General features: G+C 71.2%; 210 protein-coding genes, 2 tRNA genes, 1 pseudogene and 3 riboswitches (1 of these 216 only partly in view). Of the genes and pseudogenes, 103 read left to right on the forward strand and 110 right to left on the reverse strand.

Annotated elements, in window-relative coordinates:
* Positions 1–251, reverse strand: a pseudogene (locus AB0P08_RS00005) (serine protease); the annotation flags it as partial.
* 95 nt (positions 252–346) lie between these two features.
* Here AB0P08_RS00005 and AB0P08_RS00010 point away from each other — a divergent pair.
* Positions 347–1,549, forward strand: coding sequence for an aminotransferase class I/II-fold pyridoxal phosphate-dependent enzyme (locus AB0P08_RS00010; RefSeq protein WP_363587325.1), 1,203 nt, complete (start codon positions 347–349; stop codon positions 1,547–1,549).
* A gap of 10 nt (positions 1,550–1,559) precedes the next feature.
* Here AB0P08_RS00010 and AB0P08_RS00015 read toward each other — a convergent pair whose 3' ends face one another.
* On the reverse strand, positions 1,560–2,369 hold the full coding sequence (locus AB0P08_RS00015) for a carbon-nitrogen hydrolase family protein (protein ID WP_363587327.1): 810 nt from the start codon (positions 2,367–2,369) through the stop codon (positions 1,560–1,562).
* 78 nt (positions 2,370–2,447) lie between these two features.
* Here AB0P08_RS00015 and AB0P08_RS00020 point away from each other — a divergent pair.
* Positions 2,448–2,521, forward strand: a tRNA-Met gene (locus AB0P08_RS00020).
* Positions 2,522–2,608: 87 nt separating this feature from the next.
* A complete protein-coding gene (locus AB0P08_RS00025) occupies positions 2,609–3,484 on the forward strand; it encodes an aminoglycoside phosphotransferase family protein (protein WP_363587329.1) in 876 nt (291 codons plus the stop codon).
* A gap of 22 nt (positions 3,485–3,506) precedes the next feature.
* Here the strand turns inward: AB0P08_RS00025 and AB0P08_RS00030 are convergent, their stop codons facing one another.
* The 3 genes from AB0P08_RS00030 to AB0P08_RS00040 all read right to left on the reverse strand — a co-directional run bounded on the left by AB0P08_RS00030 (position 3,507) and on the right by AB0P08_RS00040 (position 8,755).
* Positions 3,507–4,349, reverse strand: a complete 843-nt coding sequence (locus AB0P08_RS00030; RefSeq protein WP_363587331.1) for a universal stress protein — start codon at positions 4,347–4,349, stop codon at positions 3,507–3,509.
* Between the two features lie 337 nt (positions 4,350–4,686).
* Positions 4,687–7,590, reverse strand: coding sequence for a UPF0182 family membrane protein (locus tag AB0P08_RS00035; RefSeq protein ID WP_187663674.1), 2,904 nt, complete (start codon positions 7,588–7,590; stop codon positions 4,687–4,689).
* Between the two features lie 73 nt (positions 7,591–7,663).
* Entirely contained in the window at positions 7,664–8,755 is a 1,092-nt protein-coding gene (locus AB0P08_RS00040; RefSeq protein ID WP_363587333.1) for a YlbL family protein, read from the reverse strand.
* Between the two features lie 118 nt (positions 8,756–8,873).
* Between AB0P08_RS00040 and AB0P08_RS00045 the strand changes: the two genes are divergently transcribed.
* Positions 8,874–10,286: a zinc-dependent metalloprotease gene (locus tag AB0P08_RS00045; protein WP_363587335.1), complete on the forward strand. Its 1,413-nt coding sequence runs from the start codon at positions 8,874–8,876 to the stop codon at positions 10,284–10,286.
* An 826-nt stretch (positions 10,287–11,112) separates the two neighbouring features.
* Here the strand turns inward: AB0P08_RS00045 and AB0P08_RS00050 are convergent.
* The gene (locus AB0P08_RS00050; protein ID WP_363587337.1) at positions 11,113–12,834 is read right to left on the reverse strand and encodes an ATP-dependent helicase; all 1,722 of its coding nucleotides are present in this window, start codon (positions 12,832–12,834) and stop codon (positions 11,113–11,115) included.
* The gene (nudC, locus tag AB0P08_RS00055; RefSeq protein WP_363587339.1) at positions 12,831–13,712 is read right to left on the reverse strand and encodes an NAD(+) diphosphatase; all 882 of its coding nucleotides are present in this window, start codon (positions 13,710–13,712) and stop codon (positions 12,831–12,833) included. Before nudC ends, AB0P08_RS00050 begins: the two co-directional genes overlap by 4 nt.
* A 64-nt stretch (positions 13,713–13,776) precedes the next feature.
* Here nudC and AB0P08_RS00060 point away from each other — a divergent pair, with 64 nt between their 5' ends.
* Positions 13,777–15,129 (forward strand): protein kinase family protein, encoded by a 1,353-nt coding sequence (locus AB0P08_RS00060; RefSeq protein WP_363587341.1) that lies wholly within the window; start codon positions 13,777–13,779, stop codon positions 15,127–15,129.
* Here AB0P08_RS00060 and AB0P08_RS00065 read toward each other — a convergent pair.
* Positions 15,075–18,560, reverse strand: coding sequence for an ATP-dependent helicase (locus AB0P08_RS00065; protein WP_363587343.1), 3,486 nt, complete (start codon positions 18,558–18,560; stop codon positions 15,075–15,077). The genes AB0P08_RS00060 and AB0P08_RS00065 overlap by 55 nt on opposite strands.
* Positions 18,557–21,766 (reverse strand): ATP-dependent helicase, encoded by a 3,210-nt coding sequence (locus AB0P08_RS00070; RefSeq protein WP_363587345.1) that lies wholly within the window; start codon positions 21,764–21,766, stop codon positions 18,557–18,559. Before AB0P08_RS00070 ends, AB0P08_RS00065 begins: the two co-directional genes overlap by 4 nt.
* Positions 21,767–21,917: 151 nt before the next feature.
* Between AB0P08_RS00070 and AB0P08_RS00075 the strand changes: the two genes are divergently transcribed.
* Positions 21,918–22,142 carry a DUF3107 domain-containing protein gene (locus AB0P08_RS00075; RefSeq protein WP_025102974.1) on the forward strand — a complete coding sequence of 75 codons (225 nt, stop codon included), beginning with the start codon at positions 21,918–21,920 and terminating at the stop codon, positions 22,140–22,142.
* A gap of 7 nt (positions 22,143–22,149) precedes the next feature.
* The gene (locus tag AB0P08_RS00080) at positions 22,150–22,437 is read left to right on the forward strand and encodes a hypothetical protein (protein WP_363587347.1); all 288 of its coding nucleotides are present in this window, start codon (positions 22,150–22,152) and stop codon (positions 22,435–22,437) included.
* 1 nt (position 22,438) lies between these two features.
* Here the strand turns inward: AB0P08_RS00080 and AB0P08_RS00085 are convergent, their stop codons facing one another.
* Positions 22,439–23,152, reverse strand: coding sequence for a ferritin-like fold-containing protein (locus AB0P08_RS00085; RefSeq protein ID WP_363587349.1), 714 nt, complete (start codon positions 23,150–23,152; stop codon positions 22,439–22,441).
* Positions 23,153–23,348: 196 nt separating this feature from the next.
* Here AB0P08_RS00085 and AB0P08_RS00090 point away from each other — a divergent pair, with 196 nt between their 5' ends.
* Complete coding sequence (locus tag AB0P08_RS00090) at positions 23,349–24,869, forward strand: DEAD/DEAH box helicase (protein WP_259953118.1); 1,521 nt, start codon at positions 23,349–23,351, stop codon at positions 24,867–24,869.
* On the opposite strand, the gene AB0P08_RS00095 is transcribed toward AB0P08_RS00090, so the two are convergent.
* A complete protein-coding gene (locus AB0P08_RS00095; protein ID WP_363587351.1) occupies positions 24,856–25,785 on the reverse strand; it encodes a DUF817 domain-containing protein in 930 nt (309 codons plus the stop codon). The two genes, AB0P08_RS00090 and AB0P08_RS00095, sit on opposite strands and share 14 nt — an antisense overlap.
* A 62-nt stretch (positions 25,786–25,847) precedes the next feature.
* A complete protein-coding gene (locus AB0P08_RS00100) occupies positions 25,848–26,711 on the reverse strand; it encodes a PHP domain-containing protein (protein ID WP_363587353.1) in 864 nt (287 codons plus the stop codon).
* 115 nt (positions 26,712–26,826) lie between these two features.
* Between AB0P08_RS00100 and AB0P08_RS00105 the strand changes: the two genes are divergently transcribed.
* Both AB0P08_RS00105 and AB0P08_RS00110 read left to right on the forward strand, forming a co-directional pair.
* The gene (locus AB0P08_RS00105) at positions 26,827–27,849 is read left to right on the forward strand and encodes an endonuclease/exonuclease/phosphatase family protein (protein ID WP_259953114.1); all 1,023 of its coding nucleotides are present in this window, start codon (positions 26,827–26,829) and stop codon (positions 27,847–27,849) included.
* A gap of 36 nt (positions 27,850–27,885) precedes the next feature.
* Positions 27,886–29,307, forward strand: coding sequence for an aminopeptidase P family protein (locus AB0P08_RS00110; RefSeq protein ID WP_363587355.1), 1,422 nt, complete (start codon positions 27,886–27,888; stop codon positions 29,305–29,307).
* A 30-nt stretch (positions 29,308–29,337) separates the two neighbouring features.
* On the opposite strand, the gene AB0P08_RS00115 is transcribed toward AB0P08_RS00110, so the two are convergent.
* Both AB0P08_RS00115 and AB0P08_RS00120 read right to left on the reverse strand, forming a co-directional pair.
* A complete protein-coding gene (locus AB0P08_RS00115; RefSeq protein ID WP_363587357.1) occupies positions 29,338–30,015 on the reverse strand; it encodes an alpha/beta hydrolase family protein in 678 nt (225 codons plus the stop codon).
* The gene (locus AB0P08_RS00120; protein ID WP_363587359.1) at positions 30,012–30,740 is read right to left on the reverse strand and encodes a YflT domain-containing protein; all 729 of its coding nucleotides are present in this window, start codon (positions 30,738–30,740) and stop codon (positions 30,012–30,014) included. Before AB0P08_RS00120 ends, AB0P08_RS00115 begins: the two co-directional genes overlap by 4 nt.
* 87 nt (positions 30,741–30,827) lie before the next feature.
* On the opposite strand from AB0P08_RS00120, the gene AB0P08_RS00125 reads away from it, so the two are divergent.
* From AB0P08_RS00125 to AB0P08_RS00140, 4 genes are read left to right on the forward strand one after another with little or no spacing between them, the layout of a single operon-like run.
* Positions 30,828–32,096: a magnesium transporter MgtE N-terminal domain-containing protein gene (locus AB0P08_RS00125; protein WP_259953103.1), complete on the forward strand. Its 1,269-nt coding sequence runs from the start codon at positions 30,828–30,830 to the stop codon at positions 32,094–32,096.
* Positions 32,096–32,617: a DUF1003 domain-containing protein gene (locus AB0P08_RS00130; protein ID WP_363587361.1), complete on the forward strand. Its 522-nt coding sequence runs from the start codon at positions 32,096–32,098 to the stop codon at positions 32,615–32,617. The genes AB0P08_RS00125 and AB0P08_RS00130 overlap by 1 nt, the downstream gene beginning before the upstream one ends.
* Positions 32,614–33,735 carry an Mrp/NBP35 family ATP-binding protein gene (locus AB0P08_RS00135; protein WP_315638447.1) on the forward strand — a complete coding sequence of 374 codons (1,122 nt, stop codon included), beginning with the start codon at positions 32,614–32,616 and terminating at the stop codon, positions 33,733–33,735. The genes AB0P08_RS00130 and AB0P08_RS00135 overlap by 4 nt, the downstream gene beginning before the upstream one ends.
* A 22-nt stretch (positions 33,736–33,757) precedes the next feature.
* Entirely contained in the window at positions 33,758–34,252 is a 495-nt protein-coding gene (locus tag AB0P08_RS00140) for a YcxB family protein (protein ID WP_363587363.1), read from the forward strand.
* Positions 34,253–34,262: 10 nt separating this feature from the next.
* Here the strand turns inward: AB0P08_RS00140 and AB0P08_RS00145 are convergent, their stop codons facing one another.
* Positions 34,263–34,637 (reverse strand): twin-arginine translocase TatA/TatE family subunit, encoded by a 375-nt coding sequence (locus AB0P08_RS00145; protein WP_268777749.1) that lies wholly within the window; start codon positions 34,635–34,637, stop codon positions 34,263–34,265.
* 89 nt (positions 34,638–34,726) lie between these two features.
* On the opposite strand from AB0P08_RS00145, the gene AB0P08_RS00150 reads away from it, so the two are divergent.
* Positions 34,727–35,365, forward strand: a complete 639-nt coding sequence (locus tag AB0P08_RS00150) for an O-methyltransferase (RefSeq protein ID WP_187663656.1) — start codon at positions 34,727–34,729, stop codon at positions 35,363–35,365.
* A gap of 81 nt (positions 35,366–35,446) precedes the next feature.
* Here the strand turns inward: AB0P08_RS00150 and AB0P08_RS00155 are convergent, their stop codons facing one another.
* The 3 genes from AB0P08_RS00155 to dapE all read right to left on the reverse strand — a co-directional run bounded on the left by AB0P08_RS00155 (position 35,447) and on the right by dapE (position 37,985).
* Positions 35,447–35,620 carry a DUF3117 domain-containing protein gene (locus AB0P08_RS00155; protein WP_071328210.1) on the reverse strand — a complete coding sequence of 58 codons (174 nt, stop codon included), beginning with the start codon at positions 35,618–35,620 and terminating at the stop codon, positions 35,447–35,449.
* A gap of 92 nt (positions 35,621–35,712) precedes the next feature.
* Positions 35,713–36,930 (reverse strand): hypothetical protein, encoded by a 1,218-nt coding sequence (locus AB0P08_RS00160; protein ID WP_363587365.1) that lies wholly within the window; start codon positions 36,928–36,930, stop codon positions 35,713–35,715.
* Positions 36,912–37,985, reverse strand: a complete 1,074-nt coding sequence (gene dapE / locus AB0P08_RS00165; RefSeq protein ID WP_187663654.1) for a succinyl-diaminopimelate desuccinylase — start codon at positions 37,983–37,985, stop codon at positions 36,912–36,914. The genes AB0P08_RS00160 and dapE overlap by 19 nt, the downstream gene beginning before the upstream one ends.
* A gap of 66 nt (positions 37,986–38,051) precedes the next feature.
* On the opposite strand from dapE, the gene dapD reads away from it, so the two are divergent.
* Positions 38,052–39,005 (forward strand): 2,3,4,5-tetrahydropyridine-2,6-dicarboxylate N-succinyltransferase, encoded by a 954-nt coding sequence (gene dapD, locus AB0P08_RS00170; protein WP_363587367.1) that lies wholly within the window; start codon positions 38,052–38,054, stop codon positions 39,003–39,005.
* Positions 39,006–39,242: 237 nt separating this feature from the next.
* Positions 39,243–40,613 carry a DEAD/DEAH box helicase gene (locus AB0P08_RS00175; RefSeq protein ID WP_363587369.1) on the forward strand — a complete coding sequence of 457 codons (1,371 nt, stop codon included), beginning with the start codon at positions 39,243–39,245 and terminating at the stop codon, positions 40,611–40,613.
* A gap of 79 nt (positions 40,614–40,692) precedes the next feature.
* On the opposite strand, the gene AB0P08_RS00180 is transcribed toward AB0P08_RS00175, so the two are convergent.
* The 6 genes from AB0P08_RS00180 to AB0P08_RS00205 form a co-directional block, all read right to left on the reverse strand.
* Positions 40,693–41,982 (reverse strand): citrate synthase, encoded by a 1,290-nt coding sequence (locus tag AB0P08_RS00180; RefSeq protein WP_259953090.1) that lies wholly within the window; start codon positions 41,980–41,982, stop codon positions 40,693–40,695.
* A 190-nt stretch (positions 41,983–42,172) separates the two neighbouring features.
* Positions 42,173–43,285, reverse strand: coding sequence for a succinyldiaminopimelate transaminase (dapC, locus tag AB0P08_RS00185; RefSeq protein ID WP_363587371.1), 1,113 nt, complete (start codon positions 43,283–43,285; stop codon positions 42,173–42,175).
* 9 nt (positions 43,286–43,294) lie between these two features.
* Positions 43,295–43,615 carry a ferredoxin gene (gene fdxA, locus AB0P08_RS00190; RefSeq protein WP_017203330.1) on the reverse strand — a complete coding sequence of 107 codons (321 nt, stop codon included), beginning with the start codon at positions 43,613–43,615 and terminating at the stop codon, positions 43,295–43,297.
* A gap of 9 nt (positions 43,616–43,624) precedes the next feature.
* Complete coding sequence (locus tag AB0P08_RS00195; RefSeq protein WP_259962800.1) at positions 43,625–44,035, reverse strand: histidinol dehydrogenase; 411 nt, start codon at positions 44,033–44,035, stop codon at positions 43,625–43,627.
* A 41-nt stretch (positions 44,036–44,076) separates the two neighbouring features.
* A complete protein-coding gene (locus AB0P08_RS00200; RefSeq protein WP_187663650.1) occupies positions 44,077–44,391 on the reverse strand; it encodes an AzlD domain-containing protein in 315 nt (104 codons plus the stop codon).
* Complete coding sequence (locus tag AB0P08_RS00205; RefSeq protein ID WP_363588579.1) at positions 44,388–45,098, reverse strand: AzlC family ABC transporter permease; 711 nt, start codon at positions 45,096–45,098, stop codon at positions 44,388–44,390. Before AB0P08_RS00205 ends, AB0P08_RS00200 begins: the two co-directional genes overlap by 4 nt.
* Before the next feature lie 105 nt (positions 45,099–45,203).
* Here AB0P08_RS00205 and relB point away from each other — a divergent pair, with 105 nt between their 5' ends.
* On the forward strand, positions 45,204–45,752 hold the full coding sequence (relB, locus tag AB0P08_RS00210; RefSeq protein ID WP_187663649.1) for a type II toxin-antitoxin system RelB family anti-toxin: 549 nt from the start codon (positions 45,204–45,206) through the stop codon (positions 45,750–45,752).
* Between the two features lie 3 nt (positions 45,753–45,755).
* Here the strand turns inward: relB and AB0P08_RS00215 are convergent, their stop codons facing one another.
* The 4 genes from AB0P08_RS00215 to typA all read right to left on the reverse strand — a co-directional run bounded on the left by AB0P08_RS00215 (position 45,756) and on the right by typA (position 51,517).
* Entirely contained in the window at positions 45,756–47,381 is a 1,626-nt protein-coding gene (locus AB0P08_RS00215; RefSeq protein ID WP_363587373.1) for an MFS transporter, read from the reverse strand.
* The gene (gene glsA / locus AB0P08_RS00220) at positions 47,378–48,424 is read right to left on the reverse strand and encodes a glutaminase A (RefSeq protein ID WP_363587375.1); all 1,047 of its coding nucleotides are present in this window, start codon (positions 48,422–48,424) and stop codon (positions 47,378–47,380) included. Before glsA ends, AB0P08_RS00215 begins: the two co-directional genes overlap by 4 nt.
* A gap of 108 nt (positions 48,425–48,532) precedes the next feature.
* Positions 48,533–49,417, reverse strand: a complete 885-nt coding sequence (locus tag AB0P08_RS00225; protein WP_363587377.1) for an aggregation-promoting factor C-terminal-like domain-containing protein — start codon at positions 49,415–49,417, stop codon at positions 48,533–48,535.
* A 186-nt stretch (positions 49,418–49,603) separates the two neighbouring features.
* On the reverse strand, positions 49,604–51,517 hold the full coding sequence (typA, locus tag AB0P08_RS00230) for a translational GTPase TypA (protein ID WP_187663645.1): 1,914 nt from the start codon (positions 51,515–51,517) through the stop codon (positions 49,604–49,606).
* Positions 51,518–51,618: 101 nt separating this feature from the next.
* On the opposite strand from typA, the gene AB0P08_RS00235 reads away from it, so the two are divergent.
* From AB0P08_RS00235 to AB0P08_RS00245, 3 genes are all read left to right on the forward strand, one after another.
* Positions 51,619–52,452 (forward strand): CPBP family intramembrane glutamic endopeptidase, encoded by an 834-nt coding sequence (locus AB0P08_RS00235; RefSeq protein ID WP_419181738.1) that lies wholly within the window; start codon positions 51,619–51,621, stop codon positions 52,450–52,452.
* An 88-nt stretch (positions 52,453–52,540) separates the two neighbouring features.
* Entirely contained in the window at positions 52,541–52,747 is a 207-nt protein-coding gene (locus AB0P08_RS00240) for a hypothetical protein (protein WP_363587379.1), read from the forward strand.
* A 78-nt stretch (positions 52,748–52,825) separates the two neighbouring features.
* Positions 52,826–53,044 (forward strand): hypothetical protein, encoded by a 219-nt coding sequence (locus AB0P08_RS00245; protein ID WP_363587381.1) that lies wholly within the window; start codon positions 52,826–52,828, stop codon positions 53,042–53,044.
* A 54-nt stretch (positions 53,045–53,098) separates the two neighbouring features.
* Here AB0P08_RS00245 and AB0P08_RS00250 read toward each other — a convergent pair whose 3' ends face one another.
* The 13 genes from AB0P08_RS00250 to AB0P08_RS00310 all read right to left on the reverse strand — a co-directional run bounded on the left by AB0P08_RS00250 (position 53,099) and on the right by AB0P08_RS00310 (position 69,250).
* The gene (locus AB0P08_RS00250; RefSeq protein ID WP_363587383.1) at positions 53,099–53,659 is read right to left on the reverse strand and encodes a PH domain-containing protein; all 561 of its coding nucleotides are present in this window, start codon (positions 53,657–53,659) and stop codon (positions 53,099–53,101) included.
* 8 nt (positions 53,660–53,667) lie between these two features.
* Positions 53,668–55,338: a dipeptide ABC transporter ATP-binding protein gene (locus tag AB0P08_RS00255; RefSeq protein WP_363587385.1), complete on the reverse strand. Its 1,671-nt coding sequence runs from the start codon at positions 55,336–55,338 to the stop codon at positions 53,668–53,670.
* Positions 55,335–56,276, reverse strand: a complete 942-nt coding sequence (locus AB0P08_RS00260; protein ID WP_363587387.1) for an ABC transporter permease — start codon at positions 56,274–56,276, stop codon at positions 55,335–55,337. Before AB0P08_RS00260 ends, AB0P08_RS00255 begins: the two co-directional genes overlap by 4 nt.
* Positions 56,266–57,195: an ABC transporter permease gene (locus AB0P08_RS00265; protein WP_363587389.1), complete on the reverse strand. Its 930-nt coding sequence runs from the start codon at positions 57,193–57,195 to the stop codon at positions 56,266–56,268. Before AB0P08_RS00265 ends, AB0P08_RS00260 begins: the two co-directional genes overlap by 11 nt.
* Positions 57,196–57,289: 94 nt before the next feature.
* Positions 57,290–58,933 carry a peptide ABC transporter substrate-binding protein gene (locus tag AB0P08_RS00270; RefSeq protein ID WP_363587391.1) on the reverse strand — a complete coding sequence of 548 codons (1,644 nt, stop codon included), beginning with the start codon at positions 58,931–58,933 and terminating at the stop codon, positions 57,290–57,292.
* A 217-nt stretch (positions 58,934–59,150) separates the two neighbouring features.
* The gene (gene gcvP / locus AB0P08_RS00275) at positions 59,151–61,991 is read right to left on the reverse strand and encodes an aminomethyl-transferring glycine dehydrogenase (RefSeq protein WP_522727293.1); all 2,841 of its coding nucleotides are present in this window, start codon (positions 61,989–61,991) and stop codon (positions 59,151–59,153) included.
* Between the two features lie 61 nt (positions 61,992–62,052).
* Entirely contained in the window at positions 62,053–62,430 is a 378-nt protein-coding gene (gcvH, locus tag AB0P08_RS00280) for a glycine cleavage system protein GcvH (protein ID WP_060923660.1), read from the reverse strand.
* The gene (gene gcvT, locus AB0P08_RS00285; protein ID WP_363587395.1) at positions 62,427–63,542 is read right to left on the reverse strand and encodes a glycine cleavage system aminomethyltransferase GcvT; all 1,116 of its coding nucleotides are present in this window, start codon (positions 63,540–63,542) and stop codon (positions 62,427–62,429) included. The genes gcvH and gcvT overlap by 4 nt, the downstream gene beginning before the upstream one ends.
* 51 nt (positions 63,543–63,593) lie before the next feature.
* A riboswitch (glycine riboswitch) is annotated at positions 63,594–63,690 on the reverse strand.
* A 1-nt stretch (position 63,691) separates the two neighbouring features.
* Positions 63,692–63,786, reverse strand: a riboswitch (glycine riboswitch).
* A gap of 49 nt (positions 63,787–63,835) precedes the next feature.
* Positions 63,836–64,693, reverse strand: a complete 858-nt coding sequence (locus AB0P08_RS00290) for an ABC transporter ATP-binding protein (protein ID WP_187663636.1) — start codon at positions 64,691–64,693, stop codon at positions 63,836–63,838.
* A complete protein-coding gene (locus AB0P08_RS00295) occupies positions 64,690–65,544 on the reverse strand; it encodes an ABC transporter ATP-binding protein (protein WP_363587397.1) in 855 nt (284 codons plus the stop codon). The genes AB0P08_RS00290 and AB0P08_RS00295 overlap by 4 nt, the downstream gene beginning before the upstream one ends.
* Entirely contained in the window at positions 65,541–66,521 is a 981-nt protein-coding gene (locus AB0P08_RS00300) for an ABC transporter permease (protein WP_259962736.1), read from the reverse strand. Before AB0P08_RS00300 ends, AB0P08_RS00295 begins: the two co-directional genes overlap by 4 nt.
* Positions 66,514–67,509, reverse strand: coding sequence for an ABC transporter permease (locus AB0P08_RS00305; protein ID WP_363587399.1), 996 nt, complete (start codon positions 67,507–67,509; stop codon positions 66,514–66,516). Before AB0P08_RS00305 ends, AB0P08_RS00300 begins: the two co-directional genes overlap by 8 nt.
* A 43-nt stretch (positions 67,510–67,552) precedes the next feature.
* Positions 67,553–69,250 carry an ABC transporter substrate-binding protein gene (locus AB0P08_RS00310; protein ID WP_060923234.1) on the reverse strand — a complete coding sequence of 566 codons (1,698 nt, stop codon included), beginning with the start codon at positions 69,248–69,250 and terminating at the stop codon, positions 67,553–67,555.
* 265 nt (positions 69,251–69,515) lie between these two features.
* On the opposite strand from AB0P08_RS00310, the gene AB0P08_RS00315 reads away from it, so the two are divergent.
* From AB0P08_RS00315 to AB0P08_RS00345, 7 genes are read left to right on the forward strand one after another with little or no spacing between them, the layout of a single operon-like run.
* The gene (locus AB0P08_RS00315; protein ID WP_259980525.1) at positions 69,516–70,232 is read left to right on the forward strand and encodes an NUDIX hydrolase; all 717 of its coding nucleotides are present in this window, start codon (positions 69,516–69,518) and stop codon (positions 70,230–70,232) included.
* The gene (nadA, locus tag AB0P08_RS00320) at positions 70,229–71,566 is read left to right on the forward strand and encodes a quinolinate synthase NadA (RefSeq protein WP_363587401.1); all 1,338 of its coding nucleotides are present in this window, start codon (positions 70,229–70,231) and stop codon (positions 71,564–71,566) included. Before AB0P08_RS00315 ends, nadA begins: the two co-directional genes overlap by 4 nt.
* Entirely contained in the window at positions 71,563–73,098 is a 1,536-nt protein-coding gene (gene nadB, locus AB0P08_RS00325; protein WP_363587403.1) for an L-aspartate oxidase, read from the forward strand. The genes nadA and nadB overlap by 4 nt, the downstream gene beginning before the upstream one ends.
* Positions 73,098–73,949, forward strand: coding sequence for a carboxylating nicotinate-nucleotide diphosphorylase (gene nadC / locus AB0P08_RS00330; RefSeq protein WP_259962727.1), 852 nt, complete (start codon positions 73,098–73,100; stop codon positions 73,947–73,949). Before nadB ends, nadC begins: the two co-directional genes overlap by 1 nt.
* 4 nt (positions 73,950–73,953) lie before the next feature.
* On the forward strand, positions 73,954–75,090 hold the full coding sequence (locus AB0P08_RS00335) for a cysteine desulfurase family protein (RefSeq protein ID WP_363587405.1): 1,137 nt from the start codon (positions 73,954–73,956) through the stop codon (positions 75,088–75,090).
* 23 nt (positions 75,091–75,113) lie between these two features.
* A complete protein-coding gene (locus AB0P08_RS00340) occupies positions 75,114–76,061 on the forward strand; it encodes a glycosyltransferase family 2 protein (protein WP_363587407.1) in 948 nt (315 codons plus the stop codon).
* Positions 76,062–76,083: 22 nt separating this feature from the next.
* Complete coding sequence (locus AB0P08_RS00345; RefSeq protein WP_136050923.1) at positions 76,084–76,857, forward strand: SDR family NAD(P)-dependent oxidoreductase; 774 nt, start codon at positions 76,084–76,086, stop codon at positions 76,855–76,857.
* Positions 76,858–76,869: 12 nt separating this feature from the next.
* Here the strand turns inward: AB0P08_RS00345 and AB0P08_RS00350 are convergent, their stop codons facing one another.
* The gene (locus tag AB0P08_RS00350) at positions 76,870–78,945 is read right to left on the reverse strand and encodes an ABC transporter ATP-binding protein (protein WP_363588581.1); all 2,076 of its coding nucleotides are present in this window, start codon (positions 78,943–78,945) and stop codon (positions 76,870–76,872) included.
* A 167-nt stretch (positions 78,946–79,112) separates the two neighbouring features.
* On the opposite strand from AB0P08_RS00350, the gene AB0P08_RS00355 reads away from it, so the two are divergent.
* Entirely contained in the window at positions 79,113–80,588 is a 1,476-nt protein-coding gene (locus tag AB0P08_RS00355; RefSeq protein WP_363587410.1) for an MDR family MFS transporter, read from the forward strand.
* A gap of 30 nt (positions 80,589–80,618) precedes the next feature.
* Here the strand turns inward: AB0P08_RS00355 and AB0P08_RS00360 are convergent, their stop codons facing one another.
* Complete coding sequence (locus tag AB0P08_RS00360) at positions 80,619–80,765, reverse strand: hypothetical protein (protein ID WP_187663623.1); 147 nt, start codon at positions 80,763–80,765, stop codon at positions 80,619–80,621.
* A gap of 126 nt (positions 80,766–80,891) precedes the next feature.
* Here AB0P08_RS00360 and AB0P08_RS00365 point away from each other — a divergent pair, with 126 nt between their 5' ends.
* Together AB0P08_RS00365 and AB0P08_RS00370 are read left to right on the forward strand one after the other, a co-directional pair.
* Entirely contained in the window at positions 80,892–81,485 is a 594-nt protein-coding gene (locus tag AB0P08_RS00365) for a carboxymuconolactone decarboxylase family protein (protein WP_363587412.1), read from the forward strand.
* 23 nt (positions 81,486–81,508) lie between these two features.
* The gene (locus AB0P08_RS00370; RefSeq protein WP_363587414.1) at positions 81,509–82,093 is read left to right on the forward strand and encodes a 1-acyl-sn-glycerol-3-phosphate acyltransferase; all 585 of its coding nucleotides are present in this window, start codon (positions 81,509–81,511) and stop codon (positions 82,091–82,093) included.
* 4 nt (positions 82,094–82,097) lie between these two features.
* Here AB0P08_RS00370 and AB0P08_RS00375 read toward each other — a convergent pair whose 3' ends face one another.
* A complete protein-coding gene (locus AB0P08_RS00375; RefSeq protein ID WP_187663620.1) occupies positions 82,098–82,301 on the reverse strand; it encodes a hypothetical protein in 204 nt (67 codons plus the stop codon).
* 81 nt (positions 82,302–82,382) lie between these two features.
* Here AB0P08_RS00375 and AB0P08_RS00380 point away from each other — a divergent pair, with 81 nt between their 5' ends.
* Positions 82,383–82,928: a DUF6328 family protein gene (locus tag AB0P08_RS00380; protein ID WP_268777770.1), complete on the forward strand. Its 546-nt coding sequence runs from the start codon at positions 82,383–82,385 to the stop codon at positions 82,926–82,928.
* Positions 82,929–82,962: 34 nt separating this feature from the next.
* Here AB0P08_RS00380 and AB0P08_RS00385 read toward each other — a convergent pair whose 3' ends face one another.
* Complete coding sequence (locus AB0P08_RS00385; protein ID WP_363587416.1) at positions 82,963–83,523, reverse strand: Dps family protein; 561 nt, start codon at positions 83,521–83,523, stop codon at positions 82,963–82,965.
* Positions 83,524–83,675: 152 nt separating this feature from the next.
* Between AB0P08_RS00385 and AB0P08_RS00390 the strand changes: the two genes are divergently transcribed.
* Both AB0P08_RS00390 and AB0P08_RS00395 read left to right on the forward strand, forming a co-directional pair.
* A complete protein-coding gene (locus AB0P08_RS00390; RefSeq protein WP_232089203.1) occupies positions 83,676–84,131 on the forward strand; it encodes a GNAT family N-acetyltransferase in 456 nt (151 codons plus the stop codon).
* 107 nt (positions 84,132–84,238) lie between these two features.
* A complete protein-coding gene (locus AB0P08_RS00395) occupies positions 84,239–84,538 on the forward strand; it encodes a hypothetical protein (RefSeq protein ID WP_060921362.1) in 300 nt (99 codons plus the stop codon).
* A 62-nt stretch (positions 84,539–84,600) separates the two neighbouring features.
* On the opposite strand, the gene AB0P08_RS00400 is transcribed toward AB0P08_RS00395, so the two are convergent.
* Both AB0P08_RS00400 and AB0P08_RS00405 read right to left on the reverse strand, forming a co-directional pair.
* Positions 84,601–85,170 carry an alpha/beta fold hydrolase gene (locus AB0P08_RS00400; protein WP_363587418.1) on the reverse strand — a complete coding sequence of 190 codons (570 nt, stop codon included), beginning with the start codon at positions 85,168–85,170 and terminating at the stop codon, positions 84,601–84,603.
* Between the two features lie 144 nt (positions 85,171–85,314).
* The gene (locus AB0P08_RS00405) at positions 85,315–86,712 is read right to left on the reverse strand and encodes a M20/M25/M40 family metallo-hydrolase (protein WP_363587420.1); all 1,398 of its coding nucleotides are present in this window, start codon (positions 86,710–86,712) and stop codon (positions 85,315–85,317) included.
* A gap of 202 nt (positions 86,713–86,914) precedes the next feature.
* On the opposite strand from AB0P08_RS00405, the gene AB0P08_RS00410 reads away from it, so the two are divergent.
* From AB0P08_RS00410 to AB0P08_RS00440, 7 genes are all read left to right on the forward strand, one after another.
* Positions 86,915–87,796 (forward strand): manganese catalase, encoded by an 882-nt coding sequence (locus AB0P08_RS00410; RefSeq protein WP_315638474.1) that lies wholly within the window; start codon positions 86,915–86,917, stop codon positions 87,794–87,796.
* Between the two features lies 1 nt (position 87,797).
* A complete protein-coding gene (locus tag AB0P08_RS00415) occupies positions 87,798–88,838 on the forward strand; it encodes an SDR family oxidoreductase (protein ID WP_363587422.1) in 1,041 nt (346 codons plus the stop codon).
* A gap of 157 nt (positions 88,839–88,995) precedes the next feature.
* Positions 88,996–91,356 carry a glycoside hydrolase family 65 protein gene (locus AB0P08_RS00420; protein WP_363587424.1) on the forward strand — a complete coding sequence of 787 codons (2,361 nt, stop codon included), beginning with the start codon at positions 88,996–88,998 and terminating at the stop codon, positions 91,354–91,356.
* Between the two features lie 83 nt (positions 91,357–91,439).
* The gene (locus AB0P08_RS00425) at positions 91,440–91,697 is read left to right on the forward strand and encodes a hypothetical protein (protein WP_187614844.1); all 258 of its coding nucleotides are present in this window, start codon (positions 91,440–91,442) and stop codon (positions 91,695–91,697) included.
* An 8-nt stretch (positions 91,698–91,705) separates the two neighbouring features.
* The gene (locus tag AB0P08_RS00430; RefSeq protein WP_363587426.1) at positions 91,706–92,188 is read left to right on the forward strand and encodes a BLUF domain-containing protein; all 483 of its coding nucleotides are present in this window, start codon (positions 91,706–91,708) and stop codon (positions 92,186–92,188) included.
* Positions 92,185–92,469 carry a hypothetical protein gene (locus AB0P08_RS00435; protein ID WP_363587428.1) on the forward strand — a complete coding sequence of 95 codons (285 nt, stop codon included), beginning with the start codon at positions 92,185–92,187 and terminating at the stop codon, positions 92,467–92,469. The genes AB0P08_RS00430 and AB0P08_RS00435 overlap by 4 nt, the downstream gene beginning before the upstream one ends.
* 80 nt (positions 92,470–92,549) lie before the next feature.
* The gene (locus AB0P08_RS00440; protein ID WP_363587430.1) at positions 92,550–93,878 is read left to right on the forward strand and encodes a PDDEXK family nuclease; all 1,329 of its coding nucleotides are present in this window, start codon (positions 92,550–92,552) and stop codon (positions 93,876–93,878) included.
* A 160-nt stretch (positions 93,879–94,038) separates the two neighbouring features.
* Here AB0P08_RS00440 and AB0P08_RS00445 read toward each other — a convergent pair whose 3' ends face one another.
* The 3 genes from AB0P08_RS00445 to AB0P08_RS00455 all read right to left on the reverse strand — a co-directional run bounded on the left by AB0P08_RS00445 (position 94,039) and on the right by AB0P08_RS00455 (position 97,180).
* On the reverse strand, positions 94,039–95,181 hold the full coding sequence (locus AB0P08_RS00445) for a GTP pyrophosphokinase (protein ID WP_363587432.1): 1,143 nt from the start codon (positions 95,179–95,181) through the stop codon (positions 94,039–94,041).
* 70 nt (positions 95,182–95,251) lie between these two features.
* Positions 95,252–96,325, reverse strand: coding sequence for a redox-regulated ATPase YchF (ychF, locus tag AB0P08_RS00450; RefSeq protein ID WP_187663609.1), 1,074 nt, complete (start codon positions 96,323–96,325; stop codon positions 95,252–95,254).
* A gap of 114 nt (positions 96,326–96,439) precedes the next feature.
* Complete coding sequence (locus AB0P08_RS00455) at positions 96,440–97,180, reverse strand: class I SAM-dependent methyltransferase (RefSeq protein WP_363587434.1); 741 nt, start codon at positions 97,178–97,180, stop codon at positions 96,440–96,442.
* 59 nt (positions 97,181–97,239) lie between these two features.
* Between AB0P08_RS00455 and AB0P08_RS00460 the strand changes: the two genes are divergently transcribed.
* Positions 97,240–97,833 (forward strand): exonuclease domain-containing protein, encoded by a 594-nt coding sequence (locus AB0P08_RS00460; protein WP_363587436.1) that lies wholly within the window; start codon positions 97,240–97,242, stop codon positions 97,831–97,833.
* Between the two features lie 51 nt (positions 97,834–97,884).
* Positions 97,885–99,153, forward strand: coding sequence for a DNA recombination protein RmuC (locus tag AB0P08_RS00465; protein ID WP_363587438.1), 1,269 nt, complete (start codon positions 97,885–97,887; stop codon positions 99,151–99,153).
* A gap of 32 nt (positions 99,154–99,185) precedes the next feature.
* On the opposite strand, the gene AB0P08_RS00470 is transcribed toward AB0P08_RS00465, so the two are convergent.
* A complete protein-coding gene (locus tag AB0P08_RS00470) occupies positions 99,186–99,473 on the reverse strand; it encodes a hypothetical protein (protein WP_187663605.1) in 288 nt (95 codons plus the stop codon).
* A 171-nt stretch (positions 99,474–99,644) separates the two neighbouring features.
* Complete coding sequence (gene glpX, locus AB0P08_RS00475; protein WP_060922697.1) at positions 99,645–100,631, reverse strand: class II fructose-bisphosphatase; 987 nt, start codon at positions 100,629–100,631, stop codon at positions 99,645–99,647.
* Positions 100,632–100,818: 187 nt separating this feature from the next.
* Here glpX and fbaA point away from each other — a divergent pair, with 187 nt between their 5' ends.
* Positions 100,819–101,847 (forward strand): class II fructose-bisphosphate aldolase, encoded by a 1,029-nt coding sequence (gene fbaA / locus AB0P08_RS00480; RefSeq protein ID WP_187663604.1) that lies wholly within the window; start codon positions 100,819–100,821, stop codon positions 101,845–101,847.
* Positions 101,848–101,911: 64 nt separating this feature from the next.
* Here fbaA and AB0P08_RS00485 read toward each other — a convergent pair whose 3' ends face one another.
* The 3 genes from AB0P08_RS00485 to AB0P08_RS00495 all read right to left on the reverse strand — a co-directional run bounded on the left by AB0P08_RS00485 (position 101,912) and on the right by AB0P08_RS00495 (position 104,518).
* The gene (locus AB0P08_RS00485) at positions 101,912–102,445 is read right to left on the reverse strand and encodes a DUF6264 family protein (RefSeq protein ID WP_363587440.1); all 534 of its coding nucleotides are present in this window, start codon (positions 102,443–102,445) and stop codon (positions 101,912–101,914) included.
* Between the two features lie 232 nt (positions 102,446–102,677).
* The gene (locus tag AB0P08_RS00490; protein ID WP_187663602.1) at positions 102,678–103,469 is read right to left on the reverse strand and encodes an IclR family transcriptional regulator; all 792 of its coding nucleotides are present in this window, start codon (positions 103,467–103,469) and stop codon (positions 102,678–102,680) included.
* Between the two features lie 2 nt (positions 103,470–103,471).
* Entirely contained in the window at positions 103,472–104,518 is a 1,047-nt protein-coding gene (locus AB0P08_RS00495; RefSeq protein WP_187664117.1) for a 4-hydroxy-3-methylbut-2-enyl diphosphate reductase, read from the reverse strand.
* 100 nt (positions 104,519–104,618) lie between these two features.
* Between AB0P08_RS00495 and xseA the strand changes: the two genes are divergently transcribed.
* The 6 genes from xseA (at position 104,619) to AB0P08_RS00525 (ending at position 109,983) form a co-directional block, all read left to right on the forward strand.
* Positions 104,619–105,896, forward strand: coding sequence for an exodeoxyribonuclease VII large subunit (gene xseA / locus AB0P08_RS00500; RefSeq protein WP_315638493.1), 1,278 nt, complete (start codon positions 104,619–104,621; stop codon positions 105,894–105,896).
* Positions 105,897–105,932: 36 nt separating this feature from the next.
* The gene (locus tag AB0P08_RS00505) at positions 105,933–106,166 is read left to right on the forward strand and encodes an exodeoxyribonuclease VII small subunit (protein WP_187663600.1); all 234 of its coding nucleotides are present in this window, start codon (positions 105,933–105,935) and stop codon (positions 106,164–106,166) included.
* Positions 106,163–106,807, forward strand: coding sequence for a DUF4245 family protein (locus tag AB0P08_RS00510; protein WP_187663599.1), 645 nt, complete (start codon positions 106,163–106,165; stop codon positions 106,805–106,807). The genes AB0P08_RS00505 and AB0P08_RS00510 overlap by 4 nt, the downstream gene beginning before the upstream one ends.
* Positions 106,804–107,478 carry a carbonic anhydrase gene (locus tag AB0P08_RS00515; RefSeq protein ID WP_187663598.1) on the forward strand — a complete coding sequence of 225 codons (675 nt, stop codon included), beginning with the start codon at positions 106,804–106,806 and terminating at the stop codon, positions 107,476–107,478. The genes AB0P08_RS00510 and AB0P08_RS00515 overlap by 4 nt, the downstream gene beginning before the upstream one ends.
* Positions 107,475–108,869 (forward strand): class II fumarate hydratase, encoded by a 1,395-nt coding sequence (locus AB0P08_RS00520; protein ID WP_187663597.1) that lies wholly within the window; start codon positions 107,475–107,477, stop codon positions 108,867–108,869. Before AB0P08_RS00515 ends, AB0P08_RS00520 begins: the two co-directional genes overlap by 4 nt.
* Before the next feature lie 277 nt (positions 108,870–109,146).
* The gene (locus AB0P08_RS00525; RefSeq protein WP_363587442.1) at positions 109,147–109,983 is read left to right on the forward strand and encodes a type IV toxin-antitoxin system AbiEi family antitoxin domain-containing protein; all 837 of its coding nucleotides are present in this window, start codon (positions 109,147–109,149) and stop codon (positions 109,981–109,983) included.
* Between the two features lie 484 nt (positions 109,984–110,467).
* Here the strand turns inward: AB0P08_RS00525 and phoH2 are convergent, their stop codons facing one another.
* The 3 genes from phoH2 to AB0P08_RS00540 all read right to left on the reverse strand — a co-directional run bounded on the left by phoH2 (position 110,468) and on the right by AB0P08_RS00540 (position 113,953).
* Positions 110,468–111,850, reverse strand: coding sequence for an RNA 5'-3' helicase PhoH2 (gene phoH2 / locus AB0P08_RS00530; RefSeq protein ID WP_370428680.1), 1,383 nt, complete (start codon positions 111,848–111,850; stop codon positions 110,468–110,470).
* Positions 111,851–112,008: 158 nt separating this feature from the next.
* A complete protein-coding gene (locus AB0P08_RS00535) occupies positions 112,009–113,139 on the reverse strand; it encodes an aminotransferase class V-fold PLP-dependent enzyme (RefSeq protein WP_363587444.1) in 1,131 nt (376 codons plus the stop codon).
* Positions 113,140–113,173: 34 nt separating this feature from the next.
* Complete coding sequence (locus AB0P08_RS00540; protein ID WP_187664116.1) at positions 113,174–113,953, reverse strand: isoprenyl transferase; 780 nt, start codon at positions 113,951–113,953, stop codon at positions 113,174–113,176.
* A 96-nt stretch (positions 113,954–114,049) separates the two neighbouring features.
* Between AB0P08_RS00540 and trhA the strand changes: the two genes are divergently transcribed.
* On the forward strand, positions 114,050–114,781 hold the full coding sequence (trhA, locus tag AB0P08_RS00545) for a PAQR family membrane homeostasis protein TrhA (RefSeq protein ID WP_268777787.1): 732 nt from the start codon (positions 114,050–114,052) through the stop codon (positions 114,779–114,781).
* A gap of 7 nt (positions 114,782–114,788) precedes the next feature.
* Here the strand turns inward: trhA and AB0P08_RS00550 are convergent, their stop codons facing one another.
* Positions 114,789–115,076 (reverse strand): hypothetical protein, encoded by a 288-nt coding sequence (locus tag AB0P08_RS00550; RefSeq protein ID WP_363587446.1) that lies wholly within the window; start codon positions 115,074–115,076, stop codon positions 114,789–114,791.
* A gap of 68 nt (positions 115,077–115,144) precedes the next feature.
* On the opposite strand from AB0P08_RS00550, the gene AB0P08_RS00555 reads away from it, so the two are divergent.
* On the forward strand, positions 115,145–115,531 hold the full coding sequence (locus AB0P08_RS00555; protein WP_187663591.1) for a DUF4307 domain-containing protein: 387 nt from the start codon (positions 115,145–115,147) through the stop codon (positions 115,529–115,531).
* A 97-nt stretch (positions 115,532–115,628) separates the two neighbouring features.
* Entirely contained in the window at positions 115,629–116,120 is a 492-nt protein-coding gene (gene greA, locus AB0P08_RS00560) for a transcription elongation factor GreA (protein WP_136051615.1), read from the forward strand.
* Positions 116,121–116,186: 66 nt separating this feature from the next.
* On the opposite strand, the gene ilvA is transcribed toward greA, so the two are convergent.
* Entirely contained in the window at positions 116,187–117,416 is a 1,230-nt protein-coding gene (gene ilvA / locus AB0P08_RS00565) for a threonine ammonia-lyase (RefSeq protein ID WP_187663590.1), read from the reverse strand.
* Complete coding sequence (locus AB0P08_RS00570; protein ID WP_187663589.1) at positions 117,413–118,609, reverse strand: AI-2E family transporter; 1,197 nt, start codon at positions 118,607–118,609, stop codon at positions 117,413–117,415. Before AB0P08_RS00570 ends, ilvA begins: the two co-directional genes overlap by 4 nt.
* Positions 118,610–118,694: 85 nt before the next feature.
* Between AB0P08_RS00570 and AB0P08_RS00575 the strand changes: the two genes are divergently transcribed.
* Complete coding sequence (locus AB0P08_RS00575) at positions 118,695–119,954, forward strand: winged helix-turn-helix domain-containing protein (RefSeq protein WP_363587448.1); 1,260 nt, start codon at positions 118,695–118,697, stop codon at positions 119,952–119,954.
* On the forward strand, positions 119,951–120,850 hold the full coding sequence (locus AB0P08_RS00580; protein ID WP_363587450.1) for a hypothetical protein: 900 nt from the start codon (positions 119,951–119,953) through the stop codon (positions 120,848–120,850). Before AB0P08_RS00575 ends, AB0P08_RS00580 begins: the two co-directional genes overlap by 4 nt.
* A gap of 9 nt (positions 120,851–120,859) precedes the next feature.
* On the opposite strand, the gene AB0P08_RS00585 is transcribed toward AB0P08_RS00580, so the two are convergent.
* The 3 genes from AB0P08_RS00585 to AB0P08_RS00595 form a co-directional block, all read right to left on the reverse strand.
* Positions 120,860–121,426 carry a LemA family protein gene (locus AB0P08_RS00585; RefSeq protein WP_136051621.1) on the reverse strand — a complete coding sequence of 189 codons (567 nt, stop codon included), beginning with the start codon at positions 121,424–121,426 and terminating at the stop codon, positions 120,860–120,862.
* 88 nt (positions 121,427–121,514) lie between these two features.
* On the reverse strand, positions 121,515–122,828 hold the full coding sequence (locus tag AB0P08_RS00590; protein WP_363587452.1) for an FAD-linked oxidoreductase, L-gulonolactone oxidase family: 1,314 nt from the start codon (positions 122,826–122,828) through the stop codon (positions 121,515–121,517).
* Entirely contained in the window at positions 122,825–124,069 is a 1,245-nt protein-coding gene (locus AB0P08_RS00595; protein ID WP_187663585.1) for an alanine racemase, read from the reverse strand. Before AB0P08_RS00595 ends, AB0P08_RS00590 begins: the two co-directional genes overlap by 4 nt.
* A gap of 64 nt (positions 124,070–124,133) precedes the next feature.
* Here AB0P08_RS00595 and AB0P08_RS00600 point away from each other — a divergent pair.
* Positions 124,134–124,206, forward strand: a tRNA-Leu gene (locus AB0P08_RS00600).
* Between the two features lie 4 nt (positions 124,207–124,210).
* Here AB0P08_RS00600 and AB0P08_RS00605 read toward each other — a convergent pair.
* The 11 genes from AB0P08_RS00605 to AB0P08_RS00655 all read right to left on the reverse strand — a co-directional run bounded on the left by AB0P08_RS00605 (position 124,211) and on the right by AB0P08_RS00655 (position 135,037).
* Positions 124,211–125,065, reverse strand: coding sequence for a cation-transporting ATPase (locus AB0P08_RS00605; RefSeq protein ID WP_363587454.1), 855 nt, complete (start codon positions 125,063–125,065; stop codon positions 124,211–124,213).
* Between the two features lie 199 nt (positions 125,066–125,264).
* A complete protein-coding gene (locus tag AB0P08_RS00610; protein ID WP_363587456.1) occupies positions 125,265–126,347 on the reverse strand; it encodes a hypothetical protein in 1,083 nt (360 codons plus the stop codon).
* A 163-nt stretch (positions 126,348–126,510) separates the two neighbouring features.
* On the reverse strand, positions 126,511–128,022 hold the full coding sequence (locus AB0P08_RS00615; RefSeq protein ID WP_259952145.1) for an NAD(P)/FAD-dependent oxidoreductase: 1,512 nt from the start codon (positions 128,020–128,022) through the stop codon (positions 126,511–126,513).
* 25 nt (positions 128,023–128,047) lie between these two features.
* Positions 128,048–129,367, reverse strand: coding sequence for a S8 family serine peptidase (locus AB0P08_RS00620; protein WP_363587459.1), 1,320 nt, complete (start codon positions 129,365–129,367; stop codon positions 128,048–128,050).
* A complete protein-coding gene (locus AB0P08_RS00625) occupies positions 129,364–129,906 on the reverse strand; it encodes a DUF501 domain-containing protein (RefSeq protein WP_187663580.1) in 543 nt (180 codons plus the stop codon). The genes AB0P08_RS00620 and AB0P08_RS00625 overlap by 4 nt, the downstream gene beginning before the upstream one ends.
* A 48-nt stretch (positions 129,907–129,954) precedes the next feature.
* Positions 129,955–130,383 (reverse strand): FtsB family cell division protein, encoded by a 429-nt coding sequence (locus tag AB0P08_RS00630; protein ID WP_259952142.1) that lies wholly within the window; start codon positions 130,381–130,383, stop codon positions 129,955–129,957.
* A 182-nt stretch (positions 130,384–130,565) separates the two neighbouring features.
* Positions 130,566–131,846 (reverse strand): phosphopyruvate hydratase, encoded by a 1,281-nt coding sequence (gene eno, locus AB0P08_RS00635; RefSeq protein ID WP_363587461.1) that lies wholly within the window; start codon positions 131,844–131,846, stop codon positions 130,566–130,568.
* A 112-nt stretch (positions 131,847–131,958) separates the two neighbouring features.
* Entirely contained in the window at positions 131,959–132,618 is a 660-nt protein-coding gene (locus AB0P08_RS00640; protein ID WP_336501141.1) for an O-methyltransferase, read from the reverse strand.
* A 4-nt stretch (positions 132,619–132,622) separates the two neighbouring features.
* Positions 132,623–133,591 (reverse strand): CPBP family intramembrane glutamic endopeptidase, encoded by a 969-nt coding sequence (locus AB0P08_RS00645; RefSeq protein WP_363587463.1) that lies wholly within the window; start codon positions 133,589–133,591, stop codon positions 132,623–132,625.
* Positions 133,588–134,643, reverse strand: coding sequence for a DUF1648 domain-containing protein (locus AB0P08_RS00650; protein WP_363587465.1), 1,056 nt, complete (start codon positions 134,641–134,643; stop codon positions 133,588–133,590). The genes AB0P08_RS00645 and AB0P08_RS00650 overlap by 4 nt, the downstream gene beginning before the upstream one ends.
* The gene (locus AB0P08_RS00655; protein ID WP_363587467.1) at positions 134,630–135,037 is read right to left on the reverse strand and encodes a GntR family transcriptional regulator; all 408 of its coding nucleotides are present in this window, start codon (positions 135,035–135,037) and stop codon (positions 134,630–134,632) included. Before AB0P08_RS00655 ends, AB0P08_RS00650 begins: the two co-directional genes overlap by 14 nt.
* Before the next feature lie 99 nt (positions 135,038–135,136).
* Between AB0P08_RS00655 and AB0P08_RS00660 the strand changes: the two genes are divergently transcribed.
* Complete coding sequence (locus AB0P08_RS00660; RefSeq protein ID WP_187663573.1) at positions 135,137–135,607, forward strand: PaaI family thioesterase; 471 nt, start codon at positions 135,137–135,139, stop codon at positions 135,605–135,607.
* The gene (locus tag AB0P08_RS00665; RefSeq protein ID WP_363587469.1) at positions 135,604–136,887 is read left to right on the forward strand and encodes an APC family permease; all 1,284 of its coding nucleotides are present in this window, start codon (positions 135,604–135,606) and stop codon (positions 136,885–136,887) included. Before AB0P08_RS00660 ends, AB0P08_RS00665 begins: the two co-directional genes overlap by 4 nt.
* Before the next feature lie 6 nt (positions 136,888–136,893).
* Here the strand turns inward: AB0P08_RS00665 and AB0P08_RS00670 are convergent, their stop codons facing one another.
* Complete coding sequence (locus AB0P08_RS00670) at positions 136,894–137,673, reverse strand: AraC family transcriptional regulator (protein WP_363587471.1); 780 nt, start codon at positions 137,671–137,673, stop codon at positions 136,894–136,896.
* Positions 137,674–137,766: 93 nt separating this feature from the next.
* On the opposite strand from AB0P08_RS00670, the gene AB0P08_RS00675 reads away from it, so the two are divergent.
* Positions 137,767–138,294, forward strand: coding sequence for a VOC family protein (locus AB0P08_RS00675; RefSeq protein ID WP_363587473.1), 528 nt, complete (start codon positions 137,767–137,769; stop codon positions 138,292–138,294).
* Here the strand turns inward: AB0P08_RS00675 and AB0P08_RS00680 are convergent.
* From AB0P08_RS00680 to nhaA, 4 genes are all read right to left on the reverse strand, one after another.
* Positions 138,263–139,066 carry an SGNH/GDSL hydrolase family protein gene (locus AB0P08_RS00680; RefSeq protein ID WP_363587475.1) on the reverse strand — a complete coding sequence of 268 codons (804 nt, stop codon included), beginning with the start codon at positions 139,064–139,066 and terminating at the stop codon, positions 138,263–138,265. The genes AB0P08_RS00675 and AB0P08_RS00680 overlap by 32 nt on opposite strands.
* Before the next feature lie 60 nt (positions 139,067–139,126).
* Complete coding sequence (gene hisS / locus AB0P08_RS00685) at positions 139,127–140,377, reverse strand: histidine--tRNA ligase (protein WP_363588583.1); 1,251 nt, start codon at positions 140,375–140,377, stop codon at positions 139,127–139,129.
* Positions 140,378–140,444: 67 nt separating this feature from the next.
* Positions 140,445–141,107 (reverse strand): nucleoside triphosphate pyrophosphohydrolase, encoded by a 663-nt coding sequence (locus tag AB0P08_RS00690; protein ID WP_363587477.1) that lies wholly within the window; start codon positions 141,105–141,107, stop codon positions 140,445–140,447.
* A gap of 19 nt (positions 141,108–141,126) precedes the next feature.
* A complete protein-coding gene (gene nhaA, locus AB0P08_RS00695; protein WP_363587479.1) occupies positions 141,127–142,293 on the reverse strand; it encodes a Na+/H+ antiporter NhaA in 1,167 nt (388 codons plus the stop codon).
* 174 nt (positions 142,294–142,467) lie between these two features.
* On the opposite strand from nhaA, the gene AB0P08_RS00700 reads away from it, so the two are divergent.
* Complete coding sequence (locus AB0P08_RS00700; RefSeq protein WP_522727294.1) at positions 142,468–145,116, forward strand: phosphoenolpyruvate carboxylase; 2,649 nt, start codon at positions 142,468–142,470, stop codon at positions 145,114–145,116.
* A 132-nt stretch (positions 145,117–145,248) separates the two neighbouring features.
* Positions 145,249–146,619, forward strand: a complete 1,371-nt coding sequence (gdhA, locus tag AB0P08_RS00705; protein ID WP_363587483.1) for an NADP-specific glutamate dehydrogenase — start codon at positions 145,249–145,251, stop codon at positions 146,617–146,619.
* Positions 146,620–146,693: 74 nt separating this feature from the next.
* Here gdhA and AB0P08_RS00710 read toward each other — a convergent pair whose 3' ends face one another.
* Together AB0P08_RS00710 and mfd are read right to left on the reverse strand one after the other, a co-directional pair.
* Entirely contained in the window at positions 146,694–147,290 is a 597-nt protein-coding gene (locus AB0P08_RS00710) for a gamma carbonic anhydrase family protein (RefSeq protein ID WP_025103909.1), read from the reverse strand.
* 145 nt (positions 147,291–147,435) lie between these two features.
* Positions 147,436–151,002, reverse strand: coding sequence for a transcription-repair coupling factor (mfd, locus tag AB0P08_RS00715; protein WP_363587485.1), 3,567 nt, complete (start codon positions 151,000–151,002; stop codon positions 147,436–147,438).
* 142 nt (positions 151,003–151,144) lie between these two features.
* On the opposite strand from mfd, the gene AB0P08_RS00720 reads away from it, so the two are divergent.
* From AB0P08_RS00720 to AB0P08_RS00750, 7 genes are all read left to right on the forward strand, one after another.
* Positions 151,145–151,708: a GNAT family N-acetyltransferase gene (locus AB0P08_RS00720; protein ID WP_187663564.1), complete on the forward strand. Its 564-nt coding sequence runs from the start codon at positions 151,145–151,147 to the stop codon at positions 151,706–151,708.
* Between the two features lie 48 nt (positions 151,709–151,756).
* Positions 151,757–152,620, forward strand: coding sequence for an Fpg/Nei family DNA glycosylase (locus tag AB0P08_RS00725; RefSeq protein WP_187663563.1), 864 nt, complete (start codon positions 151,757–151,759; stop codon positions 152,618–152,620).
* 66 nt (positions 152,621–152,686) lie between these two features.
* Positions 152,687–152,831: riboswitch (FMN riboswitch) on the forward strand.
* 66 nt (positions 152,832–152,897) lie between these two features.
* A complete protein-coding gene (gene ribD, locus AB0P08_RS00730) occupies positions 152,898–153,956 on the forward strand; it encodes a bifunctional diaminohydroxyphosphoribosylaminopyrimidine deaminase/5-amino-6-(5-phosphoribosylamino)uracil reductase RibD (protein ID WP_363587487.1) in 1,059 nt (352 codons plus the stop codon).
* Positions 153,956–154,660, forward strand: a complete 705-nt coding sequence (locus AB0P08_RS00735) for a riboflavin synthase (RefSeq protein WP_363587489.1) — start codon at positions 153,956–153,958, stop codon at positions 154,658–154,660. The genes ribD and AB0P08_RS00735 overlap by 1 nt, the downstream gene beginning before the upstream one ends.
* A complete protein-coding gene (gene ribA / locus AB0P08_RS00740) occupies positions 154,657–155,925 on the forward strand; it encodes a GTP cyclohydrolase II (RefSeq protein ID WP_363587491.1) in 1,269 nt (422 codons plus the stop codon). The genes AB0P08_RS00735 and ribA overlap by 4 nt, the downstream gene beginning before the upstream one ends.
* On the forward strand, positions 155,922–156,395 hold the full coding sequence (ribH, locus tag AB0P08_RS00745; RefSeq protein WP_363587493.1) for a 6,7-dimethyl-8-ribityllumazine synthase: 474 nt from the start codon (positions 155,922–155,924) through the stop codon (positions 156,393–156,395). Before ribA ends, ribH begins: the two co-directional genes overlap by 4 nt.
* Positions 156,396–156,480: 85 nt before the next feature.
* The gene (locus AB0P08_RS00750; protein WP_363587495.1) at positions 156,481–156,840 is read left to right on the forward strand and encodes a Fe-S protein; all 360 of its coding nucleotides are present in this window, start codon (positions 156,481–156,483) and stop codon (positions 156,838–156,840) included.
* 8 nt (positions 156,841–156,848) lie between these two features.
* Here AB0P08_RS00750 and AB0P08_RS00755 read toward each other — a convergent pair whose 3' ends face one another.
* Both AB0P08_RS00755 and AB0P08_RS00760 read right to left on the reverse strand, forming a co-directional pair.
* Positions 156,849–157,307: a GAF domain-containing protein gene (locus tag AB0P08_RS00755; RefSeq protein ID WP_363587497.1), complete on the reverse strand. Its 459-nt coding sequence runs from the start codon at positions 157,305–157,307 to the stop codon at positions 156,849–156,851.
* Positions 157,308–157,348: 41 nt separating this feature from the next.
* Complete coding sequence (locus AB0P08_RS00760) at positions 157,349–157,846, reverse strand: metallophosphoesterase family protein (RefSeq protein WP_363587499.1); 498 nt, start codon at positions 157,844–157,846, stop codon at positions 157,349–157,351.
* A gap of 144 nt (positions 157,847–157,990) precedes the next feature.
* Here AB0P08_RS00760 and AB0P08_RS00765 point away from each other — a divergent pair, with 144 nt between their 5' ends.
* On the forward strand, positions 157,991–159,451 hold the full coding sequence (locus AB0P08_RS00765) for an MFS transporter (RefSeq protein WP_187663556.1): 1,461 nt from the start codon (positions 157,991–157,993) through the stop codon (positions 159,449–159,451).
* A 70-nt stretch (positions 159,452–159,521) separates the two neighbouring features.
* Here the strand turns inward: AB0P08_RS00765 and AB0P08_RS00770 are convergent, their stop codons facing one another.
* Together AB0P08_RS00770 and AB0P08_RS00775 are read right to left on the reverse strand one after the other, a co-directional pair.
* Positions 159,522–159,908, reverse strand: a complete 387-nt coding sequence (locus tag AB0P08_RS00770; protein WP_363587501.1) for a type II toxin-antitoxin system VapC family toxin — start codon at positions 159,906–159,908, stop codon at positions 159,522–159,524.
* A complete protein-coding gene (locus tag AB0P08_RS00775; protein ID WP_312673324.1) occupies positions 159,905–160,150 on the reverse strand; it encodes a FitA-like ribbon-helix-helix domain-containing protein in 246 nt (81 codons plus the stop codon). The genes AB0P08_RS00770 and AB0P08_RS00775 overlap by 4 nt, the downstream gene beginning before the upstream one ends.
* Before the next feature lie 119 nt (positions 160,151–160,269).
* On the opposite strand from AB0P08_RS00775, the gene AB0P08_RS00780 reads away from it, so the two are divergent.
* Positions 160,270–160,476, forward strand: a complete 207-nt coding sequence (locus tag AB0P08_RS00780) for a hypothetical protein (protein ID WP_060923460.1) — start codon at positions 160,270–160,272, stop codon at positions 160,474–160,476.
* A 76-nt stretch (positions 160,477–160,552) separates the two neighbouring features.
* On the forward strand, positions 160,553–162,439 hold the full coding sequence (locus tag AB0P08_RS00785) for an ABC transporter ATP-binding protein (protein WP_363587503.1): 1,887 nt from the start codon (positions 160,553–160,555) through the stop codon (positions 162,437–162,439).
* A 231-nt stretch (positions 162,440–162,670) separates the two neighbouring features.
* Here AB0P08_RS00785 and AB0P08_RS00790 read toward each other — a convergent pair whose 3' ends face one another.
* Entirely contained in the window at positions 162,671–164,533 is a 1,863-nt protein-coding gene (locus tag AB0P08_RS00790; RefSeq protein WP_522727286.1) for a phosphoenolpyruvate carboxykinase (GTP), read from the reverse strand.
* Between the two features lie 109 nt (positions 164,534–164,642).
* Between AB0P08_RS00790 and AB0P08_RS00795 the strand changes: the two genes are divergently transcribed.
* Positions 164,643–166,085 (forward strand): XRE family transcriptional regulator, encoded by a 1,443-nt coding sequence (locus AB0P08_RS00795; protein WP_071328117.1) that lies wholly within the window; start codon positions 164,643–164,645, stop codon positions 166,083–166,085.
* Positions 166,086–166,175: 90 nt separating this feature from the next.
* Here AB0P08_RS00795 and AB0P08_RS00800 read toward each other — a convergent pair whose 3' ends face one another.
* Both AB0P08_RS00800 and AB0P08_RS00805 read right to left on the reverse strand, forming a co-directional pair.
* Positions 166,176–167,219 (reverse strand): winged helix DNA-binding domain-containing protein, encoded by a 1,044-nt coding sequence (locus AB0P08_RS00800; protein ID WP_363587505.1) that lies wholly within the window; start codon positions 167,217–167,219, stop codon positions 166,176–166,178.
* A 104-nt stretch (positions 167,220–167,323) separates the two neighbouring features.
* Positions 167,324–168,766, reverse strand: coding sequence for a glyceraldehyde-3-phosphate dehydrogenase (locus AB0P08_RS00805; protein ID WP_363587507.1), 1,443 nt, complete (start codon positions 168,764–168,766; stop codon positions 167,324–167,326).
* 164 nt (positions 168,767–168,930) lie between these two features.
* Between AB0P08_RS00805 and AB0P08_RS00810 the strand changes: the two genes are divergently transcribed.
* Positions 168,931–170,274 carry an amidohydrolase gene (locus AB0P08_RS00810; protein WP_363587509.1) on the forward strand — a complete coding sequence of 448 codons (1,344 nt, stop codon included), beginning with the start codon at positions 168,931–168,933 and terminating at the stop codon, positions 170,272–170,274.
* 87 nt (positions 170,275–170,361) lie between these two features.
* On the opposite strand, the gene AB0P08_RS00815 is transcribed toward AB0P08_RS00810, so the two are convergent.
* From AB0P08_RS00815 to AB0P08_RS00850, 8 genes are all read right to left on the reverse strand, one after another.
* Positions 170,362–171,351 carry a methyltransferase family protein gene (locus AB0P08_RS00815; protein WP_363587511.1) on the reverse strand — a complete coding sequence of 330 codons (990 nt, stop codon included), beginning with the start codon at positions 171,349–171,351 and terminating at the stop codon, positions 170,362–170,364.
* A 74-nt stretch (positions 171,352–171,425) separates the two neighbouring features.
* Positions 171,426–172,100, reverse strand: a complete 675-nt coding sequence (locus AB0P08_RS00820; RefSeq protein ID WP_363587512.1) for an alpha/beta fold hydrolase — start codon at positions 172,098–172,100, stop codon at positions 171,426–171,428.
* A gap of 34 nt (positions 172,101–172,134) precedes the next feature.
* Entirely contained in the window at positions 172,135–172,722 is a 588-nt protein-coding gene (locus tag AB0P08_RS00825) for a TetR/AcrR family transcriptional regulator (RefSeq protein ID WP_101846902.1), read from the reverse strand.
* Positions 172,723–172,769: 47 nt separating this feature from the next.
* Positions 172,770–173,618, reverse strand: coding sequence for an ATP-binding cassette domain-containing protein (locus AB0P08_RS00830; protein WP_363587514.1), 849 nt, complete (start codon positions 173,616–173,618; stop codon positions 172,770–172,772).
* A complete protein-coding gene (locus AB0P08_RS00835) occupies positions 173,615–175,411 on the reverse strand; it encodes a dipeptide/oligopeptide/nickel ABC transporter permease/ATP-binding protein (RefSeq protein WP_363587516.1) in 1,797 nt (598 codons plus the stop codon). Before AB0P08_RS00835 ends, AB0P08_RS00830 begins: the two co-directional genes overlap by 4 nt.
* Complete coding sequence (locus tag AB0P08_RS00840) at positions 175,408–176,349, reverse strand: ABC transporter permease (protein WP_187663545.1); 942 nt, start codon at positions 176,347–176,349, stop codon at positions 175,408–175,410. Before AB0P08_RS00840 ends, AB0P08_RS00835 begins: the two co-directional genes overlap by 4 nt.
* Positions 176,350–176,421: 72 nt before the next feature.
* On the reverse strand, positions 176,422–177,951 hold the full coding sequence (locus AB0P08_RS00845; RefSeq protein ID WP_363587518.1) for an ABC transporter substrate-binding protein: 1,530 nt from the start codon (positions 177,949–177,951) through the stop codon (positions 176,422–176,424).
* Positions 177,952–178,957: 1,006 nt separating this feature from the next.
* Positions 178,958–179,920, reverse strand: a complete 963-nt coding sequence (locus tag AB0P08_RS00850) for an aldo/keto reductase (protein WP_363587520.1) — start codon at positions 179,918–179,920, stop codon at positions 178,958–178,960.
* A gap of 99 nt (positions 179,921–180,019) precedes the next feature.
* On the opposite strand from AB0P08_RS00850, the gene AB0P08_RS00855 reads away from it, so the two are divergent.
* From AB0P08_RS00855 to AB0P08_RS00880, 6 genes are all read left to right on the forward strand, one after another.
* Positions 180,020–180,754 carry an SDR family NAD(P)-dependent oxidoreductase gene (locus tag AB0P08_RS00855; protein WP_363587522.1) on the forward strand — a complete coding sequence of 245 codons (735 nt, stop codon included), beginning with the start codon at positions 180,020–180,022 and terminating at the stop codon, positions 180,752–180,754.
* 96 nt (positions 180,755–180,850) lie between these two features.
* The gene (locus AB0P08_RS00860) at positions 180,851–181,951 is read left to right on the forward strand and encodes a zinc-binding dehydrogenase (protein WP_315637484.1); all 1,101 of its coding nucleotides are present in this window, start codon (positions 180,851–180,853) and stop codon (positions 181,949–181,951) included.
* An 8-nt stretch (positions 181,952–181,959) separates the two neighbouring features.
* Positions 181,960–182,919 (forward strand): aldo/keto reductase, encoded by a 960-nt coding sequence (locus AB0P08_RS00865; protein ID WP_363587524.1) that lies wholly within the window; start codon positions 181,960–181,962, stop codon positions 182,917–182,919.
* Positions 182,920–182,942: 23 nt separating this feature from the next.
* Complete coding sequence (locus AB0P08_RS00870) at positions 182,943–183,914, forward strand: alpha/beta hydrolase (protein WP_363587526.1); 972 nt, start codon at positions 182,943–182,945, stop codon at positions 183,912–183,914.
* The gene (locus AB0P08_RS00875) at positions 183,911–184,894 is read left to right on the forward strand and encodes an alpha/beta hydrolase (RefSeq protein ID WP_363587528.1); all 984 of its coding nucleotides are present in this window, start codon (positions 183,911–183,913) and stop codon (positions 184,892–184,894) included. The genes AB0P08_RS00870 and AB0P08_RS00875 overlap by 4 nt, the downstream gene beginning before the upstream one ends.
* The gene (locus AB0P08_RS00880; protein WP_363587530.1) at positions 184,891–186,102 is read left to right on the forward strand and encodes a multidrug effflux MFS transporter; all 1,212 of its coding nucleotides are present in this window, start codon (positions 184,891–184,893) and stop codon (positions 186,100–186,102) included. Before AB0P08_RS00875 ends, AB0P08_RS00880 begins: the two co-directional genes overlap by 4 nt.
* Before the next feature lie 18 nt (positions 186,103–186,120).
* On the opposite strand, the gene AB0P08_RS00885 is transcribed toward AB0P08_RS00880, so the two are convergent.
* Complete coding sequence (locus AB0P08_RS00885; protein WP_363587532.1) at positions 186,121–186,654, reverse strand: hypothetical protein; 534 nt, start codon at positions 186,652–186,654, stop codon at positions 186,121–186,123.
* 65 nt (positions 186,655–186,719) lie between these two features.
* On the opposite strand from AB0P08_RS00885, the gene AB0P08_RS00890 reads away from it, so the two are divergent.
* Complete coding sequence (locus tag AB0P08_RS00890; RefSeq protein WP_363587534.1) at positions 186,720–187,304, forward strand: TetR/AcrR family transcriptional regulator; 585 nt, start codon at positions 186,720–186,722, stop codon at positions 187,302–187,304.
* A gap of 103 nt (positions 187,305–187,407) precedes the next feature.
* Complete coding sequence (locus tag AB0P08_RS00895; protein ID WP_363587536.1) at positions 187,408–189,396, forward strand: primary-amine oxidase; 1,989 nt, start codon at positions 187,408–187,410, stop codon at positions 189,394–189,396.
* Between the two features lie 28 nt (positions 189,397–189,424).
* Here the strand turns inward: AB0P08_RS00895 and AB0P08_RS00900 are convergent, their stop codons facing one another.
* The 3 genes from AB0P08_RS00900 to AB0P08_RS00910 all read right to left on the reverse strand — a co-directional run bounded on the left by AB0P08_RS00900 (position 189,425) and on the right by AB0P08_RS00910 (position 191,996).
* Positions 189,425–190,087, reverse strand: coding sequence for an SDR family oxidoreductase (locus AB0P08_RS00900; RefSeq protein ID WP_363587538.1), 663 nt, complete (start codon positions 190,085–190,087; stop codon positions 189,425–189,427).
* 96 nt (positions 190,088–190,183) lie between these two features.
* Complete coding sequence (murQ, locus tag AB0P08_RS00905; RefSeq protein ID WP_363587540.1) at positions 190,184–191,116, reverse strand: N-acetylmuramic acid 6-phosphate etherase; 933 nt, start codon at positions 191,114–191,116, stop codon at positions 190,184–190,186.
* The gene (locus tag AB0P08_RS00910) at positions 191,106–191,996 is read right to left on the reverse strand and encodes an N-acetylglucosamine kinase (protein ID WP_363587542.1); all 891 of its coding nucleotides are present in this window, start codon (positions 191,994–191,996) and stop codon (positions 191,106–191,108) included. The genes murQ and AB0P08_RS00910 overlap by 11 nt, the downstream gene beginning before the upstream one ends.
* Before the next feature lie 102 nt (positions 191,997–192,098).
* Here AB0P08_RS00910 and AB0P08_RS00915 point away from each other — a divergent pair, with 102 nt between their 5' ends.
* A complete protein-coding gene (locus tag AB0P08_RS00915; RefSeq protein WP_363587544.1) occupies positions 192,099–192,956 on the forward strand; it encodes a MurR/RpiR family transcriptional regulator in 858 nt (285 codons plus the stop codon).
* 24 nt (positions 192,957–192,980) lie between these two features.
* Here the strand turns inward: AB0P08_RS00915 and AB0P08_RS00920 are convergent, their stop codons facing one another.
* Positions 192,981–194,123, reverse strand: a complete 1,143-nt coding sequence (locus tag AB0P08_RS00920) for a DUF998 domain-containing protein (RefSeq protein ID WP_363587546.1) — start codon at positions 194,121–194,123, stop codon at positions 192,981–192,983.
* A gap of 105 nt (positions 194,124–194,228) precedes the next feature.
* Between AB0P08_RS00920 and AB0P08_RS00925 the strand changes: the two genes are divergently transcribed.
* The 8 genes from AB0P08_RS00925 (at position 194,229) to AB0P08_RS00960 (ending at position 202,514) form a co-directional block, all read left to right on the forward strand.
* Positions 194,229–195,185, forward strand: a complete 957-nt coding sequence (locus tag AB0P08_RS00925; protein ID WP_187663531.1) for an AraC-like ligand-binding domain-containing protein — start codon at positions 194,229–194,231, stop codon at positions 195,183–195,185.
* A gap of 589 nt (positions 195,186–195,774) precedes the next feature.
* The gene (locus AB0P08_RS00930; RefSeq protein ID WP_363587548.1) at positions 195,775–196,563 is read left to right on the forward strand and encodes a MoaF C-terminal domain-containing protein; all 789 of its coding nucleotides are present in this window, start codon (positions 195,775–195,777) and stop codon (positions 196,561–196,563) included.
* 142 nt (positions 196,564–196,705) lie between these two features.
* Positions 196,706–197,128: a nuclear transport factor 2 family protein gene (locus AB0P08_RS00935; RefSeq protein ID WP_363587550.1), complete on the forward strand. Its 423-nt coding sequence runs from the start codon at positions 196,706–196,708 to the stop codon at positions 197,126–197,128.
* A gap of 33 nt (positions 197,129–197,161) precedes the next feature.
* Positions 197,162–198,328, forward strand: a complete 1,167-nt coding sequence (locus tag AB0P08_RS00940; RefSeq protein ID WP_187663528.1) for an ABC transporter substrate-binding protein — start codon at positions 197,162–197,164, stop codon at positions 198,326–198,328.
* 114 nt (positions 198,329–198,442) lie between these two features.
* On the forward strand, positions 198,443–199,303 hold the full coding sequence (locus tag AB0P08_RS00945) for an ABC transporter permease subunit (protein ID WP_363587552.1): 861 nt from the start codon (positions 198,443–198,445) through the stop codon (positions 199,301–199,303).
* Positions 199,290–201,062, forward strand: coding sequence for a branched-chain amino acid ABC transporter ATP-binding protein/permease (locus AB0P08_RS00950; RefSeq protein ID WP_363587554.1), 1,773 nt, complete (start codon positions 199,290–199,292; stop codon positions 201,060–201,062). The genes AB0P08_RS00945 and AB0P08_RS00950 overlap by 14 nt, the downstream gene beginning before the upstream one ends.
* Positions 201,059–201,751 (forward strand): ABC transporter ATP-binding protein, encoded by a 693-nt coding sequence (locus AB0P08_RS00955; RefSeq protein ID WP_315637468.1) that lies wholly within the window; start codon positions 201,059–201,061, stop codon positions 201,749–201,751. The genes AB0P08_RS00950 and AB0P08_RS00955 overlap by 4 nt, the downstream gene beginning before the upstream one ends.
* A 112-nt stretch (positions 201,752–201,863) precedes the next feature.
* Positions 201,864–202,514 carry an HAD-IA family hydrolase gene (locus tag AB0P08_RS00960; RefSeq protein WP_363587556.1) on the forward strand — a complete coding sequence of 217 codons (651 nt, stop codon included), beginning with the start codon at positions 201,864–201,866 and terminating at the stop codon, positions 202,512–202,514.
* A 34-nt stretch (positions 202,515–202,548) separates the two neighbouring features.
* Here AB0P08_RS00960 and AB0P08_RS00965 read toward each other — a convergent pair whose 3' ends face one another.
* Positions 202,549–203,364 carry an SDR family NAD(P)-dependent oxidoreductase gene (locus AB0P08_RS00965; RefSeq protein WP_363587558.1) on the reverse strand — a complete coding sequence of 272 codons (816 nt, stop codon included), beginning with the start codon at positions 203,362–203,364 and terminating at the stop codon, positions 202,549–202,551.
* Positions 203,365–203,417: 53 nt separating this feature from the next.
* Positions 203,418–204,167 (reverse strand): SDR family NAD(P)-dependent oxidoreductase, encoded by a 750-nt coding sequence (locus AB0P08_RS00970; RefSeq protein WP_363587560.1) that lies wholly within the window; start codon positions 204,165–204,167, stop codon positions 203,418–203,420.
* A 243-nt stretch (positions 204,168–204,410) separates the two neighbouring features.
* On the opposite strand from AB0P08_RS00970, the gene AB0P08_RS00975 reads away from it, so the two are divergent.
* The 5 genes from AB0P08_RS00975 to AB0P08_RS00995 are packed head-to-tail and all read left to right on the forward strand — an operon-like array spanning position 204,411 to position 209,168.
* Entirely contained in the window at positions 204,411–205,865 is a 1,455-nt protein-coding gene (locus tag AB0P08_RS00975) for an APC family permease (protein WP_363445679.1), read from the forward strand.
* 39 nt (positions 205,866–205,904) lie between these two features.
* Positions 205,905–206,744, forward strand: coding sequence for a molybdenum cofactor biosynthesis F family protein (locus tag AB0P08_RS00980; protein WP_363587562.1), 840 nt, complete (start codon positions 205,905–205,907; stop codon positions 206,742–206,744).
* Between the two features lies 1 nt (position 206,745).
* Entirely contained in the window at positions 206,746–208,386 is a 1,641-nt protein-coding gene (locus AB0P08_RS00985; protein ID WP_363587564.1) for an amidohydrolase, read from the forward strand.
* Between the two features lie 25 nt (positions 208,387–208,411).
* A complete protein-coding gene (locus tag AB0P08_RS00990; protein WP_363587566.1) occupies positions 208,412–208,768 on the forward strand; it encodes a YidH family protein in 357 nt (118 codons plus the stop codon).
* Positions 208,769–208,781: 13 nt separating this feature from the next.
* Complete coding sequence (locus AB0P08_RS00995; protein WP_232089193.1) at positions 208,782–209,168, forward strand: DUF202 domain-containing protein; 387 nt, start codon at positions 208,782–208,784, stop codon at positions 209,166–209,168.
* Between the two features lie 66 nt (positions 209,169–209,234).
* Here AB0P08_RS00995 and AB0P08_RS01000 read toward each other — a convergent pair whose 3' ends face one another.
* The 4 genes from AB0P08_RS01000 to AB0P08_RS01015 form a co-directional block, all read right to left on the reverse strand.
* The gene (locus AB0P08_RS01000) at positions 209,235–210,701 is read right to left on the reverse strand and encodes a GMC family oxidoreductase (protein ID WP_522727295.1); all 1,467 of its coding nucleotides are present in this window, start codon (positions 210,699–210,701) and stop codon (positions 209,235–209,237) included.
* Positions 210,702–210,727: 26 nt separating this feature from the next.
* Positions 210,728–212,206, reverse strand: a complete 1,479-nt coding sequence (locus AB0P08_RS01005; RefSeq protein ID WP_363587570.1) for an aldehyde dehydrogenase family protein — start codon at positions 212,204–212,206, stop codon at positions 210,728–210,730.
* A gap of 48 nt (positions 212,207–212,254) precedes the next feature.
* Positions 212,255–213,832 carry an HNH endonuclease signature motif containing protein gene (locus AB0P08_RS01010; protein ID WP_363587572.1) on the reverse strand — a complete coding sequence of 526 codons (1,578 nt, stop codon included), beginning with the start codon at positions 213,830–213,832 and terminating at the stop codon, positions 212,255–212,257.
* Between the two features lie 227 nt (positions 213,833–214,059).
* Positions 214,060–214,497, reverse strand: coding sequence for an Lrp/AsnC family transcriptional regulator (locus AB0P08_RS01015; RefSeq protein WP_363587574.1), 438 nt, complete (start codon positions 214,495–214,497; stop codon positions 214,060–214,062).
* A 150-nt stretch (positions 214,498–214,647) separates the two neighbouring features.
* On the opposite strand from AB0P08_RS01015, the gene AB0P08_RS01020 reads away from it, so the two are divergent.
* The 8 genes from AB0P08_RS01020 (at position 214,648) to paaZ (ending at position 224,679) form a co-directional block, all read left to right on the forward strand.
* Positions 214,648–215,760, forward strand: coding sequence for a thiamine pyrophosphate-dependent enzyme (locus AB0P08_RS01020; RefSeq protein ID WP_363587576.1), 1,113 nt, complete (start codon positions 214,648–214,650; stop codon positions 215,758–215,760).
* Positions 215,757–216,785, forward strand: coding sequence for an alpha-ketoacid dehydrogenase subunit beta (locus AB0P08_RS01025; protein ID WP_187663514.1), 1,029 nt, complete (start codon positions 215,757–215,759; stop codon positions 216,783–216,785). The genes AB0P08_RS01020 and AB0P08_RS01025 overlap by 4 nt, the downstream gene beginning before the upstream one ends.
* Positions 216,782–218,200 carry a dihydrolipoamide acetyltransferase family protein gene (locus AB0P08_RS01030; protein ID WP_363587579.1) on the forward strand — a complete coding sequence of 473 codons (1,419 nt, stop codon included), beginning with the start codon at positions 216,782–216,784 and terminating at the stop codon, positions 218,198–218,200. The genes AB0P08_RS01025 and AB0P08_RS01030 overlap by 4 nt, the downstream gene beginning before the upstream one ends.
* A 135-nt stretch (positions 218,201–218,335) precedes the next feature.
* On the forward strand, positions 218,336–219,655 hold the full coding sequence (locus AB0P08_RS01035) for an MFS transporter (RefSeq protein ID WP_363587581.1): 1,320 nt from the start codon (positions 218,336–218,338) through the stop codon (positions 219,653–219,655).
* Positions 219,656–219,774: 119 nt separating this feature from the next.
* Complete coding sequence (locus AB0P08_RS01040; protein ID WP_062636001.1) at positions 219,775–220,965, forward strand: thiolase family protein; 1,191 nt, start codon at positions 219,775–219,777, stop codon at positions 220,963–220,965.
* Positions 220,962–221,708: an enoyl-CoA hydratase/isomerase family protein gene (locus AB0P08_RS01045; RefSeq protein ID WP_363587583.1), complete on the forward strand. Its 747-nt coding sequence runs from the start codon at positions 220,962–220,964 to the stop codon at positions 221,706–221,708. Before AB0P08_RS01040 ends, AB0P08_RS01045 begins: the two co-directional genes overlap by 4 nt.
* On the forward strand, positions 221,705–222,580 hold the full coding sequence (locus tag AB0P08_RS01050) for a 3-hydroxyacyl-CoA dehydrogenase family protein (protein WP_363587585.1): 876 nt from the start codon (positions 221,705–221,707) through the stop codon (positions 222,578–222,580). Before AB0P08_RS01045 ends, AB0P08_RS01050 begins: the two co-directional genes overlap by 4 nt.
* A 14-nt stretch (positions 222,581–222,594) precedes the next feature.
* Positions 222,595–224,679 carry a phenylacetic acid degradation bifunctional protein PaaZ gene (paaZ, locus tag AB0P08_RS01055; RefSeq protein ID WP_363587587.1) on the forward strand — a complete coding sequence of 695 codons (2,085 nt, stop codon included), beginning with the start codon at positions 222,595–222,597 and terminating at the stop codon, positions 224,677–224,679.
* An 86-nt stretch (positions 224,680–224,765) separates the two neighbouring features.
* On the opposite strand, the gene AB0P08_RS01060 is transcribed toward paaZ, so the two are convergent.
* A complete protein-coding gene (locus AB0P08_RS01060; RefSeq protein ID WP_363587589.1) occupies positions 224,766–225,374 on the reverse strand; it encodes a TetR/AcrR family transcriptional regulator in 609 nt (202 codons plus the stop codon).
* A gap of 63 nt (positions 225,375–225,437) precedes the next feature.
* Positions 225,438–226,281, reverse strand: the 3' portion of a protein-coding gene (paaK, locus tag AB0P08_RS01065; RefSeq protein ID WP_363588587.1) for a phenylacetate--CoA ligase PaaK. The gene runs 473 nt beyond the window's last position; only the last 844 of its 1,317 coding nucleotides appear in the window; its start codon lies beyond the right edge, outside the window; its stop codon occupies positions 225,438–225,440.

The raw sequence follows: 226,281 nt of genomic DNA on the forward strand, positions 1-226,281 counted from the left end.
GCCAGCCCGTGCGGCACGGGTGCCACGGTCGGGGCACCGGCGGCGTGCGACGCGAACGTCGGCGGCATGTGGTGGCCCTGCGGGGCGACCGGGGCGGAAGCGGCCGGGGTGCCCGTGAGGGTGCCGTCGGCGGCCGGAGACGGCGCGCTCGGCGCGGCCTCGGGGGTCTGAGGGGTCTGGGGGGTGTGTCCGGCCGACACGGCGTCGTCCGACGCCGGTGCCGGGCGGTCCTGCGGGTTGTCCTGGTTCATGGTGTGCTCCTTCAACGCTCCTCCAGGATGCCCCGCATCCCTGTGCGTTCCTTATGCCGAGCTTGAGTTTCAGCTATGGCCTTAGCCTGTTCTTCATGAGTGTCATCCCCGGCGCATGGCGTCGCACGGCGGCCGGTGCCGGCCTGCTCGACGCGGACGGTACCGTCGCGCCCACCATCTTCGCAGAGATGTCCGCCGCGGCGGTCAGAACCGGCTCCATCAATCTGGGGCAGGGCTTCCCGGACGAGGACGGCCCGGAGGTGGTCCTCGCCGCCGCACGCGCCGCGATCGCCGAGGGCGTCAACCAGTACCCGCCGGGGCGCGGCTCCCCCGATCTCCTGCAGGCGATCGCCGAGCATCAGCAGCGGTTCTACGGGCTCGCCGTCGACCCGGGCACCGAGGTCATCGTGACGGCCGGGGCGACCGAGGCGCTGACGGCGACCCTGCTCGCGCTCATCGACGGGCCGGAGGACGAGGTCGTCGTCTTCGAGCCCTACTACGACTCGTACGCCGCGGCGGTCGCGCTCGCGGGCGCTCGGCTCCGGACCGTGCCGCTGCGGGCGCCGGACTTCCAGCCCGACCTGCAGCAGCTCGCGGACGCGGTCACGGATCGGACGCGGATCATCCTCGTCAACGACCCGCACAACCCCACGGGAGCGGTCTTCGACGAGGAGGTCCGCCGGGAGGTCGTGCGTCTGGCCGAGAAGCACGAGGCCGTGATCGTCACCGACGAGGTCTACGAGCACCTCACTTTCCGCGGCCCGCACGTGCCCATCGCCACGCTGCCCGGCGCTGCGGAGCGGACGCTGACCATCTCCTCGGCCGGGAAGACCTTCTCGACCACGGGGTGGAAGATCGGCTGGGTGCACGGCCCCGCCGCGCTCATCACGGCCGTGCTGACGGTGAAGCAGTACCTCACCTACGTCAACGGCGCGCCTTTCCAGCCCGCCGTGGCCGTGGGCCTGCGCCTCGACGATGCGTTCTTCGCCGATGCCGCCTCCCTGCTCGCCCGCAAGCACGCGATCCTCGGCGACGGTCTGCGCGCGGCCGGCTTCACCGTCCATGCCCCACAGGGCGGCTACTTCACGGTGGCCGACGCGACGGCTCTCGGCGGCGCCGATGCGGCGGCCTTCTGCCGCGCGCTTCCGGAACGGGCCGGGGTCGTGGCGATCCCCCTCACCGCCTTCGTGTCCCCCGCGCGACGCCCGGCGTACGCGGGCCTCGTCCGCTTCGCGGCGTGCAAACGCGTCGATGTCCTGGAGGAGGCGGCCGCCCGTCTCTCCGGTCTGCGCGCCTGAAGCGGGTCGGTCAGCGCGGGACCACGTCGTAACGCCGTGCACGCAGCGAGGGGTTCGTCTCCCGGACCCTGGTGATCGTCGCTCCGTCGACCACTCCGAGTGCCACCCCCGGCTCGGGCCCGACCCCCGCGCGGACGACGCCCTGCGGGTCCACGATGCGCGAGTGCCCCACGCCGATCGGCGCCGGATGGTCGGCGGCGATGACGAACACCGTGTTCTCGATGGCCCGCGCGGCGAGCAGCGTGGTCCAGTGGTGCTCCTTGAGCGGCCCGCGCACCCATTCCGCCGGCACCACGAGCGCGTCGGCACCGGCGACCGCGAGGCGCCGCGACAGCTCGGGGAACCGCAGGTCGTAACAGGTCATCAGCCCGAAGCGCAGACCGCCGAGTTCGAAGACCGCGGGCTCGCCGATCTCCCCCGGCTCCACCCAGTCAGACTCGCTCTGCCCGAACGCGTCGTACAGGTGCTGCTTGCGGTAGACCGCGAGGATGCCGTCGCCGCGCACGGCGACGACCGTGTTGCGCACGCGCCCCTCGTCCGAGGCCTTCTCCGTGACGCCCGCGACGATGACGACGGCGAGCTCCGTGGCCAGGCCGATCAGTCCGGTCACGAACTCACCGTCGAGACCCTCCGCATTCGCCGCGAGGCGTTCGTCCATCGGATCGACGAAGAAGCTCGAGTACTCCGGGAACACGATGAGCTTCGCCCCCAGTCGGGCGGCGTCCGTCGCGAGCTCGGCGATCCGCTCCCTGTTGGCCTCGCGCGAATCGGTGGGAGCGAACTGGCACACGGCGACGGGGACGGCGGCGTTCTCAGGCATGACGCCATCCTCTCGCACCCGTCGCTGCCGCGCTCGATTCGACGCCTCTCCAGATCCGTGATAGGTTATCTCTTGTGCCGCGGGGTGGAGCAGTTCGGTAGCTCGCCGGGCTCATAACCCGGAGGTCGCAGGTTCAAATCCTGTCCCCGCAACAAATGGAAGGCCCTCTGGCCGGGAGAAATCCCAGGCCAGAGGGCCTTTCGCATGTGGCGGGAGCCGACCTCTGGGAGTATCGAGGGGTGAGCCGACCGGTCGACATCGATGCAGCCGTGGTGGCTGAGCTCGTCGAAGAGCAGTTCCCCCGCTGGGCGCACCTGCCCGTCCGCGCCGTGGCGCGTCAGGGGTGGGACAACAGGACTTTCCGCCTGGGTGAGGATCTGTCGGTTCGCCTTCCCGTTGCCGAGTCCTACGCGACGGCCGTGCAGAAGGAGAGCAGAGCGCTCGAGTTCCTCGCCGGACGGCTCCCGGTCGCCGTTCCCTCCGTCGTTGCGCTCGGCGAACCCGGCCACGGCTATCCGTTTCCGTGGTCCATCCGCCGGTGGCTCGACGGCGACACGGTCGACCGCGTCGCGGGGCTCGATCGTGTCCGCCTCGCCGTCGATCTCGGGGGCCTCCTCCGCGTCCTGAGGTCTCTCCCCGTGCACGCGGGGCAGGCCGCCGGCCGGCACTCGTTCTTCCGCGGTTCGCATCCGAGCGTCTACAGCGATGACGTCCACGCCGCGCTGCAGCGGCTGGACGGCACCGTGGACACGGAGATCTGCCGGAGCGTCTGGTTCGCGGCGACGAGCAGCGTCTGGGAGTCCTCGCCCGTCTGGTTCCACGGCGATGTCGCCGTCGGGAACCTCCTCGTCAGCGACGGCGGCCTGTCGGCGATGATCGATTTCGGCACCTGCGGCGTCGGCGATCCTGCCTGCGACCTCGTCATGGCGTGGACGTACTTCGAGGGGGACGCGCGTGACGCGTTCCGCGACGCCGCCGGCCTCGATGCCGCGACGTGGCGACGGGCTCGCGGCTGGGCGCTCTGGAAAGCCCTGGTGACCCTCTCGGGCGGGTCAGGACCGGGCGGAGTCGACAGCCGACGCGTGCTTCACGAGGTGCTGACCAGCCCGCTCTAGGCCGCGGATGCCGTCCCGCCGGTCAGCGGACGACGGCGGTGGGCGCGACGAGCGCCGCGAGGACCTCGTGGCTGATCGACCCGAGCAGGAACCGGGCGACGGCCCCCCGCCCGTGTGAGCCCACCACGGCGAGCCTCGCGGTGGCTGCCGCACGGTTGATGACCTCGGACGGGTACCCGCGCTCGACCCGGGGCTGCAGCTCGAGATCCGGATACGTCTGGCGCAGCCCGGCGAGAGCGACGGCGAGAGTCTCTTCGGCCAGCTGCTGCATGGAGGAGAGGTACTGCTCGGGATACGACCTCGCTCCGCGCGGAAGGGGCACGGGCGTCCATACCGTCACCGCGATGAGGGGCTCGCCGAGGCGGTCGGCTTCGGCAGCGGCGAAGGCGACGGCGGCTTCCGAGATCGGCGACCCGTCCACTCCGACGACGACACCGCGGCGGTCTCCCGCCTCGATATCCGGGATCACCACGACGGGGCAGGACGAGTCGGCGACGATGCGCAGCCCGTGCGCCCCGCGCCGCGGGCTGTCCGCGTCATCGGGTCGGAAGTCGCTTCCGATCACCAGGAGGTTCGCGCCCGCGGTGGTCGAGACGAGCTGGCGGACCGGGTCGCCGCGGAGCACGACGATGTCGACGTCCAGGCCCTGGGCCTTCAGCGTCTCCGCGTGCTCCTCCAGCAGACTCCGCGCCGCCGCGATCGCCGCATCCACCACAGGACCCTCCCCGACGGCACCGACCGCTCCCCCGACGACGCTCGCGAGGAGCAGAGTAGCCTTCCGGGACCGTGCGCGATGCGCGGCCCACTCCAGTGCTCGTCGTCCCGCCGACGTGTCCACCACTCCTACAACGATGCGCTCAGCCACGGCGACCTCCCTGTTCGCCTCCACCCTCCCATGCCAGCCCCTCCTCGCGCGACGGTTCGTCCCGGACAAAACCCTCCGCCGGCTCAGGCACTCGCGCCAGATCAGGCTTCCTATCAGGAGGGCGCCTGACCTCGCGCGCCCGCCTGCTGCCGCGAGAACGCCTGTCCGCGCGCGCCACGCGCGCACGCAGGCACCCGCGCGACAGCAGGCACGCCTGCAGGATGTCGCCTGAAACGGCGCGAGCGCCTGATGCGGCGGACGCGCGTCAGAGACGCGGGAGTGGCGGGGAATGCGAAAGGGCACCCCGTGGGGGTGCCCTTTCGTGTGCGTGGCGAGATTACTCTGCGGCGGCCTCCAGCTCCAGGAGCTTCTCGACGGCCGCGGTGAGCCGCTTGTCCGCCTCGCCGAACTTCTCCAGGTCACCCTCGGTGAGGGCCGCCTGGCGGTCGAGGAGCGCCTGCTGCGCCTTCGCCAGGGCGTCGGCCTGCTCATCCGTCGGCGTCGGCGTGGTCGGCGTCTCCCCCGTGTCGGGATCGGTCGCCTCCGGGTCGGTGGGTTCGACCTCGTCATCGCCACCGGTCGCGCCGGAGTCGCCGCCGAACAGCGTGTCCAGCGCCTCGGTGAGGGTGTTCTCGAAGGCCACCCGGTCACCGAAGGCGACGAGCACCTTCTGCAGACGCGGCAGCTGCGTCCCCTCGGACGACTGCACGTAGACCGGCTGGACGTAGAGCAGACCGCCACCGACGGGCAGGGTCAGCAGGTTGCCGTAGATGACCTCGGACTCCCCCTGCTGGAGCAGGTTGAGCTGCGGCACCACGGCCGTGTCCGAGTTGTAGGTGTTCTGCACCTGGCCGGGACCGGGCACCGTGGTGTCGGTGTCGATCTCCAGCATGCGCAGCTGCCCGTAACCTTCGGCCTTGACGCCCTTCTCGGCGCCCGCATCCGAATCGACGGCCAGGTAGCCCATCAACACGTCGCGGCTGCCGCCCGCGCCCTGGGAGGCGGGGATGAACGTCGAGAACATCGAGAACCGCGGTTCCTCCTGCCCTGGCATCTGCATGGTCAGGTAGTACGGCGGCTGCAGCATCGCGTCGCTGCGCGGGTCGTTCGGCGTCTGCCAGCGGTTGTCCTGCTGGGCGAACGAGCCGGCCTTGTCGACGTGGTAGATGCCGAGGATGTCGCGCTGCACCTTGAACAGGTCGGTCGGGTACCGGACGTGGCTCATGAGCTCGCCGGACATCTCGCTGATCGGCTTGAGGGTCGACGGGTAGACCTTCTGCCAGGTCTTCAGGACCGGGTCCTCCTCGTCCCAGGCGTACAGCGTGACCGAGCCGTCGTAGGCATCGACCGTGGCCTTGACCGAGTTGCGGATGTAGTTGATGTCGTCGATCGCGAGCGACGGCGTCGGCACGTTCGAGTCGGCGATCGCGTCGGACAGGCTCACGCTCGTCGAGTACGGGTACGTCGAGCTGGTCGTGTACCCGTCCACGATCCAGACTATGCGGCCGTCCACGACGCTCGGGTACGGGTCGCTGTCGAGCTCGAGGTACGGCGCGACCTTCTGCACGCGGGTCTTCGGGTCGCGGTCGTAGAGGATCTGCGAGTCGTCGTTGACGAGGTTGGAGAAGAGGATCTGCTCCGACTGGAACTTCAGCGCGTAGAGCAGCTTGGTGAAGCTGTCGCCGATCTTCGGTCCGCCGTTCCCGGAGAACGTGGTCTTCGTCTCGCTCGATCCGTCCTTGCCCCGCGGGTAGTCGATCTCGACCGGGTCGGCCCCCTCGGGGGCGCCGACGATGGAGTACTCCGGGGAATTCTCGCCGAAGTAGACCCGCGGCTCGAAGTCGCCCTGCTCGGACAGGAAGCCCGAGGTCGGGATGCCGCGCTCGAGGAAGACGGGCTCGCCGTCCGTCGTGCGCTGGTTTCCGGCCGCGGCGACGAGACCATAGCCGTGCGTGTAGACCGCGACGCGGTTGTTCCAGTTGTCACCGTCGCCCAGACCCGACATGTCGAGGTCGCGGACGGAGACGACCGTGTCCTGCTTCACGCCGTCGATCTCGTAGCGGTCGACGTCCATCGTCGTCTGGAACTGGTAGTAGCCGCGGTACTGCTCGAGCTGGCGGACCGTCGGCGGGATGACCTTCGGGTCCATGATGCGGATGGACGCGGTGGTCTCCGCGTCGGCGCGGAGCTGACCGGCCTCGGCGTCCGTCTCAGCCTCGAAGGCCGTGGTCTCCAGGTCGGCGACGCCGTAGGCCTCCTTCGTGCCGTCGATGTTCCGCTGGTAGTACTCGGCCTGATAGGCGTTCTGGTTCGGCTTCACCTGGAAGGTCGTGACCACCCACGGGTAGCCGATGCCGATGACCAGCGAGGCCACGATCAGCAGCGCGGTCGCCGCGAGGGGGAAGCGCCAGCGGCCGATGACGGCCGTGATGAAGAACAGGATGGCGACGACGGCGGCGATGATCGCGAGGATGCCGAGGCCGGGGATGGTCGCGTTGGCGCCCGTGTAGGCGGCACCGGTGATCCGGTCGTCCGGTTCGACGAGGGTCTTGTAGCGGTCCAGCCACAGGCTCGCCGCCTGCACGAGCAGGTACAGCCCCGCGATGACCGCGAGCTGGATGCGGGCCGGCTTCGAGATGCGCAGCTCGCCCTGGCCGATGCGCACGGAGCCGTAGAGGTAGGACACGAGCGCGGTGACGAGAAGGCTCAGCAGCAGGACCGCCGAGACGAACGCGAGGAGGATCGAGTAGAACGGCATCGCGAACATGTAGAAACCGGTGTCGACGCCGAACTGCGGGTCGACCTCACCGGTGGCGACGCCGTTGGCCCACAGCCACACGGTCTTCCAGTTGCCGGCCGCCGCGAATCCCGCGAAGAGGCCGAAGAAGATCGGCATGCCCCACATCGCGAGGCGGCGCAGCGGCTCGATGACCTCCTGGTAGCGGTCGAGCTGGGAACTCAGCCGCACGTAGACCGGACGGAGCCGGTAGGCGAGCTGGATGACGACGAACAGCGGAACCGCCATGCCGAGGAAGCCGATGACGAACATCACCGCCGTCGCGATCCACTGCGTGGTGAGCACGCCGGTGAACCCGACCTGGTCGAACCAGAGGAATTCGGTGTAGAGCGACGCGAAGACGAAGAACGCCGCGATGAGCGCGGCGATGATCACCAGGGAGATGCCGAGGATGCGTCGGGAGGTTCGAGGCGTGGCCGGGGGCTGGGCTGGGGTCGAGGTCACCCCTCCATCCTAGGCACCGCTCGCTGTGGGCGGGCTGTCACACCGGTCACGGCGGGGTCACGACCGCGCGGGCTCAGGTGGCGGGAACGTCGCAGGTCGGCAGCGCGTCGACGTCGCCGTCCTCCGCGATGACCTCGAGCGCCGCGAGGGATTCGTCGAGGGTCGCGGTGCGGATGACCTGCAGGCCGTCCGGCACATGCCCCACGACCTCGTCGCAGTTCGCCTCCGGTGCGAGGAAGTAGTCCGCGCCGGCGTCACGGGCGCCGTAGAGCTTCTGGCGGATGCCGCCGATCGGTCCGACGGTCCCCTCGGCGTCGATCGTCCCGGTGCCCGCGACCTCCTTGCCGCCGTTCAGCTCGCCCGGGGTCAGGGTGTCGATGATCCCGAGGGCGAACATCATGCCCGCGCTGGGCCCGCCGACGTTGTCGAGCTGGATCGTGACGTCGACCTCGAAGTCGTAATCGGTGCGCAGCGTGATGCCGATCAGCCACGTCGTCGTGCCGTCCTGGGTCTGCTCCTCCGGCGTGATCTCCACAGTCTGCTCCGCGCCGTCGCGGCGCACCGTGAGCGCGACCGGATCCCCGCCCGCCTCCTGGATGGCCTCGCGCAGCGCGGTCGCCGAGGTCACGGGCGTGCCGTCGATCGCCGTGATCACGTCGTCCGCCTCGAGCAGGCCGTCGGCAGGAGAGCCCGCGACCGCGTCGACCACCACGACCTCGGCTCCGGTGTCGTAGCCGAGCTCGTTCAGCGCGGCGGCTGTCGCCTCGTGCTGCGAGTCGACCATGAGCATCGCGTTCCGCTCGTCGCGCTGCTCGGTCGTGACGCCCTCGGGGAACACCGCGTCCAGCGGCACGACGGCGCGCGAGGCGTCCGTCCAGGCGAGCGCGAGCTCGAACCAGCTCGGCGTGCGCTCCCTGTTGCCGACGACCTGGACGGTCGTCAGGTCGAGCGTGCCGCCCGTCTCGTACGTCTCGGTCCCCTCGACGCTGATGAGCGGGACCTGCTCGCCGTCCGCGTTCTTCGCGGTACCGAGGGTGTCGTACACGGGGCCCGGACGCTGGATCACGTACGGCGAGGGCAGGAAGGTGAGGACGGCGAGCGCGGCGAGCGCGACCACCAGCGCCCAGACCCCGAGTCCAAGCTTCCCTGCACGCGGTCGTTCCACAGCAATCCTCCGTCGTTCGCGAGCGGCGTACAGCGATCTGCCCGCTTCGGGGACGCGCACTGAAACCTGTGACTAGCGTAGATGCCACGGCTTCAGACGTGCTGAGAGGGCGAGCGACATGGCAGACAACGAACCGAACCCGGAGGACTTCCAGGAGTTCCTGCGACGGATGCTCTCGAACCAGGGCGGTGGAGACATCGACCCCGAGGCGCTGCGCGGCGCCTTCCAGGGGATGGACGGCTTCGCCTTCGACCCGGCGATGATGCAGACGATCATGTCGCAGCTCCAGGGCGCCTTCGGCGGTGATCCCTGGGAGAACTCGCTCCGGCAGGCCCTGCACATCGCCAACCGCGAGGGTCAGGGCATCGGCGACGGCTCCCGCTCCTCCCTCGCCGACTCGTTCGCACTCGCAGGTCTCTGGCTGAGCGAGGCGACCACCATCTCCGAGCTCGCAGAGCCGCCGGTGGCGATGACCCGCGGCGAGTGGGTCGAGAGGACCCTTCCGGTGTGGAAGGAGATCGCCGGCCCCGTCTCGACGAGCATCGCCGACGCGCTGACGTCCGCCCTCGACACCCAGGTGCCCGAGGAGATGCGCGGCGTGGTGCAGGGCGCGGGACGCTTGATGCGGGGCCTCGGCGGATCGGTGTTCGCCGCCCAGTTCGGTCAGGTCCTCGGCAACCTCTCCCTCGAGGTCGTCTCCGGAGGCGACGTGGGCATCCCGGTGCTCCCCGCGGGTACGGCCGCCGTGATCCCGCAGAACCTCACCGCGTTCGGCGAGGGGCTCGAGATCCCGGCAGACCAGATCGCCCTCTACGTCGCGACGCGCGAGCTCGCCTACGCCCGCCTGTATCGGCACGCCAAGTGGCTGCACCTGCACGTGATGGCGCAGATCACCGACTTCGCCCGCGGTGTGACGGTGGACGTCGATGCCCTGGAGGACGTGGCGAGCCGCCTCGACCCCTCGAACCCCGAGGAGCTGCGCGCGGCGATCGAGGGCGGAGCCTTGCTCCCGACCCAGACCGAGGCGCAGCGCGAGGCCCTCGCCCGCCTGGAGAACCTCATCGCGACGATCGACGGGTGGGTCGACGTCGTCACGGCGGAGGCCACCTCCCGACTGCCGGACGGCGGCCGGATCGCCGAGGCGGCCCGTCGTCGCCGTGCCGTCGGCGGCCCCGCGGAGGACGCCCTGGGTGCGCTGGTCGGGCTCAAGCTCCGACCGCGACGCATCCGCGAGGCCTCGGCCATGTGGCGGGCGGTCACGGACGCGGTCGGCGTCGCCGCCCGGGACTCCCTCTGGGACTACCCGGACCTCATGCCCACCGCCGAGGACATCGACGACCCGACGGCCCTGATCGCGCGTCTGCAGGCCGCCGAGCGCGGGGAGCAGCCCGAGGCCGACGAATTCGATGAGGCGCTCGCCCGCCTGCTGGACGGCGACGACTTCTCCGCGGAGTCGCCCGCCGAGGAGGGCGAGACGGGTCCGCGCACCGACGGCGACGACGACACTCCGGAGGGCGAGCGCCCGGTCTGAGTCCGGCCATCCGGGTCGGGGACGGACGATCACTCTCCCTCCCCGACCACGGACGGACCGCCGACTTCTCCACCGATCCCCCGAATCGGCCTGCGGCTCCACGATGCTCCGCAGAATCGAGGGGTGCCGCTCACCCCGACGACCCTGACCCGTCTCGACCCCGCATTCCCGCTGCTCTGGCGCGACGGGATGACCCTCCAGGTCGGCGACGATCCCGCCATCCGGGTCCCGGCGTCCGCGCCCTGGGTCGAACGGCTCCTCAGCCGCATGCGCCGAGGGTTCCGACGCAGCACCTTCGATGTCATCGCGCACCGCGCGGGAGCGCCGCGGGAGGAGGCCAGACGGCTGCTGGCCATCGTCGAACCGGCGCTGCAGGACGAGCCCGCCCGCCCGCTCGCCGCCCGGGTGTCCACGCTCGGGCTCACCGACACCCGCGCCGAAGGGCGGCTCTGCGAGGCCCTCGCCGACGAAGGGGTGTCGCTCGCGACGACCTCGGCGCCGTCATCGACGGTGGTCGCCGTCGTCCTCGTTCCCGGTGCGGCGGCCGCCGTGCAGTTCGCGCCGTTCCTGCGCACGGACTCCCCGCACCTGCCGATCGCCGTCGAGCCGGCGCGCATCACCGTGGGACCGCTGGTCGTGCCGGGGCTCACGCCGTGTCTGACCTGCCGGGATGCCGAGGACACCGCTCGGGACCCTGCCTGGCCGCTGCTCCACGGTCAGCTCGTCGGCCGCGACCCCGGGCGCATCACACTCGCCAGGGTGGCTGCGGCCGGAGCGGTCGCTGCGCGTCTCCTCGCGGACCCCGAGGCCGCCCGCATCGCCCGGATCAGCGCGGACGGCGCGATCGGGTGGCGTTCGGTGCGGTTTCGCGCAGAATGCCTGTGCCGCGACCCGTCGTCCCCATCTCCGCCAGGAACCGCGAGGGCGCCCGTTCGCCGCGCCCCGCCGATCGTGCCCAGGACAGCTCCAGCGTGCGCGCAGCCCGCGTGACCCCGACGTAGGCGAGGCGGCGCTCCTCGTCCACGGCCTCGAACGTCGTGGCATACGAGATGGGCAGCGACCCCTCCGCCCACCCCGCGAGGTAGACGTGCGGCCATTCGAGGCCCTTGGCCGCATGCAGCGTCGACAGTGTCACCGTCCGCATCGTCGGCTCGTGCTGATCCTTCGCGCGGGCCATGAGCTCGTCGCTGAACGATCGCAGGGTCGCTTCCGGTCCGGCATCCTCCGCGAGCCGCAGGATGGCCCGTCGCGCCTCCCAGCCGTCGCGCTGAGCTCCCCCGGCGGCCGGCGGCTCCTCGGTGAGTCCCAGCTCGCGAAGCACCCGCCGCACCCCTGGCAGGAATCCGTGCTCGGTCGGCGCGACCGCCGCCGCACGGAGCGCGAGGATCGCCTGGCGTACCTCGGGCATGGCGAAGAATCGCGTGCCGCCGAGCACCGAGGTGGCGATCCCCTCGGCGGCGAGCGCCTGCTGGAGCACCGCGGACTGCGCATGGGCCCGATACAGAACGGCGATCTCGGACGGGGAGGCGCCGTCGGCGATACGGGCCGCGACACCGGCCGCGATCCCCGCGGCCTCCTCCGCCTCCGAGTCGTACGCCGTGACCGTCGGCGGCTCGGCGGTGAAGTGCTCCCGCGCGGGGACCAGCTCCAGCGCCCCGGGGCGACCGTGCATCAGCGCGTTCGCCGCCGTCAGGATGGGGGCCTGGGACCGGTAGTTCGTCTCCAGCCGGATGACCGTCGCGTCGGGGTGCCGCCGCTCGAACTCGAGGAGGAACCGCTGCTCCGCCCCCGCGAACGAGTAGATCGTCTGGCTGGCGTCGCCCACCACGCAGATGTCGTGCCGATCGCCCAGCCACAGCTCCAGGAGCCGGTTCTGGAGCGGCGACACGTCCTGGAACTCGTCCACGGTGAAGTGCCGGTACTGCTCGTGAACGGCGGCTGCGACCCGTGGCTCGGTCTCCAGCATCCCCGCACAGGCGAGCAGCACGTCCTCGAAGTCGAGCTGATGACGCTCGTCCTTCAGCGCCTCGTAACCGCGCATCAGCTCCACGAGCTGGGTGTGGTCGATCCCGGTGATCGGACGGCCCAGCTCGGCGTACCGGTCGATCGAGATCATCGACACCTTCCGCCACTCGATCTCCGAGGCGATGTCGCGCAGGGTCGCCGTGCGGGGACGCAGGCGGAGGGCATCGGCGGCCTGACCGAGCATGCGCACCTTGTTGTCGATGATCGACGGCGCGGGGGCCCCCGCCAGCGTGGGCCAGAAGAAGTTGAGCTGGGCGAGCGCGGCCGCGTGGAAGGTGCGGGCGGCGACGCCTTCGACGCCCAGTGCACGGAGGCGTCCGCGGAGCTCACCGGCGGCCTTCGCGGTGAACGTCACCGCCATCACCCGGGACGGCGAGTAGGCACCGGTGTCCACCCCGTGCGCGATGCGGTGCGTGATGACCCTGGTCTTCCCGGTTCCGGCACCCGCGAGCACCGCCACCGGCCCCCGCAGGACCGAAGCCGCCGCTCGCTGCCGCTCGTCGAGGGCATCGAGTGCGCTCACGGGCGCTCCTCGAACCAGTCGACGATGAGAGCGCGCGCGATCGAGGCGGGTCCCGGCAACCCGACGGGAGCGTCCCCGGCGAGCGCGGAGCCGATCTCCTCCCGCGTGAACCAGCGCACGTCGATGATCTCCTCGCCGTCGGGTCTGGCCGCGGCTTCGTCTTCGACCGCGGCGCGGAACCCGACCATGAGCGAGCGGGGGAAGGGCCACGCCTGCGAGGAGATGTAGCGCAGCGTCGAGAGGCGCACGCCGGACTCCTCCTCGATCTCCCGGTGCACGGTGGCCTCGAGGGATTCGCCCGCCTCTGTGAAACCGGCGAAGCAGGAGTACATGCGACCGCCCCAGTTCGCATTGGCACCGAGCAGCAACCGCTCGCCGTCCGCGCTCTCGACGGCGACGATCACCGCGGGGTCGGTCCGCGGGAAGTGCTCGCGGCCGCAGACCAGGCACCGCCGCGACCAGCCCGCGTTGCGCAGCTCCGTCCCTCCGCCGCAGGTGGGGCAGAACGGGGCGTCGCGGAGCCAGCCGGCCAGCGCGACCGCGGCGACGAGCACCTCGGACTCCCCGGCGTCCAGGCGCCCGCCGAGGTCGCGGAGGCCGAGCCAGATCTCGTCCGGCGCCGTGTCGAGAGCATCGGTCTCCGGCGGCAGCGCGGCGAGCAGGAGCGCGGAGCCGTCGGCTTCCCGACCGAGCATCGCCCATGTCCCGTCCGTGACGTCGTCCGCCGAGACGCGCAGCAGCGCCGAGGCCGCGACGCGCACACGCCCCTCCCGGACGACGATGACGCGCGAGGCCGCGAGGCCGCGGAGACGCTCGATCACGCCCTCCTCCTCGCGGAGTTCGGCGGCGCGGTCGAAGAACGGGCGCGGAATGCTCATCGACTCCCTCTCTCACGGGCGTGGCGGAGGCGGGACCGCCCCTGAGCCGACCTACCCTGGGGGCATGGGACGCTCTCCATTCACTCTAGCCGCGGCGGTGACGGCCGCACTTCCCGGCGCGGAGGTCACGGGCACCCGGGCGCTCACCGCGAACGGCGACGGGCGCTTCGACTCCGCCGTCGCCTCCCTCGCCGACGGCCGGGAGCTCGCGATCCGCGTGGCGGACGATGATGACGCCGCGCGCGAGCTGGCGGCCGAAGCCCTCGCGCTCCGCGCCCTCACCGACGGCGCGCGCGCCATGCTCCCGTTCCGCGCTCCCGGATACGTCGGCGAGACGAGGGTGGGCGAGGGCCGAGCGCTCGTGACCGAACTGCTCCCCGGCTTCCAGATCGAGGCGTCGATGGTTCCCGCCGGACGCGGCGCCGCGGAGTCCATGGGGGCCGCGATCGCCGCCGTGCACGCGCTGCCGACGTCGGTCGTCCGCGGTGCCGGACTCGTGATGCGCAGCGCGGAGGAGAGCCGCGCCGAGCTGGAGCGGCTCGTCGACACCGCCGCAGCCACGGGACGCGTTCCCGCCCGCCTCACGGTGCGGTGGCGGGAGGCCGTCGCCGACGACGACCTCTGGCGCTTCGAGTCGACGGTCGTGCTCGGCGGCGCGCAGGCCACGTCGTTCCTCTTCGACGATCATCCCGAGCGCGGCCCCGAGGTCACCGGCGTGATCGGCTGGCACGGTCTCGCGGTCGGCGATCCGGCGCTCGACCTGTCCTGGCTGTCGGCCGCGCCCGACGCCGCGGCCGACGTGCACGGCGCGTACGCCCGTGCGATGGATCGAACTCCCGACGCCGGTCTCGAGATCCGTGCGCGGCTGCTCGCCGAGCTGGAGTTCGCCCGCTGGCTCGTCCACGGGGACGCGCTGCGGCGCGAGGACATCGTGGAGGACGCGGCCGCGCTGCTGGAGGCTCTCGCCGACGGCCTGCGCCACGACGATCTCAGCGTGCCCGGCGATCGCCGCTCGGACGTGGACTCGGCGATGGACGCGCTCGACCGTGTGCCGGTGGCGGCCGCTCCCGAGGTGGACACCTCGATGCAGACCGATGCCTACAACCCGGATGAGCTCTGGGCGGCGGAGGCGGACGACGTGGACCTCGACGCCGCGCGCACCGGGTCGTCGGTGGCGGGGGCGGGCGAGCCCGCGGGCGCGCCGTCGCAGTCCGACGCGGAACATCGTGCCGCCGTGGCGAGCATCGAGACCGAGGACCTCTCCGGCGTCGCGCACGCGTTCGCCGAGACGCCGGGAAGCGGACGGGTCGAGACTTCCTTCCCCTCCTCCCCCTCGGCGGACGACGACGATTCCGAAGAGGCTCAGCGCGCGGCGCGGGCGGCGCTCCAGCGCTGGAAGAGCTCCTCCTCGGAGTAGACGCGGTCTCCGCGGATGACGAGGTCGTCGGCCACGTAGTACAGCGCCACGTCGATCTCCTCGAGCGGGACGCCGAAACGCCGGTGGTACGCGAGCCGGTAGAGGGCCAGCTGCAGCATGCGCTCCTCGCGCTCCTGCGGTGTGCGTGGTGCCCGCCCGGTCTTCCAGTCGACGATCTCGATCCGTCCGCCGCGGTCGGCGCGTCGGTACACCGCGTCGAGCTTGCAGATGACGATGTGGGCTTCCGTCGCGTCGGGGCGCACTCCGGGGAGACCGGCTCCCAGCGCGAAGTCGATCTCGATCTCCACGGCGAGCGGCTGCAACGGCCCCCACTCGCTCCGCTCGAAGGTCTCCTGCAGTGCGGCGAGGTCGGCGGCGTCCGCAGCGGCACCGGATGCCGGAGCACCCGGTGCACCGTCGTCCTCGGGCCCGTCCTCGTCGACCTCCCAGAGCGCCTCGTCCACCCGGGTTCCGACACCGACGAGCTCGGAGCGCTGCTCGACCCACGCGTGGAACAGGGTCCCCAGACGGGTCTGGCGGTACGGGCGCTCGGGCATCGGGCGCACGAGCGAGGACAGGGTCCCGGTGTAGTCCGTGACGTAGTCCTTGAACCGGGAGGCGGGCACTCGCGTGGGTGCCTCCGCGTCCGTCCCGCGCTGGCGGGCGGCTCGCTCGTCGAGGAGCCGGCGCAACTCCTCGGTCGGCTCGAGGGTGTCGCCCTGGAGGGCCTCCTCGACGACCGCCGCCGCGGCGCTCACCACGGGGCGCCGTCCGCCGAGCGGGTCGAGCGGCCAGTGCAGCGTGGCGCCGAGACCGTCGTACGGGTTCTCGTCCGGGTCGACCGGAGGGATCGCGTCGAGCCCGAGGACGTCGATGGCCTCCAGGAGGTACGGACTCGGCGTGCGCGGCGCCTTCTGACCCGCCCAGTGGGCGCCGCTCAGCAGCAGGTCGCTCTTGGCGCGGGTGATCGCCACGTAGGCGAGGCGACGCTCCTCCTGGCGCTGATACTCCCGGTAGGCGTCCTTGAAGCGCTTGAGCGCGCCGCCGTGGGGGTTCGCTTTCGTCGCCCCGCCCGACAGCGACGCCTGTGCGAGCTTCTGCCGCTTGCCGGGGTCGGCCTCGCCCTCCATCGCCTCCTCCGGGTCCCAGACGAAACGCGGGAGCGCGTCGCGGTCTCCGCGCAGCGCGAACGGCACGACGCCGAACCCGAACCATCCCGAGGTGTCGGACACCCGCCCCGGCAGCTCGTCGACGACGAGGCGCACGACCGCGACGGCGTCCCACTCCAGGCCCTTCGACCCGTGGATCGTGAGCAGTTGCACGACCCCGGGCTCCGGGGGCTCCGGTCGGGGCATGAGTTCGTCGGTGCTCTCCGCCTTGTCGAGCCAAGCCAGCAGGCTGCCGATCGTGCCGCGCTCGTCGGCGGCGAGGAACGCGCGTACCTCGTCGGCGAACGCCCGCAGCTGGGTGGCTGCGACCCGCGCGGGTCCCCGGGTCTCGTTGGCGGCGAGCTCGATATCCAATCGCAGCTCCAGCTCGATGAGCCGGATGAGTTCCGGGATCGGCTGGGACGACGCGCGACGCAGGCGCTCCAGCATCTCCCCCGCGGCGCGGATCCGTGAGCGCCCCTCCGGGGTGATGCCCTCCAGCAGGCGATAGTCGTCGCGGACCGCGCGCACGATGTCGACCGCGTCCACGATGGAGACGGCCTCGTCGGCACCGCGGGAGGAGCGCAGCCGCGCCCGCACCTCTTCCGGCAGGGGCATGAGGGCGGTGTCGCGCTCCGCGAGCGCGCGTCCCAGCTCGTACAGCGCCGCCATATCCGCCACCCCGACGCCGAAGCGCGGGCCCGTCAGGAGCCGGATCAGCGCCGAACCGGCCGTCGGGTCGTGCACCACCCGCAGGGTCGAGACCACGTCGACGACCTCGGGCGTGGCGAGCAGGCCCCCGAGTCCGAGGATGCGGTGCGGGATCCCTCGCGCGGCGAGCGCGCCGGCGAAGGTCTGCATGTGGCGTTTGGACCGGAACAGGATGGCGCCGGTGTGCGGGGAGGTCGAGGCCTCCTCGTGGGCGGCGCGACGTTCGGCGAACCAGGCCGCGACCTCGGCGGCCTCGTCGTCGACGGTGAACGGGTAGCGCACGGCGACCGTGCCCTCCCCCGCGCCCGGCCGCGGCTCCAGCGGCGGCACGTCGAGTCCGGGGCGCTGCAGGGGCTCCAGCACCCGGTTGGCGACGTCGAGGATCCGGCGGTCGTTGCGCCAGCTCGTCATGAGGCTGTAGGTGCGCACATCCCCCGTGCTCGAGAAGGATCGGGGGAATGCGTAGAGGTTGTCGGCGCTGGCTCCGCGCCACCCGTAGATCGACTGGTGCGGATCGCCGACGGCCATCACGGCCGTGTCGCGGAACAGCTCCGCGAGGAAGCGCGTCTGGATCACCGAGGTGTCCTGGTACTCGTCGAGCAGCACGACCCGGTGCTGCTCCCGGAGCTCGGCGCGGACGTCCGGCGCGGACTCGACGATGTCGTACGCTCCGGACACCTGGTCGGCGAAGTCGAGCACGCCGCGCCGGTCCTTCTCGGCGATGTAGTCGCGCACGAGGCTGGTCAGAGTCGGGAGGGTGCGCAGGTTGACCGCCGCCTTCTCGACATCGGCATGGGAGCGGTAGGGCTCGAACGCCGCGGCCTGTGCTGCCGCGAGACGCTCGGCCTCGGCGAGGTCGACGCGATGGTCGAGCGCCGCGCCGGCGAGCCGCTGCACGGCGTCGATGACTGTTCCGAGGGCGTAGTCGACCTCCTCCAGCTCCGGCAGATCGCTGCGGAGCACGACCTCCCGCGCCAGCATCCAGGACGCCGCCTGGCTGAGCATCGCCACATCGGGATCCCGGCCGATGCGTGCGGCGTGCTCGCGCACGATGCCGTCGGCGAAGGCGTTGTAGGTCGAGACGCGGGGACGGATGAGGAGGTCGTCGGCGGTGCGGAGCGCCCCGGGCTCCCCGGCCGTGCCGTAGTGCTGGGCGAGCTCGTCGAGGACATGGCTGCGCACGAGTTCGCGCTGCCGCCCCGGCGCGGCCTCCGCCACTCGACGCAGTGCCCCTCCGGCGACGATCTCCGGGAGATGCGGGAGCAGGCCCCGCCGACCGTATTCGTCGACGACGGCGAGGCGGGCGCCGATGCGCTCCGCGAGCTCCCCCGCCGCCTTGCGGGTGAACGTGAGGCCGAGAACCTCGTCCCGGCGGACGAGCCCGTTCGCGACGAGCCAGACCACCCGGGCCGACATGGTCTCCGTCTTGCCGCTGCCCGCCCCGGCGACGACGAGCGCAGGCTCCAGCGGCGCCTCGATCACCTGCTGCTGGGCAGGCGTCGGGGTCGGCAGTCCGAGCGCGGCGGCGATGTCGGTCGCCGAGAGCACGGCGTCCGGGGTTCCTGCGGTCATGCGCTCACCGCCGGCACGGTGTGGATGCGGCAGGGCTGGACCCGGCGCTGCGTGTCGGCGCAGTGGGCCTCCACCTGGGCCGTGAAGCTCGCCGCCGACATGCCGCGGGCGACCTCGGCGACCCGGTGCAGGAACTGCGACCGGGCCTCGGCGTCCAAGGCGTGCTGGTGCGCGACGCGGTAGTCGCTCTTCGCCAGGGTCTTCGAGACGATCACCAGACGCGCGCCCCCGAGCGAACCGGGCGCGGCACCGGGCACGAGCCCCTCCTGCACAGCGATCTGATAGGCCGCGAGCTGGGCATGGTCGACGACGCCGCCGTCCGCCTCCGGATCGGTCTTCCCGGTCTTGAGGTCGACGACCACCGTGGTCCCCTCCGGCCCACCGGCCATCGACTGCCAGCCGCGGCCGCGCGCCGGTCCGTGTTCGCCCGCGCCGGGCGGATACGCCTCGACCCGGTCGATGTAGCCGTGCACGATGGCGCGGTGACCGCGGTCCTCCCCCACCGGGTGCACGCTCGGCTCGGCGGTCTCGCCGGACACGTCGACGGCGAACCGGAACTCCACCTCGCTGCCGAGGACGCGCCCGCCGTCCCTCGTCACCTCACCGAGGTAGCTGTGCAGCCGGTCGACGAACAGGTCGGCGCGACGGCGCTCCTTGCGCCCGATCCAGGCCGTCTCGAAGTCGAGCTCCGGCCAATGTTCCTCCACGATCTCCCGCATACGCGCGAGGTCGCCGTCCGGCACGCGCTCCATCGCCTCGTGGACGATCGTGCCGATGCCCGCCGTCGGCGGCATGACGGTGTCGCCGCCGAGAGCCGAGACGACCCAGTTGAGCCCGCATTCCTCGTACGACTCCACCGCCGAGGGCGACACCCGGGCTCCGCTCGCAGCGAGATCGCGCAGCGGCGCCGCCGTCGAGGGCGCCGTGACGCCGTACCAGTCGTGCGGATGCGCTCCCGGCACGCCCTCCCGGGCGAGGATGGCGAGTTGGACGGCCGCCTCGCGCCTCGCGGGTTCGGCGTGTGTCGTGGTGAGCACCCGACGGTGCCGCGCGACCAGCCCGCGCAGCGTGAGCGGGTGCTCCGCGGAGGCATGACGCTCCGGCGGCTCCGGAGGGGGAAGGAATCCGAAGAAGGCGCTGGGCGACAGGTCGTCATCGTCCACCGCAGTGATGAGGAGGCGATGGCGCGCCCGCGAGAGTGCCCGCACGAACAGCCGCAACTCGTCGTGGAGCGCCGCCCGACGCCGGTCGAGCACGCCCGGTACCTCCGCCGGGAGGCCGGAGCGCGCCGCGGTCAGCGCGTCGGCGAGCCGCCAGGTCTGGAGCAGCCCGCCACGCAGCCGTACGTTGGGCCAGACGCCGTCCTGCACACCGGCGACGACCACCGCGTCGAACTCCGTGCCGAGCGCGGTGGCCGGTGTGAGCAGGGTGACCGTCCCCGGCCGGTCCGGCGACGACAGCGTGTCCTCCGGCACCTCGCTGTCGAGGATGTCGCGCACGAAGACCTCGGGGCGCTCGTCGGGGGTGCGCTCGACGAAGCGCTTGGCCGCGTCGAACAGAGCCACGAGAGCATCCAGCGAACGCGCCGTCTCGGCTCCGGTCGGCAGCAGCGAGATCTCCCGCCACGCGACCAGCAGCCGCCGCCCGTCGACGGCCCTGGCCTGCTCCCAGATGCGCCACAGGAGGTCGTGGATCGTCTCGCCTTCCGCCGCCGCACGAGCGACGCCGGCGACCGTCTCGGCGAAGCGCTCGGCGGTCCGCGACTCCGGTGCATCGATGAGCGTGAGGGTGGCCGGCGCCGACATCGCCGCGCGCAGCAGCTCGCGCGCGGGAGTCGACCCGCCCTGACCGAGTTCGAGGTGGCGGAGCCGCGCGCGCAGCCGACGGAGCGCGATCGCGTCCATTCCACCGAACGGCGTCCGCAGCGCCTCCTCCCAGGCCTGCACGGTGCGGTCCTCGTCCGCAGTCAGCGCGAGCCGCACGATGCCGACGATGTCGCGCACGATCCCCTCGCTCCCGAGCGGGCGCTGCACCCCGGCGGCCCTCGTCGGGATCTCGCGCGCGGCCAGCTCGGTCTCCAAGGCTGTGACCTGACGGGTGTCGTGGGCGATGACCGCCATCCGCTCCCACGGGATGCCGGCGCTCAGGTGCCAGTCGCGCATGACTCCCGCGATGCGGTCGAACTCCTCGTAGGGCGACGGCGCGAGGAAGGTCGAGACCTCCGCACTGTCGTCCCCCGCGGTGGGCGCCGGGGCGCGCCGATGCTCGACGCGTCCCGAGACGCCGATCGCCTGCGTCACCGTGCGCGTCAACGCGGTCAGCAGCGGGCGCTGACGGTGGGCGCCGTCGAGCACGTGCACGGTGGTGAGCGCGCCGGCGAGTTGCGCGAAAAGCTCGGGGCTGGCTCCGCGGAAGGCACCGGAGGAGATGTCGGGGTCGCCGAATGCGTGGACCGCGATGCCCCGGTCGAGGAGCGCCTGCACCACGCCGATGCCTCCGCGCGTCAGCTCCTGGGCGTCGTCGATGAGCACCACCCGCAGGGGCGACAGCGGCCCGAGGGGCGCGCTGTCAGCCGTGCGGAGGATCCCCGCTGCCTCGCTGAGCAGATCGGCGGCGTCGCGGTGCGCGGCCCGTAGGGCATCGAGCACCGCGCGGTACTCCTCCACGAAGTCGGCCGCCGCCGTCCACACCGCATCGCCGGTGGCGCGCAGTTCGGCCGGGCTCGCCCCCAGCTCCGTGCACTCCGCGAGGAAGGCGCGGAGTTCGGAGCGGAAGCCCTTCGAGGCGCGGACGGGCTCGCTGAGCGCCGGAGGCCAGGCGATGCGGGCGTCCTCGGCATCGCCGGCGAGCAGCTCGGCGATGATGCGGTCCTGATCGGCGCCGGTGAGCAGAGCCGGCGGCTCCGCGCCCTCCCTCACCATCGCGCCGCGGACGAGCTGGAACGCGAACGACCCGAGCGACCGGGCCAGCGGTCCCGGCGTCGCCTGGCCGATGCGCACGCCGATCCGGTCGCGCAGCGCGGTGGCCGCCTGTCGGCTCGGCGTGAGCGCCAGCACCTCTTCCGGCCGCAGCCCTTCGACCTCGAGGAGCTGCACCACACGGTCGACGAGCGTGCGCGTCTTACCGGTGCCGGGGGCACCGATCACGACGCCCGACGCGGTCGGCGGCGCCGTGATCACGGCTCGCTGCGCGGCATCCGACATCATCCCTCCACGCTATCGGGAGGCGCGGACATCGGCGTCGAGGGCGAACCTCCTCGCGGGTTGTGCGCTCAGGGCGAAACGACCGCCACCGCCGGTCTCCCCCGCTCGGTGCGCGATAGAGTTGGCCGAGTCCGACGACCTGCAAGGAGCACCCGTGGAAATCCGCATCGGCATCATCAACACCGGCCGCGAGCTGAGCTTCGACACCGCTGCCACGGCGGACGAGGTCCGCACCCAGGTCTCCGCCGCGCTCGAGCAGAGCGCCTCGCACCTGAGCTTCGCCGACGTGAAGGGCAACTCCTACATCGTGCCGACCGCGAACCTCGCCTACATCGAGCTGGGCACCGAGGAGTCGCGCCGCGTGGGCTTCGTCGCCTGACCCGCGCATGTACATCCTCCTCGCCCTCGTCGGCGCCTGCGTGCTCGGCATCGCCGCGCACTTCCTGATCGGCGGTCGCGAACGGCGCGGCGTCGCACTCGCCCCGGCGATCGCGACGGCTGTCTCGGCGATCGTCTACACGGCTCTGCAGTGGGCCGGCGTGGGCGAGGAGAGCGTCTGGCTGTGGCTGGCGAGCACCCTCGGAGCCGCCGCGGTCGCGGCGCTCGCCACCGCGGCTCTCACCGCAGCGCGTCGACGCGGCGACGAGCAGCGGAGAGCCGCGCTCGGGATCTGAGCTAGGACGCGAGGCCCATCGCGTCCATGCGCCGGGCGTGCGCCCCCATCAGCTCGGTGTACACCGGCTCGATGCGAGCTTCCTCCACGGCGAGGAGTTCGGGACGCAGAGCCGCGCGACAGACGAGGATCGTGTCGCCCACGAGACGCCGCGCCCACATGGACAGCAGCGAGCGCCACTCCTCGTCGCTCTCGATCGTCTCCTGGATGATTGCGACGATCTCGTGGCGCGCGTCGTCCTCGCGCAGGATCTCCGCGACCCGCCGCCCCGTCTCGCCGTAGCTCGAAGCGAGCGCGAGATAGAAGTCGTCGAGCATGCCGGCCGTGATGTAGACCGCGAGCAGGGTCTCGCGCGGGCGCGCCCCGATGGTCTTGCGCCGGAACGCGTCCAGATGCTCGCGGAACGGGAGCATGAGCTGCGTCGGGTCCTGACCGCGCGCCGCGATGATGTCGACGATGCCGCGGTGCTTGGTGAGCACCGCGCCGGCGGCGCGGGACAGCGACTCCTTCTCGGCCAGCTCGGGAGTCGCGCGGATGAGCCGCGTCAGCGTCTCGAAGTAGCCGAGCTGGAGGTAGGCCGCCTGGCCGAGGAACCGGTCGAGCTCCGGCGCCAGCTCCGCGAAGTCGACACGCGTCGCATCGCTCTGCTCGCCGCGGCTGCGCAGCGCCAGGGTGCGTCGCGGCGCGGCGTCGCGCTGCCAGAACCACTTAACCACGAGGTGTTCCTCCCGAGTCGGCCACGTCGTTCACAATACTCGGCAGAAGACGTCCTCCCTGCCCGGAGCCGCCCCTCCGGTAGGCTGGGCGTGTCCCCGCCGTCGGAGCGGGGCCCCGCGCCTGTGGCACACGAGACGGCGTGGCTCCGTTTACGAGGCGATCGCGCATGGTCGCCGGACAGGCATCTGAACAACAGTGACAACTTTCGCCGAACTCGGCATCGATCAGGACATCGTCGACGCACTGGCCGCGAAGGGCATCGTCGATGCCTTCCCGATCCAGGAGCAGACCATCCCCCTCGGGCTCCCGGGGCAGGACATCATCGGACAGGCGAAGACCGGTACCGGCAAGACCTTCGGCTTCGGCATCCCGGTCGTGCAGCGCCTCGGGAAGGATCCGGAGCACGGGGTCAAGGCCCTCATCGTCGTCCCGACCCGCGAGCTCGCGGTGCAGGTCTACGAGGACATCGATCTGCTCACGAGCAACCGCTCCACCAGCGTCGTCGCCATCTACGGCGGCAAGGCGTACGAAGGGCAGATCGACCAGCTCAAGGCCGGAGCGCAGATCGTCGTCGGCACGCCGGGGCGTCTCATCGACCTCGCCGGCCAGCGCCTCCTCGACCTCTCGAACGCGACCGAGGTCGTGCTCGACGAGGCCGACAAGATGCTCGACCTCGGCTTCCTCGCCGACATCGAGAAGATCTTCCAGAAGGTCCCCGCGGTGCGGCACACGCAGCTGTTCTCCGCGACCATGCCCGGTCCGATCGTCGCGCTGGCACGGCGGTTCATGACCAACCCGATCCACATCCGCGCCAACGACCCGGACGAGGGCCTGACGCAGGCGAACATCAAGCACCTCGTCTACCGCGCCCACTCGCTGGACAAGGACGAGGTCATCGCTCGCATCCTGCAGGCCGAGGGCCGGGGGAAGACGGTCATCTTCACGCGCACGAAGCGCGCGGCGCAGCGTCTGGTGGACGAGCTGAGCGACCGCGGCTTCAACGTGGGCGGCGTCCACGGCGACATGGGACAGGACCAGCGTGAGCGCTCCATGGCCGCGTTCAAGGCCGGCAAGAAGGACGTCCTCGTGGCGACGGACGTGGCGGCCCGCGGTATCGACGTCGACGACGTCACCCACGTCATCAACCACACCATCCCCGACGAGGAGAAGACCTACCTCCACCGCGCGGGACGCACGGGCCGCGCGGGCAAGACCGGGATCGCGGTGACGTTCGTGGACTGGGAGGACCTGCACAAGTGGGCCCTCATCAACCGCGCGCTCGAGTTCGGTCAGCCCGAACCGGTCGAGACCTACTCGTCGAGCCCGCACCTGTACACCGACCTCGACATCCCCGAGGGGACGAAGGGGCGGCTCGTGAGCGCGCCGAAGAAGGAAGCGGTCAAGACGGAGCGCACCCGTCGTCCGGAGCGCGCCGCGGACGCCGCCGAAGAGGGCACCGGAGAGGGCGGCACGCGCCGCCGTCGCCGCCGCCGCACCGGCTCGTCGTCTGTCGGCTCCACGTTCGCGGAGGGCACGCCCGAAGGGTCGTCCGGCGAGGGTTCCGCCGCGCAGACCGCCGACCGCGGCGCCGAGGGTGCCGGCACCCACGACGGCGCCGGCAAGGAGCACCACGACGGCAAGCCCGCCCCCGCCCGCCGTCGCCGCCGTCGTCGCGGCGGCTCCGGCACCGGGGCGGCACCCGTCACCGGCGCCTGATCCGCGTCATCGTCGTCCGAGGGGCGCCCGCACGGTCTGCCGTGGGGCGCCCTTCGTCGTGCAGGAGGTCGGCCGGAACCTGCGGCGGGTAGACCCAGGCGACGAGCACCACCGAGATGATCATCAGCAGGAACCAGGAGCTGAGCTTGCTCAGGGACACGGGCTGCCACCCCGCCGCCTGGTCGGGATACGCCCACGCGCCTGCCCACGTGCCGATGTTCTCGGCCAGGTAGATGAACACCGCCACCCCGGCGAAGACCGCGAGGAGCGGCAGCCGGATGGTGCGGCGCCATACGCGGGCGTGCATGACGGTGGGCAGCCACAGCACCACCACCCCGGCGAGGAGCAGCCACCTGGCATCCCACCACCAGTGGTGGGTGAAGAAGTTAACGTAGATGGCGGCGGCCAGGACGGCCGTCAACCACCGGCGCGGGTAGCGGATGAACCCAAGGTCGAACAGCCGGTACACGCGCACCATGTAGGAGCCGACAGCCGCGTACATGAACCCGCTGAACAGCGGGACTCCCCCGATGCGGAGGATGCCGTCCGCGGCGTACGCCCAGGAACCGACGTCGGTCTTGAACAGCTCCATCGCCGTGCCGGTGATGTGGAAGAGCACGATCACCCAAAGCTCCCGCCCGCTCTCGAGGCGGAACACGAGCATGGCCACCTGGATGAGCACGGCCGCGATCGTCAGCGCGTCGTTGCGGGCGAGCGCGGCGTCGTCGGGGTACCAGAGGCGGGCGGCGACGATCACCACCAGCAGCGCCGCACCGAACACGCAGGCCCAGGCCTGCTTCAGCACGAAGACGAGGAACTCGGCCAGCCCGGCGCGGAAGCCCGATGTCGGCACCGCACGGAGGAGTCGGCGAGCGATCGCGTCGACGCGGCGCTCTAGGGAGGTGGCACGTTGCATGCCTCGGACCGTATCGGTCCGCCTCGACAGAATGCCGGGAGACCGCCGACAGTCCGCCGGGGTCAGGGACGCCGCGGGCCGGAGCCGGAGGCGCGATCGATGATCCGGGCGACCATGTCCGCCGCGGTGGTGTTCTCCCCCGGCACGTTCGGTTTTCCGGTGCCGTGGTAATCGCTGGACCCGGTGACGATGAGGTCGTGCCGGGCTGCCAGTTCGCGCAGCAGCCGCTTGCCGGCGGCGGTGTTCTCCCGGTGGTCCACCTCGAATCCGGCCAGCCCCGCGTCGATCAGACGCTCGATGTACGGCACCGGCATCATCCGATCACGGCCCGCCGTCACAGGGTGCGCGATGATCGCCACGCCGCCCGCCTCGGTGAGAAGCCTCACGGCGGTCAGCGGCTCCGGGGCGTAGTGCGGCTCGTAGTAGCCCTCCCGCGGGTGGAGGATGCCGTCGAAGGCCTCGCCGCGGTCGCGTACGATGCCGCGCGCCACCAGCGCGTCCGCGATGTGGGGCCGGCCGACCGTCGCGTCGAGCGTCGTCTGGGCGAGGACGTCATCCCAGTGCAGGTCGTAATCGCGGCCGATGTTGCGGACGATGCGCTCCGCTCGTCCGATCCGGTCGTTCCGGATCCGGTCGGTCTCCGCCCGCAGCGCCGCATCCTCCGGATCGAAGAGATAGCCGAGCACGTGCACGCTGCGCCACTCGTGTTTGGCTGACAGCTCCATCCCGGGGAGGAAGGTCATGCCGAGCGCGACGGCGGCATCGCCGGCCTCCGTCCAGCCCGTGGTGCGGTCGTGGTCCGTGAGCGCGGCGGTCCGTACGCCGTGCCGATGCGCCTGCCTCATGACCTCGGCAGGCGACTCGGTGCCGTCGGAGTGGTTGGAGTGCAGGTGCAGGTCGGCAGGACCGGCGGGTGGAACGGGCATCCTCCGAGCGTACCGAGCGTCGACGCGCGTGGCGCGGAAACCGGACCCGGATCGCGTGGACGGACCGGCGATGCGAGGCAGGGACTTCACAGGCGGCGCTTCTAGGCTGGAGGGGATGTTTCGTCTCCTGGGGATCCTGCTCACCGTGCTCTTCGCGATCGCGTCGGCGATCGTGGTGTGGCCGCAGTTCTTCCACCTCGAGCAGACCTACCCGTTCGCTCAGCTCGTCGCCGCCCGCGGCCTCGTGCTCGGCGGGTTCCTGGTCATCGCGGTGCTGGCGCTGCTGCTCCTCCTCGCCCGACCGCTGCGCGGGTTCGCGGCCTCGGTCCTGATCGTCGCCCTCCTCGGTGCTGCGGCGACGGGTGCGATCGGAGCGACCCGCGGCTTCGGGGTGGCGGCCCTGCCTGAGCGGACGGACACGAGTCTGCGGGTGCTCACCTGGAACACGGCGGGTGAGGCCGTCTCCGCCGAGCAGATCGCCCAGGAGATCCTCGAGCAGGAGGCCGACGTGGTGGCGCTGCCGGAGACCACCGAAGAGGTCGGCGAGCGGATCGCGCTCATGCTGCGCGAGCAGGGCCATCCGATGTGGGTGCACCATGTGCAGTTCCGCCCGGACGTGGAGGACGGCCCGCAGTCGTGGCAGACCACGGTCCTGGTGGCTCCCGAGCTCGGCGAGTACTCCGTGATCGAGTCCTCCAAGGACGGAAGCAACAACACCGGATCCGTGCCGAGCGCCGTGCTCATGCCGATCGACGGGGACGGCCCCACGATCGTCGCCGTGCACGCCGTCGCGCCGCGCATGGAGGAGATGCAGCAATGGCAGAGCGATCTGCAGTGGATCGCCGACCAGTGCCCTGCGGGTGACTTCATCCTCGCCGGAGACTTCAACGCCACCGTGGATCACATGGCCTCCCTCGGCGTCGATGGCGGCGACATCGGCTACTGCCGGGACGTCGCCTCCCGGACCGGCAACGGGATGTCCGGCACCTGGCCGAGCTCGTTCCCCGCCCTCGCCGGTGCCCCCATCGATCACGTGATGGCGTCCGCCAACTGGCGCCCCACCGGCTCTGCCGTCCTCGAGGATGCCGGCGGGAGCGACCACCGCGCCCTCATCGTGCAGCTCGAGCCGGCCGGCTGATCACGCTGCGCGGCCTCCAGGTGAGAGACTGGACGGATGAGCACCGGAGAAAACGACACGATCGCTGACGAGACCGTCGAAACCCCCGTCGAGAACAGCTCGACCAATCGCAAGCAGCCCTTCCCGCAGGGCTTCCTCGACACCATCTCCACCGGGTGGGCCGAGCGTCCGGAGACGCTGCCCGCGCCGCGCGCCCAGGCTCCGTACGCCCAGCGCCGCCGCGCTGCCGTCTCGGCCGCGTTCCCCGGCACGCGGCTCGTGATCCCCGCCGGTTCGCTCAAGCAGCGCAGCAACGACACCGACTACGTCTTCCGCGCGCACTCCGCCTTCGCGCACCTCACCGGCTGGGCGTCCGACGCCGAACCGGACTCGGTCCTCGTCTTCGAGCCGACCGACGACGGGCATGACGTCACGCTGTACTTCCGCGAGCGCGCCGACCGCACCACGACGGAGTTCTACGCCGACGCCACGGTCGGCGAATTCTGGATCGGGCCGCGTCCGTCGCTCGCCGGTGTCGCCGCCGACCTGCAGCTGGCCACGGCGCACCTGCACGAGTTCGCCCCGGTCGAGGGCGAGCTGGTCCTCGAGGAGGACGAGACCCTCACCCGTGTCGTCTCGGAGCTGCGCCTCATCAAGGACGACTTCGAGATCGCCGAGATGCGCCGAGCCGTGGAGATCACAGCGCAGGGCTTCGACGACATCATCCGCGAGCTCCCCGGCGCGGTGGCACATGCCCGTGGCGAGCGCGTCGTCGAGGGCGTCTTCCACCGCCGCGCCCGCGAGGACGGCAACGGCGAAGGCTATGACACGATCGCCGCGTCCGGACCGCACGCCTGCTACCTGCACTGGACGCGCAACGACGGCGCCGTCGTGCCAGGAGACCTCATCCTCGTCGATGCGGGTGTGGAGGCCGACAGCCTCTATACCGCCGACATCACCCGCACGCTCCCGGTGTCCGGGACGTTCACCGAGGTGCAGCGCCGGGTCTACGAGACGGTGCGCGAGGCCGCGGACGCGGCTCTCGCGGCGGCGAAGGTCGGCGTCCGCTTCCGCGACGTGCACGCGGCGGCCATGGCCGTGATCGCTGAGCGCACCGCGGAGTGGGGCCTCCTCCCCGTCACCGCGGAGGAAGCCCTGGACGCGGACAAGGGCGGCCAGCACCGTCGCTACATGGTGCACGGCACGTCGCACCATCTCGGCATCGACGTGCACGACTGCGCGCAGGCCCGCCGCGAGATGTACTACGACGGCATCCTCACGCCCGGCATGGTCTTCACGATCGAGCCGGGACTGTACTTCCAGATCGACGACCTCACGGTTCCCGCCGAGCTGCGCGGGATCGGCGTCCGGATCGAGGACGACATCCTGATGACCGAGGACGGCCCGGTCAATCTCTCCGCGGCCATCCCCCGCACGGCCGACGAGGTCGAGGCGTGGATGGCGCGTCTGCAGGGCTGACGACGGGCGGGAGCGGGGCGGCGGCCCCGCTCAGTCCCGCTGCCCGGTGACGAAGGCGTCGACCACCGGTGCGAGGTCCGCAGCGACCTCCGCCGGCGGACGCCTCCGCCCCTTCACCTCGAAGGAGTGCCCGCCGCCCTCGACCCAGTGCACCCGCGCGTTCTGACAGCCGGCGACGGCCTCGTCGAGTTGGGCGATCGGCTGGATGAACGGGTCCGCGGTGCCCTCCACGAAGAGCTGCGGGACGGTGATCGATGGCAGGTGGGCGATGCGGGGCTTCTCCGGGCGGCCCGGCGGATGCAGCGGATAGCCGAGGTAGACGAGGCCGTCCACGGCAAGGCCCTCGGCGACGGCCATGGACGCCATGCGGCCGCCGTAGGACTTCCCGGTGGCCCACACGGCGGATCGTGGCGCCCGCGCGCGGGCCTCGGCGACCGCGGCCTCCCAGGTCGCGACCGCGTGGGCGGCAGGACCGGGCATGCGACGCCCCTGCTCGATGTACGGGAAGTTGAAGCGCAGAGTCGAGTACCCGAGCGCCGCGAGGGCGCGGTCGAACCCGACGAGGAACGGGTGGTCCTTCGCGGCCCCCGCCCCGTGCGCGATCAGGACGACGTCATCACGGGTACCCGGCGTCCACTCGGCGGACACCGTGATCGCCCCGGCGGGCAGAGCGACCTCGATGCGCAGGGCGGTGGCCCCCGTGGTCACCGCACGGACCCGGGGGTGCCCGTCTCCGGGTCGGCCGGCCGCGGCGGAAGACCCGGCTCGGGAGCCGGTGCAGGCTCGGGAGCCGGTGCCGGCTCCGGCGACGGCGCCGGAGCGGGGGCAGGCTCGGGAGCGGGAGCCGGTGCCGGGTCGGGAGCGGACTCCGGAACAGGCTCAGGAGCGGGAGCCGGAGCGCCCTGCGGAATCCGCTCGCCGTACTTCGGCGGCTCGTCCAGGTTCACCGGAGGACGCACGGGGGCGACCCGCTGCGCGCCGAGGACCTGCCGCGCCTTCGCCAGCGAGCCGGGCTGCACGGTCACCTCGTAGTGATCCGCGGCGAACTGCGTCACGCTCGCGAAGTCCCGGCGGCGGCGCACGATGGCGTAGGTGATGAGGCTGAGCAGCATGCCCACCGCGACGCCGATGAGGACGAAGCCGACGAACAGCTGGATCGGCACCTCGGGGTTGCCCAGGACGAGGATCGCCGACAGGAAGAGTCCGATGAGCACCCCGTTGATCGCTCCCGAGCGCGCGGCGGCGGCGTAGCCGAGTCGTCCGGTCACCCGCTCGACCGTCCGCACGCTCTGCCCGACGATCGCGATGTCGCGCGCGGGGACCTCTCCGGCGATCAGCTTCGACACCGCCTTCTGCGCGCTCTCGTAGTCGCGCATGGAGGCGACGATCTCACCGGTGTCCGTGCCGCTCGCGGGGCGATTCAGCATGCTCATCCGGCTATTCTTCCACGTCGTGCCCCGCGGCCGGCCGAGCGACCGCCGCAGCCGCCGCCCCGGCACGCCGCGGGCTACGCTGGTCGAGTGAGCACACAACGGGTTTTCGCCGCGCGCCTGGCAGGGTGCGCCGTCTTCGATCCCGTCGGCGACCGCCTCGGCAAGGTCCGGGATGTCGTCGTCGTGTATCGAAGTACCGCGGCCCCGCGTGTCATCGGGCTGGTCGTGGAGATCCCCGGCCGCCGGCACGTGTTCCTCTCGATCGGCCGGGTGACGTCCATCCGGTCCGGGCAGGTCATCACCACCGGCCTCATCAACGTCCGCCGCTTCTCCCCGCGTGCCGGCGAGGTGCGCGTCCTCGCCGAGATGCTGGGCCGACGGGTGAGCCTCACCGACGGCAGCGGCACGGCCGTGATCGAGGACGTGGCGATCGAACCCAACCGCCTCGGCGAGTGGGCGATCAGCCAGCTCTTCCTGCGTCGCCCGAAGACCGGCGCGTCGCCGTTCGCCAAGGGCCCGACGACGTTCGCCGCCTGGAGCGAGGTGACCGAGGAACAGGCGCCGGGCGAGTCCCAGTCCGCCGAGCAGCTCGTCGCCTCCTACTCCGAGCTGCACGCCGCCGACCTCGCCAACACGCTCCTCGACCTCCCGCAGCAACGGATGATCGAGGTGGCGGAGGAGCTCTCCGACGACCGCCTCGCCGACGCCCTCGAGGAGATGCCCGAGGACGAGCAGGTGCACATCCTCGACCGCCTCGGCGAGGAGCGCGCGGCCGACATCCTCGACCAGATGGAGCCGGACGACGCCGCCGACCTGCTGGCCCAGCTCCCACCCACCCAGCTGGAGGAGCTGCTCCAGCGGATGGAGCCGGAGAGGGCGGAGGATGTGCGGATGCTCCTGCGCTACGGCCCGGACACGGCGGGCGGTCTGATGACCCCGGAGCCGATCATCCTCTCCGCCGACGCCACGGTCGCCGAGGCGCTGGCGCTCATCCGCCGTCACGAGCTGCACCCGGCCCTCGCCGCGGCCGTGTTCGTCACGCTCCCGCCGTTCGAGACCCCCACCGGCCGCCTGCTCGGGCTCGTGCACTTCCAGCGGATGCTGCGCTACCCGCCGCACGAGCGTCTCGGCGCCATCCTCGACGACAGCCTCGAGCCGGTGCCGGTCACCGCCTCCGCGGCCGAGGTCGCCCGCATGCTCGCCAGCTACGACCTCGTCTCGCTGCCGGTCATCGACGCCGCGCACCGCCTCGTCGGCGCGATCAGCATCGACGACGTCCTCGACTACCTGCTGCCGGACGACTGGCGCACCCACGACAGCGACGACGTGGCGCCGCCCGTGACGGAGGCGCACTGATGGCGCGCAAGGAGCGGGCCGCCCGCCTCGACGCGCCAGGACGGACGAGCACCCGCCCCCGTTCCACCTCGCGCGACCGGTTCGGCCGCTTCACGGAGTGGGTCGCCCGCGCGATGGGAACTCCCGCATTCCTCGTCATCCTCAGTCTCTTCTGCATCCTCTGGATCGGCTGGAACACGCTGATGCCGCGCGAGGTCCGCTTCGACGACGCCGCGCTCGGCTTCACCGCGCTCACCCTCATGCTGTCGCTGCAGGCGTCGTACGCCGCGCCGCTCATCCTCCTCGCGCAGAACCGCCAGGACGACCGCGACCGCGTGCAGATCGAGCAGGACCGGCAGCGCGCCGAGCGGAACCTCGCGGACACCGAGTACCTGGCCCGCGAGATCGTCGCGCTGCGGATGTCGCTGGAGGAGCGCAACGCGCAGGTGGTCACCCGCGACGTGCTGCGGCAGGAGCTCCGTGCCCTGCTGGCAGAGCTGGGCGACACCGAGGAGAAGCCCGCGGGCGGCACCGCCTCATGACCGCGGCCGAGAACGTCAGAGCCGCAGTGGCGGCGGTGACCGATCCGGAGCTGCGGCGACCGATCGGCGACCTCGACATGGTGCGCGACATCTCGGTCGAGGACGGGGTGGCGCGTGTGGGCATCGTGCTGACGATCGTCGGATGCCCCGCCGCCGACCGCATCGAGCGCGACGTGCGCGGCGCCGCCGCCGCGGTCCCCGGCATCACGGACGTCGCGGTCGAGGTGGGCGTGATGACGCCTGCCGAGCGCAAGGCCCTCACCGAACGGCTCCGCGCCGGCCGCCCGGCGCGGCACATGCCGTTCGGGCCCGACTCGCTCACCCGCGTGATCCTCGTCTCCAGCGGGAAGGGCGGCGTCGGCAAGTCGACGGTCACCGCGAACCTCGCGGTCGCCCTCGCCGACCAGGGCCTCGCCGTCGGCCTGGTGGATGCGGACGTGCACGGCTTCTCGATCCCCGGACTGCTCGGGATCCCCTCCGGCACGCAGCCGACGCGCATCGACGACCTCATGCTGCCGCCGGTGGCCCACGGGGTGAAGACCATCTCGATCGGGATGTTCCTGCGCGACGGGGAGTCCGTGGTGGCCTGGCGCGGACCGATGCTGCACCGCACGGTCTCGCAGTTCCTCACCGACGTCTTCTTCGGCGACCTCGACGTCCTGCTCATCGACATGCCGCCCGGCACCGGTGACATCGCCATCTCGATCGGGCAGCTCCTCCCCCACGCCGAGGTGCTCGTGGTCACCACACCCCAGGCGGCGGCCTCCGACGTGGCCATCCGCAGCGGGCTCGTGGCACGCCAGACCGGGCAGCGCGTGATCGGCGTGGTCGAGAACATGGCCGCGTACACCCTCCCCGACGGCACCGTCGTCGATCTCTTCGGGGCCGGCGGCGGCGCATCTGTCGCGGAGGCCCTGTCCGTGCCCGACGCTGCGGTACCGCTGCTGGCCTCCATCCCGCTCAGCCCGGCCCTCCGCCAGGGCGGGGACGAGGGCGTTCCGGTCGTCACCTCCGCGCCGGACGATGCCGCCGCGGGGGCGATCCGCGCGCTGGCGGAGGCGCTCGCGCGTCGAGGGCGAGGCCTGGCCGGCCGAACGCTGCCCATGTCGATCGGGTGAGGGCGCGTGGGAGGATGGACGGATGCCGCATCGCTCCGTGACCGTGGATGAAGGGCTTCTGCGGAGGATGGCCAGAGACGCGGCCGTCTACGCGCTGACCAGGCCTGTCGCGATCGTGATGTGGGTCGCGCTGGCGGCGGGCCTCGTGCTCTCCGTCCTCACCCTCAACGACCGTCTCGCCACCGGAGAGGAGGTGAGCGCGCTCGTCGCCTGGATGCCCGCGGTGACCATCGCTCTGGGAGCGTATGCGGTGATCCTCACCACCTCGAGCGCCCGTCGGGCCGTGCGCGCCGCGATGCCGGTGGAGAGCGTGGTGTGGGTCGCGCTCGACGAGGATCGTCTGCAGCTGGGCAGCGATCGCCGCCGTTCCGAGATCCCCTACCGCACGTTCCAGAGCCTGCGCGTCGGCCGGGACGCGGTGATCTTCAAAGTCCGCGACGCCTCCGTCGCCACCGCCATTCCGCGTTCCCTCTTCAGCGACGAGGAGTTGGCGACGCTGCGGATGCGGATCTCGTGACCCGGGCGGGTCAGGTCGCCTCGGTGTCGAACGGCGGACGGTTCTCCGCGCTGAAGGTCGGCGGCGCGGTGCGCGGGGCCACCGGCTCCGCGATCGTCGCCGTGGCCTGCGCGGGGGTCGCGGGCTCCGGCTCCTCCAGGAGCGCGTCGCGGATGATGCGCCGAGGGTCGTACTGCCGCGGGTCGAGCTTGCGCCAGTCCACGTCATCGAGCTCCGGACCCATCTCCTCGCGCACGCGGGACTTCGTGTCGCGGAGGTATTCACCGGCCTTGCGCACGATGCGCGCAAAGCCCTCCGCGGCACGCGGCAGACGCTCGGGGCCGATGATCAGCACGGCGATCAGGCCGATGAGCAGCAGCTTCTCGAAGGTGAGGCCGAACGTCATGTGACCAGGCTACCGCCGCGCCTGCAGGCTCTGCGCGCGGTGAGCGAATACCCTGGACACATCAGCCATGCACGCAGGAGAGGCAGGTCATGAGCGAGCACGACGCCAACGCGCGCTTCCTTCGGGAGTCCATCGTCGAGCCGGAGACCATCGCCCGCGCTCGCGCCCACGCCGTCGAGCTGGGGGCCGCCCCGATCAGCGCGGTCGTCGGCTCGCAGATCGCCGTGCTCGCCGCCGCAGGCACCGCCCGCTCCATCGTCGAGATCGGCACCGGCGCCGGCGTCTCCGGACTCTGGCTGCTGCGCGGCGCGCCGACCGCGGTGCTGACCTCGATCGACAACGAGCCCGAGCACCTCGCCGCCGCCCGCCAGGCGTTCGCGGACGCGAAGGTGCCCGCCACTCGTGCCCGGTTCATCGCCGGTCGCGCGATCGACGTGCTCCCCCGGATGAACGAGGCGTCCTACGACATCGTCCTCGTGGACGCCGACCCCGAGAACGTCATCGAGTACGTCTCGCACGGCCTCCGCCTCGCCCGCACGGGCGGCCTGGTGCTCGTGCCCCGCATCCTCGCCGGCGGCCGCGTGGCCGACCCCGTCCAGCGCGACGACATCACATCCGCCTACCGGTCGCTCGTGCAGGAGACCCAGGAGTCGTCGGCGGTGCTGGCGACCGTCTCCCCCGCGGGCGAGGGTCTGCTGCAGCTGATCCGCCTCGACGACCGCGCCTGATCGGACGCTGCTCACGCGAAGAGGGCGAGGGATCCGCGGATCCATCGCCCTCTCGGTTCCGCCGCAGCGGACCAGATTCGATCAGGCCGGGGCCACGACGGCACCGAGCACGTCGTGAAGCTCCTTGGCCTCGGCGTCGTTCACGGAGACGACCAGGCGGCCTCCTCCTTCGAGCGGAACACGCACGATGATGAGTCGTCCCTCTTTCACGGCCTCCATGGGTCCGTCTCCGGTCCTCGGCTTCATCGCTGCCATCGTGGCTCCCTTTCCTCCGGTGGTATGGGACGAGTTTATCGGGTGCGGCCGCGCCGTGGACGTCACCGGACACAATCCGCGTCGCCGCGTCGTCAGGGCACCTGCCAGAACGTACTGCCGAGGGCATACACGTGATAGATCCAGACCCACTGACCCAGCAGGCACAGCGCGAGCACGCCCAGCCGCCAGGCACGGGAGCGCGGGATCGCGACCGCTCCCCACGCCGGGCTGAGCGGCAGCAAGAGGCGGAAGGTGCTCGACTGGGGGAAGAACACCGCGAGTAGATAGAGCAGGTAGCTCGCGCTCCAGAGACGCAGATCCGGGCCGAGCGCGCGCACCTGCGGGGACAGCAGCAGCGCGGCGGCCGCGGCGAGCACGAGGACGACGAGGGCGACGGGTCCCCATCCCGGCGGCAGACCCCACAGCTCGAACCAGAAGTGCGACGCCTGCACCCATCCCTCGAAGGGCACGAAGCCCTCGACGCCGCCGACGATCCAGTGCCGTCGCCACGCGAGCTCCGTGGCGAGGTAGGCGCCGGGGTCTCCGGTCACGACGCCCGCGATCAGCTGCCAGGCGAATCCGGTGGCCGTCGCCAGCGCGCCGAGTGCCACGATGTGCACCACTTCCCTGGCGCCCAGCGGATCGGTGCGGCGGCGCCTCCAGCGAAGGATCCCGTGCAGGCCGAGGTACAGCGCGAAGGCGAGCACGCCGGGACGGGTGAACCCCAGAACGGGGATCAGCACGTACAGCCAGGCGTAGTTCCGCCGGATCGTCGCGTCCAGGGCGAGGAACAGGAGCAGCAGGAAGAGCGTCTCGGCGTATCCGACCTGGAACAGGGCGGCGAGCGGACCGGATGCGAAGAAGACGACGGCCCACAACGCGGCCGCGTTCCCGACGCGGTCGCGGAGCAGCCGATGCAGGGCGAGACAGGCCAGGTAGCCGGCTCCGAGCGAGAGCACGAGGGCGCCGGCCGCCCAGGAACCGAGCACGAAGCCCAACGCCTTCGCGGCGTACGCGAACACCGGCATGAACGCCCAGGCGTTCTCGGCCACCTGCCCGTCGTCGGTCAGCGGGAGGTCCGAGGGATAGCCGTGCACGGCCACCTGCCAGTACCACTGCGCATCCCATCCGAGGACGAAGTCGATGAGTCCCGCGTCGTCGCCGAAGCGGGAGAACACCGTGGACACGGAGGCTGCGGCGATGAGGAATCCGGTCGTCACGACCCGTGCGAGGACGTAGACGATGCCGATGCGCAGGGCGAGCGGCATCCGCGCCCAGCGCCGCGTGAGCGTCAGTGCGACGTGAGCCATGCGCGCAGACCCCGCTCGACGGCGTCGATCTGGGCGAGCGGCACGCGCTCCTCGTCGTGATGGGCGAGATGCGGGTCGCCGGGCCCGTAGTTCACGGCCGGGATGCCGAGGGCCGAGAAGCGGGCCACGTCGGTCCACCCGTACTTCGGCTGCGGCTCCGCGCCGACGGCCGCGACGAAGCGGCGCGCGATGTCGGCGTCCAGACCGGGGCGCGCGCCCTCGGCGGCATCCGTGATCTCGACGTCGAATCCGGCGAGGACCGCCCGGACGTGGGCCTCGGCGTCGGCCGCGGACTTGTTCGGCGCGAAGCGGTAGTTGACCTCGACCTCGCAGGCGTCCGGGATGACGTTGCCCGCGACCCCTCCTGCGATGCGGACCGCGCTGAGCCCCTCCCGGTAGAGCAGACCCTCGACCATCACCTCGCGCGCCCGATACTCGGACAGTCGCGTGAGGATGGGGGCCGCGCGATGGATCGCGTTCTCGCCGATCCAGGCCCTGGCACTGTGCGCGCGGACGCCCGTGGTCCGCACGATCGCCCGCAGCGTGCCGTTGCACCCACCCTCGACCTGTCCGTTCGACGGCTCCCCGAGGATGGCGAAGTCGGCCTGGAACAGGTCGGGCCGTGCCGCGGCGAGAAGCCCGAGGCCGTTCAGGGAGGCCGCGACCTCCTCGTTGTCGTACCACATCCAGGTCACGTCGATCGCGGGGTCGGTGAGCTCGGCGGCGAGCTTGAGCTGCACCGCGACCCCGGCCTTCATGTCGACGGTGCCCCTTCCCCACAGATGCGGCACGCCGTCGATCTCGACGTCGCGCGTGGGCAGGTTGTCGTTGAGGGGCACGGTGTCGATGTGCCCGGCGATCGCCACGCGCTGCGCTCGGCCGAGATCCGTGCGGGCGACCACCGTGTTGCCGTGGCGGATGACCTCCAGGTGCGGCAGACCGGACACGGCCTCCTCGATCAGGTCGGCCAGGGTCTTCTCATCGCCGGAGACGCTCGGGACGTCGCAGATCGCGCGGGTGATGTCGGCGGAGGACGCGGTCAGATCGAGCACCATGCCCCCAGCCTACTGATGCCCGTCATGCGGGACGGGACACCGTCGTCGGCGCGATACCGTGGAGCCATGAGCGACGCACGATCTGTCTGGGGACTGGGCCTGACGACCACCGCGAGCGACGGCACGGTCCTCGACGCGTGGTACCCGGAGGTCCGCTCGTCCGCGCCGTCCGCGGACGAGGTCGCCACCGCCCGCACCGCGCTCGACGCGCAGACGGGCCAGGACGAGCGGCGCGACGTGACCATCGCGGTCGTCGAGCTCACGATCGATCTGGACGCGGCTCCGGCCTCCACGGCGGACGCCTATCTGCGCCTGCACGCCCTGTCGCACCTGCTCGTACAGCCGAACGCCCTCAACCTGGACGGCATCTTCGGTCATCTGCCGAACGTCGCCTGGACCAATGCCGGCCCCCTGCTCCCCGCCGATGCGGCGCGCCTGCGCCCGCAGCTCCAGCGCGCCGGGATCCAGATCCAGGGTCTGGACAAGTTCCCCCGCCTCACCGACTACGTGCAGCCCGCCGGGGTGCGCATCGCCGACGCCTCGCGCGTGCGGCTGGGCGCCCACCTCTCCCCGGGCACCACCGTCATGCACGAGGGCTTCGTGAACTTCAACGCCGGAACCCTCGGCGCCTCGATGGTCGAGGGTCGTATCTCGCAGGGCGTGGTGGTCGGCGACGGCAGCGACATCGGCGGCGGGGCCTCGATCATGGGCACGCTCTCCGGTGGCGGGTCGCACCGTGTGTCGATCGGCGCCCGCACGCTGCTCGGCGCGAACGCCGGCATCGGCATCTCCCTCGGCGACGACTGCGTCGTGGAGGCCGGGCTCTACGTCACCGCCGGCACGAAGATCGTCCTCGCCGACGGCCCCGCGACCGCAGACGGCGGACGGAAGACCGTCAAGGGCGCCGATCTCTCGGGCGAGGACGGCCTGCTCTTCCGTCGCAACTCCCTCACGGGCGCCGTCGAGGCCGTCCGCCGGGCCGGCGTCGGCGTGACGCTCAACGAAGCGCTCCACGCCTGACAGCGCACCTGCAGCCTTCGACCGGTCGCCGCTGGTAGACTGGGGTCGTTGCCCGCGCCGCCGGCCGGTCAGCATCGTCGTCGTCTAGGGGTCTCCGAGGACCGAAGCGAGCGCCCGCGCTCCCCTCTCCAGCCCGAACTGGCCATTCGCACGGCGAACGGACGCGCACTCGCTGCGTCTTCGCCCACCTCACCCCACTATCCCGCGCCGTTCTCGTGCGCTGACGGAGTTCTCTGCATGTCTTCCTTCCTCGATCTCGGCGTTCCCGCCGAGCTCGCCACCGTTCTCGCCGCCTCCGGAAAGACCGAGGCGTTCGCCATCCAGCGCGACACCCTGCCCGACTCGCTCGCCGGCCGCGACCTCCTCGGCCGCGGACGCACGGGCAGCGGCAAGACCATCGCCTTCGCGCTCCCACTCGTCGCCCGCCTGGCTGCCTCCGGCCACAAGCGCCGCTCCGGCCTGCCGCGCGGCCTCGTGCTCGCCCCCACCCGCGAGCTGGCCACCCAGATCGCCGCGACCGTCGCCCCCCTGGCCGAGGCCGTCGGGCTGCGCGTCACCACCGTGTTCGGCGGTGTCAGCCAGCGTCCGCAGGAGCAGGCGCTGCAGGGCGGCGTCGACATCGTCGTCGCCTGCCCCGGCCGTCTGGAAGACCTCATGAAGCAGCAGATCGTGCGTCTCAGCGCGATCGAGGTCACCGTGCTCGACGAGGCCGACCACATGGCCGACCTCGGCTTCCTCCCCGGCGTCACCCGCATCCTCTCGGCGACCCCCGCCGACGGTCAGCGCCTGCTGTTCAGCGCGACGCTGGACCGCGGCATCGACACCCTCGCCCGCCGGTTCCTCACGAACGCCGTCAGCCACGAGGTCGACGAGGCGAGCGTGCCCGTCGGCGAGATGACCCACCGGGTGCTCGTCGTCGACTCCCCGGAGAACAAGACCGTGCTGGTGCGCGACCTCGCCTCCGGCACGGGCCGCCGCATCCTCTTCACGCGCACCAAGCACCAGGCGAAGAAACTCGCCAAGCAGCTCACCGCCGCCGGCATCCCGGCCGTCGACCTGCACGGCAACCTGTCCCAGAACGCGCGCGAGCGCAACCTCGGCGCCTTCTCCGCCGCTCCTGAGGACGGCGGCGTCCGCGTCCTCGTCGCGACCGACGTCGCGGCCCGCGGTGTGCACGTCGACAACGTCGACCTCGTCGTCCATGTCGACCCGCCCGTCGAGCACAAGGCGTACCTGCACCGTTCCGGACGCACGGCTCGGGCCGGCGCGGCCGGCACCGTCGTCACCGTCGTCCTGCCCGAGCAGCGCCGCGACGTGAAGGATCTCCTGCGCAAGGCCGCGATCACGGCACCGCTGGAGAACCTCACCACCGACGCCGTCACCGAGCTCGTCCCGGAGCGGGCACCGCACGTGCGGCCCGCGCCCCCGCAGCCGCAGCAGCAGCGCTCCGCGAAGCAGCGGCCGGCGGGTGGCGAGAGGAGCACCGCGACCACCCCGCCGTCCCGCCGTCGCCGTCGTCCCCGCGCCGCGGGCCAGGGCGGCGCGCCGGGTTCGCAGCGTCAGGGCGGCCAGGGCCGTCAGGGCACGCGTGGAGCCCAGGGACGCTGATCCCGGCTCGCGCCTGACAACAGCGAAGGCCCCCTCGCACTCCGGTGCGAGGGGGCCTTCGGCGTCTGCGGCGCAGCGCTCAGCGCGTCGGGAACGCGCGCTCCGGCGACCCGGTGTAGAGCTGCTGCGGGCGGCCGATCTTGGTCTGCGGGTCGAGCTGCAGCTCGCGCCACTGGGCGAGCCAGCCGGGAAGACGGCCGATCGCGAAGAGGACGGTGAACATACGCGTGGGGAATCCCATCGCCTTGTAGATCACGCCGGTGTAGAAGTCGACGTTCGGATACAGGCGCCGCTCACGGAAGTAGTCGTCGGCGAGGGCGATCTCCTCGAGCTCCTTCGCGAGGTCCAGGAGCGGATCCGTGACGCCGAGCGAGCTCAGCACCTCGTCTGCGGCCTCCTTGACGAGCTTGGCGCGCGGGTCGTAGTTCTTGTAGACCCGGTGCCCGAAGCCCATCAGTTTCACGCCCTCTTCCTTGTTCTTCACCCGCTCGACGAACCGGGATACGCTCTGACCCGAGTCGCGGATCTGGCCGAGCATGGTGAGGACGGCCTCGTTCGCACCGCCGTGCAGGGGTCCGGACAGGGCCTGGATCCCGGCCGAGACGGAGGCGAACTGGTTGGCACCGGTCGAGCCGACGAGACGGACGGTGGAGGTCGAGGCGTTCTGCTCGTGGTCCTCGTGCAGGATGAGCAGCAGCTCGAGGGCCTTCACCATCGTCGGGTTGATCTCGTACGGCTCGGAGTTCACGCCGAAGTTCAGCTTCAGGAAGTTCTCCACGAAGCCGAGCGAGTTGTCCGGGTAGAGGAACGCCTGGCCGACGCTCTTCTTGTGCGCGTAGGCGGCGATCACCGGGAGCTTGGCGAGCATGCGGATGGTGTTCAGCTCGACGTGCTCGGGGTTGTGCGGGTCGGTCTGGCCCTCGTAGTACGTCGACAGAGCGGCGACGGCGGACGACAGCACCGACATGGGGTGCGCGGTGTGCGGCAGCGCGGAGAAGAAGCGCTTGAGGTCTTCGTGCAGCAGTGTGTGGCGACGGATCTTCTCGTCGAACTCGGCCAGCTCCGTGGCGGACGGCAGCTCTCCGTAGATGAGCAGCCAGGCGACCTCGAGGTAGCTGGTGCTGCCGGCGAGCTGCTCGATCGGATAGCCGCGGTACCGCAGGATGCCCTTGTCACCGTCGATGAACGTGATGTCCGACTTGGTGGAGGCCGTGTTGACGAAGCCGTAGTCGAGCCCCGTGAGGCCGGTCTGACGGGTCAGCGTCGAGAAGTCGATGCTGTCGTGGCCCGCGGTGCCGCGGACCAGGGGGAATTCGGCGGTGGTGTCGCCGATCGTCAGCTTCGCCGTCTGGTCTGCCGCAGCGCTCACGCGGACCTCCTCCTTCTGTCTGATCGCCCCGGCGTCGCGGGCGTCAGCAAGTTCTTGATCAAGCCGGAACTGGCGATCTCTCGGGCGCTGAGCGCCTGGCCGGGTGCCGACCGAATCGCCTTTACAGCCTAGTCGTCACACAGGCCTACTGTGACAACCGCCAAAGGGATCGGCACAGCAGGGAGGGTTCCTACAGATCCGCTCCGCGCAGACGCCGAGCCGCCTCGGCGACGAGGTCCGTCGGCGCCGTCAGCGACAGCCGCACATGCTCGGGGGACGACGCTCCGTAGAAGTGCCCGGGTCCGGCGAGGATCCCGAGGTCGGCGAGACGCGCCATCGACTCCCAGGCGTCGCGTCCCTCCGTCGCCCAGAGATAGAGCCCGGCCTGCGACCCGTCGATGCGGAAGCCGGCCGCCTCGACGGCGGGGAGCAGCAGGGCGCGCCGCTCACGGTAGAGCTCCTTCTGCGCCACGACGTGCGCCTCGTCACCGAGGGCGACGACCATCGCCTGCTGGACGGGCGCAGGCGGCATGAGGCCGAGATGCTTGCGCGCGGTGAGGAGCTCGCCGACCACGCGGGCGCATCCGGCGACGAAGGCCGCGCGGTATCCCGCGAGGTTGGACTGCTTGCTCAACGAATAGACGCTGAGGAGGTTGGCCCGCGTGCCGCCGGTCACCCGGGGGTCGAGCACCGACGGGATGGGCTCGTCCGCCCAGGGGCCGTCCCATCCCAGTTCGGCGTAGCACTCGTCGCTCGCCAGCACGGCGCCCAGCTCCCGCGCCCGCTGTACAGCCACGGCGAGCTCGTCGACGGTCCACGTGCGGCCGTCCGGGTTGCCGGGGGTGTTGATCCAGATGAGCTTCGCGCCCTCCGGCCACTCCGCCGGGTCGTCGGCCGCCAGGGGCGTCGCCCCCGCCACCCGCGCGCCGACCTCGTACGTCGGGTAGGCGACGCGGGGATGCACGACGATGTCTCCGGCACCGAGCCCCAGCAGCGTGGGCAGGAGCGCGACGAGCTCCTTGGAGCCGATCGTCGGCAGCACGTTGTCGACCCGGAGGTCCGGGACGCCGCGGCGGCGGGCGTACCAGTCGACGATCGCCTCCCGGAGCGCGGGGGTGCCGACGGTCTGTGGATATGCGTGGGCGTCGGTCGCCTCGGCGAGGGCCTGACGGATGACCTCCGGCGTGGGATCGACCGGCGAGCCGACGGAGAGGTCGACGAGACCGTCCGGGTACCGGGCGGCGCGCTCGCGGTAGGGGACCACGGCGTCCCAGGGGTAGTCGGCGAGGTCGCGGACGCTCACGGAGCGTGCCTACTCGCCCTGCGGCGGGAGCGCGGCGATGATCGGGTGGTCGAACGGGTAGACGCCGACCTTGGCGGCGCCGCCGGGCGAGCCGATCTCGTCGAAGAACTCGACGTTGGCCTTGTAGTAGTCCTGCCACTCGTCGGGGAGGTCGTCCTCGTAGTAGATCGCCTCGACGGGGCACACCGGCTCGCACGCCCCGCAGTCCACGCACTCATCCGGGTGGATGTAGAGCGACCGTTCGCCCTCGTAGATGCAGTCAACGGGGCACTCGTCGATGCAGGCGCGATCCTTGACATCGACGCACGGGAGGGCGATCACATACGTCACCCCCTCAGTCTACGACCCGTGGACCTCGGGTTCCTCCGAGGACGGCGTGGCGGGGCGGACCGGCTGCCGGGAGAACGACGGCCACGCGATGACGAGCAGCACGATGCCGGCGGCGAGATAGGTCCAGATGCGCCCGGCGAGGGTGTCCTGCACGACGACGGAGCCTCCGGGACCGACGCCCGAGATGAGCACGATCATGGCCAGCATCCCGAGACCGGCGGCGACCGCGGCCCCCCGGTCGTGGGTGAGCGCCCGCACGGCGATGAGGATCGCGGCACACGCGACAGCGGCGACGATCAGGCCGATCGGGATCGGCCCCCACATGACGCTGTGCGCGATGGTTCCCGCGACGCCGTAGACCCCGCCCACCAGGGCAGCGGCCACCCAGGACAGCACCCTCGACAACCACTTCCCGCGCACCCCCCCGATCCTACCCGGGCCGTGCCCGGGTAGACGACGGCTCAGGCGGCGAGACCGGACAGCCGCAGCAGCGCGGCGACGAGGGCGGCGGACGCCACCACCACGAGGAACGACTGCCGCAGCCAGAGGAGTCCCGCCGCGACGAGCAGGGCGGGCACGCGCGCGTCCACGGTGATCGCCTGCCCGTCACCGAGGGACTGCACCGCGACGAGGGCGGCGAGCAGCGCGACGGTGAGGAGGTCCGAGATGCGGGCGGGGCGCGGCGCCTCGAGCACCTTCGGCGGCACGAGATAGCCCACGGCCTTCAGCGCGAGGCAGATCAGGGCGGCGAGGAGGATGGCGCTCCAGAGGCTCATGCGCCCCCCTCCCCTTCGCCGACGCTCGCGGGACGCGGTGTCCCCAGCCAGTTGAACCACCCGACGACGATCGCGACGACAGCGGCGACGAGCACCGGGAGTCCCGGCATGAGGAACGGGGTGAGGGCTGCCGCGATCACGGCGGCCGCGATCCCGACGGCCACGGCCTGCCGCTGACGCAGACGCGGCCACAGCAGGGCGAGGAAGGCCGCAGCCGCCGCGGCATCCAGCCCCCAGGCCTTCGGGTCGCCGAGCACGTCGCCGACCAGCGCGCCGACGAGGGTGGTGAGGTTCCAGCCGAGGAAGATGCCGACCCCCGTGACCCAGAAGCCCACCCGGCGCAGGCGCGGATCGTCCTGCGCGATCGCGACGGCGGTGGACTCGTCGATGGTGAAGTGCGCGGCGGCCGCTCGCCGAGCCGCGCCGGCCCCGATGAGCGGCGACATTCGCATCCCGTAGGCGACGTTGCGCACGCCGAGGAGTGCCGCCGATGCGATCGCCGAAGGCAGGGCGGCCAGGCCACCGGCGGCGAACACCCCCACGAACGCGAACTGCGATCCCCCGGTGAACATCAGGAGGCTGAGCACGCACGTCTGCCAGACGTCGAGTCCCGCGGCGACGGCGAGCGCGCCGAAGGAGATGCCGTAGGCGCTCGTGGCGAGCACGACGCCGAGCGCCTCGCGCCACACCTCACGCTCAGCGGTCACCGGGTCCCGCTCCACCGCGACGTTCGCTTCACTGAACACACGATCATCATTCTGAACGTGGCGATCCGTATAGTCAAGCGAACGATCGTTTGCCATGATGAACGCATGGAGGATCTCCGCACCCGCATCGCCCGCACGCTCCGCCGCGAGCGCGAGGCCGCGAACCTGTCCGTCTCCGAACTCGCCCGACGGGCCGGGATCTCGAAGGCCACGGTCTCGCAGCTCGAGAGCGGTGCCGGCAATCCGAGCGTGGAGACGCTGTGGGCGCTGGGCGTCGCGCTCGGCGTGCCCTTCGCGGTGCTCGTCGACCAGCAGGCCAACGCCCCGACCCTCATCCGCGCCGACGACCTCGCGGGCGTGCCGTCCTCCGCCGCGGCCTACAGCGCCACCCTGCTCTCCGCGAGCCCTCCGGGTGCCCGGAGGGACGTCTACTTGATCCAGGCGGAGCCCGGCGATCCCCGCCGGTCCGACCCCCACCACGCGGGCACGGTCGAGCACGTGATCCTCATCGCCGGGCAGGCACGGGTCGGTCCCCCCGACGATGCCGTGGTGCTGAACCCCGGCGACTATCTGACCTATGCCGGCGACGTCGCGCACGTCTTCGAGGCGGTCGAGCCCGGCACGAGCGCCGTCCTCATCTCCGAGCTGCGCTGAGGTTCACTCCCCTGGGCCCGTCGGCGACGGGTCGGGGATCTCGTGCGGTCGGTACTGCGGCAGGCGCGACGCGGGCAGGATCGCGAGCGCGCTCACCGCGGCGAGGATCAGAAGGCCGAGCTTGAGCGTGCGCAGCCGCGACTCCTCGTTCACGGCGACCGCGGCGTCGACCTGTTCCGGCGTCGCGTCCGTGGTCTCCAGCACCGCACGCAGCTCGTCGTTGCTGATGAAGTTCACCTCGTTCAGATCGACCTGCGACACCAGCGACGGCGGCAGCTCGGGATGCTCCACGACCGCGCGGCCGACGTTGAGCGCGAGCAGGGACACCAGCAGCGCCCCGGCGAGCGCGGTCCCCACGGCGGAGGCCAGGTTCTGCGTGGTGCCGCGCAGCGACCCGACGTCGCCGGCGAGCTCGGGCGGCGCCGCCGTCACCAGCACGTTGAACACCAGGGTGACGAGGGCGCCCTGGCCGATGCCGAACACGACGAGCCCGGCGATGGTCGGCACCGTCTCCCAGTTGTTCGTCACCACGACCGACAGCCAGACGAGCGCCGCCGTGGTGAGGATGAACCCGAACACGCCGATCGTCCGCGGCGGGTATCGCCTGTAGAAGCGCACGACGAGCGTCGCCGTGATGAACACCGTGAGGTTGAACGGCATCATCGCCAGGGCCGTATCGAACGGCGTGCGTCCCTGGACGATCTGGATGTACAGCGGCACCGTGAAGTTCACGCAGGCCTCGAGGGCGACGACGATGAACATGGCGTACACCGCGGCGCGCTCCCGCGACGAGCCCAGCACGGTCAGGTCGATCAGCGGCACCTTCCCCTCGGCCATCCGCCGCCGGGTCCACAGGAAGAACCCCTGGCCCAGGATGATGCCCAGGACGATGAAGATCGGGGCGGGCGAGAGTCCGAGGACGGAGAACGGCGCGGACGGCGCCGCCGCGAGTGCTCCCCAGCTGTTCAGGTTGTTGAACCCGAGGGTGAGCAGCACGATCGCCGCGCCGATGAGGAGGGCGGCGACGATATCGATGCGGATCGCCGCGTCCCCGCGGTCGCCGCGCAGCGTGAAGCTCAGGGCGAAGACAGCCACGGCGATCGCCAGCACGATGACGAACAGCGGACGCCACCCGACGAGGGTGCCGAGCGTCCCTCCGATGAGGAAGGCGCTGACGCCGGAGATCGCGCGTGCCGAGCCGATCGCTCCGATCGCGGTGGCCTGCTGCGGTCCCCGGTAGTTCTCGGCGATCAGGGCCACGATCGAGGGGACGATGATCGCGGCGGCCGCACCCGCGACAGCCTGCCCGGCGATGGCCCACCAGACGGTCGGGGCGAGGAGCATCATCACGGCGGACCCGGCGAAGAGCGCGACGACGACGCGGAAGATCAGCACCCAGCCGACGCGCTGCCCGAGTTTGGCACCGGTCATCACGAGCGCGGCCACGGCGAGGCCGTACATCACGATCGTCGTGCTCGCGATGGTCGGCGGGACGCCGAAGTCGCTCACCATGCCGCCGAGCGAGATCGGCAGCGCCGCGACGTTGAACGACATGAGCACCTGTGCGAGGAACAGGCTGACCATCGGCAGCCAGGACGTCTTCGCGGGGGCGGGGGCCGTGCGGGTCATGGGCGCTCTCCTTCCGACGACGAGGCACCCGCCCCGCCGGCATGCTCACGCGCGGGCGCGGAGGCGAAGAGGTTCAGCCCGAGCGACCGCGACAGGTGTCCGATCGCCATCTGCGACCGGATCGAGTTGCCCGCCTCGTCCAGGCGGGGCGAGAACCCGGCGACGGCGCCCTTGCCAGGAGAGACCGCGACGAGGCCGCCGGCGACACCCGACTTGGCGGGCAGACCGATCTCGAACAGCCAGTCGCCCGACCGCTCGTACAGCCCGCTCGCCGCGACGACGGCCAGCGTGTCACGGCAGACGTCCGCGGAGACCACCCGCTCCCCCGTCACCGGGTTCACTCCGCCGTCGGCGAGCGTGGCCCCCATGACGGCGAGGTCGTGCGCGGTGACCGCCAGCGCACACTGCCGGGTGTAGACGTCGACGATCTCATCGGGGTCGCCGGCGAGCCGGCTGTAGCTGCGCAGCAACCAACCCAGGGCCCGGTTGCGCTCGTTCGACCCCGCCTCGGACGCGTAGACCTCGCCGTCCAGGCTCAGGGGGCGTCCGGCGAAGGCGGACAGCCCCTCGCGGACACGCTCCCACTGCTCCACCGCCGTGGCGCCCGGCATGAGCGCCGTGGTGGCGATCGCCCCGGCGTTGACCATCGGGTTTCGCGGATGCCCGTCGTTGAGCTCCAGCGCCACGACCGAGTTGAAGGCGAGCCCGGTGTTGTTCACACCCACGATCTCGCGGACCCGCTCGTGGCCGTGCTCCTGGATGGCCAGCGCATAGACGAACATCTTCGAGATCGACTGGATGGAGAACGGGTGCAGGGCGTCTCCGGCGTCGTGGATGCCGCCGCCCACCTCGATCACCGCGAGCCCGAAGAGCTCCGGATCGACCGCGGCGAGCACGGGGATGTAGTCCGCCACCTGGCCGGACACCTCGTCCACGTACCGGGCGTGGGCCTCGCGCACGAGCTCGTCCACCCGCTCCCACCCGGGCAGCGTGCCCGTGGAGACCTCCTGAGGGACATCGAGCCAGACGGTGGGATCGAGCACCACTCCTCCTCGGAATCGCGACGCCCCCAGCCGTCTCCCTGACACGGTAGCGCCCGTGTCAGGGAGACGGCTAGGGGCAGATCCTCCGCGAGGAGCCGGCTCTGCGGCTCAGTACCAGTTCATGGCCTGGGAGTGTCCCCAGGCGCTGCACGGAGTGCCGTAGGCGTCGGCGATGTACTTCAGGCCCCAGGCGATCTGGGTGGCGGCGTTCGTCTGCCAGTCGGCGCCCGCCGTGGCCATCTTGCTGCCGGGCAGCGCCTGCGGGATGCCGGTCGCTCCCCCGTCGTTGTTGTACGCCTGGTAGTTCCAGCCGGACTCCTTGTTCCACAGCGAGTTCAGGCAGGAGAACTGGTCGCCACCCCAGCCGTAGCGGTCCGCCATCATCTGCTGCGCCGTGGCCCGAGCGCCGTCAGGGGTGTTCGCGGAGGCGAGTGCAGCCGCCGCAGCCGCCGCCTTCTCCTCGGCCGCGCGGGCGGCGTCGTCGGCCGCCTTCTTCTCCTGCGCGGCGGTGAAGGCCTTCTGGAGGTCAGCCGTGGCGGTCACGACTTTCTCGGTCTCCGCCTCGGCCTGCTCGGCCGTCACGGTGATCAGGACCAGCGGCAGCGTGGATCGGTCGGCGAGGGTCTCCAGGTCGTCTTCGAGCGCGGTGGTGTCGACGGGCGCCGCGGCGCTCACGTCGAGGCCCGACTCGGCGACCTCCGCGGTCAGGCTCTTCGCCGCGGCGACCGCGTCGGTTCCGTCCGAGACCGTCATGACGGCCTGGTCGGCGATGCGGGTGAGCGGCTCGGAGCCCAGGTTCTGGCTCGTGACGGCAGAGGCGGTCTCGGAGCGCTCGGCCCCGGCTGCCGGGGCGGAGGCGAGGCCGACGCTGAGGGTGATGCCGACGAGCGCGGCCGTGGCGGCACCGAGGGCGATCAGGGGTGTACGGGTGACAGTGGCGCGAGCGGCTGCCGCGTCGGAGGCGCGCCGAAGCGCACGGGTCTTCTGAAGCAAGGCTGTGACTTTCGGGTCGTCGTACGCCCTTACAGGGGACTCATCGGGAGCTCGCCCCGGGCGCAAGTGAACGAGTCTGCGCCATCAACCTGAACGAAAACTAGCCCTCACCTGGGATTTTCATGAGAGAGGGCCCCACGCGGCCAGATGGCGGCGTGGGGCCCTCTCGAGAGGAGTGCGAGACGATCAGGCGTTCGCGTCCTGACGCTTGAGGCGCGAGGCCTCGCGACCACGGACGGTCTGGTCGAGGATCACCTTGCGGATGCGGACGACCTCGGGCGTGACCTCGACGCATTCGTCGTCACGGGCGAACTCGAGGCTCTCCTCGAGGGTCAGCACGCGCGGGGGCGTCATCGACTCGAACGTGTCGGAGCTGGCCGCACGCATGTTGGTGAGCTTCTTCTCCTTGGTGATGTTCACGTCCATGTCGTCGGCGCGGGAGTTCTCGCCGATGACCATGCCCTCGTAGACCTCCTGCGTGGGCTGCACGAAGAACGACATGCGCTCCTGCAGGGCGATCATCGCGAACGGGGTGACGACACCCTGGCGGTCGGCGACGATCGAGCCGTTCTGGCGCGTCGTGATGGAACCGGCCCACGGCTCGTAGCCGTGCGAGATCGCGTTCGCGATGCCGGTGCCGCGGGTCGTGGTGAGGAACTCGCTGCGGAAGCCGATCAGACCGCGCGACGGGACGATGAACTCCATGCGCACCCAGCCGGTGCCGTGGTTGGTCATGTTCTCCATGCGGCCCTTGCGGTTCGCGAGGAGCTGCGTGATCGCGCCGAGGTGCTCCTCCGGCGTGTCGATCGTCAGGTGCTCGAACGGCTCATAGGTCTTGCCGTCGATCTTCTTGGTGACCACCTGCGGCTTGCCCACGGTGAGCTCGAAGCCCTCACGACGCATGTTCTCGACGAGGATGGCGAGGGCCAGCTCGCCGCGGCCCTGCACCTCCCACGCATCCGGGCGCCCGATGTCGACGACCTTGAGCGAGACGTTTCCGATGAGCTCCTTGTCGAGACGGTCCTTGACCATGCGCGCCGTGAGCTTGTGCCCCTTGACCTTGCCCATGAGGGGCGAGGTGTTGGTGCCGATCGTCATCGAGATGGCGGGGTCGTCGACCGTGATCGCGGGAAGCGGGCGGACGTCCTCCGGGTCGGCGATGGTCTCGCCGATGGTGATGTTCTCGAAACCGGCGATCGCGACGATGTCGCCGGGGCCGGCCGACTCGGCCGGGTAGCGCTCGAGAGCCCGGGTCTTGAGCAGCTCGGTGACGCGCGCGTTGCTCGTGGTGCCGTCGGCACGCACCCAGGCCACCGTCTGGCCCTTCTTTAGCGTGCCGTTGAAGACGCGCAGCAGGGCGAGACGGCCGAGGAACGGGCTGGAGTCGAGGTTCGTGACCCAGGCCTGCAGCGGAGCCTCGTCGTCGTACGCCGGAGCGGGGACGTGCTCGAGGATCGCTTCGAACAGGGGCTCGAGGTCGTCGTTGTCGGGCAGCGCTCCGTCGGCAGGACGGTTCCGCGATGCAGCGCCGGCGCGACCGGAGGCGTAGACCACCGGCACGTCGAGCAGCGCGTCGACGTCGAGGTCCGGCACGTCGTCGACCAGGTCGGAGGCGAGGCCCAGCAGCAGGTCGTGCGCCTCCTCCTCGACCTCGGCGATCCGGGCGTCCGGACGGTCGGTCTTGTTGACCAGGAGGATGACGGGGAGCTTGGCCTCGAGCGCCTTGCGCAGCACGAAGCGGGTCTGCGGCAGCGGGCCCTCGCTCGCATCCACGAGAAGCACGACGCCGTCGACCATCGACAGGCCGCGCTCGACCTCGCCACCGAAGTCGGCGTGGCCGGGGGTGTCGATCACGTTGATCGTGATCTCCTTGCCGTCGGCGTGCTTGCCCTTGTAGGTGATCGCCGTGTTCTTGGCGAGGATCGTGATGCCCTTCTCGCGCTCCAGGTCGTTGGAGTCCATCGCGCGCTCCTCCACGTGCGAGTGGTCGCCGAAGGAGCCCGTCTGGCGGAGCATCGCGTCGACGAGCGTGGTCTTGCCGTGGTCGACGTGGGCGACGATTGCGACGTTGCGGAGGTCAGAGCGGAGGGCGTGCGCCATACAAGGGTCCTCAAAGAGTGTGGGGTTGCGCCGGGAAGCCGACGTTCCAGGATAACGTACGCGCGGATCGGGTTCCTGAACGCACGTCGTACCATCGTCCCGTGACCCTCCCCGACCCGACTCCCCCGGTCCCGCAGACGTCCTCGACCGCGCCGAGGCGGAGCGACGAGCCGCGCGAAGGCTCAGGGCGGCTGTGGTGGGAGATCGCCATCGTGCTGGCCCTGGGTCTCGGTCAGTCCGCGATCTACGCGATCGTGCAGCTCGCCTATCGGCTCACGGACGACACGCCCCTCGCGGATCAGACGGCCACCCTCAACCCCTCCCGCAGCGACCGGGAGGTGTTCGACCTCATCTATCAGGTGCTGTCGATCGGCTTCGGGCTGGTGCCTGTGCTCCTCGTCTGCTTCCTGTTGTGGCAGCGCCGCCGCCCCCACCTGGAGCGGCTGGGACTCGACGGCACCCGGGTGGCGGGCGACATCGGCCGCGGCGCGCTCCTCGTCCTCGCGATCGGCGTGCCGGGACTGGCGCTCTACTTCGGCGGCCGGGCCCTCGGACTCTTCGTCGCCGTGAACCCGGCGGGCCTCGACGCCCATTGGTGGACCGTGCCGATCCTGCTGCTCGCCGCCGCGCGCGCGTCGCTGCAGGAGGAGTTCGTCGTGCTCGGGTACCTGTTCGCCCGCCTGCGGCAGCTGGGGTGGTCGCCATGGACGATCATCGTCTCGACCTCGGTGCTCCGCGCGACGTACCACCTCTATCAGGGGCCCGGCGCCTTCATCGGCAACCTCGCGATGGGGCTGCTCTTCGGGTGGCTCTACCACCGCACCGGTCGGCTACTGCCGTTCCTGGTGGCGCACTTCCTCATCGACGCGGCGGCCTTCGTCGGCTACCCCTGGGCCGCGGCCACCTGGCCCGCCCTGTTCGGTCTCCCCGGCTGAGGCGGGCGCGGCCTGGCCTTCCGTCCACGCGCGCTGTGCCCTATCGTGACGAGCTCGAGAGAGTTGACACGGAGGGAAGCTCATGAGGATGAATCGGATCACCAAGATCGGAGCGGCGGTCGCCATCGCTGCCGGCATCACGCTGCTCAGTGCGACATCGGCGTCGGCGAGCCTCTTCGGACCGTACTCGGCTGCCGCGCAATGCAATGCGGACCGCACCGAGTACGTCCGCGGGGGAGGCAGCGCAGCGCCCTGCATCCGCGGCGTCGATGGCTGGTACTTCCAGTCGTACTGAGCATTGACGCTCGGAAGCACCATCAGTATGTTGGGGGCACCCACGAAGCCGTGGGTACATGAATCCGGGGGGATAACAATGAAGAAGAGACTGACTGCAACGGCTGCCGGCTTCGTTCTGGTCGCCGGCATGGTTTTCGGGGGTGCCGCTGCGGCCCAGGCCGCATCGTGGTTCGGACCGTTCACCGACTCGGCATACTGCCAGGCCGAACGTCGACTGTTCATGCAGGAGGGGTACTCCGTCGGGCCTTGTGTGCATCGGCCCAACCTGCCCGGCAGCTGGTTCTCCTACTCCTGACCAGTCCGGCACAGAGGTCCGCCTGCCGAGTCGGCAGGCGGACCTCTTTCGGCATCATGCCATGGCGACGTACAGCAAGGATCCCGCCGCCCAGAGCAGGACGGCCACGAGAACCAGGAGGGCGGGCACATCCCAGGAACGCCGAATCGGCGGACCTGTCGTGGAGGCCCCTTCCTCCCATCGGTCCCGGATCGCGGTGAACTGACGGAGGACGCCGGCGACCTTGGTCTCCTCGTCGTCCCGCATCCGGCTCCGACGCGGACGGGCTTGCGCTGGTCCGCCCCACGAGGTCAGCTCGGTGCCGTCATCGAGATGGAAGACGAGCTGCCACCGAAGGTCAACATCGCGGACGTGACTCCATCCGAAATCCGTCCGGCGGAGCAGGTTCTGCACGCGCGCACCCGTGTCATCGATGCGAATGTGCGAGACGAAGCTGACTTCGTACACCACCCAGAGCGCGAGAAGGAGCCACGGTGCGATCAACAGCAGCTGCATCCATCCGCTGCGCACGACGACGTCTCCGAGCAGGAACACCGCCAGCAGGATACTGAGGACCAGCATGACCGTGCCCGACGGGGCGCGGAAGGTCCGCGCCCCGTCGGACGAGTCGCTCACGGTCACGGTCAGAGACCGCCCAGCGGGATCGACGCACCGGGGATGGCCTCGAGGAGTCGTCCGGTGTACTCCTGCTTCGGGCTCGCGAACGTCTCGTCCACGGTGCCCTGCTCCACGATGCGTCCGCGCTCCATGACGCAGACCAGGTCGCTCGATACGCGCACGACGGCCAGGTCGTGGGTGATGAACAGGTAGGTCAGTCCGAGCTCGGCCTGCAGATCCGCCAGCAGGCGGAGGATCTGCGCCTGCACGAGCACGTCCAACGCGGACACAGCCTCGTCGAGCACGACGATGTCGGGCTTGAGCGCAAGCGCCCGCGCGATCGCGACACGCTGCCGCTGACCTCCGGAGAGTTCGCTGGGGTACCGTGTGGCGAGCTCCTGCGGCAGGGACACCTGGTCGAGCAGCTCGCGCACACGCTCTCGCCGCGATACGCGGTCCCCCACCCCGTGGATCTCCAACGGTTCGGCGATCGTGTTCTCCAGGTTCCGCAGCGGGTCGAGCGACCCGTACGGATCCTGGAACACGGGCTGCATACGACGACGCAAGCCGAACGCCTGGGCCCGAGAGAACCCGGACACATCCACCCCGTCGATCTCGATCGACCCGGAAGTCGGATCCTCGAGCTTCAGGATCATCTTCGCGACGGTCGACTTGCCGGAACCGGACTCACCGACCAGCGCCAGTGTCTTACCTCGCGGGATCTCGAACGACACGTCGTCCACGGCGCGGAACATCTCGCTGCGGAATCCCCCCTGGCGGATCTTGTAGTCCTTCGTGAGACCGGACACCCGCACCGTCGGGGGCAGATCGGCGAGGTCGTCCAGCGTCTCCACACCGCGGTCTTCGACGACGGCCTGGATACGCTGGGAAGCGACGCTCGGCGCGGCAGAGACGAGCCGCTTCGTGTAGGGATGCTGCGGGTTCTGCAGGATCTCCCTACTCGGCCCGGATTCGACGATGGTGCCGTTCTGCATGACGATCAGCCGCTCCGCTCGCTCCGCGGCGAGGCCGAGATCGTGCGTGATCAGCAGCACCGAGGTTCCACGATCCCGAGTGAGGCTCGCCATGTGATCGAGGATCACTCGCTGCACCGTGACATCGAGTGCGGAGGTGGGCTCGTCCGCGATCAGCAGTCTCGGATCCGCCGCGAGCCCGATCCCGATGAGCGCCCGCTGCCGCATCCCGCCAGAGAACTGGTGGGGGAACTGCCGCAGACGCTTGGCAGCATCGGCGAGACCGGCCTGCTGCAGAACCTCGATCGCACGTGCACGAACTGCAGCGCGTCCCTGCGCGAGGCCGTTCGCCCGCACCGCTTCCTCCACCTGGAAGCCGATGCTCCACACCGGGTTGAGGTTCGACATCGGGTCCTGGGGGACGTAGCCGATCGCCTTGCCGCGGATCCGCTCCATCTCCCTCTCCGTGAGGCCGCTGAGTTCCTCGCCGTCCAGAGTGATGCTGCCGCCGGTGATCCGTCCCGTCCCCGCGAGGAGCTTAATGATCGAGGTCGCCGCAGTGGACTTCCCCGAACCGGACTCCCCCACGATCGCCACGGTCTCGCCTGCGGCGACATCGAAGCTGATCCCATGCAGGACCTGCCGCCTGCCGCTCTGAGTGTCGAAGGCGACCGTGAGGTCGCGGACGCTCAACAGCGGTGGCTTCATCGTCTGATCGTTCATCGGCGGGCCCTCGCCCTCGGGTCGAGGGCGTCTCGGATGAGCTCACCCAGAAGGATGAAAGCGAGCACCGTGACGGTGAGCGCGATCGATGGATAGATCAGGGCCATCGGTGCGACCCGCAGCGAGCGCTGCGCGTCACTGATGTCGTTGCCCCAGGACATCACGTCAGATCCCAGCCCGACACCGAGGAAGCTCAGCGTCGCTTCCGCGACGATGCCGCCGGCGAGAGCCAGCGTCGCGAGCACGAGGAGCGGAGCGAAGGCGTTCGGGATCACATGCGACAGCAGCGTGCCGAAACGGCCCTTGCCCAGGGCAGCGGAGGCCATCACGAAGTCGGACTGCTTCACCCGAAGCACCTCCGCCCTGACGACGCGCGCTGTCGCCGCCCAGGCAAACCCGCCGATCGCGAGCGACAGGGTGAACACGTTGCGGTACTGCGCGAACACCGTCATCACGACGACCGCCGCGAGGATGTAGGGGATCGAGAAGAAGATGTCGCCGATGCGCGAGAGGAGCGCATCGAGCCATCCTCCGTAGTAGCCGGCGAACGCTCCCATGATCAGTCCGAGGGTGGAGCTGATAAGGGTCGACAGGAGCCCGACACTGATCGACGTCCGCGAGCCCCAGACGATTCGAGCCCAGATGTCGCATCCCTGGAACGTGTAGCCGAGGGGGTGCCCTGCTGCCGGCCCTGCGTTCGAGTTCGCCAGTTCGCACTGGTTGTTCGGAGGGGTCTGGGTGAACAGAGTCGGCCAGAAGGCCATCAGCAGGATCACCGCGACGATGGCCAGCGAGATCCAGAACGAGGGGCGCCGTCGCAGGTCGGTCCACGCGTCCCTCCAGAGACTCGCGGGCTTGCCCTTGACGCGGACGGCGTCCGTGGGCGGCTGCTCGGCCGCGACAGGCGCGACGTAGTGGGTGGGGCGGTCACTTGACATAGCGAATCCTCGGGTCGAGCAGTCCGTAGAGCAGGTCCACGAGCAGGTTGACGAGAACGTAGATGATGACGAACACCGTCACGAAGGACACGATGGTCGGTCCTTCATGTCTCAGAGTCGCCTGGAACAGGGTGTTGCCGACTCCGGGAATGTTGAAGATGTACTCCGTCACGGTCGCTCCCACGAGCAGCACGCCGAAGTTCGTCGCCGAGTTGGTGATCACCGGGATGAGGGAGTTGCGCAGCACGTGGACCGGGATCACGCGGCCGCGTGACAGTCCCTTGCCGTAGGCGGTGCGTACCCAGTCCTGATTGAGGGTGTCCAGCACGGAGCCGCGCATCAGACGCATGCTCGTCGCGTACAGGCTCAGGCCCAGGACGATCGCCGGGAGCCAGAGGTCTCCCCAATCGTTCTGACCGCCCACGGTCGGACGGAACCATCCCAGCTTGATCGCCAGGAAGTACTGCGCGAGGAACGCGACGACGAAGATCGGCATCGACAGGAAGACCAGCGAGACGATCAGGGCGGAGTGGTCGAAGAACTTCCCCTTCCGCAGCGCCGAGATCGTGCCGATGATGATCGCCAGCGTGAACTCGATCGCGATCGCCATGATGGCGAGCCGTCCGGTGACGGGGAGGGTCCGCGCGAGCACGGTGCTCACGGACTCGCCCGAGAACGTCGTGCCCATGTCGCCCTTGAACACGCCGGTGATGTAGTAGAAGTACTGCACCAGGAACGGGTCGTCCAGGTGATACTGCGCTCGGATCGTGGCGAGCAGCTGCGGGCTCGGCGGCTTGTCGCCGAAGAGGGCCGCGATGGGATCGCCGGGCATCAGGAACACGAGCGCATAGATGAGCAGCGTCGCGCCGAAGAAGACCGGGATCAGCTGAAGAAGTCGCCGAAGGGTGTAGGCGAGCATCCTTGCTCCTTTCGTGGAGTCGGAGTCAGCCGGAGTGCACGACGCGAGGCGGTGACGTCGCCGCCACCGCCTCGCTGCCGTTCACTCCAAGGGCCTACTCGGCCTTGGTGATCTCGTAGTAGAGCGGAACCGAGTTCCATCCGACGGTCACGTTGTCGACGTTCTCGCCGAACCCGCCGATGGAGTTCTGGTACCAGAGCGGGATGACCGGGAGATCCTTGAAGAGGATCTCCTGAGCCTTCTCGTACGCGGCGTTGGCGTCGTCGGCGCTGGTGGCCGCCGCACCCTCCGCGAGCAGAGCGTCGACCTCGGGGTTCGAGTAGTCGCCGTCGTTCGAGGACGCTCCCGTGCCGTACAGCGGCTGCAGGAAGTTGTAGACGGCCGGGTAGTCGCCCTGCCATCCGGAACGGTTCGCCGTCTGGATCGTGCGCTTGCCGGCGTCGTCGCGAGCGTTGACCGCCGCGCGCAGCGTGGCGAGGTCGACGTACGGAGCACCGGAAGCATCGATCCCGAGGGTGTTCTTCAGCGAGTTCGACACGGCGTCGACCCAGACCTGGTGGCCGCCGTCCGAGTTGTAAGCGATCTGGAACGTGCCAGACCACGGGGAGATGGCGTCGGCCTCAGCCCACAGCTCCTTCGCCTTCTCCGGGTCGTAGTCGAGGACCTCGGAGCCGGGAACGCTGTCGCTCCAGCCGTCGATCACCGGAGTCGTGAAGTCGCTCGCAGGCGTGCGCGTGCCGGCGAAGATCTTGTCGGTGATCTCGTCGCGGTTGATCGCCAGCGAGATCGCCTGACGACGCAGCGCACCCTCTTCACCCGAGAAGTGCGGAAGCTGGCCGCCGATGGTGAACGACTGGAAAATCGCGGCAGGCTGGTTGGTGGCCCGCTCGCCGAGCTCGTCCTCGAACACCGGCAGGGATGCCTCGGGGATCTGGTCGATGACATCGATGTTGCCGCCGAGCAGGTCCGCATACGCGCCCTCGGGGGCGGTGTAGAACTTCAGCGTGAGACCGCCGTTCTGCGCGACGCGCTCGCCCTTGTAGTCGTCGTTCTTCACCAGGTCGATCTGGACGTCGTGCTGCCACGCACCGTCCTCGGCCAGCATGTACGGGCCGTTGCCGATCGGGTTCTCGCCGAAGGCCTCCATGTCCTCGAAGGCCACGTCCGGGAGCGGGTAGAACGCCGAGTAGCCGAGGCGCGTCACGAAGTCGGCCGCCACGTCGCTCGCCAGGTCGATGGTGAACGTGTAGTCGTCCACCTCGGTAAGGCCGGTGAGCTCGGAATCGGCGTCTGCCTTGAAGCCGACGATGTCCGCGAACCAGGACTGGTTCAGCTGAGCGTTGGAGAGCTGCGCGCCGTAGTTCCACGCGTCGATGAAGTTGTGGGCGACGACGTCCTCACCGTTGGTGAAGGTGTTGCCCTCCTTCAGCTTGACGGTGACCTTGTTGGGCGCGTCGACCGTGATCTCCTCGGCCATATCGTTGACGAGAGCGCCGTCGCCGTCATAGAAAGCCAGGCCCGCGAAGATCGAGTCGAGGATCTTCCCTCCGCCGACCTCGTTGGTGTTGGTCGGGATGAGTGCGTTCTCCGGCTCGCTGCCGTTAGCCGAGATGATCGCCGTGGAAGAGCCCGCGGGCTTCTCCTCACCGGCGTCGTTGCCGCCCGCACATCCCGCGAGCGCCAGAGCACCGATCGCGAGCAGGGCGGCACCCGTCAGGGCAATCCTGTTTCTTTTCACTTCACGTCCTCCTGTGGACAGTACTGAGTCTGCGCGGCTCATCATCGAGCGCGCAGGGATACCTGAGCGTAACCCGGGGGTCGCGCGTCCAGGACGTTCGGCTAACGAACTGTTACTGAGTGGTGACCATCTGTCACATGACGGAAACATGGCGTAACGCGAACGGCGCCGCGCCGCCGGGAGGCGGGCGCGACGCCGTTCGTCGTGCGGGTCCGTGTCAGGCGAAGGCCTCGATCGGCGGGCAGGCGCAGACGAGGTTGCGGTCGCCGTACGCCTGGTCGATCCGGCGGACCGGCGGCCAGTACTTCGCCGCCACCAGCGAGCGCACCGGATAGGCGGCCTCCTCGCGGGTGTAGGCGTGCGCCCACTCCCCCGCGATGAGCGAGACCGCGGTGTGCGGGGCGTGCACGAGCGGATTGTCGTCTGCGGGCCAGCGCCCCGCGGCGACGGCGTCCGCCTCGGCCTTGATCATGATCATCGCCTCGATGAACCGCTCGATCTCGTCGAGGTCCTCCGACTCGGTGGGCTCCACCATGAGGGTGCCGGCGACCGGGAACGACATGGTCGGGGCGTGGAACCCGTAGTCGATCAGGCGCTTGGCGACGTCGTCGACGGAGATGCCGGTGGCCTCCCTGAGCGGACGCAGGTCGAGGATGCACTCGTGCGCGACCCGACCGTTCTCCCCCGTGTAGAGCACCGGGAAGTGGCCGCCGAGGCGCTCGGCGATGTAGTTCGCCGAGAGGACCGCCGCGGCGGTCGCGCGCCGGAGGCCCTCGGCCCCCATCATGCGCACGTACGCCCACGAGATCGGGAGGATGCCCGCGGAGCCGTACGGTGCCGCGGAGATCACCGCACCCTCGAACGTGTGGCCGCCGAAGTGCTCGGCGCGCTGCGCGAGCGGGTGCGACGGCAGGTGCGGCGCGAGGTGCGCCTTCGCCGCGACCGGACCGATGCCCGGGCCGCCGCCGCCGTGCGGGATGGCGAACGTCTTGTGCAGGTTGAGGTGCGAGACGTCGCCGCCCAGGTCGCCGAACCGGGCGTAGCCGAGGAGCGCGTTGAGGTTCGCGCCGTCGACGTACACCTGACCGCCGGCCGCGTGCACCGCCCCGGTGATCTCGACGACCTGCTCCTCGTACACGCCGTGCGTGGACGGGTACGTGATCATCAGCGCCGCCAGGTCGTCGGCGTGCTGGGCGATCTTCGCGCGCAGGTCGTCCAGGTCGACGTTGCCGAGCGCATCGCTCGCCACCACGACGACCTTCATGCCCGCGAGCACGGCGGAGGCCGCGTTCGTGCCGTGGGCGGAGGACGGGATGAGGCACACGATGCGGTGGTCGTCGCCGTTCGCGCGGTGGTAGCCGCGGATCGCGAGGAGGCCGGCGAGCTCCCCCTGGGATCCGGCGTTCGGCTGCAGCGACACCGCGTCGTACCCGGTGATCTCGGCGAGCCAGCCCTCGAGCTGGTCGATGAGCTCCAGGTAGCCGCGCACGTCGGCCTCCGGGGCGAACGGGTGGATGCCCGCGAACTCCGGCCACGTGATGGCGGCCATCTCCGTGGCGGCGTTGAGCTTCATGGTGCACGAGCCGAGCGGGATCATGCCGCGGTCGAGCGCGTAGTCCCGGTCGGACAGGCTCTTCAGGTACCGCATCATGGCGGTCTCGCTGCGGTGGCTGTGGAACACCGGGTGCGTGAGGTAGTCGTCCTCGCGGCGGAGGGCGTCCGGCAGCGCGTCCGCGTCGCCGAGGCCGAAGCCGAAGGCGCGCTCCTGCTTCCCTCCGAAGACCTGCGCGACCTGGTGCAGCTCGGCCACCGTGGTCGTCTCGTCGACCGCGATGCCGATCGTGTCGACGTCGGCGACCCGCAGGAGGATGCCGTAGCCGCCCCGTGCCTGGTCCGCGTGCTCCGCCGCCCGGCCGGGGACGCGCACGGTCAGTGTGTCGAAGAAGTGCTCGTGGACGACCTCGGCGCCGGCCTCGACGAGCCACTCGCGCAGCAGGGTCGCCTTGGCGGTCACATCGCGGGCGATCTGTCGAAGCCCGTCCGGGCCGTGGTAGACCGCGTACATCGACGCCATCACGGCGAGGAGCACCTGAGCGGTGCAGATGTTCGACGTCGCCTTCTCGCGGCGGATGTGCTGCTCGCGGGTCTGCAGCGAGAGGCGGTAGGCCGGCTTGCCTTCGGCGTCGACGGAGACGCCGACGAGGCGTCCGGGCAGCTGCCGCTCCAGGCCTGCGCGCACGGCCATGTAGCCGGCGTGCGGGCCGCCGAAGCCCATCGGCACACCGAAGCGCTGCGTCGTGCCCACGGCCACGTCGGCCCCGAGGGTGCCGGGCGCGGTGAGGAGCGTCAGCGCGAGCAGGTCGGCGGCCGCGACGGCGAGCGCGCCGGCGACGTGCGCGGCGTCGAACACCGCGGACGGATCCCACACGCGGCCCGAAGCCCCCGGATACTGCACGAAGACGCCGAAGAGCTCGGCGGGGAGCTCCTCCCCCGCCGCGAAGTCGACCGCGACGAGCTCGATGCCGAGCGCCTCGGCGCGGGACGCGAGCATGGCCTTCGTCTGGGGCAGCGCATCCGCGTCCACTACGAACACGTTCGACGCGGTCTTCGATGCCCGGCGCGCGAGCAGCATCGCCTCCACGACCGCGGTGGACTCGTCGAGCATCGACGCGTTCGCGGTGGTGAGGCCGGTGAGCTCGGCCACCATCGTCTGGAAGTTGATCAGCGCTTCCAGGCGCCCCTGCGAGATCTCGGGCTGGTACGGCGTGTAGGCCGTGTACCAGGACGGGTTCTCGAGGACGTTGCGCTGGATGACCTGCGGCGTGACGGTGCCGTAGTAGCCGAGGCCGATCATCGAGCGGTTCACGGTGTTGCGCCCGGCGAGGGCACGCAGCTCGGCCAGCGCCTCGGTCTCCGACGCGGCGACCGGAATGCGGGAGTCGGCGACCGCGTCCTCCGGTCCCGTGTAGATCGAGGCGGGGACGGCCTGACGCATGAGCTCCTCGACCGGGCTCAGCGTCCCGCTGTCGACGGAGCCGAGACCGAGCGCGTCGAGCATCGTGCGCTGGGCGGCCTCGGTCGGTCCGATGTGACGATCGGCGAATGCAACCACTTCCGGATCAGCCCTCCGTGAGTGCGACGTAGGCGTCGCGGTCCAGCAGTCCGTCCAGCGCGCCGGCGGCGACGGACACCTTGAGCAGCCAGCCGCCCTCGAACGGCTCGGCGTTGACGAGCGAGGGGTCGTCGACGACGGCGTCGTTGATCTCGACGACCGTGCCGGCGACCGGGGCGTAGAGCTCCCCGACCGACTTGGTCGACTCGATCTCGCCGACGACGGAGCCGGCGGTCAGCTCGGTGCCGACGGCGGGGAGTTCGACGAAGACGACGTCCCCCAGCTTCTCGGCGGCGTAGTCGGTGATGCCGATGGTGACGGTGTCACCATCACCGGCGATCCACTCGTGCTCGTCGGTGTAGCGGAGTGCGCTGAGGTCGGTCATTTTGTCCTCCGGTAGAAAGGCAGGGCGGTCACGGTCGCGGGGATGCGGGTCCCCCGCACATCAAGGAATACTGCGGTTCCCTCCTCTGCGGAAGAAGGGTCGACGAAGGCCATCGCGATGGGGTGGCCGAGCGTCGGGCTCAGGGCGCCGCTGGTGATCTCTCCGATCGGGGTGCCGTCGGCGTCGACGACCGCGTAGCCGGCACGGCCGGCGCGTCGCCCCTCCGCCGTCAGGCCGACGAGGATCCGGGCGTCGTCGGCGGGCGCCGGCGCGTCCTTGCCGACGAAACTGTCCTTCGCGGCGACCACGACGCGGCCGAGGCCGGCCTGGGCGGGTGCGGTGGCGAGGCTGAGCTCATGGCCGTACAGCGGCATGCCGGCCTCCAGCCGGAGCGTGTCGCGGGCGGCGAGGCCGGCGGGAACCAGACCGTGCGGAGTACCGGCGTCGAGCACCGCGTCCCACAGCGCGGTCGCGTGGGCGGCCGGGACGAGGAGCTCGAAGCCGTCCTCTCCGGTGTATCCGGTGCGGGCGAGGAGCAGCGGCTCTCCGGCGAACCTCGCGGTCGCCCACGCGTAGTACTTCTGCTCCGCCCACGGGACGCTGACCTCGGCGATGCCCTCCGTCGCCGCGAGGATCTCCTCGGCCCGAGGGCCCTGCACGGCGATCAGCGCGTAGTCGTCCGAGACGTCGTCGACCTCCACGGCGCCCGCGTCCGCGTCCGCGATCCGCTCGGTGAGAGCCCGACGCACGGCGTCGCGGTTGCCGGCGTTCGAGATGATGAGGAAGTCGTCGTCGGCCAGCCGGTACACGATCACGTCGTCGACGATGCCGCCCTCCGCCGTCAGCAGCAGGGAGTACTTCGCCTTGCCGACCGCGAGCGCCGACAGCCGCCCGGCGAGGGCGTAGTCGAGGAAGGCCGCCGCGCCGGTGCCGCGGACCGTGAACTCGGCCATGTGCGAGATGTCGAAGACGCCCGCTGCCTGCCGCACCGCGTGGTGCTCGGCGAGGTCGGACGTGTAGCGCACCGGCATCTGCCAGCCGCCGAAATCGGTGAAGGAGGCGCCGAGCGCCTCATGGCGCTCGCGCAACGGGGTGTAGCGGGGGTCGGACATGGAGTTCTCCCGGGCTGGGTCGGGCGGGACGACGACGTCGTCCCTGGGAACTCCCCCTCTGTCATGGGCCTGAGAGCTTCGCCCGCGCGAGCGCAGGGCTTTCACCGTCGGCGGATCCCCGGGTGCTCGGGATCGCTTTTCAGAGCGGCCGGACCTCCGCGGTACGCGTACCTGAGAGATTGGCGGGGAGGCTTGCTCCTTCGGTGCCCGGCTGCATGCGCCGGGGCTCTCCCGCGTCGGTCGTTCGGCCTGTCTTCGATTGTGGGTTCAGTCTAGCGGTCTCCCCCGCCCGCTCAGGAGCCCAGGGCGAGCTCCGCCCTGACCTCGTCACGGAGCCTGCCGAGGTTCTCCGGTTCGGGTGCCGCCGCCAGAAGCGTCTTGGTGTACTCGTGCTGCGGGTTCAGGATCACCTCGTCGGCTGTTCCCCGCTCCACGACATCGCCTTGGAAGAGCACCATGATGTCGTCGGAGAAGTGCCGCGCGGTCGCCAGATCGTGTGTGATGTAGAGGACGCCGAGGTTCTCCTCGCGCTGCAGCTCGGCGAGCAGGTTGAGCACGCCGAGCCGGATCGACACGTCGAGCATCGACACCGGCTCGTCCGCCACGATGAACCGGGCACCGGGGGCGAGGGCCCGCGCGATCGCCACGCGTTGCCGCTGCCCACCGGAGAGCTCGTGCGGGCGCCGTTCGGCGAAGCTCTCCCCCGGAGTGAGCCGCACGCGCTCCAGCAGCTCGATCGCCCGCGCCCGCACCTCGCGGCTGTCGAGCTTCGGGTGGTGCAGCCGGATCGGACGCTCCAGGTGGTGCACGATCGTGTGGAAGGGATTCAGCGAGGCGAACGGGTCCTGGAAGACCATCTGCACGTCCGACCGGTAGCGCTCCAGGGCCGAGCCCCGCGTGCCGGATTCCTCGCCGTCCAGGAGGATGCTCCCCGAGGTCGGCGTCTCCAGCTTCATCAGCATCCGGGCGATGGTGGATTTCCCCGACCCGGACTCGCCGACGAGGGCCGTGGTCCGCCCCGCCTCCAGGGTGAACGACACGTCCTTCACCGCGTGCAGCACACTCGTGCGGAACCCCGACCGCAGGTGGAAGTCCTTGACGAGGTTCCTCGCCTCGAGGGTGCCCGCACGCCTCGTCCCGTCCACGCTCATCGGATGACCTCCTGGTTCACGCCGCCGCTGCGGACGAAGTCGCCCCGCTCGCCCGTGAGGGACGGGAAGCTCGACAGCAGCCGCTGGGTGTACTCGTGCTGCGGGTTGCGGTAGATCTCCTCGGCCGTGCCCTGCTCGACGATCCGTCCCTGCAGCATGACGGCGATGCGGTCGCTGATCTCGATGAGCATGGGCAGGTCGTGGGTGATGAAGATCACGGCGAACCCGAGCTTCTCCCGCAGACGCATGATCTCCCGGATGATGCCGCGCTGCACGACCACGTCGAGCGCCGTGGTGGGCTCGTCCATGATCATGACCTGCGGGTCGAGTGCCAGCGCCATCGCGATCATCATGCGCTGGCGCATGCCGCCGGAGAGCTCGTGCGGGAAGCTCGTCAGCCGCCCGGGGTCGACGCCGACGAGCGTGAGCAGCTCCTCGGCGCGCTCCTGCTTGGCCTTCTTCGACATTCCGGGGCGGTGGGTGTCGAAGATGTCGAAGATCTGCGCGCGGACCGAGATGACGGGGTTGAGGGAGTTCATCGCCCCCTGGAAGACCATCGAGATCTTGTCCCAACGGAATGCGCGCAGCCCGTCGCCGTCGAGTCCGACGACGTCGATGTCATGGCCGTCGCGGTCGTGGAACACGATCTCGCCGGCGGTCATCAGAGCCGGCGCCTTGAGCAGCCGGTTCATCCCGTACGCGAGGGTGGTCTTCCCGCAGCCCGACTCCCCCGCGAGACCGAGGATCTCGCCCCGGTGGAGGGTCAGCGAGACATCCCGGACCGCCTTGACGGGCGGATCGACCTCGTACTCGATCGAGACGTTCCTGGCGGTGAGCACGGCGTCGCTCATGCGGTGACCCCCTTCTCCTTCGCGGCCTTGCGCAGACGACGGGCCGCATCGGGCGCGTTGCGCAGCTTCGGGTTGATGACCTCGTCGATGGCGAAGTTGATCAGCGCCAGTCCTGCGCCGAGGATCGCGATCATGATGCCCGGCGGCACGAACCACCACCACGCCCCCCGGCCGAGAGCCTGACCGGACTGGGCGTCGTTGAGGATCGAGCCCCAGGTGATCGAGGAGTTCGGGCCGAGGCCGAGGTAGGAGAGCCCCGCCTCGCCGAGGATGGCGAAGATGATCGCGAACAGGAACTGCGCGGTCAGCAGCGGGAGCAGGTTCGGCATGATCTCGACGAGGATCACCCGGAGGGACTTTTCCCCTGCCACCTTCGACGCGTACACGTAGTCGCGGGTGCGGAGCGAGCGGGTCTGCAGCCGCAGCACGTACGCCGCTCCGGCCCAGGAGGTGATGCCGAGGACGAAGGCGACGAGCTGCCAGCTGCGCTGCGGCACGAACGACGCGATCACCATGACCAGCGGCAGTCCGGGGATCACGATCATGACGTTGGTCAGCAGCGCGAGGACGTCCTCCCGCCAACCGCCGAGGTACCCGGCCAGGACACCGAAGAGGAGCGAGAGCACGATGGCGATGCCGCCGGCCGTGACGCCGATGAGCAGCGACCCCTGCGCTCCGATCGCGAGCTGCGCGAGCACGTCGTTGCCGAGCTTGGTCGTGCCCAGCCAGTGCTCCGCCGACGGCGCGGCGAGGGCGGGGTTGTCGGTGCTGCGCGGGTTCTGCGTGAAGAACGGCGCGATGATCGCGAAGAGCACGATGGCGAGCACGAGCACGGCACCGACGATGAACTTCGGCGAGGTGCTGGGCAGGATGCGGCGGCGTCTGCGTTCCTGACGCTGGGTGGCCAGAGCGACGGTGCCCTCGGGGGCGACGGTGGGCGACTCCTCCACGAGGAGCGGGTTCTTCGTGTCAGACATTCTGGCGAGCCCTCGGGTCGATGAAGCCATAGACGAGGTCCATGAAGAAGTTGGCGACGAGCACCGTGAGGGTGATCACGAGGAACAGCCCCTGCATCAGCGCGTAGTCGTTGTTGGTGACGGCCTGGAACATGAGCTTGCCGACACCCGGGTAGGTGAACACCTGCTCCATGACGATGGAGCCGGCGACGACGAAGCCGAGGGTGATCGAGAAGCCTGCGATCGACGGGATGGCGGCGTTCCGCGCGGCGTACGTCGTCATGATGCGCCGCGGCCGCAGTCCCTTCGCCTCAGCGGTGAGGACGTAGTCCTCGGCGAGCGTGGAGACCATCATGTTGCGCATGCCGAACATCCAGCCGCCCACCGAGCTGATCACGATCGTGATCGCGGGAAGGAGCGAGTGGGTGACGGCGTCGGTGAAGAACGCCCACGTCGGTTCCGGGCCCTCCGGGAAGTCGAAGACGTCGTAGCCGCCGAACATCGGGAACCAGCCGAGCCCGACCGCGAAGACGGCGATCAGGACGAGCGCGAGCCAGAAGTACGGGATGGACTGCAGCACGGTGGTTGCCGGGATCAGGTGGTCGACCCAGGTACCGCGCTTCCACCCGGCCCAGGCGCCGAGCACGACGCCGAGCAGGAAGGAGATGACCGTCGCGGTGCCGACGAGCACCAGCGTCCAGGGCAGGGCGCCGGCGATCAGCTCGGCCACCGGGGTGGGGAACTTGGTCACCGACACCCCGAGATCGCCGCGGAGCATGCGTCCCCAGTAGGCGAGGTACTGCTCCCAGAGGGACGCATCGTCGCCGCCGAGCAGGAGCTTGATGTTGCGGATGGTGGTCTCGGAGACCTCTCCGCCGGCCCGCTGCATCTTGGCGATCATGATGTCGGCGGGATCCCCCGGCATGAGCCGGGGAAGCAGGAAGTTGATGGAGATCGCAGCCCACAGCGTGAACGCGTAGAACCCGATCCTTCGTGCATAGAACTTCATGTCACTCGTCCTGACTTCCTGCTTCCCCTGCTCCTCTCGTCACTCAGCCGGCGGGCTTGATCTGCGTCAGCACGTATCCGGCAGCGATGGCGCCCCAGGACGGCGGGAACGCGTAGAGGTTCTCCTCGGTCGGCCAGCCGGTGTAGTCCTTCGTGTTGTAGAAGGTCTGCGTGGCGTTGATCACGAGCGGGATGTAGGGCACGTCGTTGACGATCGCGTCCTGGATGGTGGCGTAGAGCTCCTTGCGCTCGGCCTCGTCCTCGGTGCTGATGGCCTGCTGGATGGCCGCATCGACGGTGGGGTTGTTGTAGCGGCTGAAGTTCCAGCGCCCCGGGGGGATCTCGGTGCCGACCGGGCTGGTGGACTGCACCTCGGTGCCGCCGAACCAGTCGCGGTAGATCTGGAACGGGTCGGCGATGGTCGTGCCGACCACGCCGCCGACGATCAGCTGGAACTCGCCGGACTGGCGGGCGTCGACGAACTCCTGCCACTGCACGGTCGACGCGGTGATCTTGATGCCCGCGGCCTCGGCCTGCTCGGCGATGAGCTTCGCGGCGTCGTTGTAGTCCGTCCAGCCGTCGACCGAGATCAGGCTGAGCTCGACGGGCGCGCCGTCCTTCTCGTAGATGCCCGACGAGCCCTTGGTGTAGCCGGCGGCCTCGAGGATGGACGCGGCCTCCTCGACATTGGCCTCCTGCGGGCTGACCTCGTACGCGTCGTCCGTGAGCCACTTCTCATCGCGCGGGAGCAGCGTGTAGGCGGGCGAGACGTCGGCGGTGAGACCGACGAACGCCTTGTCCTTGATGGTGGCCCGGTCGACGGCGACGTTCAGCGCCTGCCGGACGGCCACGTCCGTCTGCGGCCCCGTGCAGCCGAGCTCGGCGTTCGAGCACGTGTAGAGCACCGTCGGGTCCTGCGGCGTGTTGATCCACTCGATCTTGCCGTTGGCGGTCGCGTCATCCGGGTTCGGGATGAACATGCCGGTCCAGTCGAGCTCGCCCGCCGTCACGAGATCCTGCGCGGTCTGATTGTTGTCGACCGCGATGTACTGGACTTTCTTGATGGCCAGCTCGTCGGCACCGCGGTAGTTCTCGTTGGCGACCAGCGTGTAGGACTCGCTCGTGGTCTTGTCCACGACGTACGGGCCCGACCCGACCGGCTCCTCGTTCGTGAAGTTCGCGAAGTCGTCGACGTCCTTCCAGATGTGCTCGGGGAGGATGTAGCTCGAGCCCATCCGCTGGAACTCCGTGGTGTACTGCGCGATGCCGTAGGTGAGCACGACCGTGGTGTCGTCGGTGGCCTCCGCGGAGACCAGCTGATTGCCCTCGGGGTTGTTCGCCTCGTACAGGAAGGTGAAGGCCACGTCCGCGGCCGTGAGCGGCTCGCCGTCGCTCCACTTCAGGTCGGGCTTGATCTTCACCGTGATCTGCGTGCCGTCCTCGTTGTACTCGAAGGACTCGCCGATGAGGCCGATGGGCTCCTCGTCCTTGGTCTTGTTGTAGAAGAACAGGGGCTCGTAGATCGGGCCGAGTGCGCCATGGAGCACGTTCGGGGCGAAGGGGTTGTAGTTCGTGGTGATCGGCGTCGTGCTGCCGGCCCAGACGCGGAGGGCGCGGTCGCTGGACGCGTCGCCGCCTCCGTCATCGCTACCGCCGCCGCCGCAGGCCGTCAGGCCCAGGACGAGGACCGAGGCCCCCGCGACCGCCGTGAGCGCGATCTTGCGCTTTCCGTTACGGATCATTCTTCATTTCCTCTCGGTGCTGCACTGCAGGAGGGATTCTCCGGTTGGAGCCGAACCCCGGCCGGGGTTCACGGGAACCCCGGGAGGCGGCCGGTGGCCACTCTCGAAGGGGTTTGTTAGGACAGTAACCTAACAAACCCACCCCGGGGGGACAAGCCTTCCCGCGGGGAGGAGATAACGTTTCGGACTCGACGCGTTCGTTCGTCATCTGCGCGCACTAAAGGTCCCAATAACACTAAGATCGAATCCGGAGGTTAAGGTGCCTATGACTCGAAGTGCGGACATTCGCGTCGCCGTCTCGACAGTGATCCTCACGCTGCGCCGCGGTGACGATGGTCCGCCCGTGCTCGCGCTCCCCCTCGTCCGCCGCACCCGCGAGCCGTTCGCGGAGCGGTGGGCGCTCCCCGGCGGGTGGCTCACCCCCGAGGAGTCGCCGGTCGATGCCGCGGCCCGCACGCTCGCCGAGACGACCGGCCTCGCCCCCACCTACCTGGAGCAGCTCTACGCCTTCGGCGCCGTCGACCGCTCCCCCACGCGGGTCGTCTCGATCGTGTACTGGGCCCTGCTCCGCCAGGACGACGTCGAGGCCCAGATCACCGCGCACCGAGCCTCGGGCCGCGCGCCGGAGAACGTGGAATGGTTCGCTGCCGACGACCTGCCGGCGCTCGCCTTCGATCATCACGAGATCATCGAGTACGCGCTCTGGCGCCTGCGGAACAAGGTCGGATACAGCCGTGTGGCCCAGGGCTTCCTGCCCGCCGAGTTCACGCTCGCCGAGCTCCGGGAAGCCTACGAGTCGATCCTGGGGCGCGCGCTCGACCCCGCGAACTTCCGGCGGCAGGTCGAGTCCGCCGGCAACCTGACCCGCACCGACCGCTTCCGGACGGGCAGTCATCGCCCGGCCCGCCTGTACCGCGACGACACCGATCTCGAGCTGGCCGACCGCGGTCCGCTCCGCCCCGAGGAAACGAGAACCCGATGAGCATCACCTTCGTCCCGACGCCCGCGGTCCCCCCTGCGGACCCGTCCGTCGACCACGCGATCCAGGCCATCGTCGGCGGGGTCTCCACCGATGCCACCTGCACGACCGACCTCGCCGTCGGACCGTGGGACTTCGACACGCGCCCCGGGTACGGCCCCGGATCCTCCATGGGCGACGTCATCCCCACCGGGGCTCCCCGGCAGGGAGAGCTCCCCGGGGCCTACCGCGAGGCCGGCGAGGCGGAGCTCCACCGACGCATCGAGGCGGCGAAGGCCACGCTCGGAGACAGGGTGGTGATCCTCGGGCACTTCTACCAGCGCGAGGAGGTGGTGGCTCATGCGGACGAGGTGGGCGACTCGTTCCAGCTCGCCACCGCCGCCACGATGCGGCCGGATGCGGAGGCGATCGTCTTCTGCGGTGTGCACTTCATGGCCGAGACCGCCGACCTCCTCTCCCAGCCCGACCAGGCGGTGATCCTGCCGAACCTCGCCGCGGGGTGCTCGATGGCGGATATGGCCGACATCGACCAGGTGGAGGAGTGCTGGGAGCAGCTCGCCGACGTGCTGGGCGACCTCGACACCCCCGACGCCGACGGCCGCGTGCCGGTGATCCCCGTCACCTACATGAACTCCTCCGCGGCGATCAAGGGCTTCGTCGGTCGGCACGGCGGCATCGTGTGCACCTCATCGAACGCCGCCACCGTGCTGGAGTGGGCCTTCGCCCGCGGCCGTCGCGTGCTCTTCTTCCCCGACCAGCATCTGGGTCGGAACACCGCGAAGGCCATGGGGGTGCCGCTCGACCGGATGCCGATGTGGAACCCGCGGCGAGCGCTCGGCGGCTCCACCCCGGAGGAGCTCGTCGACGCGGAGGTGATCCTCTGGCACGGCTTCTGCTCCGTGCACCGGCGGTTCACCGTGGCGCAGATCGACCAGGCCCGCGCGGAGCACCCGGGGGTCCGCGTGATCGTGCATCCGGAGTGCCCGATGGAGGTCGTCGACGCGGCCGACGCGGCCGGCTCCACGGAGTACATCCGCCGCGCCATCGCCGAGGCCACGGAGCCGACGACGTTCGCGGTCGGGACCGAGATCAACCTCGTGCGCCGCCTGGCCGCGCAGTACCCGCAGCACCGGATCTTCTGCCTCGACCCGGTCGTCTGCCCGTGCTCGACCATGTACCGCATCCACCCCGGCTACCTCGCGTGGGTCCTGGAGGAGCTGGTCGCCGGCCGCACCCCGAACCGCATCACGGTCTCCCCTGACGTCGCCGCCCCGGCTCGCCTCGCGCTCGAGCGGATGCTCGCCGCCAAGCCGCCGGTGGCCGCCGGGGCACGATGAACGTCGTCGTCGTCGGCTCCGGGATCGCCGGACTCACCGCCGCGCTGCACGCGCACGAGCTCGGGCATGCCGTGACGCTCGTGACGAAGAGCGCGCTCGGGGGCGGATGCACGCCGCTCGCGCAGGGCGGCGTGGCCGGCGGCTACGGGCCGGGCGACGGACCGGCGGCGCATGCCGCCGACACGATCAGCGCCGGAGCGGGTCTGTGCGATCCGGCCGCCGTCGACGCCCTCGTGGCAGACGGCGCCGCCCGGATCGCCGAGCTCCGGGCCCGCGGCGTCGCCTTCGATCGGGCGCCGGGCGGTGCACTCGCCCGCGGGCGGGAGGCGGCGCACACCCATGCCCGCATCCTCCACGCCGGGGGCGACGCGACCGGGGCCGCGATCTCTGCGGCGCTGTGCGCGGCCGTTCAGCGCACGCCGATGTCCGTCCGCGAGCGGACGATGCTCCTCGATCTGATCGTCGAGGCGGGACGGATCCGCGGGATCACGGTCCTCCGCGACGGCGGCGCGGTCGAGATCCGGGCCGACGCCGTGATCCTCGCCACGGGCGGGGCAGGGCAGCTCTACGCGCACACGACCAATCCGATCGAGACGACCGGCGACGGCATCGCGGCGGCTCTGCGCGTCGGCGCCGCCATCGCCGACCTGGAGTTCGTGCAGTTCCACCCGACCACCCTCCCCGGCGTCCCGGTCTTCCTCCTGTCCGAAGCCGTCCGCGGTGAGGGGGCCGTGCTCCGCGACAGCGACGGACGACGGTTCGTGTTCGACAGCCACCCCGACGGGGAGCTCGCCCCGCGCGACGTCGTCGCCCGGGCCATCGCCGGTCAGGCAGCCCGGCAGGGGACGCCCGTGCACCTCGATGCCACCGGGCTGGGGGCCGACGCACTCGCCCGCCGCTTCCCGACCATCGACCGCGTGACGCGCGACCGCGGTTTCGACTGGTCCCGGGAGCCGCTGCCGGTGACCCCCGCCGCGCACTACCTCATGGGCGGCGTCGTCACCGACCGGCACGGACGGACCACGATCCCGGGGCTGTACGCCGCCGGCGAGATCGCCCGGACAGGAGTGCACGGAGCCAACCGGCTCGCCTCCAACTCGCTTCTCGAAGGAGCCGTGTTCGGAGCCAGAGCCGCCGCCGCGCTGGATGAGCCATGGCCCACCGCTGCCGTCGACATCACCCCGTGTCCGTCACCGACGGACGGGACAACGGCGGCGGACGCGGATGTCGCACCGGAGCCCCTCCCCCCGTTCGACCGCGCGGCTCTGCAGCGGCTGCTGTGGGACGAGGTCGGCCTGCGGCGGAACGGATCCGGCCTGCAGCGCGCTCTCCGCATCGTGCGCGGGTGGGCCGTCGGGTTGCCTCCTGCGGTCGACGTCCGCACGTACGAGGACCGGAATCTGCTGCTGGTCGCCGACGCCACCCTCCGTGCCGCCCTGGCACGCCCGGCCTCGGTCGGCGCCCATCACCGCGATGATCCCGCCCCCGGCGCACCGACCATGGCACACCCGTCGATCCTGGAGACCGCCTGATGCTCACCCACGCCACCCTGCACCGCGTCGTCGGAGCCGCGCTCGAGGAGGACGCCCCCTGGGGCGACCTCACCAGCACCACCCTGCTCCCCGCGGAGACGACGGCCACGGCGGACCTCGTCGCCCGCGAGGACGGGGTCTTCAGCGGCGGCGAGGTGTTCGCCGCCGCGTTCCTCCTCACCGACCCGGACGTCACGGTCGACCTGCACGTGGGCGACGGCGATGCCTTCACGGCTTCCGACGTGCTGGCCACCGTGACAGGGCCGGCCCGCGCTGTGCTCACCGCCGAACGCGTCGCGTTGAACTTCGCGCAGCGGATGTCGGGCATCGCGACGCTCACCGCCGCCTACGTCCGCGAAGTCGAGGGAACGCGGGCGCGCATCGCCGACACCCGCAAGACCACGCCCGGTCTGCGGGCGTTCGAGCGGCACGCGGTCGTGTCCGGCGGCGGGCGGAACCATCGGTACTCGCTCTCCGACGCGGTCATGGCGAAGGACAACCACCTCGCAGTGCTCCAGAGGTCCGGGCTCGATCTCGCGACGGCTCTCCGCGAGGCACTCTCGCGGCTGCCGCACACCGCCCACGTCGTCGTCGAGGTCGACCGTCTCGACCAGATCCCTGCAGTGCTCGACGGCGGCGCCCATACCGTGCTCCTGGACAATTTCTCCCTCGACGATCTGCGCGCCGGCGTGGCGCTCATCGGCGAGCGCGCCACCGTGGAGGCCTCGGGCGGCGTCGAGCTGACCACCGTCCGCGCCATCGCCGAGACCGGGGTGGATGTGATCTCGGTCGGAGCCCTCACGCACTCCGCGCGGGCGCTGGACCTCGGACTCGACCTCCGGATCGACTGAGTCCGTGCTGTACCTCGACCACGCCGCGACGTCTCCGGTACGCCCCGAGGTGCGGGCGGCCATGGAGCCCTTCCTCACCGAGGTGTTCGGCAACCCCGCCAGTCACCACACCGCGGGCGAGACCGCGGCGCGCGCGCTGGAGGACGCCCGCGCCCGGGTGGCCCGCGTGTTCGGGACGCGGGCCGGGGATGTCGTCTTCACCGGCGGCGGCACGGAGGCGAACAACCTCGCCGTGAAGGGACTCGCCCTGGGAGCGCTCGCCTCCGGCCGGCGGCGCGTCGTCGTGTCCCCCATCGAGCACGAGTCGATCCGGGAGTCGGCGGCGTACCTCGCGCGGTTCCACGGGGTGACGGTCGCGATGCCCGCCGTCGACGGCACCGGACGGATCACGCCGGACGCCCTCGACACGGCGCTCACCGACGACACGGCCGTCGTGTCCCTCGGACACGCGAACAACGAGATCGGCACCGTCCAGGACATCGCGGCGCTCCGCGAGGTCGTCCACGCCCGCCGCGTGCCCCTCCACGTCGACGCCGTGCAGTCGGCCGGCTGGCTGGCGCTGCACGAGCTGCATGCCGACGCGGTGTCGATCGCCGGGCACAAGCTCGGCGCTCCCAAGGGCACCGGGGCGCTCGTCGTCCGCGGACGCCTCCCTCTGGAACCGCTCCTGCACGGCGGCGGCCAGGAGCGTGGGCGGCGGTCCGGCACCGTCGACGTCGCGGGAGCGGTGGGCCTGGCGACGGCACTGGATCTCGCCGAGCGGGAGCGCGAAGACACCGCGACCCGGGTGGAGGCCGCGACGGCGCGTTTCATCGCCGAGGTGCAGCGCCGCGTGCCCGTGGCCGCACTCACGGGGCATCCCACGCAGCGGCTCCCCGCGACGGCGAGCTTCACGATCGCCGGCGTGAGCGGCGAGGCGGTGCTGCTGGAGCTGGAGCGCCGCGGGGTGATCTCGTCCAGCGGCTCCGCCTGCGCCGCGGGCAGCGACGAGCCCTCCCCCGTGCTGCTCGCGTGCGGCATCGCCCCGGAGGTCGCCCAGACCGCCGTGCGCTTCACCTTCGGGCGCTCGGCCCTCCCTGCGGACGCTCCGGAGCGTCTCGCCGCACTCGTCGCGGAAGCGGTCGACGCGGTCCGCGGCTGACGGACGGCCCTAGACTCGGCGGAGTGACCGCCCCCGCCCCGATCGTGACGCTGATCGTGCCCGGACGCGACATCGCCGCGTTCGCCCCCGCCGCCCTCGACTCCCTCCGTGCGCAGACGGACGAGCGGTGGCGTGCGATCCTCATCGACGACGGCTCCACCGACGACACGGGAGCGATCTTCGCCGACGCCGCCGCGACGGATCCCCGCTTCACCCTGATCCGGCATGAGGCTTCCGTCGGGCTCGGCGCCGCGCGCAATGTCGGCCTCGCACGGGTCGACACGCCCTTCACGGGCTTCCTCGATGCGGATGACGAGCTGATGCCGGACGCCCTCTCGACGCTCGTGGGCACGCTCGAACGCACGGAGAGCGACTTCGCCGCCGGTGCCTACGTGCGGCTGCGTCCCCAGGGGCGAGGGTACGTGCCCGGCCGCGTACAGCCGTGGGTGGCCACGGCGACCTCTCCTCGCCGTCTCGGCACCACCCTCGCGGAGCACCCGCAGGCCGTGTCGAACATCGTCGCGTGGTCCAAGGTGAGCCGCACCGAGATGTGGTCCGACCTGCGGTTCCCCGAGGGGGTCGCCTACGAGGACCAGGTCGTCGCGCAGACGATGTACACCCGGGCGCGCGCCTTCGACGTGCTGCCTGACGTCGTGGTGCGCTGGCGCGTCCGAGCGGACGGCACCTCGATCACCCAGAGCAAGGCGCAGCCGCCCGTGCTCCGCGACTACCTCGCTGCGCTCCGCGGCGGCATCCGTGTCCTGCAGGCGGCGGGCGCGCACGCCGCCGTGACCGCTCGACTCGACCTCATCCTCGCGATGGACGTCGCTCCGCTCCGGGAGATCGCGGACACGCACCCGGATCCCGCCTACGCGGCGGAGGTGTCCGCGTTCCTGGCCGAACTGCGTGCCCTTCCCGAATTCGCCGACGCCCGCCCCGACCCCACCCTCGCCGACGCCCTCGCGTGGTGAGCCCCGCCGGAAGGACCCTCGCATGACCGACTACCTCTCCTCGCTCTTCGCGCTCGACGGCCGCACCGCGGTCGTGACCGGCGGCAGCTCGGGCATCGGTCGCGGCATCGCGACAGCGCTCGCCCGCGCCGGCGCGGCCACGGTGATCGTCGCCCGCGGCGCGGAGCGCATCGCGGAGACCGTCGAGGAGCTGAACGCGCAGGGGTGCCGGGCCGCGGGCGTCGTCGGCGATCTGGGCTCCCGCGACGGCATCCACGCGGTCGCGGAGGCCGCTGCCGTCCCCTTCGGCGAGCCGGACATCCTCGTCAACTCCGCCGGCATCAACATCCGTCCGCCCTACGCCGAGATCACCGAGGCGGACTGGGACGCGACGATGACCGTCAACGCGCTCGCCCCGTTCCTCCTCGGTCAGCGCTGGGCGCAGGGCATGGCTGCGCGCGGGTACGGGCGGCTCATCCACATCAGCTCGCAGCAGGCGCACCGGGCATTCGTGGGCAGCGGGGTGTACGGCGCCTCCAAGGGCGCGGTCGAGTCGCTCATGCGCTCGGAGGCCGAGGCCTGGGGTGGTACCGGCGTGACGAGCAACACCCTCGTCCCGGGATTCGTCCTCACTCCCCTGAACGCCCGCCTGCAGGAGGATCCCGCCACGATCGCGGCCCTCGCGGCCCGGACGATGGTCGGACGCAACGGCCTCCCGGAGGACTTCGCCGCGGCCGCGGTCTTCCTCGCCGGTCCCGGCTCGGCGTACGTCACCGGCCAGTCGCTGTTCGTCGACGGCGGGCTCTCCGTCCACTGACCCGCGAAGCCGTCAGCCGTCGGTCGGGCGCGGTCGGGCGTCGGCGCTGGATGCCGTCGGCAGCGGTACGCCGGTCGTGAGCGCCACGACCGCGTCGGCCGCCGCGGAGTCCTCCGGCTCGCGGTCCGCACGGCGCCCGGCGAGCGCCGCATCGACGCCCTCCTGGACACCGCCACGGATCGCGGCCTCCTCCTCGGCTTCTGCTTCGATCTCGGCGTTCAGCACACGCGACGCGGCCACCTGCTGTGCCGCCAGCTCGGCGTAGAGGCCGCCCTGCGCGAGGAGCTCCGCGTGGGTGCCGGACTCCACGATGCGACCGGCCTCGAGCACATGGATGACGTCCGCCCCCATGACCGTCGAGAGGCGGTGTGCGATCGACAGGGTCGTGCGCCCCTTGGCCGCCTCGTCGAGGGCTTCCTGCACCACGCGCTCGGACACGGTGTCCAGGGCGGAGGTGGCCTCGTCGAGCAGGAGCACCGGCGGGTCCTTCAGGAGCACGCGGGCGATCGCGATCCGCTGCTTCTCTCCGCCGGAGAGCCGGTATCCGCGCTCCCCCACGACGGTGTCGTAGCCCTTCTCGAAGCCCGCGATGATGTGGTGGATGTTGGCGGCGGTGCAGGCGGCGACCAGCTCCTCGTCCGTCGCATCGGGCTTCGCGTAACGGAGGTTCTCCCGGATCGTCGCGTGGAACAGGTAGGTCTCCTGGGAGACGATGCCCACGTCGTCGATGATCGACTCCTGCGTGAGCGTGCGCACGTCCGCCCCCGCGAACAGCACCGCGCCACCCTTGGCCTCGTACAGCCGTGGGGCGAGATAGAGGATCGTGGTCTTGCCGGCGCCGGACGGGCCGACGAAGGCGACGTGCTGCCCGGGCTCGGCCACGAACGAGACCCCGTGCAGCGTGGGGCGCGAGTCGGCCGCGGCATCCGGATAGCGGAACACGACGTCCTGGAACTCGACGCGTCCGCGCGGCCCAGAGGCCTGCGCGACGGTGACCGCGTCGGGGGCGTCGGTGATCTCCGGTACGAGGTCGAGGTACTCGAAGATGCGGGCGAACAGCGCGGACGAGGTCTGCAGATCGAGCGAGACCCGCATGAGCCCCATGAGCGGCATGAGCAGCCGCGCCTGGACCGTCGTGAAGGCCACGATGGTCCCCGCGGTGATCGCTCCCGTCCCGCCCGCGATGAGGTAGCCGGACACCAGATAGATGACGGCCGGCACGCTCGCCATGATGACCTGCACGACCGCGAAGAAGCCCTGGCCGCTCATGGCCCGGCGCACCTGCAGGCGCACCTGGTTGCGATTCTCCTGCTGGTAGCGCTCGGACTCGGTGCGCTGGCGGTTGAACGCCTTGGACAGCAGCATGCCCGAGACGCTCAGGGTCTCCTGGGTGATGGAGGTCAACTCGGACAGCGACTCCTGGGTCTCCCCCGCGATGCGCGCCCGCACCTGCCCCACGCGTCGCTGCACGAGCACGAGGAAGGGCATCAGCACGACCGCGATGAGGGTGAGGCGCCAGTCGATGAGGATCATCGCGACGAGGGAGGCGATCACCGTGACGGCGTTGCCGAGGATGCTGGTGACCGTGTTCGTGAGCACGCCGGAGACGCCGCCGACGTCGTTCTGGAGCCGCGACTGGATCACCCCGGTCTTCGTCCGGGTGAAGAAGCCGAGCTCCATCGCCTGCAGGTGCTCGAACAGCCGCACCCGGAGATCGCCCGTGACGCTGTTGCCGACCGTCGCCGTGAGCCAGGTCTGCGCGACGCCGAGGACCGCCGAGAAGAGGAAGAGGCCGACCATCGCCCCGACGAGCACGCCGAGCAGGGAGAGATGGGGGCCGCCGCCGTCGACGGGGAACAGGGCGTCGTCGAAGATGCGCTGCACGAGGAGCGGCGGGATGACCGCGATACCCGCGCCGAGGACCACGAGGACACCGGTGAAGAGGATGCGCCACCGGTAGGCGCTGAACAGAGCGACGACCCGGGTGCCGAGCCCGTCGATCTTCGGGGCCTCCGCGTTGAGCCGACGCTGGGCGTCCTCGTCCACGCCGCGGAAACCGCCCCGCGGACCACCGCCCATCCCGCCCATGCTCATGGCGCCAGCGTACTCAGGACGGCGGACACCGCGGGCCGCCGTCTCCGCTCAGGGCGGATATCGCAGGGATCGGAATGAAATGTCCCACCGACCCGTTACGCTGAATGACTCTCGCGAACTCTCGCACATCTCTTTTTCTTCCGATGCCCTGGAGGCCGCCCATGTCTGCCGTCGATACCGGCTCCATCACGACGCCCCCCGCATCGCACGGGGAGATCCCGCGCAAGGACATGCGGGTCATCTGGCTGCTGCTCGTCGCCGCCTTCGTCGCCATCCTCAACGAGACGACGATGGGCATCGCGATCCCGCATCTGAACACCGACCTCGGCATCCCGCCCGAGCTCGGACAGTGGCTGACGAGCGCGTTCATGCTCACCATGGCAGTGGTCATCCCGACCACCGGCTTCATCCTGCAGCGCTTCACGACGCGGCAGGTCTTCATCGCCGCGATGACGGCGTTCTCGCTCGGCACGCTCGTGGCTTTCGTCGCGCCCGGCTTCTCAGTGCTGCTCGTGGGCCGCGTGATCCAGGCCGCCGGCACGGGCATCATGATGCCGCTGCTGATGACGACGATCATGAACGTCGTGCCCGCGCAGTCCCGCGGTCGCATGATGGGCCGCGTCGGTCTCGTCATCTCGCTCGCTCCCGCGATCGGTCCGACGCTCGCGGGGGCCGTGCTCGACGCGTTCAACTGGCGCGCGCTGTTCGCCATCGTGCTGCCCATCGCCCTGATCTCGCTCGCCATGGGCGCGAAGTGGATGACCAACCTCGGCGAGACCCGCAAGGCTCCGCTCGACGTGCTGTCCATCCCGCTCGCGGCGCTCGGCTTCGGCGGCATCGTCTTCGGCCTCAGCCAGTTCGGCGGCGAGGGTGGATCGGGCGGCACGACCGGCGTCATCGCTCTGGTGGTCGGCGCCGTCTCGCTCGCACTGTTCGTCTGGCGTCAGATCGTGCTGCAGCGCGTCGACGACGCCCTGCTCGACCTGCGCGTGTTCCGCTCGGCGAACTTCTCGCTGGCCGTCATCATCATGACGATCCTGGCGCTGTCGATGTTCGGCACCCTGACGCTGCTGCCGCAGTACCTGCAGAACGTGGCCGGACTGACCGCGCTGGAGTCGGGCCTCATCCTGCTCCCCGGTTCGGTGCTGATGGGCCTGCTCGGTCCGATCATGGGCCGCGTCTACGACGCGAAGGGCACCCGTCCGCTGCTCATCCCCGGGACGATCCTCGTCTCGGCGGCGCTGTTCTTCTATTCGACGGTCGGAGAGCACACCGTGTGGTGGCTGCTGATCATCGTGCAGGCGGCCATGTCGGTCGGCCTCGCGATGTCGTTCACGCCGCTGTTCTCCTCGTCGCTCGGGTCGTTGCACCGCTCGCTGTACTCGCACGGCTCGGCGGTGCTCAACACGCTGCAGCAGGTCGGCGGGGCGGCCGGCGTCGCCCTGCTCACGGTCACGTACTCGGCGATCCTGCACGCCGGCGAGGACGAGGGCCTGTCGCGGGCCGTGGCCGGTGCCCCCGGAGCGCGGACGGCCTTCCTCATCGCGGCGATCATCTCGCTCGCGGCGGTCGCGCTCAGCCCGCTGGTGCGCAAGCCCGCCGACGACATCGGCGACGCGGCGCACAGCGGTCACTGACCGCGCAGCCACACCGACGGCGTCTGCTGCTCACCGCTCCTTGGGGGCGGGGATGTGGCAGACGCCGTTGCTGCAGTAGCCGGCGGCATCGCCCTCGAGCAGCTCGATCGCACCCGGCAGCGGCTGCAGCCCGAGCGGCGCGTCCTGCCCGGTGTTCTCCTGCTTCGATTCGGTCATCCCTCGATCGTACGCCTGCCAGGAGCACCGGGCGCCGCACGCTCTTCTCTGCGGCCTGAGAGCGGCGTATCGTTCCCGGCGAGGGGTGCGCACCCTCGCCGCGCGCCCCGGAGCCGAGGAGGCGCCATGATCATCCACCCTCCCGAACGGGCCACCGCGACCGGCCACGTCGCCGCGATGTACGAGAGCGACCTCGCCGACGACGGCATCGTGTTCGCTCACACCAAGGCCATGGCCGTGAACCCCGACGCCCACGCCGCCTTCGAAACCCTCGTCCGCGCGGTCGTCCCGTCGATCGGCGTGCCGATCTACGAGGCCGCGACCCTGGGGGCGGCGCGGGCCCTCGGATCCGCGCACTGTCTGCTCGCCCACGGCCGCCGTTCCCTGCGCGCCGGCGTCGTCGACGAGGAAGGACTCGCCGCCTTCGCCGCGGGAGACGACCGCGGTTTCACGGAGCAGGAGCAGGCCGTGATCCGCTTCGCCACGCGGCTGTCGACCGATCCGGGGGCGATGACCGACGCCGATGCGCAGGAGCTGCGAGACCGGGGGTTCAGCGACCGGCAGATCGTGGACATCACCCTGGCGGCGGCGGCGCGCAACTACTTCAGCAGGGCTCTTCTCGCGCTGGCCGTGCCCGTCGAGGACGTCCCTGGGCTGGACCCGGCGCTCACCGCGGCTCTCACACGGACCACCGGGGCCCCACCGCCAGGCGATCGATAGGCCGTTCCGCCTAATCTGGACGGATGCTCCGACGATTCCTCGCCCGCGTGTACTGGGCCGTCAGCCGGTGGACCCTCGTCGCCGACGCCGTGCCGACGCGACCGACCGTCCTGATCGGCGCCCCGCACACCTCGAACTGGGATTTCGTGCTCATGCTCGCGATCGCGTGGCGCCTCGGCATCGACGTGCACTGGCTGGGCAAGAAGAGCCTGTTCCGCGGCTGGCGGGGGCCGATCATGCGCGGGCTCGGGGGCATCGCCGTCGACCGGTCGGATCCGGCGCGCGTCGTCGGCGAGGTCGTGGACCAGGTGCATGCCGGGACGGTGTTCGGCCTCGTCGTCACCCCCGACGGCACACGGGGCGGCAACGAGTACTGGAAGAGCGGCTTCTACCGGATCGCGCGAGCCACCGGCATGCCGGTCACTCTCGGCTTCGTCGACCGCCACACGATGACGACGGGCCTCGGGCCGACGATCGACCTCACGGGCGACGTGGCCGCCGACATGGACCGGATCCGCGCGTTCTACGCCGACAAGCACGGCGTGCGCCCCGAACGTTGCACGGAGCCGCGGCTGCGCGAGGAGACCGCCGAGCAGCCGGAGGGCTGACGTCTCAGTCCTCGTCGGGTGCGTGGTCTCGGGCGTACGCGAGGTCGTCGTCGGACAGCGACTCGATCATCCCCACCACCGCTCCGGTGATCTCCCGGATCTCCTCACGGACGTCCTCGTCAAGATGCCGCGACCCGCTGTCGATGACCGCGCGACGCGCATCGTCGGACAGCTCGGGCCACCATTCGTCGATCGGGGGAAGGGTCATCTCGGGTCCTTTCCTGAGGCCTGTCCATCCGGCAGCGCAAGGTTCTGGACAGCGGCGGATCGTGCCCACGAGACTATCGCCATGACAGCAGAACCCCGTGGCGGCGCCGACGAGCGCGACGACCGCGATGACGGCCGCGACGAGACCCCGAACGAGCGCGCGGACCGCAACTGGGAGGAGCTGCTGCAGGAGCTGCGGGTGATGCAGACCGGCACGCAGATCCTCACCGGCTTCCTCCTCGCGGTGGCGTTCCAGCCGCGCTTCACCGATATGGACGAATTCCAGCGCGACCTGTATGTCGTGCTCGTGGCCCTCGCGGCGGTCGCCACCATCCTCGCCCTCGCCCCCGTCGGCATCCATCGTGCCCTGTTCGGCAGCCGGCTGAAGCCTGAGCTCGTCCGGACGGCGGCGCGCCTGGTGAAGATCGACCTCTTCGTGATCGGCGCCCTCACGATCGGGGTCACGACGCTCATCGTGGACTTCACGGTCAGCCGCACCGCCGGGATCGTCGCGCTGATCGCCTCGCTCCTGCTCGTGGTCGGGCTGTGGATGGCGCTGCCCGGCCTGCTGCGGCGCGCCCGCGCGCGGGTCGGAGCAGACGAAGGACCGCCGCCCTCGTCGGCATGAGCGCGACGGGGGCGGCGGTCGTACATCGGGCTGATCAGCGGCCGGCGGGGCTGCGGTTCTCCGCGCTCACCATCCACGCGAACTGCTCCAGGCGCTCGATGACGGCGTGCAGCAGATCCGCGGACGTGGGGTCTTCCTCGTCGACGGCGTCATGCACATCGCGCATCGTCCCGACCGCGGCTTCGAGGCGCGCGGTGACGAGGTCGATGGTCTCCGTCGTCGACACCTCACCGGTCGGGAACTCGGGGAGCGTCGTCGTCTTCGCGATCGTGGCGCTGCGCCCGTCAGGCACGGCGTGCAGGGCGCGCATGCGCTCCGCGATGGTGTCGCTGAACGTCCGGGCGTCCTCGATGATCTCGTCGAGCTGACGGTGGGTGTCGCGGAAGTTCCGTCCGACGACGTTCCAGTGGGCCTGCTTGCCCTGCAGCGAGAGTTCGAGAAGGTCGACGAGCACCGCCTGCAGGTTCGCCGCGAGGGTCGGGGATGCGGTGAACCCCTTCTCCGCATTCTGCTGGCGCGTGGTCTTGACGCCCGCCTTCGTCGCTCCGCTCTTGCTGTTGGAGCCGCTGGTCTTCTTGGTCTTCGTGTCTGCCATGGTGTGACCTCCTGCTGTCACGGTAACCCCGCGGCACAGCCGATTCGAGGGGGTTGACACCCACCGGGCGGACCCCCGAACGTGAGGGAGGCGACAGGGCCATCGAGAGAGGCGGAACAGTGGGAACAGCAGCACAGGAGGATCGTCCCGAGGTGGTCATCGCGCCTCTCACCGCGGCGGATGCCGGAGAGGTGCTCACGATCCAGCGGGCGGCCTTCGTGTCCGAGGCGGCGATCTACGGCAGCGTCGACATGCCGCCGCTGACGCAGACGCTCGCCGAGATGGAGGCAGAGCTCACCTCGGAGAGCGGACTCGGCGCCCGGATCGACGGCCGCCTGGTCGGCGCGATCCGGTTCGTCGAGGACGACGACCTGCTCCTGATCGGGCGGATCGCGATCGCCCCGGACATGCAGGGCGAGGGCATCGGGAGGAAGCTCCTCGACGCGGCGGAGAAGGCCTCGGACGCCCGCGAGTCCGAGCTCTTCACCGGAAGCCTCAGCGAGGCGAACATCCGGCTGTACGAGTCCTGCGGCTACGAGGAGCGCGAGCGGGTGCCGCAGGGCGACGGCACCGCTCAGGTGTTCCTCCGCAAGCGGCTGCGAGGCTAAAGGCACCACCCCCGCAGGCGCAAGGGGGTCGAGCGGATCCGGATGATGCGGAATCGTAGTCCGGACATGTCGCGACCGCGTCATGCCCCAACCGGAAAGGAGAGCTCATGCTCACCCTCACCGACAACGCCACCGCCATCGTGTCGACCCTCGTGAGTCGTCAGAACGACGCGCCGGCCGCTGGGCTGCGCATCCATACCGCCGAGGCGCAGGACGACACGGGCGCGGCCCGTCTCGCCGTCGCCGTGACCGCCGACCCGGAGCCCGCCGATCAGGTCGTCGAGCTGTCGGGCACCCGCCTGTTCCTCGACGAGGCCGCCGCCTCCGCCCTGGACGACAAGGTGCTCGACGCGGGCGTGGACGACGAGGGCTCCGTCTCCTTCGCCGTGCTCCCTCAGGTCGCCTGAGAGCTCAGACTTCGAACGCCGCGGCCGATCCGGCCGCGGCGTTCGCGTGTGTTCGGCGGAACTCAGTCCCAGTCCAGGTACTCCTCCAGCACGACGGCCGTCTCGATGGGGTGCGTCATCGGGAAGAGGTGGTCCCCGCCCTCGACGACCTTGATGCTGGCGCGCTCCGGAGCCGTCGCACGCAGGCTCTCGGCGTTCGCGGGCGGGGTGACCTCGTCGGCCGTCCCCTGGATCAGCAGCACCGGGATGACCGGGGCGAGGGGAGTGTCCACGTCCTCCACGCCGAGGAGGGCCAGACCGTTCACGCGCTCCGGGTGAACGAGCGCGAACGACCGCGCGATCGTGCCGCCGAAGCCGTGCCCGCCGATCCACGTGTCGCCGAGTCCGATGTGGTCGATGACGGCGAGCGCGTCCGCGACGCGGTCCTCGACCGAGGTCTCTGCGTCATCCGCGCGATGGCCGATCCGCACCACGTGGAATCCGGCCTCCTCCGCCAGGTAGTGACCGACCACTCCGAGCACGTCGGCGGCCAGGCCGCGCTCCTGGATGAGCACCAGCTTGACCGGCCCATCGCCCTCATCGACGAAGGGGATGGCGCGGCCCTCGGGCTCGAAGATCTGGGTGTCGGTCATCGGCGTCGTTCTCCTCAAGCCGTCGGTGTCAGGTTCGCAGGCGCCGTCCGCGCCGGGCTCCTGCGACCGGGCACCGGGCGGTGGCGCCTGCGTCCAGCGTAGCCCGCCGGGGGACGAGCCTCCTCCTCGCATCCCCCGGCGGAGTCATGGGGCGGCGGCGAGCTCGCGCCACAGATGCGCGAGGGTCGCAGCGCCGCGGACCAGCATGCGCAGATCGATGCTCTCGTCGCTCGCATGCCAGTGGTCCTCGGGCAGCCCCGTGCCGAGGAAGACGACCGGGGCGCCGAGTTCCCGGGACAGCAGCTCGGCCGGCCCTCCCCCGGCGTTGCCCATCCTCCCCCGCACCGCGCGACCGTAGCCGCGGGCGAGGGCCCGCTCCAGGGCGTCCCGATAGGGTCCGGGAGGAGAGACATACGGTTCCTGCGCGATGTCCTCGTCGACCTCGAGGCGATACGTCGCCTCGGAGGGCATGACGTCGGCGATGAAGGCGCGGAGCGCGTCGGCGACGTCGTGGTTGCGCTGATCGGCGACGGTTCGGATGCTCAGCGAGGCCATGGCCTCCCGCGGGATCACGGAGCGCTCGATGCCCTCCGGGTCTCCGGCGAGCAGCGAGATCACCTCGATGGCCGGGCGCACCCAGAGGCGCTCCTTCGGGGTGAAGCCCTCCTCCCCCACGATGACCCTGGTCTCGGTACGCCGCGTCCAGTCCTCGGGGTCGAACGGCAACGCGTCCAGTTCCGCAGCGCGCTCGTCGCTGAGCGGGGCCACGCCGTCATGGAATCCGGGGATGGCGATCCCCCCGTCCTCGTCGTGCAGCTGCGCGAGCACGCGGGAGAGCACGAGGGCAGGATTCACCGTCACGCCGGAGGCGGCACCGCTGTGCACGTCCCGGTCGGGCCCCTGCACCGTGAGCGTCGCGGTGAGCGTCCCCCGCATCGAGGTGACCGGAGCCGGGGAGTCGACCTCCCACTGCAGGGTGTCGGAGAAGACGACGAGGTCGCACACGAACCGGTCGGGGTCGGCCTCCAGGAGGTCCTTGAGGTTCGGGGAGCCGATCTCCTCCTCGCCGTCGATGAGCAGCTTGAGGTGCACCCCGGCTCCGACGCCGTCCACGGCCTCGACCGCCCGGTGCGCCCAGACGTGCGCGAGGGCCTGGCCCTTCGCGTCCGACGCGCCGCGCCCGTAGAGCCGCCCTTCTCGGAGCACCGGCGCGAACGGCGCCGTCTCGCTCCACTCCTCCGGCTTGGCGTGGCGGACGTCGTGGTGCGTGTAGACGAGGACCGTGGGTGACCCCGGCGCGCCCTCGCGCTCGGCGAACACGGTCACCGCATCGCCCGCCGGGAGCAGCGACGTCGTGAAGCCCGCGTCGCGCAGCTCTGCGGCGATCCAATGCGCTGATCGCACCCCGTCCATCCGACGCTCGGGGTCCGCCGAGACGGAGGGGATCTCGACCCAGGCCGACAGCCGCTCGACCATCTCATCGAGGTGGGACTCGAGGAAGGCGTCGATCGCGTCCTGCGCTGCCGCCGTCTCCTCCGTCATGGGGACAGACTGCCGGGAGGGCCGGGGATACGGGCGGGGGTTGACGGCGTCGGCGCCGACCGGCTATCACCGCGGCGAAGTCCGATTGTCGCGCGGGCCGAGAGTGATTGTCCCAGGCGCGTCGGGCTTTGGAAAGGCCCTGCGTGGATCGGCCGACCGGGCGTTGCATGGCCAGCCCATCCCCAGAAGAGAAAGGCTCGATATGTTCTTCCATCGACAGGAGCTCCAGTTCTCCGCGACGCCCGAGGCGCCGGACGCCGTCTACGCCCGCAAGCTGCAAGAGGTCCTCGGCGGGCAGTACGGCGAGATCACCGTCGCGCTGCAGTACCAGTTCCAGGCGTGGAACATGCACATCCCCGGCAAGTACCGCGACCTCGTCTTCGGCATCGGCGCCGAGGAGATGGGGCACGTCGAGATGCTCGCGGTCATGATCGCGCAGCTGCTCGAGAAGTCCCCGCTCGGCATCACGGAGGACGCCGTGCAGGATGACCCGACGGTCGCCGCCATCGTGGGCGGCACGGATGTGCAGCAGGGCATCGTCGCCGGTGCCGGCGCGCGTCCGGTCGACAGCAACGGCAACCCGTGGCAGGGCTCGTACATCACCGCCAGCGGCAACCTCCTCGCCGACTTCATGGCCAACGCGAACGCCGAGATGCAGGGCAGGGTGCAGGTCGCCCGGCTCTACCACATGACCGACGACCACGGCGTCCGGGATCTGCTGAGCTTCCTGCTGGCGCGCGACACGATGCACCAGAACCAGTGGCTCGCCGCGGCCGAGGAGCTGAAGGCCGAGGGCGCCGAGAAGCTCCCCGTGCCGAGCAACTTCCCGCTCTCCAAGGAGCACCGCGACGTGTCGTACCAGTACCTCAACTTCAGCGACGGTCCTGCCGCCGCGGAAGGCACCTGGGCGTCCGGCCCCACGCCGGACGGTCACGGCGAGTTCAGCTACCACGAGGGACCGACGACCACGGCCGAGATGCCTCCGCCCACCCACCCGGACGCCCGTTTCTACGGCACCACCGAGCTGCCCAACCTCGTGGAGAAGGTCGCCGGCGCCGCGCAGGACGCGCTCCACAAGGAGTGAGATGCCGTCATCGGTCTCGCGGAAGGGGCGGTCGCCGCGCACACGGGCACGGCGGCCGCCCCTCGACGCCCAGGTGGTGGTGATCACCGGCGGCTCTCGCGGCATCGGTCGGGAGGCGGCCTTCGGCTTCGCCCGAGCGGGAGCATCCGTCGTCCTGCTCGCCCGCGGTGAGCAGGCGCTGACCGAGACGGTCGAGGAGATCGCCGCGGACGGCGGGGACGTCCGCGGCATCGTGTGCGACGTCTCCGACCGCCGAGCGGTGCAGGACGCAGTCGACCAGATCACGCATGCGTTCGGCCGGATCGACACCTGGGTGGGCAACGCGGGGGTGCTCCTCTACGCCCCCGTCGCCGACACCACCCCCGAGGAGCTCCGCCGGATCCTCGACGTCAACGTCGTCGGACAGCTCAACGGCCTCCAGGCGGCGCTGCCGGCGCTCCGGCACTCGCGCGGGACCATCATCGTGGTGAGCTCGGCCGAGGCGGTGGCGGCGATGCCGCTGCACGGGGCCTACGCCGCCTCGAAGCATGCGGTGGAAGGAGCGGTCGACGCCCTCCGCCGCGAACTGCGCGCCGAGCGCGCGCCCGTCACGATCACCGTCGTCCGTCCCGCCGTCATCGACACCCCGATCTACCGCCACGCCCGCAGCCGCATGACGTATCGCCCGAGCGGACCGCATCCGCACTACCGCGCCCGGTCCGTCGCGCGGGCGATCGTCTACGCCGCCGTCCATCCGGCCCGCACGATCCACGTCGGCGGTGGCGCCCTGCTGCTCACCGGGGTCCAGCGGATCGCGCCCGGTCTTCTCGATGCGGCGCTCGGCCGGTTCGGGTCCCGGATGATGCGCACGAACGAGAGCGCCCCTGCGCAGTTCGGGAACCTCGTCGGTCCACTCCGCGACACCGATCAGCGGGGCGGGCTGCCGCACCGCGGACGGGGCAGCATCACGACCTGGCTACGTGTGCACCCCGGGTGGCGGACCGTGGCGGTCGCGGGCGTCCTCGGCGCGGTACTGGTGCCCTGGCGCCGCTCGCGCCGCTGAGCACCTACCCGACCGGCTCGGCGCCGCGCAACTCCCTCGTGCTGGCGCGTGGGCACGGATACCGTCGAGGCACACGGTCTCCGGCAGAAGGGAACTCCATGCTCCTCGGCATCCTCACCTCCTCCTCGGACGGGCGCCCCGAGGGTCGGGCGCGCCGATGACGGCGCGCTTCACCGTCGAACCGTGGGCCGTCGGCATCGAGAGCGTCGACACCGCCCATCTCGCGCAGGAGGAGTCCGTCTTCGGTCTCTCCAACGGCCACGTCGGCTGGCGCGGGAACCTCGACGAGGGTGACCCGCGAGGCGTCGCGGGAAGCTACCTCAACGGCGTGTTCGAAGAGCACCCGATGCCGTATGCCGAGGACGGGTACGGGTACCCCGAGACCGGACAGACGGTGATCAATGTCCCGAACGGGCAGCTCATCCGCCTGCTGGTCGGCGACGAGCCGTTCGACGTCGAGCACGGGACGGTGCACACGCACACCCGCCGCCTCGACCTCCGCGACGGCACCCTGCACCGGGAGGTCGACTGGGAATCGGCGGAGGGCCGTCGCGTGCACATCACGTCGACCCGTCTGGTCTCCCTCGAGCACCGGTCGCTGGCCGCCGTGCGCTACCGCGTGACAGCGGTCGACGGAGCCCTCGCGATCACGGTGCTGTCCGAGCTGCTCGCGAACGAACCGCTTCCCACGACCCACGACGACCCGCGCGTGCAGGAGCTCCTCGCCCGTCCGCTGGAAGCCGTCGCGGGATCGCAGCGCGGCGCGCGGAGCACGCTGCTGCATCGCACCCGGCGCAGCGGCCTGCGCGTCGCGGTGAGCGCTGACCACATCGTGCGCGTCTCCGGAGAGGGCGCTCCGGAGGTGACGACCGAGGTCGACGACGACCTGGCACGCACGCGCATCCGCGTGGACCTCGCGCCCGGCGAGGAGGTCGAGGTCGTCAAGCTCATCGGACACGAGTGGTCGGCCACCCTCGCGCCGCAGACGCTGCGGGACCGCGCGGAGGAGGCCGTGGAGGAAGCCGCTCGTCTGGGCTGGGAGGCGCTGGTGGCGGATCAGCGCGCGGTCCTCGATCGGTACTGGGAGTGCGGTGATGTCCGTATCGATGGCGATGCGCGGCTGCAGCAGGCCGTGCGCTTCGCGCTGTTCCAGGTGTTCCAGGCGTCGGCGAGAGCCGAAGCCCGATCCGTGCCGGGCAAGGGCCTCACCGGCTCCGGTTACGAGGGTCACACGTTCTGGGACTTCGAGGCGTTCGTGCTCCCCGTGCTCACCTCGACCGCTCCCGATGCCGCGCTCCAGGCACTGCGCTGGCGTCACGCGACGCTGGATCACGCCAGGGAGCGGGCGCGCACGCTCGGCCTGCGCGGCGCGTCCTTCGCCTGGCGCACGATCGACGGCCGGGAGAGCTCCGGCTACTGGCCGGCGAGCACGGCGGCCTTCCATATCAACGCCGCCGTGGCGGGCGCCGTCATGCACTACGTCCGGACGACGGGCGACCAGGACTTCGAGCGGGAGGCAGGCGCCGAGATCCTCGTCGAGACCGCGCGCCTCTGGCTGTCCCTCGGGCGCGGGGATGACGACGGCGGCTTCCACATCGACGGCGTCACCGGCCCGGACGAGTACACCGCCGTCGTCGACGACAACGTCTACACGAACCTCTCCGCGCGCCGGAACCTCCGCGGGGCGGCGGCTGCCGCCCGACGGCACCCGGAGGTCGCCGCGGCGCTGGGAACGGACGAGGAGGAGGTCGCCGCCTGGGAGGCCGCGGCCGACGCTATGACCGTGCTCTACGACGAAGAGCGACAGGTGCACCCGCAGTCGGCGGGCTTCACCGCGCACGCCCGGTGGGACTTCGACGCCACGGCGCCCGATGACTATCCGCTGCACAGCCACTTCCCGTATTTCGACATCTACCGCAAGCAGGTGCTGAAGCAGGCCGACCTCGTGCTGGCGCTCTACACCTCCCACGAGGAGTTCACCTGGGAGGAGAAGGCCAGGGCGTTCGCCTATTACGACGCCCTCACCGTGCGAGACTCCTCGCTCTCCGCGGCCGCCCAGGCCGTGATCGCCGCCGAGGTCGGGCATCTCGAACTGGCATCGGCCTATCTGGCCGAGCTCGCGGCCCTCGACCTGGACGACCTCCACGGCAACACCGACGAGGGACTGCACATCGCGGCACTCGCCGGCATCTGGATGGGCGTGACGGCCGGCTACGGGGGTATGCGGGAGGGAGACCACGGCCTGTCCTTCCGGCCGCAGCTTCCGGACGGCGTCACCCGTCTCGCGTTCGGAGTCCGGCTGCACGGCTGCATCCTGCACGTCGACATCGCACCGACGGAGACGACCTACCGACTGAGCGCCGGGGAGCCGGTGACGATCCGGCACGCCGACGAGGAGCTCGTCCTGCACGCCGGTGTTCCCGTGAGCCTGCCGACGCCGGACCGCGTCGAGCCGCTCACCCCGGCACCTGTGCCGCCGCGCTGGCGGGAACCGGGACGCCCGCGCGCCGGCGACTGAGGCCGCGCCGGTCCGTGTGCCATATCGAGGCGGGTGCGCGCAAGGCCCGCGGCGATGTCGGCCGTCCGCCGTAGGGTGGAGCCGTGCCTGATTCCCCCCACCCCGCATCGGATGTCCTCTGGGCGTGCGTCGAGGACGGCTTCCACGTCGGAAGCCGCGGCGGAGACTTCCTCGGCTACGTCGACCGTCAGCCCGACGGCCGCTTCGCCGCGTTCTCCGCGTCCGCGCAGCCGCTCGGCTTGCACGCCACGCTGAGCGAGGCGACCACGGAGGTCGTCGCCCACGCCGGCCCCTCGGAGGGCGATGCCGCCCTCGGAACCCCGGAGCTGGTGCAGGGGTGACGGCGGCCATGACCGACGGGTTGCTCCGCCTCGTCTACACCAGCACGGCGGCGCAGCCGTTCCGTGAGACCGCCCTGGAGCAGCTTCTGGAGCAGTGCCGTCGGTCGAATGCGGCCCGCGACATCACCGGTCTCCTCCTGTTCCGCCAGGGGCGCTTCCTCCAGGTCCTCGAAGGACCGGTCGAGGCCGTACGCCGACTCGTCGACACGATCGCGGACGATCCGCGTCATCGCGCGATGCGCATCCTCCTGGAGACGCCGATCACCACCCGGCTCTTCTCCGACTGGTCGATGGGCTACCGGTCGTTCCGCGGTGGGAGCGCGGCCGCCCCCACAGGCTTCCGCGACTCTTTCGACGACCTCGTCGACGGCGCGGACGCCTCCACCATGGAGCGCGCCCTGTTCGAGCTCACCCTGTGGTTCCGCACCCGCTCCGGCGCTGCGGTCCCGATCCCTGCCGGCAGCGGCGAGGGCACCTCCCTCCGGGTATGAGCAGGCCCGCGGGCGGACCGGAGCCGTCGCTCATCCAGCAGCGCATGGCACTGGAACGGCGGCGGAACTGGGGCATCTACGCGATCGTGTTCTCGTCGGTGATGACGGTCGGCTGGACGGTCGCGTTCCTCCTCGATGCGCCCGCCGGGTTGTGGCGCGTTCTCAGCATCATCGTGTTCGCTGCCGGGATCGTCGTCGGTATCGTCGAGACCCGCCGCGCGAGGCGCGCGCTCCGTGAGTTCGAGGATCGCCACGGGCCCGGAGCCGGAGTCCGGCACTAGGGGGTTGCTCGCGCCTCGGGGTCGCCGACCCCATAGGGTAGGCCCTACTTGCTCGGCACGTCGATGTGGATTGGAGCCCTATGAGGAGCGATGTTCGTTTCGTCGGAGACCGCGCACGCCGCGACGCCGAGGAGCTTTCGCGTGTGCTCGAGAGGAGGCGAGAGGATGAGACGGTCGACGTCGAGCTTCTCCGAGGGAGATCAGCAGAGCTCGCCGCCTCGATCGACTCGGATTGGGCCTCTGTCGTACTGCTCGCCGTATGGAACTCGCTCAGGGAGCCGACCGAGCCTGCCCGCCCACACGTGAAGCGGGCGTTGGAGCTCTTGCAGAGGATGCCGGACTCGGGAAGCTCCAGGGCTCTCGTCGATCTCGCGAACCTGGTCTCTGCATGCTGGCTCAGCCACGAAGCCGACGTGACGGAACTCGCTCCGATCTGGCAGTCCTCCGACCCCGACCAGGCCGTCACGATACTGATCAGCGGAGCGAGCCTTCCCACGACCTTTGACGCATGCTCACTGATGGCCGATGTGACTGGCAGCATCCGCGCGATCGCTGAGATCCTCTCGCTGCAGTCCGACCCTGGAGAGATGTTCTCCGCCGAAGACTTCCCTCATCTGTCGCGGCTACCTGCGTCGGGCGAGGCGCGTCCGATCTGGTTGGCTCTGTTCCTCCGGATGTCGCTGATCATCCGCCTGGCACCGTTCGAACCGGGCATCGCACCCCTCTCAAAGCAGTTCTCCACGCAGCTCTATTCCGAAACCGGAGAGTCGATCGTGCTCGGTTACGCGGAGATCACCTCGCTCCTCATCAGCCTTGAGGACGAAGTCGCTTCGTACCCGGTGATCAGCTCCGCCGGCGCCTGCTGGACGAGCTGTTATCTACTCGCGGACTCCCTCGCGCCGTGGCTCCTGGCTGCGATTCAGCAGACCACGCTCCGCGAGCACGTCATCTCCCAGCCTTTCGAAGACAAGGTCGTGAGCCTGCTCCGTTCGCATGGGTTCCGAGCCGGTTCGGTGGATGCCAACGGAACGTGGACGACGCAATCCGGCAAGGAGCGTCTCCACTGCGACGAGAAGAACCCCGGCCAGATCGATGTGCTCGCGACGCGTGACGACGATGTCTTCGTGTTGGAATGCAAATCCATCTTCTCGATGGGTCGGATTCGGAACATCGCAGAGAAGCTCGGACTCCATAGCCACAGCTGGCGCACCACCCTGAGGAAGAAACGGGAGTGGGTCGAGAAGGCCCTTCATCGCGACGCCGACCTGTCGTTGGTCGTCGTCGAAGGGATACAGGCATACACATCAGAGCAGGAGTGGAAGGGGGAGTCTCCCCTGATCACGTTCGAGACTCTGTCCCAACTGCTCGACGCTGCGGCGCTGCAGTCGGACGATTCGCGTGACGCGTGACGGTCACGAGGTCACGGAGATCATCGCCGAGGGAGTACTTGGTCCGTCCAGGTGAGAACGGGGGGTCTCGTGTTGGCACTCGGCGTCGACGGACAGCGCGCGAGGAAGCGCCTCAGTTATTGAAGCGGAACTCAGCTGAGTTGCGCCACGGATAGGCAATTCAGTCTTCCGAAACGACTGGACTCGCCTTACTTTGCCCGGACAGACCCGGCCTCAACTTGCCTCGGAGGCGGTCGTAACGCCATTCCAGCTGACGCGCACGTGCCGAGACAGACCCACAGTCTCTTGTAAGTGCAACATACATCTCACCGAAGTATGCAAGCAGGTCGTCATCCAGCCTCCGCACTCTCGTCACAGGAGCGGTCCTATCCATGAGGCCTTCGACCTGGGCGCTGTCGATTGTGGATAGGGATCGATCAAGGGCGCCAAGGTCTAGCAGCCCGCAGGCCCCCACTAGCTCCATCCCGAAATCCAAGCCCCGTGGACTCGGGGCGCGATCTTTTGGATAGCGCTCGCGCAGCAGATCGTCGAGTTCGTCGTGCGTGAGCGGCAGGTCGTTGGAGCCGGGTGCCAACGATTCCACCGGGTGGTGCTGTTCGGACTTGACCTCTCCCTCCATCGACGGGCGAGCAAGAATCCGATCAATGGCGACGAATGTCTCGTCTAGCGCCCGCCTCGCGTCGGCTGCCGCGCCGAACAACTGGTCGATCGTGCCCCGGTCCTGTTCCCCGATCGCGCGGTAGGGGGTGCCCTTATAGCGACGGGCATGCTCGAACTCCGCCCATGCGTGCCCCGCGACAGTGCGGACTTGAATCTCGAGGCCACCGAACTCCTGGAAGTACTGCTCCAACTTGCCGCCTGCTGTGAGCCAGTCGGCAGAGATGTCCTCGTTCTCGCGCGAGACCACCAGGTGCTGGCAGTCGTAGCCCCGCAGATGCGGCGGTTTGACGTCTCCCGGATTCTTGTCTTCTCCGGGCAACACCTGGAATCTTTGCCGCAACAGGTCACACGTGCGATCGCGGTCGGTGACCGAGTACGTGATCACACGGACTGCAACGATGTCAGTCATCGTCGCTCGAGGGTCGGCATATCTCTTTGCTTCCTGCTTGCGGCGAAAGGATGTAATCGACTTCGCACGTGCAGTCACATCATGAGGATTGATACCAGACTCTTCGAGGAGCCTCAATACGTAGGCTTGCATCTCGACAGCAGCAGTGGGAAGCCAGTCCCAAGCGGAGAAGTCAATCGACTCGACGGCGCTGCCCTCGCGACTTTTCGCATCGCCTTCGGCTTCGTGTCCCATGCGCACGACGATACCCGGGCGTGTTCATGTCGCGTACGAGTCCGCCCTGAAGCTCTGGGCGAGCCCAGGCTCAGTTGTTGAAGCGGAACTCCACGACGTCGCCGTCCTGCATGACGTAGTCCTTGCCCTCCAGGCGCGCCTTGCCCTTGGACCGAGCCTCCTGCACGGAACCGGTCTCGACGAGGTCGTCGAACGACACGATCTCGGCCTTGATGAAGCCCTTCTCGAAGTCGGTGTGGATGACGCCGGCGGCCTGCGGAGCCTTCGACCCCTTGGGGATGGTCCAGGCGCGGGCTTCCTTCGGACCTGCGGTGAGGTAGGTCTGCAGGCCGAGCGTGTCGAAGCCGATGCGGGCGAGCTGGTCGAGGCCCGACTCGTCCTGCCCCGTCGAAGCGAGGAGCTCGGCGGCGTCCTCGGGGTCGAGGTCCTTGAGCTCGGACTCGATCTTCGCGTCGAGGAAGATCGCCTGCGCCGGCGCGACGAGGGCGGCGAGCTCGGCCTTGCGGGCGTCGTCGGTCAGCACGGACTCGTCGACGTTGAAGACGAAGATGACGGGCTTGACCGTGAGGAGCCCGAGTTCGCGGATCGGCTCGAGGTCGAGGCCGCTGGTGGAGAGCAGAATTCCGCGCTCCAGCGCATCCTTGGCGGCCTTCGCGGCTTCGAGGACCGACGGGTCGATCTTCTTGCCCCGCACCTCCTTCTCGTACCGCGTGATGGCCTTCTCGACGGTCTGCAGGTCGGCGAGCATGAGCTCCGCGTTGATGGTCTCCATGTCCGACGCCGGGTTCACGGCACCGTCCACGTGCACGACGTCGTCGTCGGAGAACCCACGCACCACCTGGGCGATCGCGTCGGCCTCGCGGATGTTCGCGAGGAACTGGTTGCCCAGGCCCTCCCCCTCGCTCGCCCCTCGGACGATGCCCGCGATGTCGACGAACGACACGGCGGCGGGCAGGATGCGCTCGCTCCCGAAGATCTCGGCGAGCTTCTCGAGCCGCGGGTCGGGCAGGTTCACCACGCCGACGTTCGGCTCGATCGTCGCGAACGGGTAGTTCGCCGCGAGCACGTCGTTCTTGGTGAGAGCGTTGAAGAGGGTGGACTTGCCGACGTTGGGCAGGCCGACGATTCCGATAGTGAGAGCCACGGGGAACGAGTCTACCTGCGCCGCCCTCCCCCGCCTCACCCTCGCGAGCGCAGGCACCCACGCGGGATCAGGCGGCAGGGCGCGAAAAGCGCCTGATACGGCGTGGGCGCCTGTTCAGCCGCGGGTCGCGCGGAACGCCCTCGTCACGTACGGCACCTCGACCGTGTCGTCCCCGTGCAGGCCGAGCTCGTCGAACAGCGCGTCCATCTCGCGACGGATCCGGTCCTTCTCGGCCTCGTCGGCGGTGATCACGGCGCTGCGTGACGCGGCCATGCGGTGCAGGAGCTCCCGCGTCATGGGGCGCGACCACTCCCAGCGTTCCTGCGCCAAGGAGCCGAACGGCTCCGCCACCACGGGGTCGCCGGCCGCGAGCATGATCTCGGCGTTGCTGCCGTGCATGATGTCGGTGAGCCGCCGCACCCAGTCCACGCGCTCGTCACGGAGGTTCCAGACGAGTCCCAGTACACCGCCCGGCCGCACCGCACGACCGATCTCCGCGGATGCGGCGACGGGCTCGACCCAGTGCCATGCCTGGCCGAGCACCACGGCGTCCACGCTCGCGTCCGGCAGTGGGAGCTCCTCGGCGGTCCCGACGAAAGTGGGGACCCCTGGTACGGCCTCGCGAAGCGCGGCGAGCATCGCGGGGTCCGGGTCGATCGCCACGACCTCGGCGTCCGCAGCCGCGACGAGCGCCCGCGTGAGCTTGCCGGTCCCGGCGCCGACGTCGGCGACCCGACGCGCACCGTCCGCCATCGGTTCCAACATCCAGGCGACCGCCTCGAACGGGTACTCGGGCCGTCCGGCCTCGTAGCTTCCGGCCGCCGCACCGAAGGACCTCGCCAGTTCGTCCGCCATGTGGCCAGCATACGGCGAGCCTGCACAGCGACGTCGGAGGCCCGGGAGAGAGTGAGGACGTGCCACTGGACTTCACTGCGATCGACTTCGAGACCGCGAACTCCAGCCCGGCCTCCGCGTGTTCCGTGGGACTCGTGCGGGTGCGGGACGGGGAGGTCGTCGCCACCGCGAACTGGCTGATCCAGCCTCCGCCCGGCCATGACGAGTTCCAGGAGTGGAACGTCCGCATCCACGGCATCCGCCCCGAGCACGTGCTCTCGGCGGCCACGTGGGTCGACCAGTTCGAACGGCTCTGCGCCTTCGCCGGAGCCGACGTGCTCGTGGCTCACAACGCCGGCTTCGACCTCAACGTGCTGCGTCGGGCGACGGAGGTCACGGGCCAGATCTGCCCGCCGTACCGTTCGCTGTGCAGCCTCCAGGTGGCGCGGAAGACCTATCAGCTCGACTCGTACCGCCTTCCGCTCGCCGCCGCGGCGGCAGGGTATGCGGAGTTCTCGCATCACGACGCGCTCGCGGATGCGCTCGCCTGCGCACAGATCATCGTCGACGCGGCCGCCCGCGCCGGCGCCTTCGACGTGTTCGGGCTCGCCGACGCCCTCGGGCTCCGCGTCACCGAGCCCGCCGTGCCGGCGCTGGAGCGCGCCGTCGCCTGACGCGCCTCGCCGCCTCCCGGCGATGTCGGAGGCCCTCGGCATCATGGAGCCATGGATGCCCTGTCGATCGTTCTCCTGCTCGTGGCCCTCGCCGCGGGCGTCGCTCTCGGCTGGTTCCTCCGAGCCGGACGGAGCGCCGCCGACATCGCGCGCACGCAGGCTGAGCTCGCGGCGGCGCGAGACGACCGCGACCGCCAGTACGACCTCTACCGGGACGCGGTCGAACACGCCCGCTCCGAGCAACGGGCGGAAGCGCAGCGTGTCCAGCAGCAGAACGCCGTGCTGCAGGCCCTGGCGCCGGTGCGCGAGAGCCTTCAGCAGATGCAGTCCAAGGTCGCTGCGATCGAGAGCGAACGGCAGGCGCAGTTCGGCACACTCGCCGAGCAGCTCCGACGTGCCCAGGAGTCCGATGAAGCGCTCCGCGCGACGACCGAGTCGCTCGCGGGCGCGCTGCGCTCCACGTCCACGCGCGGCGTGTGGGGGGAGACCCAGCTGCGGCGCGTCGTCGAGGCCGCGGGGCTGACCAGACACGTCGACTTCGACCTGCAGGCGACGATCACCTCCGACCGCGGCCAGGGGCGCCCCGACATGGTCGTCCGCCTGCCGGGCGGCACGTCGATCGCCGTGGACGCGAAGGTGCCGCTCGACGCCTATCTCGAGGCGTCGGCGCTGCCCGCAGGCGACGCCCACGAACCGCAGCGTCGTGCCCACATGCAGAAACACGTCCGTGCGGTCCGCGCGCACGTCGACGCCCTCGCCAAGAAGGCCTACTGGTCAGGCCTCGACGCGAGCCCGGAGTTCGTCATCTGCTTCCTGCCGAGCGAGTCGCTGCTGGCCGCCGCCATCGACGAGGACCCGACGCTGCTCGACTACGCCTTCAGCCGCCGCGTGGCGCTCGCCTCCCCCGTGAACCTCTGGGCGGTCCTCAAGACGGTCGCGTACACGTGGACGCAGCAGGAGGTGTCCACCGAGGCCCGGAGTCTGCTGGCGCTCGGCACGCAGCTGTACGACCGCCTCGGCACGCTCGCGGGTCATGCCGACGACCTGCGGCGGGCGATCGAACGTACGGTCGACAGCTACAACCGCTTCGCCGGATCCCTGGAGTCCCGGGTTCTCGTCACCGCCCGCCAGTTCCCCGGCGTCGATGCGGAGGCCTTGGCACCGGTGCCGGCGATCACCGCGGACGGACGGCGCTTCACCGCGCCGGAGCTCCTGGTCCCGACCGAGGCCGAAGACGCCGCCGACGCGATGCAGGCTGATGTCGGCGAGGTTCGCGCGCGTCTGGATCACGCCGCCGCGCTTCCCGACCGGGAGGACTGACAGCGGCGACGGATCGACCGGCCGCGAGGGCGTCAGGCGACGCCGGGAACGCCGCTGAGCAGCAGGATGACGAGGCCGCTCGTAGCGAGGAAGGCGCCGATCATCCACCAGGCACTGACCTCGTGCCCCTCGGCGCGGCGGACGCGGAACAGCACGTCGGCGCGCCGAGCCGGGTCGACGGCCGGCTGCGCGACGGGTGCCGGCGGGGCCACGGCCGCCGCCTCGGCATCGGCGCTCACCCGGAGGATGCGTCCGGTGTTCGTCGTGATGATCTTGGTCGGCGCGGCGCTCTTCGAGCCGCTCGTGTGCTGCGTTGTCATGCGTTCGCCCTCCTGTGCCTGCGGTGCCTGGCGGCTCCGTCGACGGCGACAAACCCAGTGACAATTGTGACACGGCGGCTCGCCGAACCGGGGCCGACCTGTGGAGGAGGCGATACCGGGTCGGTAACGATGGCGGGAATCCTGCCCACGATCATCACCGCGAGAGAGGCCTCACAGCCACTTCGAGACGAGGTGCTCCGACGCGATGCGGCGCAGAGTGCCGGAGGCTCCTCGCAGGACCACGCTCTCGGTGTAGACGTAGCCGCGCTCGCGCCGCACACCGGCCACGAGCTGGCCGTCCGTGACACCCGTCGCGACGAAGATCGTGTTGTTCCCCTGCACGAGGTCGTCGGCTTCGTAGACCTTGTCCATGTCGAGCCCCGCGTCGATGCCGCGCTGGCGCTCGTCGTCGTCCCGCGGCCAGAGCCGACCCTGGATATGACCGCCGAGGGCCTTGATCGCACACGCGGTGACGATGCCCTCGGGGCTGCCGCCGACCCCCACGCACATGTCCGTGCGGGCGTCGTGCCGGGCGGCGTTGATGCCGCCGGCGACATCGCCGTCGCTCATGAGGCGGGTTCCGGCTCCGGCGTCGCGGATCTCCTGGATGAGCTGCTCGTGCCGGGGGCGGTTGAGCACCGACACCACGATCTCGTCCACCGGCTTGTCCAGCGCACCGGCGAGCTTGCGGATGTTCTCGCCGATGGGGAGACGGATGTCCACCACACCGACGCCGGCGGGCCCCGTGACGAGCTTGTCCATGTAGAAGACGCTGGAGGCGTCGAGCATGGTGTCGCGGTCGGACACGGCGATCACCGAGAGGGCGTTCTGCCGCCCGGCGGCGGTCAGCGACGTGCCGTCGATGGGGTCCACCGCGATGTCGCAGAGGGGCCCGCGACCGGTCCCGACGACCTCGCCGTTGAAGAGCATCGGGGCGTTGTCCTTCTCGCCCTCGCCGATCACCACGCGGCCCTGGAAGTCGACCGTCCCGAGGAAGGCCCGCATGGCGTCGACGGCCGCACCGTCAGCGGCCTCCTTCGCCCCGCGGCCGATGAACGGCACGGCTCGGATCGCCGCCGCCTCGGTCGCGCGCACCAACTCCATCGCGAGGTTCCGGTCGGGACGCAGCGGACTCAGGTCGGCAGTCAGACTCACCATGATTCCCAGCCTAGCCACGAGGAGGGCACCGATCGGCTCGTTTTCCGCTCGCGGGCTATGAAGAAATCGCACTTCTTAACGCCGACGAAGGAGAACCACCGCCACGGCGTGCCTCGCCCTGCCGACGCCGCACACCCGCCCCGATAGAGTGGCAGCTGTCCCGGCTTCACCTACCGCAGGAGTTCTCATGCCCGTCGCCACCCCGGATCAGTACGCCGACATGCTCGACCGCGCGAAGGCAGGCGGCTTCGCGTACCCCGCGTTCAACGTCTCGAGCTCGCAGACGATCAACGCCGTCCTCCAGGGCCTGACCGAGGCCGGCTCCGACGGCATCATCCAGGTCACCACCGGTGGCGCCGACTACTTCGCCGGCCACACGGTCAAGGCGCGCGCGACCGGCGCCCTCGCCTTCGCCCGCTACGCCACCGAGGTCGCCAAGAACTACCCGGTCACCGTCGCCCTGCACACCGACCACTGCCCGAAGGACGCCCTCGCGGGCTTCGTCGAGCCGCTCATCGCCGCCTCGGAGGAAGAGGTCAAGGCCGGCCGCAACCCGATCTTCCAGTCCCACATGTGGGACGGCTCGGCGGTCCCGCTCGCCGAGAACATCGAGATCGCCAAGGAGCTGCTCCCCCGCATGAAGGCCATCAACGCCATCCTCGAGGTCGAGATCGGCGTCGTCGGCGGCGAGGAGGACGGCGTGCAGCACGAGGGCTCGAACGAGGCCCTCTACACGACCTTCGCCGACGTGGACCAGGCCGTGCAGGCACTGGGCCTCGGCGAGCAGGGCCGGTACATCGCCGCCCTCACCTTCGGAAACGTGCACGGCGTGTACAAGCCGGGCGGCGTGAAGCTGCGTCCCGAGCTTCTCGGGGAGATCCAGGCCGAGGTCGCCGCGAAGTACAACACCGGCGCCAAGCCCCTCGACCTCGTCTTCCACGGCGGCTCCGGTTCGACCGACGAGGAGATCGCGCTCGCGGTCGCCAACGGTGTCATCAAGATGAACATCGACACCGACACGCAGTACGCCTACACCCGTGCCATCGCCGACTACATGTTCAAGAACTACGACGGCGTGCTGAAGGTCGACGGCGAGGTCGGCAACAAGAAGCAGTACGACCCGCGCGCCTGGGGCAAGATCGCCGAGACGGCCATGGCCGCCCGCGTGGTCGAGTCGACCCGTCAGCTCGGCTCGTACGGCCAGTCGAAGAGCTGACCGTCCGCACGAACACGAAGGGGCCCGGCATCATGCCGGGCCCCTTTCGTGTCTGCGCGCGGGGTCAGCGGGTCCCGGTCGCCTGGTCGAGGTAGGCGATGAAGGCCGGATCGCCCATCATCGGTACGACGAGACAGAAGGCGGCGATGCCCACCGTGACCACCGCCCCGACGACCGGGAGCCACCATGTGACGCGGCCACGGCGCAGGCGACGGATGGACAGCGCCGCGGTGACGCACCACCCGACAGCGAGCACCACGGCGGCGATGGTCCCCCACATGCGGCCCGCGGCGTAATTCGTGAACTCGCCCTCGATGCCCAGCATGCCCATGGTCTGGTTCATGACGGGAACGATGTCGAGGTAGGACAGACCGGTCACCACGACGTTGACGAGGCCGTAGGCGAGGAGTGCGATCGTCGCGAACCTGTCCACAGGGTGGGGGCGCGCCGGAGCGGACGGCTGCGGTGCGGCCGACGGGGCCGGCGCCGGGGACGGCGCCGTCGGTGCGACCACCTCCGCCAGGGGTGGAAGACCCGCGGCCCTCCGCTGCTCCTCCGGCGTGGCGAGTTCCCCGTAACGGGGGCGCTGGTCGGTCATCCCGCCATGGTATCGGCAGCGGCTCAGCGGGCCGTTCAGGAAACCGGGCCCCAACCGATAGCGGCCCCGGAGAAGTGGGGACTTCTCGGGGCCGCGGACGTGGAGCGCTGGGGACGCTCCTCATCCCGTTGGTCGCCGGCGCTGGGGACGCCGTAGGCGATCAGTAGGGCGTTGTCAGCCGCTACGTCTCCGATCATAGGGAACCCGCGATGCCCGCACCAGGCCCCGGAATTCAGATGGTGAACTCCGCGTCCGGCCCGTCGGTGTCGAGGGCATCCGCCCCCAGCTGCAGCGAGAGCCGCCGCGCCGTGCGTTGCAGGTTCGACACCAGTCGGCGGTTGACGACGGCCCGGTCGGCGGGCAGGGAGACCGCCAGCGACGCCGTGACACCGGGCGCGATGACGGGCACCGCGACGCACGTCGCGCCGATCGCGTACTCCTCCCGGTCGACCGCCCACCCCGGCGTCTGCTCGAGCTGGGTGAGGAGGGTCCGCCGATCGCTGATCGTCCGCGGCGTGAGCTCTTCGAGCCGGTGCCGGGAGAGGTAGTCCAGGCGATCCTCCTCGGAGAGCGCCGCGAGGATCTGCTTGCCGAGCGCGGTGGCGTGGGCACTGGCGTGCAGTCCCACCCAGAGCTCGATGCGCGGATTCCGCACGGAGTCCACGATGTCGACGAGGTGCATCTCCCCGTCCGCGTATCGGGAGAGGTAGGCCGTGGCGCCGACGTCCTCCGTCACTGCGCGCAGCGCGGCGCGCACCCGCGCCAGGAACACCCCGCGCGAGTCGATCTGCTGCTGGAACGACGGAAATCGGCCTCCCAGCACGAGTCCGTCCGGCTCTGCGCTCAGATACCCCTCATGCACCAGCGTGCGCACGAGGTTGTAGGTCGTTCCCGGCGTGAGTCCCGTGATCGACGAGAGCATCTTGGCCGGAAGAGGCCGTGGGGAGTTGGCGACGATGTCGACGAGGCGGAGCGCGCGTTGCACGGACCCGATGAGGGTCGGCTCCGCCTCCGCGGCGTTCACCGCTACGCACCCCCTCCAGCGGAGGCGCGGCCGCCGAGGGCGCGCGCGTCGCGCTGACCCGCGGCATCCTGACGGAGCTCCTTCGGCAGCGAGAACATGAGGTCCTCCTCCGCCGTCTTGACCTCTTCCACGTCGCGGTACCCGGCATCGCCGATCGCGTCGAGCACCTCGCGCACGAGAACCTCGGGCACCGACGCACCGCTGGTGACGCCCACGGTCTCCACCCCGTCGAGCCACTCCTGGCGGATCTCCTCGGCGTAGTCCACGCGGTAGGCGGCCTTGGCGCCGTACTCGAGGGCGACCTCGACGAGCCGGACGCTGTTGGACGAGTTGGCCGATCCGACCACGATCACGAGATCGGCGCCCTGGGCGACCTTCTTGATGGCGACCTGCCGGTTCTGCGTGGCGTAGCAGATGTCGTCGGACGGCGGGTTGTGCAGCTCGGGGAAGCGGGTGCGGAGCCTGTTCACCGTCTCCATCGTCTCGTCGACCGAGAGCGTCGTCTGCGACAGCCACACGACCTTCGACGGGTCCTTCACCTGCACGGTGTCGGCCTCTTCCGGTGAGTTCACGACGGTGACGTGGTCCGGGGCCTCCCCCGCGGTTCCCTCGACCTCCTCGTGGCCGTCGTGGCCGATGAGCAGGATCTCGAAGTCGTCCCGGGCGAAGCGCACGGCCTCGCGGTGGACCTTGGTGACGAGCGGGCAGGTCGCGTCGATCGCGTGCAGGCCGCGATCCGATGCGGCATTGACGACGGCCGGGGAGACGCCGTGCGCGCTGAAGACGACGTGCGCCCCCTCGGGCACCTCGTCGACCTCTTCGACGAAGATCGCGCCCTTGGCCTCGAGCTCCGTCACGACGTGGATGTTGTGCACGATCTGCTTGCGGACGTACACGGGGGCGCCGTAGCGCTCGAGCGCCTTCTCCACAGCGACCACCGCGCGGTCCACCCCTGCACAGTATCCGCGGGGGGCGGCGAGCAGGACGCGCTTGTGTCCGGGCACCGGGTTATCCTGAAGCCGCCCGGCCGCGGCGCGCACTCGTGGGATGCGAGGAGCGGGAAGATGAACGGCAGTCGAAGTCACCCCTCGATTCTACCGTCGCCCGGCTGGACGGGGCCGGTGAGTGCGCGGGCAGGAACGGGAGCAGATGACAGTCTTCGAAGCGGCGACAGGACCGGGCGAGACGCCACCGGCGGATGCCGTGGCCCCGCGCGACTCCACCGCCCAGGCGCCGACGTCCGTGGCCCGACTGAACGCCACCATCCGCGACTTCGTGGCCCGCTGGAACACGGTCTGGGTCGAGGGCGAGATCACCTCCTGGAACGTCCGCGCCGGGAACGTCTTCGCCCGCCTCAAGGACACCCGCTCCGACGCGCAGATCTCCATCCGCGTCTGGTCGAGCGTGCGCGGCCGCATCCCCGCCGACCTGGGTGTGGGCGATCACGTCGTCGCCGCCGTCAAGGCCGACTACTTCGTCCGCTCCGGCGACTTCAGCTTCGCGGTCTCCGCCATGAAGCACGTCGGGCTCGGCGACCAGCTCGAACGCCTGGAGCGGCTGCGCGTGCAGCTCCGCCAGGAAGGCCTCTTCGACCCCGCCCGCAAGAAGCGCCTGCCGTTCCTCCCCCACGTCATCGGCCTCATCACCGGCGAGCGCTCGGACGCCGAGAAGGACGTGCACCGCAACGCCGAGCTGCGGTGGCCGCAGGTACGGTTCAAGACCGCGTACGCCGCCGTACAGGGCGACCGCTGCGTGCCGGACACCCTGGCCGCGTTGGCCCGTCTCGACGCAGACCCCGAGGTCGACGTCATCATCATCGCGCGCGGCGGCGGCGACCCGCAGACCCTCCTCGGCTTCAGCGACGAGCGCCTGGTCCGCGCCGTCGCGGCGGCCTCCACGCCGGTGGTCAGCGCCATCGGCCATGAGAACGACCATCCCCTCCTCGACGACGTCGCCGATCTGCGCGCGTCGACGCCGACCGACGCCGCCAAGCGCGTCGTTCCGGACGTCGGTGAGCAGCGCGCGCTCATCGCGCAGCTCCGGTCCCGCGCCACGACGCGCCTCACCCAGCGCCTCTCGCACGACATCGCCCAGCTGGAGCAGCTGCGGTCCCGTCCCGTGCTGCGCTCGCCCGCTCCGATCATCGACACGCGCGCGCAGGAGACCTTCCTGCTCCTCGCCCGTGGCCGCGACGCGGTCACCCGGCAGCTCGATGACGCCGGCCGCCGGACCAGCGAGTTGCGCGCCTCACTGCGCGCCCTGTCCCCCGCCGCGACCCTGGCCCGCGGCTACGCGATCGCACACCTCGAGGGCGGTGTCATCCTCCGCGATGCAGCCGATGCGCCCGCGGGCAGTGCGCTGACGCTCACGGTGGACCGAGGGTCGTTGGCGGTGCGCTCGGAGGGCGAGATCGCGGAGGACGCCTGAGCGGGAGGCGTCCGAGGCACGACGTAGGATGGAGGAGTGAGCGCCGTGAACGACACCCCCGTGGACACGCTGTCGTTCGAGGCGGCCCGTGACGAGCTCGTGCGGGTCGTCGCCGAGCTCGAACAGGGGGCACCGACCCTCGAGCACTCGCTCGCACTCTGGGAGCGCGGCGAGGCCCTGGCCGCCCGTTGCGAGGAGTGGCTGCTCGGCGCGAAGCGCCGGCTCGAGGCCGCTCGCACCGCCACCGCCGACGAGAGCGACGCGTCATGAGCAAGGGCCCCGCGATCAACGCCGACCTCGGTCGGCCGGAGACACCTGACGAGACCGCCGCGCGCAAGGCCGCGTCGAGCAAGGCCTATCGGTCGAGCCAGACGGTCCGCAACCTCGTCGCCGCCCTCGTGGTGACCCTCGCGGTCGTCGTCGTCATCATCGCGCTCGTCCCCCGCGGTGAGCCGGTCGCGGCGAAGCCGATCGACGTGGCCGCCATCGCCGCGGACGTCGAGTCGTCCATGGGCAGCCCGGCTATCGTTCCCGAGACCGACGAGTTCTGGCGGGTGAACGCGGCCGAACTCCAGAGCGGCGCCCCCGTGGTCTGGGAGGTCACCCTCGCGCCCGCGGCGCAGGATGAGCGCGGATTCATCAAGCTCGCCCAGGCCTTCGACGCCGACGCCTCCTGGGCCCCGCAGCGGCTGAACGGCGTCGCCCCGACCGACACCGTGCGCATCGGCGGCCGGGAGTGGGACGTCTACCAGCCCGGCTCCGCCAGCGCCGAGGCGAACGTCACCTATGCCCTCGGCACTCAGGCCGGCGACGACTACGTGCTCCTCTACGGCTCCCGCTCCGCGGACTCCACCGCCGAGCTCGCGGAGTCGCTCATCCCCCAGATCCGCACCGTCTCGGAGGCCCGATGACCCACCCGCTGACCCCCGCCGCCGCCTGGAAGCAGATGCAGGACGGCAACCGTCGCTTCGTCCGCGACGAGCCCCAGCACCCGAACCAGAACGTCGACCGTCGCAAGGACCTCACCGCGGCCCAGCACCCCGTCGCGACGCTGTTCGGCTGCTCGGACTCCCGTCTCGCCGCCGAGATCATCTTCGACCTCGGCCTCGGCGACCTGTTCGTCGTGCGCAACGCCGGACAGGTGATCGGCGAGTCGATCGTGGCGAGCCTGGAGTACGCGGTCGCCGTTCTCGAGGTGCCGCTCATCGTGGTCCTCGCGCACGACTCCTGCGGTGCGGTGCGTGCCGCCATCGACGGCACGGCCATCGACGCCGACCCGCTCCCCCCGCACATCTGGAAGCTCATCGCGCCGATCGTCCCTGCCGCCCGCAAGGTCCTCGCGGAGAGCGGTGGCGGCACGGTGGCCGACATCGATGCGGAGCTCGTCGGCCGCGAGCACCTGCGCAACACCGTCAACGACCTGCTGCAGTCGTCCGAGATCATCAGCAACGCCGTCGCCGAAGGCCGTCTCGGCATCGTCGGCGCCAACTATCGTCTGGCCGAGGGCGAGGCAGCGCCCGTCGTCACGGTCGGCATCGAAGCCGAGGGGATCGACCCCGCAACCAAGGAGGGTTCGGAATGACCGACACCGAGTACCGCATCGAACACGACACCATGGGTGAGGTGCGAGTGCCCGTGAACGCGCTCTACGGGGCGCAGACGCAGCGCGCCGTGGAGAACTTCCCGATCTCCGGCAAGGGCCTGGAGTCGACGCAGATCGCCGCACTCGCGCGTATCAAGAAGGCCGCCGCCCTGGCCAACAAGGAGCTCGGCACCCTCGACGGCGCCATCGCCGATGCCATCGCGCAGGCCGCCGACCAGGTCGCATCCGGCGCACACGACGGCGAGTTCCCGGTCGACACCTACCAGACCGGCTCCGGCACCTCGTCGAACATGAACATGAACGAGGTCCTGGCGACGCTCGCGAGCCGCATCCTCGGATCGACCGTGCACCCCAACGACCACGTGAACGCCTCGCAGTCGTCGAACGACGTGTTCCCGACCTCGGTGCACATCGCGGTCACCCAGGCGCTCATCGACACCCTGATCCCCGCGCTCGACCACCTCGCGGTCGCGCTCGAGGCCAAGGCGGAGCTCTGGAAGGACGCGGTCAAGTCCGGCCGCACGCACCTCATGGACGCGACGCCCGTCACGCTCGGCCAGGAGTTCGGCGGGTACGCCCGTCAGATCCGCCTGGGCATCGAGCGCGTGCAGTCGGCGCTCCCCCGCGTGGCCGAGGTACCGCTGGGCGGCACGGCCGTCGGCACCGGGATCAACACTCCCCTCGGATTCCCGCAGAAGGTCATCGAGCTGCTGGCGGCCGAGACCGAGCTGCCGATCACCGAGGCGAAGGACCACTTCGAGGCGCAGGCGAACCGCGACGGTCTCGTCGAGGCCTCCGGCGCGCTCCGCACGATCGCCGTGTCGCTCACGAAGATCAACAACGACCTGCGCTGGATGGGCTCCGGCCCCAACACCGGTCTCGGCGAGCTGCACATCCCCGACCTGCAGCCGGGGTCGTCGATCATGCCGGGCAAGGTCAACCCCGTCGTGCCCGAGGCCGTGCTCATGGTGTGCGCGCGGGTCATCGGCAACGACGCCACGGTCGCCTGGGCCGGCGCCTCCGGCTCGTTCGAGCTGAACGTCGCCATCCCGGTCATGGGCACCGCGGTGCTCGAGTCGATCCGTCTGCTGTCGAACGCCTCGCGGGTGCTCGCAGACAAGACGATCGACGGCCTGCAGGCGAACGTCGAGCGGGCGGCGGCCTTCGCGGGTATGAGCCCGTCGATCGTGACGCCCCTGAACAAGCTCATCGGCTACGAAGCCGCGGCGAAGATCGCCAAGCACTCGGTCGCCAAGGGCATCACGGTCCGTGACGCCGTGATCGACCTCGGCTACGTCGAGCGCGGCGAGCTCACCCTCGAGCAGCTGGACGAGAAGCTCGACCTGCTGTCGATGACCCACCCGGGCTGATCCACGCTCGAAGACGGATGCCGCGAGGACCTCGGTCCCCGCGGCATCCGTCGTTTCCGGCACCGTCCCGTTCTCCGATCCCGTTCTCCGTCCGTCTCGGTTCCCACCTCGGACGCACGACCGCGTTCCGTCTGCACGACGGAATCCCCGGAACAGGACTACCCGCGGCTCCGGATCGTGCAGGTGACTCTTCCTCCACGTATCCCCATACACCCCGACTCGTCCCCACGACGCCCTTCGGCCCCCGCCGTGACGCCGGAGGACGCAGAATCGGCGAATGCTCGACCCCGTCTCGACCCTTCACCGTCTCGGAGGCATCGCCCGCGGTCGCGACCTCGGGGCTTTCGGAATCTCCCGCTCCGCCTTGTCCCGCGCGGTGCGCGCCGGCCGGATCCATCGGGTCCGCGCGGGGGTGTTCGCCACCCACGACCTCGACGCGACGGTGCTCACGGCGGCTGCCCACGGAGGGGCCATCAGCTGCGGCACCGCGCTACGTGCCCACGGAGTCTGGGTGCTGTCGGAGAGCGACGCCCTGCACGTCTGGCTCGGCCGCAACGGCCGCTCCCACCCGCACCTCGGGTGTCGCTGCGTCCGGCACCACTTCGAGGGAACCACCCGGTTCGGCGTCGTCGGCGTCGAAGGCGCGCTCCGACACCTGCACGCCTGCGAGGGTGACGAGTCGTTCTTCGTCTCGTTCGAGTCCGCCTGGCGCCTGGGTCTGATCGGCAGTGCGTCACGAGCCCGGATCCGCGCCGCGCTGCCCCGGTCCGCGCGTTGGCTCGTGGACTTCGCCCGTTCCGACGCGGACAGCGGTCTGGAATCCCTCCTGCGCCTCCGTCTCCACATCCTCGGCGTGCACCTCACGACGCAGGTCACGATCCCCGGTGTCGGCCGCGTCGATTTCGTTGTCGATGGTCGCCTCATCATCGAGGTCGACGGCCGCGAGCACCACGGTGCTCCCGAGATGCGTCACCGCGATCTCTCCCGCGATTCTGCGGCATCGCGACTCGGGTACGAGACGCTGCGCTTCGACTACGCCCAGGTCGTGCACGACTGGCCCATGGTGCAGGCCGCGATCGAAGGGGCTCTGCGCCGGGCCCGCGACCGCGTCTGACCATGGCTCCGCCCGCACGGCCCCGTTCCGCCCGCACGACCCCGTTCCGCCTGCACGACCCCGTTCCGCCCGCACGACCCCGTTCCGCCCGCACGACTCCGTTCCACCTGCACGACCCCGTTCCGCGTGCACGACCCCTCTGGCCCCGGCAGCCGGCCGACGGACCAGGATCGTGCAGGTGTCGCTACCGACGTCCGAGGGCCCGCGGGACGGATGCACGAGCTGGATACGCCTGCACGACGGAACACCCGTGATCGACCCACCACTGTCGTCGGATCGTGCATCCGGGAGATCGTGTATCCCGACGGGACCGTGTATCCACCCGTTCGCGTGACGTGACGTCTGGACCTCCAGGTGCACGATCCCGACATGGATGCACGATCGAAGAGGCCGCTGGGGCCAACAGGCGGGACGAGATCGTGCGGCCGGGACGCGATCGTGCGGGCGGGCCCGGGTCGTGCAGAGCCCGCCCGCACGGATCGGGTCAGCTGAGCTCGCCGCCCTCCAGGAGGTCCGTGACGAGGGCGGCGATGGCGGAGCGCTCCGAGCGGGTCAGCGTGACGTGTCCGAAGAGGCCGTGTCCCTTGAGGGTCTCGATGACGCTCGCGATGCCGTCGTGCCGACCGACCCGGAGGTTGTCGCGCTGCCCGACGTCGTGGGTGAGGATCACCCGGGAGTTCTGGCCCATCCGGCTGAGCACCGTGAGCAGCACGTTCCGCTCCAGGGACTGCGCCTCATCCACGATCACGAAGGCGTCGTGCAGGGACCGTCCGCGGATGTGGGTGAGCGGCATGACCTCCAGCAACCCGCGCTCCACGACCTCGTCGATGACGTTTCCGGAGACGACGGAGCCGAGGGTGTCGTACACCGCCTGGCCCCAGGGGTTCATCTTCTCCCCCTGGTCGCCCGGGAGGTATCCGAGCTCCTGGCCCCCGACGGCGAACAGCGGACGGAACACGATGATCTTCTTCTGCTGCTGCCGCTCCAGCACGGCCTCCAGACCCGCGCACAGTGCCAGCGCGGACTTGCCGGTGCCCGCGCGTCCGCCCAGCGACACGATGCCCACCTCGGGGTCGAGGAGCAGGTCGATCGCGATGCGCTGTTCGGCGGAGCGCCCGTGCATGCCGAAGATGTCCCGGTCCCCGCGGACGAGCCGGAACTCGCCGTCGCCGGTGACCCGACCGAGGGCCGATCCGCGCTCGGAGTGGATGATGAGGCCGGTGTTGACGGGGAGCCCGTGCACGTCCTCACTGATCCCGACCTCGCTCTCATAGAGGTCGCTGATGTCATCGCCGGAGAGGTCGAGGGTGGCGATGCCCGTCCAGCCCGAGTCGACGGCCTGCTCCGCGAGATACTCCTCGGCACGCAGCCCGAGGGACGCGGCCTTCACCCGCATCGGGAGATCCTTCGACACGATGGTCACGTCCTGGCCGTCCTGCGCCAGGTGCATCGCCACGGAGAGGATGCGGCTGTCGTTGTCACTGAGGCGGATGCCGGCCGGGAGCACCGAGAGGTCGGCGTTACCGAGCTCCACGCGGAGGGTGCCGCCCTCGCCGACCTCCACCGGGAAGTCGAGGCGGCCGTGCTCGACGCGGAGGTCGTCGAGGTGACGCAGCGCCTGGCGGGCGAAGTAGCCGATCTCCGGGTCGTGCCGCTTGCCCTCGAGTTCGGTGATGACGACAACCGGGAGCACCACGGAATGCTCCGCGAAGCGGAAGAGCGCCTGCGGATCGCTCAGCAGGACCGAGGTGTCGAGGACGTAGGTGCGCAGATCCTGATCGGGTTCTGCGGCCGCGGCCTGTCTCGTCGTCTGACGGGTGGACTGCTGCGCGGTGCTGGTGGACTGCTGCGCTGAACGTGTGGTCACGACCCACTCCCGACCCGGGGATTCCCGGCTATTCGAACGAGTCGACCAGGGGGTCACGAGTCGCGAACCTGAGGCCGACCCGACCGGGCGCCTTGCCCGATGCCTTGAAGGTACGACCGCCCGGGCGTTTTCCACGGACAAGACACGCCAGCGATTCGTTACGGGACGATGAACGATTCCTTGCCGAACGCGCCGAGGGTCTCATCGAGCAGTGCGAGGGTCTCGACGTCGGTGCCCGCGTGCGGTGCGACGCGGATCGACTCGCCACGCGCCGTGACGACCAGTCCGGCGTTCGCGAGGGCCGCCGCGAGCCGAGCGGGTTCCTCCGGTGCGAGGGCGACGATCCCCGCGCGCTCGGTGCGCTCGCGCGGGGAGACGACGGCGATCCCATGGCGGTCGGCGGTCTCGATCACCGCGTCCACCTGCGCGGAGACCCGCTCTTCGATGGCCGCGACGCCGGCGTCCCTGACATCACGTGCGCCGGTTGAGAGCCGGCCGGCGGCGAGCGTGTCCGGCACGCTGATCGTGTACGCCTTCGCATCCGGTGCCGGGGCGGGCAGGTCGTCGACGAAGAGTCCGCTCGCCGTCGTCCCGGTGATGCCGGAGAGCACGGGCGCGATGCGCTCGCGCGCCTGCGGCGAGAACCAGGCGAACCCGGTGCCCCGGCCCGCGCGCAGCCACTTGTACCCGTGCCCGACGACGACGTCCGCAACGCTGTAGTCGGCGTCGATCACACCGAAGGACTGCACGGCGTCGACGATGAGGAGGCGATCAGGGCCGAGGACGTCACGCAGCGCGGCGAGGTCGGCACGGTAGCCGGTGCGGAAGTCGACGTGGCTGACGGCGAGGGCGACGACCTCGTCGTCGAGGACAGCACTGACGGCGTCGGGAGTGACCCGTCCGTCCTCGGGCGTGATCCACCGCGGTGTGACCGCGCGGCCGGACGCGGTCGCCGCGCGCTCCAGAGTGAGGCTCACACTCGGGAACTCCGCCGTGCTCGCGATGACCGCGCCGGAGACCCCGTAGAGCGCGTGCATGAGGCCGTGCGTCGACGACGGCTGCAGCGTGACCTCCGCGGCGTCCGCGCCGAGGAGTTCGGCGATGACCTCCTGCGCCTGCCCGATCCGCTCTCCCACGAGGGCCAGCGACGACGGCCGACCGCTGCCGAGCAGGTCCGCGTCCGCGAACACCTCGGCACGGACCGAGGGTGACACGGGGCCGAACGCCGCCCAGTTCAGGTACCCGGGCTCGGCGTCGAACGTTCCGATGTAGTCGTCGAAGGAGCTCACTGCGTCATTGTGACACGCGCGCGCGGTTCCCGGATCAGCGTCCGAATCGGCGGTCGCGGTCGGCGTAGTCGCGGATCGCGCGGAGGAAGTCGACCTGCCGGAGGTCCGGCCCCAGGGCCTCGACGAAGTAGAACTCGCTGTGCGCGCTCTGCCACAGCAGGAAGTCGCTCAGCCGCTGCTCGCCGCTCGTGCGGATCACGAGGTCGGGGTCGGGCTGGCCGCCCGTGTAGAGGTGCTCCCCGATCATCTCCGGAGTGAGGTGCGCCGCGAGGTCTTCCAGCGTGCCACCCGATGCCTCATGCTTCGTGATGATGCTGCGCACCGCGTCGACGATCTCGTTCCGGCCGCCGTAGCCGACCGCGAGGTTCACGTGCAGTCCGGTGTGGTCCTTCGTCCGCTCCTCCGCGTCGGCGAGCACCCGTGCCAGTTCGACGGGGAGGATGTCGGAGCGGCCCACGTGCTTGACCCGCCAGTTCCCCTTCTGCGAGAGGGCCTCCGCGAGTTCCGCGATGATCTCGATGAGGTCGGCGAGCTCGGCCGAGTCCCGTTTGCGGAGGTTGTCGCTGGACAGGAGGTAGAGCGAGACGACCCGTACCCCGAGCTCATCGCACCAGCCGAGGAACTCCTGCATCTTGGCCGCCCCTGCACGGTGCCCTTCGGCCGGGGTGTCGAATCCGAGCTGCCGCGCCCACCGGCGATTGCCGTCGATCATCATCGCGACATGGTGCGGAACGGAGGCCGGATCGAGCTGACGACGCAGCCGGCTGGTGTACAGCCGGTACAGCGGTCCCCGCCCCGGGCTCTCGCGTGACATCACCCACCTACGCTACCCTGCCCCGGTCTTCCGCGCCGGTGCAGAACCTGGGGACATGTACGGGGCGGCGCATGCGCAGCCGCTTAGAGTGAGCACGTGAGCACTTCCGACCAGACCGGCGCCGACGTCCCACAGCTGCCGCTGCTCGAAGCGGCGGCCGCCGATGCGGCGACCGAGATCAAACCGACATGGCGCGGCTGGATCCACGCCGGCACGTTCCCCGTCGCGCTCGTCGCCGGCATCGTCCTCGTCGCCGTGTCGCAGGGCGCCGCGGCGAAGTGGGCCGCGGTGGTCTTCATGGCCACCTCGCTGCTGCTGTTCGGGAACTCGGCCGTGTACCACCGCTTCAACTGGCGGCCGCGGGTCAAGGGCATCCTCAAGCGGATCGACCATGCGAACATCCTGCTGCTCATCGCCGGCACGTACACGCCGCTCGCGACCCTGGCGCTGCCGCCGGCGAAGGGCGTCCTGCTGCTGACGCTGGTCTGGAGCGGAGCTCTGCTCGGCATCCTCTTCCGGGTGTTCTGGATCCACGCGCCGCGCTGGCTCTACGTCGCGCTGTACCTGCTGCTCGGCTGGGCCGCGGTGATGTACATCGTCGACCTGCTCGACGCCAACGTCGCCATGATGGTCCTCGTGATCGTCGGCGGTCTGCTCTACACGGGCGGCGCCATCGTCTACGCGCTGAAGAAGCCGAACCCCTGGCCCGGACACTTCGGCTTCCACGAGATCTTCCACGTGTGCACGGTCCTGGCGTTCCTGTGCCACTGGACCGCGTGCCTGCTGATCGCCCTGCACCCGCTGTCGCCGTCGCTCGGCGCGCCCTGAGCCGGGGTCAGCGCTCGCGCGGCTCCTCATCGGACGCGGCCGGCGCCTCCGGTGGGGTGCGACCGTCGTCCGCGGCGTTCTCTGCGGCGCGGGCGGCTTCTTCCGCGTCGAGCTCCTCGCGGACCTCTTCGCGATACCGCACTCGGCGGATCCGGCGGTTCATGTCCCAGATCAGCAGGATCACGGCGATGAGCACGAAGACGATCACCGCGAAGCCGGCGAAGCCCGGCGTGACCGACTCCGGAGCCACCGTCATCGACGGTGTCGGCATCGGAGTCTCGGAGAGGAAGCGCATGAATCGGCCTTTCGTACGCAGGTCGCATAACCTGGTAACACCAGCCTAACGACCGGAAGACCCCACCTGTGACGACCGCCCTCCAGCTCGACGAACGCTACGGCCGCACCCGCCGCCGTCGGTGGCCGTGGTTCCTCGCCGGGGCCGTCGCCCTGCTCCTCCTCGCCGCCCTCGCCTGGTCCACCGTGAGTCAGTCGATGAGCTCCGTCGATGCCGACGATCTGGGCTTCGAACTCGTGGACGAGCATGCCGTCGACCTCCGCTTCCAGGTCACCGGCGTCCAGGGCAAGGACGTCGTCTGCGTGCTCGAAGCCCTCGACGAGGAGTTCGGTGTCGTGGGCTGGAAGATCGTGGAGATCCCGGCCGGAGACGCCCACTCGCTCACCCGTGCGGAGCGCATCCCGACCGTCGCGGAGGCCACGACAGGTTTGGTGAACACCTGCTGGGTCGCCTAGACTGATGCCAGACAGACGACGCCCCGGCACCGTGCCGGGGCGTCTTGGCATATCCCCCGCGGCATCTCGGCGGGATCCCGATAGAAGGAGCTTCGTCATGTCCACCGATGCTCAGGTCCCCTTCCTCACGCAGGAAGCCTACGACCGGCTCGTCGCCGAGCTGGAACACCTCTCCACCGTCGGCCGCGACGAGATCGCCAAGCGCATCGAGGCGGCCCGCGAGGAGGGCGACCTCAAGGAGAACGGCGGCTACCACGCGGCGAAGGACGAGCAGGGCAAGCAGGAGGCGCGCATCCGCACCCTGGAGGCGCTGCTGAAGACCGCGAAGGTGGGCGAGGCTCCCGCCAGCCGCGGCATCGTCGAGCCGGGCACTGTCGTGACCGCGGTCGTCGCGGGCGGCGAGGAGGTCTTCCTCCTCGGCAGCCGCGAGATCGCCGCCGCCGGCAGCGACCTCGACGTCTACAGCGAGGCCAGCCCGCTGGGCCAGGCGATCCTCGGCCTCAAGGTCGGTGAGTCCTCGTCGTACGAGGCGCCGAACGGCCGCTCGATCAGCGTCGAGATCGTGAAGGTCGAGACCTACACGGGCTGACGCCTGTGCTTCACGACGCACCCCCTCGACCGCGACGGTCGAGGGGGTGCGTCGTATCGGGCGGACTCAGTCCGGGACGACGATGGGCGCGAACCCGGCGCGACGGAGGGTGTCCAGCGTGTGGGCCGAGTGCTCCGCCCCGCGGGTCTCCACGCTCAGCTCGAGGATGACCTCGCTGATCTGGAGTCCGTGGCCGTGACGGGTGTGCATGGCCTCGATGACGTTCGCTCCCGCCTCCGCGATGAGCTCGGACACGCGGGCGAGCTGACCCGGACGGTCGGGCAGCGGGATGCGGATCGTGAGGTACCGCCCGGAGGCGGCGAGGCCATGCGACACCACCCGCTGCAGCAGGAGCGGGTCGATGTTGCCGCCGGACAGCACCGCCATCGTCGTGCCGGTCGCCGACACGCGTCCGGAGAGGATGGCGGCGACGCCTGCCGCACCGGCCGGCTCGACCACGACCTTCGCCTGTTCCAGGAGCACGAGCATCGCGCGCGCGAGGTCGTCGTCGGAGACCGTGACGACCTCGTCGACGAGCTCCTTGATGATCTCGAACGGCACGGCGCCCGGTCGCGCGACGAGGATGCCGTCCGCGATGGTGGGGCGCGTGACGATGTCGACCGGCTCCCCGGCCGCCAGCGACGGCGGGACGGCGGCCGCGTTCTCCGCCTGCACACCGATCACGCGGATCGTGCGACCGAGTTCCGCGGCCTTGGCCTTCACCGCTGCGGCGACGCCGGCGATCAGCCCGCCGCCGCCGATCCCGAGGACGACGGTGTCGATCTCGGGCGCATCCTCCAGCAGTTCCAGGCCGAGTGTGCCCTGCCCGATGACGATGTCACGGTGATCGAAGGGATGGATGAGCACGGCACCGGTGCGCTCGGAGAACTCGGCGGCCAGGCGCAGCGAGGTGGCGACCGTCTCCCCCTCGAGCACCACGTCCGCGCCGTACCCGCGTGTGGCGAGGAGCTTCGGAACCGGGACCCCGAGCGGCATGAAGATCGTCGCGGGGATGCCGAGTGCCTGGGCGGCCAGGGCGACGCCCTGTGCGTGGTTCCCGGCGGAGGCCGCCACGACGCCACGGGAGCGCTCCTCCGCGCTGAGCCGGGAGAGGCGGTAGGCCGCACCGCGGATCTTGAAGGAGCCCGTGCGCTGGAGGTTCTCCATCTTCAGCAGCACCGGGGCGCCGAGCGCATCGGACAGCGCCCGCGAGGGCAGGGTCGGGGTGTGCGAGATCACCTCAGCCAGACTTCGAGCCGCGTCCTGGAACTCGGTCAGGCTGGGGACTGCGCTCATCGATTCCTCCGTCTCCGCTCGCGCGGAACTGTGCTCCAGATCAGGTCTCCGCTCGGCCCGACGCCGGTGCGCCAGGATCCCGAGCTGATGGTCACCGCCGCCACGTTCACGAACGCGGCCAGCGGAACGGCGAAGAGTGCGCCGGGGATCCCCGCGATCATCGCGCCGCCCGCGACCACGAGGACGACGGCGAGCGGGTGCACCTTGACGGCGGAGCCCATCATGATCGGCTGCAGGATGTGACCCTCGATCTGCTGCACAGCCAGCACGACCACGAGCATCCAGAGCGCGATCCACGGGCCGTTGTAGACGAGCGCGAGGAACACGGCGACCGCACCGGTCACGACCGCACCGACGATCGGGATGAACGAACCGAGGAACACCAGGACGGCGACGGGCAGCGCGAGCGGGACCTGGAGCAGGAAGGCACCGAGGCCGATGCCGATCGCGTCGATCGTCGCCACGAACAGCTGCGTCCTGGCATAGTTGACGATCGTCGTCCAGCCGTTGCGCGCGGCACCGTCGACAGCGGGACGGGCCTTCCGGGGGAAGATCCGGAGCGTCCAGCGCCAGATGCCGGCGCCGTCCGCGAGGAGGCAGATGAGGATGAACAGGGACAGCAGCGCCCCCGTGGCGACGTGCCCCACGGTGGTCCCGATCGCGAGGGCCCCCGTCCAGAGGACCTGTGCCTGCTCGCTGATGAAGTCGAGGCCCTGCTGCAGATAGTCCGCGATCTGCGTGTCCGACAGACTCAGCGGGCCCTCGTGCAGCCAGACCTGGAACTGGTCCAAGGCCTCGGTCGTGCGCTGCTGCACGTCGGGGAGCTGGGCGCGCACCTGCCACACCACGAGCCACATGAGTCCCGTGACGATCGCCGCGGTGCCGATGAGCGAGACGGCGATCGCGAGCCAGCGCGGGAACCCGTGGCGCAGCATCCAGGAGAACGCCGGCCACAGCAGGGCGGTGATGAGGATCCCGACCATGAGCGGGATGACGAGGAGCTTGAGCAGCATCACCAGCCAGATGAAGACGCCGATGGCCGCTGCGATGAGCAGCAGGCGCCAGGCGTAGCTCGCCGTGATGCGCAGAGGCAGCGGCACCGCTTCGTCGGCTTCGGTGGTCACGGTCCGATCGGTCACCACGGGGCGCGGACGGAACAGATCGCGCAGCCGGGGTCGCTGGTCCTCGCTCATCGCCTCAGTCTACGGTCATGCCGTATGCCGTTCGACGCATCTTGCGCGCGGCGACGATGTCGGATACCGGGGATACGCTGGCGGCGTGACCGACACCCTCAGTCCCGCTCAGGCACGCCGGATCGCCCTCGCCGCCCAGGGCTTCACCCGCGCACGTCCGGCCACCGTCTCCGGGCGCCATCTGCACCGCGTGATGGACCGGCTCGGCGTGCTGCAGATCGACTCCGTCAACGTGTTCGCCCGGTCGCACTACCTCCCGCTGTTCTCCCGCCTCGGCGCCTATGATCCCGCGCTCCTCGACCGCCTCTTCCTGTCCCGCACGACCCACTACGTGGAGTATCTCGCCCATGAGGCGACTTTCATCCCCGTCGAGGACTGGCCCCTATGGCGGTTCCGCATGGACGACTTCCGGCGACGCTGGTCCGCGGAGGACTCCTGGCTCCGCTCGAATGCCCGGACGGTGGAGTGGGTCCAGGACGAGCTTCGCGCGCGCGGACCCCTGCGCCCCGTCGACCTCCGTGCCGATGCCCCGCGCGAGCGCGGCACCTGGTGGGACTGGGACGAGGTCAAGCTCGCTCTCGAGCATCTGTGGCGCACGGGCGATGTGGCCGTGAGCGGGCGCCGGGGGTTCGAACGCACGTACGCCCTCGCCGAGCAGGTCATCCCGGACGGCATCCGGTCTCGGGAGATCCCGCGGGAGGACGCCATCCGCGAGCTCGTCCGGCGTGCGGCGCGCTCCAGCGGCGTCGGCACCGCGGCCGATCTCGCGGACTACTACCGTCTCCGCGACCGCGCTGCGGTGACGGCGGCGATCGCCGACCTCGTGGACACCGGAGAGGTGCAGCCGGTGAGCGTCCGCGGCTGGGAGCGCGGCGGCCGCCCTCTCCCCGCCTGGCGGCACCGCGAGGCGGTTCTGCCGCGGCGCGTCGAGACCGCCGCCCTCCTGACCCCGTTCGATCCGGTGGTGTGGTTCCGGGAACGCGCGTTGCGGGCATTCGAGCTCGACTACCGCATCGAGATCTACGTCCCGGCCGCGAAGCGCCGCTACGGCTACTACTCGCTGCCCGTGCTCGTCGGCGACCGGATCGTGGCGCGCGTCGACCTCAAGGCCGACCGCGGCACCTCGACCCTCCAGGTGCAGTCGGCGTGGTGGGAGCCGCAGGCTCGCCCGGGTGACGCCGAGGCGATCGCCGCGGAACTCCTGCGGGCCGCACAGTGGCAGGGCCTCGAGCAGGTGTCGGTCTCCGGGTGGGGCGATGCGACCGCAGCCGTCCACGCGGCGCTCGCCTCGACCGCGCCGGGCGTGGTGCGGCGTCATGTCCACGTGCGCGAGGGTGTCGCATGACCCGTCGTCACCGGTGGCTCCTGCCCGGTCTCATCGCGGTCGTCGCCGTGGCCGCAGCGGTGTGGTGGGGTGTCTCCACGCTCCGCTCGCCCACACCGGAAGAGGCCGTGCGGGACTACCTCCGGGCTCTGGAGACGGGCGATCCGGAGGCGGTCACGGCGACCGGGACCGAGGTGTCCGACCGCGCCCTCGCTGCGTTCGCCGGGGCAGCCTCGACCATCGAGGACGCCCAGGTCACGGGGGTCCGCGACAGCGACGGCGAGGTGTCAGCGACCGTGACGTTCCGGCTCGACGGGGACGAGCACGGGGCACGGCTGAGGCTGGATCAGGAGGACGGGCGCTGGGTCGTCGACGCCTCCGGCCTCGGCACGCTCCGCGCCACGACGACGGTCGGGACGGCCGTGCAGGTCGGCGATGCCGTCCTCCCGGTGGCGGAGGATGCGGCGCTGCTGCCTGCCGTGTATCCCGTGGCGGCCGCGCCCCTGACGCTGCTGACGGGGACGACCGAGACCGTCGTGCTGCCCGGCGGCGACGCCACGGCGACAGTGACCGCCGCGCTCCGCCCCGAGGCGACCGAGGCCGCACAGTCGCAGCTCGAGGCCTACCTGGAGACCTGCACGGCCGGTGGAAGCGCGATTCCCGAGAACTGCGGCATCCGGATCCCCTGGGGCACGGAGTTCCGAGAGGTCTCCGATGTCGCCTTCCGCGTCGAGCGGTTCCCGATGGTGACCCTCACCCCGACGACGTTCGCCGCCGACGACGGCGTCCTCGAGGCGACCGTGACCGGCACCGGACAGAACGGGACGACGCGCTCGGTCACCTATCGCAGCACCGCATGGAGCGTGCGCGGAGGCGTCGAGATCACCGCAGACGAACTCGCCCTCACCGTGTGGTGAGGGCGAGGATCAGAACTGCACGCGCGGCGGCTCGGAGATGGCGCCGCTGTCGGCGACCTCGAAGAACTCGCGCTCCGTGAAGCCGAGCCCCTTGGCGAAGAGGTTGTTGGGGAACACCTTGATCTTCGTGTTCAGCTCCCTCACCCCGCCGTTGTAGAAGCGCCGCGCGGCCTGGATCTTGTCCTCGGTGTCGACGAGGGCCTGCTGCACCTGCAGGAAGTTCTGGCTCGCCTGGAGCTGCGGGTAGGCCTCGGCCACGGCGAAGAGGCTGCGCAGCGCCTGCTGCAGGTGCCCTTCGGCGATCCCCGCCTCCCCGGGGCTGCCGGCGGAGAGGGTCTCGGCACGGGCGCGGGTGACGTTCTCGAACACCGCCTTCTCGTGCGAGGCATAGCCCTTGACCGTCTCGATGAGATTCGGGATGAGGTCGGCACGGCGCTTGAGCTGGACCGTGATGCCGCTCCAGGCTTCGTCCACGCGGACGTTCAGCTGCACCAGCGAGTTGTACGTCGCCCAGAGATAGACGCCGACGAGCAGGATCACCCCGACGACGATCAGTACCGGCACGAGCCATTCCATCAGTGCCCCACCCTTTCCCGTGTTTCTCTCATCCTAGACGCGGTGCCTGCACGTGGACTGGGGACTCGGCAGCTCGCCGGCCCGCGCATCAGCTGCCCAGAACGCGCTCCAGGTACCGGTTCGTGAACCGGCGCTCCGGATCGAGGCGGTCGCGCACTGCCACGAAGTCGTCGAAGCGCGGATACCGGTCACGCAGGGTCTCGTGCGTCAGCGTGTGCAGCTTGCCCCAGTGCGGGCGGCCGCCGTGCGCCAGCATGATCTCCTCCACCGCGCCGAAGTAGACGGTCGGGTCCGCCCGCCAGTACCGGTGCACCGCGATGTACGCGGTCGCGCGGTCGTGCGCCGTCGAGAGCCAGCGGTCGTCCGCCGCCGCGAACCGCACCTCCACGGGGAATTCGATGCGCCAGCCGCGCTGTGCGATGAGCTCCTGGAGGGCGCGGAACGCCGGCACGACCTCGGCGGCCGGCAGCGCGTACTCCATCTCGCGGAACCGCACTGTCCGACTCTGGGTGAGCACGCGGTTCGACAGGTCGGTGTACTCGCGGTCCCCGGTGAGCCACACGGCGAGCCGGTTGAACGGCGGCGTGATCGCCGGGACGGCCTGTCCCGCCGCGCAGACGACGCGGTACACGCCGTTGGCGAGAAGGGTTTCGTCCACCCACCGGCCCACGATCGGCAGAGGCTTTCTCCGCGTCGACTCAGGCAGCCGCGATTGCCGCTTGGTCAGTGCCACGTCGGTGTGCGGGAACCAGTAGAACTCGAAGTGGTCGGCCGCGGCGACGCGCTCGTCGATCGTGGAGAGCACCTCGTCCAGGGGCACCGGCTCGTCGATCGCATGCATCACGAACGTCGGCACGCACTGCAGCGTCACCTCGACGATGATGCCGAGCGCACCCAGCCCCAGGGCGACCGCCGGCAGCAGCTCGGGACTGTGCGCCTCATCGATGCGGAGGAACTCCCCGTCTGCGGTGATGAGGGTCACCCCCACCACCTGCGTGGCGAGACCACCGAAGCCGGCGCCGGTCCCGTGCGTGCCCGTGGATATCGCGCCCGCGATGGATTGCCGGTCGATATCGCCGAGGTTCTCCATCGCGAGACCGTAGCGCGCGAGCAGCCCGGGGATGCGATGCAGCCGCGTGCCGGCGAGGAGCGTGACGTGTCCGCTCGCGACGTCCGCCGAGACGAGGCCCTGGAGATCGTCGAGTTCGAGGAGCACACCGGGCGCGACGGCGATCCCGGTGAAGCTGTGACCGGCGCCGACCGCTTTGATCGTCAGCCCCTGCCGCGCCGCTGCCCGCACGGCGCGCTGCACGCCTTCGGGGCTGCGCGGGCGCTCGACCCGGACCGGGCGGACGGACGCCGATCGGCCCCAGTTCTGCCAGGTGCCGCCGATCCTCGTCACAGGAACGCCTTCCCCTCGCCGCGATACGTCGGCAGCTCGTCGACGACCTCGTCGCCGGAGACGAGGTGGTAGGCGGCGATGCGCTCTGCCGGTTCGCCGCTCTTGGCGTGACGGAACCAGACGCGATCGCCGACGCCCAGGGTGGCGGCGGTCGGCCCCTGCACCGGCGTCTGCACCTCTCCGGCCGCCTCCCGCGGAAGCGTGCGGAGGTTCGCCGGCCACACCGGGCGCGGCTGCCGCGAGGCGACCGCGGGACCGGAGGCGATCCAGCCGCCGCCCAGCACGGTGGCGATGTCCACCGCGGGACGGCGCACGACGTCGAAGGCGAACGCGGCGGCCGGTGCGGGCCGGAAGGACCGGTACCCGTCGAACAGGTGTCCCCCGAGCAGGCCGCTGCCCGCGCTGGCCTCGGTGAGGGACTCGTCGCTGCCGCTGAACTCGAGGGAGCCCGTCCCCCCGCCGTTGAGGAACTCGAGGGGCGTCACCGCGCCGACCGCGGAGACGATCGCCGCCCGCCGCTCCCGCAGCTCGTCACGCGACCGGGCCTGGACTCGACGGATGAGCGGCCCGTCGGGGCCGGCGTCGCCCTGTCCCGCGATCTGCGCGTCGTACATCTGCAGCCCCACGAGACGGAAGCCGGGGCGCGCCGCGACCTTCCGAGCGAACGCCGCGACCTCACCGGCCGAGAAGAGGGCCGAGCGGCGGACGCCGATGTGTCCGAGCAGCGCCGATCGCCAGGACGCGTCGACGTCGATCGCCACCCGGAGCTCGGGCCGCGCCGAAGGAGCCGCAACGCTGTCGACGAGATCGAGGTGCACCGGGTCGTCGATCATGAGAGTGATGCGCTGCGCCGCCTGTTCGTCGGCGCAGAGCCGTTCGAGGGCGGCCCGGTCGACCGTCGGGTAGCCCAGCACGATGTCGTCGTGCGTCTCCGCGAGCCAGAGGGCCTCCTCCAGCGTGAACGCGAGGATGCCGCGGAAACCCGGGAGGCGCAGCACGGCATCGAGGACCGCACGCACCCGCACCGACTTCGACGCCACCCGGATCGGCAGACCGCCCGCACGGACGAGCAGGTCCATCGCGTTGTAGCGGAGGGCCTCGCGATCGATCACCGCGACCGGCGCCGGAAGATGCCCGGTCGCCGCCGACAAGCGCGGCCAGTAGCGGCCCGGGTCCTCCCATTCGGGGGCGACCGCGGGGCCGCCCGGGACGGGGCTCAGTTCGTCGGTGAGGTCGAGCACTCCCCCACCCTATGGCCTGAGCCCCGCCGGGTCACGACCCCGCCGACGATAGGCTGGCCGCGCAGCCCCCGTAGCCCAATGGCAGAGGCAGGCGACTTAAAATCGCTTCAGTCTGGGTTCGAGTCCCAGCGGGGGCACCCGTCACCGTCCGAGGATGTCGCCGATCCCGGGGATGCCGAGATCACCGAGCCGCTCCCCCCAACCGGTCGCCGCCTCGCCGAGCCCCGACACGGCCTCGCCGGCCGAGCCGAGGATCTCGTCGGCGCCGCCGGCCAGAGCATCGAGGTCGAGGCCGGAGGCCAGGGCCTCGAAGTCCACGCCGAGCCCCGCCGCCTGCTCCAGGAGCGGTGCGGCCACGGTGCTCACGACGGCGCCGCCGGCCACGACGCCCAGCATGCCGACCGCCGCGCCGCCCGCAGCGACCGCGGCCCCGCCCGCACCGCCGCCGCGGACACGGGAGAGGAGTCCGCGCAGACGGCCCGGTCGCATCGCCTCGGCCCGTCCGGCCGCGCGGGCGAGGTCGTCAGGGGAGGACGAGCGCGGCCGCTCTTCCGTGGGGAGCTCGGCCCGCATGCGGGCCTCGACGTGCTCCCGCTGCGTCGGCGTGAGGCGCGTGAAGGCCTCGCGATGGATCTGCTCGATCCGGTGGGGGTCGGCCGTCTGCAGGAGGTAGTCGTACCGGGCGATGGCCGCACGGTCCGCCGCGGCGACGTCGCGCCCGCCGGCGGCACCGGGGGCCGGCGGTGGGGCGTACGTGCCCGAGGTGGACGCTCGTGCGCCGCCGGGACGGGCGTCCGCAGCCGAGGAGGCGGCAGGAGGCGTGGTCGGGCGCTGCGGCTGGGGGTCCTGGGCTCGGACGGCGTCCACCGCGCCCCGGATCATCCCGCTCCAGTCCGTCGAGGGGCGAGTGCCGTCGCCGGCACGCGCACCGGGGCTTCCGCCCTTCGCGTCGATGGCATCGGTGGCGAGGCGGATCAGGCGGGAGAGCTTCGACATGGGGGTCCCTTCGTGGGACGGGCCGCCGTTCTCCGCGACGTCGGGCGACGACAAGGGTTCCGGGCAGCCCGCGATTCGGGTGCCAAGGTCTCCTCCACCCTCGCGGGCCAGCGGGCCGGGGCACGATGACATGCCCGTCATGACGACGTCGCTGCAGACGGGAGTACTCCCCTTGCCTTCGACACGCTAGCGAGGCGGCCTATGGATCGGCTCCATGCTCCGGCACGGGGAGGGAGCCGCCGAGGATCCCGGTCATCTCCTCATACAGCGTCTGGAACGCGTCGCGGAGCTCCGCAGCGCCATCCGGTCGCCCCGCGGCCGGTACCGCCTCCGGCAGCGTCCCGAGGGCGAGGGTCGCCGCCGCCTCCCGTGCCACCGCCGCGCCGAAGCCGTCGGACGGCCGCCCCCGATCCGATGCCAGGACGAGCTGGTCGCGCAGCACTCCCGCCACCCCGAGGAGCACGGCGGCCGCGCGCAGGTGGCTGCGAGCGACTTCCGTGCCGAGAAGGCGGTCGTGCATCATGCGTGCGAATCGGCGGGCATGCGGCGTCGGAACGTCTCGCCGCGCGCGAAGGCGCCAGCTGTCCGCCGCGCCCGGCACGGCCTCGTAGGAGAGCGGCTCTCCATCCCGCAGATGCACCACCGGGATCGAGGGCGGCGCGAGGACCGTCTCGCGCTGCCACCAGTCCGCGGGAGCGACCGCGGCGGGAAGGAAGGCGGTGCCCGGAGCGTGCGTCCCCGGCCGGTCGGGCTGCACGAGATCGGCGGTACTGGCGAGCAGAGCGAGGCCCCGTTCCCTCGCGAACCGATGCAGCAGCACTCCCGCAGGGGCGACCTCGCCGACCTGGAGGGAACGCGCGAACTCCGCGGCCTCGGGGAGCGGGAGCACCACGGCGACCGCCGACGGGTCGGGTCCGGGCGGCATGAGCCACGGGCGGCCGGAGAACGCCGCCACCCGGAGGGCGTGCGAGGCGTAGCCGTCTCCGGGGGTGAAGAGTCTCAGGGCCGCCCCGGGCCGTCCGGCGATCGCCTCGTGCACCTGCGCGATGAGACGCGGGTGCGGGCGCACCGCGGCGTCGAGTACCAGATGGTGGGTGGCTCGTCGTGTCCACGGCTGCCACGCCCCGGCCTCGGCGCCGACACCCGCCTCCGTGTTCGTGCGGCTGATGCGGACGAGCGCGCCGTCGAGCTGTTCCGCGAGCCGCTCCGCCCGCTCCTCGTCGCCCGCCGCCGTCCGGATCGACACACTGACGGTCGGCGACTCTCCCCCGTGCGCGCTCACCGGACCTCCTCCCAGCGTCGTCCGGGGGTGCGTGCACACGCCCTTCCCGAGCACCCTGCGAGCGTACAATGTGAGATGTTACGTCGCCAACTCTCGCCGCGCCGCGAACGGAAGAAGGCCCCGGCGCTCACGCGCTCAGGGCCTTCTCCTCAGAACAAGGTGGTCACTTCGCCGCAGCGGTCTCCGCGGAGTCCTTCGACGACGAGGCCGGAGCTTTCTTGGCTGCGGGCCGCTTGGCGGCCGGCTTCTTGATCTCTGCAGGCGTCTCCGCCGCGGGGGCAGCGGCCGGCTTCTCGGCGGCCGGAGCCTTCGCCGCCGGGGCACCAGACGCCGGAGCAGTGTCCGCGGGTGCGGCGGGACGCGGGCGGGCGGCGAACTCCTCGAAGACGTAGCGAGGGTTCTGCACCGTCTGCAGGTTCACGAGGTCGCGGCCCAGCCACAGGTTGTTCCACCAGCCCCAGAGCACGCGCCACTTGCGCTCCCACGTCGGCATCGCGAGGCCGTGGTAGCCGCGGTGCGCGAGCCAGGCGATGAAGCCCTTGAGCGCGATCTTGCCGGACTGGAAGACGCCGTTGTACAGACCGAGGCCCGCGACAGCGCCGAGGTTCTTGTGGAAGTACTCCTTGGGGCTCTCGCCGCGGAGCACGGCGACGACGTTCTTGGCCAGGAGCTTCGCCTGACGCACGGCGTGCTGGGCGTTCGGGACGCAGAAGCCGCCCACGCCGCCACCCGAGAGGTCGGGGACGGCCGAGACATCACCGGCGGCCCAGGCGCCCTCGACGAACGCCTCGGGCGTACCGACGCGGAGGTCGGCACGGGTCTGGATGCGACCGCGCTCCTCCACCGGCAGATCGCCGCCGCGCACGACGGTCGGGTTGGCCATGACACCGGCGGTCCAGACGATGACGTCCGTCGGGATGACCTCGCCGGTCGAGAGTTCGACGTTGCCGTCGATGGCACCGGTGACCTGTGTGTCGAGGTGGACGTTCGCGCCGCGCTTGGCGAGGTCCTTGAGAACCCACTCGCTCGTCTTCAGCGAGACCTCGGGCATGATGCGCCCCATGGCTTCGATGAGGTGGAAGTGCGTGTCCTCGAAGCTCAGCTGCGGGTACTTGCTCACCAGCGAGGAGGCGAGCGAGCGGAGCTCCGCGAAGACCTCGATACCCGCGAAGCCACCGCCGACGACGACGACGGTCAGCAGGCGGTCGCGCTCGGGGCCGGCCGGGAGGGAGGCGGCCTTGTCGAAGTTCGACATGACCTTGTCGCGGATCGCGACGGCCTCTTCGATCGTCTTGAGCCCGATGGCGTTGTCGGCGATGCCCGGGATCGGGAACGTGCGCGAGACGGCGCCCGCGGTGACGACGATCTGGTCGTACGCGAACTCGTACGGCTCGCCGACGGGCGGCGTGATGGTGGCCACCTTCTGCGCGTGGTTGATGTTCGTGACCTTGGCGGTGAGCACGTGCGTGCGCTTCAGGTGACGGCGGTGCGCGACGACCGAATGCCGGGCCTCGATCGATCCGGCGGCGACCTCGGGGAGGAACGGCTGGTACGTCATGTACGGCAGCGGGTCGACCATGGTCACGTCGGCCTCACCCTTGCGCAGGTGCTTCTCGAGCTTCCACGCGGTGTAGAAACCCGCGTACCCTCCGCCGACGATCAGGATCTTGGGCACAGTGCTGTTCTGAGGCACAGAAGAACTACTCCTCGGAGTCGGGATGGTGGCGTACGGGAACGCGCGCCGATCGGATGCGCCGGGCAGCTGCGGTGACGCCAAGCGCTACCAGGATACCAGGGACCGTGAGGGCGATGAGCGGCAGGGTACCGTAGCGCAGGGAATCGGCGCTGGGAAGCAGCGGTGAACCGGGCTCGGTCGGTGCATCCGCATCCGGCAGCGGCGGGATGTCCACGGGGGCGAGGGTGGGCTCGGGGGTCGGCGCGCTGTCCGCGCGGCGGAACAGCCGCACCCATTCGGCCAGGTCGCCCATCGGATTCTCGCTGACGGTCGGGATGTTCGCCGAGATCGCCGCGTCCGCGTCCACGAGCCCGAAACCGTACAGCGGGTCCCGAGGTTTCTGCGCGTCGGCCACCGGCATCGCCGTCTTGATGATGCGGTTGATGACGTCGTTGGCCGAGATGTCGGGATGCGCCGAGCGGATGAGTGCGGCGACACCGGCCACGATGGGGGCCGCGCCGCTGGTCCCGCTCCAGGAGACGACCTCGCCGTCCGCGGACACGCCGAGCAGGCCCTCGCTCGGCGCCGAGATGCCGATGGTGATGCCCTGGGTCGAGGCCTCGATGCTGGCCGTTCCGGTCTGGTCGACACCGCCGACCGTGAGCACGCCGGGGATCGTGGCGGGAGCGCCGATGATGTTCGTGCCGCTCCCCCGGTTGCCGGCCGCGACGACGACCACGACATCGTGCGCGAAGGCGTAGAGGAACGCGTCGTCCCAGCTCTCGTCCCAGTCGAGGGTGTTCGTCGTGAACGACAGGTTGATGATGTCGGCGCCGTGATCGACCGCCCATCGGATGCCCTTGGCCACCTGCTCGGTGAACGGCACGGCCGCCGCGGCGCCGAAGCCGACCGAGACCGAGAGCAGGTCCGCCTCCGGGGCGACGCCGATCATCCCGGTGCCGTCGGGCTTGCCTCGCCCGGCCGCGAGCGACGCGACCCAGGATCCGTGGTTGCCGTCCACCGCACCGAGGGGCGTGCGGCCGTCGGGGGTGCCGGCTCCGGACACGTCGGTGCCGCCGACGACCGCCTCGCCGAAGACCTGCGGCACCTTGCCGATGCCCGTGTCGATGACGGCGATGGTCACGCCCTCGCCGCGCGTGGTCTGCCAGGCCTCCCTGATGCCGGCGCCGTCCAGCCAGTACTCCGCCGCGCGGATCGGGTCGGCGGGGTCGTCGGCGACCGGCGGCGGCGTGGGGGTCGGCGTGGCGGTCGACCCGAGGAGCAGGACGGATGCCGCCACCGCCACGAGGGCGACGGCGCCGCGCAGCACCCGCCGCCGCGTCATGCCGAGCGTGCCGGATCGTCGCGGAGGGCGGCGCCGGGCTCCTCGCAGCGGCACACCTCGGGAGACCAGGAGCTGCGGGCGAGCGCGGCGTCGCCGATCGGGTTCACACCGGCACCCGCCGCCAGGGCGTGCCCGGCGAGAGCGTGCAGGCACTTCACCCGCGTGGGCATGCCTCCGGCAGAGATCCCGTCGATCTCGGGCACCTCGCCGAACTGCGCCCGGTCCGCGAGATAGGCCTCGTGCGCCGCCTGATAGGCCGCGGCCACGGTCTCATCCTCGGCGAGCAGCCCCGCCAGCTCGGGCATGACCTGGTTCGCCTCGAGCGTGGACATCGCCGCCGTCGCGGCCGGGTGCGTCAGGTAGTAGAAGGTGGGGAACGGCGTGCCGTCCGGCAGGCGCGGAGTGGTGGCCACCACCGTCGGGTTGCCGCACCGGCAACGGGCCGCGATGCCGACGACTCCGCGGGCGGGCCGCCCGAGCTGGGTCGACACGACGGCGAGCTCGGCGGAAGTGGGCGCGGGGAACGGCGGAGTGGTCACCCCACCAGCGTAGGGGAGCCGTCCGGGAGGATGCTCGGAGCCGGACCCTCAGCCGGCGGTGGCGGCGGTGTCGCTCAGTCCCGCGGAGACGAGGGTGCGCAGCAGCTGCGGCATCCAGTCGGCCGGCTTCTCCTCGAGCGTGTCGCTCACCGGCTCCTGCTCCCGCGGGAGGGCGGAAGGATCGAGGTCGTTGTCGATGAGGTACACGACCTCGCCCGGCTTGACGTAGTAGAGCCGCTCACGGGCCTGCGTCGTGATGTACGCGGGGTCGTCCCACCGCTCCCGCTCCGCGGTCAGCGCCGCGATCTCGTCTTCGCTCACCTGCACGGACTGCTCCAGCGCGGCGATCTTCTGCCGCTGGTCGATGAAGGTCCCGAGGGTGGGGACGAGCACCCAGGCGCCCAGCACGACGAGGGACAGCATGATCACCGAGAACGCGGACAGCCGGATGCCGGATGCCCACTCGCGCACGTCCACGCGTGGCGCGGTCGTGGCCGCGTCGCGGGGCCGTCGCGACCTGGACGATGTGGGGCGGGCAGGGGCCGCCCCGGGAGACGGCGAAGGAGGAGCCGGTCGTCGTGCCACGGCTCCTCCTTCGTCTCTGCCGCCTTCCGGGCGGCGCGGTCGTGCCGCGGAAGCGGCGTCGCTGTCTCGGGCGCTCAGGCCTGGTAGCGCGGGAAGGCCGAGCGGCCGGCGAAGACCGCCGCGTCGCCCAGCTCCTCCTCGATGCGCAGCAGCTGGTTGTACTTCGCGACGCGCTCGCTGCGCGCCGGGGCGCCCGCCTTGATCTGGCCGGCGTTCGTCGCGACCACGAGGTCGGCGATCGTCGTGTCCTCGGTCTCACCCGAACGGTGCGAGAGCATGGCGGTGTAGCCCGAGCGCTGCGCGAGGCTGACCGCGTCGAACGTCTCGGTGAGCGTGCCGATCTGGTTGACCTTCACCAGGAGCGAGTTGGCGACGCCGCGCGTGATGCCGTCGGCCAGACGCTGCGGGTTCGTGACGAACAGGTCGTCGCCGACGAGCTGCACCTTCGAGCCCAGGGCGTCGGTGAGGTGCTTCCAGTTGTCCCAGTCGTCCTCCGCGAGGGCGTCCTCGATCGTGACGATCGGGAAGTCGTTGACGAGACCGACGTAGTACTCGGTGAGCGCCTCGGCGTCCCAGTCCTTGTTGTCGAGACGGTAGACGCCGTCGGTGAAGAACTCGGTGGCAGCGACGTCGAGGCCGAGCGCGATGTCGGTGCCGGGGGTGAAGCCCGCCTTCTCGATCGCCTTGACGAGGAAGTCGAGGCCCTCGCGGTTGCTGGGCAGGTCGGGGGCGAAGCCGCCCTCGTCGCCGAGACCGGTCGCGTAGCCCGCGGCCTTCAGCTCGGCACGCAGCACGTGGTAGGTCTCCACGCCCCAGCGCAGCGACTCGGAGTAGGTCTCCGCGCCGATGGGCGCGAGGAAGAACTCCTGCATGTCGATGCCGTTGTCGGCGTGCTCTGCGCCGTTGATGACGTTGAACAGCGGCACGGGCAGCACGTGCGCGTTGGGACCGCCGAGGTAGCGGAACAGCGGCAGGTCGGCGGAGTCGGCGGCCGCCTTGGCCACGGCGAGGCTCACGCCGAGGATGGCGTTGGCGCCGACGCGCTTCTTGTTGTCCGTGCCGTCGACCTCGATGAGGATCTCGTCGACGATGCGCTGCTCGCTCGCCTCCACGCCCTCGATGGCCGGGCCGAGCTCGTCGATGACGGCCTCGACGGCCTTGAGCACGCCCTTGCCCGAGTAGCGGCTCTTGTCGCCGTCGCGCAGCTCGTATGCCTCGAAGGCGCCGGTCGAGGCGCCGGAGGGGACGGCCGCGCGCTGCACGATGCCGTCGTCGAGGAGCACCTCCACCTCGACGGTCGGGTTTCCGCGCGAGTCGAGAATCTCGCGTGCGCCTACAGCCTCGATCAGTGCCACTGATGTGCTCCTTGTTCAGGATGGAAGGGTGTGTGGAGCGTCGTCGATCCGCGCCCAGTCTATCCCCGGCATCGGACGGCTCCCGGAGACGAGGCGGGGCGATGCGCCGGAGTCACACGACGAGGGCGAGCGCGATGCCGTCCCACCCCTTGATCCCGACCGTCTGCAGCGCCGTGGCGTCGAAGCGCGGGTCTTCCCCCAGCATCCGCAGGCCCGCACGGGTGCCGTTGACCTTGGAGTCGGTCGAGTCGTCACGGACGATCTCGCCGTCGCGGCCGATGTTGTCGAGCACGACCACGGTGCCGGGGTGACCGAGCTTCGCGGCCCAGTCCAGGTAGACGGTGTTCGACTCCTTGTCGGCGTCGATGAAGACCAGGTCGAAGGCTCCGGTGAGGGTCGGGAGCACGTCGGCTCCGCGCCCGATCCGGATGTCGACCCGATCCCCCACCCCGGCGGCATCGATGCTCGCGCGGGCGACGGCGGCGTTGTCGGCCTCCGCCTCGATCGTCACCACCAGCCCCTCCGGTCCGACCGCTCGCGCCATCCAGATCGTCGAGTAGCCGCCGAGGGTGCCGATCTCCAGCACGCGGCGCGCACCGCTCATCCTCACGAGGAGGTTCAGCAGCTTTCCCGCGACCGGGGCGACCTCGATCTCGGGGAGCCCCGCGGCCCGCTGCGCCTCGAGCGTCGCCTCCAGCGCCGGGTCCGTGCCCACGAGCGTGTCGGCGAGGAAGGTGTCGGCGCGGGCCCAGGCGGCGGGAGTGGATTCCATGTGCTCAGCCAACCCCCGGCGCCGGTCGGCCGTCAAGCGTCGGCGGGGCCGGAGGGGTCCGCGGCGCGGCGAGCTCCGGCTGACGGCGGAACTGCCCGGTGAGCGCCAGGACGAGGGCCACGACGGCGGCGACGATCCAGCCCGCCACGCCGAGCGGCCCGGCCAGGGCGAGGTCGGGCTGCACGGCGGCGACGATCATGATCATGCCCGCGGCGGCGTTGAGGGATCCATGCGCGACGACCGCCGGCCACAGTGAGCCGGAGCGCAGCCGGAGCCAGCCGAACAGCACCCCCCACGCCACGCAGCCGCCGATCATGAACAGCACGCCGGTGACGTCCGTCCGGCCGAAGTTGTAGCCGAGCAGGATGACGGGGCTGTGCCACAGCCCCCAGATCGCTCCGGTGAGCAGGAGCGCCGGCCAGGTGCCGAGCGGACGAAGCGCCGGGAGCAGCCAGCCGCGCCACCCGAGCTCCTCCCCGAAGGCGAGCACGCTGTTCACGAGGGCGCCGACGGGGATCGCCGCGAGCTGCGCGAACACGACCACGCCGACCGGCGGCACCGGCGTCCCCGGGGGAAGAGCCTGGGCGAGCTGATCCGCGAAGGCCGAGAAGGTGAGGTCGAGCCGCACCCACCCGAGCACGGCCGCGAGGAGGATGCCGAGGGCGACGAGCACCGGCGGCACGAGCCAGGCCGCGACCAGCAGCCCGACGACGCGCTTCGCGGGCCGCAGCGGCCACAGCCCGAGGAAGCGCGCGCGGACGCCCTTCTCCGGTACGCCCGTAGTGAGCATGACGACGAGCACCGCGGCCGCCGGGGTGAACATCATCACGGGAAGGATCGCCCCCGCGAAGGGCTCGGCGAGTCCGTCGCCGAGCCAGAGGGGCAGGCAGACGAGAGCGGCGAGCCCGCAGGCCGTGAGGGTGAAGATGAGGACGGCGCGCCACGGGACGCGCGTCGGTGTCGTGGTGGTCATCGCTCCGTCCTCTCCGTCTCCCCGGAGACTGCAGACCCCGCAGACCGGTCCACGTACGTCTGCAGGAGCGCTGCCGCCTCCTCCGCGCCGTCGATCGTGATGACGAAGGGACCGTGGTCGCGGCGATGCACCTCGATCGCCGGACCCTGCCGCATCACGATCCCGCTGCGGCCGTCCGGGGCGAGACGCCAGCCCCAGCCGCCGAACTCTCCGAAGGGCGAGATGCGCACGGCCCGGACCGAGACGATCTCCGCCACCGGGATGGTCGTGCGAGGCCACCCACTCACGGCGCGGGCGTCGATGCCGTCCGGCGTGACACGCACCCGGAACGACGTGGTCGCCGCCAGCGCGAATCCGACGACGAGCGCCACCAGGGCCGAGACCCAGGCCATCGGGGTTCGGGTGACGACCATGATCACGGCGAGCGCCACGAGCCCGAGCAGCACGAGCAGCAGGAAGACGAGAGCACCGGTGGGCATGGTCGTCGTCCCCACCCACACGACGCGCTCCCCCTCGCCGACCCGCACGTCGTGTCGCGGCGTGAGGGCGGCGCCGGGGATCGCACGGACGCGCGGCTGCACGAACCACGCCATCGCGCCCACGCCGAGGAGGGCCGCGAAGGCCAGCCCCATCACCCCCGCGATGCCAGGGACGTCACCGGCGGGCGGCAGGTCGCGCTGGATCGCGAGGGAACCCAGGCAGATCACGGCCGCGAACGCCGACATGCCGGCTGCGGTCGCCCCGAGCAGCCGGGCGGTGGCGCCCCAGTGCGCCCCGACGGCGACGAGCGTCGTGATGGTCAGGAGCACCGGGATGCCGAGACCGACCCCGAGCAGCACCCAGAGGTAGGTGGTTGCCGGGCCGAACCCGTCCGCCCCGTCGACGCCCCAGTGGATCGCGACGCCGGCGGGGAACGACGGGAGCCAGCTCGTCAGCACGAGAGCGGAGATCGCGACGATGAGCACGGGGAGGACCGACGCCACGAGGACGAAGGCCCGTCGCGCGCGGCGCAGGGGGGCCGGAGGGGTGCGAGTGGGGTCAGGCGTCGTCATCGGGGGCCTCCTGGGGAGTCGCGGCGGGGGTGGGCGGTTCAGCTTCTGCGCGGTGCGTGCGGACGATTCCGGCGAGAGTGTCGGCGGAGACCCCCAGGGTGGCGGCCCGTCGGATCAGCCCGTCGATCTCGTGCGAGAGCTCGGCGAGGGGCGCGGCGGAGGCGGCGATCACGGCGCCCCTGCCCCGCCGGAGGTCGACCAGGCCCTCGTCGCGCAGGCGCTGGTAGGCGTGCAGGACGGTGTGCTGGTTGATGTCGAGCGCGGCCGCCACGTCGCGGGCGGCCGGCAGACGATCGCCGGGCGCGAGGGCGCCGGAGAGGATGTCCGCGCGCACCGAAGCGGCCACCTGGTCGTAGAGCGCGTGCGGACTGTCGACATCGACGCGGATGAGCATGGCGCCTCCCTTCTCTAGTTATTCTATGTGAACTAGAACAACTGTGCCAACCCTCCAGTCGTCTTCGTCGCAGCCGCGCGTATCCTCCACACTGACCTCATGCGCATCACGCCCCGCCGCCTCGCCCTCGGCATGAGCCTCTGGATCCCCAACCTGTGCAGCGGCATCCGTGTCCGCCGGTTCAGCGACGACTGGACGCGCGCGACCGTGGAGCTGCACGTGAACCTCCTCACCCGCAACTATGTGAAGACCGCGTTCGGCGGGTCGATGTCGGCGATGACCGATCCCTACTTCTTCATGCTCGTCATGCACCAGCTCGGGCGGGACTACGTCGTATGGGACACGCGCGGCGAGATCGAGTTCCTCAAGCCGGGGCGTGGGGTGCTGACCGCGGAGTTCGAGGTGACGCGGGAGAAGGCCGAGGAGTTGCGACAGCGTGCCCACGGCGGGGCCAAAGTGCTCGAGTGGTTCGAGACCGTCATCACCGATCGCCACGGGGACGTCGTGGCGAAGGTGCGCCGCGAGGTCTACATCCGCGAGAAGAAGCGCGTCACCGCAGCGCGGGGATGACCCGTCACCCGCCGTTCACCCCGGCGTGGGACGATGACCGGATGCCCCTCGCCCGCCGCCTGACGCTGCCGGACGCCGTAGCGATCGGCCTCGGATCGATGATCGGCGCCGGCGTGTTCGCGGTCTGGGGTCCGGCCGTCGACGTCGCCGGAAACGCGACGCTCGTCGCCCTCGCGATCGCCGCCGCGGTCGCCTACGCGAACGCCACCGCCTCCGCGCAGCTCGCCGCTGTGCACCCGGTCGCCGGCGGCACGTACGCCTATGCGCGGGCGGAGATCGGACCGTGGTGGGGCTTCGTCGCCGGATGGAGCTTCGTGATCGGCAAGATCGCGAGCTGCGCCGCCATGGCCATGACCTTCGCCGCCTACGCCGCGCCGGCGGGATGGCAGACCCCCGTCGCCGTGATCGCCGTCGCCGCCCTCGCGGTCGTGAACTGCCTGGGCGTGACCCGGACGGCGCTGGCGACCCGCATCCTCGTGGCGTGCTCCCTCCTCGGGCTCGCGGTCGTGGTGGCGGTCGGCTTCGGCGCCGCGCCGACCGCCTCGCCCGCACCACTGCCTGACGCGACCGTCTACGGGGTGCTGCAGGGCGCCGGGCTGCTCTTCTTCGCCTTCGCGGGCTACGCCCGGATCGCGACGATGGGTGAGGAGGTGGTGGACCCCGCGCGGACGATCCCGCGCGCGATCGTGCTCGCTCTCGGCGGTGCCGTCGTCGTCTACGCGCTCGTGGGCCTCGTGGTGCTCCTCGTCCTCGGCGGCGACGCGCGGGGAGCGGCCGCGCCCCTGGCCGACGTCCTCACCGCGGCCGGCTGGTCGGCGTTCGCCCCCGTGGTGCGGATCGCCGCGGCGGCCGCCTCCCTCGGCGCTCTGCTCGCCCTGCTCACCGGCATCGGCCGCACGACGCTCGCCATGGCGCGGGAAGGCGATCTCCCTCGGGTCCTCGCCCGTATCGACGACCGGAACCAGGTGCCGCGCCGCGCCGAGATCACCCTCGCCGTCATCGTGATCGGGCTGGTGCTCGTGGGAGACCTCCGGGAGGTGATCGGGTTCTCGTCCTTCGGCGTGCTGCTGTACTACCTCATCGCGAACGCCGCCGCGTTCCGCCAGCAGGGGGCCGCCCGACGCTACCCGCGGATGCTGCAGGTGGGAGGAGCGCTCGGCTGTCTCGTGCTGGTGAGCACGCTCCCCGTCCTCGCCTCGCTCCTCGGCACAGGCGTCGTGCTGCTCGGCATCGCCGGACGGGCCGTGCGGATGCGGTGGCCGCAGCGCGGGCGGCCCTGATCGGTCTCAGCCGGAGACACCCGCGCGATAGTCGCGGGGTGGCAGACCGAGGACGGCCGCGAAGTCGCGCGTGAGATGGGCGTGGTCGGCGTACCCCAGCGCGGCGGCGAGCGACGTCAGATCCGTCTCCGGCTCCTCGCGGAGACGCTGTGCCGCCTCCTGCAACCGGCGGCGGCGGATGATCGCGCCCGGCGAGAGCCCGACGGTGCGGTGCGTGAGCCGCTGCAGCGTGCGCACCGAGACCGCGAGTCGGGTCGCCGCCTCCTCCGGAGTCAGCGCCGCCCCCTCCCCCAGCAGCACGTCGAGCATCGCGTTGGCCTGCCGCCCCACCGCGCCGACCGGGCCGACGCGCTGAGACAGCCACGCGGAGAAGACCGCGACGGCGCGCTCCCGTCGCCCGGGCTGTGACCGCATCGCCGCCGTCACCCCCTCGTGCAGATCGGGCGCGTCGAAGGACCGCTCCGCGTCGACCAGACCCGGCGCGTCGTCGGTGAGGGCCACGACGGCCGCCGGGCGCAGGAGAGCGCCGACAGCCCACCCCGACCCCCGCAGCTCCCTGGTCGACGCCCGTGTCGTGGCGCCCGAGATCGACACGCCCTCGGGGGCGACGACGAGGTTGACGGCCGGATACGAGACGATCTCCTGCCGGGACACCTCGCCCTCCGGGAGGCTCCACTCCGGGATCCAGAACCAGGCGACGAGCGCCGCGGCATCTGCCGGCGGGGGCAGCCGATGGAACGCGGGCAGCCGCGCGGGGTAGAGCACTCCGCGCGTCCGGTCCACCATGGCCCCCAGCGTAGAGCGCGCCACCGACGTGTCGTCGAGGACGTGTCGCGGATCTTCAAGCGGCTGTCGCCCTCCCCGTCCTACCGTGGCGACATGACGGATCAGACACCTCCGGCCGGCGTGACCGGCGCACACACGACCGACGGCCGCCCGCACAGCGCGACCTCGCTCACCCCCTTCCTCGCGATCCCCGACGCCGCCCGCGCCGTCGAGTTCTACCGGGACGTCTTCGGTGCCCGCGTGGTCGACGTCACGGAGTTCGGCGGCACCGTCGCGCACGCCGACCTCGACTTCGGACTCGGTCGGCTCCAGCTCGGCGAACCCAGTCCCGAGTACCACCTCGTGCCGGCTCCCCCGGGAGAGGACGACTGCTATTCGATGGGTCTCTATGTCCCGGATGTGGACGCCGTGGTCGCGCGCGCCGTCGAAGCGGGGGCGACCGTCCGCGAGGCGCCGTCCCTTTTCGTCTCCGGCGACCGCTACGCGAGCATCCGCGACCCGTTCGGCGTGCGGTGGTCGATCATGACGCGCGTGGAGGATCTGTCCGACGAGGAGAGCGCCCGACGGGTGGCTGCGTGGGCCGCCTCCTTCACTGCGGCACCGGAGGGCGCCGAGAGCTGAAAGCGGCCACGGCGGAGCGCTCGACCGCGGGCAGCAACGCCTCCGCGGTGCGGCGGTAGCCGAGGGCGCTCGGATGGAAGCGGTCGAGGCTGAACATCTCCTCGGGCTCGTCGAAGAACATCGGCCCCACGGCGCGCCGCAGGTCGACCGTCTCCGCGCCCTCTCGGCCTGCCGCCTCCGCCTGCACCTCGGCCAGCCGCCGGGACAGACCGGAGGCGATGCGGCGCAGCGGCTGGGGCACGGCACGCAGGGCGCCGAGGTCGGGGCAGGTGCCGACGACGACGCGGGCACCGAGCGCGTGCAGGCGGACGATGGCCTCGCGCAGATGCCGTGCCGACTCCGCGGGCGGGAGGCGGTGGGTGACGTCGTTTCCGCCGACCACGATCACGGCGACGTCGGGGCGATAGTCCGTGGGGAGCCGGGAGATCTGCCCGGCGAGATCCCGCGACTCCGCGCCCACGACCGCGGCGGTGCGCAGCCGCACCGGACGCCCGAGTCGGCGTGCCGTCGCCTTCGCGAGCCGCGCCCCGAGGGTCTCCTTCCGCCGTGCCGCTCCCAGGCCGGCAGCGAGGGAGTCGCCCAGCAGCAGGAGGTCGAGCGGCTCGCCCTCGAGCCCTGGGCGCCAGACACGGTCGGCGTCGAGCGACTGCTCCCCCAGCGGCTTCCCGATGCGCCGGCGCGCGACGGCGGCCTGCCGGTCGAGGACCGCGCGGGCTCCCACGAGCAGGACCGCGGCGAGCGCGATGACGGTGAGGAGAGGCAGGCGGCGCACGGCCCGATTCGAGCCGACCGTCGTGAACGCCCGGTGAACGCGTCTTCCGACGGGGGCGACTCAGGCCAGCGTCTTGATCTCGAGCTCGTCGTCTCCCGGCCGCACGCTCGCGAAGTGCGTGTACCCGTCCGCCGCTGACCGTTCCAGCAGCGCCTTGAGGTTCTTCGTCCGCTGCTCGAGTCGCACCCGCGCGCCCTTGGCGACGAGAGCCGTCTTGTGCGCCACGAGCTCCGCCACGGGGACGGCGGCGTCGTGGACGAGCACGATGGCCTGCGCGGCGGTCGCCGGATCCGTCGAGACGAGGTCGACCAGGCGCTCGAAGCCGAGGGAGAAGCCCACCGCGGGGACCTCCTGCTGCAGGAACCGGCCGATCATGCCGTCGTACCGTCCACCGCCGCCGAGCGAGTATGTCACGGAGGGGTGCGCGAGCTCGAAGATGGTCCCCGTGTAGTAGCCCATGCCCCGCACGAGGAAGGGGTCGAACACGAGAGGGATGTCGTCCTGCCCGCGCCCCGCCGCGACCGCCTCGCCGATGCCGACGAGGTGGGCGATGAGCTCGTCCGGCGCGCCGTCCGGGAGCGCCTTGCGGATCTGGCGGTCGCCGAACGGGTGGTACTCGAGCGTCTGCGGGCGACCGAGGAAGGCCTGGAACGCGTCGACCGCCGTGGCCGTCGCCCCCCGCTCGCGGAGCTCGGCGGCCACGCCCTCCGGTCCGATCTTGTCGAGCTTGTCGATCGTGATCAGCACCTGCGGGCGCTCGTCCTCGGTGAAGCCGAAGTGCTCGAGCATCCACTCCAGGACGCGGCGGTCGTTGATCCGCACGCTCGCGCCCTCCAGACCCAGCGCGTCGACGGTGTCGAGCGAGGCCGCCAGCAGCTCGGCCTCCGCGCGCGCCGACGCGTCGCCGATGATGTCGATGTCGCACTGGACGAACTGGCGGTAGCGCCCCTTCTGCGGGCGCTCGGCCCGCCACACGGGCCCGATCTGGATGGACCGGAAGACACCGGGGAGCTGCCCGCGGTTGCTCGCGTAGAAGCGGGCGAGCGGCACCGTCAGGTCGTAGCGCAGGCCGAGATCGGAGAGCTCGGCGGGGTCATCGGCAGCGGCGCGGATGGCCTCCGCATCCAGGCCGCGGCGCAGGATGTTGAACGACAGCTTCTCGTTGTCGCCGCCGATGCCGGCATGCAGCCGGTCGTACTCCTCGACCACGGGGGTCTCGATCTCATCGAATCCGTGCGCGCGATAGCGGTCGCGGATGACGGAGAGCACCCGCTCACGGCGGGCCTTGTCGGCGGGGAGGAAGTCGCGCATGCCGCGCGGCGCGTTCACGGTAGCCACCCGTCCATCTTCCCAGGTCGGCGGCGGTGTCCGCGTCGCGTCAGCCGGCCTCGGCGGCGCGGACCTCGTCCTCCAGGCGCGTCAGCCGTTCCCGGAGCGCGCGCTCCGCGTCCCAGCCCTCGGCCCTGGCGGTGTCCACGAGGGCGAGCAGGGCATCGCCGAGTTCCTCCTCCGAAGACGGGCGCATGGCGGACGGATGCGTGGGCACCACGCCGGCACCGGCGGCACGGCCCGACATCTTCTGGGCGCGGGCGAGGGCCGGCATCGCGCGCGGGATCCCGTCGAGCACGCTGCGGCGGGTGCGCTTCTCCGCTGCTTTGGCGGCGTTCCAGTGCACGAGCACCTCCTCCGGCGTCTCCGCGACCTCGCCGCCGAACACGTGCGGGTGCCGCCGCACCATCTTCTCGGTGAGCGTGCGGGCCACATCGTCGATGTCGAAGGGGTCGTCCGGATCCTGCGCCGCGATGGCGGCGTGGAAGAGCACCTGCCACAGCAGATCGCCGAGTTCCTCGCGGAGGTCGGCGCGAGACCCGTCCTCGACCGCGTCGATCACCTCGTGGGACTCCTCGATGAGGTACGGCACGAGATCGCGATGCGTGATGCGCTGCGACCACACGCACCGCTCCCGCACCGTGCGCATGGTCTCCGCGGCCGCACGCAGCGGATCATCGATGCCCTCGGGTCCTCGCTGCTCGCTGGTCATGCTTCCTCCGGACTCCGGCTCACGCGGGGATGGGCGCAGCGCGACGGTACCACCGGGCGCGCAGGGTGACGACGATGCCGGACAGGATCAGCGCGAGCAGCGAGCCCACGAGGACGCCGAGGATCGCCTGGTCCCGGATGACCGCATCGCCCTCGAACGCGAGGTTCGCGAGCAGGAGCGAGACGGTGAATCCGATACCGCCCAGGGCGCCAGCGGCGACGATGTCCGCGAAGGGCAGCGCCGGGTCGGCGCCCGTCGGCCGGATGCGCATGGCGAGCCAGCCGAACAGGGAGATGCCGATGACCTTCCCGACCGGCAGCGCTACGACGATCGCCCAGAACGCCGGGGACAGGGCCGTCGGCGAGACCGCCGGGATCACGACGAACGCCGCCACGAACGCGAACAGCGGCAGGATCGCCCCGTTCACGGTCGGCTCCAGCGCATGCCGGGTGCGTCCGGCGGGTACCGGCGCCATGACGAGGCCGAGCATCACGCCGGCGATGGTCGCGTGGATGCCGGACGAGGCGACGAGGCCCCACGTGACGACGCCGACGACGGCCATCGCGACCGCGACGAGTGTGTGGCCGGTGGCATGCAGCAGGCGGCTCAGCAACCAGAACACGGCCACCCCGACGATCGCGAGACCGAAGAGGAGCCACTGCACGTCGTGCGCGAAGAGCACCGCGATGAAGATGATGCCGATGATGTCGTCGAGGATCGCAAGGGCCAGCAGGAACACCCGCACCCGGGAGGGCAGTCCGCGACCGAACATCGCCAGCACGCCGAGTGCGAAGGCGATGTCGGTGGCGGTCGGGATCGGCCAGCCCGACGCCGTCTCCGGCCCGCCCGCGATCAGCAGGTACACGAGGATCGGCACGAGCACGCCGCCGGTCGCCGCGATGGCCGGCTGCACAGCCTTCCGCGGGGAGTCGAGCTCGCCGTGGGTGAGCTCGTGCCGCAGCTCGATCGCCACGACGAGGAAGAAGATCGCGAGCAGGCCGTCCGACACCCAGTGCGCGATCGAGAGGTCCAGCGCCGTCCCTGGGACCGCGAGATGCGTCTCCAGCAGTCCGGCGATCGCGTCGTGCGTGGGCAGGTTCGCGAAGAGGAGGCCGAGGCCGGCGGCCACGAGCAGGAGGACGGCGGGGAACTGCTGCCCGCGGAGGGGGTTCGCTGTGATGCGCATCCCGTCCATCGTAGGCCGGGATGTCACACGGTCGTCATGCGTGCGGGACACCCCGATCCACCCGGCTACTCTCGGAGGGTGACCCCCGATTCCCCCGCTTTCTCCGAGCCGACGCCCACCGAGGCCATCCGCGTGATCGGTCGTTTCGAAGCCGGTCGCGGCATCCCCGATGCCATGCGCTCCGACGTGCGGATGCTGGGCCAGCTCCTCGGCCAGGTGCTCCGCGAAGCCGGCGGCGACGACCTCTTCGAGGACGTCGAGCGCCTGCGCCTCGCGACGATCCAGGCCTACGAGGACCACAGCTCCGACGCGTTCGACCGCGCCGCGGCGATCGCCGACTCCTTCACGATCGCCCGCGCCGACGAGGTCGCCAGGGCGTTCACCTGCTACTTCCACCTCGTGAACCTCGCCGAGGAGCACCAGCGCGTGCGCGTGCTCCGGGAGCGGGCGGGACAGCCGAGCCCTTCGACAGGCTCAGGGGCCCAGGGGGGCTCGGGCCCTTCGACAGGCTCAGGGACCCAGGCGACGGACACGGTCGCGGGGGCGTACGCCCGGCTGCGCGAGGAGGTCGGCGACGACGAGGCCCGCCGGCGTCTGGACGGCCTGCGCTTCCACCCGGTCTTCACGGCGCACCCGACCGAGGCCCGTCGACGCGCCGTCTCGTCGAGCATCCGCCGCCTCTCCGAGCTGCTCACCCAGCACGACGCGGCGAGCGCCGGCGGCTCCGAGGAGCACCGGGCCCGCCGCCGGATGCTCGAGGAGATCGACACCCTCTGGCGGACGGCGCCGCTGCGCGCACAGAAGCCCTCACCGACCGACGAGGTGCGCACCGTCATGGGCGTCTTCGACGAGACGCTGTTCACCACGGTCCCGCACGTCTACCGCCGGATCGACGACGCCCTCCGCGGCGAGGAGTCCGGCGCCAGCGCTCCGGTCGTCCCCGCGTTCGTGCGTATCGGCTCCTGGGTCGGCGGCGACCGCGACGGCAACCCGTTCGTCACCGCCGCCGTGACCCGTGAGGCGTCGCAGATCGCCTCCGACCACGTGCTCCGCGGGCTCGAGCGGGCACTCGACCGGATCGGCCGCACCCTCACGCTCGCCGCCGACGACACCCCGCCCAGCACCGAAGTCATCGCGCTCTGGGAGCGTTTCGCGGCCGCAGAGCCGGCGGTCGCCGACGAACTCGCAGCCCGCTCGCCCGACGAGCCGCACCGCCGTGTCGTCCTCGTCATGGCCCGCCGCGTGGCGGCCACCCGCCGCGGAGACGACGAGGGCTACACCGGTCCCGAAGAGCTGCTCGCGGAGCTGCGCGCCGTGCAGTCCTCCCTCGTCGCCGCCGGAGCCCGCCGCCACGCCTTCGGGGGCGTGCAGCACCTGATCTGGCAGGTCGAGACCTACGGCTTCCACCTCACGGAGCTCGAGGTGCGCCAGCACTCCCAGGTGCACGCGAAGGCTCTGGCCGAGTTGGAGGCCGGCGGGGCGATCAGCACGCAGACGGAGGAGGTGCTGGAGGTGTTCCGCGCGATCGCGGACATCCAGCGCGACCGGGGGCTTCGCGCCGCGGGCCGCTACGTCGTCTCCTTCACACAGGCGGCCTCCGACCTCGCGAACGTGCACCGCCTCGCCCGCCACGCGCTCGGCGACGACGCCCCGGTGCTCGACGTCGTGCCCCTGTTCGAGACCTTCGCCGACCTCCAGGCCGCCCCGGAGATCCTCGCCGAGGCCGTCACCTTCCCCGAGTTCCGCGAGCGGATGGCCGCCACAGGGAACCGGCTGGAGGTCATGCTCGGCTACTCCGACTCCTCCAAGGACGTCGGGCCCGTCGCCGCGAACCTGGCGCTGTACACGGCGCAGGAGAAGATCGCCCGCTGGGCGCAGGAGTCCGGCATCGAACTGACCCTCTTCCACGGCCGCGGCGGTGCGCTCGGCCGTGGCGGCGGTCCCGCGAACTCGGCGATCCTCGCGCAGCCCCCGCACTCGGTCGACGGCCGGTTCAAGCTCACCGAGCAGGGCGAGGTCATCTTCGCCCGCTACGGCGAGCCCGCGATCGCGATGCGGCACATCGACCAGGTCGCCGCGGCGACGCTGCTCGCCTCGTCCCCCACGGTCGAGGAACGCACCAGCAGCGCAGCAGCCCGCTACGCCGATGTCGCCGCGACCATGGACGCCGCCTCGCGCGAGCGGTTCTTCGCGCTCGTCAAGGCCGAGGGCTTCGCCCCGTGGTTCGCCACCGTGACCCCGATGGAGGAGGTCGGCCTGCTCGCGCTCGGGTCGCGACCCGCCCGCCGCGGCCTCTCGGTCGAGTCGCTGGAGGACCTCCGGGCCATCCCCTGGGTGTTCGCGTGGACGCAGGCCCGCATCAACCTCGCCGGCTGGTTCGGACTCGGCACCGCGCTCGAGGCTGTCGGCGACGAGGAGCTGCTGGCGGAGGCCTACCGCGAGTGGCCGCTGCTGCGCACGATGGTCGACAACGTCGCGATGAGCCTCGCCAAGACCGACGAGCGCATCGCCCGGCAGTACCTCGCCCTCGGCGACCGCGACGACCTCGCCGCCCTGGTGCTCGACGAGCTCGCGCTCACCCGCCGCTGGGTCATCCGACTCACCGGTGGCGAGGGCCTGCTGGAGAACAAGCCCGTGCTGCAGCGGGCCGTGCAGCTGCGCAGCCCGTACGTCGACGCCCTCTCGCTCCTGCAGCTGCGGGCGCTCCGCGCTCTCCGGTCGGCGCCGGAGCAGCCGGAGGGCTCGGGAGCCGACGCCGAACAGCAGCGCCTGCTCCTCCTGTCCGTCAGCGGGGTCGCCGCCGGCCTCCAGAACACCGGGTGACCCGAGCCCTCCCGCCGCGTGCGCGGAGGCCCTCGTCGCCGACGCTAGAGTGAAACCTCCGCCTCACCCGGCTCTGCTTTCGCGCGCGACACGATCGCCCGCACCCCATCCCCCATCAGAAAGCCCTCCCGCGTGACCGTCACCACCCCCACCGACTTCCACCCGCTCGCCGCCTCCGTGCAGCCCGTCTTCGACACGGTGCTGGCACGCAGCCCGCACGAGCCGGAGTTCCACCAGGCCGTCCACGAGGTGCTGCACTCCATCGCCCCGGTGCTGGAGCGCCACCCGGAATACGTGGACGGCGGGATCCTGGAGCGCCTGGTCGAGCCGGAGCGGCAGATCATGTTCCGCGTGCCGTGGGTCGACGATGCCGGGAAGCTGCAGGTCAACCGCGGGTACCGCATCCAGTTCTCCTCCGTGCTCGGCCCGTACAAGGGCGGCCTGCGGTTCCACCCGTCGGTCAACCTCTCGATCATCAAGTTCCTCGGCTTCGAGCAGATCTTCAAGAACGCGCTCACCGGTCAGGGCATCGGCGGCGGCAAGGGCGGCTCCGACTTCGACCCGCACGGGAAGTCCGACGCCGAGGTCATGCGGTTCTGCCAGTCGTTCATGAACGAGCTCTACCGGCACCTCGGCGAGCACACCGACGTCCCCGCGGGTGACATCGGCGTCGGCGGCCGCGAGATCGGCTACCTCTTCGGCCAGTACCGCAAGGTCACCAACCGCCACGAGTCCGGCATGTTCACGGGCAAGGGCACCGGCTGGGGCGGCGCCGAGGTGCGGACGGAGGCCACGGGCTACGGCGCGGTGTTCTTCGCGCAGGAGATGCTCGGCGTGCACGGCGACTCCCTCGACGGCAAGCGCGTCGGCATCTCGGGCTCCGGCAACGTGGCGATCTACGCGATCCAGAAGGCCGCCCAGCTCGGCGCGACCGCGGTCACGGCGTCCGACTCCTCCGGCTACGTCGTCGACGACGCGGGCATCGATCTCGACCTGCTGCGTCAGCTCAAGGAGGTCGAGCGCGCCCGCATCGTCGAGTACGCGAACCGCCGCCCCAGCGCCCGCTTCGTGGAGAGCGGCAGCGTGTGGGACGTGCCCGTGGACATCGCGGTGCCCTCCGCCACGCAGAACGAGGTCAGCCTCGCCGACGCGGAGGCCCTCATCGCGAACGGCGTGCGTGCTGTGTCCGAGGGCGCCAACATGCCGTGCGTCCCCGAGGCGGTCGAGGCCTTCCAGAAGGCGGGCGTGCTGTTCGCCCCGGGCAAGGCAGCGAACGCGGGCGGTGTCGCGACCTCCGCGCTGGAGATGAGCCAGAACGCCTCGCGGCAGCGCTGGAGCTTCGGTGACAGTGAGAACAAGCTCCGCGAGATCATGGGCGACATCCACCGTGCCGCCTTCGAGGCCGCCGAGCGTCACGGAGTCCCCGGCGACTACGTGGCCGGTGCCAATATCGCCGGCTTCGAGCGCGTCGCTGCGGCGATGCTCGCCCAGGGCGTCATCTGACCCGGTTCGAATCGCCTGATTGGTCGTGAATCCGGCCGGGATGCGACCATCCGGGCGATTCGAAGGGTGTGCGGTCAGACCTGGCGGTCGTCGGCGTGCCGCGCGAGGGAGCTGCCGTAGCGCTCCGTGAGCTGGACCATGAGGTCGGGAGTGTCCCGGTCGACGCCGAAGACGTGTCCGGGGAAGTCGAGCTCGGGCTGGGCCGCCGCGATCTCCGCGTCCCTGTCGGGTGAGAGCAGCTGCACCGGATCGCCAACCGCGACCCACCCGATCGGCACCACCGTCCCCGACGGCAGCACGGCCCGGCGATGCACGATGGCGTTGACCCGCACCTCGCAGCGGTCCCCGACGAGCGCCCCGTTGAAGACCCGGGCCCCGGACGCGAAGAACACCTCCTCGCCCACGGTGGCCCCCGCGATGCTCGCCAGCGTGCCGACGAGGGTGTGCGCCCCGATGTGGACGGCGTTGGCCGCGGTCGCCCTGATCAGCGCGTTCTCCATGACGATGACGTGCGCCCCGAGGGTGATGGGGCCGCCCTCCGCGGTGATGACGGCGCCGTGCAGCACCTGGCAGCCGGGTCCGAGCTCCACGTCGCCGGAGATGACGGCGGTGGGAGCGACGACGGCGGTGTCGTGGATGCGGGGGCGAGCCCCGAGGTGCTCGTACAACATGCGGCCAGACTAGCCCCCGGCGTCTGCGGCGTGCACGACTTCGGAGATCATCACCGACACGCCGGACCCGAGCCGCCGGCGACGGCGTGTCGTCCGCGGGCTCCGCAGTCGTGCACGGCGGAGGCGGCCGCGACCGCCGGCCGGGTCACTCGGGCTTGGCGGGCTCGGGGAAGATGGCGGTGAACAGCTGGTCGACCCAGGCGAGCAGTTCCGCGTCGGGCAGCGGCTCCACGCCCACGCCGACCGCGGCGGGCACCGTGGGCATCGGCACGACGAGAGCCTCCCCGCCGGAGACGAGCTTCGCCTTCGGATAGAGCCGCTGCAGCCGGACCTTGATCGAGTCCTCGAGGCGGGCGGGCGCGAGGCGCAGGTTCGAGCCCATGGCCACGACGTCGGTGAGCCCGGCCCTGGCCGCCCGGCGCCGCAGTCGCGCGATCGACACGAGTCTCGTGACCTCGTCCGGCGGCGTGCCGTACCGGTCGACGAGCTCCTCCACCACGAGGTCGATCGCGTCGTCCTTCGCGGTCGCGGCCGAGGCGGCGGAGAGCTTCTGGTACGCCTCGAGCCGGAGGCGTTCGCTGTCGATGTAGTCCTCCGGGATCCGGGCGTCGAGCGGCAGCTCGAGTCGGAGCTCCTGCCCGGTCTCGACCTCCTCGCCCCGGAAGGTCGCGACGGCCTCGCCGATCATGCGCAGATAGAGGTCGAAGCCGACCCCCGCGATGTGTCCGGCCTGCTCGGCGCCGAGGAGGTTGCCCGCACCGCGCAGCTCGAGGTCCTTGAGGGCGACCTGCATACCGGAGCCGAGGTCGTTGTTGACCGCGATGGTCTGCAGCCGGTCGGCTGCGGTCTCGCTCAGCGGCTTCATGTCGTCGTAGAGGAAGTACGCGTAGGCGCGCTCCCGTCCGCGACCCACGCGTCCGCGGAGCTGGTGGAGCTGGCTCAGACCGTACTTGTCGGCGCGGTCGATGATGATCGTGTTCGCGTTGGAGATGTCGAGGCCGGTCTCGATGATCGTGGTCGACACCAGGACGTCGAACTTGCGCTCCCAGAAGTCGTCGACGACCTGCTCCAGCGCGTGCTCGCCCATCTGGCCGTGCGCGACGGCGATCCGCGCCTCGGGGACCAGCTCGGCGAGCTCCGCCGCGACGCGCTGGATCGACTGCACGCGGTTGTGCACGAAGAAGACCTGGCCCTCGCGAAGGACCTCGCGGCGGATGGCGGCGGCGATCTGCTTGTCGCTGCGGGGCCCGACGAACGAGAGGATCGGGTGCCGATCCTCCGGCGGCGTGGCGAGGGTCGACATCTCGCGGATGCCGGTGACCGCCATCTCCAGGGTGCGCGGGATCGGGGTGGCGCTCATGGCGAGGATGTCGACGTTGGTCTTCATCTTCTTCAGCGCGTCCTTGTGCTCGACGCCGAACCGCTGCTCCTCGTCGATGATCATGAGGCCGAGGTCCTTGAACAGCACCTGGTCCGTGAGGATGCGGTGCGTGCCGATCACCATGTCCACGGAGCCGTCGAGCAGGCCCTGCAGGGTGAGCCGCGCCTCCTTGTCGGTCTGGAACCGCGACAGCGGCCGCACCTTGACCGGGAACCCGGCGAAGCGCTCCGTGAACGTCTCGAGGTGCTGCTTCACGAGCAGGGTCGTCGGGACGAGCATCGCCACCTGCTTGCCGTCCTGGATGGCCTTGAACGCCGCCCGGACCGCGACCTCGGTCTTGCCGAAGCCGACGTCGCCCGAGAGCAGCCGGTCCATCGGGATCGGCCGCTCCATGTCGGCCTTGATCTCGTCGATGGTCTGCAGCTGGTCGTGGGTCTCCGCGAACGGGAACGCCTCCTCCAGCTCGCGCTGCCAGGGGGTGTCAGGGCCGAAGGCGTACCCCTTGGCGCTCATCCGGGCGGAGTAGAGCTTGACGAGCTCGACGGCGATGTCGCGGACCGCCTTGCGCGCCTTGCCCTTGGCCTGCGCCCAGTCGCTGCCGCCCATCTTCGACAGCGTCGGGGCCTCGCCGCCGACGTACTTCGACAGGAGGTCGAGCTGGTCGGTGGGCACGTACAGCTTGTCGCCGGGGTAGCCGCGCTTGGACGGCGCGTACTCCAGCACGAGGTAGTCGCGGATCGACTTCGCGGCGTTGCGGCCGCCGGTGGAGACCTCGCGCTGGGTCATCTCGACGAACCGGCCGATGCCGTGCGTGGCGTGCACCACGAAGTCGCCCTGCTTGAGCTGCAGCGGGTCGACGACGTTCTTCCGACGGGACGCGAGCTTCTTGACGACGCGCTGGTCGCCGCCGATCGTGCGGCCGTAGAACTCGTTGTCGGTGAGGACGGCGAGCTTCGCCTCGGGCACCTGGAAGCCGGCCTCGACCCCGCCCACCGTGAGGGTCGCGACCCCCGGGTCCGGTGCGTCCGCGATCGACTCCACCACCCGGGCCGCGATGCCTCGGTCGGAGAGCACGTCGCGGGCACGGTCGACGAGGCCGTGTCCGGTCGCGAGGACGACCACCCGCCAGCCGTCGGCGACCTTCGCGTCGACGAAGGCGATCGCGCCGTCGACGTTGCCGTGGAAGGAGGGGATGACGGTGGCCGCCTCGACGCTCTCCGCGGTCGCGTCGCCGATCCCGAAGGGGCTCAGGCGCCACCACACGCCGCCGCGGTCGCGGACGACCTCGCGCAGATCGGCGATGGTGAGGAAGTCGCCGGCGCCGAGGTCGATGGGGGCCGAGGCTCCCGAGGTCGCCGCGCTCCAGGCGGCGTCGAGGAACTCGCGGTTCGTCTCGCCGAGGGTGAGGGCGCGGGCGGTCGAGCGCTCGGGGTCGATGACGGCGGTCGCCGTGCCCTCGGGCAGGTACTCGACGAGCGACTTGAGGGGACCGGCGACCGCGGGCAGCAGCGACTCCATGCCCTCGACCGGGATGCCCTCGGCCATCTTCTCGAGCATGCCGCTGATGGCGGGGAAGCCCCCGATGAGCGCCCTGGCCCGCTCCCGCACCTCGGCGGTCAGCAGGAGCTCGCGGCTGGGCGGGAGGTCGACGCCTGGCACGTCGCCGGGCAGCGAGCGCTGGTCCGCCACGGAGAACGCGCGGATCTGATCGATCTCGTCGCCGAAGAACTCCACGCGGTACGGGTGTTCGGACGTGGGAGGGAAGACGTCGAGGATGCCGCCGCGGACGGCGAACTCGCCCCGTCGCGACACCATGTCGACGCGGGAGTAGGCCCGTTCCACGAGCTGCTCGGCGACGTGGTCGAGCTCGTTGCCGCGGCTGCCCACCGTCAGCTCCAGCGGCACGATGTCGCCGAGGTTCCCGGCGATGGGCTGCAGCGCGGCGCGCACGGAGGCGACGACCACGAGAGGGCGCTCCCCTGTCCATTCGGCGACGCGGCGCAGGGTCTGCAGTCGCAGGCCGACCGTGTCCGGGCTGGGGCTGAGGCGCTCGTGCGGCAGCGTCTCCCAGGCCGGGAAGGTGAGCACCTCGGCATCCGGGACGTAGGTCTCCAGGGCCTGCGCGACCGATTCCGCGCGGCGCCCCGTGGGCACCACGGCCAGCAGCGCCGCCGGGTGGCCGGCCGCCGCACGCTTGGCGAGCAGACCGGCGAGAACGGGCGCGTCGAGCCCGTCGACCAGGCCGAGGTCGGCGTCGGTGTGCGCCCAGGCGAGAGCGTCACGATACAGAGACGCCTCTTCCAAGGCGCGCAGAATCCCCGGAACAGTCACCGGACAAGCCTAATCGCGCCCACGGACACTGCGGTCGACTCTCCCTGTCCCACCCCTTTCCGTGCCTCCCACCCCGTTACGGACGCGCGGAAGGGGCCGGGGCGGACCGAAGGGGCCGGGTCGAGCGTCTTAGGCTGGAGGGATGCCTCCGGTCACCCTCACCACCGCACGACTCGTCCTCCACGCTCCGACGGAGGCCGACGTCGACGCGATCACCGAGGCCTGCCAGGACCCCGAGATCGGGCGGTGGACGACGGTGCCCTCCCCCTACTTCCGCCAGGACGCGGAGGACTTCGTCGCCCTCGTGGAGCAGTGGTGGGAGGACGGCTCGCAGACCGTCTGGGGTGTCTACGCCGACGACGTCCTCGTGGGCATGGTCGGCCTCCACCACATCGGGGAGCATCCGGCCGGGGGTCATGCCGAGCTCGGCTACTGGGTCGTCGCGGACGCACGCGGGCGCGGCTACCTCGTCGAGGCCGCGCGCGCGGTGCTCGACTGGGGTTTCGCGGAGCTCGGCCTCGCCCGCATCCGGTGGCAGGCCGTCGTGGGCAACGTCCCCTCCGCCCGCGCCGCCCGCGCCCTCGGCTTCCGCTTCGAGGGCACCATGCGTCAGGGCCTCACCAGCCAGCGCGGTCGGGACGACGGCTGGCTCGCCGGGCTGCTGCGCGACGACGACCGGACGCCGGTGGAGTGGCCTGTGCTCTGAGCGCACGCCACGCGTGACAGCGTCGGACCCCGGTGACAGGATGGCTGCATGCCTGAGATGCCGGAGGTCGAAGGACTCGTCGCGTTCCTCGGCGAGCGCACCACCGGACGCACGATCACCCGTGCCTCCGTGGCCGCGATCGCCGCGCTGAAGACCTACGACCCGCCGATCTCGGCGCTGGAAGGCGCGTCGATCACCGGGGCGGAGCGCCGCGGCAAGTTCGTGGTGCTGTCCTGCGGGCCCGAGCTGCACCTGGTCTTCCACCTGGCGAAGGCGGGATGGCTGCGCTGGTACGACACCCTGCCCACCACGCTCCTCAAGCCGGGCAAGTCGCCCATCGCGCTGCGGATCGCCCTCGACGACGGCAGCGGTTTCGACCTGACCGAGGCCGGGACGAAGAAGTCGCTCGCCGTGTACGTCGTCCGCGACCCCGCCGAGGTGCCGGGTATCGCCCGCCTCGGCCCCGATCCGCTCGACCCGTCCTTCACCCGCGACGCCTTCGCCGCGCTGCTCGACGACCGCCGGATGCAGATCAAGGGGCTGCTCCGCGACCAGGGCGTCATCGCGGGTATCGGCAACGCCTACTCCGACGAGATCCTGCATGCAGCCCGCATGTCGCCGTATGCCATCGCCGGCACGCTGGACGACGCCGAGATCGACCGGCTGTTCGCGGCGATGCAGGAGACCCTCGCCGAGGCCGTCGCTGCTGCCGCGGGCAAACCTCCGGCCGACCTCAAGGATGCCAAGCGCCGCGGCATGCGGGTGCACGCCCGCCGGGGCGAGGCGTGTCCGGTCTGCGGCGACGAGGTGCGCAGCGTCTTCTTCGCCGACCGCTCGCTGGAGTACTGCCCCACCTGTCAGACCGGCGGCAAGGTCCTCGCCGACCGGCGACTGTCCCGCCTGCTCAAGTGAGGGCCGGGCACGGCCCCTGCCACGGAATGAAACGGGCGCAGACGCGTTGAGTACACTCAGAGCAGCAACGTGCTCCGGGGTCGGTGGGAATCCGAACCGGCGGTGACAGTCCGCGAGCGTTCCGAGTGATCGGGATGCCGATCCGGTGGAATTCCGGAACCGACGGTGATGCGAGGGACACCTCGCTAGTCCGGAAGGGAGGCAGCACGAGGCGCACGCGCGTGCGTCCGTTCCGCCAGCCTGCAGCGACCCCGAGCCGCAGAGAGGACGACGACGGATGGCAGTGACCGCGACAGAGCGCCGTGCGATGGATCGTGCGCTCGCCCTCGCGACCCGCGGCCCGCGCGGGGTCAACCCGCAGGTGGGCGCCGTGATCCTCTCCCCCGACGGCGAGGTGCTGGCCGAAGGCTGGCATCGGGGCTCCGGCACCCCGCACGCCGAGGTCGACGCCCTCTCGAAGCTCGCGCCGGGCGCTGCACGGGGCGCGACGGCGATCGTGACGCTGGAACCCTGCAATCACACCGGTCGCACCGGCCCCTGCGCGCTCGCGCTCATCGAGGCCGGCGTGACGCGGGTCGTCTACGCGCTCGACGACCCCGGTGAGGTCTCCGGCGGCGGCGCGGAGCGGCTGCGCGCCGCGGGCGTGAGCGTGGACTCCGGCGAGCGAGCCACCGAGGCCCGCGCCGTGATCGGCGACTGGCTCACCGCGTCGCGCCTCGGCCGTCCGCACGTGACCGTCAAGTGGGCGCAGAGCCTCGACGGCAGGGCTGCGGCGGACGACGGTTCCAGTCAGTGGATCACCGGCCCGGAGGCCCGCGCCGACGTGCACCGGCGCCGCGCCCAGGCCGACGCGATCGCGGTGGGTACCGGCACCGTGCTCGCCGACGACCCCGCGCTCAGCGCCCGCGCCGGCGACGACCTCCTGCCCCACCAGCCCGTCCCGGTCGTGATCGGCACCAGGGCCACCCCTGCGGATGCGGCGGTGCATCGTCATCCGCACACGCCGCTGTTCTTCGACACGCACGACCTGTCGGCGGTCCTCGCCGAGCTGCATGCGCGCGGCATCCAGACACTGTTCGTGGAGGGCGGCCCGACGCTCGCCAGCGCGTTCCTCTCCGCCGGGCTCGCGGACCGCGTGCTCGCGTACGTCGCCCCCGTCCTGCTCGGCGGGAGCCGCCTGGCCGTGACCGACGTCGGTGTCCGCTCGATCGACCAGGCACGTCGCCTCGTCGTGGACGAGTGGCTGCCGTTGGGTGCAGACCTGCTCGCGATCGCGCATCCTGCGGACGCGGACGACCCGGACCGCACCGGCCCGGAGAAGGAGGGAACCCTCTGATGTTCACCGGAATCATCGAGGAGATCGGCGAGATCACCGCCATCGCGGAGTCGGGCGACGGCTGGCGCCTCACGGTGCGCGCCCCGAAGGCCGCTGCCGACGCCGTTCACGGCGAGTCGATCGCGGTCTCCGGCGTCTGCCTGACCGTCGTCGGCTCCACCGCCGAGACCTTCGACGCCGACGTCATGAAGCAGACGCTCGACGTCGCGGCCCTCGGCGCGGCGACCGTCGGCACCAGGGTCAACATCGAGAAGGCGATGCCCGTCGGTGCGCGGCTCGGCGGGCATATCGTGCAGGGCCACGTCGACGGCACCGGTGTCGTGCTCGAGGTGCGGCCGGGCGCGCAGTGGAGCGTGCTCCGCATCAGCCTTCCGGACGACCTCGCGCCGCTCGTCGTCGACAAGGGCTCCATCTCCGTCGACGGCACCTCGCTGACGGTGAGCGCAGTGAGCCCTTCGACCCCTTCGACAGGCTCAGGGACCCAGGAGGGCTCAGGGACCCAGGAGGGCTCAGGGACCCTGGAGGGCTCAGGGACCCGGGGCGGGCACTGGTTCGAGGTGTCGCTCATCCCGGAGACCCTGGCGGCGACCACCCTCGGCACCCGCGTGGTCGGCGACCGCGTGAACCTCGAGACCGACATCCTCGCGCGGCACGTCGAGCGGCTGCTCGCATTCCGCGCCGCACCGGAAGGGGGCTCGCGATGAGCCTGGCAACCATCCCCGAAGCCCTGGAGGCGCTGCGCGCAGGACGCCCCGTGCTCGTGGCCGACGACGAGAATCGCGAGAACGAGGGCGACGTCGTCCTCTCCGCCGAACTCGCCACACCCGAGTGGGTCGCCTGGACCGTGCGCTGGTCCTCCGGGTTCATCTGCGCGCCGATGCCCACCGACCTCGCGGACAGCCTCAACCTCCCGCCGATGGTCGCGGCCAGCGAAGACGCGCGCTCCACCGCGTACACCGTCAGCGTCGACGCCGCGGAAGGGGTGACGACCGGGATCAGCGCCAGCGACCGCGCCCGCACCCTCAACGTGCTGGCGAACCCCGACTCGACGGCGACGAGCATCATCCGCCCCGGCCATGTGCTCCCGCTCCGGGCCGTGGACGGCGGCGTGCGCGAGCGCAGCGGTCACACCGAGGCCGCGGTCGAGCTCATGAAGCTCGCCGGCCTCCGGCCCGTCGGCGCGATCGCGGAGGTCGTCGCCGAGGACGGCAGCATGATGCGGCTTCCCGGGCTCCTCGAACTCGGCGCCCGCGACGGCGTGCCGGTCATCACGATCGAGCAGCTCATCGTACATCTCAACGAGATCGACCCGGAGGGGGCGACGCCGGCCGCCCAGCGCGGTCGCCGGGTGAGCCTCCGTGCCGACGCCACCGTGCCTACCGACCACGGCACGTTCCGCTTCCTGGCCTACAAGGACCGCGTCACCGGCACCGACCACATCGCCGTCGTATCGGGCGAGCCGACCGAGACCGCCCTCGTGCGCGTGCACTCGGAGTGCCTGACCGGCGAGGCGTTCGGATCCCAGAAGTGCGAGTGCGGCCCGCAGCTGGATGCCGCGCTGGACGCCATCGACCGCGAGGGCGGCATCGTCATCTACATGCGGGGACACGAGGGCCGGGGCATCGGTCTCATCAACAAGCTGCGCGCCTACAGCCTGCAGGAGGACGGCCTGGACACCGTCGATGCGAACCTGGCACTGGGCCTCCCGGCGGACGCCCGCGACTACGCGGCAGCGGCCGGCATCCTCACCGATCTGGGGGTCTCGAAGGTCCGGCTGCTCACCAACAACACCGACAAGGTGAACAAGCTGCGTGAGCTCGGCCTCGACGTCGTCGAGCAGGTGCCGCTGATCGTGGGCGTGGGCCCGAACAACCACCAGTACCTGGAGACCAAGCGCGACCGCATGGGCCACATCATCGGCGAAGCAGAGCTCGCCGAGGCCCTCGCGGCGGGAAAGGACGAGGAATGAGCGGCGCCGGAGCACCCAAGACGGGGAACATCGACGGGCGGGGGCTGGAGGTCGTCGTGATCGCCGGCACCTGGCACGAGGTGATCTCGAACGGCCTGATCGCCGGCGCCCAGCGGGTGCTCGCCGAGGCCGGAGCGACGCATCGCCTGGTGCGGGTGCCCGGTTCGTTCGAGCTCGCCGTGGCCGCGCAGGCCGCCTTCGCGGGCGGTGCGGATGCGGTGGTCGCCCTCGGGGTCATCATCCGCGGCGGCACGCCGCACTTCGAGTACGTCTCGGCCGCGGCTACCGACGGCCTCACCCGTGTCTCCCTCGACGCCGGCAAGCCGGTCGGGTTCGGGCTGCTCACGCTCGACGACGAGAAGCAGGGGCTGGACCGCGCAGGCCTGGAGGGCTCGAAGGAGGACAAGGGCGCGGAGGCCGCGGACGCGGCGCTGCGCACCGCCCTCGTGATCCGCGGGCTCCGCGGCTGATTCCCTCCGCCTCGCGCCCGATCGCGGGCGCGAGGTCAGGCGTGCCTTGGTGGCGCGGAATGCCGCGCTCTCGTACGGTGAGGGCATGGAGACCCTGCGCCACATCGTGCTCTTCGTCCACCTCATCGGCTTCGCCGTGCTCTTCGGGGCCTGGGCGGCGCAGGCGTTCGGCGGCAAGCGGGTGTTCACGCGTCTGATGAGCATCGGCATGACGATCGCCGCGGTCGCCGGCCTCGCCCTCGCCGCCCCGTGGGGCCTCCCGGAGGGCGTCGAGATGAACTACGCCAAGATCGGCACGAAGCTCGTCATCCTCCTCGTGATCGGCGCCCTGCTCGGCATCGGCACGGCGCGCCAGAAGCGCGACCAGGTCGTGCCGCCCGCGATCTTCTGGCTCGTGGGTATCCTCACGGCCGTGAACGCCGCCATCGCCGCGATCTGGCGCTGACGCGCGCATCAGCGCAGGCTGCGCTCCCAGAGCGCGGATGACTGCTCCGCGGCCCCATCCGTACGGATGCGCTGGCCGTTGCGTCCCCCGCGGGCGAACGTGGCGGTGACGCCCGGCGGGATGTCGGAAGCCGCCACCGGGCTCGACGACCAGGTGCAGGCGCGCACGTGCACGAGGTCTGCCGCTACCGCGGCCGGATCGTCGTCGTAGCGCCACGGTCCCGTCAGCCGTCCGAGCCAGAAGAGTCCGTCGACGTCCCTGGTCCAGACGAGGGTTCCCGTCGGAAGCGCCGCGAAGCGCTCCAGCCGCCGCGCGGCCCGCTCTCCATGGCGGGCGTCGACGGCTGCGAGCGCCGCAGTCAGAGAGCCGGGCGTGCTGTCGAGCCGCCCACCCATGCCGCAGACGCCCTCGGCGAGCGCACGCTCGACCGCGACTCCCGGCGCGACGGCATCGTCGCGAGAGCGCATCGGTGCGCGGTAGGCGATCGGTTCGCCGGGGCTTTCGTCCGTCATGGGAGCGGCACGAGGGTCGCCTCGACATCGCGCCCGTCGACCACGACGCGCATCATCGTGTGCACGGGCTGTCGACGCCGGTCGGTCGGAGAGCCCGGGTTGAGCAGCCGCAGACCGTTCGGCGTGACGGTGTCCCAGGGGATGTGCGAGTGTCCGAAGATCAGCACGTCGACATCGGGGAAGGCGAGATCCATCCGCTTCTCCCGCCCGGTCGCGGCGCCCGTCTCGTGGATGACGGCGACGGCGGTGTCCTCCACGGTGAACCGCGCGATCTCCGGCAGCACCCGGCGGATCTCGGGGCCGTCGTTGTTGCCGTGCACACCGTGGAGCACGCGCGCGCGGGACTGGAGCAGCTCGACGGTGGCGAGATCGACCCAGTCCCCCGCGTGCACGACGAGGTCGGCCTCGTCGATGGGCTGCAGCACCGCGTCCGGCAGCCGCTTCGCCCGCTTCGGGACGTGCGTATCGGCGAGGAGCAGCATCCGTGTCGTCATGATCCCCCTCCGGCCGGTCTCCCCCGACTCTACGCGCGGGCACCGACGCCCTCGACCCGGTCCGTCATCAACGTCCAGGGAACTCCCAGGAAGGCGTAGACTCGCCCGAGTCCGCCGGTATACCGGCGGAGGATCGGAGACCCCTTGAGCACCGCCACCACCCCCGCGAACCCCCGCTCGCGCGTCATCACCGCGAGCCTCGTCGGCACCACCATCGAGTTCTACGACTTCTACGTCTATGCGACGGCAGCCGTGCTCGTCTTCCCCACACTCTTCTTCCCGAGCACGAACGACACCGCGTCGCTGCTGTCGTCGTTCGCCGTCTTCGGCGCGGCCATGGTCGCCCGCCCGATCGGCGCCGTCGTCTTCGGGCACTTCGGCGACAAGTTCGGGCGCAAGGCGACCCTCGTCGCCTCGCTCCTCACCATGGGCATCGCGACGTTCGTGATCGGCCTCCTGCCCACGTTCCAGCAGATCGGCTGGGTCGCCCCGCTGCTCCTGCTGATCCTCCGTCTCGCCCAGGGCTTCGCGCTGGGCGGCGAGTGGTCGGGCGCCGCGCTCGTGGCCACCGAGAACGCCCCGAAGGGCAAGCGCGCCTGGTACGGCTCGTTCCCGCAGCTCGGGGCGCCGCTCGGTTTCATCATCGCGAACGGCATCTTCCTCGCCATCAACTTCGCCCTCCCGCACCCGGAGGACTCGGCGCTGAAGTCGGAGGCCTTCCTCTCCTGGGGCTGGCGCGTGCCGTTCCTGTTCTCCGCCGTCATGGTCATCATCGGTCTGTGGGTGCGGCTCCGCCTCGTCGAGTCGGACACGTTCAAGAAGGCGGAGAAGACCGGCGCGATCCGCAAGCTCCCGCTCGCGACCGTATTCCGGCACCACTGGAAGCAGCTCATCCTCGGCACGTTCATCATGCTGGCGACGTACGTGCTGTTCTACCTGATGACGAACTTCACGCTCACCTACGGCACGAAGGCCGCCGACCTCGAGACCGCGTCGGCCGCCGCCCGGGCAGCGGCCGAGGCGACCGGCAAGGACTTCGACCCGAGTGTGTTCGCGGCGCAGTTCTACCCGGGCCTCGGCTTCGGCTACACCGACTTCGTACTCATGCAGATCATCGGCGTCGTGTTCTTCGGCATCTTCACGTTGCTGTCCGGACCGATCGCCGACGCCATCGGGCGCCGCAAGCTGCTCCTGTGGGTCACCGGACTCATCGTCGTCTTCGGTCTGTCGTTCAACCTCTTCCTGCTGCCGCAGGCCGACCCGAAGTTCACCGGGGCCCTCACCCAGGCTTTCCTCGTGTTCGGCTTCATGCTCATGGGCACGACATTCGGGCCGATGGGGGCTCTCCTGCCGGAGCTGTTCCCGACGAACGTGCGTTACTCCGGTTCGGCGATCGCGTACAACGTGTCATCGATCCTCGGTGCGGCCGTGGCGCCGTTCATCGCGGTGGCCCTGTGGGCGGCCGTCGGCGGCGAGCCCTGGCTCGTGGGACTGTACCTCTCGTCGATGGCGGTGCTGACGTTCATCGCGCTCATCTTCACCCCGGAGACGAAGGACCACGACTACGAGGACGACCTCGGTCTGGCCTCCGCGGTCGAGCTCTAGAGGCCGACCGGACGACGAACGGCTGCACTCCCTCGGGGGTGCAGCCGTTCTCGTCTTCCTGGTCAGACGCTCACAGCATCACGACGTCGCAGTAGCGGGCCGCCGTCTTCGCCAGTCGACGATCGGCCGTGAGCAGAGGGACGTCGAGGGCCTCGGCGAGCGCGACATAACCGGCGTCGTACGCGGAGACGTCCTCGCGCAGCGACCAGATCCGTGGGATGAGACGACGCAGCGGATGGCGGGTGATCTGCAACGCCCCGAACGCATCGAGGGCCTCGCGGGCAGCGTGTGCCGGCATCGACGACCGCATCGTGAGCCGGCGCAGCACGGACAGGACCTCGATGTCGAGACCCGCGTGCGCATGGAACTCCTCGCCGTGCGCCCACTCCTCCTCGCCGAGCAGGGCCTCGATCGCCGCCGAGGCATCGAGCACGACCGCCTCGGACGACACGCTCACCTGCGCCCGTCCCGTTCACGATCACGGGCGGCGAGGATGCTCTCGCGCGTCAGGGAGACGCCGGCGGCGCGCGCCCGTGCCCGCGATGCCTCCAGGACTTCCGCATTGCTGCCGTACCGGACGAGGGCTTCCAGCTCGCGCGCGACGTAGTCCGACAGGCTCATGCGTTCCGCCGCGGCACGCTCTTTGAGCCGGGCGTGAACCTCGTCGGGCAGATTCCTCACTTGCAGCATGCGAGCCATCCTGCCAGCATCGCATGCGCTCCACATGCGGACAAGGGGGCGCCTGTGGACAACGCGCACGTCAACACTTCTTGACGCGCACGCGCGCGTCAACGAATATTGACGCGAAGGAGGTGTCCATGTCTCAACCGACCACCATCGCCGCGGCCGAGGGCGGCGAACCCCTCGCCGAGCTCCACCGCCTGGCGGCGCTGCGCAAGGAGCTCGCGCGCGCCGAAGAGGCCCAGGTCCGTCGCGCCCGCACGAGCGGCTACTCGTGGCAGGCGATCGCGAGCGCCCTCGGCGTCACGAAGCAGGCGGCACATCGCCGTTTCGGCCGCACCTGAGCCCATACAGCCGCCCCATAGGAAATGACCGCGCCCCGAGTACGGTCGAAGTACCATCTCCAGATCGAGGTCCCCCATGTCCCGCACGGCGACAGCACGCCGACGCGGACGGGGCGCACCGGCCGACGGGCCCCGCGCCACCTTCCGCCAGCTCCTCCCCTTCCTCTTCGAGCACAAGCGCACCCTCGTCGTCGTCGCCGTCCTCAGCGTGTTCGGCGCCGCGACCTCGCTCGTGCAGCCCCTCCTCGTAGGCCAGGTCATCGAGGCCGTGCAATCCGACGGCACGATCGGCGTCCTCGTGTGGCTGCTCGTCGGTTTCGTGATCGTGTCGTCGATCATCTCCGGGTTCCAGCACTATCTGCTGCAGCGCACCGGCACCGCGGTCGTCTACTCCAGCCGCCGCAAGCTCATCGCCCGCATCCTGCACCTGCCGACGTCCGAGTTCGACGCACGGCGCACCGGCGATCTCGTCTCCCGCGTCGGCACCGACACCACGCTCCTCTACGCCGTCCTCACGCAGGGGCTCGCCGACGCCGTCGGCAACGTCGTGCTCTTCGCGGGCGCGCTCATCGCGATGCTGCTCATCGACCCCGTTCTGCTCCTGCTCATCGTCCTGGTCATCGGCGTCTCCGTCGTGGTCGTCGTCGCCCTCAGCGGCCGGATCCGGACGGCGTCCACGGCCCAGCAGGAGAAGGTCGGCGAGCTGGCCTCGGGCGTCGAGCGGGCCGTCGGCTCCATCCGCACCATCCGGGCCTCCGGTGCGACCGAACGCGAGACCTCGGCGGTGACGGAGCGGGCCTCCGAGGCGTACGGCATCGGCGTGCGGATCGCGAAGATCTCCTCGCTCGTGGTGCCCGTCGCCGGCATCGCCCTCCAGCTCTCCCTGCTCGTCGTGCTCGGCGTGGGCGGCTTCCGCGTGGCGGCCGGAGCCATCTCGATCGCGGCCCTCATCTCGTTCGTGATGTTCCTCTTCCTGCTGGTGATGCCCCTCGCCTCGACGTTCGGCGCGATCACCTCCGTCAACCAGGCCCTCGGCGCGCTCGGCCGCATCCAGGAGGTGCTCGACCTCCCCACCGAGACCCAGGACGACGCGGCCACCGCCGCGGCCCTGCCCCGCGAGGAGGAACCGGCTCCGGACGCCCCCGCCCTGGAGTTCCGCGATGTGCGCTTCCGCTACCCGGAGAACGTCGTCGCCGCCCGCCGTGCCGCCGCGAGGGAGGCGCAGACCCTGCTCGCCGATGCGCACCTGGAGCAGACCGACGCCGCACCCGCCCCCCAGGACCACGAGGTGCTCCGCGGGGTGTCGTTCGCGGTCCCTCGTGGGGCACGCGTGGCGCTGGTCGGTCCGAGCGGAGCGGGGAAGAGCACGATCCTCTCCCTCATCGAGCGCTTCTACGATCCGACGGGCGGATCCATCCGGTTGAAGGGGCACGACACCCGCACCTATCCGCGGGACGAGCTCCGCGCCCACTTCGGCTACGTCGAGCAGGACGCTCCGACGCTGGCCGGCACCCTCGCCGAGAACCTGCGGCTCGCCTCCCCCGACGCCACCGACGCGGATTGCGAGCGCGTGCTCCGCGCCGTGAACCTCGGCGACGTGCTGGAACGGAACCCGCTCGGCGTCGACGCTCCCGTCGGCGAGGACGGCGTGATGCTCTCCGGCGGCGAGCGGCAGCGGCTCGCGATCGCCAGGGCGCTCCTCACCGACGCCCCGATCCTGCTGCTGGACGAGTCGACCTCCTCGCTCGACGGCGTGAACGAGCAGCGCATGCGCGAGGCCATCGATGCGGTCGCCACAGACCGCACGCTCGTCGTGATCGCCCATCGTCTGTCCACCGTCGTCGACAGCGACCTCATCGTCGTGCTGCAGGACGGCGTGGTCGTGGGACAGGGCACCCACGCCGAGCTCGTGGAGTCGACCCCGCTCTACCGCGACCTCGCCCGCCACCAGCTCCTCGCCTAGCTCCCTGTACACCGCCGAGACCCCGGCTTTCCGCCGAGACCCCACCTTCCGCACGTATGCGGGGCGGGGTCTCGACGCGAAACCGGGGTCTCGGCGGGAGTGGGTGCCACGAAGGCGGGGCGTCGGAGACCACTCAGCCATGGGTTCGTCTCTGATGCCCCGCCTTCGCGGGTAGGGCTCGACCCGGAGGCCGAGGGTGCCGGCTCCCCCGAACCGGCACCGGTCTGGGGGCTACGCCTTCGCGAGGCGGTAGCGCAGCGACGCGAGCTCCGTGCGGAGGGCCGCGGGCACCCGGTCGCCGAAGGTGTCGTAGAACTCCTCCGTGAGGTCGGCCTCGGCCTTCCACGCCTCGGGGTCGACGGAGAAGAGCTCGTCGAGGTCTTCCGCGGGGATGTCGAGACCGTCGAGGTTGAGGTCCTCCACGCGCGGCAGGCGTCCGATGGGGCTGTCCACCGCCGGCACGTCACCGGCCACGCGGCGGATGATCCAGTCGACGACGCGGGAGTTGTCGCCGAATCCGGGCCAGAGGAACCGGCCGTCGGCACCGCGGCGGAACCAGTTCACCTGGAAGATGCGCGGCGCGCGGTCGAAGCGCAGGCCCCGGCCGACCTTGAGCCAGTGACCGAAGTAGTCGGCCATGTTGTAGCCGCAGAACGGCAGCATCGCGAACGGGTCGCGGCGCAGCTCGCCGACCGTGCCCTCGGCCGCCGCCGTGCGCTCGGAGGAGATGTTCGAGCCGAGGAAGACGCCGTGCGTCCAGTCGGTGGCCTCGACCACGAGCGGGACGTTGCTCGCGCGGCGTCCGCCGAAGAGGATGACGTCGAGCGGCACAGCCTCCTCCCAGTCCTCGGAGATCTGCGGGCACTGAGCCGCCGACACCGTGAAGCGCGAGTTGGGGTGCGCCGCGGGACGGCCGGAGTCGGGCGTCCAGTCGTTGCCCTCCCAGTCGATGAGGTTCGCCGGGGCCTCGTCGGTCAGGCCCTCCCACCACACGTCGCCGTCGGGGCGGAGCGCGACGTTGGTGAAGATCGTGTTGCCCCACAGCGTCTCGACCGCGGTGACGTTGGTCGACTCACCCGTGCCGGGCGCGACGCCGAAGAAGCCGGCCTCCGGGTTGATCGCCCAGAGGCGTCCGTCCTCGCCGGGGCGGATCCAGGCGATGTCGTCGCCGAGGGTCTCGACCTTCCAGCCGGGGATCGTCGGACGCAGCATCGCGAGGTTCGTCTTGCCGCATGCCGAAGGGAAGGCCGCAGCCACGTGGTAGGCCGTGCCCTGCGGGTCGATCACGCGGATGAGGAGCATGTGCTCGGCGAGCCAGCCCTCATCACGCGCGATCACGGAGGCGATGCGCAGCGCGAAGCACTTCTTCGCCAGGATGGCGTTGCCACCGTAGCCCGAGCCGTACGAGTAGACCTCGAGCGTCTCCGGGAAGTGCACGATGTACTTGTCGTCGTTGCAGGGCCACTCGACGTCCGGTTCGCCGGCCTCCAGCGGAGCACCGACGGAGTGCACCGTCTTGACCCACGGCGCGCCCTCGGCGATCTGGCGGGTGACCTCGTCGCCCACGCGGGTCATGATTCCGATCGACGCGACGGCGTAGGCGCTGTCGGTGATCTGCACGCCGATGTGCGACAGGGGTCCGCCGACGCGACCCATCGAGAACGGCACGACGTACATCGTGCGGCCGCGCATCGAGCCCTCGAAGATCTCGTCCATCTTCGCGTGCATCTCTTCCGGGTCGGCCCAGTTGTTGGTGGGCCCGGCGTCCTCCTCGCGCTCCGAGGCGATGAAGGTGCGGGCTTCGGTGCGGGCGACGTCGCTGGGGTGCGAGCGCGCCAGGTACGAGCCGGGGCGCCACTCGGGGTTCAGCTTGATGAGCTTGCCCTCGTCGACGAGTCCGCGCAGCAGCCAGTCGTTCTCGGCGCGCGAGCCGTCCACCCAGTGCACGGCGTCCGGCTGCGTGAGCGCGCGGATCTCTTCCACCCAGGCGGCGAGCTCGGCCATTGCGGGGGTGTCGTAGGAAGGGGCGGTGCCGAACGTGCGCGTCGGGGCGACAGGGGACGTGCGAGGGGTGAGGACTTCGGCCATGGCCATGACTGCTCCTTCGAAGTGTGGGGCGTTGCTTCCATCTTCTTCGCCCTTGACGCGGACTTTCGGCCAAATAGAACGATAAGAATCACGGTTCTTTCGCTAGACTCAAACAATGGCGTCCTCCGGCATCCACCTCACGACCCTCGGCCACCGCATCCGGCACCGCCGCCTGGAGAAGGGGTACACCCTCGACGAGCTCGGCGCCCTCGTCGGCGTCGCCGGCTCCCAGCTCAGCCTCATCGAGAACGGCAAGCGCGAGCCCAAGCTCTCCCTCCTCCAGGCGATCGCGCAGGCCACCGGCACCGAGGTGACCGACCTCATCTCCGGCGAGCCGCCGAACAGACGCGCGGCCCTGGAGATCGAGCTGGAGCGGGCCCAGGAGAGCCCGGTGTTCCGTCAGCTCGGTGTCTCCCCGGTCCGCGTCACGAAGGGCATGAGCGACGAGACCATCGAATCCATCCTCGGCCTCCACCGCGAGCTGCAGCGCCGCGAGCGCGAGGCCATCGCCACCCCGGAGGAGGCCCGCCGCGCCAACACGGAGCTGCGACTGCGGATGCGCGCGCAGAACAACTACCTCCCGGACATCGAGAAGCTCGCGGAGAAGCAGCTCAAGGCCGCCGGCCATTCGCAGGGCGCTCTGACCCACCGCACCGTGAGCATCATGGCCGAGAAGCTCGGCTTCGAACTCATCTACGTCAACGATCTGCCGCACTCGACGCGCTCGGTCACCGATCTCGAGAACGGCCGCATCTACCTGCCCCCCGCCTCGATCCCCGGTGGACACGGCCTGCGGTCGATGGCACTGCAGGCCATGGCGCATCGACTGCTCGGGCACACGCCGCCGACGGACTACGCCGACTTCCTGCAGCAGCGGTTGGAGATCAACTACTTCGCCGCGTGCTGCTTGATGCCGGAGACCGCCGCGGTGGCCTTCCTGCAGCAGGCGAAGAAGGACCGCAACCTCGCGGTGGAGGACTTCCGCGACGGGTTCGGCGTGACGCACGAGGCCGCCGGCATGCGCATGACGAACCTGCTCACGCAGCACCTCGGCATGTCGCTGCACTTCCTGCGCGTCGACTCGACCGGAGCCATCACGCGCGTCTACGAGAACGACGACCTGCCCCTGCCGATGGACGTGACGGGAGCGGTGGAGGGGCAGCGCGTGTGCCGGAAGTTCCAGGCCCGCTCCGCCTTCACGGAGCAGAACCGCACCGTCGAGCACCACCAGTACACGGACACCCCGTCCGGCACGTTCTGGTGCTCCACGCAGACCGGGTCGTCGAGCGAGGGCGAGTTCTCCGTCACGGTCGGCGTGCCGTTCGACGACGCCCGGTGGTGGCGGGGACGCGAGACGAACGATAGGGCGGTGTCGACCTGCCCCGACGAGGCGTGCTGCCGCCGCCCGTCGGCCGAGCTCACGGAGCGCTGGAAGGGACGGGCGTGGCCGAGCGCCCGCGTGCACACCCACATGTTCTCGCCGCTCCCCCGCGGCATGTTCCCCGGCGTGGACGACAACGAGGTCTACAACTTCCTCGGCCGCCACGCCAGTGAGTGACCCGCCGACCCACCCCCTTGCGTGCGCCCCGGCCCGCTACGCGCTGCCGTAGGGGGCCGGGAGGCACGGAAAGGGGTGGGTCGACGAGGCTCAGGCGATGAAGGCCGCGAACCGGGCGAGTGCGGCGGTGACGGCGGCGGGGTTTTCGGGGGGCTCGAAGAGAGTGGGAGGGGCGGTGTGGGCGGCGGCGGCGTGCGTCCAGCAGCCGATCACGCGGCCGTGCTCCACCACGGTCGCCCGGACCATCCCGTTCTTCCCCGGTCCCACGGCGGCGAGGTGTTCCGGAGCGCAGACGACGGTGCGGTCGGCATAGGAGATGTAGTACTCGTCGAAGGCACCGAGGGCGAAGACGGACGGCCGGCCCGCCGCGCGCCGGGGCGGGGTGCTCCCGACGAAGACCCCCTCCTCGACCTCAGTTACTCGGGTCGCCGCGCGCTCCGCCGCCTCCCGGGACCGCCCGAGCGTCAGGCCCGACCACCACGCGAAGTCCGCGACCCCGGCGGGCCCGTGCCCTTCGACGTAGCGGACGAACAGCTCGGCCAGCGGGTCGTCCGGGCGGGCGTGGTCGCGGATGTGGTCCGCCGCGAGCACGAACCGCTGCTCCCGCGTGATGCCCTCCCGCGGCACGACCGGCCCCTGCACGAGCACGCCGGAGACCGTCATCGCGAACAGCAGGTGGATGCCGCGCTGCCCCGAGGGGTCGATGCCGATGCCCTCGAGCACCGCGAAGATCTCGCTCCGGGTGAGGCCGCCGTCACGGAGCCGCGGCGTGAGCTCCCGGACGACCGCGTCGATCATGGCGTCGTCGATGCCGAGCTGCCGCTGTCGGGAGGCCGCCTGCTGCTGCTGTCGTGCGGCCGTGACCTCCAGCACCCACCCGAGATCCCGCGCGGGGATCGTGTGGAGCGTCCCCCGCATGGTCCAGGCCCGGACGAGGTCCCCGCGGTCGAACGCGGCATCGACGTCGCGGAGGCGTACGTCGCCCTTCGTCCGCACAGCCAGCGCCCACCGTCCGGCCGTGAAGTCCTGGCTCTGCACCGCCAGCAGCCGCCCCGCCGCCCCCGCCACGTTCGCCTCCGGCGCGGTCAGCCCCTGCCACCGCAGCCGCTCCTCCCGCCACTGTGAGGTCTTCATGCCCCTCATCATGCCGCGACCCACCCCCTTTCGCGTGCCCCGGCCCCGTGCGTGCGGACGCAGGGGGCCGGGTCGAGCGGAAGGGGGTGGGTCGACGGGAGAGGTCAGAGGGTGACTTCGCGGCGGGTGGGGAGGACGACGGGATGCGAGCCCGCCATGGTCTCCAGCACCCGGATGACCTGGCAGGAGTAGCCGAACTCGTTGTCGTACCAGACGTAGAGGATGAGGGTGTCCTCGTCGGCGATCGTGGCCAGACCGTCGACGATGCCGGCGCGGTGCGAGCCGACGAAGTCCGTCGAGACGACCTCAGGACTCTCCACGTAGTCGATCTGCTGACGGAGCTTCGAGTGCAGCGAGACACGACGCAGGTAGTCGTTGACCTGATCCTTGGTGGCGGGGCGCTCCAGCGTGAGGTGCAGGACCGCGAGCGAGACATCCGGCGTGGGGACGCGGATCGCGCTGCCCGTGAGCCGTCCCTCGAGCTGGGGCAGGGCCTTGGCCACGGCCTTCGCCGCGCCGGTCTCGGTGATCACCATGTTCAGCACGGCGGAGCGGCCGCGACGGTCGCCCTTGTGGAAGTTGTCGATGAGGTTCTGGTCGTTCGTGAACGAGTGCACGGTCTCGACGTGGCCCTTCACGACGCCGTAGGCCTCGTCGATCGCGGCGAGCACCGGGGTGATGGCGTTGGTCGTGCACGACGCCGCGGAGACGATGCGGTCTTCCTCGGTGATGGTGTCGTCGTTGATGCCCTGGACGATGTTCTTCAGCGGGCCCTTGCCGGGAGCGGTGAGCAGCACGCGGGCGACACCCTTCGCACGGAGGTGCTGGGAGAGTCCCGCCTCGTCGCGCCAGCGGCCGGTGTTGTCGACGACGATCGCGCGGTCGATGCCGTAGGCGGTGTAGTCGACCGCCGCCGGGTCGTCGGAGTAGATGACCTGGATGCGCGTGCCGTTGGCGATGATCTGCTCGGCCTCTTCATCCACCGTGACCGAGCCGGCGAAGCGGCCGTGCACCGAGTCGCGCAGCAGCAGCGACGCGCGCTTGACGAGGTCGTTCTCGGAGCCGCGGCGCACGACGATGGCGCGGAGCCGGAGTCCGCTCCCGCCGCCGGTGTGCGCGATGAGGATGCGGGCCAGCAGCCGGCCGATGCGCCCGAAGCCGTAGAGCACCACGTCGGTCGGCGGCGCCGGGACCGCGCCGACGGCCGGGGCCAGGGTCTCGGCCAGGTACTCCTCGAGCGGGCGGCCGCTCTCCGCGTGCCCCTCCACGAGGCGGGCCACGTCGATCGACGAGGCGCCGGGGGCGAGAGCGTGGATGCCTTCGAGCACCGCCAGGCTGTCCTCGACCTCGAGCCGCTCGTGGCCGAGCTGGGCCACGCGCTCGTGCACCTCGACGAGGCCGGTGGCCGAGAGGCCGAGCAGGCGGTGGCCGTGCAGCGAGGTGACCACGTCGCGCTCGCGCTTGAGAGCCCCGATGAGCGGGATCATCCGCTCCGCCAGCTCTTCGCTCGCCGTCCATTCGTCGCGGTGTGCCGCGGAATCGTTCATCTGCGTCCTTGCATGTGTGAGCGCGCGCCGAGGTCGCCGGCGCGCGCGAGGTTGCCGGGGTGTTCGGGGGATGACTCCAGGGTACAAGCCGCGGAACCGCGCGCCGAATCGGTCGGCGCGGGACATCCCGGACGCGCGAGTTTTACGTCTACACTGGTGGAATAATGAGCAGCGCACTCCTCGGCGACGACGCCGACCTCCTCCTCCGCGGTGGCCGCATCCACACCTTCGACGCTACCGATTCCGTCGCCACCGCGATCGCCGTCCGCGACGGGATGATCGTCGCCATCGATGACGCGGCCGAAGCCCTCCCGGCCCGCGAGATCGTGCAGCTCGACGGCCGCACCGCGATCCCCGGCCTCAACGACGCGCACCTCCACGCCGCGTGGCTGGGCGCGCGCTGGCCGCACCTCTTCTTCTCCGACACCCCACCCGAGGAGCAGCCGACCGGTCGCCTCGTGACCACGGCCGGTGAGCGACGCAGCGCCCTGCGCCGCGCCTGGGCACTGCTCGCGGAGCTCGGCATCACGAGCTACACGGAGCCGGGCATCGGCCCCGGGGAGGACGACGGGGAGACCGGCTGCTTCGGCACCGACATGCTCGAGTCGTATGTGGAGCTGCACCGCGAGGGGGCGCAGACCTCGCGCGTCACGCTGCTGCGCCTGTTCGGGACGATCGACGGAGAGAGCTCCCTGGAGGACTTCGCCGCCGGTCTCCCGGTGCCGCCGCCGACGACCGACCCGCGCTGGCTCGCGATCCCCGGCGTGAAGATCTTCGCAGACGGCATCCCGCCGATGGCCACCGCGTGGACGTCCGCCCCGTACCCCGACGGCACCACCGGGCACCTGCTCACGCGCGGCGACGCCGATCCGCTCAGCGCCTTCCAGCAGATGATCGCCCTGGCCGCCGGTCGCGGACTCCAGATCGCCGTGCACGCCACCGGCGATCGCTCGATCGAGGAGTTCCTCACCGCACTGGAACGCGCCGGCGAGACTCCCCCGCCGCTGGCACCCCACCACGTCGTGCACGGCGACCTCGCGACGCCGGCGCAGATCCGCCGCGCGGAGCGTCTCGGCGTCGGGTTCGCCGTGCAGCCCCTCATCGCCGCGCACACGCACTCCTGGGCGGCGCTGCAGCTCGGAGAGGCTCGGGTCGCCGCCGCCTGGCCGCTGGCCGAGATGCTCTCCTCGGGGGCGCTGACCACCGTGACCAGCGACGCGCCGATCGCCACGCCGGACTGGCGACCCAGCCTCGACGCCTCCCTCGCCCTCCTCGCCGCGGACGGCCGGGCGGACGACGCCGGGACCCGACGCCGACTGCTCCGCACCATGACGGCCGACGCCGCGATCCAGGACGGCGCCGCGAGCTGGAAGGGCACCCTCGAGCCCGGCAAGGTCGCCGACATCACGGTGCTCGACGAGGACCCCTGTACCCCGGGGCGCCCGTTCGCCGCCCTCCGCGTCGAGCGCACGATCGTCGACGGCCGCACGGTCTTCGCGCGCGGCTGACTACCCGCCCCACGAAAACGGCGGGCGGCATGTTCACGCATGCCGCCCGCCTCTGATCCCCCTCGGACCAGTCTCGAACCGCGGTCGTCAGACCGCGGTGGCCAGGAGCACGCGCGGGCTCCCCGGCAGGGCGACGGTGTCACGCACCGCCCAGCCGGCGTCCGTCAGCCAGCCGCGCACCTGCGACTCGGGGTACACGACCGTGCCGTCGATCACGAGGTACTCCCCCGCGTGCAGGGCGTCCAGCGCGCGCTGCTCGTCGTCGTCGTCGAGGAAGAAGTCCAGCACCGTCAGCGTCGCCCCCTCGACGGCCGCGGCACGGAGCCGCCGGAAGATCTGCGCGTTCTCCTCCGCGGAGAAGCGGTGGATGACGTGGTTCGCGAACACCGCGTCGTAGGCGCCCACGGGGGCCGCGGTCGCCGTGTCCCCCACCTCGACGGCAGCCCGGTCGGCGACGCCCGCCGCTGCGACCGCCTCGGCCACGCCGTCCTCGAATCCCGGGGCGTAGACGAACGTCGTGTGCAGCTCGGGGTTGCGCGCCATGACGGCGAGGGCGAACTCGGCGGACAGACCACCGAAGTCGAGGACCTTCGTCGCGCCGGCGAGGTCGACGAGCCGGCCGAACTCCTGCGCGTGCAGGCGGTTGTACGTCATCACCCCCGCCATGAACGTCCCCCACCGCGCGTCGTCCATCTGCAGGTCCCCCGGTTCGGTGGTGTCGACCGTGTGCGCGAACTGCAGCCAGTGCGGGTAGCTGATCTCGTCGAGGAACGTGAGGAATGGAGCGAGATCGATGACCGCATCCTCCCCCGTGAGGTAGGCGGAGGCGTCGGGCGCCAGGGCGTAGCGCCCCTCCACCCGGACGAGGAGACCCTTCGCGGCCAGGGCATCGGCGAGCAGCCGGGCGATCCGCTCGCTCACCCCGCAGCGCTCGGCGATCGCAGCAGCCGTGTCGGCGCCAGCGGCGACGGCAGCGAACAGGCCGATGCGGCTGGCCTGGAAGAGCTGCTTCGCGGCCATGTAGCCGGTGGCGATGTCGAGGATGCGGGCGGCGTCGGGGGTGGGGGTGTCGGTCATGGCGGATGCCTTTCGATATGTCTACGAATGTTGGAAATAAAGGACAGAAGGGGGCCGGGCGTCGATCGGGCGGATCAGTCCGCGAGGAACCCGCGCACAGCGTCGCGGAACGCGGCGGTGTGCAGCGCCGCGAGATGATCCCCGGGGACGCGTCGCACCCGGACGTCGGGCAGCCGCGCGGCGAGCTCGTCGATGCCCGCGGCCATCGGGTCGTCCTCGCCACCCAGGAGCAGCACCGGCATCGCCGGCGCTCCGGCCTCGGACGCGAACGGCTCGGCCGCGAGCCCTTCGATGAGGTCGAGCAGATCGTCCGGGCGGTTCCCGGGCAGGCTCACCATGTGCACGATCATCCCGGTCAGCGGGTCGACGGGAGCCGGTCCGCCGGCGAGCGCGGCCCGCGCGGCGGAGAGGTCGACGAGCGCGAAGGGCTCCCCCGCACTGAGGCCGCCGAGCACGAGACGCCGCACCGCGACACCCGGGTGCCGGGCGAGGTCCCACGCGAGCCGGGCGCCGAGCGAGTACCCGACGAGGTCGACCTCCTCCGGGCCGATCGCTTCGGCGAGCGCGTCGAGCACCGCGGAGGTCGGCACGACTCCGAGCCCGGGGGCGTCGCCGTGCGCCGGCAGATCGAGGACCCGGCGCGGCCGGTCGCCGAGCACCGCCGTCCACTCGCTGTCCGGCCAGTCCTGCGTGCCGCGCGAGGCGAGGCCGTGCAGGAACACCACGGGTCGTTCGGGGGGAAGGGTCATGACGGGCCGTCCTCTCGGGACCGGCCCCTCGCCCTCAGCGCAGCCGCGCGAGGAACCGGTCGATGTAGTTCTCGTAGTCGGCGATGCGGTCGCCGTCCGGGTACATGAGGTTGATGACCGTCGCCCCGACCGCCGCGGAGATGTACTCGTCGGCGAGCGGGCCGTAGTCCTGGTCGCGGATCGATCCCTCGTCGCGGGCCGCCTCCATGCGCGCGATGAGCGAGGACCGCCACGAACCCAGGTGTCCGCGGTAGAGCTCGGCCAGCGACTCGTTCGCCATCGCGTACTCCCAGAGCGCCAGGAGCACCCGGCCCGCGGCGATCTGCTCCGGGTCGCGCGGCACGGTGGCCTGCAGGAAGCCCCGCAGCGCGTCGTCCGCCGCCACCGGTTCCTGCCCCGCGGCCTCCACGCCCTCGGACATCTGCTGCAGGATCGTCTCGAACGTCGCCGCGACGATGCTCTCCTTCCCGGGGAAGTAGTGCTTCAGCGCGCCGTTCGCGAAGCCGGCCTCCGCGGCGATGCTGCGCATGGTCGCCGCCTCGAACCCACCCTTCAGGATTATGCTCTTGGCCACCTCGACGATGTCCCGTCGCCGCTGGTCGTGGTCGATGATCTTCGGCATGGCGTCCTTCCGGCCGAGTCCGGGGTGTGGCGTGTTCGGGCCTGGAGCTACCGTACCGCCGCATCGGGCACCTCCCGCAGAGCGAGCCATCGCGCACGGCGTTCCCGCTGAGCCACCGGGTCCGCGACGGGCGAGGCCAGTCGCAGGCGCTCGGCGTACGGGTGACGCGGCGTGCGGGTGACCTGCTCGCCGTCGCCGGTCTCCACGATCTCGCCCCGGTACATCACGGCGACCCGGTGACAGACCCGCCGGACGACGCCGAGGTCGTGCGAGACGAACAGGTAGGCCACGCCGGTGTCGCGCTGCAACTCGATGAAGAGGTCGAGGATGGTCGCCTGCGTGGTGAGGTCGAGCGCGCTGACCGGCTCGTCGCACACGATCAGCCGGGGTCCGCGGACCAGGGCGCGGGCGATCGCGATGCGCTGCCGCTGCCCGCCGGAGAACTCGCTCGGATACCGGTCCATGCTCGTGGAAGGCAGCCGCACGCGGTCGAGCATGTCGCGCACGCGCGTGTCCGCCGCCTTCGCTCCGATGCCCGTCGTCAGCAGCGGCTCGGCGAGGATGTCGCCGATGGTCAGTGCCGGGTTGAGGGAGCCGTACGGGTCCTGGAACACGACCTGCACGTCGTCAGCGAGTGCCCGTCGGGCCTTGCCGCCGAGGCCGCCGATATCCCGGCCGTCGAAGCGGATGCGGCCCGCGGTCACCGGGGCGAGGCCGAGGATGGCCTTGCCGAGGGTCGACTTGCCCGATCCGGACTCGCCGACCAGGCCGAGGCATTCACCGGGGGCGATGTCGAGGGAGACGCCGTGGAGCGCGCGGAAGGCGTGCCGACCCCGGCCGTACTCGACCACGAGGTCGTCGACCTGCAGCAGGGGGTTCACCGGAACGGCGTTCATGCGGGGACCTCCGTCCGGCGGCTGTCGAGCGCGGCGCGCCCTTCGGCTTCGTCGAGCGACGCGGCGATGAGCTCGCGCGTGTACTCCTGGGTGGGCGCGGCGAAGAGGTCGTCCACGGGCCCCGACTCCACGATGTCGCCGCCGCGCATGACGATCACGCGGTCGCAGATGTCGGCGACGACGCCGAAATTGTGCGTCACGATGAGCAGCGCCATCCCGTACTCGGCCTGCAGCTCCCGCAGCAGTTCGAGCACCTCGGCCTGCACGGTGACGTCGAGGGCGGTGGTGGGCTCGTCCGCGACGAGGAGCGACGGCCGACCGGCGATCGCGCCGGCGATGAGGACGCGCTGGGCCATGCCGCCGGACACCTGATGCGGATAGCTGCGCATCACGCGGTCGGGGTCGGACAGCCCGACCCGTAGGAGCACCTCCCGCGCCCGCTGCCGGGCGGCGGTCTTGCCGAGCCCGTGCGTGCGACGCAGCGGCTCGATGAGCTGATGCCCGATCGTGTACGAGGGGTCGAGGTTGCTCATCGGCTCCTGCGGCACATAGCCGATCGTGCGTCCGAGCAGGGCCTGGCGCTCCTTCAGCGTCGCGTGGGTGACCTCCGCGCCGCCGACCCAGATCGCGTCGGCGGTCGCCCGGCCGGTCGCGGGGAGCAGGTCGAGCACCGAGAACACGGTCTGCGACTTGCCCGACCCGGACTCGCCGACGATCCCGACGACCTCCCCTGGGGCGATGTCGAGCGTCACGCCGTGCACGACCTCGGTCTCCCCCGTCGGCGTCGCGTGGACGACGTGCAGGTTCTCGACGCGGAGGGCCGACGCCGGTGCCTCGTGGCGGACGCTGCCCGTGGCGGGAGCCGCGGCGACCTCGTCGCCGGTCTCGAGCACACCGCGCCGCCGCCGTCGGGCCGCTCGCGGCGTGCGCACCTGCACGAGCTCGGCGAGCGTGGAGCCCATGATCGCGAGGACGGCGATCGTGAGACCGAGCGCGGCGGAGGGCCACAGCAGCATCAGGGGGTAGGTGAGCATGAGCCGGAAGCCCTCGAGCATCATCGCGCCCCAGCTCGGCACGTTCGAGTCGCCGATGCCGAGGAACTGGAGCCCCGCCTGCATGCCCATCGCGATGCCCGCTGTGAGCGCGGTCTGGATGATCACCGGCGGGTAGACGGCGGTGATGACGTGCCGGAAGATGATGCGCGCGTCCGACAGGCCCGACACGCGGGCGGCATCGATGTACGCCTCGCCGCGGACGGCGAGCGTCTGCGACCGCGCGATGCGGAAGTACCCCGGCACCATGAAGACGCCGACGGTGACCATCAGCAGCTCGAAGTTGTTGCGGCTGCCGGCGGCGACCACGAGGAGGATGATCATCCCGGGGATCGACTGGAGGGCGTCGCTGATCCAGGTCGCGACCCGGTCGAAGACGCCGCCGAAGTACCCGGCTGCGACACCCGACGGGACCCCGATGACGAGCGCCGTGACGATCGTGATGAGTGCACCCCACAGTGTCGTCCTCGTCCCGTAGATGAGGCGGCTGAGGATGTCGCGGCCGGTGGAGTCGCCGCCGAGCAGGTGATCCGGCGAGGGCGGGGCCTTGGCTGCCGCGAGGTCGACGAGGTTCGGGTCCATCGGCGCGAGCAACGGTGCGAACACGCCGACGAGCACGATGAGCACGAAGATCGCGAGCGGGATGGAGCCGCCGGGGTGACGGAGGAAGCGTCGGAACAGGCTCGACCGGCGCTTCTGGGCGGCCCGGTCGAAGGCGACGCGGATGTCTGTCGTGGTCATGCGACGCGCACCTTCGGGTTGATCCAGCCGAGCACGAGGTCGAGCAGGAGGTTGATGAGGACGACGAAGACGATGGAGACCACCGTGATCCCGAGCAGCATCGGGATGTCGCCGTTCTGCGACGACTGGTTCGTGAGCTGCCCCAGACCGGGGAGGCTGAAGATCTGCTCCACCACGATCGCCCCGGAGAGCAGGCCCACGAACATCAGGGCGATCACCGTGAGCGCGGCGGGCGAGGCGTTGCGGAGGATGTGCAGGTTCACCCGGGCGGCGGACAGGCCGCGGCTGCGGAGGGTGCGCACCCAGTCCTGGCGGCTCTGGGCGATGACGGCGTTGCGCAGCTGCTCCGACACGGCGACGATGCCGCCCAGGGCGAGGGAGATCGCCGGCAGCGTGATCGAGCGCAGCCAGCCTTCGACGGACTGCGTCGGCGGGACGTAGCCCACGGCGGGGAACCACTTGAGCTGCACCGCCAGCCACATCACCAGGACCAGGCTCACCCAGAACCCGGGAAGTGCGAAGAGGACGACGGAGATCCCCTTGATGATGCGGTCGAACCAGGTGCCGGGGCGGAGTCCGGTGATCATGCCGAAGGCGACGCCGATGACCGCGGTGATGAGGGTCGCGAGGGTCACGACGGAGAGAGTGACGGGGACCTTCACTGCGAGCTGCGCGCCGACCGGCTGGAAGTTGCGCCACGAGACGCCGAAGTCGAGCAGGACCGCGTGGGAGAACCAGTCCCAGAACTGGACGATCAGGGGGCGGTCGAGTCCGATCTTCGCCGCCAGGGCCTGCTGCTGCGCGGGACTCGCGGTCGTGCCGAGGAGCGAGGCGGTCGGATCGCTGATCGCGAGGTGCGCGAGGAAGAACGTGCCGATCGAGACCGCGACGAGCAGGAGGATGCCGGACAGCACCCGCTTCGCCGTGAAGAGGAGCATGGGGGCCTCTCGAGGGTGAGGAGGAGGGAAGGGGTGCCGGGGCGGCCGCGTGGCGACCGCCCCGACGGGCGTTCAGCCCTGCGTGATGTACCGCAGCGTCGGGAACATCATCCCCACGACGGGCTGCAGCTGGATGCCGGGCGCCGTGTAGTAGATGTTGTTCGCCTGGTACCAGACCGACCACCAGGCCTGGTCGACGAGGGCCTCGTTGAGCTCCTTGATGGCGGCGGTCTGCGCGTCGCCGCGCTCCGTCTGCACCTTCTCGACGAGCGGGGCGATGACCTCGTTCTGCGCGTAGTCGGGCTCCGGGTTGAACCACTGCACGCTCGTCAGCTGCCGGGAGACGGTGGCCACGTCGTTGCCGTCCATCGCGAGGAAGGAGATGAACATCGGGTAGTTCGGGGCGTTGAGCTGATAGTCCGGCATCTGCATGTTGTCCCAGGTGACCGTGATGCCGAGCTCGTTGAGGGCCTGCTCTGCCGACGGCTTCCACATCTCGAAGATCGGGGACATCGGCATCGAGATGTCGAAGCCGTCCGGGTAGCCGGCGTCGGCCAGGAGCTCCTTCGCCTTATCCATGTTGAACGCGTAGGCATCGTTGAGCTCGGGGTCGTTGATGTCGCCGCCGTCCGGGAAGACCTGGTTGGTGGCCACGCCCGCACCGCTGCCGACCGCCGCGAGGACGGCCGCACCGTCGAACGCGTAGTTCAGCGCCTGGCGGACCTCGAGCGTGCCGAGGGGCTCGCTCTTCGCGCCGGTGTGGTCGGTGATGACGAGGCCCGCCCACCCGGAGACGCGCTGGGCGGTGTTCCAGCCCTGCTGCTCGGCCTGGTCGAGGTTGGCCACATCGCCGTACTGCACGTTGATCTGACCGCTGAGCATCGCGTTGTGCCGGGCGGTCGCGTCGGTGATCGGGTAGATCGCGAGTTCGGCGAACGGGTACGTCTTCGCGTCCCAGTGGTCCTCGGTCTTGGTGAAGTGGTACTCGGCGCCCGCGACGCTGGTGTCGCTGTCGAGCACATAGGGGCCGGAGCCGACCGGGTCGCTGCCCAGCGTGCCCGCCTCGATGGAGGCCGGGGGCATGACGTAGCTGCGGCCGAGGCCCATCAGGTAGAGGATCGTGTCGTCGCGCTGCGTGAGGGCGATGCGGACGGTGTCGTCGTCGACCTTCTCGAAGCCCTTCGCGTTGACGTAGGCCTCACCGGACCGGGCGCCGGCCTTGAGGTACTCGAGGCTCGCGACGACGGCGTCGGCGTCGACCGGGGTGCCGTCGCTGAACACGGCGTCGGTGCGGATATCGAGGTCGATGCTGAGGTCGTCGTCGGCCACGGTCCACTTCGTCGCGAGCGACGGGATCGGGGTGCCGTCGGCGTCGAGGGCGATCAGGGCGTCGTACACCGCGGACAGGTAGGGGCCGTCGAAGCCGATGTCGGCGAGGGACGGGTCCCACGAGGTGACGTCGAGGAAGTTGCCGATGTTGAGGGCGTCGGGGCCTTCGGCGCCGCCGCCCTCGGACGGCGAGGGCGTTCCGCCGCCGCTGCAGCCGGCGAGTGCGAGGGTCGCGGCGACGGCGGCGGCGACCGCGAGGGGCATTCGTTTCATGGTTCCTTCTCTCGGGTGCAGGGGGTGGTGAAGAAGGTTCGAAGAGCCGCTGACCGGAGACCGGGACCGACGCCACTTCGATGTGTCGTGCTGGTTAGTCTACATGCGTGGAAAAAGAGCGCAAGCGCGTTTCTTCCTCTGGCCGCGCGGACCGATGCCTCAGCGCGCACCCGCCTTGCTCCCCCGCGCACATCCCGCCCCGTCCCGTACCCCGCCCGCCCGCACCCCGCGGGTGCAGGTGCGGGTACCGGGATCAATAACGCACCCCTTTCCTCCCCGCGCGGCCCACTTCTGATCCCGCCACTGCGCCCACCCGTCCAGCCAGATCAGAAACGCCCCTCGGCGACGCCTCTTCGGCACCCTTTTTCATCCCGCACCGGGGTGAGCGACGGCGCGAACGGGCCACACTGCCACCCCCGAGGGCCACCGCACCCCTTCCCGGGATCAAGAACGCACCGCCCACCCGGGCCCCAGGAGCACTTCTGATCCGGAGCGTGCGCGGGGCACTTCCGATCTGGCGCGGAGGCGAGGAGCAGTTCCGATCTGCTGCGGACACGAGGAGCACTTCTGATCCGGAGGCTCCAGAGAGCGGTCCGGTCGCGCACGAGCGGCGCGCCCGGCGACCGCCACCAGAAGCGGGATCAGAATCGGCCGCACGCCCTCCTCACGCGGCGCGTTTTCGAATCGGCGCACAGAACGTCAGGCCCTGCGGGATCAGAAACGTGCCCGTGGGGCGCGCGCGAGGTGCGGAACTGATCCCGCGCCCGGAGCGGGACGCGGGGGCGGAGTGGGACGGGGGCCAAGCGAGTGCGGGATCAGGAACGTGCTTGTGGGGTGCGCGCGAGGTGCGGAAATGGTCCCGCACGCGGAGTGGGACGCGGGGGCGGAGTGGGAGGCGGGGGCCGAGCGAGGCGGGATCAGAAACGGGCCTGCGGGGCGTGCGCGAGGTGCGGAAGTGATCCCGGACGCTGGGAAGCGGGAGGGGGAAGCCTTGGGAGATACGGGGTCACCAGGTGCCGTCGGGGCGGACGGCGTGGTCGACGCGGCAGTCGGCGAGGGCGGCGCGGACCTCGGCGCCGTGGTCTCGGGCGAGGGCGAGGGCGGCGTGGTTGTCCTCGAGCTGCGCGACGCGGGAGGCACCGAAGAGTACGTTGGCCGTCGCGGGGTTCGCCAGACAGAAGGCGATGCCGAGGGCAGCCGGCGTCACCCCGAACTCCCCCGCGACCCGCGCGACCTCGGGGTACACGGCGAGGATCCGCTCGCGGATACCTCCGACATCGGCACCGATCTTGCGCTGAGGCATCCGCCCCGTGGCGAGGATTCCGCCCTCGAACACGTCGGAGGCCTGCAGCGCGAGGGTTCCGTCGGCGAACAGGGGCCCGTAGGCGTCGCCCTCCGCCATGGCCCGGCGCGCGATGCCGTACTTGAGCTGCGCGAACGCGGGGCCGACCACCCCCTGAGCGGTTGCCTCGGCGAGCGCCGCCCTGGTGTCCGCGATCCGCCAGTTGTTGATCCCCCACGAGTCGACCAGGTCGTCGGCGATGAGGGCGTTCACGTCGGCGACGAGTCGCGGCATGTCCGGGGCGTCGAGGTAGTCCCCCACCACGAGGGTGTCGAAGCGGTCGAGGCCGGCCCGCTCGAGCGACTCCTCGATCTGTGCCCGGAAGCCCTGGTGCGGCCAGTCCCAGAGCCAGATCTTGCCGCACAGCACGACCTGGGCACGGTCCACCCCGCTCACCCGGAAGGCCTCTCCGAAGAGGATGTCGGTCCGGGAGTTCTCGGCATGCGGCCCCATGTTGTAGTACGCGATGTCGAAGAATCCGGCATCGAGGTCGACCGCCCGCTGGATGAGCTGCACGGCATCGTCGAAGCCCGTGCGGTCCCAGGTGTTCCACGATCCGAGGGCGAGCGGCGGCACCGTCGCACCCCGAGGAGACAGCGGCTTGCGGGGGTATGTCACATCGGGCATGAGGGCTCCTTCGCCGTCTCGGGGCACGGGGTTGTGTTTTTCTATGTTTGTAGAATATAACGGAGGAATCCCATCGGAACACCGTCAGTGAGGACGACCATGACCGCTTCCCCGCGCCGCATCCTCGTCACCGGAGGAGCCTCCGGGCTCGGCCGCGGCATCGCCAGCGCCTTCCGCGCCGCCGGGGACGAGGTGTTCCTCGGCGATGTGAACCTCGAGGCCGCCCGGGCCGTCGCCGCCGAGATCGGCGCCACCGCCCTCCCCCTCGACATCGCCGACGAGGGCGCGGTCACCACCGCCGCCGCGCAGCTCGCGGACGCCGGCGGGCTCGACGTCCTCGTCAACAACGCCGGCGTCGTCGCCGGCGGAGGCACGCTCCAGGAGGTCGCGGTCGACGCGGTCGACGCGGCCCTGCGCGTCAATGTCCGCGGCACGTTCCTCATGCTGCGGGTCTTCGGCGGGCTGCTCGCGGCCGCCGGCCACGGGGCCATCGTCAACATCTCCTCCATCGGCGCCCGGCAGCCCACCCCGGGCCTCGGACACTACGAGGCCACGAAGGCCGCGGTCGACGCGCTCACCCGGACGGCCGCCATCGAGCTCGCCGGCTCCGGGGTGCGCGTCAACGCCGTCGCCCCCGGTCCCGTGCTCACGCCCCTGACCGCCGACTTCGCCTCGAACCCCGATGCCCGCGCCGCCTGGGAATCGCGCATCCCGCTCGGCACCATCGCCGAGGTCGACCAGGTCACCCCGCTCGTGCTCTTCCTCGCGAGCGATGCCGCCAGCCACATCACCGGGGTCTCGGTCCCCGTCGACGGCGGCCAGCTCCTGGTCTGACCCCCGTCCCCCTCCGTGCGGGATCGATTCCGCCCCTCCCTGGCACCGCGGAGGACCGTCTTCGATCCCGCCACCCGTCCCGCGACTGGAGAACCCATGACCCTCCCCACCACCACCCGCGCCGCGGTGCTCACCGCGCACGGCGAGCCGCTCACCCTGCAGGACCTCCCGCTGCCCACCGAGATCGAACCCGGCGCCGCCCTCGTCCGCATCGCCTGCACGACGCTGTGCGGCACGGACATCGAGATCTGGGAGGGGAAGATGTCGTTCCCCGGCATGCTGCCCATGGTCCTCGGTCACGAGATGGTCGGCGAGATCGTGGCCACCGGGCCGGACACCCGCGACGCGCTCGGCCGCCCGCTCTCCCCCGGCGACCGGATCGGCTGGTCGGAGTCCACCTGCGGCGAGTGCCACGGCTGCGTCGTGCTGCGCGAGCCGGTCGCGTGCTCCCGCCGCGGCTACGGCTTCCTCCAGCGCGCCGACGTTCCGCCGTTCGCGACGGCCGGGCTCTCCGAGTACGCGTACGTGACCCCGGGTGCCGCCACGCTCCTGCTCCCGGCGACCGTCAAAGACACCTGGGCCTCCATGGCGGGCTGCGCCGCGAAGACCGTCCTCCGCGCGTTCGAGCGGGCCGGCCGGATCCGTCCCGGCTCCCGCGTGGTGGTGCAGGGATCCGGCGCCCTCGGCATCTTCGCCACCGCAGTCGCGAGGATCGCGGGTGCGGGGCAGGTCATCACCGTCGGCGCCCCCGCGGCTCGTCTGGAGCTCGCCGCCCGCTTCGGTGCCGACGCCGTCGTCGACTTCCGCGACGGGCCCGTCGTCGACCAGGTCCTGGCGCTCACCGGAGGCGAGGGGGCGGACCACGTGTTCGACTTCGCCGGAGCCCCGAGCGTCGGCCCGGACGCCGTCGGCATGGCCGCCCAACGCGGCACCGTGGCGATCGTGGGCTCGACCGGTCCGGCCGGAGACGGCTTCGCCCTCAGCACGATCATGGGCAAGGAGCTCACGGTCGTCGGCTCGCTCAACGGCGACATCTCCGACTACGCCCGTGCGATCGACTTCTTCACGGCGTTCGCCGACCGCTTCCCCTGGGATGACCTGTTCAGCGCCCCGGTCGGCCTCGCCGACGCCTCCGCGAAGATCGCCCACATGCACCACCTCGATGAGGTCAAGGCCGTCATCGACCCGAGCCTCTGAGGAGCACCATGACCACTCCCCTCCCCCTCCGCGAGATCGGCCGCAGCGGCCTGCACGCCTCCCTGTTCTCCCTCGGCTCCTGGCACACCTACGACCGCATGGACTTCGCCGACGCGGTGGCGCTCCTCCGCGAGGCCACCGACCGCGGCGTGAACCTCTTCGACGTGGGCGTGTACTCCGCACCCGGCGCCCCGCCCGTCTTCACCGACGTGATCTTCTCGGCGATGGTGCACGCGGCCGGGCTGCGCCGAGAGGAGTGGCTGCTGTCCTCGAAGCTCTGGCTCGAGGCCTTCGGCGCCGACGGCTTCCGTCCACAGCTCGAGAACGCGCTGATGCGGGTGGGAGTCGAGCACGCCGACCTCGTGATCCTCGGCGACCTCCGCCGCGACGACCTCGAGCTGCGCGATCTCGTGCTCGACCTCGCCGCGCTCGCCGACGCCGGCCTCATCCGCGCGTGGGGCGTGAACAACTGGTCGGCGGCGAGCATCCAGACCCTGATCGACCTCGCCGCCGCGGAAGGCGTGCCCGGTCCGCAGATCGCGCAGCTCAAGTACAGCGTCTCGCGGCGGTCGATCCCGGACGGCGAGCCCTTCGCGCGCCTCTGGGAGCAGGGCCTCACGCTGCAGGCCTCGGACTGCCTGGAGGGCGGGATCCTCGCCGGGAAGGTGAACGGCGACCGGCAGATCGGGCGCGACCCCGGCGGCATCCGCGAACGGATCATCGCCGACGTCCCCGCGTTCACGGCGGTCGCGGAGGATCTCGACGTGACGCCGGCCCAGCTCGGCATCGCCTTCACCCTCACCCACCCCGTCCTGACGACGACGCTGTTCGGCGCCTCCCGCGTCGCGCAGCTGCGGGCGAACCTCGACGCGGCCGCCCTCGTCGACCGCGTCGGCGCCGCCGAGCTGCGCCGTCTCGTCGAGCCCTTCTGGGCCGACCGCGGGGTCGTCGACCCCGAAGGCCCCTGACGCCGTCCCACCCGAGGAGAACCATGACCATCCCCGTCCCCTTCGATCCCGACGTGCAGGCCGTGCTCGACGAGATCGCGAAGAACCCGCAGCCCGCCCTCACCCGCGAGACCCTGCCGCGCGACGGCGTCGACCGGATGTTCCCGGACAACGACGCCGTGATCGCCGGCCGGGACATCACATGGGAGGACCGCGTCATCCCCGGCCCGCCCGGAGCACCGGACATCGAGGTCACGATCTTCCGCCCCGCCGGCTCGGAGACCTCGACGCTCCCCGGCTTCGTGAACATCCACGGCGGCGGCATGATCGTCGGCCACCGCTCCTGGGAGACGGCTCGAGTCGTCGACATCGTCGCGGAGCACGGCGTCGTGGCCGTGAACGTCGAGTACCGCCTCGCCCCGGAGGACCCGTACCCCGCGGGCGTGGAGGACTGCTACGCGGCCTTCGTGTGGACGCACACCCACGCCACGGAGCTCGGCATCGACCCCGCGCGCATCGTCGTGGGCGGCGGCAGCGCAGGCGGGGGCCTCACCGCGGCCGTCGCCCTGCTGGCGCGTGATCGGCGGGGCCCCGTCATGGCCGGGCAGTTGCTGCTGTGTCCCATGATCGACAACACCAACACCACGGTGGCCAGTCGGCAGTACGACGGCATCGGCACCTGGCAGCGCGACATGAACCTCCTCGCCTGGTCGTGCGTCCTCGGCGAGGAGCTCGCGTTCAGCGCCGAAGCCCCCGCCTACGCCGCTCCGAGCCGCGCGACGGACGTCTCCGGCCTCCCGCCCGCCTACATCGAGGTCGGAGAGGCGGAGATGTTCCGCGACGAGGACACCGAGTACGCCCTCCGGATCTGGGAGACGGGCGGTCAGGCCGAACTGCACGTCTGGGGCGGCGGTGCCCACGGCTTCGACATGTACATGCCGGACGCCGAGATCACCCGCGCCGCCCTCGCCGCGCGCGCCTCCTGGCTGCGACGGATCTGGCGGACCGCCGCATGAGCACGCCGGAGCCGGTGCCCTACGACCCGGAGCTCGTCGCCGGACTCGACGCCTTCGTCGACCTCGTCGAGGTCATCCCGCTGCGCGCGGACACCATCCACGCCAACCGCGATCACTTCGCCACGATCATCCCGCCGATGGCCGTGCAGGCCGCCGGCCGTGCCGTCGCGTGGGAGGACCGGGTGATCCCCGGCCCCGTCGGGGCTCCGGACCTCGAGATCACCATCGTGCGCCCGGCGCAGGCGCCCGCAGACCCGGCACCGGCGGTGCTGTCGATCCACGGCGGCGGCATGGTGCTCGGCACGCGCTTCTTCGGCACCGCCGAGCTCATCGACCTCGCCGAGCGGCACGGTGTCGTCGGCGTCGCGGTCGAGTACCGTCTCGCCCCGGAGCACCCCGGACCGGCGCAGGCGGAGGACTGCTACGCGGCACTGGAGTGGATGGTCGCCCACGCCGACGAGCTCGGCATCGACACCTCCCGCATCATCGCGTCCGGGCAGAGCGCCGGCGGCGGACTCTCGGCGGCGGTCGCGCTGCTCTCCCGCGACCGCGGCGGGCCCCGGCTGGCCGGGCAGCTCCTCGGCTGCCCGATGCTCGACGATCGCAACGACACCCCGTCGAGCCGCCAGTACGACGGCTTCGGCGCCTGGGACCGGAACAACAACGACACCGCGTGGGACGCGATCGCCGGGGCGGACCGGTTCACCGATCGCGTGTCGCCGTACACGGCGCCGGCCCGGGCCACGGATCTGTCGGGACTCGCTCCGGCGTTCATCGAGGTGGGCGCCGCCGAGACCTTCCGCGACGAGGCCGTCGCCTACGCGTCGCGGATCTGGGCCACGGGCGGCCAGGCCGAACTGCACGTCTGGGCGGGCGGCTACCACGGCTTCTCCGGGTTCTCCCCCGAGGCCGAGGTCTCGCAGGCCGCGGTGGCCGCGCGGGAGAGCTGGCTGCGCCGCGTGCTGCGCCTGGGCGGATGAGCCTCCCGGCGCGCGGTGAGCCCGCGCGGATGGGCACGCTGCGGGCGATGCTGGTGCTCGGCATGCTGGAAGCCTTCGGTCCGCTGTCGATGGACCTCTACCTGCCCCAGCTCCCCCAGCTCGCGGCGTCGCTCGGCACGACCGAGGCCCTGGCGCAGGTGACCATGTCGGCGTGCATGATCGGCCTCGGCCTGGGGCAGCTCGTGGCCGGTCCCCTCAGCGACCGGCTGGGTAGACGTCTGCCGCTGCTGGTCGGCGTCGCGGCGTTCGCGGTGCTCTCCGCGGTGTGCGCGGTCGCCCCGACCATCGAGCTGCTGCTCGTCGCCCGCTTCCTGCAGGGGCTGGCGGGATCGGCAGGCATCGTGATCTGCCTGGCGATCGCCCGCGACCAGTTCGAGGGCATCGAGCTCTCCCGCATGCTCTCGCTGCTGTTCCTCGTCTCGGGCACCGCGCCGATCATCGCGCCGGTGGTGGGCGGCCAGCTCGCCCGCATCATGGACTGGCGCGGGATCTTTGGGGTGCTCAGCGGGATCGGCGTCATCCTGCTGCTCGTGGTCGTCTTCCTCCTGCCGGAGACGCTGCGACCGGAGGCGCGCCACGGCGGAGGCCTCCGCGTGCTGCGGGCGCATGCCGGCGCCGTGCTGGGCGACCGGCTCTTCGCCGCGGTCCTGTGCGCCTCCGCCGGTGCGGGCGTGGCGTTCTTCACCTATCTCTCGATGTCGTCCTTCGTCCTGCAGGACGAGTTCGGCCTCAGCCCGCAGAGCTTCAGTCTCGCCTTCGCCGCCGGCGCCCTCGCGAGCATCGTCGGCAGCCAGTCGAGCCGCCTGGTCGTGCGCCGCTTCGGCCCCCTCCGCGTCTACCTCGGCGGGGTCACGGCGACGCTCGTCGCGACCACGACCTTCCTCGTCCTGGCACTGAGCGGGACGGGGGTGGCGGGCGTGGTGGCGGCACTCGTCGGGTTCATGCTGTGCGCGGGCCTCGGCGGCCCGAACGGCCAGACACTCGCCCTCGCGCATCACGGCGCCAGGGCGGGGACGGCGTCCGCGCTGCTCGGCATGTCGTCGTTCCTGTTCGGCCCGGTGCTCGCCCCGGTCGCCGCCGGGATCGTGGGCACGAACGCCGTCACGATGGCGGTCACCATGACCCTGGCCGCCGCCGTCGCGGCGATCGCGGCCTGGGCCTTCGTCCGCCCCGCGGCGCGGGAGTGAGAGCCTCGCACCGGACGGTCAGCCCGCGATGCTCATCGCGACGACCCCGATCGCCATCGCCCAGGATTCCACCGCGAGCAGCCGGGCGGCGCGGCCCCGATGCGACGTCGTCCGCCACCCTGCGGCGATCGTCCAGGCGACGACGCTGAGAGTGCCGAGGAGGACGAGCGCGCCGAGCGCGCCGCCGAGTCCATGACCCCCGTGCCCCGCGGACGCCACCACGCCTTGACCGACCGATCCCGCCGCGCCGTGGAAGGCGCAGATCGCCATCACGAGCGATCCGAGAGCGCGGTGACAGCAGGGGGCCGCGGACGTCGCCCCGCGGACGCCCATCGTGCCGATCATGCCGGACACGAGCAGCAGGGCACCGATCAGCAGGGCACCCAGCGGCCCGGTCCCGCCCGTCGCCATCAGCAGCATCCCCGCCGCCATCACCACCGCGGCCTGGCGTCCCTGCCACGGCACAGCCCGCCGCGCAGCGAGGCAGGCGCCGGCCGACACGAGCGCCGCCGCCGCCATCAGCCACGATGCTGCCGGGAGCAGGAGGTCCACAGCCGAAGTATATTGATCGTTCGCTCAAAAAAGCGAGACCCCTCGTCATACGACACAATGAGCACGTGCCCCGCATCGTCGACCATGATGAGCGTCGCCGTCAGATCGCCGACGCGCTGCTCGTCGTCGCCGCCAGAGACGGTCATGAGAGCGTGTCCTCGCGGGCGGTGGCGAAGGAGCTCGGCGTCGCGACCGGTTCGCTGTGGCACTACTTCGACGGCTTCGACGACGTCGTCCGGGCCGCCGCGGCCGAGGTCACCCGCCGCACCGACGCGCGCATCGCCGCGGCGACGGGCGGACTCCGCGGCCTGGCGCGCCTGCGGGCCCTGATGGGCGAGGTGCTCCCCGTCGACGAGCGCACTCGCACCGAGGCGCACGTCGTCGTCGGCTTCTGGGGGCGCCTGGCCACCCTCGCCCCGACTCCTGACGCCGGAGCGCCGACCCTCGCGACGTGGCAGGGCAGCGTCCGCGAGGCACTGGAGGAGGCGGTGAGCGACCGAGAGCTGCGCCCGGACACCCCCACCGGCGACCTCCTCGCCCTCCTGCGCTCGATCACGTACGGCCAGCAGGTCGTCGAGGTCACCGAGCCGCAGACGGCGGCGGCGCACTTCGCGGTCCTCGACAGCATCCTCGCCCCCTGGCGTCGCTGACCTCGACCCCGCTGGTGCGCCCCTGTTGTGCGCTCGCGCGCGCCGTCGTATCATCGTGCCAACCCGTTTCTTGAGCACTTGCTCGAAAATAGTGAGGTCAACGATGTCCCCGCACTCCCCCCAGCCCGTCTCCCTCGAGCCGATCGCCGTCCCGCACCCGCTCGACCCGCTCACCGGTGCCGAGATCGCCGCCGCCCGCGCGGTGCTCGACGCGGCCGGCCTGCTGACGGCGACCACCCGCGTGCCGATGCTGCTCCCCGACGAAGCCACGAAGGAGGAGCTCGCGGCTTGGCGCCCCGGCTCCGCCATCGACCGCCGTGTCGACGTGACGCTGCTCGACACCGCCACCGGCGTCGCGACCGAGGTGATCGTCTCGATCACCCGTGGCGAGGTCGTGCGGCAGGAGCGAGTGCCGAACGACGCCCCGCCGTACGGCCAGCCGCAGTACCTGTTCGAGGAGTACGAGCGGGCAGAGGCCATCGCCAAGGCGTCCCCGGACTGGCAGGCGGCCATGCGGCGGCGGGGCCTGGCGGACCACATGGACCTCGCCTTCTGCTCCCCCCTGGCCCCGGGCTACACCGGCCGGGCCGACGAGGTGGGCCGCCGCGTGATCCGGTCCCTCACCTTCCTCCGATACGACGAGCAGGATTCCCCGTGGGCCCACCCCGTCGAGGGGCTGATCGTGCACATCGACCTCACCACGGACAGCGTGATCCGCGTCGAGGACGAGGGCGACGTGCCGGTGCCCGCCGGGCACGGCAACTACTACCCGGAAGTGCAGGGCGCGGCACGGACGACGCTGCGGCCCATCGAGATCACCCAGCCGGACGGGCCGAGCTTCGCCGTGTCCGGATCGCTCGTCGAGTGGGAAGGCTGGTCCATGCGCGTGGGCTTCAACGCCCGCGAAGGCCTCGTCCTGCACGACGTGTCGTTCCAGGGGCGCTCCGTGCTGCACCGGGCGAGCGTGCCCGAGATGGTAGTGCCGTACGGCGACACCGCCCCCGGGCGCTTCTGGATCAGCTACTTCGACGCGGGCGAGTACCTCCTCGGCAAGAACGCCAACCACCTGGAGCTCGGCTGCGACTGCCTGGGCGTGATCCGGTATCTCGACGGCTACGTCGCCGACGACCACGGCCACCCGGTGCGCATCCCGAACGTGATCTGCATGCACGAGGAGGACTTCGGCATCCTCTGGAAGCACACCGACCTCTCGGGACGGTCCGACGTGCGGCGCTCACGGCGCTTCGTGGTCTCGTACTTCTCCACGATCGGCAACTACGACTACGGCTTCTACTGGAACTTCGGACTGGACGGCTCCATCGAGGTCGTCGCCAAGGCCACGGGCATCGTGTTCGCCGGCGCCGGGGAGCCGGGCGTCCGTCAGAAGCACGCCACCGAGCTCGCCCCCGGCGTCTTCGCCCCGGTCCACCAGCATCTGTTCTGCGCGCGGCTCGACGTGGCTATCGACGGCCAGGACAACCGGCTCGTGGAGGTGGACGCGCAGCGGGTGCCGATGGGGCCGGACAACCCGTTCGGCAACGCGTTCACCTGGTCGGAGACGGTGCTCGAGACCGAGCACGCCGCCCAGCGTGAGGCCGACTCCTCCGCCGCCCGCGTGTGGGAGGTGCAGAGCGCCTCGCGGACGAACCACGTCGGCCGCCCGACCGCCTACCACCTCGTCCCGGAGCCGACCGCCCTGCTGATGGCCGACCCCGCCTCCTCCGTCGCCGCGCGCGCGGCCTTCGCCACGAAGCACCTCTGGGCGACCCGGTACGAGCACGGGCAGATCTGGCCGGCCGGGCGCTACCCCAACGCGCACCAGGGCGGCGCCGGCCTCCCGGAGTACACGGCCGACGACCGCCGGATCGACGGCGAGGACATGGTGCTGTGGCACACCTTCGGCCTCACGCACTTCCCGCGCCCGGAGGACTGGCCGATCATGCCCGTGGACTACGCGGGATTCTGGTTCAAGCCCTACGGCTTCCTCGACCAGAACCCCGCCATGGACGTGCCGGAGTCCTCGCAGGCGCACGGCGGCGCGACGGCGACGGACTCCTGCTGCGGCGGCGACTCCTGCGCCTGCGGTCACTGAGCGCTCCCGGGGCCGCTCCGCCGCGCGATCAGTAGCGGGCGGAGAAGGCCCCGTCGGCGTGGAGGAGCTGACCGGAGATCCAGCGCCCCTCGTCCGAGACGAGGAACGAGACGACGGCGGCGATGTCACCCGGGGTGCCGAGGCGCCCGAGCGGTGTCATCCCGGCGAGGCCGACGCGGGTCTCCTCGTCCATCCATCCGGTGTCGATGGGGCCGGGGTTCAGGACGTTGGCGGAGATGCCGCGCGGACCGAGCTCCCGCGCGGCCGAGATGACGAGCCGGTCCAGCGCCCCCTTGGAGGCCCCGTAGGGCAGGTTCCCGGTCACGTGATCGCTCGTGAGTGCCACGATCGCGCCGCCCTCCTCGGCCTGCCGGGCGAAGGCCGCGATGAGGAGCAGGCTCGCCCGCGCGTTCACGGCGACGTGCCGGTCGAAGCTCTCAGCCGTCGTGTCCAGCACGCCGGACTCGACGTCGTGCGCGTGGCTGAGGACGAGCGCGGAGATCGGGCCGTGCGCCTCCGCGACCTCGGCGATCAGGCGCTCCGGCCCGTCGGCGGTGGAGAGGTCGGCGGGGTGATCGGCGTCGTCGAGGTCGCTGGTGACGACGGTCCAGCCGTCGGCACGGAGCCGCGGGACGATACCCGCGGCGATGCTGTTCGCGCGCGCGGCGCCGGTGACGAGAGCGAGGGGCATGCCCTCACGCTAGCGGGCGGGCCGTCGCGGGTGCGAAAAGGTGCCCCGATCGCTCCCGTCAGGCGCGTTTCTCATCCCTACCGAGGGGAGAGCGGGTCAGGCGAGGGCGGCGATCGCGTCGCGGAGGATGCCGTCGGCCGCGGCCAGCGCCTCAGCGGCGGCCTCGGCGGAGGCGCCCGTCGCGAGCAGGAGCAGCGCGAGCTTGACGGAACCGTCCGCGGCCTGCAGCGCGGCGGACGCGGCGTCGACGTCCACACCCGCGAGCTGCGACACCGTGCGGATCGAGCGCGCGTGCAGCTTCTCGTTCGTGGCCAGCAGGTCGACCATGACCCCGCGGTACGTCTTGCCGAGCTTGATCATCGAGAGCGTCGTCAGCATGTTCACGACGAGCTTCTGGGCCGTGCCGGACTTCAGCCGCGTGGAGCCCGAGATGAACTCCGGCCCCGTGACGACCTCGATCGCGATGTCGGCCTCCGCGCCGATCGCCGACCCCGCGTTCGAGGCGATCGCCACCGTGAGGGCGCCGAGGCCCCGGGCGTACCGCAGCCCGCCGATGACGTAGGGCGTACGGCCGGATGCCGAGATGCCCACCACCGTGTCCCGCTCGGTGAGGTTGAGGTCGCGCAGGGCGAGGGCCGCGGCCTCATCATCGTCCTCCGCGTTCTCCACCGCCGAGCGGATGGCCGTCTCCCCGCCGGCGATGAGTCCGACCACCATCGACGGGTCGGTGCCGAAGGTGGGCGGGCACTCGCTCGCGTCGAGCACGCCGATGCGACCTGCCGTGCCCGCACCGATGTAGATGAGGCGACCGCCGCGTCGGAAGCGCTCCGTGATGCCGTCCACCGCCGCCGCGATCTCCGCCGTGCGACCCGCCACGGCCTCGGGCACCCGACGGTCCTCGGCGTTCATGCGCTCGACGAGCTCAGTGGTGCTCAGCAGGTCGAGATCGCCCCGCTCGGTGGACGAGGCCTCGGTGTCCAGGCCCGCGAGCTCGGCGAGAAGGGTGGTCAGACGGGGGTCATTCGGCACGGTGCACGAACCTTTCATGGGGGAGGTCGAGGCGACGGGTCAGCAGCAGGGCCCCGTCCATGGCGCCGCCTCGCGCGGGGACGACCCGACGGCCGCTCCCGTCGAGCGCGCGTGCGAGGGCGGCGCGGAATCCGTCGTGGTCGGTGAGGCCGCCGTGCAGTGCGACGTCCGCGGTCGGCCCGGCGGCCGCAGCGGTCGTCGCAGCGAGGAGCCGGACGGCCTCCTCGACGATCCCGCGGGCGACGGGGTCGTCGTCTGCGGCGGCGGCGAGCACGAGGGGCGCGAGGGTCGCGAGGCGGCGGGCGAGAGCTCCGTCGGCGGCGAGCCAGGCCTGCACGGCCGAGGGCGGGCCGACGGGGGCGGCGAGCGCCGTGGTGAGAGCGGTGGGCGCGGCCAGCCCGTCGTGGGCACGGAGCACGGCGCGCAACGCCTCGCGGCCGAGCCAGGATCCGCTGCCGAAGTCGCCCAGCTCGGGACCCCAGCCGTCGACCAGACGCGCACCGGAAGGGTCGACGCCCAGCGCCACGGCTCCGGTGCCGGCGATGAGCAGCACGCCGGCCGCGCCGTCGAGAGCGCCCGCATGGGCGGTGACCACGTCCGACGCCACGGCCACGCGCGCTCCGGTCCGTGCGGCGAGCGCGGCGGCGAGTTCCGCGGCCGCCTCCGGGGCGAACCAGGCGCCGGCCGCCCCCACGCCGAGCGTGTCGATGCGCTCGACACCGTCGAGCAGCGGGAGAATCGCGGTGAGCGCCGCCTCCACTCCGCCCGCCGCGGCGAGGCCCGGCGCTCCGATCCCGGAGCGCTCCCCGGCCGTCGCGCCGTGCACGACGAGGCGGCAGCGGGACTTGCCGAGGTCGACGGTGGCGGTCGTCTCGCTCATCGGCACTCCTCGGATCCGGCGGAAAGAAAGAAAAGCGACTACACAACACATAGACTCGCTGAAAAGAATTTACCATCCCGTTCCGCCGTTCCGGAGGATACCGTGAGCATCCAGTCCACGATCGAGGCCGCCGCTGCGACCCTGCCCCCGTCGCTGGCGCGCGTCGCGGCCGCCGTGCGGGAGAATCCGAGCCTCGTGATCGACAAGACGATCAGCGAGCTCGCCGAGGAGTGCCGCACCTCGGTCGCCTCCGTCGTGCGGTTCTGCCGCGCGATCGGCTTCACCGGATACGCGCCGCTGCGGATGGCCCTGGCCACCGAGCTCGGCAAGGAGGCCGCGCAGTTCTCCGCCCGCGGCGCCTACGGCTCGGAGATCTCCGACGAGGACTCTCTGGAGGAGGCGGTCTCCAAGCTCGCGGCCCTGGAGCTCCTCGCCATCGAGGAGACCGTCGGCCAGCTCGACTTCGCTGTGCTGACCGCAGCCGTCGCTGCTATCGACGGCGCCGACCGGATCCTCCTCTACGGCATCGGCGCCAGTCAGTTCGTCGCGGAGGACCTCGCGCACAAGCTGCTCCGCGTCGGCCGCAACGCCCACGTCCTCTCGGACCCCCACGAGGCGATCGCCGCCGCCGTGCTCCCCGTGGGCACGACCGTCGCGATCGGGTTCTCGCACGCCGGGTCGACGATCGAGACGGTGCGGTTCCTCGAAGCCACCGTCGCCAACGGTGCGACGACCGTCGCCGTCACCTCCGTGAAGGACTCCCCTCTCGCCCAGGTCGCCGACCACGCCCTGTTCACCGAGGTGCGCGAGTCGACCTTCCGTGCCGGGGCGATGGTGAGCCGGATCGCGCAGCTCGCCCTCGTGGACTGCCTGTTCATCGGCGTCGCCAAGCGGCGGTACGCCGAGACCGTCGACGCCCTGCAGCGCACGCGTCAGGCGACGCGCCTCCTCCGCGACTGACGTCGGCGCCGAGCCCTCGTCCCGTCAGCGGATCACGGCATCGGGAGCGGTCAGGGCGTCGGCCCGCGGCGCGTGACCGCCCATCGTCCCCGCCGTGCGCAGGAACACGATGATCCAGCTGAAGATCAGCACGGCCGCGATGAGCTCGACCGCCGTGAGGTTGTAGTAGCCGACAGCGAAGAACGCCCCGAGCAGCACGATGACCAGCACGTACGTCCACCCGAGGCCGACGAAGACGCGCGGGATGCTGCGCACGAACCACGGCAGGCCGACGACGACCACCGCGAACACCACCACCATGCCCGTCGCGACGGTGTTGTGCAGGCCGAAGAACTCGTCGACGGGGAAGATCCCGACGCACGCGAGGAAGATGCCCATCAGGATGAGCCCGCCGCGCACGATGGTCCGGCCACGACGGTCGACCGGATCGTCGACGGGCAGCCCCGCCGTCGCATAGCGCGAGATGGTCGTCACCATGATCCCCGCGATGATGAGGGTCACGTTGAAGGCCACCGAGGCGCTGTTGCTGCTCATGCCCAGCGCCGACAGGTTGTCGCGCCACCAGTGCACGTCGCTCGATGCCAGCATCGCCGCGAACGCCCCGACGACGAGGAACACCGCCAGGACCAGCGACAGCACGGTCGGCGTCAGAGCGACGGCGCTGAGGAAGGCGACGTAGCCCGTGAGCGCGAACGCCACGGCGACCAGGATCGCGCCGGGGAACGCGAAGACGGGGGCGTCCACGAAGCTCTGCTCCAGCAGCTGCGCGATCCCCAACCAGCCGAGGTAGGCGATCGCGGCGTGCGCGAAGGCGATGGCGGCGAGGTCGTACCAGCGCAGGCGGTCGCCGGGTACCGCGAATCCGTCCCTGGCGCGGGTGGGGTCGGGCTCCGGAACCCGCACAGCGAGCCGCCCCAGGGCGAAGGCGAGCGCCGCCGCGATCGCGCCGCCGTAGGCCGCGAACATACCGATCGAGCCGGTGCCGCTGATCGAGAGCTCCCGCCCCCAGAACACCGGCAACGCCACGAGGAACCCGACGAGGAGGAACGCCGCACCGACGATCAGCGCCGTCGCCTCGAACACCGCGTCGGAGGTGGCGGGTCCGCGCACCTGGCGGAGCACCTGCCGGATCCGCTGCGTCACCGTCGACATCATCCCGCCGTTCACGGACCACATCCTAGACGGCACCCCCGCAGGATCGTCGCCGGTGGTAGCATCACGGAACGGATCGTATACAACGTCGTCGTTCCCACCAGCCCGAGGTGATCAGTCATGAACGGTGCCCTCACCACCCCCGCCGAATCGGTGTCCACGCTCGTCGCGCGCAACATCAGCGAGTTCCGCGCCGCCGTCTCCGAGTCGTTCGTCCCGCTGCAGGTGTCCACCGCGGGCGCCGACCAGTTCCGCGGCGTGATCCGCGGCGCCGCCGTCGACGAGGTGCACGTCAACGACATCCGCGCGACCTCGCACGTCGTCGAGCGCACCACCGAGCTCATCGCCCGCGGGGACCGCTCGTACTTCAAGGTGAGCCTGATGCTCGCCGGGACGGGCCTGCTCATCCAGGACGACCGCGAGGCCGTGCTGCAGCCCGGCGACCTCGCCGTCTACGACACCGATCGGCCGTACTCCCTCGTCTTCGACCAGGACTTCCGCACCATGGTCGTCATGTTCCCGAAGCACCTGATCAGCCTCCCGCCGGACATGATCGGGCAGCTCACGGCCGTCCGCATCTCGGGTCAGGAAGGGCTCGGCGGCATGGTCGTGCCGTACCTGACGCAGCTCGCCGGCAACCTCGACGAACTCGCCGGCACGACGGGAGCCCGGCTCGCGCACAGCGCCCTCGACCTCGTGACCACCGTCTTCACGCGGGAGCTCGGTCTCGACCAGGTCTCCGCCGACCCGCACCGTGCCCTCATGCAGCGGATCCGCTCGCACATCGACCGCAACCTCGCCTCCACGGACCTCGGACCGGCCTCCATCGCCGCCGCGCACTTCATCTCCACCCGCCACCTGCACGGACTGTTCCAGGAGCAGGGGGTGACCGTGTCGACGTGGATCCGCACCCGCCGCCTCGAGCAGTGCCGCCGCGACCTCCTCGACCCGATGCTCGCCGACCGCCCCGTCGCCGCCATCGCCGCCCGCTGGGGCTTCGTCGACGCGGCGCATTTCAGCCGCGCGTTCAAGACCGCCTTCGGCGTCTCCCCCAGCGAGTACCGCGCCACCCACTGACCCTGTTGTTCCCGTTCTCCCCGTCGCGCGCGGGATCAAAACCGCCCCGCCAGCGCTCGCCTCGCGCACGTCCCTGATCCCGCGCCTCCACCCCAGCCCCGCGTGCGGGATCAAGAACGCACCCCACTCCCGTCGGGCAGGGGCACTTTCGATCCCGCACCGACGAGCGGCACGCCGTGCGCGGGAGACACGACTCCCGCGCGCCAGAGGACACGACTCCAGCGTGCGGGATCAGGAACACGCCCCATACGCGTCCGGCAGGGGCGTTTTCCGTCCCGCGCCGGGGTGGCCGCAGGCGGGACGCCCGTGCGGGATCAGGAAGGCACCCCACTCGCGTCCGGCAGGGGCGGTTTTGATCCCGCACGGAGGCCAGGGGCGGATCCAGGTGACGGAACCGGGGGACGGAACCGGTACGGGGCCCCGCGGGGACGGGGCTTGCCCGGGAGGGCACGCCGGTTGACTCTCGGTGCGGGATGGACTCCGCGCGCTTGAGGGCTCCCCCGGGCCGGCCGGAGCATGAGGCAAGCGCATCGCGACGACGCGGTGCCCGGGGCGACGAGGCCCCGCCGTGTGCGACGTCAGGACCCTCATGACCGACATCTCCGCCGACCCCGCTCTGGACGAATGGCGCACGTACGACGAGTTCGCCGCGGGCATCGACACGTTCCGCCTGCCGAACACGATGCTCGCCGGAACCGCGCTCACGCTCACCCTCGACGACGACACCACGCTCGCGCTGAGCTTCGACGAGGACTCCGTGGTCTGGGAGGGCCTGGGCTCCTCCGGTCGCGACCCGTACGACGCCGTCCGCGTCCGTGACGACGTCGTCTTCGTGAACATCCCCTTCGAGACCCGCGAGCGCGAAGCCCTCACCGTCGTGTTCTCCACCACGACCCACCGCGCCACCGTCATCCGCTCCCGCATCGCCGCCGAGGCCGTCGAGGGCACCCCGCAGGTGGGGCAGGACTTCTGGGCCGCGACCACCGATGCCGGCCCCGCGACCGGCGAGGTCCCCGGTCCGAGCCGCGACCTCATCGGCAAGCGGAACATCTACCGCTACAGCCCCCACCACCTGTACGAGCACGTCTACGTCTCCAGCCAGCGCTACGCGTGGCAGTGCCTCGAGGGCGTCCAGCGCGGTCACGGCGACATGGACCTCTCCACGGTGTGGAAGTTCGCGAACGGCCTGTACCTGTTCTGCTTCCGCGAGTTCCGGATCGCGGTGGCGAGCGTCTGGCTTCACGACCTCGGCTACCAGCTCATGACGACGGGGATCTTCCTCGGACTCAACGGCGACGGCGAGTCCGAGCACTCCCGCGCCGGCGGACACATCTACCCGCTGGGCGCCGTCGCCTACCCCGACGCACAGCCCGCCTGACCCTTCGATCCCTTCGACAGGCTCAGGGACCCAGACGGGCTCAGGGCCCTTCGACAGGCTCAGGGACCCAGACGGGCGCAGGGCCCTTCGACAGGCTCAGGGACCCAGACGGGCGCAGCGACCCACCACGGAAAGAGAGCACATGAGCAACGCAGACCTGATCCGCGACCACTACGCCGCCAACGACCGCGGCGACCTGGACGGCATGCTCGCGCCCTTCGCGGCCGACATCGAATGGACCGAGGCCGCCGGATTCCCCTACGCCGGAACGTACATCGGCCGGGACGCGGTCGCCGAGAACGTCTTCGGCCGCATCCAGGAGGAGTGGGACGACTACACCGTCGCGATCGACGAGGTCGTCGACGGCGGCGACGTCGTGGTCGGCATCGGCACCTACTCCGGCACCTACAAGCGCACCGGGCGGTTCTTCGCCGCCCGGGTGGCCCACGTCTGGCGTGTGGCGGGCGGCGAGATCGTCGCCTTCGAGCAGTTCACCGACACGGAGCTCGTGAACCGCGCCCTGCGCGCGCCGTCGACGAGCACCGAGACTCAGCCTTCGAGCTGACAGCACGACCCGAACAGGAGAGGCAGGAAGCACATGAACAGACGAGCATCCGGCGCCGCGGCGATCATCGCCGTGGCCGCCCTCGCTCTCGCCGGCTGCGCCGGCGGCGACGGAGCCGGGGGCGACGGTGCCCCCATCGTCGTCGGCTCCGTGAACACGATCAGCGGCCCGGCGACGTTCCCGGAGGCCTCGCAGGCGGCTGCCGCCGTCTTCGACGCGTTCAACGAGGACGGCGGCCTCGACGGCCGCACGATCGAGTACAAGATGCTCGACGACAAGGGCGATCCCGCCACGGCCACCGCCTCGGCGCGGGAGATCGTGGGCAGCGACGAAGCCGTCGCGCTCGTGGGCTCCGCGAGCCTCATCGAGTGCGAGATCAACGCGAAGTACTACGAGCAGGAGGGCATCCTGTCGGTGCCCGGCATCGGCGTCGACACGGGCTGCTTCGACAGCGAGAACATCTCGCCGGCGAACGTCGGCCCGTTCAACGACATGACCCTCACGCTGCAGTACGGCTCCGAGGTGCTCGGACTCGACGACATCTGCATCCTGCTGGAGATCGCCGGTTCCACCCGCCCGACCTATCAGGCCGCGATCGACAAGTGGACCGAGATCACGGGCAAGGAGCCGAAGTACGTCGACGACACCGTGCCCTACGGCGCCTCCGACTACACGCCCTACATCGTCAAGGCACGCGACCAGGGCTGCAAGGCCCTCGCGATCAACCCGGTCGAGCCCGACGCGATCGGACAGGTCAAGGCCGCGAACGCGCAGGGCTGGGACGACGTGACCTGGCTCTACCTCACGAGCGTCTACAGCGAGAACTTCGCCGACGCGATCGACGACGCGGGCGCCGGCATCTACGTCCCCGCCGAGTTCTACCCGTTCACGGACGACAGCGACATCAACGCGGACTGGCGGACGCTGATGGAGGAGAACGACATCCCCCTCACCTCGTTCAGCCAGGGCGGGTATCTCGCGGCGACCTACTTCATCGAGGTGCTGAAGAGCATCGACGGCGACATCACCCGGGAGAGCGTCTCCGAGGCGCTGAAGGGCATGGACCCGATCGAGAACCCGATGGTGGGCACGCCCTACGCCTTCGGCACGCAGAACACCGCGGGCTGGCCGATCATCCTGAAGTCGGGCACGAACGCCTGGGAGAAGGTCGCCGACGACTGGCTCCGGATCGGCGAATAGTCCCGCGCTTCGACAGGCTCAGCGACCCACTCCGGGTCCCGCGCTTCGACAGGCTCAGCGACCCACGCAGGGTCCCTGAGCCTGTCGAAGGGCCCTCACCAGAAAGGACGCCTGATGCTCCAAGGCGCCATCGCCGGACTCGCCGCCGGCGGCCTCTACGCCGTCCTCGGCGTCTGCCTCACCCTCATGTCACGCCTCGTGCGCGTCGTGAACTTCGCCCAGGCCGCGACCGGCATGTTCGGCGCGTTCACCGCCGTGTGGTTCGTGCGCGAGATCGGACTGCCCATCTGGCTCGGCTCGATCCTCGGCGTCCTCGTCGCGGGCCTGCTCGCCGCGGCCATCGGCTTCATCGCCGCGACGTGGCTGTCGGAGGCCTCGACGACGACCCGCTCCGCCATGACGGTCGGCCCGCTCCTGCTGCTCATCTCGCTGTCGTTCATCCTGTTCGGCAACAAGCCGCAGCCGTTCACCCCGATCATCGCCGGGCCCGCGTTCTCCTTCGGCGGCGTGGTCGTCAGCCAGGTCACCGTCGCGACGGTGGCTATGGCCGTCGTCACCGCCGTCGCCGTCCGCATCGTGCTGCGCCGCACCAGGGTCGGCACCCAGCTGCGCGCGCTGTCGGAGCGGCCGACCACGGCGGAGCTGCTCGGCATCCGCTCCCGGCCGCTGTCGATCGCCGTCTGGTTCGTCACCGGGATCATCAGCGCCATCGCGATCATCATCGTCGCGCCCTCCCAGTCGAACGACGCCACGAGCCTGTCCATGCTCATCGTCCCCGCTGCGGCGGCCGCGCTCCTGGGCGGCTTCCGCCGGCTCGACCTCGCCGTCGTCGGCGGGCTGCTCCTCGGCGTCCTCGGCGGACTCGTCGCGCAGATCGACGAAGTGGTGCTCGTGCGCAACTTCCTGCCGTTCCTGTTCATCGTCGTCCTGCTGCTCTGGACGCAACGCAAGGAGGTGTGGGATGCCGCTCGCTGACCGCCCCTGGTTCCGGATCACCTGGCCGTTCGCCGTCGCCGTCGTCGGCATCGGCGTGGGCGCGCTCCTCAGCGCCGCCCTTCCCGGCTACTTCGTCTTCCTCGCAATCAGCGCCGTCACGGCCGCGATCGCGATCCTCGGCCTCGGCATCGTCACCGGCTCGGCCGGGATGATCGCCCTGTGCCAGCTCACCTTCGCCGCGGTCGGGGCGTGGATCGTCTCCCTGCTGAACGTGATGCAGGCGCCCGGCGGTTTCCTCGTCTGGCTCGTGCTCGGCGGCGTCGCGGCCGGCCTCGTCGGCATCCTCGTCGGCCTCCCCGCCCTGCGGCTGCGCGGCGTGAACCTCGCCGTCGTGACGCTCGGATTCGCGGCCGCGGCGGACGTCACGCTCGTGCAGATCCAGTTCCCCGGCTCCGCGGACGGCATCGCGATCGAGCGGCCCGCGCTGTTCGGCAGTGACCGGGAGTTCTTCTTCCTCTCCATCGTCGTGCTCGCCGTCTGCGGCCTGGCGGTGTTCTTCCTGCAGCGCGGACGCTGGGGCGCCAGCTGGAAGGCCGTCGCATTCTCCGAGCGGGGCACGGCCGCGGCCGGGCAGAGCGTGCGCACCGCGAAGCTCACGGCGTTCGCGGTGTCGGCGGCCCTCGGCGGCATCTCCGGCGGGCTGCTCGCCGGACAGGTGCAGCTCCCCTTCGCCTCGAGCTTCACACCACTGCAGTCCCTCGCCCTGTACGTGCTGGCGATTATGTCCGGCGCGCACCTCATCGACATGGCCATCTTCGGCGGACTGCTCTGGGTGCTCGTGCCGGAGCTGCTCAAGCGCTGGGGCGTGCCGCAGGACTGGGGCTTCGTCGTGTTCGGTGTGCTGGGCGTCCAGGCCCTCACGAGCGGCACGAACCTCGGCCAGGGCATCCGCAACCTCCTGTACCGGCGGGCCGACCGGCGCACGGCCACCGCGGAGCTCACGGCGCTCCCGCCGGACGCGGGAACCGATGCGACGGCGATCACCACGACCACGACGGCCACCGTCGACGAGGCCGCCCTCGACGGCGCCCCGGTGCTCACGGTCGACGGGCTGACCGTGCAGTTCGGGGCGCTCAAGGCCCTCGACGACGTCTCGTTCACCGTGCCCGCCGCCTCGATCATGGGGCTCATCGGTCCGAACGGCGCCGGGAAGTCGACCTTCGTCGACGCCATCAGCGGGTTCCTCCCCCAGCACGAGGGCCGCGTGCTCCTCGGCGACCGCGACCTCGCCGGGCTCTCCCCCACCCGGCGCGCCCGCCTCGGACTGCGACGGACCTTCCAGCAGGACCGCGTCCCTCCGGCGCTCACGGTGGGCGGCTATGTGCGCTTCGTGGCCCGGCGGCGCCTCGCCGCGGCGGACATCGACGAGGTCCTCGCGTTCTTCGGGTGCCCGCCTGCCCGGGCGCGCCTGTCGAGCGTCGACGTCGGCACCCGGCGGCTCGTGGAGGTCGCGGCGAACGTCGCCGCCCGCCCGCGAGTGCTCATCCTCGACGAACCCGCCGCCGGCCTCTCGCACGAGGAGCATCTGGCGCTCGCGGCTCGCCTCCGCGAGCTCCCCGGGCGCTACGGCGTGGCCCTCATCATCATCGAGCACGATCTGGACCTCGTCCGCTCGGTGTGCCCGACCCTCACGGTCCTCGACTTCGGCCGCGTCCTGGCGAGCGGCCCGCAGGCCGAGGTCCTCGCGAACCCCGACGTCGTCAAGGCGTACATGGGAGAGACGGAGCTGCTGAAATGAGCGCACTGGTGCTCGACGGGGTGACGGTGAGCCGCGGCGCCGGGCCGGTCATCTCGGACGTCTCGCTGCGGGTCGTCGGTGGCGAGGTCCTGGCGCTGGTCGGCCCGAACGGCGCCGGCAAGACGAGCCTGATCGAGGCGGTGTCCGGCGTGACACCGCACTCGGCCGGGTCGATCCTGCTGGACGGGGATCCGATCGACCGGCTCTCCCGCGTGGCGCGAGCCCGGCGCGGCATCGTGCACATCGAGCAGGGGCGGGCCGTGTTCCCGTCGCTGACCGTGCGCGAGAACCTCTCCCTCACGGCACGCACCGCCGGGGAGATCGAGGCCGTGCTGGCGCAGTTCCCGGAGTTGGAGAAGCGCATCGACTCCCCCACGGCGCTGCTGTCGGGTGGGGAGCAGCAGATGGTGGTGCTGGCACGGGCGTTCGCGGCGAAGCCCCGGGTGCTGCTCATCGACGAGATGTCCCTGGGCCTCGCGCCGGTGGTGTTCTTGCGCCTGATGCCGATCGTGTCGTCGATCGCGGAGTCGGGGGTGGCGGTGCTGCTGGTGGAGCAGTTCACGCAGCTCGCGCTCGGTCTCGCGCAGGAGGCGGTGGTCGTCGCCGGCGGCCGCGTGTCGTTCCAGGGCGCCCCGCAGGCCCTCCAAGACGACCCCGCCCTCCTCCACCGCGCCTACCTCGGGGGCTGAGTCCCCCGTCGACCCACCCCGTTGCGTTCCTCCCGGCCCCGTGCGTACGTGCGCAGGGGGCCGGGGCGCGCGAAAGGGGGTGGGTCGGCGGCGTGGGGGTTAGCCTGAGGGAGTGACCGAGATCCTCCACGCCCGCGCCGCCCTCCTCGACATGGACGGGACCCTCGTCGACTCGACCGCCGTCGTGGAGCGCCTCTGGCTCGCCTGGGCGGAGCCGCACGGGATCGATCCGGAGACCGTGCTCCGCACTGTCCACGGGCGGCAGGGGCATCAGAGCATGGCGATCTTGCTCCCCGAGCGCGACCACGCGATCAACCTCCGCGAGAACGAGGTCATGCTCGCGACCGAGGCCTCCGACGTGGACGGTGTGATCGGCATCCCGGGCGCCGAGGACCTGCTCGCCGCGCTGCAGCCGTTCCCGCACGCCGTGGTCACCTCGGCCAACGTCGCCCTCATGACCGCGCGGATGGGCCAGGCCGGGCTCACGGTCCCCGAGCTCGCCGTCACGGCGGAGAACGTCTCCGCCTCGAAGCCCGATCCGGAGGGCTTCCTCCTCGCCGCCCGCACGCTCGGCATCGACCCCGCGGACTGCGTCGTGTTCGAGGACTCCGGCGCCGGCATCCAGGCCGCCCACGCCGCGGGCATGCGCGTGATCGGCATCGGTCCGCACGCCGCAGCCCACGCCCCGACCGCGCACGTCGACGACCTCACGCACGTCGCCGTGGTCGCGACCGACGACGGCTTCGAGCTCCGCATCGACTGAGGCGCGACAGCCGCCGCTCGACCCTGACCCCGCGCTACATCCCGGCGTGGTCGAAGGCGATGGTCGGCACGTCGACCACGTGTGACCCGCCGTCCGCCACGATCACGGCGCCGGTGATGTACGACGACTCCCCCGACCCGAGGAAGCGGACGACCGAGGCGATCTCGGCGGGCCGCGCGGGGCGGCGCAGCGGCACATCGGCGGTGACCGTCGCGTACCCCTCCTCGCGGGAGCCGAGGCCGGCATGCGCGGCGAACTCGTCCATCTCCTCGTCGGCTATCGGCGTCTGCACCCATCCGGGGCAGATCGCGTTGACGCGGACGCCGTGGCGCCCGTAGTCGCGCGCGAGCGTCCGCGTGAGGCCGATGAGCGCGTGCTTGCCGACCGTGTATCCGGCCACCGACGGCCCCGCGAAGAGTCCGGCCAGCGACGAGACGATCACCACCTGCCCCTTGGCCTCGATCAGCGCCGGCAGCGCCTCGCGTGCCATCACGAACGCGGTGGTGAGGTTGGCGCGGATCGCGGCGTCCCAGCTCGCGTCGTCGGTCTCGGCGACCGGCGAGAAACCGTGTCCCCCGGCGTTCGCGACGAGGACGTCGATCCGGCCGAACCGCGCGAGGATCTCGGCGATCGCGGCCTGCGCCGACGCGGTGTCAGCTGCATCGGCGACGACGGGCAGGGCTCCGACCGCGCGCTCGACCTCGTGCAGCGGCTCCGGCCGGCGGCCCACCACGACGACGTGCGCCCCCTCGGCCGCGAACCGCTCCGCGACCGCTGCGCCGATGCCCGTGCCGCCTCCGGTGATGACGACGACGCGTCCGGAGACGCTTGATCCGACCACGGTTGCCATGTGTGCTCCTGTGTGTTCTGCGCGCGTGCGCTGTGGGGCCGGACGCGGTCGCGTCAGGCGGGGAAGCCCGACCGGGCGGTGTACCCGAAGTCGCTGAGGAGGGTGGTGCCGTTCACGGCCCGGCTCCTCGGGGAGAGGAGGTACGTCACGTGCCCGGCGACCTCGTCGGCGCTCTGCACGGGGAAGGCGGGGTCGGCGAAGGCCTCCGAACCGAGATCCCCGCGGCTCATCGGAGTGTCGACGATGGACGGTGCCACCGCGTTCACCCGCACCCCGGTGCCGGCGAGGTCGACCGAGAGCGCCCGCCCGAACTGCACGAGCGCCGCCTTCGATGCGGCGTAGGGAGCCATGCCCGGCGAGGCCACGACGGCCGAGTCGCTCGCGAGCAGCACGACGGACCCCACGGCGGACTCCCGGAGCGCCGGGATCGCGTGCTTGAGCACGAGGAACGCGCCGGTGACGTTGACGGCGAGGACGCGGTTCCACTCCTCCAGTGCGGTCTCCTCGATCGGCGTCCCGACCGGGCCCGAGATCCCGGCGCAGCAGACCACCGCATCGAGACCTCCCATCGCGCGGATACCGGCGTCGACCGCGGCGGCCACCTGCTGTTCGTCCGTGACGTCGGCGGCGAGCAGCACCGGATCGGCGCCGGCGTCCTCGGCGGCGTCCCGGAGCGCAGCCGCATCCCGATCGAGCAGCGCGACCCGCACCCCTTCGCCGGCGAGCGCCCGGACGACGGCACGGCCGATGCCGCTGGCGGCCCCCGTGACGAGGGCCGTCGTGCCGTCGAGCTGCAGGTCCATCGCGTCCTCCGACCGCGGCCCGGCGCCGCGCGGCGCCGACGAGACAGCGGTGTCGTCCCGGTCATCCTGCTCCGCGGGGCGAAGGGGCCGCACGCCCACCGGCGGGGTGTGCGCGGTGGCACCATCGTCCTTCGCTCACGGTCAAGCGCCGGATCGAGGCGGCGAGCAGACTCGCTCTATCGACGATTCCCCTCGTCGTCGATGCCGTGTCCGCACGGCCGTCACCCGAGCAAAGGAGCCGACGTGGCAGAGCAGACCTCCGCACCCACGACGCCGCACCACACCTCCCTCCGCCCCGGCGCCCTCGGCGTCGCCGGCATCGTCTTCCTCGTCCTGGCCGCCGTCGCACCGCTGACCGGGATCGTCGTCGTCGCCTCCCTCGCCATCGCCCTGGGCAACGGCGGCGGCACCCCGATGTCGTTCTTCCTCGTCGCAGCGATCCTGCTGCTGTTCGCGATCGGCTACGCCCAGATGTCGAAGCAGCTCGTGAACGCCGGCGGCTTCTACGCCTTCGTCGTGAAGGGCCTCGGCCGCACCGGCGGACTCGTCGCGGGCCTGATCGCGACGCTCGGCTACAACTTCTTCGTCGTCGGCACGATCGGCACCAGCGGCTTCTTCATGCAGACGATCATCCGCGACCTCACCGGACTCGACGTGCACTGGCTCGTCTGGGGCCTGCTGTCGATCATCGTCTGCTTCGTCCTCGCCCGGATCGGCGTCGACTTCAGCTCGAAGATCCTCGGCGTGTGCCTCGTGCTCGAGGTGCTCATGCTCGTCGTGTTCGACGTCTCCGTGCTCGTGCAGACGGGGTACGACGTCGCCGCGTTCAGCCCGGAGGCCGTGTTCTCCGGCTCGCTGCCCATCGGCCTGCTGCTCGCGGCGACCGGCTTCCTCGGCTTCGAGGCCACTGCGCTCTTCAGCGAGGAGGCCAAGCAGCCGCTGCGCACGATCCCGCGGGCGACCTACACCTCTATCATCGCGATCGGCGTGATCCTCGGCGTCACGACCTGGGCCGTGGTGAGCGCGACCGGCGTCGCGCAGGCGCAGGCCACGGCGCTGGAGCACCTGCCCACGGGCGACCTCATCTTCTCGCTCTCGCAGCAGTACCTGGGCGGTCCGCTCACGACCGTGATGATGGTGCTGCTCCTGGTGAGCCTGTTCGCGGCGATGCTCGCGTTCCACAACTCGGCCACCCGCTACCTGTACTCGCTGGGTCGCGCGAAGATCCTCCCCCAGGCCCTCGCCCGCACCCGCCCGAACGGTGCCCCGCAGCTCGCGGGCATCGTGCAGGCCGGCTTCGCGGCGATCGTGGCGATCCTGTTCGCCCTCGCCGGCGCCGACCCCATCGTCACGCTCGTGCCCGCGATGCTCGGCTTCGGCACCCTCAGCGTGCTGATCCTGCAGGGGCTCGCGGCGATCTCGATCGTCGTGTACTTCCGGCGCCGGAACGACCCGCGGTGGTGGAGCACGTTCATCGCGCCGGGCATCGGCTTCCTCGGCATCGCGGCCATCTCGATCCTGGCGATCGTGAACTTCAACATCGTGGCCGGCTCCGAGGAGCTCGCGATCCGCCTGATGCCGCTCCTGCTCGTGCTCGCGCTGATCGGCGGCATCGTCTACGCCGCGTACCTCCGCCGTGCCAAGCCCGCCGTCTACGACGGCCTCGCCACCGACCTGGAGCGGTTCAGCGACCGCTGACGCCCGCGCCGACCCCGTTCCCCGAAGGAAGGAATCCCCATGACGACCCTCAACCCCGCCGACACCTCCACCTGGCTCCCGCTGGAAGGGCTCGCCCCCGGTTTCGATGCCAACAAGGCCCCGCACAGTACCGCGCTCAGCGGTCGCGAGATCGCTGTCGTCGACGCCCGCGGCACCCGCATCGTCCACCGCTTCCACGACTCGACGGTCGCCTGGGAGTACCAGCCCGGCGCCGAGGACCCCACGGAGGCCGCGTCCGACACCGACGACTACGAGGCGTTCGAGGTCGACGACGAGCTCTACTTCGTGCAGTTCCACCACCGCTACCTCCCGAACGAGGCGGTCTCGCTCGTGCTCGATCTGCGGCACGGACGCTCCCTCGCGGTGATCTCCGAGATCCTCCCCGCGCCCGAGCAGGGCCGCACCCGCGTGCAGCACCACTTCGCCGCCGGCGCCATCGAGGGCGCCGCGGTCACCGGTGCCGAGGCCGCCCCCACGACCACGCTCATCGGCCGCCGCGTGGAGTGGGTCTACAGCGAGGAGCACGCCTATGAGCACGTGTACCTCTCCCCGCGCTGGTACTCGTGGCAGTGCCTCGCCGGTCCCGAGCGCGGGCTCGCCGACACCGACGAGAACAGCGTGTGGGAGGTCCGCCCCGGGATCTACGTCTTCGCGTGGCGCGAGAAGGTGATCCCGTGCGCCTCGGTGACGATCGCCGACCACCGCGACGTGAACGCGATCCGCTCCCACGGCGTGCTGTTCGGCCTGGACGAGAGCGGTGAGGTGCCGACGCACTTCACGTTCGGCGCACACGGCCGCCTGCTGTCGACCACCCACCACACCCCGTCGCTCGAGCCCGCGACCTTCGGAGATGCCTGACATGACCGACGTCGCCGACCTCATCGTCACCGGTTCCGTGATCCGCACGTCGGACCGCGCCCGTCCGCGTGCCGAGGCCTTCGCCGTGCGCGACGGACGGATCCTCGCCGTCGGCGACCGCGCCGACGTGGAGGCGTTCCGCGGCCGTCGCACGCGGCTGGTCGAGGTCGGCGACGCGGCGGTCTATCCCGGGTTCGTCGACGTGCACAACCACCACGCGCTCGCCGGACGGACGGAGCTGTTCGAGCTGTCGCTCGCCCCCTCGCTCAGGCTCGACGAGATCCTGGACCGGGTGCGGGAGAAGGCACAGACCCTGCCCGAGGACGCCTGGATCGTCGGCGGCGCCGTGGCCACGACCCTGCTTCCCACCCTCGCCAACACCGCCACGCGGCGGCGTCTCGACGAGGCAGCGGGCGGACGGCCGGTGGCGCTCATGGAGGACTCCCGCCACAACCGCTGGGCCAGCACCCGGGCGCTGGAGCTGGCCGGCATCACGGCGGACAGCATCCCGACCTCCGGGGTGACGCTGCTCGACCCCGACGGCACCCCCACCGGCGTACTCCTGGAAGCCGCCGGCATCCCGGTGCAGGAGGCGTACGACCGCAGCGGCGGACTCACCGCGGAGCAGCACGCGGCCGCCTCCCGTCGCGGGATCGAGCTGCTGAACTCGTTCGGGATCACGGCGTTCCAGGACGCGGGGGTCTCCGTCGACATCCTCGCCGCGCTCGCCGGACTCGACCGCGCCGATGAGCTGCACGCCTGGGTGGTCTCCTCGCTCCTCATCAACGACGAGATCTTCGGGTTCGACCCCATCGGCGCTCCCCTGCTCGACCGCGGCGAGGAGTTCCGCACGCCGCACCACCGTCCCGACTTCGTGAAGATCTTCCTCGACGGCGTCCCGCCCGCACGCACCGCCTCGTTCCTCGACCCGTATCCGGCGGATCCGGTGCACGGGGCGCACTTCCACGGCGAGACGACCATGACCCTCGACGAGCTCACCGACTGGCTCCGGGCCGTCGCGGCGCGCGGTCTCGGGGCAAAGGTGCACTGCACCGGCGACGGGTCGGCACGCCTCGTGCTGGACGCCGCCGAGCGCCTGCGCGCGGACGGATTCACGACGCCGGTGCAGATCGCGCATGGGCAGTTCCTCGCGGAGAGCGACATCCCCCGACTCGCGGCGCTGGACGTCTCCGCCGACATCTCCCCGTTCATCTGGTACCCGGGCGTCATCCCCCAGGCGCTGGCGGACGTGCTGGGAGAGCGTGCCGAGCACTCGCAGCCCAACCGCGCACTCCTCGACGCCGGGGCCCTCGTGGCCGGCGGCTCGGACTGGCCGGTGAGCGAGTCGCCGAACACGCTCGAGGGCCTGCAGGGGCTCGTGACACGCGCCGATCCGCTCGGTCGGGCCGCGGGCACGCTCTGGCCGGAGCAGGCGATCTCGGTCGAGGAAGCGCTGGAGGTCTTCACGATCAACGCCGCGACGGCGATGGGGCTCGGCGCCGAGACCGGGTCCCTGACCCCCGGCAAATCGGCCGACTTCGTGATCCTGGAACGGGATGCGATCGGCGGACCGGCGGAGGAGATCGTGCACACCGAGGTCGTCTCGACGTGGTTCGCCGGGCGCCCGGTGCACGAGCGCTGAGCGCGCCGCGCCGTACGATGGGCGCATGCGCCGCTTCCCCGCCTCCGTCTATCGGGTCGGGGACGAGCCCGACCCCCGGTTCTCCCTCGCCAACGAACGCACGTTCCTGGCCTGGACCCGGACCGGCCTGGCGCTGATCGCGGGCGGCGTCGCTCTCGAGGTCCTCGGCCTCGACCTGCACCCCTGGTTCCGGCTGGCGGCCTCGCTGCTGCTGATGATCGCCGGCACGGCCGTGGCGCCGCTCGCGTGGTTCGAGTGGATGCGGGCGGAGCGCGCCCTCCGGCAGGGACGACCGCTGCCCGGCGCGCTGTCGGCGGTGGTGCTCGCGGTGGTCGTGGTGACGACGGGGCTGCTCGTCCTCGCCGGGGTGCTGTGGCGCTGAGCGAGGCCTGCCGATGACCGCCCCCGATACTCCGGTGCCCGCCACCCCTGCCCCCGATCTGTACGACCCCGGGCTGCAGCCGGAGCGGACGGAGCTGGCCTGGCGGCGCACGGCCCTCGCGATCGCGGTCGGCTCGCTGCTGTCGCTGCGGGTCTTCCCTCTCGTGCTGCCGAGCGGCGCCGAGGGGTGGGGCCTCGTGCCTGGCGTGCTGGGCGTCGGCACGGCGGCACTGCTCTGGATCGCCGCGCGCCGTCGGCAGCGTCGGACGACCGCGGTGCTCACCGCGCGGGCGCGCGGCCCGCTGCCGGGCGGCGGTCTCCCGCTCGCGCTGACGGTGTTCGCGACCGGGTTCGGGATCGTCGCCCTCGCGCTCGTGGCCGTGACGCTGCTCACGCGCTGACGCGCAGGAGCGCGAGGCGATCGCGACAGATGCCGTGATCGCCCCGCGTCCCCTCGCCGCCCTCCCTCAGTCCGCGAGGATGAATCGCGCGCCGCGTTCGCCGATCATGGCCGCGGGCGCGTTGGTGTTGCCGGTGGGCACGGTCGGCATGACCGAGGCGTCGATCACCCGGAGCCCCTCGATCCCGCGCACCCGGAGCTGCGGGTCGACCACGGACTCCGGGTCGGAGCCCATGCGGCAGGTGCCGACCTGGTGGTGATAGGTGATGGCCGTGCGGCGCACCCACTCCTCCACGTCGTCGTCCGCCACGTCCGGCCCGGGGTAGACCTCGACCGCTCCCCACTCCTCGGCGAGCGCAGGCTGCGTGCCGATGCGGCGGCACTGGCGCACGGAGGCCGCGAGGGCGTCGGCGTCGCGCTGATCCTCCAGCGCCGCCAGGTCGATGTGCGGCAGGTCGTCGACGCCGGGGCCGGTGAGGCGCAGCTCGCCGCGGCTGTACGGCGTCACCAGGCCCGCCATGAGCGTGAACCCGTCGGTGCCGCGCGGCTCCAGCTCGCCCCACATGGGCACGGAGAAGTGGATGGGCTGCGTGTCCGGCTGTGCGAGGCCGTCCCGGCTCCGCCAGAACAGGTGGCTCTGCGTGACGGACACTCCCGGCTGCGGCGGGCCGACGGGCTTCTTCTCGGTCGCGAAGATCACGGGTGACAGGAGGTGGTCGTGCAGATTCTTGCCGACAGCGGGGGCGTCGAGCACGACGGGGATGCCGAGGGCACTCAGCTCGGCAGCGGGACCGATGCCCGAGCGGAGCAGGATGACGGGCGTGCCGAGTGCTCCCGCGGAGAGGATGACCTCGTCCGCGAACACCTCCTCGGTGTCATCGCCCTCCCCGAGCCGGATGCCGACCGCGCGCCCGTCGCGCACGATCACGGAGTGGACGGCGCGACCGGTGAGGATCGTCATCCGGTCGGCGACGGGCTGCGCGTAGGCGGTCCAGGTGTTGACGCGGCGGCCGTCCCTGATCGTGACCTGCTCCTGCGACACCCCGTCGAGGGTGCCGCCGTTGTAGTTCGGGTTGCGCGGCAGCCCCTCCTCCACCGCGGCATCGATGATCGAGGCCTGGATGGGCGAGAGCGCGTAGTCGTCGGTCACGGGCAGCAGGTCGTTCTCGATCGCGTCGTAGATCGGCTCGACCTCGGCCCACCCCCATCCGGTCGCCCCTGCCGCCTCCCACGCGTCGTAGTCGGAGGCCGCGCCGCGCACCCAGATCATGGCGTTCAGCGCGTGCGAACCGCCGGTGACCTTCCCGCGAGGCAGATGCAGACGACGACCGGCCGCGTGCGGCTGCGGCACGGTGAAGAAGTCCCAGTCCTCAGCGGAGTGCCAGAGCTCGCCCGCCCGCGAGGGGTCGTGGATGGCCGGGTTCGTGTCGTAACCACCCGCCTCGACGAGCGTCACCGCGACACCGGCGTCGGTGAGACGCCGCGCGACGATGGCGCCCGACGTACCGGCTCCGACGACGATCGCGGAGCGCACCGCGCCGCTGTTCGTCGCGGCCACGCTCAGGCCTTCCGGCCGGGTCCGGAGACGACCTGGGTGACCGCGACGGACTTGAGCCCCTCGACGCCGAACTCCAGCCCGTAACCCGAGCTCTTCACCCCGCCGAACGGCACCATCGGGTGCAGCCCGCCGTGCGAGTTGATCCACACCGTGCCGGACTGCATACGCGCGGCGACGGCGCGGGCCTCCTCCGGGTCGCTCGCCCACACCGAGGCTCCGAGGCCCGCGTCGAGGGCGTTCGCCAGCGCGAAGGCCTCGTCGACGTCGCTGTACCGGATGACGGGGAGGGCCGGGCCGAACTGCTCCTCCTGGACGAGCGCCGCATCGTTGTCGATGTCGGCGACGATGGTCGGCCGGTAGAACAGCTCGCCGAGGTCGGAGGCCGGCTCGCCGCCCGTGACGATCCGGGCGCCGCGGCTCTTCGCGTCGTCGACGAGGCGGCTGACGATGTCGAACTGCGGGCGGTTCTGCAGCGGTCCGAGCACGTTGGCCTCGTCGAGGCCGTTGCCCATCGGCACCTGCTCGGCGATCGCGGCGAGACCGTCCACGACCTCGTCGTACACGGAGTCGTGCACGTAGAGGCGCTTCATGGCGGCGCAGGTCTGTCCGGTGTTGATGAACGCACCCCAGAAGAGGTCTTCCGCGATGGCCGACGGATCCGTGCCGGGGAGCACGATGCCCGCGTCGTTGCCGCCCAGCTCCAGCGTGAGGCGGGCGAGGTTGCCCGCGGAGCTCTCGATGATGCGACGCCCGGTCGCGGTGGAGCCGGTGAACATGATCTTGGCGATGTCGGGGTGCGAGGCGAGGCGGGCACCCACCTCACGGTCTCCGGAGACCCCGATGAGGACGTCGGCGGGCAGCACGTCGTTCATGACGGCGAGCATCGCCAGGACGCTCAGCGGCGTGTACTCGCTGGGCTTCGCGACGACCGTGTTGCCCATGCGCAGCGAGGGGCCGATCTGCCAGATCGTGATCATGAGCGGCCAGTTCCACGGCCCGATGGCCCCGACCACGCCGGCGGCCTTGTAGACGAGCTCGGCGTGCAGCGTCTCGTCGTCGACGAGCACCTGCGGCTCGAGGACGGTGGTGGCGTTGGTGCGCAGCCAGGCCGAGCATGCCCCGAGCTCGAACCGCGCGTTGGGGCCGTTCAGCGGCTTGCCCTGCTCCCGCGACAGGAGGTAGGCGAGCCCTTCGGCGTTCGCGTCGATGGCGTCGGCCGCGGCCAGGAGGAGTGCGCTCCGCCTCTCGTGTCCCAGCGCCTCCCACGCGGGCTGTGCGGCCTTGGCGCGGGCGATGGCATCGTCGAGGTCCGCGACCGTGGCCACGGGCGCGCGTCCGATTACCTCCCGCGTCGCGGCATCGGGGATCTCGCGACCCTCGCCGCGCGGGGGCTGGATACGGTCGAGCAGCGCCGCGGCGGCGGACGCCGCAGAATCGGTGGATCCGGAGTCGACGGCTACGGGAACGGCGGAATCGGACATCGGTGTCTCTCCTTCGAGCGGGTCACGGCGCGGACGCCGGTCTTCTTCTCATTCTCGGTCGGCCCTTCCCGCCGCACTTGTCGCGGAGCGCGCCGGAGATGTCCCCGCGCGAAGGATGCGTCCGCGGACCGGTCCCGCGTGAGCGAATCGGGCCCCCGTCCGGTCCGGGGAGCCGGGAAGCGCCGGTCGCGGCGTGCGCCATCGTCGTCTCGGATCCCACCAGGCCGGCCCTCGCACCTGCGGCACTCCCCCTCGCATGCGGATCTGCCAGCCCGAGGTGTCCAACGTGCGGTGATGGTGCCAGCACAGCGCGACGCCGTTGTCGGTGTGGGTCGGACCCCCGCGAGCGTGCTCCGTGACGTGGTGGATCTCGCACCAGGCGGCCGGGACGTGACAGCCGGGGATCAGACACTCGCCGTCCCGCACGCCGATCGCCCGGCGCTGTGCGGGGGTGAAGATCCGGTCGCTCGACCCGAGCCCGACGATCCTTCCACCGGCCCCCAACACGACCCGCTGGACCGTCCCTCCGCACGCCGTGTGCGCAGCCACCCGCGTCGACACCGGCGTCTCGACGCCCTCGACCCGCGCCCAGCCGTGCCCCGTGGCATAGTCCTCGGCGGCGACCGTGACGACGAGGGTCGGCGCGGCACCGCCCAGCCGCGGCATGTCGTCATGACGGGCCGCGATCCCCAGAGCCGCCGCGAGCGCGTCGTGCTGCTTCTGCGCCCGCGTGCGCCCATCGACCATCCCGCCGACGTCGCCGGACGGAAGCACATCGTCATCCGGCGAAACCGCAGCGTCCCGACTTTCGTTCCCCTCGAGTTCGGCGGACGGCACGAAGTGGACGCCGGGAAGCGGCGGACCGTCGACCTTCGGGTTCAGATACGCGTCCCAGATCCGCTGCAGCTGCCCCGCGACCTCGGGCAACAGCGCGCCCCTGACCGGGATCACGCCGTCCTTGGCGCGCCCCAGCACGACGCCCCGGGCCCGCAGCGCGATGTCTTCCGCCGGCTCCGCGCCGTCCGGATCGAGGTACTGCACGATCATCTGCGCCCGCACCCGCAGATCCTCGGGCGTCGGCGCCGGACCGGGCTCGTTCTCATCGTCGCAACTCTCCTCGCCCCGCGCGACCTCCGCCAGATACGCGTCGGCCTCCCAGCGGTCGGCGAGGCGCACGCGAGGGCCGGCCTGCTCGATCGGCCCGGTGGCGGCCAGCAACCCGGTCACGCCGATCGCCCCGTCGAGGAGGGCCTCGCGCAGCGCCGGCCACCGCGCCGGCAGCCACTCCCCGGAGGAGAGGTCGACCTCGCGCCGCACCAACCGCGCGCTCTTCACCAGGCGCGCGGCGGACGCGCCGTCAGTGCGGAGCACACGCTGCAGCAGCTCGTTCATCGATCGGCAGCCGAAACGTCCGCAGAACGCCGGTTCCCCGGACCCCGCCGGACGCGGATCGGCGCTCGCCACCGCGTCCACGATCACAGCCTCCACGCGTCGCTGGATCTCGCCCGCGACCCGCAGCAGGTCCATCATCTCCCGCGCGTCGAGAGCGCCCACCGTGCCGGATCGCAGCACGGCGTCGAGAGCGACGACCGTGTCGTCGAGAACCGCTGCCGGGGTGCTTTCCATACGACGATTCAACAGAGGGCCACCGACATTGCGAGGCCCGATAATCCCCGTTCAGCGCAATATTCCAATACGCGCGAGGGACTCTTCCTGCATCCACAGAGACCCGCGATCAACATTCCCCAGCACCGCAGCATCCACACCGCCTGCCCCCACCGAAACCCCCGCACCTCACCGGCGCTCGCCGCACCCCAACGAGGCCCCCGTGCCCTCGACCGCGGGAGAGAACGTCACGCCCGGTCGGAGTCCTCGAAGATCAGGATCGTCCGCGTCGAGCGGATCGACGGGATCGCCTGGATGTCCTCCAGCACGATGCGGCGCAGGTCGCGGGCGTCGTTCGCGCGCACGAGCAGCAGCACGTCGAAGTCGCCGCCGACGAGCGCCATGTGCTCGATCTCCGGGATCGCCCGGAGCCGCGCGCTCACCTCCTGCCAGGTGGCCTGCTCGATCGCGAGCGTGACATAGGCACTCGCGTGATGCCCCAGCAGCACGGGGTCGGTGCGCACGGTGTATCCCGTGATCACCCCGGCGTCGGTGAGGCGCTTGATCCGCGCATGCGCCCCCGCCCGCGAGATGTGCACCGCCTCGGCGATCGCGGTCATGGACGCCCGCGCATCCCGCCGCAGCTCCACGAGGATCGCGCGATCCGTCTCGTCCAGCGCCGCCATGGCACCCCTCTCCCGTCCGGGAAATCCTGACATTTCGGAAGCCATTGTGGCATGTCGCGAGCAATCGTCCACGATGCCTCGACGGATCTTGGATGAGTGTCGCATGCGCGGCATGCTGTCCTCATCGAGTTCGGCAAGGAAGGCGGACGGATGCACCCCCACGACATGCTCCCGCGCGACACCGCGGTACGACTGATCGCCGAGGACGGGACCACCCTCCCCGACGAGACCTACGCGCTCCCCGCCGCCGACGTCCTGCTGGCGGCGTACCGTGGCCTCGTCGAAGGCCGTCGTATCAACGATCAGGCCGGCGTGCTCGTGCGCCAGGGCCGCCTCGCGGTCTACCCGTCGTCGCACGGCCAGGAGGCCTGCCAGGTGGCGGCGGCGATGGTGCTCGGCGACACCGACTGGCTCTTCCCCACCTACCGCGACTCGGTCGCCGTGATCGCCCGGGGTGTCGCACCTGCGGAAGCGATGGTGCTCCTCAAGGGCGACTGGCACTCGGGCTACGACGTGCGCGCGCACCGCGTCGCCCCGCAGGCGACCCCGCTCGCGACGCAGCTCCTGCACGCGGTCGGCTTCGCGCAGGCGGCGAAGCACCGCGGCGAGGACACCGTGGTGCTCGCGCTCTGCGGCGACGGCGCGACGAGCGAGGGCGATTTCCACGAGGCGATGAACTTCGCCGCCGTCTTCCACGTCCCGGTCGTGTTCTTCGTGCAGAACAACGAGTTCGCGATCTCGGTCCCCCTCTCCCGGCAGACCGCCGCCCCCTCCCTCGCCCACAAGGCGGTCGGCTACGGCATGCCGGGGCAGCGCGTCGACGGCAACGACGTGGCCGCGGTCCTCGCGGTGCTCACGGACGCCGTCGACCGCGCCCGCGCCGGCGGCGGCCCCTCCCTCATCGAGGCCCACACGTACCGCATGCAGGCGCACACCAACGCCGACGACGACACCCGCTACCGCGAACGCGAGGAGGTGCAGGCCTGGCTCGCCCGCGATCCGCTGCTCCGCCTGCGCGCGCACCTCACCGCGACCAGGACTCTGGACGACGAGGCAGAAGAGCGCTTCGCCGCGGGCGCGGAGGAGATCGCCGCCGCCATGCGCACCGCCCTGAACACCGATGCGGAGCTCGACCCGGAAGACCTCTTCCGCTTCGTGACCGCGACCCGCTCGCCCCAGCGGGAGGAGCAGTGGCAGCTCCTCCGCGACGAGATCGCCCGCTCCCACCCCGCCGAGACGATGACGACCGGAGGCGCCCGATGACCATCGCCGAGCACGAGACGCCGGTCGCGACGACCGTCGGCACCACCACGACCATGACCATGGCCGCCGCCCTCAACCGCGCCCTCGCGGACGCCCTCGCCGCCGACCCCGACGTGGTCGTGTTCGGAGAGGACGTGGGAGCCCTGGGCGGCGTGTTCCGCATCACCGACGGGCTCACCGCCCGCTTCGGCGAGGACCGCTGCTTCGACACCCCGCTCGCGGAGTCCGGCATCATCGGCACCGCCGTCGGCATGGCGATGAACGGGATGCGGCCCGTGGTCGAGATGCAGTTCGACGCCTTCGCCCTCCCCGCGTTCGAGCAGATCGTCAGCCACGTCGCGAAGCTCGGCAACCGCACCCGCGGCGGGATGCGCATGCCGCTCGTGATCCGCATCCCCTTCGGCGGCGGCATCGGGGGCGTCGAGCACCACTGCGACTCGTCCGAGGCGTACTACGCGCACACGCCCGGCCTCACGGTCGTGAGCCCGTCCACCCCGCAGGACGCCTACTCGCTGCTCCGCGCGGCCATCGCCTCGCCGGACCCCGTGGTCTTCCTGGAACCGAAGAAGCTCTACTGGTCGAAGGGCGAGGTGGACACCGCGGTGACCGCGGAGATCGGCTCGGCGCGCATCGCCAGGGACGGCACCGATGTGACCCTCCTCGCGTACGGGGCCTCCGTGCCGCTCGCGCTGGAGGCGGCGGAGGTCGCCGCGGGCGAAGGGCGCAGCGTGCAGGTGGTCGACGTGCGCTCCCTCTCCCCCTTCGACGACGAGACGGTCACCGCGGCGGTGCGGTCCACGGGACGCGCGGTCGTGATCGCCGAGGCCCCGGGCTTCGTCAGCGTCGCCTCCGAGATCCAGGCCCGGGTGTTCGAGCGCTGCTTCGAGTACCTGGAGGCCCCCGTGCGGCGGGTGACCGGGTTCGACACCCCGTACGCGCCGCCGAAGTTCGAGCACTGGTATCTGCCCGACGTCGATCGGGTGCTCGACGCGATCGACACGCTGCACTGGGAGGACGACGCATGAGCACGCCTGTGAAGACCGCCGCCCGCGTGTTCCGCCTGCCGGACCTCGGCGAGGGACTGACCGAGGCCGGCCTCGTGCAGTGGCTGGTGGCCGTCGGCGACACGATCACGACCGACCAGGCGATCGCCGAGGTCGAGACCGCGAAGAGCGTCGTCGAACTGCCCTCGCCGTTCGCGGGTGTCGTGACGGCGCTGCACGGCACGCCCGGCGACACCATCGACGTCGGGGCCCCGGTGCTGGAAGTCGCCGACCCCGGCAGCGAGGAGACCGCGTCCGCGCCGCAGACCCCCGCCACACAGCCCGAGCACGAGGCGTACCGGCAAGAGGAGCGTGCGGGGTCGGGCAACGTCCTCATCGGGTACGGCACCTCCGCGTCCGCCTCGACGGGTCGGCGACGGCGCCCCGCGGCGTCACGCCCCACGCCGGCGCCGGCCTCGACAGCGCCCGCACCCGCAGCACCCGCCTCGACCGCTCCGGAGTCAGCCGCACCGGTCGCCCGCGACGCCGCACGACCCGCGCCGGTCGCCGTACGCTCGCCGCTCGTGCGGCGCCTCGCCCGCGATCTGGGCCTCGACGTGCACGCGATCTCCCCCACCGGAGCGGACGGGGCGATCACCCGCGCCGACGTGCTCCGCGCCGCCGTGGACCACGCCGTGGACGGCGTCGCCGCGGCCCCGACGCCGACCTCCGCGACCGCTCCCACCGGCGAGATCGACGGCCTCCCGGTCCGCAGCAGGGAGCGCCTCTCCCCGCTGCGTCGCACCGTGAGCGCCCGGCTCGCCCGCAGCCGCTCGGAGATCCCCGAGGCCACCGTGTGGGTCGACGTCGACGCCACCGATCTCTGGAATCTCCGCGCTCAGATGGCTCCCGACGGCGGGAAGGCCCCGTCGATCACGGCGCTGCTCGCGCGGTTCGTGCTCCTCGCGCTCGAGGACTACCCCGTGCTCGCCTCGCGGCTCAGCGACGACGGCTCCGAGCTGATCTCGTTCGAGGGCGTGAACCTCGGCGTCGCCGCCGACACCGAACGCGGCCTCCTCGTCCCGGTCGTCCCGCACGCGCACCGGCTCACTGTCACCGACCTCGACGCCGCCCTGCGCGAGCTCGCGGCCACCGCGCGCGCCGGCACCCTGCCGCCCGAGCGGCTCCGCGGATCCACCTTCACCCTCAACAACTACGGCGGGCTCGGGGTCGACGGCTCGGCGGCGATCATCAACCACCCCGACGTCGCGATCCTCGGCATCGGCCGGATCATCGAGCGCCCCTGGGTCGTGGATGGGGCGATCGTGCCGCGTCGCATCGTCCAGCTCTCCCTCGTGTTCGATCACCGGGTCTGCGACGGCGGGTACGCGGCGGGGTTCCTCCGCCGCGTGGGGGAGCTCATCGAGCATCCGCTCCGCGCCTTCGGGAGGGTCTGAGGTCGACCCGGCCGGCGAACCCTCGTGGGCGGAGCGCCGATACGCTACGCTCGGCGATTACTGACCGATCATTCGGTAAGTCATCGCCGACGTACCCGCGTCGGTGCTCCCCCCTCGCAGAACAACGGAGTTCGCATGACCTCAGCCACCGCAGCCGCCTCGTCGACCGGAAGGATGCCCGCAGAGGAGCGGCGCGTCCTCGCCGGCACCCTCGTGGGGACGTCGATCGAATGGTACGACTTCTTCATCTACGCCCAGGCGGCGGGCCTCGTGCTCGCCCCGCTCTTCCTCGCTCCCATCGCGGAGTCGAGCCCCGGGCTCGCCCAGGTGCTCTCGTTCGCCACCATCGGCATCTCGTTCCTCTTCCGCCCGCTCGGTGCGATCGTCGCCGGGCACCTCGGCGACAAGCTCGGCCGGAAGAAGATGCTCGTCTTCACCCTCGTGATGATGGGACTGTCCACGTCCCTCATCGGCCTGCTGCCGACGTACGCCGCCATCGGCGTCGCCGCCCCGATCCTCCTGATCCTCCTGCGCATCCTGCAGGGCTTCTCGGCCGGCGGCGAATGGGGTGGCGCAGCCCTGATGGCCGTCGAGCACGCCCCGTCGGCGCGACGCGGCCTGTTCGGCGCGTTCCCGCAGATCGGCGTGCCGGTCGGCATGATCCTCGCCACCTTCACCCTGTGGGCGCTCACGAGTTCGATGTCCCCCGAGGCCTTCCTCGAGTGGGGCTGGCGTATCCCGTTCCTGCTCTCCATCGTGCTCATCGCGGTCGGCTACGTCATCCGCCGCGCCGTCGACGAGAGCCCCGTGTTCGAAGACCTCCGCCGCCGCCGCAAGGAGGCCTCGGCCCCGCTCGGACAGCTCTTCCGCGCGCACACGAAGCAGGTCGTCCTCACGGCCGTCATCTTCATCGCGAACAACGCCGCGGGCTACCTGCTGATCGCCTTCTTCGCGACGTACGCGGTCACGGGCCTCGGCATGGAGCGCCCGCCGGTGCTGCTGGCGACGACGCTGGCCTCGTTCGGGTGGCTGATCTTCACCCTCTGGGGCGGGGCGCTCTCCGACCGTCTCGGCCGGATCCGCACGTTCCAGATCGGGTACGTCGCCCTTGCGGTGTGGGCGATCCCGATGTGGTTCCTCATCGACACGGCGAACATCATCTGGTACTTCGTGGCCCTGTTCGTCATGACGTTCGCGCTCGGACTCTCGTACGGCCCGCAGGCGGCGCTGTACGCCGAGATGTTCCCTGCGAACGTGCGGTACTCGGGCGTCTCGATCGGCTACGCCCTCGGGGCCATCCTCGGCGGCGCGTTCGCACCGATGATCGCGGAGGCGCTGCTGAACCAGTTCCACGCCGCGTGGACGATCGGCGTGTACATCGCGGTCGCGTCGATCATCTCGCTCATCGGCGTCTCGCTGGTGAAGGAGACGAAGGGCGTGGATCTCAGCGTCTGACGCCCGGTCCGGGATCGCGGCCGGCCGTGCGCCTGTGCCATAATTACCTTACGATCGGTCAGTAATTCACGACCGGCCGCTCCCGGACCACACCAGGACGACGAAGTCAGGAGATCCGCATGCCAGAGGCCTACCTCGTCGGAGGGGTCCGCACCCCGGTCGGCCGTTACGGCGGCACCCTCTCCGCCGTCCGTCCCGACGACCTCGCGGCGCTCGTGGTCGGCGAGGCCGTGCGCCGCGCCGGGCTCGACCCGGCGCGTACCGAGCTGGACGAGGTCATCCTCGGCGCCGCCAACCAGGCCGGAGAGGATAACCGGAACGTCGCCCGGATGGCCGTGCTCCTCGCCGGTCTCCCCGACACCGTGCCGGGCATCACGGTCAACCGCCTGTGCGCCTCCGGGATGTCCGCGGTGACCATGGCCGCGCAGGCGATCCGCGCGGGCGACGCCGATCTCCTCGTCGCCGGAGGCGTCGAGTCCATGACCCGCGCCCCCTGGGTGCAGGCCAAGCCGGAGAAGGCGTGGGCGAAGCCCGGAGCCGCCTTCGACACCTCCATCGGCTGGCGCTTCCCGAACCCGCGGCTCGCCGCGCGGGACAAGGCCACCTTCACCATGCCGGAGACGGCGGAGGAGGTGGCCCGCGTCGACGGCATCACGCGCGCCGAGGCCGACGCCTTCGCCGTCCGCTCCCAGCAGCGCGCCGCCGCCGCGATCGCCGCGGGCCGCTTCGCCCCGGAGATCGTCGGCGTGCCGGTCCGCGACGGCGAGGTGCTCGTCGACGAGGGCCCACGTCCGGACACGACCCTCGAGGTGCTCGCGCGCCTCCGCCCCGTCGTGGCCGGCGGAGAGGTCGTCACGGCCGGCAATTCCAGCGCCCTCAACGACGGCGCCTCGGCCGTGCTCGTGGCGAGCGCCGAAGCCGTCGAGCGCCACGGACTGACGCCCCGCGCGCGGATCGTCGTCGGCACCTCCGCCGCCCTGGCTCCGGAGATCATGGGACTCGGACCGGTCCCCGCGACGGAGAAGGCGCTGCGCCGTTCGGGGCTCTCCCTCGACGACATCGGCGCGGTGGAGCTCAACGAGGCGTTCGCCTCGCAGTCGCTCGCCTGCATCCGGCGGCTCGGCCTCGACGAGGACCGCGTGAACGCCGACGGCGGAGCCATCGCCCTCGGCCACCCTCTCGGCTCGTCCGGCTCACGCCTGCTCGTGACGCTGATGGGACGCATGGAACGCGAGGACTCCCGTTACGGCCTCGCCACGATGTGCGTCGGCGTCGGCCAGGGCGCGGCCGTGATCCTGGAGAAGGTGTGAGGGGCGCGGACGAGCCGCTGCTCGTCACCCGCACCGCGGACCGCGTCGTCGCGACCCTGAACCGTCCGCACAAGCGCAACGCGATCGACCAGGCCACGATCGACGCCCTGCACGCGCTGTGCGCCGAGCTGGAGGAGACGCCGCGCACGCTCATCCTCACCGGCGCCGACGGGGTGTTCGCGGCGGGCGCCGACATCGCGGAGCTCCGGGACCGTCGCGCCGACGACGCCCGTCGCGGCATCAACGCCCACGCGTTCGTCCGCGTCGCGGAGCTGCCGATGCCGGTGATCGCCGCGATCGACGGCTACGCGCTCGGCGGTGGCGCGGAACTCGCGTATGCCGCCGACATCCGCCTCGCGACGCCGACCCTGAAGATCGGCAACCCGGAGACCGGCCTGGGCATCCTCGCCGCCGCCGGAGCGAGCTGGCGGCTCAAGGAGATCGTGGGCGACGCCCGTGCCATCGAACTGCTGCTCACCGGACGCACCGTGCACGCCGAGGAGGCCCTCCGCATCGGGCTCGTCTCCTCGCTGCACGACCCCGCCGATCTCCTCGCCGCCGCCCACGCGGTCGCCGACCGCATCGCCCGCAACGACCCCGCGGCGACCATCGCGACCAAGCGGGTGTTCCGGGTGCCGCGCGACCAGCACCCCGCGGCCGACCTCGAGGAGCAGGCCGCGCTGTTCGAGAGCCCGGAGAAGCACCGTCGCATGACCGCGTTCCTGGAACGGAGAGACCGATGAGCACGCCCTCCTCCCCCGAGGCCGCAGTCCCGGCCCGCGTCGGCGTGCTCGGTGGCGGACGCATGGGCGCCGGTATCGCCCACGCCTTCCTCCTCGCCGGCTCCCCCGTGACCGTCGTCGAGCGGGACGACGACGCCGCCGCGGCCGCCGCCGCCCGCGTGCACGGGTCGATCGACGCCTCGCTCTCCCGCGGCACGGCCGTCGAGACCGCCGAGGCGTATCGCGCCCGCTTCGCGACCGGGACCGACGCCGCGCTGTTCGCGGACTGCACCCTCGTCGTCGAGGCCGTCCCGGAGGAGCTGTCACTCAAGATCGAGGCGCTCACCCGTGTCGAGCAGCACCTCGCGGACGATGCGGCGCTCGCGTCCAACACCTCGTCCATCTCGATCGACGAGCTCGCAGCCGTGCTCGACCGCCCCGGGCGCTTCCTCGGGATGCACTTCTTCAACCCCGTGCCCGCCTCCACGCTCGTGGAGGTCGTGCGCGGCGCCGCGACCGCGCCGGACCTCGTCGCGGACGCGGCTTCCTGGGTCCGCGCGCTGGGCAAGACGCCCATCGTCGTCGCCGACGCCCCCGGTTTCGCGTCCTCCCGCCTCGGCGTCGCCCTCGGCCTCGAGGCGATCCGGATGCTCGAGGACGGCGTCGCCGACGCCGCCGACATCGACGCCGCCATGAACCTCGGCTACAAGCACCCGGTCGGGCCGCTCCGGCTCACCGACATCGTCGGGCTGGACGTCCGGCTCGGCATCGCCGAGTACCTCGCGGCGCACCTCGGCCCGCGCTTCGAACCCCCGGCCCTGCTGCGCCGCCTCGTCGCCGAGGGACACCTCGGCCGCAAGAGCGGACGCGGCTTCTACGAATGGGACGACTGATGAAGGGAACCCCGATGACCGAGATCCTCCCCAGCTACGTGCAGGGCTCCTGGTGGACGCCCACCTCCGACGCGGACGCCACCGAGGTGCGCGACGCCTCGACCGGAAAGACGGTCGCCCGCGTCTCCACCGCCGGCCTCGACCTCGGCGCGGCGCTCGACTACGCCCGCACCACCGGCCAGGCCGCGCTCGGGGAGCTCACGTTCCACCAGCGCGCCGTGCTGCTCAAGCAGCTCGCGCTCGCGCTGACCGCCCGCAAGGAGGAGCTGTACGCGATCTCCAGCCGCACCGGCGCCACCGCGCAGGACTCATGGGTCGACATCGACGGCGGCATCGGCGTGCTCTTCGCGTACTCCAGCAAGGGCCGCCGCGAGCTGCCGAACGCGAAGGTCTACGTCGACGGCGCCGTGGAGAACCTCTCGCGAGACGGCTCCTTCCTCGGTCGGCACATCTACACCCGGCTGCCCGGGGTGGCGGTGCAGATCAACGCCTTCAACTTCCCGGTGTGGGGCTCGCTGGAGAAGTTCGCGCCGGCCTTCCTCGCCGGTGTCCCCACGGTCGTGAAGCCCGCCACCCCCACCGGGTACCTCACCGAGGCCATGGTGCGGGTGATGGTCGAGTCCGGTCTGCTGCCCGAGGGGTCGCTGCAGCTCGTGTCCGGCAGCGTGCCCGACCTCTTCGGCCACCTCCGCCTGGGCGACCTCGTCGCGTTCACCGGTTCCGCGTCGACGGCCGAGCGGCTCCGGGCGCACGACTCGGTGCAGACCGGCGGGGTCCGCTTCACCAGCGAGACCGACTCGATCAACGCCTCGGTCCTCGGCACGGACGCCGCCTCCGGCACCCCGGAGTTCGACGCCTACGTGAAGCAGCTCGTCGCGGAGATGACGTCGAAGGCCGGGCAGAAGTGCACCGCGATCCGGCGGGCGATCGTGCCGGAGGACGCGGTGGACGACGTGATCGCCGCCGTGCGCGACCGGCTCGCGGCGCGGATCGTCGTGGGCGACCCGCGTGCCGAGGGCGTGACGATGGGACCGCTCGCCTCGACGGCCCAGCGCGACGAGGTGCTCCGGCAGGTGGCGCGACTCCGCGAGGGCGGCGGCGAGCTCGTGATCGGCTCCCCCGAGGCCCCGACGGTCCGCCGTGCGGACGGCAGCGAGGGCCCGGCGGAGGACGGCGCGTTCGTGGCGCCGATGCTCCTGCGCTTCACCGATGCGACGAGCCCCGCCGTGAACGAGATCGAGGCGTTCGGCCCGGTCTCCAGCATCCTCGGCTACCGCACGCTGGACGAGGCGGCGGCGCTCGTGGCCCGGGGCGGCGGCTCGCTCGTGACGAGCGTCGCGACGCACGACCCGGAGGTCGCGACGACGCTGGCCGCGGGGATCGCGGCGTACAACGGCCGCGTGCTCTTCCTCGACCGCGACGACGCCCGCAGCTCGACCGGACACGGCTCCCCGCTCCCGAACCTCGTGCACGGCGGCCCCGGCCGCGCGGGCGGCGGCGAGGAGCTCGGTGGCATCCGGGCGGTGCTGCACCACATGCAGCGCACGGCGGTGCAGGGCTCCCCGGAGATGATGACCGCGCTCACCGGGGTGTGGCACCAGGGGGCCTCGGCCCGTCCGTTCGACGCCGGCGACGGCGTGCACCCCTTCCGCAAGTCGCTGGCGGAGCTGCGCATCGGGGACCAGGTCGTCAGTCCCTCACGCACCGTCAGCCTCGACGACATCGAGACGTTCGCGGCGTTCACGGGCGACACGTTCTACGCGCACATGGACGAGGCGTCGGCGGCGGCGAACCCGTTCTTCCCCGGACGCGTGGCCCACGGCTACCTGCTGGTGTCGTGGGCGGCCGGGCTCTTCGTCGATCCGGCTCCCGGTCCCGTGCTCGCGAACTCCGGGCTGGAGAACCTGCGCTTCGTGACCCCGGTCTCCCCCGGCGACGAGATCCGCGTCGAGCTCACCGCCAAGCAGATCACGCCGCGGGAGACCGACGAGTACGGCGAGGTGCGCTGGGACGCGGTCCTGAAGAACCAGGACGACGAGCTCGTCGCGACCTACGACGTCCTGACCCTCGTCGCGAAGGAGCTCACCCCCGCCGCATAGTCCCCCGAGACCCCGGGCACTCGTCGAGACCCCGCCCTTCCCACGCGGAGAGGGCGGGGCCGCGGCGCGAAGCCGGGGTCTCGGGGTCAGGGGTGGCGGAGGCCGTCGAGGGCGATCGCGACGACGTCGTCCGCGAGACGATCGGCGCCCTCGCGACCGCCGGGACGGTACCACTCGACGATCGAGTTGATCATGCCGAACGTCAGACGGGCGACGACGGCCGCGTCGATGTCGGAGCGCAGGGAGCCCTCGGCCTGCGCCTCCGCGACGAGAGCGGTGATGCGGCGGTCGAACGCTCGCCGCCGGGTGAGGGCACGGCGCTCCACCTCGGTGTTCCCGCGTACGCGCAGCAGCAGCGTCACGGCGGGGAGCTGGTCCACGAGCACATGGACGGCCCCGCGGAGCACGTGCTCCAGGCGGGCGACCGCATCGGCGGCTCCCCCGCTGTCCGGGAGGGGCGCGTCGACCACGGCCTCCAGCCCGCCGAGGGCGCTGTCGAGGGCGCGGTCGAGCATCTCGTCCTTCGACCCGAAGTGATGGTAGATCGCCGACTTCGACAGCCCGAGGCGCTCCGCGAGCATCCCGATCGAGGTCGCGTCGTAGCCGTGCTCGTTGAAGGCGGCCACCGCGACGGCGAGGATCCCCTGCTGGTCGTACCCGGGGCGGCCGCGCCGCGTGGTCTGCATCTCGGACATCCCCCTCAGTCTCGCACCGCCCGCCGCGCTCATCGCGGAGGTCGCCGCCGAGACCCCCGCGTGTCAGCGCAGGTCATACACGCGCTTGTACTTGCCCTCGCTACGCGGCAGTGCCCCCGGCTCCTCCAGGCGGACGGCGACCGACGAGCCGATGAACACCTTGATGCGCTGCACCAGCACCTGTGCCGCCGCCTCGCACGTCTCCACGGAGAGGTCGGGATGGCGCTCGATGCGCACGGTGAGGGCGTCCATCCGGCCCTCCTTCGTCAGCTCCAGGATGAAGTGCGGGGTGAGCTGCTCGATGCCGAGGACCAGCTCCTCGATCTGCGTCGGGAAGAGGTTGACGCCGCGCAGGATGATCATGTCGTCGTTGCGTCCGGTGACCTTCTCCATGCGCCGCATCCCCGGCCGCGCCGTGCCGGGGAGCAGACGGGTGATGTCCCGTGTGCGGTACCGGATGACGGGGAACGCCTCCTTGGTCAGCGAGGTGAAGACGAGCTCGCCCCGTTCGCCGTCGGGCAGGGCCTGCAGGGTGTCGCCGTCGATCACCTCCGGCAGGAAGTGGTCCTCCCACAGGTGCGGGCCGTCCTTGGTCTCGAGGCACTCGTTGCCGACGCCGGGCCCCATGACCTCGCTGAGCCCGAAGATGTCGAGGGCGTCGATGCCGAGCCGCTGCTCCAGCTCGTGCCGCATCTCATTGGTCCAGGGCTCCGCGCCGAGCACCGCCACCTGGAGCGAGGTGGACCGCGGGTCGATGCCCTGCGCCGCCATCGCGTCGGCGATCGTGAGCAGGTAGCTCGGCGTGCACAGGATCGCGTCCGGCTCGAAGTCGTGGATGAGCTGCACCTGGCGCGCGGTCTGCCCGCCCGACATGGGGATCACGGTCGCTCCCAGCGCCTCGATCCCG

Origin of the sequence: Microbacterium meiriae (genome assembly GCF_040686935.1) — a bacterium.
GTDB lineage: Bacteria > Actinomycetota > Actinomycetes > Actinomycetales > Microbacteriaceae > Microbacterium > Microbacterium meiriae.

Excerpts from the sequence above, each read along its gene's own strand:
- AB0P08_RS01035 (WP_363587581.1), top strand. The coding sequence starts at position 218,336 with ATGACCTCAGCCACCGCAGCCGCCTCGTCGACCGGAAGGATGCCCGCA.
- AB0P08_RS00515 (WP_187663598.1), top strand. The coding sequence starts at position 106,804 with ATGACCCACCCGCTGACCCCCGCCGCCGCCTGGAAGCAGATGCAGGAC.
- AB0P08_RS00455 (WP_363587434.1), bottom strand. The coding sequence starts at position 97,180 with ATGGCGGACGAACTGGCGAGGTCCTTCGGTGCGGCGGCCGGAAGCTAC.
- AB0P08_RS00120 (WP_363587359.1), bottom strand. The coding sequence starts at position 30,740 with ATGAGCATGCTGAATCGCCCCGCGAGCGGCACGGACACCGGTGAGATC.
- AB0P08_RS00860 (WP_315637484.1), top strand. The coding sequence starts at position 180,851 with ATGACCCTCCCCACCACCACCCGCGCCGCGGTGCTCACCGCGCACGGC.
- AB0P08_RS00315 (WP_259980525.1), top strand. The coding sequence starts at position 69,516 with ATGACTCGAAGTGCGGACATTCGCGTCGCCGTCTCGACAGTGATCCTC.
- nadC (WP_259962727.1), top strand. The coding sequence starts at position 73,098 with ATGCTCACCCACGCCACCCTGCACCGCGTCGTCGGAGCCGCGCTCGAG.
- AB0P08_RS00010 (WP_363587325.1), top strand. The coding sequence starts at position 347 with ATGAGTGTCATCCCCGGCGCATGGCGTCGCACGGCGGCCGGTGCCGGC.
- AB0P08_RS00870 (WP_363587526.1), top strand. The coding sequence starts at position 182,943 with ATGACCATCCCCGTCCCCTTCGATCCCGACGTGCAGGCCGTGCTCGAC.
- AB0P08_RS00160 (WP_363587365.1), bottom strand. The coding sequence starts at position 36,930 with ATGGCTCACGTCGCACTGACGCTCACGCGGCGCTGGGCGCGGATGCCG.
- AB0P08_RS00520 (WP_187663597.1), top strand. The coding sequence starts at position 107,475 with ATGACCGACACCGAGTACCGCATCGAACACGACACCATGGGTGAGGTG.
- AB0P08_RS00375 (WP_187663620.1), bottom strand. The coding sequence starts at position 82,301 with ATGACCCTTCCCCCGATCGACGAATGGTGGCCCGAGCTGTCCGACGAT.
- AB0P08_RS00955 (WP_315637468.1), top strand. The coding sequence starts at position 201,059 with ATGAGCGCACTGGTGCTCGACGGGGTGACGGTGAGCCGCGGCGCCGGG.
- AB0P08_RS00395 (WP_060921362.1), top strand. The coding sequence starts at position 84,239 with ATGCTCACCCTCACCGACAACGCCACCGCCATCGTGTCGACCCTCGTG.
- AB0P08_RS00750 (WP_363587495.1), top strand. The coding sequence starts at position 156,481 with ATGGAGACCCTGCGCCACATCGTGCTCTTCGTCCACCTCATCGGCTTC.
- AB0P08_RS00430 (WP_363587426.1), top strand. The coding sequence starts at position 91,706 with ATGACCGACGGGTTGCTCCGCCTCGTCTACACCAGCACGGCGGCGCAG.
- AB0P08_RS00875 (WP_363587528.1), top strand. The coding sequence starts at position 183,911 with ATGAGCACGCCGGAGCCGGTGCCCTACGACCCGGAGCTCGTCGCCGGA.
- AB0P08_RS00065 (WP_363587343.1), bottom strand. The coding sequence starts at position 18,560 with ATGACCGCAGGAACCCCGGACGCCGTGCTCTCGGCGACCGACATCGCC.
- xseA (WP_315638493.1), top strand. The coding sequence starts at position 104,619 with ATGACAGTCTTCGAAGCGGCGACAGGACCGGGCGAGACGCCACCGGCG.
- AB0P08_RS00465 (WP_363587438.1), top strand. The coding sequence starts at position 97,885 with ATGGATGCCCTGTCGATCGTTCTCCTGCTCGTGGCCCTCGCCGCGGGC.
- AB0P08_RS00155 (WP_071328210.1), bottom strand. The coding sequence starts at position 35,620 with ATGGCAGCGATGAAGCCGAGGACCGGAGACGGACCCATGGAGGCCGTG.
- AB0P08_RS00300 (WP_259962736.1), bottom strand. The coding sequence starts at position 66,521 with ATGTCTGACACGAAGAACCCGCTCCTCGTGGAGGAGTCGCCCACCGTC.
- AB0P08_RS00110 (WP_363587355.1), top strand. The coding sequence starts at position 27,886 with ATGAGCACCGGAGAAAACGACACGATCGCTGACGAGACCGTCGAAACC.
- AB0P08_RS00720 (WP_187663564.1), top strand. The coding sequence starts at position 151,145 with ATGCCTCCGGTCACCCTCACCACCGCACGACTCGTCCTCCACGCTCCG.
- AB0P08_RS00240 (WP_363587379.1), top strand. The coding sequence starts at position 52,541 with ATGAATCGGATCACCAAGATCGGAGCGGCGGTCGCCATCGCTGCCGGC.
- paaZ (WP_363587587.1), top strand. The coding sequence starts at position 222,595 with ATGACCGAGATCCTCCCCAGCTACGTGCAGGGCTCCTGGTGGACGCCC.
- AB0P08_RS00950 (WP_363587554.1), top strand. The coding sequence starts at position 199,290 with ATGCCGCTCGCTGACCGCCCCTGGTTCCGGATCACCTGGCCGTTCGCC.
- AB0P08_RS00045 (WP_363587335.1), top strand. The coding sequence starts at position 8,874 with ATGGCAGACAACGAACCGAACCCGGAGGACTTCCAGGAGTTCCTGCGA.
- AB0P08_RS00940 (WP_187663528.1), top strand. The coding sequence starts at position 197,162 with ATGAACAGACGAGCATCCGGCGCCGCGGCGATCATCGCCGTGGCCGCC.
- AB0P08_RS00835 (WP_363587516.1), bottom strand. The coding sequence starts at position 175,411 with ATGACCACGACAGACATCCGCGTCGCCTTCGACCGGGCCGCCCAGAAG.
- AB0P08_RS00995 (WP_232089193.1), top strand. The coding sequence starts at position 208,782 with ATGACCGCCCCCGATACTCCGGTGCCCGCCACCCCTGCCCCCGATCTG.
- AB0P08_RS00670 (WP_363587471.1), bottom strand. The coding sequence starts at position 137,673 with ATGGTGGACCGGACGCGCGGAGTGCTCTACCCCGCGCGGCTGCCCGCG.
- AB0P08_RS00070 (WP_363587345.1), bottom strand. The coding sequence starts at position 21,766 with ATGATGTCGGATGCCGCGCAGCGAGCCGTGATCACGGCGCCGCCGACC.
- AB0P08_RS00665 (WP_363587469.1), top strand. The coding sequence starts at position 135,604 with ATGACCCGTCACCCGCCGTTCACCCCGGCGTGGGACGATGACCGGATG.
- AB0P08_RS00700 (WP_522727294.1), top strand. The coding sequence starts at position 142,468 with ATGCGCTCCGACGTGCGGATGCTGGGCCAGCTCCTCGGCCAGGTGCTC.
- AB0P08_RS00260 (WP_363587387.1), bottom strand. The coding sequence starts at position 56,276 with ATGTCAAGTGACCGCCCCACCCACTACGTCGCGCCTGTCGCGGCCGAG.
- AB0P08_RS00805 (WP_363587507.1), bottom strand. The coding sequence starts at position 168,766 with ATGAACGATTCCGCGGCACACCGCGACGAATGGACGGCGAGCGAAGAG.
- AB0P08_RS00895 (WP_363587536.1), top strand. The coding sequence starts at position 187,408 with ATGTCCCCGCACTCCCCCCAGCCCGTCTCCCTCGAGCCGATCGCCGTC.
- AB0P08_RS00105 (WP_259953114.1), top strand. The coding sequence starts at position 26,827 with ATGTTTCGTCTCCTGGGGATCCTGCTCACCGTGCTCTTCGCGATCGCG.
- AB0P08_RS00310 (WP_060923234.1), bottom strand. The coding sequence starts at position 69,250 with ATGATCCGTAACGGAAAGCGCAAGATCGCGCTCACGGCGGTCGCGGGG.
- AB0P08_RS00245 (WP_363587381.1), top strand. The coding sequence starts at position 52,826 with ATGAAGAAGAGACTGACTGCAACGGCTGCCGGCTTCGTTCTGGTCGCC.
- AB0P08_RS00200 (WP_187663650.1), bottom strand. The coding sequence starts at position 44,391 with ATGAGCCTCTGGAGCGCCATCCTCCTCGCCGCCCTGATCTGCCTCGCG.
- AB0P08_RS00660 (WP_187663573.1), top strand. The coding sequence starts at position 135,137 with ATGCGCATCACGCCCCGCCGCCTCGCCCTCGGCATGAGCCTCTGGATC.
- AB0P08_RS00800 (WP_363587505.1), bottom strand. The coding sequence starts at position 167,219 with ATGAAGACCTCACAGTGGCGGGAGGAGCGGCTGCGGTGGCAGGGGCTG.
- AB0P08_RS00755 (WP_363587497.1), bottom strand. The coding sequence starts at position 157,307 with ATGCGCTCTCGCGACGATGCCGTCGCGCCGGGAGTCGCGGTCGAGCGT.
- AB0P08_RS00355 (WP_363587410.1), top strand. The coding sequence starts at position 79,113 with ATGTCTGCCGTCGATACCGGCTCCATCACGACGCCCCCCGCATCGCAC.
- AB0P08_RS00795 (WP_071328117.1), top strand. The coding sequence starts at position 164,643 with ATGGCGTCCTCCGGCATCCACCTCACGACCCTCGGCCACCGCATCCGG.
- AB0P08_RS00255 (WP_363587385.1), bottom strand. The coding sequence starts at position 55,338 with ATGAACGATCAGACGATGAAGCCACCGCTGTTGAGCGTCCGCGACCTC.
- AB0P08_RS01050 (WP_363587585.1), top strand. The coding sequence starts at position 221,705 with ATGAGCACGCCCTCCTCCCCCGAGGCCGCAGTCCCGGCCCGCGTCGGC.
- AB0P08_RS00990 (WP_363587566.1), top strand. The coding sequence starts at position 208,412 with ATGCGCCGCTTCCCCGCCTCCGTCTATCGGGTCGGGGACGAGCCCGAC.
- AB0P08_RS00135 (WP_315638447.1), top strand. The coding sequence starts at position 32,614 with ATGACCGCGGCCGAGAACGTCAGAGCCGCAGTGGCGGCGGTGACCGAT.
- AB0P08_RS01030 (WP_363587579.1), top strand. The coding sequence starts at position 216,782 with ATGAGCACGCCTGTGAAGACCGCCGCCCGCGTGTTCCGCCTGCCGGAC.
- dapD (WP_363587367.1), top strand. The coding sequence starts at position 38,052 with ATGAGCGACGCACGATCTGTCTGGGGACTGGGCCTGACGACCACCGCG.
- AB0P08_RS01040 (WP_062636001.1), top strand. The coding sequence starts at position 219,775 with ATGCCAGAGGCCTACCTCGTCGGAGGGGTCCGCACCCCGGTCGGCCGT.
- AB0P08_RS00435 (WP_363587428.1), top strand. The coding sequence starts at position 92,185 with ATGAGCAGGCCCGCGGGCGGACCGGAGCCGTCGCTCATCCAGCAGCGC.
- gcvH (WP_060923660.1), bottom strand. The coding sequence starts at position 62,430 with ATGACCGACCTCAGCGCACTCCGCTACACCGACGAGCACGAGTGGATC.
- AB0P08_RS00815 (WP_363587511.1), bottom strand. The coding sequence starts at position 171,351 with ATGACCGACACCCCCACCCCCGACGCCGCCCGCATCCTCGACATCGCC.
- AB0P08_RS00605 (WP_363587454.1), bottom strand. The coding sequence starts at position 125,065 with ATGTCGAAGCTCTCCCGCCTGATCCGCCTCGCCACCGATGCCATCGAC.
- AB0P08_RS00510 (WP_187663599.1), top strand. The coding sequence starts at position 106,163 with ATGAGCAAGGGCCCCGCGATCAACGCCGACCTCGGTCGGCCGGAGACA.
- ribD (WP_363587487.1), top strand. The coding sequence starts at position 152,898 with ATGGCAGTGACCGCGACAGAGCGCCGTGCGATGGATCGTGCGCTCGCC.
- AB0P08_RS01020 (WP_363587576.1), top strand. The coding sequence starts at position 214,648 with ATGCACCCCCACGACATGCTCCCGCGCGACACCGCGGTACGACTGATC.
- AB0P08_RS00945 (WP_363587552.1), top strand. The coding sequence starts at position 198,443 with ATGCTCCAAGGCGCCATCGCCGGACTCGCCGCCGGCGGCCTCTACGCC.
- AB0P08_RS00295 (WP_363587397.1), bottom strand. The coding sequence starts at position 65,544 with ATGAGCGACGCCGTGCTCACCGCCAGGAACGTCTCGATCGAGTACGAG.
- AB0P08_RS00710 (WP_025103909.1), bottom strand. The coding sequence starts at position 147,290 with ATGTTGTACGAGCACCTCGGGGCTCGCCCCCGCATCCACGACACCGCC.
- AB0P08_RS00930 (WP_363587548.1), top strand. The coding sequence starts at position 195,775 with ATGACCGACATCTCCGCCGACCCCGCTCTGGACGAATGGCGCACGTAC.
- AB0P08_RS00350 (WP_363588581.1), bottom strand. The coding sequence starts at position 78,945 with ATGGGCGGGATGGGCGGTGGTCCGCGGGGCGGTTTCCGCGGCGTGGAC.
- AB0P08_RS00830 (WP_363587514.1), bottom strand. The coding sequence starts at position 173,618 with ATGAACGCCGTTCCGGTGAACCCCCTGCTGCAGGTCGACGACCTCGTG.
- AB0P08_RS00655 (WP_363587467.1), bottom strand. The coding sequence starts at position 135,037 with ATGCTCATCCGCGTCGATGTCGACAGTCCGCACGCGCTCTACGACCAG.
- AB0P08_RS00420 (WP_363587424.1), top strand. The coding sequence starts at position 88,996 with ATGACGGCGCGCTTCACCGTCGAACCGTGGGCCGTCGGCATCGAGAGC.
- AB0P08_RS00415 (WP_363587422.1), top strand. The coding sequence starts at position 87,798 with ATGCCGTCATCGGTCTCGCGGAAGGGGCGGTCGCCGCGCACACGGGCA.
- AB0P08_RS00525 (WP_363587442.1), top strand. The coding sequence starts at position 109,147 with ATGCTCGACCCCGTCTCGACCCTTCACCGTCTCGGAGGCATCGCCCGC.
- AB0P08_RS00690 (WP_363587477.1), bottom strand. The coding sequence starts at position 141,107 with ATGACCAGCGAGCAGCGAGGACCCGAGGGCATCGATGATCCGCTGCGT.
- AB0P08_RS00410 (WP_315638474.1), top strand. The coding sequence starts at position 86,915 with ATGTTCTTCCATCGACAGGAGCTCCAGTTCTCCGCGACGCCCGAGGCG.
- hisS (WP_363588583.1), bottom strand. The coding sequence starts at position 140,377 with ATGCGCGACTTCCTCCCCGCCGACAAGGCCCGCCGTGAGCGGGTGCTC.
- AB0P08_RS01010 (WP_363587572.1), bottom strand. The coding sequence starts at position 213,832 with ATGGAAAGCACCCCGGCAGCGGTTCTCGACGACACGGTCGTCGCTCTC.
- greA (WP_136051615.1), top strand. The coding sequence starts at position 115,629 with ATGTCCACCGATGCTCAGGTCCCCTTCCTCACGCAGGAAGCCTACGAC.
- nadA (WP_363587401.1), top strand. The coding sequence starts at position 70,229 with ATGAGCATCACCTTCGTCCCGACGCCCGCGGTCCCCCCTGCGGACCCG.
- AB0P08_RS00345 (WP_136050923.1), top strand. The coding sequence starts at position 76,084 with ATGACCGACTACCTCTCCTCGCTCTTCGCGCTCGACGGCCGCACCGCG.
- AB0P08_RS00725 (WP_187663563.1), top strand. The coding sequence starts at position 151,757 with ATGCCTGAGATGCCGGAGGTCGAAGGACTCGTCGCGTTCCTCGGCGAG.
- AB0P08_RS00675 (WP_363587473.1), top strand. The coding sequence starts at position 137,767 with ATGACGGATCAGACACCTCCGGCCGGCGTGACCGGCGCACACACGACC.
- ilvA (WP_187663590.1), bottom strand. The coding sequence starts at position 117,416 with ATGAGCGCAGTCCCCAGCCTGACCGAGTTCCAGGACGCGGCTCGAAGT.
- AB0P08_RS00140 (WP_363587363.1), top strand. The coding sequence starts at position 33,758 with ATGCCGCATCGCTCCGTGACCGTGGATGAAGGGCTTCTGCGGAGGATG.
- AB0P08_RS00570 (WP_187663589.1), bottom strand. The coding sequence starts at position 118,609 with ATGAGCGAGGACCAGCGACCCCGGCTGCGCGATCTGTTCCGTCCGCGC.
- AB0P08_RS00780 (WP_060923460.1), top strand. The coding sequence starts at position 160,270 with ATGTCTCAACCGACCACCATCGCCGCGGCCGAGGGCGGCGAACCCCTC.
- AB0P08_RS00305 (WP_363587399.1), bottom strand. The coding sequence starts at position 67,509 with ATGAAGTTCTATGCACGAAGGATCGGGTTCTACGCGTTCACGCTGTGG.
- AB0P08_RS00880 (WP_363587530.1), top strand. The coding sequence starts at position 184,891 with ATGAGCCTCCCGGCGCGCGGTGAGCCCGCGCGGATGGGCACGCTGCGG.
- AB0P08_RS00015 (WP_363587327.1), bottom strand. The coding sequence starts at position 2,369 with ATGCCTGAGAACGCCGCCGTCCCCGTCGCCGTGTGCCAGTTCGCTCCC.
- AB0P08_RS00650 (WP_363587465.1), bottom strand. The coding sequence starts at position 134,643 with ATGACGACGCCTGACCCCACTCGCACCCCTCCGGCCCCCCTGCGCCGC.
- AB0P08_RS00095 (WP_363587351.1), bottom strand. The coding sequence starts at position 25,785 with ATGCAACGTGCCACCTCCCTAGAGCGCCGCGTCGACGCGATCGCTCGC.
- AB0P08_RS00215 (WP_363587373.1), bottom strand. The coding sequence starts at position 47,381 with ATGACCCGCACGGCCCCCGCCCCCGCGAAGACGTCCTGGCTGCCGATG.
- AB0P08_RS00645 (WP_363587463.1), bottom strand. The coding sequence starts at position 133,591 with ATGACCACCACGACACCGACGCGCGTCCCGTGGCGCGCCGTCCTCATC.
- AB0P08_RS00785 (WP_363587503.1), top strand. The coding sequence starts at position 160,553 with ATGTCCCGCACGGCGACAGCACGCCGACGCGGACGGGGCGCACCGGCC.
- AB0P08_RS00820 (WP_363587512.1), bottom strand. The coding sequence starts at position 172,100 with ATGACCCTTCCCCCCGAACGACCCGTGGTGTTCCTGCACGGCCTCGCC.
- AB0P08_RS00290 (WP_187663636.1), bottom strand. The coding sequence starts at position 64,693 with ATGAGCGTGGACGGGACGAGGCGTGCGGGCACCCTCGAGGCGAGGAAC.
- nadB (WP_363587403.1), top strand. The coding sequence starts at position 71,563 with ATGAACGTCGTCGTCGTCGGCTCCGGGATCGCCGGACTCACCGCCGCG.
- AB0P08_RS00130 (WP_363587361.1), top strand. The coding sequence starts at position 32,096 with ATGGCGCGCAAGGAGCGGGCCGCCCGCCTCGACGCGCCAGGACGGACG.
- AB0P08_RS00865 (WP_363587524.1), top strand. The coding sequence starts at position 181,960 with ATGACCACTCCCCTCCCCCTCCGCGAGATCGGCCGCAGCGGCCTGCAC.
- AB0P08_RS00935 (WP_363587550.1), top strand. The coding sequence starts at position 196,706 with ATGAGCAACGCAGACCTGATCCGCGACCACTACGCCGCCAACGACCGC.
- AB0P08_RS00840 (WP_187663545.1), bottom strand. The coding sequence starts at position 176,349 with ATGCTCCTCTTCACGGCGAAGCGGGTGCTGTCCGGCATCCTCCTGCTC.
- AB0P08_RS00825 (WP_101846902.1), bottom strand. The coding sequence starts at position 172,722 with ATGCCGAAGATCATCGACCACGACCAGCGGCGACGGGACATCGTCGAG.
- AB0P08_RS00365 (WP_363587412.1), top strand. The coding sequence starts at position 80,892 with ATGATCATCCACCCTCCCGAACGGGCCACCGCGACCGGCCACGTCGCC.
- dapE (WP_187663654.1), bottom strand. The coding sequence starts at position 37,985 with ATGGTGCTCGATCTGACCGCGTCCTCCGCCGACATCACCCGCGCGATC.
- AB0P08_RS00850 (WP_363587520.1), bottom strand. The coding sequence starts at position 179,920 with ATGCCCGATGTGACATACCCCCGCAAGCCGCTGTCTCCTCGGGGTGCG.
- typA (WP_187663645.1), bottom strand. The coding sequence starts at position 51,517 with ATGGCGCACGCCCTCCGCTCTGACCTCCGCAACGTCGCAATCGTCGCC.
- AB0P08_RS00175 (WP_363587369.1), top strand. The coding sequence starts at position 39,243 with ATGTCTTCCTTCCTCGATCTCGGCGTTCCCGCCGAGCTCGCCACCGTT.
- relB (WP_187663649.1), top strand. The coding sequence starts at position 45,204 with ATGGAGGATCTCCGCACCCGCATCGCCCGCACGCTCCGCCGCGAGCGC.
- AB0P08_RS00965 (WP_363587558.1), bottom strand. The coding sequence starts at position 203,364 with ATGGCAACCGTGGTCGGATCAAGCGTCTCCGGACGCGTCGTCGTCATC.
- AB0P08_RS00985 (WP_363587564.1), top strand. The coding sequence starts at position 206,746 with ATGACCGACGTCGCCGACCTCATCGTCACCGGTTCCGTGATCCGCACG.
- AB0P08_RS00100 (WP_363587353.1), bottom strand. The coding sequence starts at position 26,711 with ATGCCCGTTCCACCCGCCGGTCCTGCCGACCTGCACCTGCACTCCAAC.
- AB0P08_RS00145 (WP_268777749.1), bottom strand. The coding sequence starts at position 34,637 with ATGACGTTCGGCCTCACCTTCGAGAAGCTGCTGCTCATCGGCCTGATC.
- AB0P08_RS00540 (WP_187664116.1), bottom strand. The coding sequence starts at position 113,953 with ATGTCACGCGAGAGCCCGGGGCGGGGACCGCTGTACCGGCTGTACACC.
- AB0P08_RS00925 (WP_187663531.1), top strand. The coding sequence starts at position 194,229 with ATGAACGGTGCCCTCACCACCCCCGCCGAATCGGTGTCCACGCTCGTC.
- AB0P08_RS01025 (WP_187663514.1), top strand. The coding sequence starts at position 215,757 with ATGACCATCGCCGAGCACGAGACGCCGGTCGCGACGACCGTCGGCACC.
- AB0P08_RS01005 (WP_363587570.1), bottom strand. The coding sequence starts at position 212,206 with ATGTCCGATTCCGCCGTTCCCGTAGCCGTCGACTCCGGATCCACCGAT.
- gcvP (WP_522727293.1), bottom strand. The coding sequence starts at position 61,991 with ATGCTCGACGCGCTCGGTCTCGGCTCCGTCGACAGCGGGACGCTGAGC.
- AB0P08_RS00385 (WP_363587416.1), bottom strand. The coding sequence starts at position 83,523 with ATGGCAGACACGAAGACCAAGAAGACCAGCGGCTCCAACAGCAAGAGC.
- AB0P08_RS00360 (WP_187663623.1), bottom strand. The coding sequence starts at position 80,765 with ATGACCGAATCGAAGCAGGAGAACACCGGGCAGGACGCGCCGCTCGGG.
- AB0P08_RS00980 (WP_363587562.1), top strand. The coding sequence starts at position 205,905 with ATGACGACCCTCAACCCCGCCGACACCTCCACCTGGCTCCCGCTGGAA.
- nudC (WP_363587339.1), bottom strand. The coding sequence starts at position 13,712 with ATGAGCATTCCGCGCCCGTTCTTCGACCGCGCCGCCGAACTCCGCGAG.
- AB0P08_RS00775 (WP_312673324.1), bottom strand. The coding sequence starts at position 160,150 with ATGGCTCGCATGCTGCAAGTGAGGAATCTGCCCGACGAGGTTCACGCC.
- AB0P08_RS00265 (WP_363587389.1), bottom strand. The coding sequence starts at position 57,195 with ATGCTCGCCTACACCCTTCGGCGACTTCTTCAGCTGATCCCGGTCTTC.
- AB0P08_RS00900 (WP_363587538.1), bottom strand. The coding sequence starts at position 190,087 with ATGCCCCTCGCTCTCGTCACCGGCGCCGCGCGCGCGAACAGCATCGCC.
- AB0P08_RS00580 (WP_363587450.1), top strand. The coding sequence starts at position 119,951 with ATGACCCGTCGTCACCGGTGGCTCCTGCCCGGTCTCATCGCGGTCGTC.
- AB0P08_RS01060 (WP_363587589.1), bottom strand. The coding sequence starts at position 225,374 with ATGTCCGAGATGCAGACCACGCGGCGCGGCCGCCCCGGGTACGACCAG.
- ribA (WP_363587491.1), top strand. The coding sequence starts at position 154,657 with ATGAGCCTGGCAACCATCCCCGAAGCCCTGGAGGCGCTGCGCGCAGGA.
- AB0P08_RS00370 (WP_363587414.1), top strand. The coding sequence starts at position 81,509 with ATGCTCCGACGATTCCTCGCCCGCGTGTACTGGGCCGTCAGCCGGTGG.
- AB0P08_RS00380 (WP_268777770.1), top strand. The coding sequence starts at position 82,383 with ATGACAGCAGAACCCCGTGGCGGCGCCGACGAGCGCGACGACCGCGAT.
- AB0P08_RS00150 (WP_187663656.1), top strand. The coding sequence starts at position 34,727 with ATGAGCGAGCACGACGCCAACGCGCGCTTCCTTCGGGAGTCCATCGTC.
- AB0P08_RS00970 (WP_363587560.1), bottom strand. The coding sequence starts at position 204,167 with ATGGACCTGCAGCTCGACGGCACGACGGCCCTCGTCACGGGGGCCGCC.
- AB0P08_RS00550 (WP_363587446.1), bottom strand. The coding sequence starts at position 115,076 with ATGCGCTTCCTCTCCGAGACTCCGATGCCGACACCGTCGATGACGGTG.
- gcvT (WP_363587395.1), bottom strand. The coding sequence starts at position 63,542 with ATGTCCGACCCCCGCTACACCCCGTTGCGCGAGCGCCATGAGGCGCTC.
- AB0P08_RS00855 (WP_363587522.1), top strand. The coding sequence starts at position 180,020 with ATGACCGCTTCCCCGCGCCGCATCCTCGTCACCGGAGGAGCCTCCGGG.
- ribH (WP_363587493.1), top strand. The coding sequence starts at position 155,922 with ATGAGCGGCGCCGGAGCACCCAAGACGGGGAACATCGACGGGCGGGGG.
- AB0P08_RS01015 (WP_363587574.1), bottom strand. The coding sequence starts at position 214,497 with ATGGCGGCGCTGGACGAGACGGATCGCGCGATCCTCGTGGAGCTGCGG.
- AB0P08_RS00060 (WP_363587341.1), top strand. The coding sequence starts at position 13,777 with ATGGGACGCTCTCCATTCACTCTAGCCGCGGCGGTGACGGCCGCACTT.
- AB0P08_RS00810 (WP_363587509.1), top strand. The coding sequence starts at position 168,931 with ATGAGCAGCGCACTCCTCGGCGACGACGCCGACCTCCTCCTCCGCGGT.
- AB0P08_RS00845 (WP_363587518.1), bottom strand. The coding sequence starts at position 177,951 with ATGAAACGAATGCCCCTCGCGGTCGCCGCCGCCGTCGCCGCGACCCTC.
- AB0P08_RS00470 (WP_187663605.1), bottom strand. The coding sequence starts at position 99,473 with ATGACAACGCAGCACACGAGCGGCTCGAAGAGCGCCGCGCCGACCAAG.
- AB0P08_RS00440 (WP_363587430.1), top strand. The coding sequence starts at position 92,550 with ATGAGGAGCGATGTTCGTTTCGTCGGAGACCGCGCACGCCGCGACGCC.
- AB0P08_RS00620 (WP_363587459.1), bottom strand. The coding sequence starts at position 129,367 with ATGACGCGGCGGCGGGTGCTGCGCGGCGCCGTCGCCCTCGTGGCGGTG.
- AB0P08_RS00640 (WP_336501141.1), bottom strand. The coding sequence starts at position 132,618 with ATGGAATCCACTCCCGCCGCCTGGGCCCGCGCCGACACCTTCCTCGCC.
- AB0P08_RS00400 (WP_363587418.1), bottom strand. The coding sequence starts at position 85,170 with ATGACCGACACCCAGATCTTCGAGCCCGAGGGCCGCGCCATCCCCTTC.
- nhaA (WP_363587479.1), bottom strand. The coding sequence starts at position 142,293 with ATGCGCATCACAGCGAACCCCCTCCGCGGGCAGCAGTTCCCCGCCGTC.
- AB0P08_RS00445 (WP_363587432.1), bottom strand. The coding sequence starts at position 95,181 with ATGGGACACGAAGCCGAAGGCGATGCGAAAAGTCGCGAGGGCAGCGCC.
- AB0P08_RS00735 (WP_363587489.1), top strand. The coding sequence starts at position 153,956 with ATGTTCACCGGAATCATCGAGGAGATCGGCGAGATCACCGCCATCGCG.
- AB0P08_RS00405 (WP_363587420.1), bottom strand. The coding sequence starts at position 86,712 with ATGACGGAGGAGACGGCGGCAGCGCAGGACGCGATCGACGCCTTCCTC.
- AB0P08_RS00585 (WP_136051621.1), bottom strand. The coding sequence starts at position 121,426 with ATGGAATGGCTCGTGCCGGTACTGATCGTCGTCGGGGTGATCCTGCTC.
- AB0P08_RS00760 (WP_363587499.1), bottom strand. The coding sequence starts at position 157,846 with ATGACGACACGGATGCTGCTCCTCGCCGATACGCACGTCCCGAAGCGG.
- AB0P08_RS00790 (WP_522727286.1), bottom strand. The coding sequence starts at position 164,533 with ATGGCCATGGCCGAAGTCCTCACCCCTCGCACGTCCCCTGTCGCCCCG.
- AB0P08_RS00080 (WP_363587347.1), top strand. The coding sequence starts at position 22,150 with ATGTACATCCTCCTCGCCCTCGTCGGCGCCTGCGTGCTCGGCATCGCC.
- AB0P08_RS00910 (WP_363587542.1), bottom strand. The coding sequence starts at position 191,996 with ATGAGCGAGACGACCGCCACCGTCGACCTCGGCAAGTCCCGCTGCCGC.
- fbaA (WP_187663604.1), top strand. The coding sequence starts at position 100,819 with ATGCCCGTCGCCACCCCGGATCAGTACGCCGACATGCTCGACCGCGCG.
- glpX (WP_060922697.1), bottom strand. The coding sequence starts at position 100,631 with ATGGTGAGTCTGACTGCCGACCTGAGTCCGCTGCGTCCCGACCGGAAC.
- AB0P08_RS00485 (WP_363587440.1), bottom strand. The coding sequence starts at position 102,445 with ATGACCGACCAGCGCCCCCGTTACGGGGAACTCGCCACGCCGGAGGAG.